Genomic DNA, 230,686 nt, shown 5'->3' on the forward strand with positions numbered 1-230,686 from the left:
GAAGAACAAACAGGCAGCAGTATTCATCTGCATTTTTGTAATTTTCCTTAAACGCCTCAACAGACTCTTCCCCAATCAGCTTCCTGTCCACGAATTCCTGCATGTAGGATGCTTTATAGCTATATCTATTGGAGAGCTCTTCCGCACCAATTAGTAAAAGTCCTAACTCTACTTCGGTATATGCCAGCACGAAAATCGGATAATCTGAAAAACCACGTTTTCTTATCTGATAAGATGCTTCTTTAAGCTGATCCGAAATTTTTACAAAATCTTCTGAAATCAACCCCATGATCTGCCTGTTAATCTCCGGAGAGTTGGCATCATCCATCATGGCATTTTCATTGCTGTTGCTAATCATTGTATGGCTGTTGGCTCCCAGCTATCGGCTGTCGGCCACTTGATTTAAATCTTAATTAATACTTTATGTACTATTTTGGTATTCCCTAAACTGAAAGCTGATTACCGACGGCCGATAGCCCTCGTCACATTCTCGCTGCCAGCAGTAACGTCAGATCTTTATACCTCATATTAAAACTGCGGGCAATATGAGAATTGGTCAGCGTCCCCTTGTGACAATAGACTCCCTTCATAAACCAGCGATTGGCGTAAATCATTTCTTCTATACCACCGATAGTCCCGGTTTGTAACAAAAAAGGAAGAAATACATTACTCAGTGCTGTGCTTGCTGTGTGTGCAACACGTGAAGGAATATTGGGCACACAATAGTGTATAACGTCATTATACTTGAATATAGGATTTTTATGTGTCGTCATTTTAGAGGTCTCAAATGACCCTCCCTGATCAATACTTACATCAATAACTACCGATCCCGGCTTCATCTGATCTATCATTTCCTTTGTAACTACCAATGGACTTACTCCATTTTCAGCACGCATGGTTCCTATCACCACATCTGCCCGACTGATGGCCTCGCCCAGTGTATCTGAATCAATGATGGATGTATACAGGTTCTGTCCAATAGCATATTTCAACCTTTGCAACCGGTAAATATGCTTGTCAAAAACTTTGACATCAGCCCCCATACTGATAGCGGCACGTGTTGCATATTCCGAAACTGTTCCTGCTCCAAGAATCACTATCTTGGTAGGGGGCACTCCTGTAATGCCTCCCAGAATAATGCCCCGCCCACCGTTCGGTGTAGACAAATACTCTGCAGCAATAAGCAGAACGGTACTACCTGCTATTTCCCCCATTGCTCTGATAATAGGCTTTCCTCCCACTTTATCCTCAATCAGTTCATAGCCAATTCCGGTGATCTTAGCCTGATTCAGTTTTTCAAAATAACCTTTTTCGAGTGCCGGCAAATTAAGCACTGAGATCAGTGTGGTTCCTGGTTTAATATATCCGAATTCAGCGTCTACCAAAGGCTCAACTTTCAGGATCAGGTTGGCTTTATATACTTCCTCCGGACTGGTTACAATTCTTGCTCCTGCTTCGCTATATTCATGGTCTGATAAATTTGCGCCTATTCCCGCATCCCTCTCAACCCAAACCTCATGGCCATTGCGTACCAGAATACTAACAGCATCAGGTGTAAGCGCGATACGATTTTCCTGTAGAGAAACTTCTTTCGGCAACCCGATCAACAATGAATTCTGATCTTTCCGAACAGCTAGTAGTGACTCCTGAGGATAAAGCTCTGTTTGTTTTGCGAGCTCTTTAAATCCGGGTATCTGGGGTTGCGCCATTTGTTATCTTGCTATACAGTAGTTTTTGTTGTGTTTCTTATTGAGAGCTGGTCAGTGCTTTCCGATCTCAGTTACCGTAAGTACCCTTTCTCCCTCTTCTTCCACGATCAGATTGAGCAGCATGTACCTCTCCGGCCATAAAGATGTGATCTGAGATGGCCACTCTACAAAACAAAATGATCCGGAATCGAAATATTCTTCCAATCCGATATCCCATGCTTCAGATTCGTCTTTAATCCGATAAAAGTCAAAATGATAAACAATATTTTTCTGCTCTCCTATGTATTCATTCACAAGCGAAAATGTAGGACTATGAACAGAGGATACAATACCAAGTTGATGACAAAGGGCCCGAATCAGGGTGGTTTTACCAGCACCCATTTGACCCTCAAAAAGCCACACGGGCACTTCTCTGCCCCAATCAAGTATCTTTTGAGACACTTTCTCCAAATCTTCAAGCTCTTTGAAACGAATGACGTTAGTTATTCCACTCATGGCACAAAAATACCACTTTTTACCATCTGAATGTCCATATCCTCAATAACCCGTCTTCATTTTAATTTTTAGGTGGAGCATAAACCGTCCATCTCTTTCTTATTTGCTGACCAGGATCCCTGACTAACCTTTTAATATTTTTCGCCTTTTGAGAAGTTTTTACGGATGATTTTGTTACTCCTGCTTGTCAAAAAACATCATGGTGAACACAGTCGGCTCTATTGAATCAATTAAAAACCATCCTACATCCTATGATCCCAAACTTTGGCAAGTATCTTTGAATTTCTCTTCAACCCTCAAATTGAAAATGTTGTTTTAAACCAAATGGAGCAAGCAATACGGCATAGCCTATTGCCAGTTTTCAAAGCGTTCGAGAAAGACAAGTTTCATTTCTCTATTCTCAAAAGACAAACTAAAACGGGTAAGATTTAAAAAATTCGTCATTTAAAATATAACAAACGTTGGTATCATGCTATCCAAATCCATTTCAAGGCGAAACTTCCTCATGAATACGGTCGCTGCAGGCAGTCTCCTTCCATTTGTACCTTTGAATGCCGTGAGCAAAGGGACGTCGACGGATATGAAATTCCCAAAAATCCACATATTTTCTAAACATCTTCAGTTCCTGAATTATCAGGATATGTCAGAGGTAGCCAGAGAATTGGGATTTGATGGTATAGATCTTACCATCCGTCCGAAGGGCCATGTATTACCTGAGCGCGTTGAAAATGATCTGCCGCTTGCTGTGGAAGCTATGAAAAAAGTGGGTATACAGCCCTCTCTTTTTTGTACTGCCGTGGAAGACGCCACTAACTCAACAGATAAAAAATTACTGGAAACGGCTGCCAAACAAGGATTTAAATATTACCGCATGAACTGGTACCGGTACACGGACCAAAAATCAATTCCGTCAGCACTGAACGAATATACCCAAAAAGTGGCCGGACTAAGTCAGTTGAATAAGCAGCTTGGTATCACAGGTTGTTATCAAAATCATGCTGGAAGAATGGTAGGTGCTTCTCTTTTTGAAGTGTGGCAGATACTGCAGAAAGCGGATCCAAAATTCATGGGTACACAGTACGATATCCGCCACGCGACGGTTGAAGGTGGCCTTTCATGGCAAACCGGATTAAATCTGATTCAGCCACATATCAAAACACTGGTACTTAAAGACACCACGTGGGAGAACAAAAATGGAAAAGTGACGATTCATAATGTTCCACTCGGACAAGGAATGGTGGACTTCAACACGTATTTTAAATTCATAAAACAAAACAATATTGACGTACCGGTTTGCCTTCACCTGGAATATCCTCTGGGTGGAGCCGATCAAGGTGCCGAGAAAATTACGGTAGATAAAAAAGTAGTTTTTGACGCCATGAAACGAGACCTGGCCAAAGCAAAGGAACTCTGGGAAATGGCTTAACTTGTCGTTGTATTAACAAACAATCTAAAAGCAGATCTTATATTTCTAATCATCATTTCATATTATGTCATCAAAAGTTCTTAATGTAGGTTTGATAGGATTCGGACTTTCGGGAAGATACTTCCACTCCCCATTTTTGAGTACAAATCCTAACTTCAAACTCAAAACAGTTGTAGAGCGTAGTAAAAACGAAGCACAGGAATTCGACCCTGAAATAGAAAATGCGCGCTCAACAGATGAATTACTCAGCGATCCGTCTATCGATCTTGCTTTTATCTGTACCCCAAACGAAACCCATTTCGCATATGCAATGGACGCGCTGGAAAACGGCAAACATGTGGTGATAGAAAAACCATTTTCTGCGACCGCGGAAGAAGCCCAACAACTTGTAGCTCTGGCAAAAGAAAAAGGTTTGATCCTTACAGCTTACCAGAATCGCAGATGGGATTCTGACTTCCTGACCATCAAAAAAATCATCGAAGAAGGAAAAATCGGAGATGTGGTAGAATATGAATGCCGCTATGATCGCTTCCGTCCCGTGGTACCAACTGAATCATGGAAAGAAAAGGCTGTACCAGTCGGAGGAAATCTTTATAACCTGGGACCTCACTTGCTCGACCAGGCGCTGGTGCTGTTTGGTGAACCTCAAACAGTTACTGCCGACATTAGATCTGTACGTCCGGGAAGTGAAATTGATGACTATTTCGATATACGCTTGGGATATGACGATAAGCTGGTAATCGTGAAATCCAGTCTGATGGTATATGAAAATTTCAGTCGTTACAACCTTCATGGCACCAAAGGTTCATTTATTAAAGGCGGACTCGATCCACAGGAAGAAACGCTTCGCCAGAATGTGCTCCCAACGGAACAGCCGTGGGGACATGAACCTGAGAATCGTTGGGGAAAATTATACAGCGATGACTTCACTGGTATTGTAGAAAGCGAAGCAGGAGATTATGCACCCTTTTACCAGAATGTATACGATGCTATCGTGAACGGAGCAGAATTGGCAGTGAAGCCGGAAGAAATACTCAGAACCTGCAGGGTTATTGACCTTGCCTTTGAAAGTAGCAGCAAGAAGGCGGTTATGACCTATTAATTCAGGTTAAATGCAACCGGTAACGGCAGGCTTTGGAAACTATTTCCTTGCCTGCCGTTTTTTCGTATATAGTTTCCCGTCATGAGTATAAACGTTTACGCAATCTATATAACATTTCCCATTTGAGGCTAAAATAGTACCTGCTATCTCATATTAATTAAATCCTATATACGTAAATTTACAGCCCAAATCTGACATGAGTGATCCATTCAGAATTGAATCATCCGTAATAACGAGTAAACGAGTCCGGAGCCTCTAACTCCACAAATAACTATACTTCATCATCAATATGAAAATCAAAGCATTAGTGCTGGGCAGCCTCATGGTTTTTCAGTCCGTAGATAGTATATCCCAGATTATCAGCACCAATCTCACACATCATAACAAAGGCAAATTATTTGTTTCATGGGGCTGGAACCGGGGCACCTACACCAAATCAAACATTCACTTTAAGGGGGACGAATACGACTTCAAACTAAAAAGTTTGGTAGCCAAAGATCGCCAGTCTCCCTTTACTGCTGCGTATTTCAATCCTATGAAAATAACAATTCCGCAGTACAACTTTAGAATTGGATATTTCTTCAATCCTAAGTATAGCATCTCGTTTGGTTTTGATCACATGAAGTATGTAATGCAGCAGAATCAGATTGTGAAAATAAGCGGAAAAATAGCCCCCGGTACAAACGCAAATCACGAAGGTGTCTATGACAATAATGACATAGCACTCACAGAAGATTTTCTTCAGTTTGAACATACCGACGGCTTGAATTATCTCAACATTGAACTGAGAAGAATGGATAATTTGCTGGATCAAAAAGTTTTGAAGGTTAAAAATATCGACGTCAATTTCATTGAGGGAGTCGGAGCTGGCGTCATGTTTCCGAAATCAAATGTTCAGTTGATGAACTACGAGCGAAACGATCAATGGCATATTGCAGGCTATGGTGTGAACCTCGTTGCCGGATTAAATGTGACGTTCTTCAAACATTTCTTTATTCAGGGAGAAGTGAAAGGTGGTTACATTAACATGCCGGACATTCTGACAACTAACTTTAGAGGCGACCGCGCTTCACAGCATTTCTTTTTCGCTCAGGCCAATGCCAATATGGGCTTAAGCTTTAAATTCTGAAAGTTACCTACTCAACAGGGTGCCACAGTATGAGCCTGTTGCCCCTGTGTTATCTCATGATGTAAGCACACTCCTACAAAAAGGAGTTTCCGCAACATCCCGAAGTGTTGGAAACATTCGTATTCAATAAGATGAGTTGATCGTGATTTATCAATCTCAGTAGTATAACAATTCCATTCACTTGTCTGACGTGCTACAAAAGAAAAACGGGTAAGAAAGTTGATGAACTTTCTTACCCGTTTCCTGTAATGTACCTGACAGAGGTAGTTTAGCAAACAGTTGTTATTTAACTACCGCAGTTACCAGACGTTTCGTTTCAGTAGCGATCGAGAATGGCTTTGCAGTAATGTCTCCACCGTTATTTACTACAAAGCTGTAGTTTCCGTCAAGAAGATTTGAAAGGTCGAAAATCTTAGTATACTTTTCAGACTGAGGAATAGCTGAGCTATATACTACAGATCCGTCACCATCCTTAATTACTACAGATGATCTTTCTTTTACGTTGTCAAGTGTCAGTTTGAATTTCAGATCACTTGAAGAAACCAACTCGATAGCAGCTGCATTGTTAGCTACTTTATCACCAGCTACTGAAAGATTTGCAGCAGATACTCCCACCAAAACTGCAACAGATAAAATTAATTTTTTCATAATATTTCTAATTTTTTAAAGTCGTTTTTTTTACTAAACCAAATTGTACTTTTCAGATAATCTAAAACTGCACTTAAAGTTTATTTTCGCATCAGGAGCATTTTCTATTATTCCCGTTTTGATGATTCAAAGGTACGCCTAAACCTTTATAAATGTCAATAGCAGGCAGTTAGTTTATAAAAAGTTCTTTTTCCAGTTATCTATAAATATTAGAATAGTTATACGTTTGAAGTAAAAGTGCAATAATAAGTGTGAAATTTATCAGTGGAGCTACAAATCTAAAATAATCAAACTGTTGTACTTTTCAAATAAATATCATCATTCACCTGAAACCGTTGGTAAAAGTCCCTAAAACACGGAAAAGTAACAGTAACCTAAAATGATAGATTATATTAAAAAGAGAACATTCCATCAATAATATAGAGTCTTAATTCACTGATAACTAATCCATTTCTATTCATGCATCCTATTGGAAAGTCAATGAATATGGTAAAGTTAAGTTTCAAATTCTTGAACTAAACATAGAAAAATACAAATCAAATGCACTTTATGCCTATTTCTTATTTTTGTCTAAAAAAAGATTTCGCGTAGGCGTGTAGACCTCAAATTGAGAATAGATCAAAATCGAGTATAAAAGAGATAAAATAGGTAAAGTATTAATTTACTTATTGATCTATTTCAAGAAATTTTAATACTTTTGATAAATTAATGATTTACCCTTGGATACAATTTCTACCTCTAACAACGACAAGCTCCTTTGGCAGGCTTTCAGGCTTGGCGACGAAGTTGCATTCACTTCATTATATCAAAGGCACGTTCGGGTTTTGTACTCCTACGGAAAAAAACTGCTCTGCGAAGACGATGCAGTTGAAGATATCATTCAGGATCTTTTTATTGATCTTTGGCAAAATCGCGAGAGATTATCCGAAATTGACTCTCCAAGATTCTATTTGTTCCGTGCACTCCGCAGGCGCATTTACAAATCACGGCCAGCAAGCCAGTATACAGCGCATAATTGGGAGACCATGCCCGATGATTTACTTCCGGTTACACTTCCGGAAGAATTCTATATCATGGAAGCAGAGGATTCCAATAAGCAAAAGCAAAATCTCGCACACTGGCTTAAAGCTTTACCTTTACGCCAGTATGAAGTGCTGATGCTTCGTTATTATGAAGATTTCAGCTATCAGGAAATCGCTGAAATTTTATCAATTCATGAACAATCGGTCAGGAATCTTATACAGCGGGCTGTTCTCAAACTGCGCCAGCTTTCTCTGCACTATACTCTTCTCGTTTTCTTTGTAAATTTTTTTCTGTAAAAGTGAGTTAAACCTGGCACAATCCTCCTCTTACCTATGAGACGTGTCTAAATTAAACACGAAATTGTACCATGAGTCCGTACACAGACTTTGAACTGGAAGATTTTCTGGAAGACAGCTACTTCAAAGAGTGGGTGCATAATCCGTCGCAATCGTCATGCCAGTTTTGGAACAACTTTCTTCTCTGTAATCCGGATAAAGCTGAGATTATTTCTGCTGCCAAAGGAATCCTGTTTGCCATTTCAGCAGAGGTTGGTGATGACTTCCCCCATCACGATCAGGTAGCTGTAATGTGGAAAAAAATCAATTATGGTATATCTGCCCAACCCAAAAATCAAAGGGCGCTTTGGATGCGGCTATCGGGAGTTGCTGCGAGTCTATTGATCATTATACTAGCATCTGGCTGGTTTATACGTCCCGAACAGGCAAAACAGTCATTCACTTACACTACCCAAGTTTCCGACTCTCATAATAAACTGATAGAAAGAAAAAACCTGACAGCTAAGCCTATTATCATTGAACTACCCGACCATAGCAAGATCACTCTGGAACCCGCCAGCTCAATTAGCTATCCCCGCAATTTCAATGAAAAAGAGACCAGAGAAGTTTACCTTCTGGGAAAAGCCTTTTTTGATATTAAACGTAACCCTGAGCGGCCTTTCTTCGTATACGCTAACGAGCTGGTTACCAAAGTACTGGGAACAAGCTTTACGATCAGGGCATTTGAGGATGATCAGCAAGTGGAAGTTGTAGTGAAGACAGGAAGAGTGTCTGTTTTCACACGTAACAGTGATACTGACATGAACGCGCCACAAAATGAAACCATACTTACCCCCAATCACCGTGTGCTTTATTCCAGAAAAGAAGAAAGTATAAAAAAGTATTTAGTCGATGCACCTGAGGTTATTGTTTGTGCCGCGGTGACACCAGCCATTTCTGATTTTGAAGATGCTCCTGTCACTGACATTTTGAAGAACATTGAACAGTCTTATGGAATCGCAATTGAATACGATGAGCAACTGTTGAAGAATTGCCTGCTTACCGCGTCATTCTCGCAAGAATCACTATATGATAAGGTAGAGTTGATCTGCAAGGGAATTGAAGCGGAATTTGCTATTATAAACGCACAAATTGTGATTACGAGCAGAGGATGCCAATAACATTAAAACAAACCTAACCAATCCGTTCACTTTAAACTCCAACACCGTGAATTCCTAATCATCCGTAAAAAAGGCCAGCGATGTTTGCACCATCACCAGCCTTCTCATTTCTCCTCATTCTTTATTAAGTACACCCGCTTGCAACGGGTGGAGGAATCGTTTTGTCCCATTTTTTCCATGTTTAACAAAACTTCGTAAAGTTATGCAAAAAACTTATCCTAACTATCCTCTCTGGCACACCATTATGAGATTTAGTTGTACACAGCTCATTATTGCGGCATTACTATCCAGCTTTGCATCTGCGAAAATCAGTGAAGCTCAGGAAGTACTCAACAGCCGCGTTACCCTGAATATGCAAAATCAGGATGTTCGCAAAGTTCTGACCAGTATAGAATCACAGGTTAATGTGAAATTTCTATACAGTTCAAACCTAGTAAAATCTGAAAGAAAAGTCAGTGTAAATATCCGCCAGGAGCAACTTGGCGCGGCACTGAAGACTATCTTGCGTCCCCTCAATCTGGGTTTTGAAGTTTCGGGGAAGCAAATTATTCTTAAACGTATACAGCCACAGACAGGTAATCTCACTCCTACCATTTACAGGGAAAACAATACACTCGACCGCAGTATAACCGGGGTAGTAAGCGATAATAACGGGGCGGGTTTACCAGGCGTATCTGTTGTGGTTAAAAACACACAACGCGGAACCAACACAGATGCTGACGGTAACTACAAAATTGAAGTACCGGACGGGAATACTACGCTGACATTCAGCTTTGTCGGTTTTTTGCCAAAGGACGTAGAAATCTCCGGCAGCCAGACTTCCGCTAACGTAGTACTTTCACAAGATGAAAAGCAATTGAGCGAAGTGATCGTTGTAGGGTATGGTACAGCCAGAAAAAAAGACCTGACAGGTTCCGTGTCCGTAGTAAAAGTAAGCGAACTGACTGAACAACCTAACTCTAACCTGACTAACCAGCTGCAAGGAAGAGCTTCCGGTGTTACAGTATTGAGCTCTGGCCAGCCTGGAACAGCTCCTCAGGTACGTATCCGCGGTATCAACTCTTTCGGAAATAATGCTCCGCTTTATGTAGTGGATGGTGTACCTACTCAGGACATCAACAACCTTAACCCAAATGATGTTGCTACTATGCAGGTTTTGAAAGATGCAGGATCAGCTTCTATTTACGGTTCACGTGCATCCAACGGGGTTGTTATTATTACTACCAAGCGCGGTTCAGGGAAAGTAAAGATCAGCTACGATACTTATTTTGGTACGCAAACCACACCTAGAGGAAATGTGTATGACATTCTTTCTCCGCAAGGAATGGCCGATCTGAAATTTATGGCGCTACGCAATTCAGGTACTACTGCCATTGACGATCCTCAGTATGGAAAAGGACCAAATGCTGTATTGCCCGACTATATCGTTCCAACAGGTGCCAAAGAATCTGACATTGATTTTTCTAAGTACTATGTAAACCCGAATTACACCGAAAAATCGGATATGGATTCGTTTTACAGGATTGTAAAAGCCAACAAGCAGGGAACTGACTGGTTTCACGAAGTATTCAAAAATGCACCACTTCAAAGCCATAATTTGACTGTGAGCGGTGGCGGGCCTCAAGGCAATTATCTGTTTTCTTTCAACCATTTTAACCAGAAAGGAAACCTTATGAATACCTATTTGAAACGCTATACGATACGTGCCAATACCCAATATAATATCGGTAAGCATTTCCGTATTGGCGAAAATATCGCTTTATCACTTGTAGATAATCCAAGAACTGGTATTCTGGAAGAAGGAGGTGGTATTGGTATGGCTTTCAGGATGCAGCCTATTATTCCTGTTTATGACGTACAGGGCAACTTTGCAGGTTCATTTGGTAGCGGTCTTGGCAATGCCAAAAATCCTGTTGCGATTCGTGACAGAGCAAGAAATAACAAAGGTCTTGGCAATGCACTTATCGGAAACATGTTTGCCGAATTCGATTTCTTGAAAGACTTTACCGTAAGATCTACTTTTGGTGGAACGATGTACTCTTCTACTTCCAACACCTTTGGTTATCCTGAATGGGAGAATGCTGAAAACACCACTACCAACTCCTACACAGAACTTTGGCAAAATGGATATAACTGGACATGGACCAATACACTTACTTATGAACACAATTTCAACGAGCTGCATAATGTGAAAGTGCTTTTGGGTACAGAAGCATACAACTCAATGGGGCGCGAAGTGGGTGGAACTACCCAGGGATATTTCTCTTTTGACCCTAATTTCACAAACTTATCTACAGGTTCAGGAACACCAACCAACAGAAGTGCAAGATGGGAAGAATCTCTTTTCTCTTACATTGGCCGTATTGATTATAGCTTCAAAGATCGCTACTTGTTGAGCGGAACGGTTCGTCGTGACGGTTCGTCCAAATTCTTGACTCAATATGCAGTATTCCCCGCAGTAAGTGCAGGATGGCGTGTAACGCAGGAAGATTTCATGAAAGGACTAACCTGGCTTACAGAATTAAAAGTACGCGGAGGTTATGGCGTCATGGGAAATCAGTTCAACATTGCCACTGCCAACGCGTTTACAACCTATGGCCAGGACAGAAGTCACTCTTTTTATGACATAAGAGGTACAGGAAACAGTACAGTGCTAGGTTTCCAGAGAACGCGGGTAGGAAATCCGAATGCAAGATGGGAACGTAACATCAACTCTAACATTGGTATTGATGCGCAGTTATTTGGCGGTGCTATTGACCTGACTGTAGATTACTACCAGAAAAACATAGAAGATCTTTTATTCTCTCCTGAACTTGCCGGAACTGTGGGCCAAGGGACTGCACCTGCTGTAAACATTGGTAAAATGAAAAACAAAGGGATAGATCTTTCTGTTTACGCTGAAAAGAATGTTACAAAAGACCTTAAACTGAATGCTACAGCTACTTTAACAACTTACAACAACAAAATTGTTAAGATCACTGATGGCGTAACCTACTTCGATCAGGAAGGACGTCGGTTCAATGGTAGCACAATCGTAAGAAATGCGGTGGGGCATTCTATTGGTCAGTTCTACGGCTACCAGATCAGTGGTTTCTGGAATTCGCAAGCTGAGATTGACCAAGCTAACGAACAGGCAAGAACAAGAACAGAAAATAATGCAGCTGTTTATCAGAATGAAGTTAAAGTGGGACGTTTCCGCTATGCTGATACCAATGGCGATGGTATGATTACTGCTGACGACCGCGTGTTCCTGGGTAATCCAAGTCCGAAATTTAGCTACGGCCTGAACATTGGAGCAACTTATAAAAGCTTTGATTTTGGTATTTTCTTCTACGGCGTACAAGGAAACGACATCTGGAATAACTTGAAATGGTGGCATGACTTCTACACCAACTTCCAGGGGGCGAAAAGCAACACCGCTTTGTATGATTCATGGACTCCTGAAAATCATAACGCAACTGCTCCTATCCAGGAAAACACAGGTTCATTCAGTACAACCAACGTTCCTAACTCTTACTACGTAGAAAAAGGTTCTTACCTGAGAGCAAAAAATGCGCAAATCGGATATACACTTCCTCAAAGCGTGTTGAGTAAAATCAAAATTGACAAAGCAAGAATTTATGTTCAAACAGCCAACCTGTTTACCATCACCAAGTATTCTGGCCCGGATCCTGAGATCGGTCAAAGCCAGGTTGAAGGTTCTACAGCATTTGGTTTGGATGAAGGTGTTTACCCAAATACTCGTCAATTCCTGATTGGTTTAAATCTGACATTCTAGTTCACTGTATTATAAAACAGAAATGAAGATGAAAAAAATTAGCTTTTCAAAAATAGCACTCATCGTTGCATTCGGTATCGCATCCTATTCATGTAACGACGATTTCCTGACAAAACCGGCGTTGGGTTCACTAAGTGATGCACAACTTAGTACAAAAGCAGGTGTACAAAATCTATTGATCGGCGCATACGCTGCGCTTGATGGAAATGGTGTAGGTGCAGCCAGCGCATGGGATGCTGCTGCAGACAACTGGATATATGGAAGTATAGCTGGTGGCGATGCGAAAAAAGGTAGTGACGGTGCTGATCAGCCAGGGATCAACTCGATCATGATCTACAGCGCCGGACCAAGTAATGGTTTCTTCAACAGTAAATGGAGAGCGGTTTATGAGGGTATCAACCGCGCCAACACTGTTCTGAAATTTATCCCACTGGTAACATCGAACATTACAGATGCAGAAAAGAAAAACTACACTGCTGAAGCAAGGTTTCTGAGAGGACATTACTATTCGGAACTGAAAAAGATGTTCAACAAAGTACCTTGGGTAGACGAAACAACTGTAGACCCAGCTGCTGTAACTAATGATGCCGATATCTGGGGTAACATTGAGGCCGACTTCCAGTTTGCTATGGACAACCTTCCTGCCACACAATCGGAAGTAGGACGTGCCAACAAATGGGCTGCAGCTGCATATCTGGCAAAAACGTATTTGTATCAAAAGAAATACGCTCCTGCAAAAGGGATTTTCGACCAGGTGATCGCACAGGGTGTAACAAGCAGCGGAACAAAGTACGGCCTCATGCCTAAGTACCAGGACAACTTCGATGCTGCCAAGAAGAATCTGGAAGAGTCGGTTTTCGCTGTTCAAATGGCTGCCAACGATGGAACCAATACCATTGACAATGCCAATACGGGTGGTATGCTGAATTTCCCATACAACTCTCCATTCCGTTGCTGTGGGTTTTACCAGCCAAGCCTTGATCTTGCGAATTCTTTCAAGACAGATGCAAGCGGCTTGCCATTGGTAGATACCTATAATGCAACTACTTTGAAAAATGATATGGGGATAAAATCAGAGGTTGCATTCACAAACGACGCTACTGTAGCTTTGGATCCTCGTATAGACTGGACTGTAGGACGCCGTGGTATTCCTTTCTTAGACTGGGGCAACCATCCGGGCCAAGCATGGATTCGTGACCAAACCTATGCAGGTCCATATTCACCAAAGAAAAACATGTACTGGCAGGCTACTCAGGATAAATATTCTGATCAGCATTCATGGGCTCCGGGAACTGCCATTAATGTGCAGATTATCCGTTTTGCAGATGTATTATTGATGGCGGCAGAAGCTGAGGCTCAACTTGGAAATCTCGATAAGGCACAGGAATACGTAAACCGAGTACGCGCCCGTGCAGCTAAGCCTGAAAGTATGGTTTATACCTATGCGGATAATACAAAGCCTCTGGGAGGCTTCACTAAGACTCCGGCAGCCAACTACAAAATAGCGGTTTATCCTGCAGGTGCGTTTACAGCAAAAGGCAAAGATGGCGTATTAAAAGCCATTTACTTTGAAAGAAAGCTTGAACTTGCCATGGAAGGACACCGCTTTTTCGACTTGTCACGCTGGGGGATAGCTGACCAGGCTTTAAACGCTTATATCGCGTTCGAAAGTAAAATTACACCGGATGTGAGTGGTGGTAAGTTTATCAAAGGTGTAAATGAATACTTTCCTATTCCACAACGCCAGATTGACCTCAGCACAAAAAATGGAGTATCCACTTTAAAACAAAATCCAGGTTACCAATAACTTCGAAGATCATACAAAAAGAGGCAGCATTCAAACTGCCTCTTTTTGTATATTTAGCTTTTCCAATTCCTTATTCATGCTCGTTTTGGCCAGAGTTTTATTAGTTCTCCTTTGTGTTACTTTCTGTTTAAGCTGTAAGAAAAGTCGGGATGACGAAAAAGAAGTTGCCGGCAAGCAGCTGTCAGACAAATATTGCAGCTCCTGCCACTTACCCGTGTCACCTAAAATGCTGGAAAAAGAGAGCTGGAAAAAACGGGTTTTACCTGCTATGGCGAAGCAATTAGGACTGGAAGTATTCCAGAACAGCGGTTATTATCAAAATCCGCAATCTGCGATTTCTATTGAAGACTGGAACAGCATTTTAGCCTATTACGATTCATTGGCGCCGATTCAGCTTAGTCCTGCCAAAGTATCGGTAGCACTTATAGAAGATGTGTCAATATTTGAATTACAAAAACCCACAACTGCCTCTTCCATTGCTACCACCACATTGGCTGTAATAAATCAATACACGGGCAACATTTTCACCAGCGATTCAGAAACGGGCAAACTATATCAATGGGATAAAAATCTCAATCTCACACGTTCGTCCCAGCTTCCATCACCAGCTGTTCACATTGAGTTTAGTCCCGATAAACAGGCACTCATTACTGCTATCGGAGAAATGAAAGCCATGGACATTGCCTCCGGAGCTGTCCTACTGGCAAAGAACGACATACATAGCGCAACGCCTGTAGCCACCAATCTGATCAGGCCTATACATACGATCTCGGCAGATTTCAATAAGGACGGACTTACAGATTATGTTACATCCAGTTTCGGGCATAACAAAGGCGGACTTTATCTGACCAGACAAAAAAATAATAACCAGTTCGAAACTATTCCAATTCGTGAGGTAGCAGGTGCCACACAAAGTATAGCTGTAGATTTCAATAACGACGGCTGGACAGACATTGTGACTTTATTTGCTCATGGAGATGAAGGCATCTGGCTTTTTCTGAATGATAAAAAAGGCAAGTTTATGACTAAAAACTTACTGCGTTTTCCTCCTGTTTACGGATCAAGCAGCTTTCAACTTACTGATATCAATAAGGACGGCAAGCTTGACATTATCTACACTTCGGGTGATAATAGCGATTATTCAAGAATATTGAAGCCTTACCATGGTTTGTATATTTTCACTAATGAAGGGGAACTGAATTTCAGGCAAAGGTATTTTTACCCCATAAATGGTGCCACAAGGGTGGTAGCTTCGGATTTTGATCTGGATGGAGATATAGACTTACTATCCATCGCATTTTTTGCCGACCTAAAAAACAACCCTCAGGAAGGAGTCGTGTATTTTGAGAACCAGAATCCGGCAGATCGAAACAATTACAACTTTATGCCTCATGCCATTCCTGTCAATAGAGAAGGACGGTGGATTACAATGGATGTGAAAGATGCGGACGGAGATGGGGATCCGGATGTGGTATTAGGAAACTATTCCAAAGGCTTTCTGAATGAGAGAAATTTCACCCCTGACTGGAATAGCAATACACCATTTGTACTTCTGCGAAATAAAACCAGATAAGGACATCACTCTTTCCGTTTCCAGTCGGCCGGCAGCAGTGATGAAAAACGATCCTTACCCAGGTCACCAGCTATTTCTATTCCCATTGGCATAACTACCCAGCCTTGCGGCGTGATCACAGCGTAGCCGCTTGGTAAGGATATCTGCGTAAATGGATGAGGCATATCCGCGTAGGGAGATCTTTCCCGCTTCTTCATATAAAAAATTTCCAGTGCGGTACCGGAAACCAACAGCCGTTCTGTTTCCAACTCTCCCGGACGGATCAAACGCATACCACGAATCGCTTCAATACGATTGTGTAGGTGATTGGATAACAGATTCTGTCCATTCACTGATCTTACGGTATTGAAAATCCGGAGTGAGTCAGGTATTACCTGATACACCTTAAACCCTTCTTCTATCAGACTATCCGAAACCATGCTTGCCAGTAAATGCTTCATAGACCCGGTATATGCAGTTTCCTGATTAGCCCGCCACCGCTTTTTTTCCGCTTCGTCCTTAGGTTTCAATAATTCAAAGCGGGTACTTCCACCATAATACACCTTCCCCTGATAAAAATCAAAGTCATCCAGATCCTGAATAATCCTGTAGCCGAGTGCGTTGTTTTCGATAATAACTGGTTTGGTACTTTGAGCACTTAAATGCCCGTTATCCTCATCGAAGATCCTGATCACCTCAGGATTTACAATCCGGCAGTATTTGGCAAACGAATTGGTACCCAGTAATTCTCTGGTAACAATCTTCAGATTTCTTTCACGTCTTTTATTTTTCTTTGCATACACAGTCACGCCCTGCAACTCCATCCCCTCTTTCATTTTAAACATCACCTTCTTGTTGCCCGGCTGTTCGAACCTTAAGGTTTGCCGAAGCGTTTCGTATCCCAAAAAAGATACGCCTAATTCGAGATTACCAATCGGTAAATTCTGCAATCTATAGTTTCCATCACCATCGGCATTAGCCCCTATTGTGGAATTATTAATAAATACGTTTGCAAAAGGAAGAGGCTTGCCAGTTTTCTCATCTGTTACAGTGCCTGTGAGCGTTACGGTATTGGTTTGACCAAAACAAATGCTCACAGAGATATAAAAAAAAATAGCAATGACGGTAGTCTGCCAAAATAGCTTCATATATTCTGTCATTGTTGGATTACTCAGCTAACATGAAATACAAATATACATGCATCTATAATAATCTCTCTTCGGCTCGCATCGAGATTACATCTATTGTATAAAAACGGGGTGGCATCAAAAGATACCACCCCGTTGAAGACTTATTATGAATTTATTTCAATCCCAGTTCTTCACCGATTGCCTTTACCTTCTCTTTCAGATCAGCATACACTTGGTCAAAATCTTCATTTTTTTCCAAAGCAGCTGTTACCCCGATATAGAATTTAATCTTTGGCTCAGTTCCGGATGGACGACAAGTGAACTTGGTGCCATCTTCTGTAAAGAACTGCAATACATTCGAAGGCTCAATTCCCATCTCTCCTGACGGAATAGAAACTGTAGCATTTGTATTAAAGTCTGTACTGGTCAAAGCTTTATAATCGTCCATTCTAACAACAGGTGAGCCTGCAATCGTTTTAGGAGGGTTAGCTCTGAAATCAGCCATCATTTGCTGAATTTCATCTGCACCAGCTTTGCCTTTTTTGGTAAGAGAAATCAGTCCTTCGTAATAGAATCCGAACTGCTTGTAGATTTCCATCAGCATATCGAACAGGCTCAATCCTTTATCTTTTGCGTAAGCGGTAAGCTCAGCAACCATGGCACAAGAAGCGATTGCATCCTTATCACGCACAGCATCACCGATCAGGTAACCATAACTTTCTTCTCCACCGCCGATAAATTGTTCAATACCTTCCTTCTCGCGGATCACCTGCGCGATGTATTTGAAACCTGTGAGTGTATTATAGCAGTTTACACCATACGCTTCCGCCATCTTGTCAATCAGGTCAGTGGTTACGATGGTCTTGCATACAAACTGCGTCCCTGTCAGTTTACCCGCATCTTTCCATGCATTCAGAAGATAGTAGATCAATACGCTGGCTGTCTGGTTGCCATTCAGTAATTGAATTTCACCATGGTGATTTTTTACTGCCACCCCTACTCTGTCTGCATCAGGATCAGTACCCATCACAAGATCCGCGTCAATTTCCTTTGCTTTTTCGACAGCTTTGGACATGGCCTCTGTTTCTTCCGGGTTAGGGTAAACCACAGTCGGGAATTGTCCGTTACCATTTGGTTCTGCCTGTTCCTCTATCACAGTCACGGCCTCAAAACCCATCTTCGCAAGTAATGATGGCACCAATGTTACACCTGTTCCGTGCAATGGCGTATATACAATTTTGAGATCCTTCTGGCGTGCAATTGCATCCTTGGAGATTGAAAGTGACAAGATATGATTCAGGTATTTCTCGTCTATATCCGCGCCTATTTTAGTAATCCTTGCCGGATTACCGTCAAATTTTACATCATCGATAGACTGGATTGCATTCACTTCCTCGATAATGTTGGCATCATGCGGTGCAACCACCTGAGAACCATCGTCCCAGTATGCTTTGTAACCGTTATATTCTTTCGGATTGTGAGATGCTGTTACGACAACGCCACTCTTACATCCCAGTTCACGAATAGCGAAAGAGAGTTCCGGCGTGGGACGTAGCGCTTCAAAAAGGTAAACGTCAATTCCATTAGCTGAAAATATATCTGCGATAATTTTGGCAAATTCATCTGACTTGATGCGGCTGTCATAAGCCACAGCTACACTTTTTTCTCCGGTAGGAAATGCCTTATTAATGTAATTAGCCAATCCCTGCGTTGCAGTTCCAACGGTATAACGGTTCATTCTGTTTGAACCAATTCCTATTAATCCTCTTAATCCCCCAGTTCCGAATTCGAGATCTTTATAGAAAGCATCTGTTAGTTCGGTATCATTTGCCTGGTCAATCAGTTGCTGAATTGCCTGTTTGGTGTCGATATCATAATCGCCGGTAAGCCAGCTATTGACTTTGGCCATTACACCCGGTTCCAGTTTTGCGGTCATAATTAATTTTAGTAGAAAGATTTAAGGTAATTTATTAAAGTGGAGATAACTTTTAGTCTGCTATTAATGAACAGACTAACGATACCCGGATTTATGTTGAGTAAATTAATATTAGCTAAAATGCTTACTTGCTCTGATCCAATTCTACGCTCACCAACTCTTTGACAGTTTCTTTGGAGGTCTTGTGAATCAATTCCGAAATCAGACCTGTCCAACCGGTTTGATGGCTCGCACCACAGCCACGGCCATCATCTCCATGGAAATATTCATAAAACAGAATGTGTTCATTAAAATTAGGATCCTCCTGAAGCTTTTTGTCGGTTCCATATACAGCTCGTTTTCCATCTTCATCCTTTCTGAAAATATTGATAAGACGATTTGCGATACCTACGGCAGCGTCTTTAATCGTGACAAGATTTCCAGAACCCGTTGGGTACTCTACCATAAAATCTTCGCCATAGTAAGCATGAAATTTCATGAGAGAGTCAAAAATCAGATAGTTTAGCGGGAACCATATAGGTCCTCTCCAGTTAGAATTACCTCCCATGATATCTGTCAGTGCTTCACCAGGTGTATAATCTACCTGCAAAACCTCGCCGTTGATATAAAATTTATAAGGGTTCTCTTCGTGGTATTTCGACAACGCCCGAACTCCATAGTCAGACAAAAACTCATTTTCATCCAGCATACGCTTCATGATCATTTTCATCCGGTGACCACGTAGGATCGACAATAGCCGGTTTTCACCCTTACCAGATTCAAACCAACGTGATATCAGTCGGGCAAGATCGGGTCTGTTTGCCAAAACCCATTCTACACGACGTTTGAAAACCGGCATTTTATCCAGATTCTGAGGATCGAGAATTTCAACAGCGAATAGCGGTATTAACCCTACAATCGAACGTACTTTTAATAAAATGCTTTGTCCGTTAGGAATATGAATTACATCGTAATAGAACTGATCCTCTTCATCCCAAAGACTGATCGACGAATTTTTTCCACCGATAGACTCCATCGCACCCGCAATATGCAGGAAGTGCTCAAAGAACTTTGAAGCCATATCCTGATACACCGGATGCGCCAATGATATCTCCACTGAGATTCGAAGCATATTAAGTGTATACATAGCCATCCAGCCAGTCGCATCTGCCTGCTGCAGCTTACCACCAAACGGCATTGGAGTCGATCGGTCAAATACACCGATATTATCCAGACCGAGAAATCCGCCACTGAAAATATTATTCCCGGTATCGTCCTTTTGGTTAACCCACCAGGTAAAGTTCAGGAGAAGCTTATGAAAGATTTTTTCAAGGAATTCAATATCACCTACACCATTATTCTGCTCACGGTCAATCTCATATACTTTCCAGGTGGCCCATCCGTGAACAGGCGGGTTCACATCAGAAAAATTCCATTCGTAAGCAGGAATCTGACCATTTGGATGCATGTAATATTCACGGAGCAGTATTTCCAGCTGCCGTTTGGCAAAATCTGCATCCACGCGCGCCAGTGGAACACAGTGAAATGCTAAGTCCCACGCTGCAAACCACGGATATTCCCATTTATCGGGCATTGAAATAATATTAGCTGCATACAAATGCTTCCATCCTGAATTTCGACCCCACTTTCGTCCCTGATTAGGGCCAGGCTGGGCAGGATCACCTTTCAGCCATTCATAAACATTATAATAGTAAAACTGCTTGCTCCATAGCATACCAGCATAGGACTGTCTCTGAATTGATTTCAGTTCAGGATCGGTAACATCCTTGTGCAGATCATCATAAAATTCGTCTGTTTCTCTGATACGTTTTACGATCAGATCTTCAAATCCACCAAATGGCTCAGAAATCGTATGATTTACAAAACGCATGCGGAAGGTAGTACTTTCGCCAGCTTTAATCGTTCTGGTAAAGCGAGCCGAAGCTTTTGTACCAATACTGTTCGGATTAACTGTATTGGTTTTACCTCCGCTTATAATATAGTCGTTGATTCCATCTTTCGGGTAAGCAGTCGTATTGGCTGTATTATATAGCTTTCTGAAATTGGTTTCATTTTCACAAAACAGCAATTCGTCAGCTCCATCCAGATACAAGTTGTACTTACCATGTTTACGGTGCGTCACTTCTATAAGTCTGTGTGATATGCCATTCATCATGGGTTTATAATTGAAAGCCTCATATCCCCACGACCAGGTATTTCTGAACATGATGGTCGGCAGGACGGTAATAGGTGCGTCCTTGGGGCCTCTGTTGAAAACCGTTACCTTCATCAATATATCTTCTTCATCAGCTTTGGCATGCTCAATGAAAATATCAAAGTACTCATTGTTGTCAAAGATGCCGGTATCCATGATCTCATACTCCGGATCTTCTTTGCCTCTTCTGCCATTTTCCTGACGCAGGTTATCATAAGGAAAAGCCTGCTGAGGATATTTGTAAAGCATTTTTGTATAGGAATGCGTAGGTGAACTATCAAGATAATAGTACATTTCCTTCACATCCTCGCCGTGATTTGACTCCCGGTTGGTAAGACCAAATATTCTTTCCTTTATCAGTTTATCCTGATGGTTCCAAAATGCAAATGACAAACAGATATGCTGCTTGTTGTCTGAGAATCCACCAATACCGTCCTCACCCCAGCGATATGCTTTTGAATAGGCCATTTCGTGGGTAATGTAATTCCATGCATCGCCATTACCGCTATAATCTTCCCTCACGGTTCCCCACTGACGTTCTGATAAATAGGGCCCCCACTTCTTCCATCCCCTATTTTCCTTCTGAAGGCTTAATCTTACTTTTTCAGCGCCTAGTGCCATTAATATAGTCTATTTTCTTAATGAATCAATTCTCTGTAAACAAGCACAATATATAGAGATCAATGGTAAAATAGCCATTAGTCTTTATATTAAATTATGGGTTGCGCAACTAGTAACCGCCTGAGCAAGCCCTCTTCACTGCCATTAATATCAGATTTTATTCCAATCTGATATATCGCTAAAATTAGCTATATCAACTGAAACCTGAATAGAATAATCTACATCTCCGGCATAAAATGCGGTCGTTTCCGCTGCTTTCACAGAAGTTTCCACCAGTAACGGATGCCTCTCCGTGGACAACAAGGCGAGCACATCTCCGATATATTCTTTGAACATAAAAGGATTTGATAACCTGTAATATTTACCGTCAGAACCATGCAAAACGGGCACAGCTTTGTATTCACCTCCCGCATTGATCTGCCCGTACATCTGCCTTGCTGCAACATACTGCTCGTCAGATTCGCTGAATAAGATTCCTTTCACAGGTTTCGTTTTTATCGTTTCTTCCTGAATCCTCTTATCCAGGGAATTAAGAAGTTCGCGCAGCTGCCACGTATTTTTACCGGTTCTGATTCTTTCCCGTATTGACTGACGGATGAAATAGGTCAGAGCCTGAGTCACATTCAGTCCGATTTCCGCCATTTGTTTAAAAATGAAGGAAGTCGGCGACATACCTGGAATCGTATTAGGATCGTGTAATAAAATAGTGCCATCGGGGGTAAGGAATCCATCAATACGTACACAGACATTGATGCCCAATTGCTCAAAAACCTGAGCTATAACATGCTGTATCTCCTGATTTTTTTCAAGTGAAGTATCTACCGGAATTCTTTTACGGCTTGCTCCGGCTTTGTATTTCGCATTAAAATCGAAAACATCCACCATCTTGATAACTTCACTCGGAGGCAAAGCAAGTGACTTTCCATCCGCAGACTGGATGCATCCGCATGAAAACTCCTGCCCCTCTATATACTCTTCAATTAATACCTGATCTTCGGCATTAGAGCTGCTGATGAAAAGTGAATCCGCTTGTTGGCTAAAGTGGGCGTCGACTAACTCAATCAATTGCAGGGGTTGATAAATAGTTTTCCCACCCGATACAACCGGGAAACCAATTCCTTCGTCGAGATTTGCCATTTTTTGAGCCCATACTCGTTTTGCCTCCATATTCAGCGATTGCCAAAACGAAGCCTGGATTTCTAACTGGAAAAAACACTGATTGACAGCCGCGACAAATTCTTCGACGGCGTCCTGTTTGACAATAGCTACTCCGATTGAAGAGCCCTGATGCGGCGCTTTGATCACCAATGGAAGTCCAAGGTGTTTTTTCAAAACCTGAAACAAAAGACTATATTCATGGGGAACCCACTGGCTGAAACGCAACGTCCAGCTTTTCTTTTGTTGCCCATTTACAAGAGCAATCATTTCGTTCTGAAGGATTTTATCGATTCCTACGGCTGAACCCATCATACCGGGGCCACTGTAAGGTATATGATACCATTCAAGCAAACCTTGTATGGCTCCGTCTTCACAGCCGGGACCATGCATAGCTAAAAATGCAAAATCGAAATGATCTTTGAATTGGGCTGGTGTTATTTCTACTCCAACCGTAGTTGGTACAGGCTCTTTCGCAAGTTCCGGGTAGGAGTCTATATAGGTTTTGAAGCCATCTGTTTGCAGATCAGGAGCAGGATAAAAATCGCGGATCTGGCTGGAATACATAAAATTATGCTCCAGCTTGATAAAGCGACCAAAGCTGTCTACAAAAACGGGAATAGGTTGAAAGAGAGATTTATCCAGATATTCGAAGGCGGTTTTACCACCGGCGAAAGAAATCTCCCTTTCACGGGACGGGCCTCCGAAAAACACTCCTATGCGCATAAAGTTATCCTGATTGTTTCATTCAAATAGTTGCCGCAATATAAGGCAGTATTTCAGATGAATCAATTCCGGAAGACCCGCGCACAGGAATTATTTCCTAAGTCCACACCTGATTTCAGAAATCAGGCAAGCGAAGCTACATTTGACGCTACGACTCTGTTGACGTTAGGAACCGCTTTTCTGATCGACTCTTCAAGGCCTGCCTTGAAAGTCATCGCACTCATAGGACAGCTTTGACATGACCCCTGAAGTTCCAATACGACATTCATGTCATCTGTCAATTCCACCAACTTAACGTCTCCGCCATCGGCATGCAGATAAGGGCGTACCGACTCGAGCGCCTGCTCTATAAGTTCTATTGTTTTTTCTTTTGAATCCATTATAAAAAAGTCTATTCGCTAATATCCAAAAACTTATTACTAAAGTCAAAAACTGACATCAAATGCCGGAAGAATGTAATGCTGATTTCAACATGATCATCGGTTTTTCTGCTTTTGACACTTAAACCTGTATTTCCACAGGCCTCGTTTTTTCTTTGGAAGCATTTCTGATTGCGACTTGCTGAGCCAAGGCTTCAGCCGCACTTCTGAAAGCTTCATTTACGATTTCATTGTTGTTCATAATAGCTGGCCTGCCTTCATCACCAGCCTCTCTGATACTTTGGACCAAAGGTATCTGACCCAATAGAGGAACATCAAATTTGTCCGCAAGCAATTGTCCGCCACCTTTTCCAAAAATAGGGTATTTATGATCAGGTAATTCTTCCGGCGTAAACCATGCCATATTCTCTATGACACCCAATATCGGCACATTGATCTGCGGCTGACGGAACATAGACAATCCTTTTGTTGCATCTGCCAGCGCTACCTTTTGTGGTGTAGTGACAATTACCGCACCGGTCACCGGCACAGTCTGCACCAGCGTAAGATGTATATCACTTGTTCCGGGAGGAAGGTCAATCAAAAGGTAATCCAGTTCACCCCAATCTGTATCACCAAAAAACTGTTTTAAAGCCTGACTGGCCATAGGACCGCGCCATACCACTGCACTATCGGCAGGTGTTAAAAATCCGATTGAGATAAGTTTAATTCCATATTGACGTATCGGATTGATATAATTTTTGCCATTTTTGGGTGTAATGGTCGGCTGCATATCTTCCGCACCAAACATTAAGGGCATAGATGGACCTGAAATATCAGCATCAATAATTCCCACACGTGCCCCGGAACGATGTAACGCCATAGCTAAGTTGGCTGTCACAGTGGATTTACCTACACCACCTTTTCCGGATGAAACTGCAATCACATTTTTCACACCCGGAATCATCGGCCCTGCATCCCGTGTAGATGTCACATTAGCCGTCAGATTAACCTGTACCTCTACATCCGGACTCAGATGTTCATGAATCGCATCTACACAACTTCTTCTGATCAATTCCTTTAAAGGACAGGCAGGCGTCGTAAGAACTACTGTGAATTTCACCTGGTTTACTCCCACTTCAATATCACGAATCATTCCAAGTGTCACCAGATCTTTTTTCAGATCCGGCTCTTCTACAGTACTTAATGCCTGTAAAACCTTTTCCTTATTAATTGTAAACTCTCCCATTATACTGATTGAGGATTCTCCATATTGATGTTGAAATCCCGGTATTGTTAAATTTTATTTCGCCAATTTTTATTTGTATCTCAATATGATGCAACACTAATATACCCTAATGAGTTTAATAATTTCCGGGAAATTCTCTAATTCTTCTCTCTGTTTCCGCCAACTCAGCCGAAACGTTAGCTACCGGTGATAACCGAACAAGACGGGCCTGTAGATTCTGAAGCATTTTATATTGGCTTTCCGTATGGCCATAAAGTGGCCGGTGTTGTATTAACTGCCTGATACTCTCCCACTCTTTCATAAAATCAGTCAGGGAAGGATCAATGAAAGCGTCTGCAAAAGTACGAAAGATATACTCCTCCGCCATACTGCTGGGATGAATTAGATCCTGCTCATAGAAACGATAATCCCGCAGTTCATCCACCATGATTTCGTAAGACGGAAAATAGTCCACATGAGGGAAACGCTCCGAAAGTCGGTGACATAGTAAACGCAACGTAGCCTTGCTTACCTGATTTAATGGTAAAGTATCCTTTGTGTGCCGAACCGGACTGACGGTAAGTACTATCCGAAGGTTGCGTCGGAAAGACCTTAGTTTCATTATCAGCTGTTCAATAGGAATGTTAATCTGATCGGGGTGTAACAGTTCCTTCACAAAGCGATCTGCGGGCACCTTATGGCAATTACCGATCAGTGTGTTTGCTGTCCTGTGCCTGTAAGCATAGGCCGTCCCGAATGTGATAACCAGCACATCAGCTGTACTGAGAAAAGATTTTACCTCAGAAAGCGTGTTTTCTAATTTCTGTTCAAGTTGCACCTTGTCAGGAGCCCACAGTGATGAATGAAAATCGTGGTGAAACCATATCTTGTCTGCATTTTCTGTATACAGTGCGGGAGACGGAGCCCTGTTACTCAAAGCGCTGTCCAGCAGTTTACAGATAGTCAGCGGGTTAAATACGGTTCCAAAGGGATTGTTAAGCACCGGAAATTTATAGCTCGCCAATTGCTGACCCATTACCTCTGCAAAACAAGAGCCTATTGTTATTATTTTGGATTGATGATTTATTTTCCAGTCAGAAGCAGGAACTGCCACCTGTGTATTCAATTTAAAAGGCTTCATGCGTTAATAATGGAATAGAATACAAAATTAGCAGGAAATGCCGAGGTATTGCTACAAATAGGTCCGGTTTGCTTATTTGTAATTAAAGAGGCAGTTTTGATAGTTTTATTTTATTGAGTAGTACTTGAATTTGCAAACGACAACTTTGCGAAATCCTGAATTTATTGAAATACAATAGTCTGATCCATCATGATCCTTACAAATCCTATAAAAAGTCTGCTATCTGTCTTGTTTTCCATGTTCATATTGAAAGGTCATGCCCAGTTGGTGATACCCAAAAATACGGTCCCCAATAAATATGAATTCAGTAAAATCCCTGTATGGAACGATGAATTCGATTACACCGGGAAGCCCGATTCTACAAAGTGGAGTTATGATTTGGGAGATCATGGCTGGGGAAATCACGAGTTGCAAAATTACACCAACCGTTTAGAAAACGCCCGCGTAGAAGATGGCAGGCTCATTATTGAGGCCAAAAAAGAATCATCAGGAAAGTTGAGTTACAGCTCAGCACGGCTCGTTTCAAAAGGTAAAGGAGATTTCCTTTATGGGAAATTCGAAATTAAAGCCAAACTACCTGCCGGCACTGGCACCTGGCCTGCTATATGGATGCTTCCAAGCAGCTCTTTCTATGAAAATAACGGGTGGCCCGACAATGGTGAGATTGATTTAATGGAGCATGTAGGATTTGATCCGAACAGAATTCACGGGAACATTCATACCAAAGCATTTAACCATAGTATCAAGACAAATAAGGGCGGAAAAATCATGACCACAGGTGCTTCCTCGGGCTACCATGTATATGGCTGCCAATGGACACCCGAAGAAATTACGATCTCCATTGACGGTGTGCAGTATTTCAAATTCAGAAAAAACATCAATTACGGCTGGGAAGAATGGCCTTTTGATAAGCCATTTCATCTTTTATTGAACATCGCCGTTGGTGGCGACTGGGGAGGCCAGAAAGGCGTGGATGACAGCATTTTCCCTCAAAAGCTGGAGATCGATTATGTACGCGTTTACCCGCTCCTCGAAAAAAAGTAGCTTTGAAATCCCAGACAAGGGAAGTAACTTGCGCTATGGATCATTTCGTTGTTTCGGCCAGAAAGTATCGCCCGGTCACCTTTGACTCGGTTGTTGGCCAGTCACACATTACGACTACACTTAAAAATGCTATACGTACCAATCACCTGGCGCAGGCTTTTCTGTTTTGCGGTCCGAGGGGAGTTGGAAAAACTACGTGTGCACGTATTCTGGCCAAAACGATCAATTGTCAGAATTTAAGTGAAGAAGTTGAAGCTTGTGGTCAATGTGAATCCTGTGTCAGTTTTCAGAATAATGCATCATTCAATGTCCATGAACTGGATGCTGCATCTAACAACTCGGTGGAAGACATACGAAATCTGATCGATCAGGTACGCTATCCACCTCAGACCGGGAAGTATAAAATCTACATCATCGATGAGGTTCACATGCTTTCTCAGGCCGCATTTAATGCTTTCCTGAAAACACTGGAAGAACCACCAAGCTATGCCATTTTTATTCTGGCAACTACCGAAAAGCATAAGATCTTGCCAACGATATTATCCCGTTGTCAGATCTTCGATTTCAATAGAATTCAGCCAAAGGACATCGCCTATCATCTTGCTGATATAGCAAGCAAGGAAGGGATCCGGACCGACCAGGAAGCACTTGAACTAATCGGACAAAAAGCCGATGGCGGACTTCGCGATGCGCTTTCTATGTTTGACCTGAATGTGACCTTTTCAACAGATAACCACCTGACTTATGCGGCGGTGCTGGAGAACTTGCACATCTTGGATTACGACTATTATTTCAAAATCACCGATGCGCTCACTTCCGGCAGTGTCGCAAGATCGCTGGTACTTTTTGATGAAATTCTCAGAAAGGGTTTTGACGGTCATTTGTTTGTAGTAGGTATGCTGGAACATTTCAGAAACCTCCTTGTATGCAAGGACCCTGCTACTGTTACACTTTTACAGGTCTCAGAAGCGGCAGAGAGAAAGTATTTGGAACAAGCTGTTTCTGCAGATATGAGCTTCCTTTTATCAGCGCTTAGTGTGGCGAGTCAGTGTGATATCAATTATAAATCGGCGAAAAATCAGAGGCTGCATGTAGAGCTCTGCCTGATGAAACTAGCCCATCTGACACACGTTCTGCAACTTAATTCTCTGACAGCCGTTGATGAAACGGCAAAAAAAAAAGTTGAGCCAGAATCATCTCAACCAGTAAGTCATGTACAAAATGCGACTACACACGAACGGGTCGTACCAATAACACCGCCTCAATCAGGTGCAGTAACTGCTATGCCTGCTACACGCCCATCCAAGTTAAAGAGTACAACCCAACTTACACCTTCGATACCCGCTGCTGTAAACATCCCCGAGCAGAAGAGTAATGCACAAGCCGATACTTCTGGCACGATCAATTCTGCGGGCAGAACAGAAGAGCTTTCTTTCGAGACATTGCAAAGTGCCTGGTATGAGTTTGCTGAAAAAAGAAGGCAGTCGAAGAATTCGACTACAGAGGAAATTGCACTCAGGAAAGAATTTCGCTTGAACGGCCATACAATAGAAGTGATCCTGGATAATGATCATCAGCTGGAAGCCATTCAAAATATGCGGTACGACTTTCTTGGATTTCTGAAGAGTCGCTTCAACGAACCAAAACTGGATATTAATCCACGTGTTGCCCCCCAGGAAGTAACCAAATTACCCTATACACCTGCAGAAAAATTCAGCTTTCTGGCAGAAAAGAATCCCCACTTACTGGAATTGAGACAAGCGTTAGGACTGGATGTGGATTTCTAAGACTGTAGAGATTTGAAATGCAAATACCCAAAGGATGCGCAAAGGTTCTACTGAGGATTAAGCACAGTTACTGTCAGGCTGAGCCTGTCGAAGCCCTCGCAAGAGTCATAAAATGCCTGTGCAAATCGAGCACCTGCGGAATCAGTGCAGTCTTTCCGTCATTCTGTATAGTAAAGTCTGCAATACCAGCACGTGTTTCATCAGAAACCTGTCTGGCTATAATCGCTCTGATTTCACTTTCGCTCCTTTTATCACGTTGTAAAATTCTTTGAATCCTTATTGCTTCGGGGGCCTGAATTACGACCACGTAATCGAGTGTATTGCCATCTTGTGCCGCCTTCATAATTGCAGCTTCTTTAATGACATACGGCTCGTTTGATTTCCCAGCTAACCATTTAGCAGTATCCTGGTAAACAACAGGATGAATAATTGCATTCAGCTCTTTGAGTAACAGCTCATTATTAAAAACCAGTGATGCCACATAGGGCCGATTGTATTGCTCATGTACATCGTATGCTTTTTCGCCAAGTAGCGCGATCACGCTCTTTTTGATTTCCGGATGATGATTGGTGAGCCATTTCGCTCTTGTATCCGCGTCATATATAGCTATACCCAAACATGCAAATACCTTACAAACGATACTTTTCCCTGACCCGATTCCTCCGGTTATTCCAATCTGCAAAGGTAAATGCTGATTCTCAGACATATACTGTAGTCAGTCTATGGGATTATTGGCTGATTCAGAAATTGGGCTACTTCAAAACTTATATAAACCGACCTATGGCTCACTTCCACCAATGGAGATACTGGTAAAGGTATAGGCAGACTTTCATCGAAATGGCTCTGAATTTTAGGAACCGGAATACTGATTCTGATTGTGTCAGGATAAGTTCTGATCAACGAGACAGGACCATCTACAGAAATGAGTGAAGGAGACACATTGATGATGCTGGAAATGGCATAACCTTCAGGAATATCAATTGCCGCACTGTCTACTCGTATTGGAATAATCCGCCTGATCTTGCGTTCAAAACTAAGCTCGAAAGTATCGGAAACAACATAATTTACGTGCAAATCAGGAAACAATTCTGTGATTTGATCCGTAAGTGCCGTTGAATTGATATAGCTTGATAAATTCGGATTATTCACCTTATAGACCACCGGCGATGCGTTAAAATTGAGCCAGGATTTCCTCAGTAAATTCCATCCGTTACCAGAGACATTAACGGATACACGCTTTGGTAGTGGCTCCAACGGCACATACGCTGAGTTGTCGTACTCAACAGATAGAGGATAACTAAGCTTGATAGAATAGTTATCCTTGTTCAGTACATTCATGAGCCAAAAAAATGTGGCTGCCAGTACACACACAATGAAGGTCTGTATCTTATTCTTTCCTGAAGGAACCTCACTCACAGCAAATCACCTTTTAGTTTAATTATTGAAAAGCAAGATGCGGAATTGTTTTTCAACAAACAACTATCACTTCTGCGTCTTCCTACTCAGCTATTGTGCGGGAAATGGCTGATTTTTCTACTGTCAGCTTTACACCTTTATCCAATTCGAGTACCACAATTGTTTCATCAACTGTAAATACTTTTGCATGTATCCCTCCAATAGTAACGACAGAATCGCCTTTTTTCAGATTTCCCAATAATGCTTTTTGTTCTTTGGCTTTCTTTTGTTGCGGACGGATCATGAAGAAATAAAACACCCCAATGATACCTACCCACATGACAACCTGATAGATCATGGCCTGATCGCCGCCTGCAGCAGCCTGTGCTAAAAGAGATAATTTCATTATTAAAGAAATCGAATTTAAATAATTAATTGATTATTAAGCCGCCTATTCAGTAGCTGTTTTGGGTAACGCTTTCACAATACCTCTCAATCTCAGCTCTGTATATGCGGGTTCCGTGTTAGCATACACCGTAATAGTTTTCACCTGCGGTCCTACTTTATTTCTGCTATCAAAACGCACTTTCACATTGGAAGTAGCGCCTGATTTAATTGGTTCTTTTGGCCACTCAGGTGTTGTACATCCACACGAAGAAGTAATATTACTCAGTATGAGCGGATACGCTCCATCGTTCCGAAAGTTAAAAGTATGTTCTACTACCTCACCTTCCTGAATCGTACCAAAATCAAATGAGGAACTGTCTATAAGCGCCAAAACAGGCAGTTTAGAGTCTGCCTGTTTAGAATCTTTGTTTTTCTCATTTCCTGAGCAATTTACCATTGCCAGTGCGAACATCAAAAGAAATGCATAAGTGCATATTTTCTTCATAGTGATCAGCTTGTCTGCCCTTTGATCTGTGCCATTAACCGATCCACGTCTTCTAGTAGTTTCTCCGCCTTTTCACGTGCATCGTTCACCACCTTTTCTCCCTCAGCCCGGGCAAAGCTATCTGGTTGGTCTTTCTTATCAACCAGATCTTCAATTACATCCTGAAGTTTCTCCCGGTATTTTGATAAGCGATATGTTAACTGTGTACGTAATACCTCTCCTTTATCAGGTGCATATAGTACCCCAAGTGCTGCTCCTGTCACACATCCTGTAAGGAATGCGATTAAGCCATTTGTCGTTTTGCTCATGGTTTGTTAGTTTTATTTCAAACGGCATTGCGCCGCAAGTAAGTCAATTTTGTCAAAAATTATTCCATACCCAACAAACCAACCCTCTTTTATTATTTGTTGTCGATCAATCCGCGGCCACTCTTCCGGATAACTCCTTCTTTGGCAAGCTTTACCGATAACACATCCAATACCCCGTTTATAAATTTTCCACTTTTGGGTGTACTGTACCTTTTTGCGATTTCGATGTATTCATTGATAGTTACTTTCACAGGTATACCCGGAAAATTTATCAATTCAGCCAAAGCTGTTTTCAAAATGATCATATCCACTAACGCGATCCTATCCAGTTCCCAGTTTTTCAATTGGTCGTCCAGATAATTATCATACTGATCACTTTGCTTTACAACAGTTTCATATAACTCTTCCACAAAAGAGCTATCCTCTTCCCAATCTTTTGTAAATGGAGCAAGTTGCATGGTTTCACTGCTATCGGCCGTTTTCAGCGTTTTGATCGCGAGGCTACGGATGAGTTCGCTATGGTCTGTCCAATACAGATCACGCTGTTCAAGATAACCCAATGGAATTTCATGTTTCAGGATAACCTGGCGAAGAATGTGTTGAACAATAAGCTGATCCTCTTCGGGCGTATGCTCAACCTGGCTGCAATATTTGGTATACTCTTCATCTTTGCGAAGTGCCTCACGGTAAATTTTGCGGATCAGGTTCATTTCGTTGGACCAATTGATTCCGCTTCGAATAATCTCCTCGGCAAGCGCTTTGTCTGTTTCCAGAACCTGAATCACCCGGTTCGAATTCAATCCCCCGTCCTTTGGGAAAGGGGCTTCGGGATCATCGTACTTTCTTTCTCTGTCGATCCTTGCCTGATGCGATAATTCGATAAAAATTGAAAGTACTCTTATAAAATCATCGTAAATAGTTTCTGTCTCATTCAGCACGCGACGAACCATTTTCTGCCCGTCATTGCTGGTTTGTCGCTGATAGGCAAGGAATGCACTTTTAGCAACAACACTCACCTTTGCAGGGACATCTTCTCCTTCTTTCGCATCTCCGGTATTGATGAGCTCATCCAGAATTACACCAGCCTGCTTTTTCATAGCAGTCAGCTTCGCACGATCCTGGAACTCCATGGAGTTGAGATCTGGTGCAAAAGCCTCTTCAATTTGATCCAATGCAATCAGCCTGTTGGCATCAGCAGTTAATTTACGCGCGTAGAGCGCCTGAACAGCTTTTGTTCTTAATAATCTTCTATTCAGCATATGCCGGAATACTAATGGATAAAAAGGTACAGTAAACCAAAGAACGTGTCTGCATTTTAATGCAAGGTTAGTAGTTACAATACCCCCGCGTTTCTTTATTTAAATAGAGTGCAAAATTAGACTTTTTTGTTAAGAATAGAAAAAAAAATGACGGCAAGCATTCTGTCTAATTTACACTCTTACTTCTATACTGAAAAGAGCCAATCCTGTTCTTAGACAAATTGATATTTGGCTTCATCAGCATCAATCTTTATAAAATATGGACAAGCACATTTTTAGTATTGGTAAAATTGGTGTTCACCTATTTTGACAAAACACACAATCTGCAACATTTCTGTATTGTGCATAAGCCATCCTCTGTAACTTTGTTAAAAATTAAAGGCCGAAAGAGTAAAAGTGAACATTTTCATACACTTTTGGCTTATTAAATCACCTGCCGCTGTGGGAATCGTTTTTTAATTCTATATCTTTTGAAAGCTTTACAGTACCTCAACCAGTACCTTCTCAAGTACAAATGGTACCTGATTCTGGGAATCATTTTCACGATTGTATCCAACCTTTTCGGAATCATTCCGGCTCAGCTGGTTAGGTATGCGCTGGATCTTGTGATTGACACATTGGATATTTACTACCTGTTTTCAGGCTCGGTGCTTCAAAGTAAGATGTATGACATCTTTGCATTCAGCATTTTGCTATATGGCTTGCTGATTCTGGCCATGGCTTTACTGAAAGGTATTTTCTTGTTTTTGGTACGGCAAACCATCATCGTGATGTCACGACATATTGAGTTTGAACTCAAGAATGATGTATACGAACACTACCAAACCCTTCCCACAAGTTTTTTCAGGCAACATAGTACCGGGGACCTGATGGCCAGAATTTCTGAAGACGTCAGCAATGTCCGCATCTATGTTGGTCCGGCACTGATGTACGGGATCAACCTGATAGTGCTTTTCATTCTGGTGATTTCCTACATGCTGACGGTCAATGTGAAGCTTACATTCTACGTATTACTTCCTCTGCCCCTGCTATCTGTCAGCGTCTATATTGTCAATAGTATGATTATGAAGCGTTCGCAGGAAATTCAAAAACAACTTTCGGGACTGTCTACATATGTACAGGAAGCTTTTTCAGGGATACGGGTGATTAAATCTTTTGTGCAGGAAAAACACTCATTTACCAACTTCAAAAGCGAAGCGGAGGATTTTAAAAATAAGTCTCTGAAACTTACGAAAGTGGATTCGTTCTTCTTTCCAATTATTCTTTTACTGATCGGATTCAGCAACATTCTGATCATTTATGTAGGTGGAAAGGAAATTATCAATGGAAACCTTACTCCAGGTAATATCACAGAGTTCATTTTGTATGTCAACATGCTGACATGGCCCGTGATGGCACTGGGATGGACCACCAGCCAGATTCAACGTGCGGCTTCTTCCCAACAACGGATCAATGAATTTTTGGATGTAAAAACCACATTGGTTTCCGAAAAGAATATCAAGCAGCCACTTCATGGTGCTATTACTTTCAACAACATCAACTTTGTCTATCCGGACTCGGGAATACAGGCACTTGAAAATTTCGATCTTACTGTAAAGCAAGGTGAAACTGTGGCCATACTAGGAACAACAGGATCAGGAAAAAGCACATTGGCTCATCTGATATGCCGGCTTTACGACCCTTCAGAAGGGGAGATTCTGATTGACAATATTCCTTTAAAAGATTACAACATACAATTTTACCGTCGGCAGATAGGATACGTTCCTCAGGATGTATTCCTGTTCTCTGACTCAATTGAAAACAATGTCCGCTTCGGTACTACCGACATGCCATTCGAACGCATTGAACAGGCAGTAAAGGACGCCGATCTTTACAACAACGTTAAAAACTTTCCGCTCGGATATGGCACAATGCTGGGTGAACGCGGCATCACTTTATCGGGTGGACAAAAACAAAGACTTTCAATAGCCAGAGCCATTGCCCGCGATCCTAAAATCCTTATTCTGGACGATTGCCTTTCTGCGGTAGATACCAATACAGAAAACATCATTCTGAATAATCTTAAAAGAATTATGGATCAGCGTACATCCATTATTATATCGCACCGTGTTTCATCAGCTAAGCTGGCCGACCGTATTGTAGTACTGGATGAAGGTAGAATTATTGAGCAGGGGACACATCAGGAACTGATCAATAAGAACGGATCATATAAGGAATTGTATGATAAGCAGTTAATGGCTGAGGAGGTTTAAAGAATATCTTTACTCAATAATTTCCGATTACATAAATACTGCAAAAGCCTTTCTCCGATTATCCTTTGATTTAGTGAACTTTATATGGGATATTTGTGTACCAATATTGTACACAACGATTGAAGTTATGTTAGTAATCAGCTCCAGAGAATTCAGAGATAACCAAAAAAAATACATGGATTTGGTTGACAAAAATGAACATGTCATTATCCAGAGAGGTAATGAAAAAGCGTACGTGCTGACACCTGTTGGGCCCAATGATAAATATTTCATGGATCCAAAGACATTAGCGGACATTCAGGAAGGTATCAGCCAGTATCATGAAGGAAAAACAGTAAAAGTAGACAAAGCCAATTTTGATGAGTTGTTGGGCTTATGAGCTATACCATTGAATTTACTCTGAAAGCGCTTGAAGGAATTGAAGAACTCAAAAAATCCGGAAATAAGCCCTTACTTAAAAAGTTACGAAAATTGCTGGATGAACTAACAGAACACCCCTTTTCCGGTACTGGCCAACCAGAACAACTTAGGCACAATCTTGTTGGTTTTTGGTCAAGAAGGCTCAACAGGGAACATAGGATAGTTTATACCGTTGATCAGCAAAAAATAGTTGTTACAATAATATCTATAAAAGGACATTATACGTAATCCTCATCCAAATACGTACTAAAAAAACCTCACTTCGCCATCTTCCTTACTTCCTCCTTCAACTCCTTCATCTCCTGATGTAAACTTTGCAGGCTGACATTTTGAAAATCGGCTTCCAGATCAAAACTGAGTTTACTATTCACCTGCCACATTTCGCGTATTTCACTCCTGTCGACGCGTATGGGAGCATAATCGGGATTGAGTGATATCAGGTTGACAAATGTAGTAGCAGCATCTTTTTGTATTTTCTTTACCAGAATACTGTCGGCTGTTACAACCACATACATCTTATTCCGGCCCAGATTATCCCAATCGTCCAATGCCCGGCCAAGTATCCATTCCCCTGATTGCAAGACCGGTTTCATGCTATCACCATCCACCTGAAAACCCCGAAAAGTTGCATTGCGATACTCAGGAAGCGGAATACCAAAAGCTGGTAAACTCTCGAACCACTGTGCATCGCCGATATTGAGAGGATAACCTGCTGCTGCTTTGGCATTTACAAGAACTATATTTTCTTTTCCTGAACCATCCACAGTAATGACCTTAGGTCCTGCAGAAACTTCAGCTCTCAAGTATTTTTGCCCGCTTTCTCCAAACAGCCAAAGCGGATTAATATGATACTTCTTAAATAGTTCCTTTACAGCATGCCCTGGAATCCTCGTTCTGCCACGTTCAATATCTGCTGTGGTAGATCCGATGCCAAGCTCTTCGGCAAAGACAGCCTGGGTTAACTTCAACTCCTCTCTTATCTGCTTGAAACGCCTGAATTCTTCTTCAACTGACATAAGACCGATTTAAAGATTAACTGATTGACAATCTCAAAGATAATATTTTTTGGAATATTTCCTTGACAATATCCGGATCATTTCCATAAATTTGGATATATTCCATAAATTTGTAAAAATTCCAAAATCATGGATCGCACGATATTACATATGGATCTTGATACATTTTTTGTATCCGTCGAAAGAAAAATAGACGCTCGTTTAAACAACAAACCTGTACTGGTAGGTGGTATCGGCGATCGCGGGGTTGTGGCTGCATGCAGCTACGAGACCCGGCCTTATGGTATACATTCCGGCATGCCTATGAAGATGGCTCGCCAACTTTGCCCGGAAGCTACTGTAATCAGAGGGGATGGCGGCACCTACTCCAAACATTCGAAAGTTGTAACAGAAATCATCAGGGAAGCAGTACCGATTTTTGAGAAAGCCAGTATCGATGAATTTTATGCTGACCTCTCAGGTCTCGATAAATTTTACAGTTGCCACAAGATGGCATCAGAACTACGGCAGAAGATTAAACGCGAGAGTGGTCTGCCGATTTCCTTTGGCCTCTCAGCCAACAAGCTGGTTTCCAAAGTGGCCACAGGCGTTGCAAAGCCTGATAATGAAAAAAGAATTGAGCGCGGAGACGAAAAGACTTTCCTCGCTCCTATGCCGATACAGAAAATACCAATGGTCGGAGAAAAAACGACACAACTGCTGCAAAACCTCGGAATACGCTATGTAAAAACAATACAGGAAATGCCCATGGAAATGATGGGTAAAGTGCTTGGGAAAAATGGAATAGCATTGTGGAACCGTGCCCACGGACGCGACGACTCTCCCATTATTCCCTTTCATGAACGAAAATCGATTTCCAATGAACGCACATTCGGCAAGGATACCGGAGATGTAAAACTCATGCGGGAAATGGTGAGAGCCATGGCAGAAAATCTGGCATATCAGCTTCGGAATGGCAATAAACTTACCTCCTGTGTTTCAGTGAAGATCCGTTATTCTGACTTTAACACCTTTTCGAAACAATTGAAAATACCTTATACCTCTGCGGATCACATACTTATACCACACGTTGAACGCCTCTTTGACCAGCTTTATAACCGGCGTATGATGGTCAGACTGGTGGGTGTGCATTGCAGCGACCTTGTTACCGGAAACTACCAGATTGACCTTTTTGATGACTCTGAAGAAAAACTGAACCTATACATGGCGATGGATTATATCCGCAACCGATATGGAACAGACGAGCGTGGAAACTCTATTTTGAGCTGGGGAAGTACACTTGGAATACCCAATATCGCGAGCATGGGAAATCCGTTTAACGGCGAACCACCTATTATTCCTGCCCATCGGAATGCATAAAGGTTAATTATATATTACAAAAGACCTGTACCAATTTTGATTTAAAATGCTACTCAACTGCCACTCTTTCTTCAGCCTCCGCTACGGTTTAATTCCCGAAGAAGAACTGCTCAAACTGAGCAGAGAAAATGGCTATGGATGCATTGCACTTACCGACATCAATAATACTTCGGGCTGCCTGAATTTTATCAGAATGGCTCCGAAATATGACATCAAACCTATTGTAGGTATCGATTTCAGAAACGGCAACGTGCAACAATACGTAGGATTGGCCAAAAACAATGCCGGTTTCCAGGAGTTAAATGCATTTTTGTCTCAACACTTGTTTTCGGGAGAGCCGTTTCCTGATCAGGCTCCATGCTCAGAAAATATAGTATTTATTTATCCTTATGAGCAACTGCTTCGAACAGGAAAAACAGTTTTTACTGAAGATGAATACATAGGTGTCGCTCACACAGACCCTATAAAAATTCAGTTTTCGCTATTACGTCACTCCGGCAAGAAAATGGTGATTTTGCAATCGCTGACTTTCCGTACAAAAAAAGATTTTAATGCCCACAGACTGCTCAGAGCAATAGACGGAAATACAATTCTCAGTAAATTATCTCCATTAGAAACCGCGAACGAAAACGAACAAATACTCCCCTGCCATATTCTACGCTATCACTTCAAAGAGTTTGGTACAATCCTGACAAACACCGAAAAGCTGATGCAATCCTGTCATATTTCCTTTCAATTCGGAGATAATAAAGAACATCAAAATCTCCGCATTTTCACCAGGAGTGCAGCTGAGGATTATCAATTGATCAGAAAACTAACCTACGACGGAATCGGCCATCGGTATGGTGACAGCGTCAATGATTTGGTTTTCGACAGAATCGCCTCAGAACTCGATCTGATACAGAAGCAGAACTTTATCCCTTTTTTTCTGGTCAATCATGATATCCTGCGTTACGCCAGGCACAAGGGATATTACTATGTAGGCCGTGGAAGCGGCGCCAATAGCATTGTTGCCTATCTGCTCAATATTACTAATGTTGACCCCATTGAGCTGGATTTATACTTTGAGCGGTTTATGAACATTCACCGCAAAAATGCTCCTGATTTTGACATAGACTTTTCCTGGCGTGATCGGGAAGATGTAACGCGCTACATTTTTGATACTTATGGAAAGAACGGACAGGCATCCTTACTGGCAACGTACAGTACTTTCCAGCACAGTGCTGCAGTTCGCGAACTGGGAAAAGTATTCGGATTGCCTGCTTATGAAATAGATGCACTCAGTGACGGCAAGTATGACCCTGCCAAACTGGATCAGCTATCAGGCCTTGTTATTAATTATGCCAAATATCTTAAGGAGAATAATCAACCCAATCACCTGAGCATTCACGCAGGAGGCATTATTATTTCTGAAAAGCCAATTCATTATTTCACGGCTACCGATGTTCCGCCCAAAGGATTTCCTACCACACAGTTTGACATGGTCATTGCGGAGGATGTAGGCTTGAATAAATATGATATACTCGGACAAAGGGGGCTTGCCAAAATCAAAGAAACACTGGAAGTGATCCGTTATAACCGACCTGAATCACCGGAGATTGATATCGATGACGTCAAAAAATTCAAGACAGATCCTAAAATCAAGAACCTGATTAAAGAGGCCAGGTGCATCGGTTGTTTTTATGTAGAGTCACCGGCTATGCGCATGTTGCTCAAAAAACTGGAAGTAGAAACTTATCTCGGACTTGTGGCGGCCAGTTCTATTATCAGGCCGGGTGTTGCAAAAAGTGGTATGATGCGCGAATACATCCTGCGCCATCAGAAGCCGGAACGCATGAAAGATTCTCACCCGATTCTGCTGGATCTGATGAAAGATACTTATGGTATTATGGTATATCAGGAAGATGTGATCAAAGTCGCCCATTATTTTGCCGGACTCACATTGGGAGAAGCGGATGTAATCAGACGTGGAATGAGCGGGAAATTTCGCGGAAGAGATGAATTTGAACGCGTAAAACGTAAATATTTTATCAATTGCAAAGCGCGAGGTTATGAAGAAAAAGTGATGAATGATATCTGGAATCAGATTGCCAGCTTTGCAGGATATGCCTTTGCCAAAGGACATTCTGCTTCCTATGCTGTAGAAAGCTACCAGACACTTTTCCTTAAAGCTTATTATCCGCTGGAATATATGGTGGCAGTACTCAACAATGGCGGCGGATTTTATTCTCCTGAGCTGTATGTACACGAAGCCAGAATGCTCGGAGCCAACATGATGGCACCGTGTGTTAATCACAGTCGTAGTGAAACGATTATCAATGGCAAAGATATTTACCTCGGTTTTTCATTGTTAAAGGATATCGAAGAGAAAACGATTGAAAAAATTGTCCGTGCCAGAGAGGAAGACGGCCAGTTTTTATCTCTGAACGATTTTCTTGATCGGGTAGCTATATCCATCGAACAAATCACGATCCTGATACGTATTGATGCGTTTCGATTTACGGGCCAGGATAAAAAAACATTATTATGGAAAGCACATTTCCGCATCAACAAAACGCAGGAAACACCTCAGAAAAAGTTATTTCAAACTGAAACCAGGGATTTCGCGCTACCGTCATTCGAGTCATCCCCGATCGACGATGCTTACGATCAGATTGAACTGATCGGATTTCCACTTTGCAGCCCTTTCGAAATGGTCAAATATGGTATTCCACAAAGCATTATGTCAAACGATCTCCATCTTTATATCAATGAGGACGTTGTGCAATATGGCTACCTTGTTGCTACCAAGAATACAAGAACGGCAAATGGTGAAACGATGTATTTTGGTACTTTTCTGGATCAGGAAGGTCAATTTATCGACACAGTACACTTCCCACCCGTTGCGGCACGATACAGGTTTTCCGGAAGAGGTATATACAAAATCTCAGGTAAAGTCACAGAGGAGTTTGGCTTCCTGACTATTGAAGTTGCTGAAATGATACGTATGGATTCTGCTGAACGATTTTAGGAATGATATGTATATAAGCATATTACAACCAGACTCTTTTTGATACACCCATTGCATACGCCTCGCCAAAGTTATAGTTCCAACATGACCGGGCGCTTTGGGAATGATAAGCATTACCTATATATTTCGTTTCTAAAGTGTTTTATCAATTCAAACTAAAAATAATGAAAAAACTATTGTTCCTGTGCTGTATTTTCGGAGCAGCATCTGGTCTGGCTCCCTCTCTGTCTGCTCAGGATTTATCAAAAAAAGTACCGTTGGATCCGAATGTCCGGATTGGGAAACTTAAAAATGGTCTTACTTATTACATCCGAAAAAACGAAGAACCTAAAAATCGGGCGGAGCTGAGACTTGCCATTAAGGCGGGATCTATTCTCGAAACAGACGACCAACAGGGATTGGCGCATTTCATGGAACACATGAATTTTAATGGGACGACAAATTTCCCTAAAAACGAACTTGTCAATTTCCTGCAAAAAACGGGAGTTCGTTTTGGTGCCGATCTGAACGCATATACCAGTTTTGATGAAACTATTTACGAGCTACCTATTCCAACAGACTCAGCAGGTTTGTTGGATAAAGGTCTTCTTGTTCTCGAAGATTGGGCGCATGGCGCCTTGCTCGATCCGGCTGAAATAGAAAAAGAACGTGGGGTCGTACTGGAAGAATCCCGTATGGGAAGAGGTGCTCAGCAACGCATGCGTGATCAGTTTTTAAAACAGATCCTCAACAATTCCCGCTACGCAGAACGACTGCCTATAGGCAAAGACAGCATTCTTAAGGTATTTAAACCTGCTACAATCAAAGCCTTTTATAAAGACTGGTACAGACCGGATCTGATGGCTGTAATCGCAGTAGGAGACTTTGATCCGAATGTCGTAGAAGCGGCCATTAAGCAAAAGTTTGGCTCTATACCTGCGTCCATAAAGCCTAAAAAAAGACCGGAGTATCGAATTCCGCTTGATGGTTCAACAAATGTTGCCATTGTAACTGATCCCGAATACCCGCAAAATCTCATTCAGGTCATTTATAAACAACCGGAACAGAAAGAGAAAACACTAAAGGATGTTCGTGATAACATCATCATTGGCTTATACAATTCCATGATGGGTCAGCGGATGCAGGAACTTACACAAAAGGCCAATCCTCCGTTTTTATTCGGAATGAGTCAGTATGGAAGTTTTATGGGTGATCTGGATGCCTACACATCTGTTGCACTTGCTAAAGATGCGGGTTCTATGGAAGTTGCTTTAAAGGCTGTTTTAGAAGAAAATGCCCGTGTTCAGAAGTTCGGATTTACAGAAGCTGAACTGGATCGTTCAAAGAAAGATATGCTGAATTCTCTTGAAAGAGCTTTTAAAGAAAAAGACAAGACCAAATCTGTCAATTACACCCGTGAGTACATAGGACATTTCCTGAACGATAAACCATTTATGGGTATCGAAGCCTATTTTGACCTGGTTAAAAACAATATAGATGGTATCAAAGTAAACGAAATAAACAGCATCGCCAGTAAATACATCACCGACAAAAACCGTTCTGTGGTCCTGATGGGCCCTGAGAAAAGCAAGTCTGACATGCTTACCGAAGTTCAAATACGCAAGTTATTGGCGGAGAGTGGCATGGACGTTACGGCTTATGTCGATGACGTGCTTGACTCCCCTCTTCTTAAAACAGAACCTGAAGCAGGAAAAATCGTTTTCGAAAAATCATTTCCGAAACTGGGTATGACAGAACTTACACTATCAAACGGTGTGAAAGTGATGTTAAAACCAACCAATTTCAAAAATGACCAAATACTTCTGAAAGCAACTGCAAAGGGAGGCTATTCTTTGTTTCCCGGCGAACGCCCTACGGGTATGTTTAGCAGCTATATGATAGAATCTGGCGGTGTAGGACCCTATAATCAAACACAACTACAGAAATTTCTGGCAGGCAGAACTGTTAATGCGGGTCCCTATATCAGTGAGCTAACCGAAGGAGTTGAAGGGAGTACAAATCCAAAAGATTTGGAAACGACGTTACAACTTGTATATGCCTATTTTACAGAACCCAGAAAAGATGCAGAAGTGGTAAGTGGATTACTTTCTAACCAAAGATCCTATCTGGAAAATTTGCAGAAAACAGTTACTCCTGACAAGGTTTTTTCCGACTCACTAAATGCAATCCTGACCAATTATCATCCGGATCGCCGTCCGCTTACACCGGAAACAATCGACAAAGTGAACTTGGACAGCGCGCTTAATATGTACAAAGACAGGTTTGCGGATGCATCTGACTTTATTTTCACGTTTGTAGGTGCTTTTAAGATTGATGAGATTAAACCTTTGCTCGAAAAATATATAGGGGGACTCCCTTCTACCGATCGTGACGATACTTATAAACACCCGAACATATTTCCTCCAAAAGGAAGGATCGAAAAAAAGGTATACAAGGGCCTTGAAGCAAAAAGTAAGGTATCATTGATTTTAAGCGGAGAATACGACTATAACCTTGAGAACAACATTCAAATCGAGGCATTACAGGAAGTATTGCAAATTAAACTTATCGAAGCATTACGCGAGGAAGAGAGTGGCGTTTATGGTGTAGGCGTATCCCAAAGCACAGAAAAAATTCCATCCGGACACTACCGATTTAGTATTGGTTTTGGTTGTGCTCCTGAGAACGTTGATAAACTGGTAAAACGAACCATTGAAGAAATTGGTAAGATCAAAGCCACAGGTGCTGACAAAAAGGATATCGAAAAATTTGTAGCTGAAAGCAACCGTGAAATGGAAACTGCTCTCAAAACAAACAGCTTCTGGCTCGACTACCTCGACGACAACGTTTTTCTGGGAGATGATCTGGAAGAGGTATTTCAGAGAGAGAGCTTATTGAAATCGATCACTGTCGATAGCACCAAGGCTGCAGCTAACAAGTATTTTAATGAAGAAAATTTCATAAAAGTGGTGCTGATGCCCGAGAAAAAATAACTTAAAAATTCATTTCCGGCAGTCCTGCTAAACCAAGGCTGCCGGAAATCATTATTTCATTCTAGCCTTCAATCCGTCGATCAGAAACATCAGGTCGTTTAACCGGATTTCATACATCGTGTCAAGCATCACGCCTAATTTTCCTTTTGGCAGACCTTCCCTTTCAAACCATTCAAGATATGAGACAGGCAGATCGATAATCAGCTGCCCTTTATGTTTCCCAAAAGGCATTCGGTATGTGATAAGTTCTTTTAATATTTCGGAATTAACCGGTGGTATGTCTTTCACTGTATTTTTGATTAAACAATACTTTATATATGGCGCAGTCAGCAGTTAACCTACTGTTCTCAGTTTTAGAATAAGATCCGTTTTCAGATCAAAAAGCTTTTTCTCTAAACCCACCGGATAAGTATGAGGGTTTACAAACCGCTTGATACCTTTATGAAAATTCGCCAACTGCTCTTTAACCCGTTCCCGCGTTTCATGAATAGATGGCAGTGTGTATATCAGATGCCCGTCTGCAAAAATAGAAACAAGTAAGTCTTCATAAGTTGCGGTTTCCGAAAACGATCGGATTCGGGTGAAGTCGTATGGATCTACCATAATGGATTTGCCAACCAGAGGTGTTTCTGTATTAAAAATCATATCAGACAAAAAACCCTTCTGATCTCTGTAACGACGTACTTGCTGGATTCCTGGTGTCGAAACTTTGATGGCTTGTTCAGAAAGTTTTAGCTTATAATCCCACTCTCCTTCTTCATTTCTTATTGCTGCCAATTTAAAAACGCCACCGAGTGCAGGTTGATCATAAGCAGTAACCAGTTTAGTACCAATTCCCCAGATTGAAATCCTGGCCCCCTGTATTTTCAGACTATCCATAATGTATTCGTCCAGATCGTTGCTGGCAACAATACCTGTCTTTTCAAAACCAGCCTCATCCAATAATCGTCGTGCTTCGATACTCAGATACGCCAAGTCACCAGAATCAAGGCGGATAGCTCCTAAATCATAACCTCGTTCCCGCAACTGATTGCCCACGGTAATAGCATGTTTTACACCCTGCAAAGAATCGTAAGTATCGACCAGCAGCGTGACATTGTTGGGCATGTACTTGGCATAGTTTTCAAATGCTTCCAGCTCACTATCAAAAGACATGACCCAGCTATGTGCATGCGTTCCTTTCACAGGAATACCGTATAGCTTGCCTGCAAGTACATTCGAGGTTGCATCAAACCCTCCGATATAGGCGGCCCGACTGGCCGTCATGCCTCCATCAGGTCCCTGAGCCCTCCGCAAACCGAACTCAAGCAGGATATCACTACCTGCCACCAAACGCATCCGCGCTGCTTTGGTAGCTACTAACGATTGAAAATTGATCAGATTCAACAATGGTGTTTCTAACAGTTGGCACTGCAATATCGGCCCCTGAATTCTGAGCAAAGGCTCATTAGGAAATACAACTGTACCTTCCGGAACAGCATCTACACTGCATTTGAGCTCCATTTGCTCCAGGTAATCCAGAAAACCATCTTCGAAAAGTTTATTTCCATCATTACCTATTAACGATCCTATATATGCCAGATCCGCCTGATCAAAACGATATTCATTTAAATAATCAATAACACTGCTCAATCCGCAAGCAATGGTAAACCCTCCTTGGAAAGCATGTTTCCGGAAGTATAAGTTAAAAACAGCTTCCTGTTCCGCTTTTCCGGATTTCCAGTAGCCGTAAGCCATTGTGAGCTGATACAAGTCGGTGAGCAATCCAAGTGAAGTGTCGTAAAGTCGGTTAATCATTTGTCGCCTTAGTTTGAATAAAAAGCTATTTAAAGCTATTTACTAAAAAAATTCCGGCTATTCATAACAGTGAAGAATCAGATTTGCTTCAAATCCATATAAGAATTAACCAGCTTGTAAAACTGATTTATAACCCTGGTACAATTGGATCTGCATTTACAAATACCTCCTACCCCAATTCCATTACAAATAGGAACAAAAAAATGCCCCGATTATAAATCGGAGCGAAGAATTAATTCACATTTTCCAGAGAAGGAAACTGCTGCTTCCACATATCATAATACTTCCCTTTTTTAGTCAACAGCTTTTTATGACTACCCTCTTCGATCAACTTACCTTGTTCCAGTACCACTATTTTATCAGCATTCATCACCGTACTCAGCCTGTGTGCTATGATGATGATCGTTTTGTCTCTCTTTCTCATCGACTGCACTGCCAGCTGTATGTGTTGCTCCGATTTTGAGTCAAGCGAAGACGTTGCCTCGTCCAGAATCAGAATTTCAGGATCTCTGTATAACGCCCTGGCAATCGCGAGCCGCTGCCGCTGCCCACCAGACAAACTCGTACCATTTTCTCCGATATACGTATTAAAGCCATTAGGCAGGTTCTCAATAAATCTCATGATATCCAGCTCCTGACAAATAGAAACTACTTTTTTCATATCCGGCTCAAATTCACCTACTGCGATATTATTGATCACATTACCTGCAAACAGATGCACATCCTGTGGCACTGCACTTACCATTTGACGCAAACTGTCGTTCGTCAGATATTTGATATCGAATCCGCCGATCTGGATATTACCAGATTCTACGGTATAAATATTCTGAAGAAGTGAAAGCAGGGTTGTTTTCCCTGAACCACTCTCCCCGACAACAGCCGTGATTTTACCTTTTGGTATTACCAAATTAAGATCTTCAAAAACCGTCACACGAGTGCCGTAACGAAAATGCACATTCCTAAAATGAATATCCCCAATCATATCACTCGTCATGACCGCTTTATTTTCCATGGATTCCCGTTCTATATCCATGATCTCAAAGAGCCTGTCAGCTGCAATGGAGGCATCCTGAATGGTCTTATTCATACCGATCAAACTGGCTACCGGACCGGTGAAATAACCAATAATAGCATAAAATGACAGCAATTCACCTGGTGTAATGATATTGTTTAACACAAAGAGCGATCCGGCCCATAACAGAATAATGGTGAATGCACTGGAAACAAATCCACTAAAATCGCCAATCCACAGTGCATTGGTATTGGATTCATATACCGATTTCAACATTCCTACAAACCGGGTTTCAGTACGCATATTGGTAAAATCTTCCAGGCCGAAACGTTTGATCGTGCTTACAGAATTGATAGACTCAACCAACTGCGCCTCCAGTTCAGCAGAGCTCTCCATCAGTTTCCGTTGCGTTGATTTATTCACTCTGTTTGAAAAGTAGTAAATCAAGGCATACAGTGGCACCACGCCCATCATAATCATGGCAAGCTTCCAGTAATACGTAAACATCAGCACAAATGAAAATACGAGTATGAACATATTAACTGCAAAGCCAATCAATACGTCGTTGATAAAAACCCGTATTTTCACAGCATCATTGATACGTGAGATAATTTCCCCAACACGCATGTTGTCAAAAAACTGCTGAGGTAAGCGAAGTAAATGTTTATAATAACCCAGAATCAGACGCGCATCAATCTGCTGACCTGTTTTTATGGTTAGCAAAGTTTTGGCATGATTGATTACTACTCTGAAAAACAGAATACCAATCATGACCACTCCCATAAGATTAAGTAAATTACGGTTTCCTTCCGGCAGCACATTATCCACGATTTTTTGAAGGAAGATGGAAGTGGAAAGTCCCAGTAAAGTGTAAATGACCGCTCCAAGTAAAACTTGTAGCAAAATTGATTTATGTGGCTTCAATAAGTACCAGAAGCGCTTATTTACCGAAACAGTTTCGTTCCCAGCAACGAAAGAGTCTCCGGGCTGCACCAGAATCAACACGCCTGTCCATATACTTTTGAATTGCTCATATGTAAGCGTCAGCATTTCACCGCGCGCGGGATCCATTACATCAACATCCTTATCACCGACCCGATAAACTACCACGTAATGGTGCAACACCTGATTGATAATCACATGGGCAATCACAGGTGAGGGTACATGCGGCAATTGCTCGAAATCGGCCTTGACACCTTTGGCATTAAACCCAAGTTTGTTGGCCGCTTCCAGCAGTCCAAGTACATTCGTTCCTTTTTTATCTGTGGATGCATACTGCCTGATTCTTGCTACCGGAATCGTCAGTTCGTAATAAGCCGATATAGACGCCAGACAAGTCGCACCGCAATCCGTCAGATCATGTTGTTTAATGATGACATGTTTTAAACGGGTTCTGGTGTCGAGAAACGGTACATATTTAATGATTCGCTGATAGGCAGATTTCAGACGTGCAAAGAGTGATAAGTTAGATTTGTTCTGGTTCATCGTGTGGTCAGTTCAGAGGAGGAGTATCGTTTGTAGCAATCAGGTTAGGATTCAGCCAGTCGTCTGCTTTATCATACAATAATTGAAAAAGCGTACGCTCCGTCACCAGAAAACGCGCCTGTAAGGTCATTCCCTTTTTCAGTTTTCCTTCATATCCGCTCGGTAGCACCAATGAGTTTTTATCCAGTTTACAGCGCACCTTAAAAAATGGAGGCTCTTTCCCGTTGGTATAGACATCGTTAGATATGGATACCACTTTGCCCGTTACCAACCCCCATTGATTGTAATTGTAGGCATCCACCTGGAGACGGGTTAAAGTACCTGGCTGGATTAACCCGATATCTTTTGGCATGACATACATTTCTGCGATCATCGACTCGTCCGGAGAAATCTCGGCCAGAAACTCATTGGCTGAAACGATGCTTCCCGGCTGCAAACCTTTGAGCTGCTGAACAGTTCCACTTATGGGTGCCTTAACAACATAAAAATCTTTTTCTCTGAGATACTGCTGATCTTGAGAATTCAACTCACGCGTCTTCATCTGCAATTGTGTAAGTGCAGCCTCCCAACGAGCTTCTTCCTCTTCCATAATGGTTTTTATCCTATTCGTAGCCGTACTGTGCAGCAATACTGCCCTGTCGTATTCCGCTTCTGATATTGCCTTGACGTTATATAGGGTTTTGTTTCGCGCAAAATCCTTTTCTACTGTCAGAAGTGTAGTTTTCGCATCGGTAATTTTCTGCCAGAAAAGTGCGAAATCCTGTTTGTAGAGCCCGCTCGAAAGGCCTGGTTTTTTACTCCAGTTGTTTGTTCTGCTCAGGTGCAAAAGTTTATTTAAATCCTTTATCTGATTTTCATAATCTCCCTTCTGGGCTTTTACAAGCTGATTTTGCTCTTTTAAAATATCCGCCTCAATTTTTAACAACACTTGTCCCTTTTTCACCCGCTGATTCTCAGAAACAAAAACTGAATCCAACCTTCCGCTCACAAGTGCTTTAATTTCGTTGCGATCATCCTGTGACCTGATTATACCCGTACTTCTTACACTCACATCAACTGCAATGACAAACAGTGATATGAATGCCACAATTACTAAAAACATCAGAAGTTGGTAGATCAGTTGTGATCTTGTGTGATGTTGATGAAAGTGATAATCCGAAGTGAATTCAAGAATTTCAGGGGGAAAGATCTTACCGGACGTATCTTTTGTTTCCATAAGTTAGAAGAGTATACCTGTGATATCTATACGTAACAATAAATTACCATACCAACGTATAGCCATTTTCAATACCAAATCACACCTTTTGTGAATATCCCAAAACAATAAGGAGTAGAACTTATTTTTAATTAAAAAGCGGGAATGACGCAAGCCACTCCCGCTTTTATATGTCTTAAAATTAATTCGAGATTGAGTTAAAGACGCCACCCAGATCCAGGTTCAAGCCAAAGCTTGATTTATCCCATGACCCATCCGCATCCTTGGATTCATTGCTAAAGTTAATTCCTAGTCCGCCGAATAAGCCACCAGATGACTTAGAATCGTTATTTCCGAACAGACCTAAAAGACCACCATTGATCTCTTTCATTTCAGTGTGATTTAATTCCTGAAGTTTCATAACACAAATGGTTTTGTTAACAATTGCTTACTCTTTCACAGGTTTTCAGCTAGCCCTGTATATGAAATGCCGAAGCGTGAATAAACTTTGAAGTGAAATCAAATGTCTGTGACTTTAGCGAAGTGAATATTTCGAGACCCCGCTAAAACCTGGCTGGACCATTCACTAGTTCGTTACAGAGTTGAAAATCCCTCCCAAATCGAGATTCAAACCAAAGCTTGATTTATCCCACGATCCGTCACTGTCTTTGGATTCATTACTGAAATGAATGCCTAGTCCTCCTACTAATCCACCGGAAGATTGTGAATCATTGTTTCCGAATAGTCCTAACAGACCACCATTAATCTCTCTTGCTTCTTCGTGATTTAATTCCTGAAGTTTCATAATTGACAAATAGTTTAATTAGACATAGCCTACTCTTTTGCAGGTTTTCAGCTCACCCTGTGTTCATGAAGCATGTACTTCTGATGACGTTGATATAAAATCAGAACGCTTTGGACTTCAGCTTCCGGCATTTGTCGGATCACTTGAAATCAAATTCATTTTTTACTAGCTATTCAAAGAATTGAAAATTCCGCCCAAATCGAGGTTCGTTCCAAAACTTGTAGAGTCGGATGATCCATCTCTATCTACTGAATGATTACTGAAATTGATTCCCAGTTTACCAATCAGGCTACCAGATGATTGCGAATCGTTGTTTCCAAACAATCCTAAAAGGCCACCATTGATTTCTTTTGCTTCTTCGTGATTTAATTCCTGAAGTTTCATAATTGACAAATAGTTGGTTAAAAATCACTTACTCTTTTGCAGGTTTTCAGCTACCCCTGTGTTCATGAAGCAGGTGCTTCTGATGACGTTGATGTAAAATCTAATGCTTCAGATTTCAGCTTACGACATATGCCGGGTCACTCGAAATCAAATTCATTTTTCATTAGCTATTCAAAGAATTGAAGATTCCGCCCAAGTCCAGGTTAGTTCCAAAACTTGTAGAATCTGATGAACCATCCCTATCTACTGAGTGATTACTGAAATTGATTCCCAAGTTACCAATCAGACTTCCTGATGATTGTGAATCGTTGTTTCCAAACAGGCCTAAAAGACCACCGTTGATTTCTTTTGCTTCTTCGTGATTTAATTCCTGAAGTTTCATAATTGACAAATAGTTAGTTAAAAATTACTTACTCTTTTGCAGGTTTTCAGCTACCCCTGCTGAACGTCGTGTTCGAAAGTATCTTTTAAACATCTATGCCAAAAACCACCTAACCATTTGATTTACAAACAACTAAAAAGAATTAAATACAACTAAAAAGAATAATATGAATGATCTGATACCAGCTCGCTGTCGTATCTCGTGCGCGATTTCCTGTATAATCACCTGATTTTTAAAGCGAAAAAGTAAGGCAGCAAAACTGCAATTGTCACCAATTTTATACTCCTACAACCTTAGTGTTTTACAGATGAAATCACCTATGTCCTATTTTTCTACAATTGGAGAAAACTGTTCATCATTATAACATTTTCAATAACATATAGCTTCAATTCAGATTGGACTGGCGTATATAGAATATAACTAAACGTATATTCCATCCCCTATTCAGATGATTATGGATCGACCATTTGTCTGATATCATTTATCAAAAAAATATTCATACTTGTTGTAATCTCACTGATCTCAAGAACTAACATGACCGTATATAACAACATTAATGACTCTGTCAAAACAATGTGTGTTATGAACCAAACGATAGAAGAGAGAATCAAATCTGTAGCTGCAAACATCAGAAAGATAAGAGAATACAGAGACTACACACAGGAGTACCTGGCGATGAAACTTGGTATATCCCAAAATGCTTACAGTAAAATAGAGCTGGCTTATACGCGTATTACGGTAGAGCGTCTTATACAGATAGCTCACATTCTTGAGGTAGATTCAGTAGATCTGCTTCAGAGTACAAGTGATGAGTTAATTCGACTTCATGCCGGGCATTCTAAGAGTTACTGATATTTCGTTAACCTCCCCTTGTCGGTTGATGGATCGGCCAGAAGCCCATCCACCCTCCTCTACCCAGTATTATCTCATATTATTACCTATATATCGATAGCGGAAACCAGACCAACTGATTTCCGCTATTTTTCAATAATTTACTTTCTTCCCTATCGCTTGTCCCACCACACTTTGGAAACGTAGGTATCACCTTTCGACAATCTGGAAACCGCTTGATTGTAATTGTCCTCGTTGAGTAAAGCCTCTCTGGAAGAATAAATAGTGCGTCGCGGGATAGTTCCGTTCGTCGACCCGGCAAATGGACCAGCCTTCAAGTTAGGATATCCCATTCTGCGCCATTCAGTATAGGCTTCATAGGAGCGTCCGAAAAGCTGTATCCATTTCTGTGTACCAATTTTCTCAAGTTTTTGCTCTTTCGTAAGACCTGTAAAGGAAAGCTGTGACGCAAAGTTAGTTGGCACAGAGGTTACGTTGTAAGGTTCCTGCGCCAAAGCAGCCATCACACCTTCCTGATAGAATTTTTCAGCCTGCTCTGCTGTTGCCCCCCAGCCTTCCAGAGCTGCTTCTGCTTTGTAAAATGATACGTCTGAAAATGACATCACTATACATGGTATGGCGGGACTATAGGCCCTATTAAAAAACGTTGTGGTTGAAGCTGTGGAATAATCATCCTTAATAATCGTTTTCAAGATTTCGTCTGTCAGCGCCACGCCAATTCCCTTATATGCAGGAGCACCAGCCTTCACAGAATTTACGCTTGGCTGGGCTATACGTAGCAACCTTGGATCATTTGTAGTGACAAGTTGATTAACAAAAGCATCTGCCAGGTACTTAAGATCCGGACTTCCTGCCAGAAAATGATTCAAGATCGGATGAACATTGGCATTCGTAGCGTTATTGAATGTCGGAACGGCAGCATTGTCGGCATTGCTTTCCAAAAGAGGCTGCGCCATTGCTTCACGCACCGTTTTTTGTGCTAAAGCCGGGTCAGCATACCGGATTCGCATACCCAACCGAAGCTTTAGCGAATTTGCATATTTTTTCCACTTGGCTACATCTCCCTTGTAGTAGAAATCGGCTGCTCCATAACTTGCATCGCCGGCAGTAAGATTGGACATGGCCGTATTGATATCTGCAATGAGCGATTTGTAGACAAATTCCTGTGTATCGAAGGCCGGTTTATTATTGACCTCTGTAACACCCAAGGCTGTTTGCGAATAGGGAATATCACCAAAGAGATCCGTCAGTCGCTGCCAAACAGCAATTTCAACAACCCGCGCTATAGCCAGTTTCGTCCTTCCTGCAGGGTCATTTTCCTGCCCTTTCAATATTTCATTCCGGATCTGGCTAATATTTCTGATCAACGTATAATGCGAGTCCCACGTATTATTGTCTGGTTGCTCTATATAACGTGAACTCGAGATCAATACGCCTCCTCCCCACTGTTGTATCCATGAGCCGTACTGATTGTTTGGATATTCAACCCCCTCCATGAACGCACCATCTCTTTGCACTCTTGAAAGCTGCAGGCCAGGATCAATGGTAGTTACAGAATTTGGTGGCGTATTCAATTTCTCGAAATCTCCTGTGCAACCCTGTAAAATGCTGACAGCACCTGCCAGCACTATTAATTTGAATATATGTTTCATTTCTAAAAAGGTCATACTATGATAAAATTATAACTCGACATTCAGGCTTGCACCGAAATACCTCAACAATGGTAAAGCAGTCGATTCCAGTCCAAGCGACGAATTACTTACATTAAACGAAGACGCTTCAGGTGCAAACCCTTCGGTTTTACGTTGTAGGTAAAAGAGATTCCTTCCATAAATCCCGGCGCGTATACCTTTAAAAGGAGTCCGGCTTACAATTTTGGACGGCAGAGAATAGTTCAATGTAAGTTCACGAAACATCACGTAACTCGCATCGTTCAACATTTCTTCAGGAATTACGTTGTCCTTGTCTGGTGCTACCACATTCCAGTAGTCCTGTGCGCGCACCTGTTTACTATTGGCTACGCCTGTCCCTGTCCAGGATCCATCGGCCGATTTAGAAGCTACCACACCCTCTGCCACATATGTTCCGTCTCGGCCGGGAAGTGTTTTCTTAATTGTTCCATACACCAGCTCTTCACGCATACTTTGAGAATAAATTTTCCCTCCCTGACTAACATCGATCAATCCGGAAAGTGCAACTCCACGGTAACGAAAACTATTATTGAATCCACCTATCCATTTTGGTAATGCATTACCCAGTTCATACAGCACTTTTCCATTTGATTTCAGCGGAAGACCTGTCGAGGGATCAATCAGGCGGTTCCCATCACTATCGCGCAGCCATTGAAATCCGTTTCCGATAATGGTTCCGAAAGGTTTTCCCGGCGAAGCGATTACATTCACGCCTCTGTCGGTTCCCAGTGTATACAAATCTACGCCTTCGGCCAGAGCAATTACTTCATTTCTGTTTCTTGAAAAATTGACCGTCGATTCCCATGTGAGTCCCCCGTCAGTTTTCACAGGTGTAGCATTCAGGGTCAGCTCTATACCATGGTTCCGAATTTCACCCGCGTTGATACGGCGCGAAGCAAAATTGCTGGATGGGGGCAGGGGAACGTCTAGAATCTGATTTTTGGTAGAAGCATTGTAATAGGTAAATGCAAAACCTGCCCGATTCTTGAAAAACCGTGCTTCAATTCCGAATTCAGATGAAGTTGTCAATTCATTTTTCAGATTGGGATCCGGAATAGTGGATGTATAGCTTGATAAAGGAATACCGCCATGTGACACGGCATCAATAGAATAATTCCCTGTTAACTGATACGGCGAACCAGAGCTACCGGCCTGTGCAACGGAAGCCCTGAACTTCAGGAAGCTCAGCGCATCACTCTGAATGTTGAAAGCGTCGGTCAGCACGAAGCTGGCACTCACCGCAGGATAAAAGAATGAATTATTGGCCGGAGATAAGGTTGAAGACCAATCGTTACGTGCTGAAAAATCTAAAAACAACCACTCCTTAAATCCAACCTGGCCGGACATATATACGGAATTAATAGACGACTCTGTCAGACTGAAAACCGAAGTTTGAGTAAGTGTATTGGTGATGGTATAGAGATTTGGCGCTATAAATTCAGTTCCGGCATTACCAGTGGTGCGGGAGAAAAACTTTTGATGATTCGCTCCAAAATTCAATCCCAAAGATATGTCCTTGGTAAGTTGAGGTGTTAGCGAAAGCAAAACATCACTATTATCTTCACGTACACGTGTTACCTGTTCTGCCAAATCACCATTTCTGTTGGCACTTTGATAGGTCCCCTTTTCGCGGGAGCGGAATCGCTGATCTGTATAGAAATCGGTACCTGTTTTAGCGGTAAGGCGGATCCATTCGTTAAACTGATAACTCAATTTGATAAGTCCTATCAACCTCTGGCGGTCATCGGAATTAACAGTATGGTCGCGCGTCCAGTATGGATTTGCGGTAGAAGAATTGGTTGCATATGTTTTTTCCATACCTACAAACGGCACGGTTCCATAGCCAAGTTGCCTGCTTACATCCTCTGAAGTCCATGCAGAATTTGCCAGTATACTCATAGGAATGCTCCTTGGCTGACTAATAAAAATATAAGCCGGATTATCACTTGCATCGGAAACAGTCGGCCTGTTTTTACCTGCCTGGCCTATGTAATTGGCTTTGACGTCCAGCTCAAGCTTATCTGTAAGCTTGGCTATCGTTCGCAAATTCACATTATTACGTTTCAGCGTATTACCGGGTGTATATCCGTTGATATTCGTGTTCCCATACGACAAGCGATAATTAATATTGTCGTTTCCACCTTCAAGACTAAGATTGTTTACAACCTGTGTTTCCGTATTAAAAAACTCCTGAAAAGTATTAGGCTGCGGCGTAAAATTGAGCAGATTACCCCATTGGTCTTCATACTGCTGACCTTCCATTCTTGCTCCCCAACTTGCCCGTGTGAAACGGTCCCGACCACCACTCACTTTCGGAATGCCCTGTACATTACCCGCCTGAGCCGCTGCCCAAGTGTAGAACTTCCCATCGTTTCCCCGGAAATGCGTAAACGTACCATCCAACCCCTGGCCATATTCGTCCTGAAAATCGGGTAGTACCACTGCGTTTCCGCGGGAATAGTCAATACCATATTTAATGCCAATTCCCTTCCGTGATTTACCCGATTTGGTAGTTATCAAAATGACACCATTGCTCCCTCTCTGCCCGTATAACGCCGCCGCGTTCGGACCTTTCAAAACAGACATTGACTCTACATCTTCCGGATTGATATTGGAAATACCATCACCGTAATCAATACCTCCACTGCTGCCGGGAGAGTTGGGATTGCTGTTATCCATCGGTATTCCGTCAATTACATACAGTGGCTGACTATTGCCAACCAAAGAATTAGAACCTCTGATTACAACGCGCGAAGACCCACCGGCACCATTGGCTGATCGTGTGACCTGTACGCCCGCCATTTTTCCGGCAAGCGTAGTAGCAAGATTTGCTTCTTTGGCTGTAGAAATTGCTTCGCCACCTATTTCCTGTACGGAATATCCCAGTGCACGTTTATCACGCTTAATACCTAAAGCAGTTACTACAACCTCAGTAAGATTTTGCGTATCCTCTGCCAGGGTAATGTTCACTTCTGACTGATTTGCCACTGGCACTTCTTTTCGTACATACCCCACAAATGAAAAAACCAGAGTAACTCCGGCTCCTTCTGCATCAATCTCATACTTCCCTGCAATATCAGTTGCAGTTCCCCGGGTGGTTCCTTTAACCAGTACACTGACGCCAATAAGCGCTTCGCCCTTGGTGTCTATAACCGTTCCGCGCACCATCTTCTGGGCGTAGGCAGGTCCGGCAACACAACACAGCATTATCAAAAATGCTATTTGCCGATCAATAACATAAAAGTAACTTTTTCTCATAAATGGTGATTTTGATAAACGATTGGTAATTGATAATGCCTGAAGTGCGGGATAGGACAAAGCTTGTCATCACCCAATGAAATATAAACAGCTTTATTTATACAGCCGTCAAATCCGATAAAAAAACTTGATCAGCAGATGTCTGCAAATGTGTTTTCTGACTACAACTCCAGAAAACCACTCGTTTCAGCATACACAAACAACTGTATAACAGAGATATATCTAAAACATAATGATAAAACTAATCTTCATAGCTATATACATGTCATCAGTAATATTTTGCCGTTCAAACTTTTTTTCTGGTTTCATGCAACTTTCCTGTTTCAATTTGTATCTATGATTCGGTGCTGCAAAGAAGGCCTCTCCGCTTAACACAGAAAAAAAACCATTCATAATATTAATGGTTCTATGTTATACCAAGTACTTATCTTTGCATTGTACTGAAAGTTAAAGAGAATCCTTTACTCTCAGGCAGCCAAACATCTATTAGCCATGAAATTCTTTACAAACCTGACAGCGGCATTCGTGCTCAGCGTAAGCTGTGCCTTTGCTCAAACATCAACCGCTCCAACGGGAAAAGTAGCCGGAGCAATACTGGACGAAAAATCCACGGCCTTCCCGTTTGTAAACGTGCTGCTTCTTCACGCCAAAGATTCAACGCTTGCCAAAGGATTTGCTTCCGATGAAAACGGCAAATTCCTGTTTGAACAGGTTGCCGAAGGACAATACCTTACGCTGATCTCTATGGTAGGGTATCAGAAAGAATACAGTCATGTTTTCAAAGTAGGCACTACACTGGTAACACTTCCTGCTTCAACACTCAAACCGGATACCAAGTCTTTGGACGAAGTAACTGTTGTAGCAAAGAAGCCGTTTATTGAACAGCAAATTGACCGTACAGTCCTCAATGTAGAAAACAGTATTGTTTCTGCCGGCTCCACAGCACTGGAAGTACTGGAGAGAGCACCGGGTGTAACGGTAGATCAGCAAAATGACCAGCTCAAACTAAGAGGTAAAGAAGGGGTAATTGTACAGATCGACGGCAAACAGACCTTTCTTTCGCAGCAGGAGCTTATGAATTTGCTTCGGAATACGCCCAGTGACAACATCGAAAAGATTGAGCTGATTACGAATCCATCTTCCAAATATGATGCTGCGGGGAATTCCGGAATCATCAATATTAAGATGAAACGAAACAAAAATTATGGTACAAATGGCAATATTAATCTGGGTGCCGCCTATGCGCGACACGGTCGTGCCAATGCTACCGGAACAATTAATCACCGTGCAGGCAAACTCAGCTCTTTCGTAAGTGCAGGTACTTTTTTCAATAAAGGATTCAATGATAATCAAATATACCGCTCCATTCCCTTCGAAGATAAAGTGACCATTTTTGATCAGAAGACCGAGCGTATTAATAAATCACAATATCATAACGTACGAGCAGGAATAGACTTTTTTGCCACCAGTAAATCGACGTTTGGCATTTTGCTATCCGGTTTCAGAAATGAATTCAGTAATCCATTTGGTCAGACAAACACCCGCATTCTAAACGAAGATCTGAGTTTACAGCGAACTTTCCGTACCGACGTTTATAATGGATCGAAAATAAACAATTACAGTGCGAATCTGAACTTCAAGCACCAGTTTGATGATAAAGGAAAGGAACTTACATTTGACGCCGACTATGTGACGTATAGAGGAGTAAACCGGAGTGAACTGGATACACGTTATAGCAAACCGAACGGAGAAGCAGATGGCGCACCAGAAATTGTACGGAATAGGATGCCTTCCGAGATTAATATTGGTGTTGCAAAACTGGACTACACACAACCGCTTTGGAAAGGAAAATTTGAAACCGGATTGAAATCCAGCTACGTAGCATCGGACAACAATATGGTGTTTGAAACAAAAGCCGATGACTGGATATTGGATCCATCGCGCTCGAACCAGTTCAAATACACTGAAAATGTGAACGCAGCGTATATCAACTATAGTGGTAAGATTTCGAAAAAGCTTACCTATCAACTTGGTTTCCGCGGCGAGCATACACATTCCATAGGAAACTCAGTTACATTGAATCAAAAGCGGGATCGTAATTATGTTAATCTGTTCCCCAGTATGTTTTTGTCGCAGCAGCTGGATACGAACAATATACTGAACTTGTCCTACAGCCGCAGAATTGATCGTCCTAATTACCAGTCATTGAATCCATTTGAGTTTTATCTGGATCCCTATACATTCCAAAAAGGGAACCCGAATCTCAAGCCACAGTATACCAATTCATTTCAACTGGTACATGTATACAAGAATTTCCTGAATACCACACTTGCATACAGCAGGATCAAGGATATGATTGCCGATGAATTGCCTCAGCAGATTGCTTCTGAAAACAAAACATTTGTTACGTCCGATAACCTTGACAACCAGGATAATATCAGCCTGACGGTTTCAGCCCCCATTCCGGTCAGAAAATGGTGGACCTTGCAAACAAATTTCACCGGGGTTTACAATCATTATAATTCCTTCTATCTGGAAGAAACACTGGAAATCAAGCAGGTATCCTGGAACATGTACGCCAACAATCAGTTCACGATGAAAAAAGGCTGGTCAGCAGAATTGTCAGGATGGTATAATAGCCGCGCATTCTATGGATTATACGCTGCTAAACCTATGGGAATGGTAAATATAGGGTTACAAAAAAGTATCTGGAATAAGAAAGCAACCATCAGACTAAACGTCAATGACTTGTTCTGGACGAATCGGTTCCGTGGAAGGGCAATGTACAAAGACATTGATTTCCAGGTGAGATCACAGTGGCCCAGCAGACAGGCAAGAATCACATTCACTTACAACTTCGGTAATCAGAATGTGAAAGGCGCACGCCAGCGCAATACCGGCTCAGATGATCTGCAAAGAAGAGCGGGAGGCGGTAATTAATCAGTAAGGAATATCAGTCTGAAAAGGCTTTATTCATAAATTAGTTAGGTTTGTTATGCAGAAAATCCATCACGTCTTTCGTGATGGATTTCTTATTTTGTAGGCGCTCACAAAAAACAAAACCCCGGCATATACCGGGGTTCTTTCAGGATTATATTTTACATCTACAGGAAAATACTATCCTTGATCCGATGCCAGCTTTGCTTCGTCGTCTGCTATTTTCTTCTTTAGAGATTCAATATTTTTATTCAGCTTATCCATATCTTCCGAAGCTTTCCTTGCTCTTTTGGCATCTTTACGTGCTTTGCTTGCGGCTTTGCTTGCCCTGCGAGAGAGTCCTTTGTCTTGCGCATTACTTGCTAATTTTTCAGCAGCCCGGCCGTTTTCATCCGCTGATTTCTGTGCCCGCTCTGCAGTTTTGGCAACATCAGAAGTTTTGGAGGCCACCTCATTTTCCAGCTTGGCTAGTTCAAGCCTGTTATCATTTAGCTTTTTGCTGATTTCGAGTGTGTTTTTCTGGCTTTTTAATGTGTTGATAGAATCCTTCGATACGACTTGCGCTGAGACAGACAGCGAAAATAGCATCATTGTCAGAGTACTTATGATCCAATACTTTTTCATGAGTTTGTTTACTTAGTGATTTAATTAAATGAATATACGCAAAAACCATGCCTTATCAAAACAGGTCTAATTCTGCCATATATGGATATCAACCAGGTCTGACAATGTAACAAATTTATCAAAATTGATGTGTTTGATTCAAAATCGCTACCGGGAAATGACATATTCATTAAACACCTCTCCATACTGAACTTTTATGTCGAAAATACTTGTCAATGGAATTTCTCTGATGATGGAAAGTATCTGCCGAATCGCACCAGCATGGGTAACTACAGCGACTTTGTCATAAGGTTGCCCCAGCAATTCATTCCAAAATTCCTCAACCCGGGCAAACATTTGATTCATGCTTTCCCCCCCAGGAACCGCTACGTGTATATAGTCATCCATCCACAATTGTAATTGGACCTGATTTACAGTATCCCAGGTTTTCCCCTCCCACTCACCAAAATTAAATTCCTGTAACCTATGGTCTGTGATATAATCATCCGAGATTCGCTCGGCTAAAGCAATACACCTTGTAGCCGGACTAGAATAGACAGCATTAAAATCAGACGGCAAACGGGCTATGACTGTTGTACATTCATCCCTAAAAGTGTCAGCAAGCGGGACATCCATCCGACCATAAATAAGTCCGGGAGATAAAAGAGGAGTGGTATGCCGTATCAGATAAACTTCCATAATACAGCAACAAAAAGATAAAAACTCACTTCACAAACCTGCTGCACTGCACCGAGGCAATCGCCTGTATATCCTCCGATCCATTTACGGAAATAGCGGCTCATCAAAAGCGTAATGCTACCAAGGACAAATAAGGAGAATAATAATAAAGGCTGCTTCATTATAAAAACAAGCATAATAAGCGGTATAGCAGCAAGTAGTCCGGCAATGAGTATGGTAGATTTTCGGGTTGCAATCGCGACTGGTTTTGCTTTACTGTCGTTCGTATCCCTTGCATAAGGCTGGGTAAAAATAACAGCTACAGCTAAAAATCTGCTTAGGGCATGACCTGCAATTAGGACAACTGTAATTACATAAAAATCTAAACTGACCAGTAATGCCAGACGTTGTAAGATCAGATACTTTAAAGCCAATATCAACGTCAGTCCGACTGCACCGTAGGTGCCGACCCGACTATCCTTCATAATTTCAAGTATCTTTTCCTTCGTCCAGCCTCCCCCAAAACCGTCGCACGCATCAGCAAACCCATCCTCATGAAAAGCACCTGTAATCATCACAGACACAATCATAGAAAACAGCAGACCTATTTCCGTATCAAGCAGATAATATCCAATAACCCAGGCCAACCCACTGATCAAACCGACGATCCAGCCGATCATCGGAAGAAAACGGGTTGCTAAACTCAGACTATCAGAAGAATAACTTACCCAGGCAGGTATGGGAAAACGGGTGTAGAATTGCAAGGCAATAAAAAAGAGGGAGAGTTGCTTTTTCATCAGGGTGTTTTTTTGCTCACGCCTGCATCATCAAAACTGGCCATTTCATTCAAAAAGGCTACTGCGCTTTGCAACAATGGATATGCCAATGCACAGCCTGTACCCTCTCCGAGTCGCAGATCCAATTTAAGAACAGGTTCAGCACGTAGCTTTTGCATCAAAAGCGCATGTCCTTTTTCGTCAGATTGATGACAGAATATGGCATATTCATTCACAGCATTGTTCATTTGAAGTGCGCACAAATAGGCCACGGTTGCAATAAAGCCGTCTACGAGAACAATCATTTTCCTGTCTGCAGCTGCCAGCATTGCACCGCACATCATGGCTATTTCATAGCCACCAAATACAGTAAGTATCTCTAAAACATTATTGTCAACAACGATATGTTTAGCCAGAACCTGTTTTAAAATATCCTTTTTCAAAATTAGTTGCTGGTCATCCAGTCCCGTCCCACGCCCTACACAATCTTCAATAGGAATATCGAGCAATTTGCTCATGATCAATGCTGCTGATGACGTATTGCCAATACCCATTTCTCCGAAACCAACTACATTACATCCGGTTGATTTCATATCTGTTATTACCGAAGCGCCTCTTTCCAGACATAGCTCACATTCCTTTCTCGTCATGGCGGGCTCATCGAGCATATTTCTGGTTCCTTTGTTTACTTTCAGATCCAGCAGTTGTTCGTTGGGCTCGAAATCGTAATCAACACCGGCATCTGCAAGTAAAAGTCTGATTCCATGTTGCCTGGTAAAAACATTGATAGCGGCACCACCAGCTATAAAATTAAGCACCATTTGCGGTGTCACTTCCGACGGATAGGCACTTACCCCACTTGCTGCTATGCCATGACTCGCCGCAAAAACTACAATGTGCGGTTTCACCAGTTCAGGAGTTAATGTTTGTTGGATATTGGCTATCCGAAAAGCAATTTCTTCCAGCATTCCCAAAGCGCCCAAAGGTTTGGTTTTATGATCAATTTTGTGCTGTAATTGTTCCTGAAAGTTGCTGCTCATTTCTGAAAGTTATAATCTGAATACTTATTTCAATTTCAACGGAATACCTGAAACCATCAGCGTAGCCTGGCTGGCGATCGAAGCTACATATTGGTTGGCCCACCCTTGTAAATCAGTAAATTTCCTTCCCAGCTCAGTTTCTCCGTGCAGTCCCATCCCTATTTCATTTGAGACAATGATGAATACGCCTTCCAAAGCAGCCAAACCATCCATTTCATTTTTAAAAGCAGCGAGTGAATCATCTATATTTTCATGCTGCATAAAAATATTAGTCAACCATAGTGTAACGCAATCAACTACCACTATCCGGCCTTCAATAGGCAACAAATGAATATGCATCTCGCTTTCAATGGATGTCCATTCAGGCCCACGTTCCTGCTTGTGCTTTGCCACTCTGTGCGCAAAGTCTTCGTCCCAAATCTTAGCAGTGGCTACATACACAGGCTTATCCGTCAGTTGCAAAGCTTTCTCCTGAGCAAAACGACTTTTCCCACTTCTGGCTCCGCCTGTCACGTAAATGATCATTTCTCCTCAGATGCTTTGAAACGTTTGTATAAAAACAGCTGCCACTTTTCTTCCGCAACCCCTGCCTTATCCATTTCTGCTCTGGCAAGTGTAAAAAACAAATCAGATAAACGATTGATGTAAGCGGGAATCACTTCGTGAACTTCATCGGTTTTGATCAAAGAAACTAATCTACGTTCCCCCCTGCGCATCTGTGTACGCGCAACGTGACACAGCGCAGAAACTTCGTTGCCTCCGGGTAGGAGAAAATAATCGGATGGAGACGTCATTGCAGCCTCCAACGCATCAATCCATTCTTCACAAAACTGTGCTCCGTCTACCGGCATCGGATTCTTATTCTCCTTTTTGGCGTCAGAAGGCCGGGCGAGATGCGACATCATATCCATCAAATCCTTTTGAATTTTATGCAGATTGGACTGCCATGAATGCTCACTCCCTAGTTTTACTCGTAGCAATCCAATCGTAGAATTGGCCTCATCCAAGGTTCCGATGCATTCTATACGAACATCATCTTTATCAACCCTGCTTCCACCAAATAAACCTGTAGTTCCTTTGTCTCCTTTTTTTGTATATATTTTCATCTTTTTAAGCTTATGCTTGTCAATAATTAGCTATTAACCGGAATTGAAATATTATTTCTTATTTGAGCTGCTTGTAATAAAAAAGTTCATGTTTTGGAAGCACCTCGGGATGGATGATGCTGATCAGATCGGCCAATACCAGATGCGGATTTACAGCACCGGATTCCCAGTAATCATTGGCTCCCTGGGAATTGAACCGTTTGTTATAATTGAAAATCCTACCCGTTTTAAAAGCCTGAAAATCTCCGTAACGAGCATCTTTCGCCAACATATCGGCCTTCGAATCAATATTGGTAATACTCACATTCAACCAGAAATCAGCCTTAAGCGCTACAGGGTATACAGCTTCAAAGGCAAGAGGTAAACTTCCTGTCGCACTTGTTTTTACCCAATGATAATTGGCACCGGCATCTTCAAGAAAGCGGGCCACATAGCTGTTCCCGTTTGGGACAAACCAGGCGTCACGGGAATGCATACCTGTGATGATACCCGGCCTGTTCTTCACTTTTCGGGTCAATGCAGCCAGTCTAGAATACTCTTTCTCTACATTGGAAAACTTCTTATTCACGTCCGCTTCCCTGTTCATTAATGCAGCCAGCAATTTCACCCATTCCGCCCTGGCAAGCGGTGTTGTTTCCACCCATTCGGAGTTGATCAAAACAGGTATTCCAGCCTGCCGTAATGACTGATAACGGTTTATTTTTGATACAGGACTTCCCACAGCCATGATCAGATCCGGACGCATACTAATCAGTAACTCTTCATTCAATCCCTGATCTTTACCCACTTCAGCTACCTTACCAGCCTTTATACGGTCCATCACTTTAATATTGGAAACGTATTTCACATTACCCATTCCTGTCAATACCGATTCAGCATTGAGAAAACCCAAAAGTCCTATATGTAGTGAAGACATAGCAACCAGACTCCGAACAGGGATTTCTATCACCTGACTTTCAGCAAAACCTTTGGGATGCGGTGTGCCACGCTGTACCAGTACGTAAGAAATTGTATCCGTTCTGTTTTCGAACGGACTCATGATCTTTACAATCTTATAGTGATTTCGGTAAGTAACCGTAAATCCCCTGGCGTGCTTAATTTTTAGTTTCTCAGGAAAGAGATCCCTGGAAAACGCTTCTTCCGTTTTATCATAAAGCGAAGAAGAGGAACTGCAAGCAGCAAAAAGCCAGATAAAAGAAATAAACTGACAGAACGTAACAATCTGTCTGCCAGCGGCAAAATAAGATTTGAGCATATTTGTCTCGGGCTTTTCTTCCGAAAGCCATAGGATTATGTTTTAAGGCAGGTCTTCTGACTTGTTCAGATTGCGGCGCCTTCCCGGAAGGTAATGAGGAGTTATGAATGATGAGTTAAAAATTTAACTACCGAAACTCATTCTTAATTCTTCACTCTTAATTTTCTTCCAGTGGCTTCTATTACCACAATCTCTTTTTCGAACTTACAGCAGCGGAGACTGTTCCGGACTTGCACCGGGATTCCCTTTTCATTACACCGAAGTGTAAACCTCTTGAAAACAAAATTACTAAGAATTAGGCAGGGATTTCAGGTACGACAGAATAAAATCGCAACGTGAAGAGACACTTGTCTTTGGAAGTGCTATCGTATTATATCCAAGTTTCTGATATATCGAAACTATTGCATTGTGCAGGATTGTTGATTCTTCGAAAGTCTGCCAGCGCTCCTCATCATTGACATATATTTCCTTCCACGGAGGGCCAACAAATACAATATCGTGGTAGCGATAATTTTCAGATGCCTGATAGAAGTTCTTACCCACAGGAATACCTCCCACCTCCAGATACGCGATAATATCAGGAATGCCACGGTCAAAAAATGAAGCAGCACCAACTTGCAAATTGCAATTGTAATCAAAAACCATTCTTTTCAAAACCAGATCCGCAAAACACTTCAGGTTAATCCAGGGCAGACAAGATCCACCATTTGCCACTTGTTCCTGAATAAGAACCCGTGAAACCTCGGGTACGCAGAGATGTCCTGTTAAAGAAAGTTGATCAATCAATGTGGATTTACCAGATCCCGGGCCACCGGTGATAATAATACTGTTCATTACATTTTACGATTCCTCACGTCCAAGCTGCAAACCTAATTCTAAACCGGCTCAAAATGAAACGGGATGACAATTTATGGAAAGCGATTCTGGAAGACGTATTTGATGACTTTCTGACATTTTTCTACCCGGATTCAGGTCAACTATTTGATCTTGACAAAGGATTTGAATACCTCGACAAAGAGCTGGAGCAGCTTTTCCCACCGGAGGAAGATATTTATGCACTGCGTTTTGAAGATAAATTAGTGAAGGTTTACACCCGAGAAGGAACTGAACAATGGATTCTGGTTCACGTAGAAGTCCAAGGCTATGCGGACGAGTATTTTGCAGAAAGGATGTTCACATACTACTACCGTATTTTGGATAAGTATCAAAAGCCAATCACTGCTTTTGCAATATTGACGGATGCGAACAAAAAGTACCATCCTGACCGTTATGAAAGCTCGTTTCTAGGGACAAAAGTGCTGTACGAGTTCAATTCATATAAGGTTCTGAATCAGAATCCGGAAGAATTGATGGCCAGCAATAATCCTTTTGCCATAGTGATTCTGGTGGTTCATACCGCTATTCATGCTAAAAAACTAAATGATAACCAGATCTTCCCGCTAAAAATCGAACTCACCAAAAGACTGTTAGCCAAAGAGATAAGTAAAACCAAAATCAGACAATTACTAAACTTTCTCAAATACTACATTCGTTTTGAAAACAAGGAAACGGAAGTTAAATTTGAAGAAGAATTAGATTTCATCACTGAAAAAAGAAAGACCATGGGAATTGAAGAATTTTTGCTGGACAGGGCTAAGAAAGAGGGTGAGCAGGAAAGCGCTATCAAATTTATCAAGACCTTACTCAACGAAACAAATTTCACGATTGAGAAAATAGCGAGTCTTGTAGGGAAATCTGTAGACTTCGTCAATAAGATAAAGTCGGAAACGAATAATTAGAAAGCAGGAAAAGTGCGATGATCAACAGGACGGTTAATAAGCAAACCTTATGATTAATGCCAGCCACTCTACCTATTTCACCTGACTGTATCTCTCTGTCCGTCTCTCCTATAAAAGGCTTTTCAACAAACTTTCCGTGATAAACATTCGGACCACCAAAGCGACAATTTAGTATTCCTGCCAATGTTGCTTCAGGATAACCTGAGTTCGGACTCTTGTGATTACTTCCATATTTCAACATAAATCGCAGTCCTCGTTTACTCTGGGTTACAGCAATCATGAGAATTGCAGTAAGTCGTGCCGGAATAAAATTAGCAACATCGTCAAGTCTGGCTGCAAACTTCCCGAATTGCTCATATCTCTCGCTACGGTATCCGATCATGGAATCCAGTGTATTAATCATCTTGTAAGCCATCATACCCGGAACCCCTCCTATCGCATAAAAAAATAAGGGAGCCACCACTCCATCACTGAGATTTTCGGACATCGTTTCCAATACTGCGATCCGAACTTGCTGAGCAGATAATTGTGAGGTGTCTCTCCCAACAATCCGAGATAACTGAGTTCTCCCGGCTTCTATTCCCTCTTCATTCAATACTTGAAAAACAGCTCTCCCTTCACTGATCAGGTTGTGATTAGCTAATCCGTACCAGACAAAGATGCTGTTTATAAGAATGAACAGCCAGTCAGAAATCTGTAGAAGGAGGTAATTCAATATTAGAAAAAACAGAAAAGTACCAGCGACCAATGAGATTGACAGCATGACACCTTTCGCAAAACGTGCACTACTTTTATTGAGCAGACGTTCCCCGAAGGCTATCAAATTTCCGAAAACCCGGATCGGATGCGGCCAATCCTGAGGATCTCCCACAACGAGATCCAGAACATAGCCAATGATGAGGGGCAGGATTAATAGTAGAGATTCTTCCATTCTAAAAGTGCGTTAACCAACAAAGAATTTTTCTCCGCACTGAGTGTAGCTACACGAAAATGCTGTCGGGATAAACCTCTGAAATTTCCCGCATCACGAATTAATATGCCATGTTTCTCTATCAAAAATGTTTTGAGGTGCGCAGCATTTCTGACATTTGTTTTACCCAGAAAAAAATGCGTTGATGTATCCAGCAAAGCACAGGAATCATTCATTTTCAACTGGGATAAAAATATATCTCTATCATTTAGCAACTGAAAAACAGGCGGTTGAACGGATGTATAATTCTCAAAAATGAACTTCCCAGCTGCCAGAGCCAACGAATTGACGGTCCACGGCTGCTTAATCCGTAACAGTTGTTCGATATTGTAAGGCTGAGAAACGATATATCCCAGTCTCAATCCCGGAATCGCATAAGCCTTGGTGAGACTACGCAGAATCACCAGATTATCATACCTTTCGATCTGATCAATTAGCGATACCGCATATGGTGCAAAATCGATAAAAGCCTCGTCGACAATAAAAAGGCAAGCCGGATTTTTCCGCACCCACTGTTCCAGATCAGGAAAATGTTGGCCTGTCGGATTGTTAGGATTACAGATAAAAACTACTTCCGAGCGCAGTCTGGGTAAACGTAAACTATCTTCCCAGCTCAGGAATTCGAGCTGATGATCAAATATGCTGCAAGCATCTTCATATTCAGAAAATGCAGGAATGACGATCGTTGTCCGCTTGGTAGCAAATAATTGAGCGAGCTGGTAAATACTTTCGGTAGTGCCACTGCTGATTTGAATATATGAATCAGGAAGTTGATGATGCGTCGCGATCAGATGCTGTAAACTTTCCGAAACCACTTCAGGATAACGGTTTACTCCCTCCCACGAATTGATCACATACTCCTTCAAACCCGCAGGTTCACCACCATACCAGACGTTCGTACTGAAGTCTGCAACGATATTTTGCCCATACCTGTAACCATCATCCCCGTGTCCTAAAAGCATTCTTCTCTTGTTATCACTTTAAACTGTTGTAAATTTTGTCCATATCAACATGCTTTCGAATTACATCCGCCAGCCGGTTGTATTGATCGTTCTTGAAATCCTGAAAGCTGTAGTCATCTTTCGCAACTTCATTAGTATATGGAGCTAATAACCGTTCCAAAACCACCTGGTTATCCAAAATACCATGCAGATAAGATCCCCAGGTTTTACTATTCAGCAAATAGCCATCGTTACTTCCATCACTTAAAACCGCAACCGGTTGCTCCTGACCTTGCACGCTGGTTTCGCCCATGTGGATTTCATAGCCTTCACAAATATCACTATTGCCTAAAAATGAAAACTGACACTGTACCGTTTTTTTATCAGCACGCAGAATGGTTTTAACCGGCAATATACCCAGTCCCGGAATCTGTTCAATAGCACCTTCCACATGCTCAGGGTCTTCAATCATTTCACCCATCATCTGAAATCCGCCGCATATGCCGATGACTGTTTTTCCCGCTTTATGTGCATCCACGATTGCTTTTGCCAAGCCATTGTTCTTGATCGCCAACATATCTCCTATCGTATTTTTGCTTCCGGGAATGATGACAATATCGGCTTTTGCGACCTCAATAGCATCGGCAGTGTAATATAGATTTACCCTCGAATCTCGTTCCAGACGATCAAAATCTGTAAAATTGGATAGTCGTTTCAGTAAGACTACAGCCACATTTACCTTGCCTTCTACCGAAGACTTATACTTGGATTCCAGCGACACCGAATCTTCCTCTTCAATATGAATTTCTCTGAAATAGGGCAACACGCCAACTACCGGCAAGTCCGTCAGCTTTTCCAGAAGTAGTCTTCCTTCTTCAAAAAGCCTGCTATCTCCTCTGAACTTATTGATAATAATTCCTTTCATACACGCCCTTTCTTCAGGCGTAAGCAAGGCGATTGTTCCATACACACTACCAAAAACACCACCTTTATCAATATCCGCAACCAAATAAGTGGCAGCACTGGCATGAGCAGCCATGCGCATATTGGTAATATCACGGTGTTTTAAATTCAGTTCCGAAATGCTGCCCGCACCTTCCATCACAATTGGAGAATATGAACTGGAGAGCCGGTCAAACGCATCCTTTACAGCCGTAAACAGTTCACGCCGGTCATTCTCCATAAAATAAGCATAAGCCGACTGATTACCGACAGGTTTGCCGTTCAATACAACCTGTGAAGATTTGTCATTGGTCGGCTTCAGTAACACAGGATTCATATCAGTACTACAGGAAATGCCGGCAGCCTCAGCCTGTACCGCCTGTGCACGTCCGATCTCCAGTCCCTCCGGTGTAACGTAACTGTTCAGAGACATATTCTGCGCTTTGAAAGGAGCAGGTGTATATCCATCCTGCAGGAAAATCCGGCAAAATCCTGCCGCAATTACACTTTTGCCAACGTCCGAGCCCGTACCTACAAACATGATCGGCTTTAGTGATTTTTCAATCATATATCAATTGGCTTATTGGTCATCAATAATAATTTCAGGAGTCTTGTACTTCCATGCGATCTAACACGGTGCTTGTCAATACCTCAGCTGACAAACTATCCAGTGCCATACATTCTCCACCCAGCGCAGCCGCAAGTTCTGCAGCACGACCAAACTTCAGATAACCCTGTTCGGTATCCAGTACCAGAGAGGAGACTTCTTTTGTAAGTATTTCTCCCGAAAGCTGAATCACTTGCTTCCATGCATCGCCTCCACCCGGCAATGGTACATTCGCTTTTCCATCACTTAGTATGACCAAAAGCGGCGTGATACTATTTTTATTTTGGTTCAAAACCTGAACAGTCAACTGTAATGCATGTGCCAGTGGCGTCCTTCCTCCGGTCGGTAAACTTTCCAATGCTCTTTCAGCCAAATCAATGCTGAAGGTTGGTTCGAGAATGACCTCAGCTTCCACACCCCGGAATGCAATTACCCCTACCATGTCCCGCTTCTGATAGGCATCTTTCAGTAAAGAAAGCACACTTCCTTTTACCGCTGCCATGCGTTGTGCCGCTGCCATGGAGCCAGAAGCATCTACCACGAACAAAATCAGATTTCCCGATTTCCCATGACGCACCTTCTGATGTAGATCTTCTTTTTGTATTGATAACTGATCCGGATTTCTGACTAAAGCCTGCTTAACGGTTTGCGAGTAATCAATATTGGTCGAAGATTCTTTTCGTTCAGATCTTACCTGAAAACCTTTTGGTGTATTGATAACTTTGCTTCTCCTCCCTGAAAGTATATTGTCAGATGACATCAAACTTTTCAAATCTGGCACTTCTGTTTCCTGACCTATTGCAAATACCTGTGTAGGTGCACAACTTTCGGGCTCGCCACATTCACCACTTTCATTCGAATCCGGCTCACTTTCTGAGTTAAATAGTCTTCCACCACTGTTTTGTGGAGATTTAATGTCAGGTCCATTATTTTCCGAATCGTTACCTGAGTTTGGTTTTTGAGTTTGGCCAGCAGGTTTTTTACCTCGTCTATGTAATAAAACCAACTCCGCAGCTTCCTTCACATCTTCAGCCATTACTGTTTTTCGACCAGCCATGGCAGCAAGCGTAACTGAAGTTTTATACAATACAATGTCAGCGCGCAGGCTAAAAACAGACCATTCTATACAAAGCTGACTGATCAGATTCAGCAGTCCGTCTGGCATTTCTACATCCGGTAGCAGCTTTTGTGCACGACCAATTTGCTTTTGCTGATTCTGCTGAACGACCTCCCATTTTTCACAAAAGGCATCAGGATTATTTTCAAATGCTATCCTTCTCCGTACTACCTCCGTTCTCTCACTCACTTCCATTTGTGCCTCCACTTCCACCATCAGTCCAAACCTGTCCAGAAACTGAGGACGCAGATTACCTTCTTCCGGATTCATGGTTCCTATCAGAATAAACTTTGAAGGATGACTAACCGACATACCTTCCCGCTGTACAGTATTTACACCCGATGCCGATACATCCAGCAATATATCCACCAGATGATCCTGCAAAAGATTGACTTCGTCGATATACAAAATCCCTTTGTGCGCCGCTGCAAGCAAACCCGGTAAGAACTTCTTTTTCTTCTCAGCTACAATCGCCTGCAAATCAAGACTTCCCAACACCCGATCCTCGGAAGCGCCTAACGGCAGATCCACAAAGGGTACAGTTTGAAATTGGTCATCAGTGTACTGGTCGCTATCAAAAAGGGAATTGCTTTCCCTCACTATCAAAGGCATCACCTCCGATAATCCACGTACAGCAGTACTCTTCGCCGTCCCCTTTTCTCCTTTGATCAATACCCCGCCTATAGCAGGATTAACCGCACAGAGCAAGAGAGCCTTTTTCAATTTTTCCTGCCCCACAATCGCAGTGAAGGGATATTGGTTTGTCATATTCATTCAAATCTATTCGCTTCTTACTTCAAGCAAAGCTTCACTTTTCAAATACAAGTCTTTTAATTTTTCCAACACTTCCGGTGAAGGTTCCTCCCATAAACCTCTTTGCACGGCTTCCAGCAATCTTTCGCTGATCGCATTGAGCGCCCATGGATTACTTTCCTCAAAAAACTGCTGCATGTTGGGATCCAACGCGTAAGTCTCGGCAACTTTCTCATACATCCAGTCGTCCACCACATGTGCAGTCGCATCGTAGCCAAAGATATAATCAACCGTGGCCGTCAATTCCAATCCACCTTTGTAACCATGTTTTTTAATACTCTCAATCCATTTAGGGTTCACTACCCGAGATCTGAAAACACGCAAGGTTTCTTCTTTCAAATCTCTCACAACGGGCCGCGCGGGATCCTGAGAATCACCAAAATAATGTTTCGGTTGCTGGCCGGTGAGGCTTCTTATCGTAGCGATCATTCCGCCATGGAATTGCAGATAATCATCACTATCGAATAGGTCGTGCTCCCTGTTATCCTGATTGTGCAATGCGATTTCCACACCAGAAAGCCGTTGCTGAAACTCCGTTCTGGCATCCGCTCCCTGCACACTTCTGGTATAGGCATAACCGCCCCAGTTTACATATGCCTGTGCAAAATCCGTGTCATCCTGCCAGTTTTGTGCATCAATCAGAGGCAAAATTCCGGCTCCATAAGTGCCCGGTGCAGCACCAAAAATACGGTACCCAGCCCTTTCTTCTGCTTCTTCTACCGATAATTCCGTATCCTTTTGCAGCTCTGCGAGATCTTTCAGAAAATGTTTTTTTACAAAATTCTCTTCCAAAGGTTCGTCCTGCGCAATCACCATTTGTACAGCTTCATCCAATAATTCAATCAAATGCGGAAATGCATCTCTAAAAAAACCGCTGATTCGGGTCGTTACATCTATTCTTGGCCGACCTAGTTCACTTAAAGGAATCACCTCCACACCTACAATGCGCCGACTTTCTGCCTGCCATACCGGCCGTACGCCGAGTAAAGCGAGCACCTCGGCTACATCGTCACCATGTGTTCGCATTGCACTGGTACCCCAAATACTGATTCCGACACTCTCCGGATATCGGCCGGTTTCCTTTTGATGTCTTTCCAAAACCTCTCTTGCCAGTTGCTGACCCACTTCCCATGCAGCCTGAGATGGCAATACGCGTGGATCGACAGCATAAAAGTTTCTTCCGGTGGGCAGAATATGCGCCATACCCCGCGTGGGTGCACCGCTTGGTCCGGCGGGAACGTATCCTCCCGATAAACCGTGAAGCAGATTCGTTATTTCTTCATCCGTCCTGACCAGATTTGGCAGTAAATCAGTACAAACGAATTCGAGAATTTTACGGATACCGCTCAATCGATCATCATCCGGGACAATATTGAATGTCTCAAAAAGAATCTGATCAACTGCCGAATGTTGAAAATCACGTGATCTGAGCAAACTGAATAAGTGGTTGGTCAGCTCACTAATCGTTTCCAATGCATCCGCTGCAGAAACAATATTTCTTCCTGCCAGTTCCCTGAATTCAACCGGGATATCACTTAACTTTTTACCTTGATCTTCCAGCAATTCACTGGCATTAAAGCCAAAAACAGCCGCCATTTCCTGCTGCATTCCTGGAATGGAGGCATTGGCGAGCCTGGTCAATGACTGCAGCATATCTACCAATGCGTCACCGGCAGGCATTTCACCTAATGTATGTAAGCCATTTCTGATCTGCGCGGCGCCCAGTTCACACAGGTAACCATCTATGTCTTCAATCAGGTGCGCCACATCTTTTCCATCCATTTCTGTCAGACTCACCGGTACACCCTCGGGTGTCATTTCATCATCCCAATCGTGTTTGTGATCGCCATGATCACGGCTCAGCATGGCAGACAAATCAGCATCCAGGTTTGTCTGCTGAATCAGCTCCCAGATCTGCCTCTGCAAAAGCGGCAGTTTCGATGGATCTATACTTTCTACCTGGTAATATTCATCTACCAACTGTGTAAGTTGCGCCAATTCACCATACGTATCTGCCGAAGTCATCGGAGGCGTCAGGTGATCAACCACCACTGCATGAGCGCGACGTTTAGCCTGCGAACCTTCTCCGGGATCATTGATGATAAAAGGATAAAAAAGCGGCATATCGCCCAGGATCGCATCAGGAAAGCAATTTTCAGACAAGCCTAAGCCTTTGCCCGGCAGCCATTCCAATGTCCCATGTTTCCCTACATGTACAATAGCATCTGCCTCCCAGCTGTCACGCAGCCAGCGATAGAGGGCGTAGTAATGATGTGTCGGAGGCAAATCCGGCTGATGATAAATCGCATCAGGATCCATACCATAGCCACGCGGCGGCTGAAGTGCCACAAATGCATTGCCAAAACTAAGTCCGGCCAATGCAATATGCCCATCATGTACATAAGTTTCTCCCGGTGCGGGGCCCCATTGTTTATTTATTTTTTCTTGCAACATCACCGGCAATTCGGAAAACCATTGCTGATACAAATGCGCAGGAACACGTCCGGCAGCATTCTGCAATTGCTCTGGTGTCAGGTAAGTTTCATCGTAGGAGCATCTGTCAATGAGTTCATGAATGAGTGCTGTACCTGTTGCCGGTAACTGATCAATTCTGTATCCCTCTGCCTGCATGGCGCGCATGATATTCATGAGCGACTCCGGTGCATCCAGTCCCACCGCATTGCCTACCTGAGATGCTTTGGTGTTAGAATTCGTAAAAATAAAAGCAATCCGTTTTTGGGAATTGGGTAAATGTTTCAATCTGGCAAATCTTATCGCCAAACCAGCTACACGTTCCACACGGTCTTCCACAGCCTGATATCCCTTCGCTTCTAAACCTTTCTCCTTAAATGAAACCGGAACGGAAATGATGCGCCCGTCAAACTCGGGAATTGCGACATTCATAGCCGTATCCAACGGATTCAATCCACGTGGCGAAGCTTCCCACGGGCCTTTTCCCATTCCACTTGTAATGGCCTGAATAATCGGGATGTCTAATCCGGTAAGTGCTTCGGAAGATTGGCTGGCTGTACCCGCAGGCTTAATATCGGTAATGGCGAAGGAAATGGTATTGATCAGCACGTCGGTTTCTACGCCTTCTGACTGCAACAACTCAAAGGCATACGGCGCTCCGGTTTCAGGATTCACAGATTTGAGTGACGAAGTAAATACAGGCAACACATTTACCTTTTTGTCCTCCAATGCCCGGATCATCGCATCTATAAAAACTGTATTTCCGCTCAGCCAATGGGCACGGTAAAACGTAATGCCGACAGTTGCCCGAGAAGAATCAGCATATTTCAACCAGTCATTCAAATCCGCGTTTTCAGGCAGATCAGGGTGATAAATTCCGTGCTCCGGTAAATTGGCTGGTGCTTCTGCACCAAAGCCGGTCATCAGAAAATGATCGGATAAATAATGTAGCAAAGCGCTGAAATTAACATGGCCACCCGCTTGTAAATAAGCCAATGTTTCATGTAAAACCGCTGGAGACACGGTGGACACTGCGGCAAATTCAGGATTCAGATCGCCTGCACCACTCACCACAATCAGATGCTGCTGACGCTGCTTCGCCTTATTGACGAGTTCTCCAAAACCAGGTATACTGCTTAGCCGGCCATGAATTCTTACCACAATGATTTTGGCTTCAGCAATTTCTCTTTCGAGTAACTGCGCCATCTGCGCTTCACTTTTGATAGCCAGCAAACTCATTCCCAGTGTCTTTGGAAACTCTTCCGGCAATATTTCCATCGCCCTGTTTAGCGTCAGCAAATCCGTATCTGCATGCGTCAGGAACACAATTCCTTCAGTGGGCATTGGAACTTCACCAGCAATGGTGGAAGTTTCTGAACCTTTCCAGGTATAGAATTGAAATACATATTCAGCCAGATCAGCCGGCGGCACCAGGTAGCGATCCGCCTTTACCATACTTTCAATATAATCGAAAATGGCGACGATCTGCCAGTCGGCATTGATGGAATGAAACCAAACCGAATGTCCGTCAAACAAAAGCGTAACTACATTCGCGAGCGTGCAAGGCCCCAGACAACCGCCTTTGGTCATATGCACCACGTTTCGCAGCTTTCGTCTCAGCCATTCATTTTTATAAAGGTCCACCGGCACAGGTGCATAGCCCCGATCTACCCTTCCGCAGCAACAAGCGTTGTAGCAATAGGACAAATGTCCGCGTCGCTGTACAAGGTTAATCGCTTTACCATCCGAACGTGTAACCCGCTGTCTTTTAATCTCTTTCATAAAGTCTCAGTTTCCGGTTTCCCAAAACACTCTTGTATCAACTCCTCAATAAATCCGGTTTGTTCGCCCCAGTATACATGCATGTAGGTGGCGAAGGTGTTATTTTTTCTGTAAAAAGGCGTGGCTACTTCTACGCCTTTTGCACTACTTACCTTTATCTCAACAGCGTTTTCATTTTGCTCTGAAAATGCTGAATAGTGAAATTCATGTCCTCTAAATTCCAAATTGTTCCAACGGGCAACACGGTATCCCAAAGTCATTTTAACTCCGGACATCGTCGTGGCTAAATTGAGCACGCCGGCCATTTTGAAAGTGTTATTTTCTTTATCTGTAAGTTCATTTCCGAGATACATCATGCCCCCACATTCAGCATAGGCAAGTCCCCCACCATCACAATAGCGCTTAATATCGCCCAGCATGGCTTGATTAGCACTTAATTTTTCCGCAAACAATTCGGGATAACCGCCGGGAAGATATAGAAAGTCGGTGTCAGGTAAAGCAGAGTCATGTATCGGGCTAAACCAGGTGATCGTTCCAAAACTGGAAAGCACTTCAATATTCTGATGATAGGTAAATGAAAATGCTTCGTCTTTTGCAATAGTTATCCTCAGTTTTTCCTGGCCAGGAATACTTGTAAATTCTCCACTTTCCGTTTGTTTTCTTTGCGTAATTTCCAGTAGTCTGTCGATATCAATCGTATCAGACACTGCAAGCGCCAAGTTTGCAATAATCGATTCATAATCCGTTTCAGAGGAAATATGTAATCCGAGATGGCGCGAGGCAATAGCTAAGTTTTCATTTTTAGGCAAATAACCCAGTGCTTCAATCCCCACATCTTCACATGCTTCCTGTAAAAACCGATAATGACTTTCGGAATTCACAAAATTAAAAATCGCGCCAACCACACGAATTCCCGGATAAAAATTTTTAAAACCATATAACAAAGGCGCAGCAGAGTAAGCCATCGATTTGGCATTGATTACCAGTATCACGGGAATATCCAGCAATCCGGCAATGGCTGCACTACTTCCTTGCATTCTGTCCGCGCCATCAAAAAGCCCCATTACACCTTCTGTCACACACACATCAGCAACTTTCCCATATTTAAAGTACAGCTCTGATACATGATCTTGCGAAGCCATAAATGTATCCAGGTTGACACTCGCATTTCCTGCTGCCTGTGTATGGTGAATCGGATCAATATAATCAGGACCACATTTGAAAGGCTGCAAGTGCATTCTCTTATTTTTCAAGGCACGAAGCAAACCCAGCGTAAGTGTGGTCTTACCTGAATTACTCGACGGCGCTGCAATCAAAAAATGCGATGATGCTTTCATATGATCAACCTTTTGAAAAACCATTTCTTTTCTGCCATTTCTTCAGCCATTTCCAGGATAACACCACGCCGGTAACACTCACCAATAATCCCCCCATCATGAAGAGAATAACAGTAACATCCCACAAAGGACGTCTATATAACAGGAAACTGAAATCAAAACTATGCAACCCATGATACAGCCAACGCTCCAACCTGCTCAAGTGCTCGTGTTTTAGCACAATCTGTCCGGTTTTAAGGTCAGCATAATACCAGGTTTCATCTGGCGTATCCAGCTTTACTCTCAAAACAGGTAGTCTTTTCTCGTTGTTTTTGGAATAATAGTAATCGTCGTACTCCGTCAGCAAAATTGTTTCAACAACCTCATTTTTCGTATTCAGATTCTTAATCCCGGCAAGTAGTAAATCCTGCTGAAAACCTGTTATTGGTTTGGCAAGTGAATCATCTGCCGCGAGTAACCTGGTGTTGAACTCATCCTGATAAGCCAGCCAATAGGGTTTACCAAAAATTTGCGTGTAGTGTAATTCTTTGATTTTTAATTCTGTGCTGAGCTTTACTGCCGCGTCGGGGATGGATCCGGTAAATAATTCAGGCTTCATGATACCGCCAGTCCACTTGTCCGATTCTTCCGGATTAAGTCTTGTGAAAGGAGCCCAATCCCAGGGCGTCATAGAAAGTAAGCCACTGAAAACCCAGGTAAAGACAAAAATTCCGAAAACGAATCCGGTGTAGTGATGCCAGCGAAACCAGCGTTTCTTATAGGGACTGAATGCTAAAGATTTGGAATCCCGTCTTTTGTAACGTACAAATCCCATCACAATTCCGGCAATACACATGATCGAACCCAGTGTGGATGTCCAGATGATGATGTCGTTCCAGAGTGGTCGGTTTCTCAATAAAATAGTCGGGTAAATCCAGTGCGGAATCGGGCCGAGCCAGGCCAGGAATCGCTGTTTGGCATTCACTCGTTGTACCACCTCACCGGTTTGGGTTGAGACATAAATGTAAGTTCCGGCAGGATCGTCCATCGTGAGGCGATACACAGGAACGCCATATCCCATCGACCGCGCAGCTGCCATCCACTGGTCAATTTCTGTCAGTTTTTCAATTTTGGAAGGTGTGCTTTTTTGTTTCTCAAATGCCGTTGCGAGCGCTATTGCCAGCGTAGAATCTGTTCCTGCAAACAGCTCTCCTGTATCAGCAAATATGGCTTTATACTCGCCCTTCGTTGTTGTGAAGCGGTAAACCGGACGATCAAGCATCATACCCAATCGGGCGATTCTGAATGTATCTGTTACGCCCGCCTGCTCCATGGCCTGTTTCAGATTGAACTTTGCGTTCTGAAACTGAGCCACAGGCAAATTCTGAAGACGCTCATTTTGCCGCATGGTCGGGTATTTGACATACATCATCGCAAACCCCGACAAAAACCAGATTACAAAAAGCAAACTCAACGCCAACCCCAGGTACCGGTGAACAAGCAGAAAAAATTTAATAAGATGTTTCATGGTATTCCCATAGGACGGGATAAAAAATAATTGGTGAGCAGATACCTCCCGCTCACCAATGCTGTGTATCTCTTATAAACTGTATCTGATACTCACCAGAAAATTCCTTGTAGGGCCAGGCGAGAACTGATTGGCAAAAATGGCATTTGCGAAATACTTCTCGTTGAATACATTATTTACGTTCAGACGCAGACCCACTTTACCAAAACGATAGCCCAGGGCCACATCCGCCAGCGTATAAGCAGGCAACACATATGTATTGGCGCTGTTGGTAAAAGTTTCGTCCATATAATTGGCTCCTGCACCGAAATTCAATCCTTTGAATGCCGAAGTCTGGAATTCGTAGTTGATCCACACATTCACAAGATTTTTAGGAGCAAAAGCAGTTTGTTTTCCTGCCACACTATTCACTTCACCGTCGGCAAATGGAAGGTATTTGGCATTGGCAAAAGTATAACCTGCTGTGATGTCCAGGCCTGCGATCGGATTGCCATGAAGTTCGGCTTCAAATCCTTTTGATTCTGCAGAACCCACGCGTTTCAAAATGCCACCTGGCAAGCTTTCAAGCTGGTTGTCCTTGCGCATGTAATAGAGAGAAAGGTTTCCCGACCATCTGTTGGATATCTCCAACCGGCTTCCGATTTCAGCTTGATAACCTGTCTCGGGATCAAAAGTTTCTCCATTAGGTGCTACTCGGCGGGAAGGCTTAAAATATGTTGAATAAGAAGCATATACAGACAAAATTTCAATCGGCTGATATACCAATCCCAGACGATACGTAAGTGCTGATTTAGAGATTGTAGATTCTGCTCCTTTTTCTGTTACATTCCTGTTTTCATCGACTTTATCCGTGTAGTATCTTCCATCAAAAATATCGTAACGCAGACCGGCCAGCGCTTTCAGTTTTTCCGAAATAGTCAGAAAATCCTGGACGTAAATACCATGGACATTTTCCATTGTAGCGCGGTAATTGGTGGTACTGTAACCTCTGAACCCCTGATTTTCTACCGGATTATTCACCGGAATGGTCACATACGATCCCGGTCCGTACACATTCGCGTTGTAGGTCTTACGATCCAGTAAACTCAGTGAATAACCAGCCAGCAGTTTGTGCTGCACGTGTCCGGTATTGAAATCGTAAGTCAGTTCAAGCTGATTTTGTAATGGCTTGGTCAGGTGATTGAAGTAATAGGGAAATGAGCGCGTAATCGAATCAAGGGTTGAATTGAAGGTCAGTTCTTCGGTAGAAAAATAGTCTATATTATCGTCATAGTAAGACAGCTGATTAGACAGCCTGAGTCTTGAATTGATCTGACGCACATACTTCAACTGGAAATCGTAACGGGTATGTTTCAGAAAATCCTGAGGATCATTGTAGCGTGTATTCACATTGAGGCCAGGCGCCAGTTTGCTCCCTGCCAGCATAGGAATACCGGTTTCGGTGTCGTAAATATCCTTGTTAGCCCCAACTGTGAGATAAAAAAGATCCTTTTCAGTGGGCGTATATTCCAGGGCCAGATAGCCATTGTTTGTATTAGATCCCGACTTACGATAGCCATCTGTATCTGACATTCCAAAATCGACGCGATAACGTAATTTATCATTGATAGCACCGCCAGCCCCTGCCCGGATCCGACGCGTATTAAAACTTCCGTAACTGGCAGAGAAATCTGCTTTCAAGCCTGCAGTAGGCCGTTTACGTACAATGTTAATGATACCACCCAATGCGGAGTGACCAAACAGCACAGAAGCTGGTCCTTTCAGTACTTCAATACTTTCTACATTGGCAAGATTGGTATTGGGTGCACTGGTGGAAATATTGTGGCGCTCATCACGCACTCCATCTACCAGAAGGACAAAGTTGGAGAAACCACGTATTGTAAAATGCTGAAATCCACCGTAGGTATTATTAGCGCGTACACCAGTAGTATTTTTCATGGCTTCGCCCAAATCATCAATACCGCGTTGTTCGATGGTTTTCACACCCACAGATGAGGTCGTAATGGGAAGGTCTCGCAATGGAACATCCATTTTATTGACAGACGAAAATGTCTGTACTCTGGCTGTACTCACCATTACTTCAGACAACTCGTTGGTCCGGCTGTTGAGCTGGTATTCCAGAATGGTTTCATTGTTGTTTCTTACCTCAATGTTCTCCTTACGGGCATCATATCCTACTCCGCTTGCCAGAAAAGTATATCGTCCGGCTGGTACATTTCTAAACTCAAAACGGCCTTTTTCATCGGTAATAGAGGCGAAGGAGGTATTTTCCAATCGTACATGAATCCCGGTCAGAGGTTCTCCGGATTCGGTTCTGACGAAGCCTGATACACTTCCTGGCTGGTCAGCAAATGCACCGGCTGTTACCAGCACAAAAAACAGAAATAACGTGAAATTCAGTAAATTTTTACCGTTTGATGTTGGGGAGATTTGTTTACCACTACCAGTTCGCGGATAGCAGCTTTCTTCGTTTTGCATACTTTTAACTTTGTTATAGATGAGTTAAAAGCTCCTTGCAGATTTTACCTGCTAACGCGAAGAATTAAAGAGAATGTGGAAGTTGCTTACAGGACATAAGCATCAACGGTACAAGGCACGTTGCCATGCAACCGGTTATTTCCATACCAGACTCAGCTTTATTTCGCGAAAGCATTGTCAACAAAAAAAGGCAGGTCTCCTGACTTGTAACATTTACATCGTACTTCCCGGGAGAGGTCAATTTTAAATGAGTGAATGATAGAATATCTTTTTCAAATAACTCTTCATTCTTAATTTTTCATTCATCATTTCCTCATGGTCCCAGTGTACATCTTCTGATGCAAACTTTGGTGTTACTTACAGTTGCGCGACAGTTCGTGATTTTCACACGATTCCCTATTAATTCACTGGATTAGTAAAACCCTTTTATGTTGGAAAAATATTGTAAAGAACTTTTCAGGCCGCAAAGGTAGGATTATAAATTGTGAAATGACTAGTTTTGTGCGTTGATTGGTTTGCACCCCTGGTGCGATTAATAGGGAATCCGGTGAAAATCCGGAGCAGTACCCGCTGCTGTAAGTTCATAAAAAGAGATCCTGGCGAATAGAGCCACTGGGAGGAATTAAGTTAAGAATGAAGAATTAAGAGTGAGTTCCAGAAGTTATACGTTTAACTCTTCATTCATCATTTATAATTCATTACCACCTCCCGGGAAGGCGCCAAGATCTGAACGAGCCAGAAGACCTGCCAGTTTACCATATTTCCGTTTTGCTTTCGGGAAGAAAAGCAAGTGGCATAAGGCTGGCATTTTTTGTCTGGTCTTCTCCTGCATTTCCCCCCGGCTTTACGGATAAACGAATCATCTTGCAAAACGCAAGTTATTTTATCCAAATCAAAAATGATTAATCTCTTACTGGTAGATTCATTACTGTTAGGCGTTCAACACTCGTTCGAACCAGACCACATGGCTGCCGTATCTGTATTGGCGACCGACGATGCCAAAAGTCCATCGCATCGCTGGAAACTCATCTGGCGCTCTTCCCATTGGGCTTTGGGACATTCTTTTACGCTGATCCTGTTTGCTATTTTAGTACTACTTCTCAAATCATCCGTATCCCTTGACATTTCGGATAAGGTCGAGACGCTTGTTGGTCCACTGATGATTTGGCTGGGTATCGTAGCGATCAGAAGAAACTTTAAAACACAAACTGTCGAGCATACCCCGCTCGCCGAAACCACCTGGAGCCGCTCATTTGTAGTGGGTATGTTTCATGGATTAGCCGGAACAGGAGGCGCCTGTGCTGTTGCACTTACACTTGCAGCCAGCGATGCGACAACTGCTGTTTGGATTATTGTTTTGCAGAGTGTGGGGATTATTGTCTCCATGTCGGTTTATGGCTATTTCTTTGCTTACTCCATTAACAAATTTGCAAAACGAAAGGAATTCTTCCTGACAGTCGTGAACTACGTTGTGGGTACATTTTCTATTATCATTGGCCTCATAACCCTCTATGAAGCCTTTCAGAGTTAAATATCAAATCTATCCTACCGTTATCACCAATTCATTTATGTATATAAAATTTTACAAATTCGCATTGATTAACGGACTTGCCAGTCTGATCGCAATACCCGCTCTTGTGAGTGCGCAACAGATCGTTCCCGACTCATCCGCAGAGAATCTCCTTAATCCCGTTGTAGTTACCGCTACCCGTTTTGAAACAAAGAAAGACAGGATTGCTCAGCAAATTACACTCATATCCAAGGAGGATATACAGATGACACCGTCTCTGGATCTGACAGATATCGTCAGAAAAACGGCGGCTGTGGATGTTATTCAATATCCCAACTTATCGTCGGGAATAGGTATCCGCGGGTTTCGACCTCAGTTTTCAGGATTGAATCAGCGTACGCTATTGCTTATTGACGGACGCCCTGCCGGAGCAACCAATTTATCACAGATCAGCCTCAACGGTATAGAAAGAATTGAAGTGCTGAAAGGCCCTGCATCTTCGCTGTACGGTTCACAAGCTATGGGCGGCGTTATCAACGTCATCACCAAACGATCAAAAGGAGCTACACAAGGCAATGCATTTCTTGAATATGGAAGTTTTGAAACGTTGCAGGCTGGTTTCAATGCTGGCGGAAATCTGACAAACAAACTGGATTATGACGCTTCCTTTTCCTATTTCGAACGAGCCAGAGATTACAGAATTGGAAAAAACAACCTCTTTAGGAACGCATTTGGATACTCCGATGCTCAAAAGAATTACACAGCACAACCCGTAGAATCCGTGGACGAGACTACAGCCGACGGACAACGCAGACCATTCACTCAGCTTCATTATTTCTCAGGATCAGCACGGCTTGGCTACCAGATTACAGATAAATGGAGAGTGGATGTAAGAGGCGAGCGATTCCAGGCGAAGGATGTGGAATCTCCTGGAGAAATATCGTCGGGCAGCACCGAAGCCAGTAAAAAAGATATGGATCGGTCAGCACTGGATGTAGCGCTGACCGGAACAATTGGCACACACAATCCATCACTTAAAGTGTTTGGTTCTGAGGAAAATACTAAAAACTTCACGCTTAACGTATCCGGCAAACCTGTCATACCATTCCGCTCCGCGCAAATGCATAATGCATGGAAAGGTATCCAGCTAAAAGACGTGTGGAAGATTGGACAGCACGCAGTCACTTTCGGATATGATTACCTGAATGCATCGACCACCAGTCGCCGATGGACGAATGATACCACAGAACGTGCGCCGACACAGCCTGCTTATGCGATTATATCCTCCGCATTCTTTGCACAGGCATTATTGAACTTCGGAAAATTGACCGTCCAGCCCGGTATCCGTTATGACAATATCACATTTGACGTAAAGGAAACAGCATTGCTTCCAACTTATCAGTCAGGTAAAAGAACAAACCCTTTCACCAGCCCAAGCTTGGGAATCACTTATGAATTGATCCCGTTTCTCAGACTGAAAGCAGCAATTGGTCGTGCCTTTGTGACAACCGATGCATATAGCGTGGCCGGATACAACGAAATCAGAGACTCAAGAGGACGTATTGCAGTAACTGCCGGAAACCCTGACCTCAAAAACGAAAGTAGCGTGAGCTGGGACTTGGGTTTAAGTCTGAACAAACCCAAATCCGGACTTTCGGCAAGTGCCACTTACTTCTCTACAAAAGTAGATAACCGGATCGCAAAGATCATTACTACCGTGAACGAACCTTTGCCAAATAAGGATGTTATCGTCTCCAGAGCCACTTTTGTAAATGCAGCTGATGCTGAGATCAGCGGTTTGGAAACGGAAATCAGCTATGATTTCGGTGTATTAAACAACTACAGATATGTGCTCAGAGCATTCTGGAACGGTACGTCTATACTGAACGCCAAAGAACTGATTGTGGGAACCGATGCATCTTCTGTTACGCGTGATATCCAGAATGTGGCCAGGAACACATTCAACTACGGTGTGGAATATGACAACATGAAATGGCTGAAAGTACGTCTTTCGGGTAGGTCTGTAGGTACGCGTACAGACATCGACTACACAGATCCGATCAATCCTGAAATCGAATATCCGGCCCATATGGTTGCAGATTTCACAGCCTTGTTCAGAATATCCGGCACCCATCAGATCGCCCTGAAAGTCAATAACCTGACGGACGAAAATTACTATGAGAAAAGAGGATACAATCTACCAGGCAGAGCAGTTTCAGTAAGGTATCATATTCAATTCTAATCAATTCACTGGATTAGCCGTGGGCGTATACCTCCGGCTGATCCAGTGCTATTACCTGCTGTTTGTAATCCGGTGGCAGCAGCGCATCCCGGAAAAACTTTTCTATACCCAACCAGCGGAGTGCCTTATAAAACCCAAGCACGGGAGTGAGGTAAGAAAATTGCTTCAAACCTAACATGGTTGAAACCTCATTGGGCGCAACCATGGCCTGCACTTCTTTCAGCATGATAAATCTCATATGTCCAAGATGTTTTCTGTACTGCTTGTACAAATCTTTCGTAAAATGGCCGCATTCCATATTTTCATGTAAATGTTCCTCACGCATTTTCTCCCACTGCTCAAAAGTTTGCGGCAAACCCGTAATGCCCATCCTATCTCCTACCCGGTAAAAAACATCGAAAACCTCAGCTTTTTCTTCTTCAGACAGTTTCCTTTCAAGCAATTCAAAAGATCTGATGGAGTAATCAATCAGCATAAATAAAACATCCCGATAAGCCCAATCCGGTATTGAGCTACCACGTGCATGTTCTACCGCCAGATGGATAGCCGCAATTTTGTCAATAGCGTGAAAGGCTGAAACTTCACTGGAAAAGACGATCTGCCGCGCATAACCGACCGTCGAAAATAACCTTCCCAGTGGATCCGCAGGGAGTTTTCCAGTATAGTAAAGCCAATCCACAGCCTTGTTAAGGGCAAATTCTGCGGATGCTCCTGCAAAAATAAAAAGCACTGTATCAGCCTTTCCCCATATCTTCCTGACCACCGAATCTTTTTCCACGAAATCCTCCATACAGAAAAACCATTTACCATTCAAAAAATAATAAAAAGAGAGTCCTAATCCTTCAAAAGATCAGATTCAACATTCAAATATAAAGTACTTTGCAAAACAAAGTTAAATTAATACTAAAAAAAATACCCATCAGCTGATTTGACTGATGGGTATTTTTGATCTTATATCACTTAATTTCAACTATAATAATCATTGTATTGGTCATGACCAGGCTTAAGTTTGTGTACCTGAAAGAAATCCATCACTGCGCCCACTACGATGAACGGAAGTGATATGATCGTAGAGATGATCATCGCCAGAAATAATATGATCGCCAGCCAGATTTTACCAATATTATATGAGATATTTGTCAGTAATTTCATAATTTCTACATTTTGTTTAATAATTTATTAAACTGTTTACATGTTCTTTTAAAAGATCATACCAAGGCTCAACAATTCGTTAAATATTTAATTTGTCATTTTTTAACCTGTTCGGGCATCTATTGACCCATGAGCCAACTTCTCGAATTTATTCTGCGAATGATTATGGCAATCATTCTTTCTATTGCAACTGTACTCACTGCACTCATCATGGGGCCATTTATCCTTGTCCGCTGGATCTCCAAACGGATTGATGAATTGTTAAAGTCCTTTCATTAAGCAATACGGGAAACAGTCTTTTCAGAGTAGTGTTTCATGCAAATCTTCTTTTGTATGATCACATCAGGTATCGATATCCATGCAAAGACGACGATTCATAACGCTTGGCGGCACTTCATTATGCGCTCTGCCCATACTATCATCCTCCGCTTTCACATTTATTAACAAAAACGACAGTAAAATGCCTCCATGGCTTGTCGAACTTGTGAAACGTAATGACGGTAGTGTAGAAAACTTACTAAAATCCCAGGTAAGTGATTCGAAAAGCCCTGATTTTGGAGGCGTTCCAGATGGGTTTGAAATACTTAATCCACACAGTACAACTTCACTGGTGCTGGTAGGTGCTAATGCTGTTTTCTCACCGGATTCTAAATTTTATCAATCTGACGCGCTTCTGGAAAAAATGAGACTTGCCGTTTTGTATCTTTTAAAAATCCAGCACAGCGATGGTACAATTGATTTGCTGAGTACCAATTTCCACTCTACGCCGGATACAGCGTTTCTGGTTAAGCGGCTAGCCATTGCTTATACATTGATTGAACGATCCGGTGCTGCAACGTCACATACAGTGTTGGATCCGCTTAAGAAGTTCCTTTTGAATGCCGGGGAAGCGCTGATTGTCGGAGGCATTCACACGCCTAATCATCGTTGGGTAGTAACTGCCGCGCTCACCAGACTTAACGGACTTTGGCCTGATACCCGCTATATAGACAGAGCTAATGAATGGCTTGCTGAACATATTGACATTGACGCAGATGGACAGTATAATGAAAAGAGTACTTTCATATATTCCTCACTTAGTGACCGGCTGCTCATTACCATAGCTGTAGGTTTAAATAAACCAGAACTGTTGGAAAGTGTACGAAAGAACCTGGATATGACCATGTACTATGTGCATCCAAATGGCGAAATCGTTACCGATGCATCGGGCAGGCAAGACAAAGCGGTTATTGGTACACTTGAAAATTACTACTATCCATACCGATACCTTGCCCTTCTGGATAAAAATGGATCTTACGCAGCCATGTGTAAGCTGATAGAGGAAACTGCCGGCGGAAAGATCGGTGGATTTCTTGATTATGTGCTGGCCGACTCAACCTTATGGGAAGCGCTACCAACTTCGAAAGCTCTGCCTGTGAGTTATGTAAAATCATTTCCCATTTCCGGCCTGGTACGTATCCGCAGAAACCGCAGAGATTCTACATTGATCGCCAACAATCCGGTTTGGTTTACATTTATGAAAGGGAACGCCGTCGTTCAAGGTGTACGTTTTGCTTCTTCATTCTTTGGCAAAGGACAGTTCCAGACAGCAGAAATTAAAGCAAACGGAGACTATTTTAATCTGAATCAAAAGCTTGAGGCACCCTATTGGCAACCGTATCCGAAAGATGCCATCGCACCAGACGGAGACTGGGAGAAAATGCCAAGGAGCAACAGACCACAGAGTGAAATACAACACCTGGAAACCAACATCCGCATTCGGGAAACAAAGGAAGGTATGGAGATCGAAGTGAGTACAACCGGTACTGAACGCGTTCCTGCTGCCCTTGAAATTATATTCAGACCGGGTGGCGAAATGAAAGGTGTCACCAAAATTGAAGGCAGCAAGGATTCCTGGCTCCTTACCGGAAATACAGGCACCTATACAATGGGGAATGACACCATTTCATTCGGACTGGGAATGGCCTTACATAAAAATACTGCATTAAGAGGTGCACTTCCACCTATGGACGCACCCACGGTTTTCCTGACTGGGTTTACGCCTTTCAAACATACAATCAGATTTAGCTAAACCGATTTTTTCCAAGGTATCCGTCATACACACGAATTGATTGGCAAGGCACTATCAAATTCGTATAAATCTGCTCGGTCAATTTTCAATAAAATCACTCATTATCAAACAAATAATCAGAATCAAATGATTAAATTTGACAAGCTTACTCCCAAATAATTCCTGTAATTTCCAAACATCCCGTTGTATGATGATCAGGTTTACGTTTCTCTTCGCACTACTGTTTTCCCAAAACATTTTTGCTAACTATATCCTGATCCCGATGGATAAGGCACAAAGCAACCATCTCAAGGCATACGGGCTGTCCTACATGTTATTAAAAGAGGAAATTGATGTAGACTGGCTGCTCAATTATCGTGGAGGAAGTTTTATGGTTCAGTATAGCAAAGCCGTTGAAAAAGAATGTAAGCTCAGAGCGATCCAATACGAGATTTTATCAGATGCAGACAATCAACGTTTGCTGAGCCAAATCCGCCGGCCGGATGTAAACATGGATGCTGTCAAGTTACATAAAGCGGCAAAAATCGCCGTCTATTCCCCTATCAAGATCAGTCCCGCTGAATTTGAAGATACAGATGCCGTTCTACTCGTGCTCAAATATGCTGAAATACCATTTGAAGTGATTTATGATGAGGAAATACTGAAAGGCGACTTGCCTAAATATGACTGGCTTCACTTACATCACGAGGATTTTACAGGCCAGTTTGGCAGAAGTTTGAGACGAACTTCTCCTGCGGATGTGAAAGCGCAAGAAGCAATTGCCGACCGTTTTGGTTATGGCAAAGTCTCTCATATGAAACTGGCAGTGGCCAAGCTCATTAAAGAATTTTGTGCAGGAGGCGGTTTTTTGTTTGCCATGTGCTCCGGAGCTGAAACTTTTGATATCGCACTTGCTGCCGAAGGAATAGATATCGTTGATAATCTGGATGGCGATGGAGTGGATCCAGATGCACAATCCAAGCTCGACTATAGCAAGACATTTGCCTTTCAACATTTCAAATTGCAGTTGGATGAGTATGACGGAATGGCCTTTTCTGATATCAATTCCTCAGCAGGACGATTTCGCGGCTATGGCGGCAACGATGCCTACTTCTCGCTTTTTGATTTTTCAGCCAAATGGGATGTAATTCCGGCGATGTTGGTACAAAACCATGAAAACCTGGTCAGGGAATTTTTCGGACAAACGACTGCTTTCTCTAAACATACCGTCAAACCAAGCGCATTGGTGATGGGAACAAGCAGTCAGTCGGAACGGTACATTTACGGCGAACTGGGCCGTGGCCAATGGACTTTTTACGGCGGCCATGATCCCGAAGGACGGGGCGGCGGCCGGCGCATGCCTACGGATCTGAATCTATATCCTAATTCTCCCGGGTACAGGCTGATATTGAATAATGTACTTTTTCCTTCTGCGAGGAAGAAGAAGAGAAAGACGTGATTGAAAAACGTGAACTCAATTACAAATCTGGACGGACTATTATTTACTTAAAACAAGGTATCAAGGAAAAGTATAGTTCTTTACCTCACCGTACACCACAGAGCCATCACTTTTGATGGCATAAGCACGATAGTAATAAAAGTATTTACCGGCAAAATCATTACCTGTATACTTGTAAGTGTTAAATCCCACGGCGAGAGGCTTATCGAATTTCATCTTGGCTCCGCGTTCAATTCTTGGAACGTAATCCCTATCAGTAGAACCTCGGGAAAAGGACAAATGCAATATTCCGTATTCTGTAACCGGCAAAGCTCCCAACTTGTCGGCCCGGACTGTAAAATTCCAACCCTCATTGTATGCAACGGCTTCTGTTTCTATTTCAAGCATTTCTATGTTCACCTCTTCCTTACCTGAGCAACTCAGTAAGAAGAAAGAGATGGTGAAGCAAAGTAGCAGGAAAGCAGATTGTATATTTTTTTTCATGGGCATTTGATAGTCATTGATAGTAACAAAACTATCAAAATAAACGACGACTTGACCGAATGTATCTGATAAGTAATAGCTTTTCTTTCCTACTAATCAGTGAGGTTTAATGTGTCATCCACCAAAGACAGTAAATCGCAAAACTCATTCGATCTAACCATCTCCTGACTTAAGAGGATCAGGTCTCCTATCTTCCGCAAACCGGGCACTGCACCTTTCTAAGTTCCAAATCCCCCATACACTACCCAATGAATATCAGATCAAGTATAAATCAATAACATGTATACTTATTACTATTAATTATTTAAATAGTACATTAATTTCATTTATTAACCCTGAATTGATTCGATTGATTGTGCCTCCAATCTCTTGGTTTCTGAGATTATCATATTGTTAAATAGTCTGTCAGAAATATTTCAAATGGAAGGATTGCCCAATTTTGTCGCTTCTAATTCAAAATTAACCTATTACCCATTCAAAAAATCTACTCTATGTATCGATGTAAAAGGAGGCTGCCCACATTTCGCGGCGCCCTGCCTAAATCGGTGGCCCGGTTGGCGTTGATCGCGATGGTCTGCAGTACAAGCTGGGCCAACACGCCCTATGAAATGGGCATCAAAGCAAATACTACGCTCCGACTCCATGCCAGAGCCGACAGACAAATTAAAGGCAAGGTAACCGACGGTGATACACCGAATGGAATTCCGGGTGTGAACGTTGTGATCAAGGGAAGTCAAGTTGGAACTGTTACCGATGCCAATGGTGACTACATGCTTGATATTCCTGATAATGGTGCTGTATTGGTGTTTTCTTATGTAGGCTATCTGAGCCAGGAAATCGAAACAGGTGCAAGAGCCACATTTGACATTGCGCTAAAGGCGGATAGCAAATCACTTAATGAGGTGGTAGTGGTAGGTTACGGTACACAGAAGAAAGTAAACCTGACGGGCGCCGTGGATCAGGTGGGTCAGGAGGTTTTGCAAAACCGTCCGATTCCTAACCTGGCACAAGGACTTGTTGGTGTCGTTCCTAACCTGAACATCCGGATGTTTGATGGCAAGCCAACACAATCGCCCTCGTTCAATGTACGTGGTACAACCTCAATTGGCCAGCAGGGAAGTGCTCTGGTTCTGATCGATGGGGTTGAAGGTGACCCGCGTATGCTGAACCCGCAGGATATAGAAAGCATATCGGTACTGAAAGATGCTGCTTCGGCATCGATTTATGGAGCACGTGCAGTATTTGGTGTGATACTTATTACCACCAAACCTGCTCCCGAAGGTAAAATGCGGGTTTCGTATACGGCCAATTATTCTATCAAAGCCCCTACCGAGATACCGGACAACATCGTGGATTCGTATCCATGGGCACAGGGGTTCAGCGATGCATGGTCACGCTGGAATGATAACGGCAGCACACCAACGGCGATAAATAAAACCATCACCTTTTCTCCAACCTATTTAGCGGAGATCAAGCGGAGATACGAGGACCCGTCACTCCCAAGAATAGAGGTGAACCCAACTACAGGTGAATACCAGTATTATTACAGCACCGACTGGTACAAGGAACTGTATAAAAAACGCCTTAGCGCGCAGGATCATGCGCTTTCTATCGCTGGCGGTACGGATAAAGCAACCTATTTACTGAGTGGCCGTTTCAATAACCAGGACGGACTGTTCCGTTATAACCCGGACAAATACAGCATGTACAACTTCCGTGGTAAAGGCGGAATACAGCTCACATCATGGTTACGTGTCGACAACAATACGGAGTTCTCCTCCATGAAATACCACCAGCCATTGAATGTGGGTGAAGGAAGCGGTATTTTCCGTAACATCGCCGATGAAGGGCACCCTTTGGCACCTTTGCATAACCCTGACGGAACGCTTTCGTTCTCTGCAGCTTATACTGTGGGTGACTATTATTTCGGACGCAATGCCATAGATCAGACGCAGCGGTTTCTGAAAAACCAGACGGCAGTGAAGGCACAGTTCTTAGAAAAGGCGTTGACAATCAGGGCTAACATGACGTTCCAGAGCACGGACAATGCTACCTCTCAAAACCGCGTTCAGGTCCCATACAGTCGCACAAAAGGTGTGATCGGCTATACTGGCACGAACACGAATGATATAGCGGAAGGAAGAAACACGATCAGCTACCTGGCCACAAACTTCTATGCAGACTATGTGAAATCGTTTAATAACGCACATAACTTCACTTTGCTGGGCGGTTTTAATTATGAGCGCTCAACTACGACTAACCTGGCTGTTCAACGTAACGGTATCGTATACAGCGACGCAGATGATATTAACCTTGCTTTGGGACAAAGCATCAATACCACCGGTGGTTACCGCAAATGGGCAATTGCAGGAGGTTTCTTTCGTATGAACTACAATTTCCGAGAGCGCTACCTGCTCGAATTAAACGGACGTTACGATGGTTCTTCGAAATTCCCAACCAGCCAGCAATGGGCATTCTTCCCTTCGGTATCTGCCGGATGGAGAATATCTGAGGAGCCATTCTGGAAGGTAAGTCCGAAAGTCATTTCGAATTTGAAGCTAAGAGCGTCTTATGGTTCGTTGGGCAATGGTAACATCTCACCATATGCCTTCAACGAAAAGTTTAATATTTCCCAACTGGGGCGTGTGATCAACGGAATCCGTCCGCCGGCCACCAGCCAGCCTGGTGTGGTACCTAATGGTCTGACCTGGGAAACTTCCACCACCGCCAACTTTGGTCTTGACTTCCACGCGCTGAATGGTAAACTTCAGTTCACAGGAGATATTTACCAGCGTAAGACGACAGACATGTTTACTGTTGGCCCAACTGTTCCGGCAGTTTACGGTACGGCAGTTCCATTTGGTAATTATGCTGACTTGAAAACGAACGGATGGGAATTTTCGATCAACTATGATAACCAGGTCAATCTGGGATCCAAACCACTTCACTTCGGTATACGTGTAACATTGGCGGACTACAAAGCAACAATCACCAAATACAATAATCCGGATAAAAACCTGACTGACTATTACGAAGGTCAGCGCGTAGGTGAAATATGGGGATACAGAGTGGCAGGCTTGTTCAGATCAGCAGACGAAATCGCTAATTCACCTTCACAGGCTAATATCCCGAATACAAATACCCGTAAAAACTACCCTGGTGATCTCAAATTCCAGAATCTGGACGGAGACAACATAATTTACCAGGGCTTGAACAGAGTGGGAAACTCGGGTGACAAAACCATTATCGGCAATTCAGAGCCCCGTTACACTTACGGCCTGAACCTTTCGGGTGACTGGAATGGCTTCTTCGTAGGTGGTTTCTTACAGGGTGTGATCAAACAAGACTGGTATCCATCGGCAGAGGCACGTTTCTGGGGACAATATAACCGTCCTTACAACGCCTATCCACGCTGGCAGCAAGACAACATGTACCGCGAAGAGCTAGGTAACTTCGATGCTTACCTGCCACGTCTTGTAGGGTATATCTCACAGGGGACAGGCCGCGCGCTGCAAGTAGCTAATGATCGCTTTATGCAAAATGTGGGCTACGTACGTTTAAGAAACCTGCAAATCGGATATACGATCCCGGAGCGCATTACTTCGAAAATTCATGCCCGCGATCTAAAAGTATATGTTTCGGGTGAAAACATCTGGACATGGTCTCCGCTTTACAAGTGGACACGCGATACGGACGTGACAAGTATTTACGGATCGGACCGCGACCTGAGCGGTGGCGGTAGTGGCGATGGATATAATTACCCGATGTTGAAGTCCGTGTCAATCGGATTATCACTCAATTTTTAATGAAATTTATGAAGACTAAAAAAATACTCAGTTATACGCTTGCTGTCATGCTGCTCGCAACGGCAAGCTCCTGCGACCTCACAGAGGTTCCGGTAGATACAGCTACTAACGAAGCTGTGTTTGGTTCCGAATCTGGTTTGGATCTCTACATGAACTCGTTTTACAATCTGCTCCCTGATCCTGATGTGGGTGTGTTCCAGATTGACGACAACTCTGACCTTGTAGCACGTAATGGTGTGGATGATTATCTGGCTGTCAATGCTTTGAGCCCCGTTACCAGCACTGGGTGGAACTGGACAGCACTGCGGAACATCAATTATTTTATTGAAAACGCAGAGAAAAGTCCGGTACCGACTAGGAACCATTATATAGGCACGGCACGCTTCTTCCGGGCTTTGTTCTATTTCGATAAAGTCAAAAGGTTTGGGGATGTACCATGGATCGATAAAACCATTGATGTAAACGATGAAGCTCAATTATATGGAACGCGCATGAACCGTTACGAAGTCATGGACAAAGTGCTCGCAGACCTGAACTTTGCAATCGACAACATTACCCTGACTTCCGATGCCTCGGTAACACGTATTACCAAAAATGTAGCCCGTGCCTATAAAACCCGTATTGCATTGTTTGAAGCTTCCTGGCGAAAATACCATACTGAAGACAGCAAGCAGTCTACGGCAAACGCATGGTATGAAGAAGTAGTAAAGGAAGCCAATGCCATTACCGGCTATACGCTGCATACGAGCACGCCGGACAGAGCCTACCGCGAATTATTCATTTCGAAAACCGCTTTTACAGACGAGTCAATTCTTTCCGTAGCCCTGAGTGCAAACCTACAGGTGTATAGTTCTGCCAACCGCCGTTTCATCAGCCCTACTTACGGTAACCGTCCCAGTCTGACGCGCCGTTTCGTAAATACCTATCTGAACCTGGACGGAACGCCGTTCACGAGCAAGGCTGGTTACGAGACCACACCGTTTGTAGAAGAAGTAAAAAACCGCGATCTGCGATTGAAACAAACCATTCGCACAGGCGACTACACGCGTACAGAAAATGGCACACCCGTTATCGCACCCCCAAACTTTAGCCAAACCTTCACAGGATACCAGCCGATCAAATGGTGTTATGACGAACGTTTCCCTTTTGATGACGAAAGCCGTAACGACAACGCACACATTGTGATGCGCTGGGCGGAAGTGTTGCTAAACAAAGCAGAAGCACTGGCAGAATTAGACAAAATGACTGCTGCTGAATGGAGCAATACGATCGGAGCACTCCGAAAAAGAGCTGGTATCACCGGTACCACGCTGACAACGCTGCCTACCATTGCGGATCCATACATGATATCGTTTTTCACCAACAAATTCAGCAACCCTGTATTGCTGGAAGTCCTGCGTGAAAGAGGAACCGAACTGATTTTTGAAGGCCTTCGTCCAGATGATCTGAGAAGATGGAAGCTGGGTACGTTGTTCCAGACTGCAACGCTCAACGGCATGTATGTCCCTGCACTGGGCGAATATGACCTGAATGGTGATGGCAAGAAAGATGTGTACTTCTATCAGGGAACAAAGCCGACTTCGTCAACGGCAGGTATTGCTTTTGTGGATGTTTCACCTTCTGCAGCTGTGGGACGTATTCAATTATCGAAAGGTACCTCCGGCGAAGTGATGTGGAACCCCGGTGCACGTGAATGGGCAGACAAGAAATACCTCTATCCTATCCCGGAAAACGATCGCAATCGCAACCCGGCGTTGGGCCAGAACCCAGGTTGGTAATCAGTTTTTTGAATGACTTTTAAGCGAGGTTGCCAAAGGGTAGCCTCGCCTTTTTGTTTGGAGTCTGCAGGTCCGGGCTATATTATTATACTTAAACTCTGACGAAAAACCGATTTAGGTGGCAAGCTGATACCAATCCTGTACATAGAAGCTTTTTAACATTTTTTAAGACAATACAAATCAATCAGTTGCGTTGGACTTTCAGTTTTCCACTCTTTAATCCAACAAAGCAAAATGAAAACATTTCCTTCCATTCTCACAATTGTTATTGTATGTCTTTTTGCAAATACCAGCCATGCGCAAGACATGAAAATCGGCCATGTGGACCAGCAGTTTATTCTCTCAACACTTCCCGAATTTAAAAAACTCAATGAAGAAATCACCGAAAAAAGTGTGCAATATGATAAAATTCTGAAAAGTAAATTCGACGACTTTGAAAACAAAAGAGCAGCTTTCGAAAAATTGGCTTCTGCACAAACAAGCGAAGCGATTTTAAAAGATAAGGCTACTGAGCTCGAAAACCTGAAAGCGTCGTACGAAGAATTTCAGGCTAATTCCATGAATGAACTCCGCAATTACTTCACCAAAAAGTTTACACCTATTAAGCAAAAAGTGAATGACGCAATCGTTTTCGCAGGAAGAAAAAATGGCTACGCTTTTGTGCTTCGTATGGATCTTAATCCTGATGGCGGCGACCTTTGGCCGGTTGTGTTGTATGCAAGGGATACCACTTCCACACTCACTGCAGATATATTGAAAAACCTGGGCGTCGACAGTACAGCAGCGTCCAACAGAAAAGTAGGCATTCCGCAGATGTTGAATAAGCGGTAAGACAGATACTTTCTTAGTAAGATTCAGAAAGAGCCAGGAGATTTTAACCTCCTGGCTCTTTTTCATAGTTTCGGTTTTCTGCTGATATAACCGCCACTCCGACACATTGCACATGTCACCGCAAAGCGCTTAATTGCAACAAATTTCAGTTTTGATATCTTATTTCAAGAATCAGCTGTTTTCAAAAAATCCTCTACAGCATGTTGCATAAATTTTTACGACTTCTATTTTTCTCATTCTTTTCTTTCACAGCTCTTGCTCAAAGTCCCAGCCTTCGTATCATTAGAGTCAACGCAGAAAACTATTGCCTTGGTAATGAGCTCAGTATTGATATAGATGTAACAGGAACATTTCCTGCTGACAACAAATTTACTGTTGTTGCTTATCGTAATTGGAATGATCCAAAAGCACGCTGGGAATACCCTGCCGAGCTAAGGGGAGATAGACTCATTACGGTACTCAAAGAACCGTCTCTGGCAAATGCTTCTACATTTGCCATTCGGATTCTTACCTCCAATCCTCAGCAAGAAATTGATGCAGGATATTCTCAAAGAGTATTTACCAAATCATCTGTTCATCTGACCTCCCGATGGGGTTTTACAGCTGATACGATTAATTCCACTGAGAAAATCGCACTAACATTACTTACGAATCCGCCAACGACGGGAACTGCCGTACTGAGTTCCGGGGATACCCTGAAATTCTGGTATGCAGCTGGAAATTTCACGTTACCTAAAACCAGGGAGGGAACGTATCATATCAAAGAAGCCAGTAATGTATGTGGTCCAATGAGCACCAGCGGACAGGTAAATATAAAAGTCAATGCGGTTGATTTTATGCCTACCGCATTCAGTCCCAAGACGCCCTGTGAAGGAGGAGAAATTAAGGTACTTTTTAATACGGATGGTAGCGAATTCAATAAAAATACAAAATTCAAAATCAGGTTTGCGTATGACAATGTCGGTTGGGATTCCTACAGGTACATCGATGCACCAGCCGTGTTAACAGGACATAATGAATTAACAACCAGAGTTCCGGAAAATCTAATTCAGTCAACCAGTTCACAGGATATTTATCTGGGTATTGTGGCGGAGAATCCTACGGCTATCTCCATCAACAAGTCTTTAAAAATGTATCCATATCCAAAACCTTCGTTTTCGTTGACTGCCGATAAATACAGCATAAACATAGGCGAGAAAACTTATATTTCAGCAAATCCAAAAGGGATGCCTCCATTTAACATAACATTGACCAATGGAGATATACTACAATACGGTAAAGAATACACGCTACAAAAAATGACGCAGTTTCAGGTTAAAACATTTGAATCCGGATGTGGTATCATTAAAGATCCTCCTAACAATCCGGTTACAGTTCAGCTAAGGCCAAGCCTGGCATTCAATTTCCCTTCCAACAGCAACGACCGGGCGATATACTGCGTAGGCCAAACTGCCCGGATACCTTTTCTTGCCAGTGGTGTGAACAGCCAGACGTCTTTTACTCTGGAAGTTTTCACACAGTCATCAAAAAAAATCTACATCCCGGCCCGGCTCAATGGCGATTACATCGAATTTGTGGTTCCCAGAAGCTCAGGCGACACCGATGACCTGGATTATAATCAGGGAGTTTCTCTACGTGCGATATCAAGTAACCCATCAATTACCTCACTTATTCAGAATGTAAAATTCCAGGGTCCCCCCAGAATGATCAGGGATCCGAATTCGGTGAATAGCGTTGCCACTCCCTCACTTATTCAGGTAAACTATCAATTTCTTGGAGGAGGTCCATTCGAATTGGAAATGAAAGATGGCAGTAAATTGACTCAGGATTTCAGCAATTACTCTAAAAAGCAATTTTTAAGAAAAGACACAACATTTCAGCTTTCCCGTATTTCCAACGCTTGTTTTACAAATGATAATCCACCTGTTTTCTCGCTATTGGTTTCCGACCCCAACAGTTCTAAGCCCAGTTTATTTGTAAACGTAAGCAATACCAATCTTTGTGCAATTGATAGTGTAGAAGTGGAGGTTTTTGTGCATGGCAAATTTGAAGCAGGAAATGAGTTCACGTTAACCAATACAGGCTATCAAAGAGTAACACTAAATCTGGATCCGGATTTCAGCAAATCGAAAATATTTAAATTCAAATATCCTCTTGAATACAATGATCAGAGTGTCCAGCTGACCTCTACACTACCTCGCCTTGTATCCGAAACACCCAGGATTACGTTTACCTCTCCTCCTCAGGCACCGGCTATTTCTGAAATAGGCAAAAAAGAAAATCCAATTGCTATGTACCTGGGTAACTATCCATTTGCTTTTATATCTGCCAGCAAGTATAGCGATATCGTCTATACAATGAATGGAGTGGAAGCCAAAGCCACATCTAATCATAACGGCGGTCTGGGAGTTCCTCTCCTATTGGAAAATGGCGAGATCACAGAGTTTAAACTAAAATCTGTGGAAAACAGCTGCGGAAAATGGAGTGGCGACATGGTATCTTATTATTATGGTGTAGGTTATAAACTCATTTTGAACAGAGACATATATCCCATTTGGAATTGCGTTGGCAGCGATGCTGAGGTTCGTTTTTCCTTTGAAAACGGCCAGCCTGAACCAGGAACGAAATTTACGCTTCAAATTTCTGCAACCGGATCTGCGGATTCTTACTCTGACATCACCAGTGTTACCGACGGTTCTTTTATCCGATTTACAACGCCAGACTTAAAAGAAGGAAGTTATTACCTGAGACTTCGCTCCTCGGACAATATATATTCTGAAACTTCCAGCATACGAATCGGCCAGACTCCAACTGCAAAAATTGTTACCGGATATCCGGGCGATAGCACTGCCACTATCAATTACGGAACGCAAGTTTCACTCAGAACAATTCTGACTGGTAATGAGCCTTTCGGAATTGTGTACAGTGACGGGCACGTCCAAAGCACGAATAGTAACCAAGACTCCTATTATCCTATCGTTACCGATCCTCAAACATTTACGATTTCAAAAGTCTGGAATTCTTGTGGTTATGGAACCACAAGCGGACATGTGCGGGTTATCACCAAGCCAATTCTGGAACTCAGTAAGTTCCCCGCAAACTCGGATCCGACATTTTGCCCGGGCCAAAAAGTAGAGTTAAATTATGAAGTCAAAGGAGCCACTCTTTCTTCAAAAGAATACGTTTCGTTTTACCTACGAAACAGTGCTTGGGATATCATCAAGCTTGACTCAGTCAGCCGTAACATCGGGAAAATTCAATTAACTATTCCCGCAAACCTGCCAGGTGAATATTTCACTATTATTGCAAAAGTGACGGCATTTAAGATTGAAAAAGCAGTGGGATATCAGCTGTATGCAACACCGGATATGACCTTGGCTGGGGACAATACCATTACGGCCGGAGAAACATCTACATTGCTTGTACGAGCTAATTCAAATTTTGCCATCAATTCCATTTTCGAGCTCTTTGATGGTACAAGTTTTAAAGTTACCGCGCCCTTTCCGGGAGGAATTACCGAGGTTAAAGTTACACCTGCATCGAATACTACCTATACCCTAAAGACAGCTGAGACTGTGTGTGGGGTAAGCAAAGTGTCAGGCTCAGCAACGTTAACTGTCCTTCCTAAGCTGGCGCAATGGCTTTCTTTTGAACGTATTGAGGGATTAAGGAGACCTAGTATTTGCAATTCAGATACGGTCAATATAAGATTCTATCATTTTGGAAGTTCAGGTGGAGAACAGTTATATGAAGTGCAGCTTTCAGATAGTACGGGAAACAACTTCACATCTATTCCAACTTTTTCCAATCAATATTCCTATCTGAACGCAGTGATTCCGGCAGGTATTAGAGGTTCTGAGTTTTATAGAATCCGCATCACTTCAAAAGATCCCAAAGTGAGTGGCAGTACGTACGCGAATAGATTAAAAATAAGTGAACCAGCAAGTGCGACAGTGGTTACCCCTTCTGTTTATTACCAGCCGGGTCAGCCGGTAGAAGCGGTGATTAAGTTTGAAGGAAGCAGTCCTTTTTCCTACAATTTTGGAGATAACAATTTCTCACAAAACCGCTATACAAGACAGTTCTCAGACACTATCAGGCTCACACCAATTAGCCCTATGGCTGTATACAAAATCCTGCAATTGTCCAATGAATGCGGGGTTGGCAAGATAAACGATCCGTCTTCATTCACAGTTGAGCTCATTACGGGTATCGAAGCATTGACAGAACGTATTAAGTTTGGACCGAACCCAACCCGGAACACCTTGCTGGTGCAATTTGACAATAACGAAATACGAGATATCGAAATATTTGATCTGGCCGGAAGGAAAATATTTACAAAAAAATATACTAACAAGGAGGCTCAAATTAATTTAATAGCATATCCGACAGGTGTTTACATGCTCAAAATAAGAAAGAAACAAGCCGAAGTTACGTATCGTATTGCTAAATACTGATCAGCAAAATTATAACTCCTCTAATGAAAATAAATAATGTTCTTCTATCATTTCTATTTGTAGCTGTTTGCAACATAGTAGCTCATGCGCAAACGCCCCTGATAACGGCTAACAGTAATTACAGGGACCGGATTTGTACTTATACCTCCAATAAGATACCCGTACAAATAACCGGCACATTCAATGCAGACAACCGGTTTAAGATTACGCTCTTGTCTTATTTTAACAGAGCAGTTGTGGCAACGTACGACGCAATTTTAGAGGATGATAATCTGGTTTTTACTATTGACAATGACCTTCCATACAGTTTGCCAGATATCTATTTTCAGATTATTACCACTAGTCCTGCTACTAGCTCTCTTCATTATCAAAGACTTTGGAATACACGTGGCGATCTGTCCATATCGCTACCGTCAGGCCAGTCAGATACTGTGAATGCCGGTCGGCATTTTACAATCAACACCATTGCGACCGCCAACAATCAAATAAAGTTTACACTTAGCGATAGTTCAAAACATTTGTCCTCAGCTCACTCCTACCAGGAAACCCTGAGTTTTATCGCGACCAAACCGCAGGATATCTTTGTAGTAAGTGCACAAAACAGTTGTGGTATTGCAGTTCCATTTTCCGGAAAAATACCTTTAAAAATCAACCCGGTTTCGATTATTCCCGGAAAAATAAATAATCAAACTGCACTTTGTGAAGGAAGCGATATTGAACTGAGCTATTTCGTAACGGGTGGCAACATTCCGGAATCAGCCACATTTAAGCTACGCTTTTTTCGGCAGGGCTATTCCGACCCGAGCGAAAAACGGACGTTCGAAATACCTGCACAACGAAAATCTGATGGATTATTACTGGCCCGTATTCCAGAAGAAATAGTACAACATTCCAATAGTTTCCAGATTGCTATTCTCACTGACACACCTGGGCTGGTTAGCCCATATTCTGATTGGTACACGATCCACGCAAAACCGGTTGCCCGATTCAGTAGCCAGAGCCAGACGATTCTCCCGGGACAAGCCTATCAAATGACCATGAATATTGAAGGCCCCGGTCCGTTTACCGTTGAACTAAGTAACGGCAAATCATATGCTCTGCCTATGTACAGTAGTAATTATATAAATCTTTATTCCAAGAAAACAGAAACTTTTTCGATCCGGTCTTTGAAGACAGCTTGTGGAGTAACTACCGATCTCCCCAAAGAAAATATCGTTTTGACGGTCAAACCGTCTATTGCCATAGACATGACGGATGGACAGAGGTTTGAAATATGCGAAAACCAACAGGTTCGCCTTCCTTTTGTCAGCAGTGCTACGCTTAATGCCAACACGAAATTTACTGTGGAAGGCATTACAGATAAAAACACATCCTATCTCTTCGATGCAAAACTAGTAGATGACTCTCTCGAATTTTTTATTCCCCATTCTCCCTCCGAATGGGTAGAGGAAGGCTACTTTAGTATCAACCGTTTCAGAATAATGACCACAAATCCATCATTTACTTCGGAATATAGATATGGTTTTACTATACGTGGAATTCCAAGGATAAAATACGAAACTATCCCAAACCAACCTTTGCCACGACCGCGTTATATTGAATTTGGCTTACCCGTATCGGGTGGTGTACCACTGATGATAGAAGACGATAAAGGATTTAAAACTCTCTCTGAATACCAACCCATTCGCCAGGTACTATTTGTAGCGGAAACAGGAAATTATGGTTTGAAATCAATCAGGAATGTTTGCTATTCCAGCGAGCAGCTTCCAAAGTTGAGCGTTACGGTAAACCCAACTCCCGATCAGACACCGTCCATCGTCGTGCATCCACCCGCGCAAAGATATCTTTGTAATCCTGACAGTTTTGAAGTTAGTTTTGAAAGTTTCGGACAGTTTGCAAGCGATAATGAATTCAAAATTTTCTTATCAGGACATGAGCATAATGTGCTCCTTACTGTTAAAAAGCCCGGTCGGTATAAGATTCCGGTATCCCGATTCGGAATCCCTTCACATAATTTCATTGCAGTGAAGGCTACTAAACCTGAAATCACGGCCAGTGCCAATATACCCTTTATCATAGATCAGAAACCGGAATTGAAAAATCCGGAAGATTTGAGCAGATATACAATGCAGCAACCCAGATTAATTAATCTGACTGAAACGCCAAACATCCTTTTAAGCCTAAGTGGTTATACTCCTTACTCTGTAATATATACCGACGGCGTCAGGGATTATACATTTGAACAATTTTCTCAATATCAACAACTTAGACCTACACTTCCAAAATCCCAGGTAACTCCATTTACCATCAAATCGATCAGCAATGCCTGTGGCACAACGGATGTAAATGTAACTACCCACTTGCTTTGGATTGGATACCATGTACGCCTGAAATATTTGCCTGAGACAAAAAACTATTGTACCGATGAGGAAATGGTTGTTTCTTATGATGTAGAACAAGGGATCGCACCCCCTGGAACAATCTTCTCCCTTCAGATCAGAAAAGGAAATGTTGTCAAAACGGTGGCAACCAACACTACTGGTAGTGACTTCAGGTATATGATCCCTGATACAATGAGCGGACTATATAGTGTTAGTGTCGCTGTAAACAATGGATTAGGTTCAGGAGGAGTTGAGTTTAGAGTAAATAAAAAACCAACTGCTACCGTAGCGTTGAGATCTCCGGAAATGGCAGAGATAGAGTATGGTCAATCTACCACAATAACTTATGCAGTTACCGGTGGAAGCCCTTGGGAATTAATACTGAAAGATCTCGGCAATATAACCGGAACTGAAGCGATACATCATAGAAATTACATGCTGGAAAAAGGTTCAGATTTTGTCTTGAATTCAGTCAGTAACCAGTGCGGATATGGCACAGTATCCGGCAACGTGCCAGTAAGAGTGAAGCCGAAAATTCTGGAATTCAAGCCAGGTAAGGCTAACATATGTAAAGGTGAAACTTTACAGGTCAGCTACCAGGTCGGGGGAGATATTCCCGACGGAGAGAAGATTGGTTTTTACCTTACCAATACTAACGGCACACGTTTCGACCTGCATTCGACACCTGTACAAAAGGGTACTGCTACTCTGACAATACCTTCAGGAATCGGCATAGGAGGAATTAATCTGACCTGTTACGTTTCAGGAACAGAACTTAAAGCAACGGAGTATATTACCATCATGCAATCAGCAGATCTGGAACTTACCGGTAATACTACTGTTAATACGGGTCATTCGGCATGGATAACCCTACGAACTACAAGTCCCGGAAATACACCAGTTGACATTACACTTTCTGATGGTATGAAAACCACCTTCAACGGATGGTATACACGTTATTCGATTAACGTTGCCCCCAAGGTGACTACCACTTATTCTATAATTTCTGCCAAAGGCAGCTGTGGTAATCCCAAAACTACCGGAAGCGTGATCGTTACGGTTAATCCCCCGTCAGATAGAACCGTTGAAATTGACGGACTGAATAAATGGAATCCGTTATGTGAAAATGATACGATCCTTATATCCTATTCACAAACCGGCACATTCTCATCATCCAATCAGTTTACGGCACAATTCTTCGACAGTAAAGGGAAACTGGTAAAGTCTGTCCCCACTTCGATCGTAAAATCTTCACTACAGGCCACTTTACCTGCGGGTTTCTCTACTACGGAGTTGTATCGTATACGCTTGCAGGCAAGCGATCCAAATACTGCCTCTGCCGACTACTCCAACATACTGTGGTTCAGCGACAAATCCAGTGCTTCATTTGGAAGTACTGAGGCCTATCCGGATCAAAATGGTACAGCCAAAGTAGCTGTGCACTTAACAGGTACCGGGCCATGGACCTATCGCTATGGCAACGAATTGGGCTCACTTTCTAAAAGTGCCAGTATCTCTCCCGATACGTTGTCAATTACCAGCAAAGAGCATACCGCTTATTTCAAATTACTGTCAGTGCAAAACGGCTGTGGCATTGGCACTATTCTGGAACCAACCATTGTGAGAGTTTCGGTTATTTTAGGAAATAATGAGCCTGTTCAATCAGCCCCTGTTACATTCGGCCCTAATCCAACCAATGGTGAAGTCATGCTTCAATTTAGCAGCCATACAAAAAGACGATTCTTGTTATTTGATTCAAAGGGAGCTATAATCTGGCAAAAAGACAGTTTTGAAAATCAAGAAAAAATTGATTTCCAAAATCACCCTTCCGGGATTTATTTATTAAAAATACAGCACTCAAAAGGGGAGCAGACTCTAAAAATTGTAAAGCAATAGATTATAATCAGCCGATAATTCAGAGCAATAACCGTTGTGCGTAGTTTTCAAAACTGCGCACTTCCAATACATTACCGCCTGCGATGGTAAAGGCAGTAATACAAAGCCTTGTCACTACCGTCACAGAAGGCAGATTATTAGTATTTGTAGTTTGAAACTACGAATAACGTTCCGACCATTCCTGACCAAAGTCATCTCCTCAAACTACATACGTCATCTTCTTACCCGGCCTATTCTACCAATTTTGAATCACAGTTTCGCATACGTGTCAAACTGCATTTCATCATCATCGGAAACCATCAGGTGATACATAAACAGTAGAAGAGGCCATGAGTGCGAACCCACTTAACGTAGAAAACGAGATTCATATCAAACCTACCTGCTACCACTGCGGTGAGGCATGTAAAGATGAAGTCATCTATCAGGATGAACATGAATTCTGCTGCGACGGATGCGCCGTGGTGTACGACCTTCTTAAGGAAAATGATCTCTGTCGCTACTATGCCATCGACGGCGCACAGGGTGTATCACCTGATAAAAATTATTTCCAGGGCAAATACGATTATCTGGATCTGCCCGAAATTTCAACCAAACTGTTGGAATTCACTGACGGTCGTTTGTCACGCATCAATTGGCTGATTCCCAAAATGCACTGCAGCTCTTGTATCTGGCTGCTAGAACAGCTCTACAGGATCAATCCTGCAATACGCAGTTCCGTTGTCAATTTTCCGGAGAAGAAGGTACGTATTACCTATGACTCCGATCAGATTAAACTGAGTGAAATAGCATCACTGATTACAAAATTGGGCTATGAACCGTATATCAGTCTGAACGATGTAGAGGGAAAGCAGATCAGAAAATGGAACAGAACCCGGCTTTACAAGATCGGTATAGCCGGCTTTGCATTCGGCAATATCATGATGCTGAGCTTTCCTGAGTATTTCGACCTTGGTCAATCCACTTCTGACCAGAGCCTGCGGTTTATGTTCAGTATGCTCAATCTGGCACTGAGTTTGCCGGTGTTTTTCTATTGTGCTGAGGACTTTTTCAAATCAGCATGGGGGGCATTGAAAGGGAAGTATCTGAATATTGACGCACCGATCGCATTAGCACTTGCCTGCATTTTCCTGATCAGTCTGTATCAGATTTTTACAAATACCGGTCCCGGTTATCTGGATTCACTCGCCGGTGCTGTATTTTTTATGCTGATAGGTCGGTATTTCCAGGATAAAACATATGCGGGAATATCTTTTGACCGTGATTATAAATCTTATTTTCCCGTTGCCGTATCGGTTATCAACAACAATGCGGACATCCGCACACCGATCACTGATCTCAACACCGGCGACCAGATCATTGTCAGAAATGAAGAACTCATTCCGGCCGACTCCGTATTAATGAGTCCGCGAGCCATGATCGATTATAGTTTCGTCTCCGGTGAATCTGAACCATTGGAGCGTAAAAAAGGCGACACCATTTATGCGGGTGGCAAGCAAACAGGTCCGGCTATAGAACTTGAAGTGCTCAGAAAGGTATCGCAAAGTTACCTGACCCAACTCTGGAATCATGATACATTTTCCAAAGAAAAGGAAGATCAGAACCAGACGCTTGCAGCCAGGATTAATAAATACTTTTCAGTTATCGTACTGATCATCGCTACCGTTACATTTCTTGTTTGGATACTTTATCTGAATAGTCCTGCGACTGCTTTCCGCGCTTTCACAACGAGCCTGCTGGTGGCCTGCCCGTGTGCGCTGCTGCTTTCGTCCACTTTCACAAACGGAAACATGCTTGCCCTTTTTGGCAAGAACAAGTTCTATCCCAAAAATGCGCACACCATAGAAAGGCTTTCTCATATAGACACCGTCGTTTTCGATAAAACCGGAACCATCACACAGGCTAACGATGCAGAGGTGGACTTCGTAGGCAAAGATTTAAACGAAGAAGAGCTCATCATTGTAAAGTCTGTAGCATCACAATCTTCTCATCCGCTGAGCCGGATGATTGTAAAAAAACTGGCTGACACTACCGCCAGCAAAAGGAGTCTGGGTGAATACGTGGAAACTGGCGGAGCTGGGATAGAAGCATGGTGGGGCAAAAAGCAAATCAGATTAGGTTCTGCGCTGTGGGTCGGAGCTGAGAAACCGAACCAAACCAGCCATAATGCATCTCATGTATATTTTTCTGTCGATAACGAGGTGATTGGCTTTTTCACGATCAAAAGTAAATACCGCGCCGAACTTCCTGAAACCATCGCTGCTTTACAACGTGAAGGTTACAAAACCTACCTGCTTTCAGGCGATAAACCTACAGACAAAGCACTGTTAACACCCATTTTCGGCGAAAGTGCCAGCTTACTGTTTGAACAAAAACCCGAAGAAAAATTACGCTTTATTGAAAACCTGCAGACAGCAGAAGGCAGAAATGTACTGATGGTGGGTGATGGACTGAATGATGCCGGCGCGCTTCGACAGAGTAACGTGGGACTCGCTGTGTCCGACGATATCAACAACTTTTCTCCATCCTGCGATGCCATTGTGGAAGGAAATGAACTGACGAAACTACCTGCTTATATGCAACTGGCAAGGTCAGGACAGAAGATCATCAAATGGAGTTTCGGAATTTCCCTGTTCTATAACATCACGGGGCTGGCCTTTGCTATTACCGGAAATTTATCACCTGTGATCGCTGCAATCCTGATGCCGGTCAGTTCTATTACAATTGTTGCATTTACGACGGTTGCCAGTAATATGGCTGCAAAAAAATGGATCAGAAAGTGAGCAATGTCATGTTTCTGACAAGCGCAATATCATCGTTCCCGCATGATGAACCCGGTAGTTTTGACCCATCAATATAACCTGATTCAATACAACCATGAGCGCTCTCTATATCCTGATCATTGCCAGTCTTTTCATTGCAATTGGCTTTTTGAGTGCTTTTATCTGGTCTGTCAGAAAGGGCCATTTTGATGACGACTATACACCTTCCGTTCGTATCCTGTTGGACGACACCACCAATGAATCAACTCACAAGTAATTCTTTTCATGCGCAAATAACCTCAACCTTCCATATATAATCCTGCGGCACCTACAATAGGTGCCGCAGCAATCAGCAAAAACTCTATTCACCAAATTCTATTTAATATTATGTCAAACCTTCCACATCCGGGTATTGCATCTGTCGAGCTGGACGAGTTTAAATACGACAACCGTATTGTACGGAATTTCGCAATCGCGACAATTTTGTTCGGACTCATAGGGATGCTTGTTGGACTGCTGGCAGCACTTCAGCTTGTATTTCCAGATCTGAATATGGACATCCAATATCTTACTTTTGGCCGTATCAGACCGCTCCATACCAATGCTGTCATCTTTGCTTTTGTAGGTAATGGTTTCTTCACAGGTATGTATTATTCTGCACCACGTGTATTGCGTACACCGATGTGGAGCCCTGTACTAAGCCGTTTTCACTTCTGGGCCTGGCAGTTTATCATTCTGGCAGCAGCCATCACACTTCCGATGGGACTCACTACTTCCAAAGAATATGCAGAACTGGAATGGCCGTTGGACATTGCTATCGCGGTGGTATGGGTGTCTGCCCTTATCAACCTGATCATGACGACCATCAACCGACGCACGGAACACATCTACGCGGCCATTTGGTTTTACCTTGCTTCTTTCATTACTGTAGCGATGCTGCACGTTGTAAATAGTATTGCTTTACCCATCTCTTTATTTAAAAGTTATTCGGTGTATGCCGGAGTCCAGGATGCGCTTGTACAGTGGTGGTACGGACACAATGCCGTAGCCTTTTTTCTTACTACTCCTTACCTGGGTTTGATGTATTACTTCCTGCCCAAAGCAGCCAACCGTCCGATTTATTCCTACAGACTTTCCATCGTCCACTTCTGGGCACTCATATTCCTGTACATCTGGGCAGGCCCTCACCATTTGTTGTATACTGCTTTACCCGAATGGGCTCAGACTTTGGGAACTGTATTCTCTGTGATGCTGATCGCGCCCTCATGGGGTGGGATGATCAACGGTCTGATGACATTGCGTGGGGCATGGGATCGCGTTCGTGAGGATATCGTATTGAAATTCTTCGTAGTGGCTATCACCGCTTACGGTATGGCCACGTTTGAAGGACCCATGCTTTCATTCAAAAATGTGAACGCGGTCGCTCACTATACAGACTGGATCGTAGCTCACGTACACGTAGGAGCGTTAGGCTGGAATGGGTTCCTTACATTTGGTTTACTATACTGGTTGTTCCCTCGTTTGTATAACCGACCGCTGTATTCTCAAAAAGCGGCAAGCTTCCACTTCTGGATCGGTACATTGGGTATCATATTCTATACTGTTCCTATGTATTGGGCAGGATGGGTGCAAAGTTCCATGTGGCAGGAATTCACGAAAGAAGGGCTTTTGAAATATCCTAACTTCCTTGAAACCGTTACCCAACTTGCGCCGCTTTACTTCCTGAGAAGTGTGGGTGGAACACTGTACATCATCGGATTTGTAGTGATGATCTATAACCTCTGGATGACTGCCGCCAAAGGCAAACTTGTTCCTGACGAAACCGCCAAAGCAATGCCTTTGAGCGCGATCTGGCACGCCAGCAAGAACGAATACTGGCACCGCAGATGGTTTGAACGCAAGCCACTCGCTCTGACCATATTTGCGCTGATCGCCGTAGCCATTGGCGGCATGATTGAGATGATCCCGACGTTCATGATCGACTCAAACGTTCCAACCATCGCTGCAGTGAAGCCCTATACACCACTGGAGTTGCAGGGACGCGACATTTATGTACGTGAGGGTTGTTATGTATGCCACACGCAAATGATACGTCCGTTCCGTGCAGAGATTGAACGTTATGGAGAGTACTCCAAATCAGGTGAATTTGTATACGATTTCCCGCACCAGTGGGGATCAAAACGTACCGGTCCGGATCTGCACCGCGTGGGTGGCAAATACCCAGATTCCTGGCATTACAATCACATGGAAGACCCGACCAGTATGTCGCCAGGTTCTATCATGCCGCGTTATGAATGGTTACTGGAGGATGACCTGGATACAAGTACAACAGCATCAAAAATCAGAGCGATGCAAACGCTGGGAGTTCCTTATGAAAAAGATTACGATAAAGTAGCCAATTCGGAACTGACAAAACAGTCCAGGGAAATTCAGGAGCGACTCAAACAGAGTGGTATCAAAGCGGATGAGAAAAAAGAAATCATTGCCCTCATTGCTTACCTGCAACGATTGGGAACAGATATCAAGACCGAGAAGTAGTTGATCTGTCCGTGTATTCCATCATTATCATTTATCATCATGAAATTTCGAACATATCTTGAAAACATTGTGGGGATTGAAGTCTTCCCTCTGATTTCGCTGGTCATATTCTTCCTGTTCTTTGCCTCTCTGATCATATTTGTACTGCGCATTGACAAGAAATCGCTGGGCAAAATGAGCAATCTGCCCTTAAACGACGGGGTGGTGAAAAAATCCGTTATGTCACTGCTGCTGATTGTATTCACGTCGTTGTCTGCATTTGCCCAGAATGAAGAGCCAATCAGAGCTGTGACCGGTACAGATCTGATACTCTACGTCATATTAGGAGTTTTATTCTTTGTAACGGTTCTGGTTGCAATCGTGCTTGCAAATGCACTAAGTCTGCTAAGTCAGTTATCTACTAAAAAAGGTCCCGAAGGAGAATCGACTGCTGTATTCAGCGAGCATTGGTGGAAAAAATTTGCAGGAGCAGGAGTTTCTCTGAAAGATGAGAAACATATCCTGATCGACGGACACGATTACGACGGGATCCAGGAACTCGACAACCGTATGCCGCCATGGTTACAATCACTTTTCGTAGCTACTATTCTTATTGCTATCGGCTATTCTGCCTACTATTTTAGCGGAATGGGTGATATGCAGCTTGCCGAACTGGATAAGGAAATTGCTCAGGCCGAAATTGAAAAGAAAGCCTATATGGAGAAGGTGGGCGCCAGCATGGATGAGAATTCAGTAACTGCATTAACAGACGCTGCTATACTTGCGGAAGGTCAGGCGCTGTTTCAGGAAAAATGTACGGCTTGCCATGGCCCTGACGGTGGAGGTTCTGTAGGACCAAACCTCACAGATGCCTATTGGCTTCATGGCGGCAGTATCCGTGATATATTTAAAGTTGTCAAATATGGTGTTCCTGAAAAAGGGATGATTTCATGGGAAAAGCAACTATCCCCCACTGATATTCAAAAAGTATCAAGCTATGTATTGTCTTTAAAAGGCACTAAACCAGCTACACCAAAAGAGCCTCAGGGCGAACTTTTTGAAGGAGATCAATTGAGTGCCAAATAAAAAACCGGTGATGTCAAGGATAAATTTGGGCCTTGACATCACCACAAATATCAAATACAATGAAAACCTTTGATATTCCCGAGCAGGACGAGTACTTCCGCGATCATTTCAACGCGGTAACGGAGGATGGGAAGAGAAACTGGTTTTATCCTCAAAAACCAAAAGGTAACTGGCACAACCGCCGTGTCTGGTTTACTGTAGTGTTACTTGGCTTACTATTTGCGGCACCCTTCATCAAATTAAACGGACAGCCACTTCTGCTGCTCAATGTTCTCGAACGCAAGTTTATCATTTTCGGAATTTTTATAGGTCCGCAGGATTACTGGCTATTCGGTCTCACCATGCTTTCTTTCATGGTATTTATCGTTCTGTTCACTACAGTTTTCGGCAGATTATGGTGTGGTTGGGCTTGCCCGCAAACCGTTTTCATGGAAATGGTTTTTCGTAAGATTGAATATGCGATTGAGGGCGATGCAGGTAAACAAAAACTCCTCAACAAAGCACCCTGGAATACAGATAAAATCATCAAAAAAGGATCCAAGTATTTTCTCTTTCTGGCTGTATCTTTTCTGATTGCCAACTTGTTGCTTGCCTATGTTATTGGTGTGGACGAATTGAGTAAAATCATTAGTGAACCCATTGGAGAACATATTCCTCTTTTCTCCGGTATTGTAGCATTTACGGCTATCTTTTATTTCAATTTTGCATGGCTGCGCGACCAGGCTTGTACAGTGGTTTGCCCTTACGGTCGTTTGCAAGGCGTTCTCATGGATCGCAATTCTATTGTGGTGGCCTATGACTACAAACGCGGCGAAACCAGAGGGAAATTACACAAAGGCAAAGAACGTACTGAAGGTGATTGTATAAGTTGTAACCAATGTGTGGCAGTTTGCCCGACAGGGATCGACATCCGTAACGGTATGCAGATGGAATGTGTAAACTGCACTGCTTGTATTGATGCCTGTGATTCGATCATGGACAGAGTCGGTTTTGACCGTGGACTCATCCGCTATACCTCAGAAAATGCCATTGTCAATAAAACCAGTAAACTGATTACACCGAGAGTTATCGGCTATGTAGTAGTACTGATCTTACTGTGGTCGGGGCTGGGTTTCATGCTCGCTTCGCGCACAGATACACAAACTACGATGTTCCGCGCTCCTGGTAGTCAGTATGTAGAGAATAAAGATGGCTCCATCAGCAATCTGTATACATTCAAGATTTTCAATAAAACCAATCATGTAGTGCGTCCGAAATTGGTATTGGAGAATTCACAAGGCAAACTGATTTTTGCCGGAACACCGGATCTCACGCTGGATGGAGCAGGAATGGCGCAGGGGACCGTGTTCATTGTTATTCCAAAATCAGAATTGACCAGCAGAAAAACCAAACTGAAATTATCGGTTTATCAGAACAATGAAAAACTGGAGACTTTCGAAACAACCTTCATGGCTCCGCAAAACTGATTAAACCACATCACACCAGGTTATTCAACTTAAAGGCTTAAAGCCATCACTATCATGAAATTCAATTGGGGTACCGGAATTGCCGTTTTGTATCTGGGTTTTGTAGCCATGATACTTGTACTTGTGAGCATGAGTACAAATCAGAAGATTGACCTTGTTACCAGCCAGTACTACGAAGAAGAAACCAAATTTCAGGAAAAGATCAATAAGACAAATCGCGCCAACGCGCTTGAAAAACCATTGGTTTGGGAATTGAAAGAGGAAGGACTCAGCATCACTTATCCTGACAATACCATAGACCAGCAGTTATCAGGAACGATCAAACTGTACTGTCCGGCTAATGAAAAAAACGACCGCAGTTTCGATGTTATCGCCAGTGGTCATCAACAGCTTATACCTGCCTCTAAAATCCCTGTTGGGCGTTACCGTCTTCAGATTGACTGGAAGAATGGTACCGAAACCTACTGGAATGAGGATGTTATTGTCATGAATCCATAGTTAACAAATCAGGATTTACACAATTCCCATGATCACTTTTCTTCCATATCTGGCATTTTCAATGGGACTGATGAGCAGTTTTCATTGCATTGGTATGTGCGGGCCCATTGCACTCGCACTACCCGTTCAGAAAGGAAACCGCTTACAACAATTCGCAGCACTTATTGTTTACAATTCAGGACGGGCAATCACTTATTCCCTACTCGGACTGCTGATAGGATCAGTAGGTGCTTCGCTCGCGTGGATCGGCTATTTACGTTACTTATCTGTACTGGCAGGTTTTGCAATGCTGATCTATGTATTCTGGCCTGCCACGTTAGATAAGTATTTCCACCCACCATTGTTCTGGCAAAAAGCAGTCGGGTTTGTAAAAAAGAAAATGGGCGACATGCTCCGCAGCCGAAAAATGTACAGCTGGCTTTTATTGGGAAGTTTCAACGGACTCCTCCCCTGCGGCATGGTATATCTTGCTTTAATCAGTTCCGTGGCGACCGGAAGTATGGCGGGTGGCGGGCTTTACATGCTACTATTCGGATTGGGAACCATGCCTATGATGATGGCGGTGGGGTTCTTCAAGCAATGGTTTACACCCGCGCTTCGTACCCGCATCAGAAAACTGACTCCTATTATGCTTGCTGTGGCCGGCGTGTGGCTGGTAGTTCGTGGTGTAATGATTCAATATCCTTCTTCCTCAACCCCTGCATCATCGCAGATTACGATTTGCCATGGCAAATAAAATTCACTCATCTGACTCTCTATAAATCAGTTTCTTACCTCCATGATCAGTCCCATCTCCGGAATTATGGAGGTAGAGCTTCTTGCCTATTGCAACCAGCTTAACACTGATTACAATACCCACAACAGTAAGTTTTTCAGATGACGAGCATCATGTTTTCCGGTTCGGCACATCGCTAGTTTTGATCTTTATAAACATACATCAAAACAACTTTTCTTATGGATAAGGATTTGCTGTTCAAATACAACACGCCGGGTCCACGCTATACCAGCTATCCCACGGTTCCTTACTGGCAAAAAACACCACCTACCCAGGCAAGCTGGCAAAGTCTGGTAAAAAATGCCTTTTCGATTTCCAATCAAAAAGAAGGGATCAGCCTGTATGTTCATTTACCCTTCTGCGAAAGTCTGTGTACTTATTGCGGATGCAATACGCGTATCACGATCAACCATGCGGTTGAAACCAAATATATCAATGCCGTTCTGAAAGAATGGAGCCTCTACTTTTCCATTTTGGGGAATGAAAAACCTGTAATAAGAGAAATCCACCTGGGTGGGGGCACTCCTACTTTCTTCAGTCCGGAAAACTTGCAGCGGTTGATTAAAGGACTGACTGAAAATGCATTGATTCATCCTAAAGCACAATTTGGATTTGAGGCACATCCCGGTAACACTACCGACGAGCATCTTCTGGCACTCTATGAAGTAGGTTTCCGCAGAATCAGTATTGGTGTACAGGACTTCAACCCGATTGTACTTGCGATTATCAATCGTCATCAGACTTATGATCAGGTAGCTCATCTGACACGTAAGGCCCGTGAGATAGGTTATACCTCTGTCAATTATGACATTGTATACGGTCTTCCTCAGCAAAAGACATGTTACATGATGGAAACCATGATGAAGGTGATCAAACTAAAACCGGATCGTATCGCATTTTACAGTTACGCGCATGTACCTTGGATTAAACCCGGTCAGAGAAGTTACACTGAATTGGATTTGCCGGATGCGGATAAAAAAATGGCAATTTATGAAACCGGAAGAAATGCGCTGGAACTGGCAGGCTATAAGGATATAGGCATGGATCACTTTGCGCTTGAAACCGACGAACTGTATATCGCTCAAACCGAAAAGCGCCTTCACCGGAATTTCATGGGCTATACCGACACCCGCACGCGACTGCTGATAGGACTGGGAGCCTCTTCCATCAGCGACACCTGGGATGGCTATATTCAGAATGAGAAACGGGTAGAGGATTATTACAAAAGAATTGCGACCGGTGAGCTTCCCATTGCAAAAGGACATGAACTCACCAGAGATGACCAGGTGCTTCGTCGTCATATTCTGAATCTGATGACCAAATTTGAAACTTCATGGCGCAATCCGGAGGAAGTTTGCGACGAGGTATACAAAGCGATAGAACGACTTGCCGAAATGGAAATGGACGAACTCATTAGCATAGAACCGTATCACTTACGTATTACTGAAACCGGTAAGGCTTTTGTAAGAAACGTATGCATGGCATTTGACGCCCGTTTGTGGGAGAATGTACCTCAATCGGCATTATTCAGTCAAACCGTATGATCAGTTAAGTCCCGGATTTGCTTCTGAATCCCGGGATTTTATCCTAATAAATTCTGACACTTTTTAACCTTTAAGCACCAATTAGTTACCATGGGTGTCGGTTTTCAAAACGTACGTAAACCTTGTTACCTTCAACTATCTCCTGTACCTTGTATGTTCGATCATGATATATTAATTCATACAAAGGTGATGACACGCCATATAGAGATGCTTGACGCCCTGTTTAAACATGCGACTGAAGGAATTGTTGTAGTCAATAAATCGGGCGAAATAGTGATGCTCAATCCAAAGGCAAGGGATCTGTTTGGATATAGCGACATGGATTTAGTTGGAAAAAAAATAGAGACACTGATCCCTAACCGATTTGCCCGCAACCATGTCAATTACAGAGATGAATACCTGGAAGCTCCCAAAGCCAGAGGGATGGGTCACTCCATGGATCTGTATGCAAGAAGGCACGATGGTTCAGAGTTCCCGGTAGAGGTGAGTTTAAGTCCTTTCAAGACAAGTGACGGTGAATTTGTAGTCAGTTTTGTCATTGACATTACGGAGAGAAAGAAACAGGAGAATCGTATTATTGAGGCAAATCTTGAAATTCAAAAACTGAATGCTGAGTTGGAAGAGCGTGTAAATCAGCGTACAAAAGAACTGGCCACGGCTGTACGTAAAGTGGAGGAATCGCAGGATGAGGTAATACGTGCTTTGAAAAAGGAACGCGAGCTGAACAATATGAAAAGCCAGTTCGTAACCATTGCGTCTCACGAGTTCAGGACACCTTTGGCTACCATATTGTCGTCGGCGTCACTGATAGGCCGCTATGCAAAAACGGAAGATGAAGAAAAAAGGCAGAAACATGTGTTGCGTATCAAATCCGCGGTAACCAACCTCACGGAAATTCTCAATGATTTTCTGTCCATCGGAAAACTGGAAGAAGGACGGGTGCAGAGCATTCCGGTATCCATGAAACTGGAGGAGTTCAGTATTGGTTTGATTGAAGAAATCAAAGGTCTTTGCAAAGAAGGCCAGCAGATTCAATTCACCTATGAAGGCATTCTGGAAGTATGGCTCGACAAGCAGCTTTTGCGCAACGTGCTTTTCAATCTGATCTCTAATGCCATCAAATACTCCGACGCAGGCAAGTGTATACATTTTCAGATCAAAGCCGGTGAAAGTTTGGTCTCCATTGTCATCCGCGATGAAGGAATTGGTATACCCCTGGCTGACCAGGCTCATATATTCGAGCGCTTTTTCAGAGCGCATAATGCAGGAAATGCACAGGGCACCGGACTAGGGCTCAATATCGTTCAGAATTATATTGATCTGATGGGCGGACTGGTGTCGTTCGAAAGTGAGGTGGGAGTAGGAAGCACATTCCATATTAAATTGCCCAATCACCACCCGGAACATAATAAAACGATTCATTTTTCTCTTTGAGAATTAACAATATTAAAGAAGCATAACAACATCACCTTGGAAACCAGGAAAATACTATTGATCGAAGATAATCCGGAAATGCGTGAAAACACGGCAGAGATTCTGGAGCTGGCCAACTATGAAGTAGTAACAGCACAAAATGGGAAGGAAGGTGTTGCCATGGCAAATCAGACAAACCCTGATCTGATCATTTGCGACATCATGATGCCCGAACTCGACGGATACGGCGTACTGCATTTACTGGGAAAAGACGAAAAAACGTCGAATATTCCATTTGTATTCCTGACTGCCAAAGCTGAAAAGGATGATTACCGTAAAGGCATGACGATGGGGGCCGACGATTACCTGACCAAACCCTACGATGATGTTGAGCTTCTGAATGCTGTTGAAATCCGCTTAAAGAAAAGTGAACGGCTGAAACGTCATTTCGACAGATCCGCGGAAGGCTTGGATCAGTTTATATTGGAGGCAAAATCTTTCGACCTGATTGCCAAACTGGCTGAGGATAAAAAAATTAAAGGTCTGCGGAAGAAAGAGACGGTTTATACCGAAGGCAGTTACCCATCTAATGTTTTCTTTCTTCAGAAGGGAAAAATAAAAGCATACAAGGCCAATGATAATGGCAAGGAATACATCACTGATCTTTATAAAGAAGGAGATTTTTTCGGTTATCTTGATTTACTGCAGGGCGAGCCGTATCAGGAAACGGCCATTGCACTGGAAAAATCAGAAGTAGCTATGATACCGAAAGATGATTTTTTCAATCTGCTCCAGGGCAATAGAGAAGTGGCATCCAAGTTTATTAAAATGCTGTCTAATGAAATCAAAGACAGGGAGGAACGATTACTTCAGCTAGCTTACAACTCTGTTCGCAAGCGGGTAGCGCAGGCACTGGTTATGCTGGTACAACGATACCAGGAAGATCGCACCAAACCTTTTTCGATGTCCATCACCAGAGAAGATATCGCTTCCATGGTGGGCACTGCTACAGAAACTGTAATTAGGACTTTATCTGATTTTAAGGACGAAAAGCTGGTAGATATGAAAGGTAGCCTGATAACCGTACTGGAATACGAAAAACTGGTACGTATGCGTAATTAAAAACAGTAATACTAGATTTTACTTTGACGTGGATTGATTTAAAAACCGGGATGAACTTTTTCCGGTTTTTATTTTGTCAGACAGGAAACCATTAATCGCCCCGCACGTTCCGAAGCGCCCTCCTTACCTACCCTGTCTTGTAGCTCGGCATAATCTCTCAATTGCTGATCTCTTTTGACTCCGCCTGGCAAAATGGCTTTTAGCTCTTCACGTATAAAGTTCTCATTGAGCTCATCCTGAATTAATTCCCGCACAACTTCTTTATCCATAATCAGATTCACCAGCGATATAAACCGCACCCGGATCAGTCTTTTGGCAATGGCGTAAGATAAAGAACTGGTTTTGTAGCAAACTACCTCAGGCACGTTCAGTAGCGCCGTCTCCAACGTTGCTGTTCCGGAAGTAACCAGCGCTGCGTCTGCTGTGTTTAGAAGATCGTAAGTGGATTCGTAAACAATCTGAGCCTTTCCTGCGGCCAGATATTGCTCATACAATGTGGATGGCAAATTTTTCACACCCGCTATGACAAATTGGTAATCCGGAAAATGAGGTTGTACAGCAAGCATGACATTCAACATACCAATAATTTCCTGCTTGCGGCTTCCGGGCAACAACGCAATGATGGGTTTGTCAGTAGCCAGGTTATTTTTTATTCTGAAGTCGACATCCGGTTTGAAAGCTGCAATCGCATCCATCAGCGGGTTCCCCACATAATCTACTTCATAATCATATTGACGGTAGAAGTCTATTTCAAAAGGAAATATGACAAACATACGATCTACATTCTGCTTGATTTTCAGTGCTCTTTTCTGGTTCCAGGCCCAAACCTTTGGCGAAATATAATAGAACACTTTCAACCCTTTTGTTTTGGCAAAAGAGGCAATACGCAGATTAAATCCGGGGTAATCAATCAGAATAATCACATCCGGCCGGTAGGCAGTAATATCTTTTTTGCACTGTTTCAAAAAGCCGGAAATCTTATGCAGGTTCTTAGCCACTTCTAAAAACCCCATGAATGCAGTGTCCTTGTAGTGCGTTACGAGATCCATACCTTCTGTCCGCATAAGGTCACCACCCCAACCGCGAAAAACCGCTTCCGGATCATTTTCCTTAATTCCTTTGAGCAGGTTTGCTCCGTGCAAATCCCCGGAACGTTCTCCGGCAATAAGGTAGTATTTCATGTATTAGCTGTTTGCAGTAAGCTCCTAGCTTTGTGCTACGCTTGAATTTTTATGAGCTGTCAGCCTTTTCTGACGTTTTCGTTGCACTATCTAAAATTCCTTGAGGATATTACCGGCTATCTCTAAAAGCCTGCATTATTCTCCGTAGTACTCCACAAAGTTCTTAGGAGTTTCAATCAGTTTGATATAGTGTAACTTTGCAAGTGGAGCTGCTTCAGCAATTGCAGGAGCCAGGATCTTCCAGATCTCCATGACAAATATTTCACACGAAGCCATTTTTCCTGCCATAAAATCCACATCCATATTCAGGTTTTTATGATCCACCTTATCTACGACTTTTTGCTTGATAATATCACCCAGTACTTTCAGGTCGATTACGAAACCTGTATCTGCATCAGGCGTTCCCTTTACTGTAACAATCAACTCAAAATTATGTCCATGCCAGTTGTTGTTAGCACATGGCCCAAAAACTTCCTGGTTTTTTTCCTCAGACCACGCAGGATTAAAAAGCCTGTGGGCAGCATTGAAATGCTCTTTTCTTGTTACGTAAATCATAAAACTTTCTTCTCTCTTAATAATAGGCTACAAAATTACAGCTTGTATCCGTAGTTTTGCAGATAAACAGTCGGATAACTAAAAAAAATCCTATTTACGCCAGAAACTTAGAGTAGATGCATAAAAATCAGTACTCTTATCTGGCATTCTTTTACCGATTCTAACAACAAATTGACTATGATAATCGTAACAGGTGCAGCCGGATTCATTGGCAGCGGATTGATCAGCCAACTGAATACGGAAGGCTTTAAAAACATTATTGCCGTCGACGACTTCTCGAAAATCGAAAAAGCCGCAAATCTGGAAGGAAAGACAATAAAAGAAAAAGTGGAGCGTGCCGAACTCTTCTCCTGGATTGACAAAAACTACCGCGACGTAGAATTCATTTTCCACATCGGAGCAAGAACAGACACAACAGAATTTGACAAACAGATTTTCGACGAACTGAATGTCAACTATTCAAAAGAAATATGGAACAGATGTGTAGAATACCAGATTCCGCTTGTTTATGCATCTTCTGCCGCTACTTATGGATTGGGTGAACTCGGTTATGACGACAATGAAGCAACCATTTCGCAGCTAAAACCACTGAATCCTTACGGCGACTCAAAGAACGAATTTGATATATGGGCATTGGCTCAGGAAAAGAAACCTTTGTTCTGGGCGGGTCTGAAATTTTTCAACGTATACGGACCTAATGAATACCATAAAGCCCGTATGGCTTCTGTAATCATGCATGCCTATAACCAGATCAAGGCGACAGATAAAATGAAACTTTTCAGATCGCACAATCCTGACTACCGCGACGGAGAACAGATGCGTGATTTTATTTATGTGAAAGATCTGATTGATGTATGTATTTTCCTGATGCACCACAGAAAGAATTCGGGAATTTATAATCTGGGTAGCGGGCAAGCACGCACATTCAAAGATCTGGTAGAAAATACTTTTAAAGCCATGGACAAGACTCCGGATATCTCATTTATCGATACGCCTATCGATATTCGTGATAAGTATCAGTATTTTACAGAAGCTAATATGAGCAAACTTCGTTCGATCGGTTATGACAAACCTTTTCACACTCTGGAAGAAGGTGTTGCAGATTATGTAAAAAATTATCTTTCGTCAGGATCTTATTTATAACCGTCCTAAGATACAGTATGCCTGCAAACTTATGATTTACGTCATAAATTTGTGGGCTTTTTTATGTATTTTTGGCCCTCTCAATAAACTCAATCCCGATTCTTTGTGTTACATCAATCGAGGATATAGCGCGATAATAATACTACTATGAGCAAAGAAGATGAATTGTTGGAAGAAATCACCAGTTCAGAATACAAATATGGCTTTGTAACTGACATTGAGGCTGATGAGGCCCCTCCGGGGCTGGATGAAGACATTGTTCGGTTTATATCTGCCAAAAAGAATGAGCCTGAGTGGATGTTGGAGTGGCGTTTGAAAGCTTTCCGTATGTGGGAAAATATGACAGAGCCTAAATGGCCTAATGTCACGTATCCTAAAATCGATTTTCGGGCCATTAAGTACTATTCAGCTCCTAAAAAGAAAAAGCAGGTGGATAGTTTGGACGATATCGATCCCGAACTTCGTGATACTTTTGAAAGATTAGGTATTTCTCTGAATGAGCAAAAAAGATTATCAGGAGTGCCTGTTGCGGTAGATGCTGTGATGGACTCTGAATCTGTATTTACTACATTTAAAGAAACACTGAGAGAGAAAGGGATTATTTTCTGCTCAATCAGTGAAGCCATCAGAGAGCATCCGGATCTGGTAAAAAAATACCTTGGATCAGTGGTTCCACCTAAGGATAATTTTTATGCAGCATTGAACTCTGCAGTATTCTCTGACGGATCATTTGTTTACATTCCAAAAGGTGTTCGTTGCCCCATGGAGCTTTCTACCTACTTCCGTATTAATGCGGCAGGTACAGGACAGTTTGAGCGTACGCTGATCATTGGCGATGCTGACAGCCATGTGAGTTATTTGGAGGGATGTACTGCGCCGATGCGTGATGAAAATCAACTTCATGCTGCCGTGGTTGAAATATTTGCGCATGAAAATGCAAACATCAAGTATTCAACTGTACAGAACTGGTATCCTGGCGACAAAGACGGTAAAGGAGGTATTTATAACTTTGTAACCAAAAGAGGTATTTGTGACGGAGCTGGTTCCAAAATTTCCTGGACTCAGGTAGAAACAGGTTCGGCGGTAACGTGGAAGTACCCCTCTGTCATATTGAAAGGTGATAATTCTATCGGAGAGTTCTATTCGGTAGCCGTGACCAACAATATGCAGCAAGCCGATACTGGTACCAAAATGATCCATATTGGTAAAAATACCAAAAGCCGTATCGTATCGAAAGGTATATCTGCAGGGAAAAGCCATAACTCCTACCGGGGATTGGTTCAGGTTTTCAAAAGAGCTGAGAAAGCAAGGAACTTTTCGCAATGCGACTCCCTGCTTTTGGGTGACAGATGCGGTGCGCATACATTCCCGTATATTGAAGTGAATAACCCTTCGGCTATGGTCGAACATGAAGCTACTACTTCAAAAATCGGGGAAGATATACTTTTCTATTGCAACCAACGCGGTATTCCTACCGAGCAAGCAGTAGCATTGATCGTAAATGGTTATGCCAAAGAAGTACTTAACCAACTTCCGATGGAATTTGCGGTAGAAGCTCAAAAACTGCTGGAAATCAGTCTTGAAGGTAGCGTTGGCTAACTTTAAAATTGTAATTTTTTTAAGTTATTAATACAAAAAACCTTTGAATTTTCAAAGGTTTTTTGTATTTTTTTTATATCCATATTTAACAAAAGCACTACTTGTTTCTGTAGAAATTTCGTCTATTTTTTGTATTTTTGGTCACATACGATTTAGTAATGCCACCAATCAGAGGATACAGCTTTGCACTTTACAAGCAGTACCCTGTGGCAATCATTTACCTGAGTTAAAAATAAATGGGCCATCTACCTAAACTGATAGAAGATTTAGCACTGATACTGATTGTAGCAGCCATAACCACTTTGCTTTTCAGAAGAATAAAGCAACCGCTGGTATTGGGATATATTATTGCGGGGTTACTGGTAGGGCCTCACCTTTCTTTAACACCTACTGTTGTTGATACAACCAACGTAAAAATTCTGGCAGACATAGGTGTAATCTTTCTCCTATTTAGCCTGGGTCTGGAATTCAGTTTCAAAAAGCTGATGCGCGTGGGAGGCGCCGCTTCTGTCACCGCATTTGTAGAAATTCTCTTTATAACCATTACCGGTTATTTTCTGGGGAAACTCATGGGCTGGTCTACCATGGACAGCATGTTCCTGGGTGGTATGCTGGCTAGCTCTTCTACCACTATTATCATCAAAGCCTTCGATGAGCTCGGTGTTAAAACCAAATTGTTTGCCAGGATCGTTTTCGGCGTGCTCGTTGTAGAAGATATTGTGGTAATCCTATTGATGGTTTTGCTTTCTACAGTAGCTATCACGCAGCAATTTGAGGGCAGTGAGATGTTGTTCACCGTTGCCAAACTCTTGTTCTTCCTTGTATTATGGTTTATTGCCGGTATATTTCTGCTTCCTTCTTTATTAAGATTGGTGAAACCATTACTGGACGAAGAGACACTGCTTGTTCTCTCAATCGGGCTTTGCCTTGGAATGGTTGTATTGGCAACACAAGTAGGGTTTTCGGCAGAACTTGGTGCTTTCATTATGGGTTCCATTCTGGCTGAAACTACAACTGCAGAAAAGGTGGAACATCTCCTTACACCTGTCAAAAACCTTTTCGGTGCTATTTTCTTTGTCTCAGTGGGGATGTTGATAGACCCAGAAATGATCATCGAATACCGCTGGCCGGTTATTCTGGTAACGTCCTGGACACTGATCGGGAAATTGGGCAGTACCACAATCGGGGCACTCATATCAGGACAACCTCTCAAACAGGCCGTTCAGGTCGGGATGAGTATGGCACAAATCGGCGAATTTGCTTTCATTGTGGCAGCATTAGGTCTATCACTGGGCGTGACCAGCGATTTTATATTCCCGGTTGCAGTGGGTGCTTCTGCCATTACTACATTTACAACGCCCTACCTGATCAAGTTTTCTGAGCCTTTTTACAACTTCATTTCCCGGAAACTTCCTCCGAGATGGATCCGAGCGTTGAATAATTACTCTTCAAGTACACAAAACATTCAGGCTGAGGGTGACTGGCAGAAGGTATTTAAAGCGTATTTAAATATCGCCATTACAAATGGAATCGTGCTTTTGGCATTTATCCTGCTTTCTCTGAAATTCCTGTTGCCCTTTCTGGATGAGAATATCGAGAATGATACTACAAGGAGCATCATTGCACTTGTTATTTCTTTTGGAGTTTCAGCGCCTTTCTTGCTGGCTTTGATGACAAAGCGTCCCAACAATATGGGCTATAAAGAATTGTGGCTGGATAAAAAATACAGTCGTGGCCCCTTATTGGTACTAGAAATCATCAGGAACGTAATAGGATTACTCATTATAGGCTTCTGGATAGACCGACTTTTCTCTACCAAGATTGCCATTCTGATGGCTGTTCCCGCTACTTTGTTTGTATTATTTATGTTCTCCCAACGTATTCAAAGATTTTATCAGCGTATTGAAGGCAGATTCCTTAGTAATCTCAATGCGCGGGAGCTCGAAGCTGAACAAGAGAATGCATCATCAGAAAATTTATTGAGAAGGCACTTCAGTCCACAATCCGATTTATCTCCATGGGATGCTCACATGATTGACCTGGAGATCAATCCGTTGGCCAAATATGTAGGAAAAACCCTGGAAGAGCTTGGATGGCGCGAAACATTCGGAGTGAACATTGCTTATATCAAGCGTGGAGATAAGTTGATTTACGCTCCGGGCCGGGATAACAGATTGCTGCCTTTTGACAATATCGGTATCATTGCCACCGACGAACAGATGCAGGCTTTTAAGCCGGTTTTCGATACGAGTGAGGAAGGTAACATCAAAGAGCAGGACGTTGAAGACATTATTGTTCAAAAGTTCGTGGTAGACGAGCATAACAAACTAAAAGGCCTGACTATTCGTGATTCGGGTATACGTGAAAAAACCAACGGACTCATTATAGGTATACAAAGAAATAAAAGCAGAATACTGAATCCAAACTCCAACACCACTTTCGAATGGGGTGACATTGTATGGATTGTTGGTGAAAGAAAGAAAATTCAAAAGCTCAACGAAGCATAAACGTCTATAGCTTATAACTGGCGGAGCTCAGGTAACAGTCCCTGAAGCCCGCCGGTATGTACAGCAACTACAATCTGCCCCGACGTGAAGAAACCCTTCTCCATCAAATCGTACAAACCAAACATCATTTTCGCGGTATAAACCTGCTCCAGTTGTATTGCATGACGATTATGAAAGTCCGTTATAAAAGTGAGTAACTCAGGTTTCCATTTACCGTATCCCCCGAAATGGTAATCAGTTTGCAAATACAATTTGCCCTTGTTGTCCTGGTTTTTCAAAAGTGCATGTATATCATTCTCGAGAAAATCACCTCCTTTGAGTGCAGAAAATGCCAGTACATGATTGCCTGTCCCTAAAATTCCCGCTGCTGTACCTCCTGTTCCTACCGCTGTGGCATAATAATCCGCTTTGATACCAGCCACTTCTACCTCTCCTACCATCTCCCGGAGTCCCTGTAGTGCCAGAGAACTACTTCCCCCTTCCGGAATGAAATAAGGATGATCAAACCGTTCAAGCAATTCCTGTACGTACATCGGATCGTGTCGTTTCCGATACTCTTCCCGGGAAACAAACACAAGTCTCATATTTTCTGCTTCACAGAATAATAAGGTAGGACTTAATCTTTGACCTATTTCTTCTCCCCTTACAATTCCTATGGTCTCCATACCCAATGCTTTTCCCGCTGCAGCAGTTGCATAGAGATGATTGGAATAAGCGCCTCCAAAAGTCAATAAAGCCTGCTTTCCCTGTGCCAAAGCGTCTTTCAAATTGTATTTCAGTTTCCGCCATTTATTACCTGAAACCTGGGGATGAATCAGATCATCTCTTTTTATATATAGCTTGATGCCGGCGTCTCTAATGACGTCATCTGAAAGTAACTGTAAAGGTGTTGGCAGAGAAGGAACGAGTTTATCCACTTAATTTGATAATTTTGTCATTTGAATGTTGTAATAAGCCATTTGCAAAACCAGCATTCTATTTAGTCAATTTGCCTCTTACTTTTAGCATGTCAGAAAACGACCTCGAAATATCTTCTGAAGAAGACGATCTGTTTGAACACTACCGAATAGTCGCCGACAAAGGGCAAAGTCCCATGAGACTGGACAAATACCTCAGCCTACATGTTGCCAATGCGTCGCGCACAAAAATACAAAATGGAATTGACGCAGAAGCGGTAAAAGTAAATGGTCAGGTAACGAAGGCAAGCTATAAAGTAAAGCCCATGGACGTTGTCACGCTTTCCTTACCCGAGCCTCCAAGAGATACAGAGATCATTCCCGAAAATATTCCTTTGGATATTATTTACGAAGATGATGTGTTGCTGATCGTCAATAAGCCTACCGGAATGGTGGTACACCCTGCCTTCGGGAACTGGACAGGCACGCTTATCAATGCCCTTGTTTATCACTTCCAAAATCTGCCAACGGGTCGTAACGGAGAAGGCCGTCCTGGCTTGGTGCACCGCATTGACAAAGATACATCGGGGCTGCTTGTGATTGCCAAAACGGAGTTTGCCATGACCTTCATTGCCAAGCAGTTTTCGGATCATACTATTGAACGTACATATAATGCTCTGATCTGGGGAGAACCCAAAGAAACGAAAGGAACGATAATAGGACATATAGGCAGGAGTGCAAAAGATCGCAGAGTGATGGACATTTACGAAGATGGCTCCCAGGGAAAACATGCAGTAACGCATTATGAAACTATCAAACCCATGCGCTATGTGTCATTAATCAAATGCAATCTGGAAACCGGACGAACGCATCAGATCCGGGCGCACATGCAGCATATAGGACACCCTATTTTTAACGATACTGTATATGGTGGTCAGAAAATCCTGAGAGGTGGTACTACGGGTAGTTACAAAGCTATGGTTGAAAATTGTTTCAGCTTCCTACCTGGCCAGGCACTTCACGCCAAATCATTAGGCTTTGTACATCCAAAGACAAAAGAGTGGATGCAATTCGATACGGAGCTTCCTGAAAACTTCCAGGCTCTCATGGAAAAATGGGATAAATATGTTCAGAATCAATAGCTAAAATTGTATCTTGTAACCTTTCCTCATCCAAGTATATAGCGTATGAATGTGACCACCCGTCAAGGAACTGCAGAAGATATCCCAGCCATTTTTGATCTGATTAAAGAGCTTGCCATTTACGAAAGAGCGCTGGATCAGGTATCTAATAATGTAGACAAACTGACCCGAGATTACAACGAAAAATTGTTTGATTTTTTCGTAGCAGAGTCTGACTCTAAAATTATTGGCCTGTCGTTATACTATTTCAGATACTCAACCTGGAAGGGTAAACGGTTATACATGGAAGATATCATCGTTACAGAAGATATGCGTGGTAATGGAATAGGTAAAATACTTTTTGATGCTACCGTGGCTTCAGCAAAGGCAACGGGATGTACAGGCATGATGTGGCAGGTACTGGACTGGAATACTTCAGCAGTTGGTTTTTACCGTAAATACGGCACGAACTTCGATAACGAATGGATTAACTGTAATCTCGATTTTTAAATCAAAATCCCGTCAGTACCAAGAACTTCTTTTGTATTGACGGGATATATTTTTCTCAGTCCAGCAAATCGGGACGTCTTTCTCTTGTTCTTTGAACAGCTTGTCTGTATCTCCACTCCTCAATCTTAGCCTCGTGCCCCGACATTAAGATGTCCGGCACAACATGCCCTTCAAAATCTGCCGGGCGCGAATATACAGGGGGAGCCAGAAGGTTATCCTGAAAAGAATCTGTTAAGGCTGAAGTTTCATCATTCAGAACTCCCGGCAATAGCCTGATGATAGCATCGGAAAGCACAGCGGCAGCCAGTTCTCCGCCTGAGAGCACATAGTCCCCAATACTTATTTCCTTTGTAATGAATATATCCCGCACACGCTGGTCCACACCCTTATAATGTCCGCAGAGCATGATCAGATTTCCTTTCAAAGAAAGCGAATTGACCATTTTCTGATGCATTTGCTCGCCATCCGGAGTCAGATAAATGATCTCATCATAAGTTCTTTCTGCCTGTAGCGCGCGTATACATCGTGCGATCGGCTCAATTTGCAACACCATACCTGCCCCACCACCAAATGCATAATCATCAATAGTCCGATGCTTATTGACAGAATAATCCCGTATATCGTGCAAAACAACCTCCACGTAACCACCCTGCTGAGCACGTTTCAGGATTGAATGTGCAAAAAAACTTTCAAGCAGCCCGGGTACACAGCTAATGATATCAATCCGCATCGTCCGGAGTATTTGTACCATCCGCATCCAGATATACATCCAGTAATCCTTCGGGCAAGTTTACAATCAATTTATTGTTTTCTTTATCAGCTCTCAGCACTATATCCTCAGCAGTAGGAATCAATACTTCCACACCCTTATATTCCATGGCGATCAGGTCCTGGCCATTTAGAGAGTAAACCTCTCTGATAGTCCCTAATTCTCCCAATTGTTCATCAATGACGGTGTAACCCTTAATCTCATGATAGTAGAAATTCTCATTATCCAGCTCTTCAAGCTCATCCAGAGACAAGAACAGTGAACTCCCTACCAACGCCTGCGCTTTTTCAATCGTATCTATGTCTTCAAAAGTAACAATAGCGTTACCTTGCTTCTGAAGATTAAAGTTGGCGATAAAATAAGGTACCAACTCCCCACGCTGTTCCACATATACGGAATCAAGTTCGTCGTAATCTTCCGGATAATCCACGTCCAGGAAAATAACCACATTGCCACTTGTGCCATGTGTCCTGACGATGTAACCCAGTAAAAAACAGTTATCCTGTGTCACTCTGATTTTATTTAAAAGTTGAAACTCTATAAATGAGTATGAGTCTGCGCGGTAAACCGACAGACTCATACTCATTAGAAAAAAGCTTAATTATTCCGCTGTTTCTGCTTCGTCAGCAGGTGCAGCAGCTTCGTCAGTAACTTCTTCAGTTACCTCTTCTGAAACTTCTTCTTCTACAACTACAGGTGCATTTTTCTTAGCAATAGCTTCTGCACGATTCTGATTTACTTTACGTTCAGCTTCAAGCTTCGTATTTTTATCAGATTCTTTTTGCTTAGAAAGCGTATCAGCAGCAGTTGCTTTACGTCCTGTTTTCGACTCTTTCCACTCTTCAAAGCGAGCATCAGCCACTTCCTGAGTGATAGCACCTTTGATAACGCCTACCTGAAGGTGTTTTTTCAACATCACTCCTTCGTGTTGCATGATCGAACGAGCTGTGTCTGTTGGCTGAGCACCTTTAAGCAACCAGTCAACTGCTTTACCTGTTTCCAAAACGATTGAAGCAGGATTTGTTCCCGGGTTGTAACTTCCCAGTTTCTCGATGAAGCGACCATCACGTGGTGCTCTGGCATCTGCGACTACGATATCATAAATCGCTTTCTTTTTGCGTCCACGACGCGCTAATCTAATTTTTACTGCCATTATTGAATTTGTTTTGCGGGAACTCGTCCCTTAATTAGGCTGCAAAGGTATGAATAATTGTCAATGATTAACGCGTACTAATCAATGAATTTCATAAAAAAAGGGAAATCAGTTACCTGACTTCCCTTTCATTTATCTTAAATCCAATTCTTATTTTCTAAAACCAGCAGGGTAAGAAGAACGAATTGTGTTTTGTGGAAGAATTTTGATCTCAACACGACGGTTGGACTGCAAACCTTCTACAGTTGTATTTTCTGCTACCGGGCGGTACTCACCATAGTACTCTACAAGAATACGGCTTGGCTCTGCAATACCTGCACGGATAAGGAACCTCTTAGCTGCGTCAACACGACGACGAGAAAGTGCAACGTTATAGCTATCAGAAGCGCGGGCATCTGTATGACCTACCAATACAATGCGGCAATTTGTACGCATGTTCAACAGTTCAACTACTTTGCTCAAAGTCTCTTTCGAAGCATTACGGATAATTGCTTTGTCAGTATCAAATTCGATATTACTAAACAGCGCTTCGCACTCATCTTTCGGCAAGTTATTTTTGATTGCATCACGGATGATTTTGTCAAGATCCATTGCAACACCCCCTCCGGAAACAACACTTCCCAGTGGAGTATTTGGTTCTTTGTCAAACAAATCAGCTACACCATCACCATCTGTATCAGTATACAAACGTGGGTCAACAGGTTTTGGCATATTGGCTTTTGCAATTGAATCCGCATCCTCCATTGTAGGATTGTAAGGAACAGGGATCAATGATTGTGGATTTGTCCAACGTAGGTGATAACGACCACTTGATGCATCATACTTACCATCTTTGGCTCTTACAGCATTTTTTCCAAGTTTGTAAGTAAGAGCTACCGAAGCAATTCCCCATCCATCCTTTTTCGAATCGCCTTTCTGGAACGTCCAGATTCCCTGTTGTGTACGATAGTCACTCAGGTCACCTACTGTTGCATCCAGTTTTTCAGTATTTACAAAGTTGTATGTAAGATCAAATCCAAGGTCGAAACGTGAGCTCAATTCGTAGTGAACTGCAAGACCTGTGGGGAATACCCATTCACGTGTGTAAGTTGAACCGTTACGATCCCATGTGCCGGCAGTTTTTGAACTACCATCTGTGTTAGTAGATACTTTCCATTCAGTTCCGAAAAATTCGCTATCAGGATTGGTATTAACTGCGGTCAGGTCTGTGTGGTAATACATAATACCTGCTCCCAGATGCGCATCCACTTTCCATCTTCTCATTTTTTTGTATCCAAGTAAGAGACGGTTTAAATTAACCGTTCCATCAATCGTGGCTTGAACAAATGAAGGGCTGTTGAAGTAAACACTGTAAGTATCTCCCGTCAAACGGCTGTAATGTCTTGGCTTAGATCCTTGCAACTGTCCGTTATAACCAGTCAACTGGATACCGAAGATCGGAGATAACTGTTTGTTGATGGATAACCCCCAGCCACCAGTTAGCTTTTCATTCTCGCCAAGTCGGAAGTCATATGTCTTGATATCACCAAAAAACTTAGTAATACCACCATAACCCGTAATTGACCAGGTATTCATTTTGTTTGGTCCATCGTAGGTACGGTTTTGAGCGGACGTGTCGAAACTCGAAAGGAATAAACTAACTAAAGCAACGTAAAGATTCTTTTTCTTCATGGGAAACACCAGTTATGTGATTCAAATATTCACTTAATTTTTGTTATACAAACGATAAGAATAAGCCTGTAAGCCGGGTTCTGTTCTCCAATAACTTTCGTTAACAGGAGCTTCTACCATTTATCCAGGATTCCGGTCACCCGAAACCTCTAACGATCTACCCGTGCTGATGCTTTCCGAAAAAAGCGGAGACGAGTCGCCTCGCATATCAACACCTATTTGATCTTTCAGCCCGTAAGGTTTACCCTGCCCTGCCGGTCACCCGTCAGGCGGTGGTCTCTTACTCCACCTTTTCACCCTTACCCGTCACATAAAAAACATGCCAGGCGGTTTAAGTTTCTGTGGCACTTGCTGTCAACCGGTCATTTCTGGCCTGCTGCCTTCCCGTTAGGAAGTACGGCACTCTATGCTGCCCGGACTTTCCTCCCCGATACAAGACCGTGGCGGTAGAACAGCTTACTCCTTCGCTTGACCACAAAGCTAAGAAATACTTTCCTTACCGTGGCACCTAATGAAGCAGAAAACACAAAAAAATATGACAAGAAGCTGACTTTTACCAAAAAGTGTAACCTAAAAGCTCCTTAGTCCATCTACCCTTAAATTAATCTTTCCCTGCGCAAAAACAACTGAATAAATATGCTTGGGTGTAAGATAAACTTTATCGGGAACAATATCGGTAAGTGTCCCTTTAATCAAGACCCCGTCGACCACTTTATAATTAGCTAAGGCAGCCTGTATGGTCTTTTTGGCATCTCCGATCTGTTCCCCTACCGGAAAAACCATTTTTTTCTCCATCATTCTGGCGAACTGGCCCTGTAGAAGCCAATTGGCCGTTTTCAATATACTGTTGCGTGTATCAAGATCGTAGTCAAGTCCCTTCAATGACAACTGCTGCGTGGCAGGATCATAATATGGAACTCCTTTCAGGTAAATATACCCATTCATACTGCCAGACAAGCCGGCTTTTATAACCAGCTTTTCATTCTGGCCATACATTTCAACGGAGGTAACCTGAACACTATACTTTCCACCTAAAAACGAGAACTTTTCTCCTTTGAAACGATTAGTAGCCTGTCTTCCGGCCTCCTCATAGGAAACCAGGCTGATCAGACTAACTCTAAAACTCTCTGGTACCTGGCTGACTATTTTTAAATCGGGAAGTTTCGGAGAAGAAGGAACAGATGGCTTCACTGCAGAAGTAATCGTCTGAGTATAACCATTGATGCCTATCACAGATTTTAATATGCCATTCTTAGCAAGCAGTGGAGTCATCACCACTCCGGTTGGTTTAATTACCAGCCAGGTATCAAATTCTTTGGCAAGCAGTACCGGCTCATGTGCCAGATTCCAGGCAACTTCTACATTACTCTTGAGTTCAATATTTTCGGCCACCTGTTGATCAATCGCTTCCGTAATTTTCTCAAAATTTTTGTTCAGCATACGGCTGACCATACTTTTGATCGGAATATTAATACCGGCAACCTTCACACTTGGCTCTGATATCCAATCATAGCTATCTACATAGGTCTCCGACTTCAATTTCCAGTCAGGTGTGAGAGCAATTTGGGAGATCAGTCGTATTTTGATTGAAAACTCTGTATCCTTATAACCGGACATGGTCATTCCAAGGGGACTTATTTTGTAACCTGCACTTACCCAAATCTTCAATGGAACTTCAAAAAGAAAAGATGATTCCAGTGCAACCATTTTGATCGGGTTGATCTTCCATACCTTGGCCTTGAGGTTATCATTTCCATCATCCTCATAACTATTATCTTCATAAATCAGACCCTTTAATTGCTGATTCAGCTGATTTTCTATTTCAGTAACCGGAATTTCTACCGGCACATTAAGCACCGATAAATGCTTTTCGTTCTGTAATTCCTTATCTGAATATTGGTACTCTTCCATAGGCGCCCTGGGGGTGTTTTTAGTTGTTGTTTTACATTGCCATTGTGTTAACACAACGACAGTCAACACCATCACCTTTAAAGGTTTGCTGATGAATCTACTTAATTTTGACCAGGGTTGCACCGTATCCAAATTTTTCCTTTTGAGCATCTTTATAAAACTGAACATGTTGGTTCTTGCTCAGTCTGCGGTGCAGTTCCGTTCGCAAAACGCCATTACCCGCTCCGTGAATAAAAGTAATATCATCCATTCCATTGGCAATGGCACGTTCCAGGCAGCTTTCGAACGTCTCCAGCTGAACTTTTAGTATATTGTCTTTCCCCAGCTTACCAAAATCCTGCCTCAGCTTTTCGATGTGTAAATCAATTACATTTTCTGGTTTTGGCAACTCAGGTTTTTCCAAATCAGCTCCACCCATCATGCTGTTTTTCAAGGTTTCCGACAAATTGATATCCGTAGAAATCTCTTCTTTTTTCAGATTCTCCTCATCAAGCTGATACACAAATGCTTCACGTTCCAATACCGGCGCTTTACCTTTGCTTTTATAAAATGACTGAGCGCGACACTTCAACTTTTTGTGTAAAGGAAGCGGTAATGTGTGCTTCCCATCACGGAAGTACAAAAGTCTGAATTCAAAAGTTGGCCACGCTTCAAAATCTTTCATCAGTAATTCCGAAAGTTTCTGTGCTGTTCTGGGCTGAAGCGTACCAGCATTGAGATTTGTATATACCTGTTGATCAAGAGATGTAGCAGTAAAAGGTATAATCCAGTCCGTATTATTGATCAGATGAACTGTTACCGACCTGTCATTAACAGCAGCAAATGCAAGGTAAATTCCTTTTTCGGCGAAAGGTAAATTACGCGGGATGATCTTATCACTTTGTTTCTGTATAGGTTGCTCATCTTGTGGTTTCACAAGCCTCTGAGCCTCCACGGGCGATATAGTGACGATTTCATTCCTCAATACCGGAATACGAAAACCATCTTCAATTTCAACCTCTACAACATTGTTTGGCAAAAAAGCATATATAATCCCCTCTTCCTTACCATGCACCAACCTTACCTTATCTCCGATATTCATAATGATTTTGCTTTAGCCTCTTAATTTTAAATACAATTTACTCCTCTCAATTCTAAAAATAGAAAGGCTTAAAATTCACTCCTTTTTTGCTGAATTGTAACGCTGGCGCCGGAATTTTTATAGAATTGGCCATAAAGCCAATTGTTCTCAGCAATTTACTTTTCGTCTTGATTTTTGTAAGATCAATATCTATTGACAGATAGTATTCACGGTAGGGTATATATCCCATCTCAACACTCTTGTAGCGCTCTGCTGACACCATATTATTGATCCCGTAACCTACTGAGAAACAAAGCCAGGCGGGCCACCCGCTGTCTTTGAAAAAACTACGCGGACTGCCTGATAACCAATAGGTCTGTCCGTTGTAATCCTTGAGCCAGCGTTCTGTACTTTTAGAGCCCAATAGCTCTGGTCTGACAGCGGCCAGATGTGTAAAGTGAAATGAAAATTTAGGTTGTATTCTTATTTCGTCCCAAATGGCTACCTGTCCCAGGAAGAGCGCTGAGCCCAGAATATTCGCCGCCATATCACCCGGTGAAAATCCATAGTCAGGAGAAAACCCATCCAGAATTTCTATAGGTGTTTGAAAAATAATCCCTGATACAGCCCCGTAAATCAGCATCTGTTTTTTTGAAATCCCGGTCTGCTTATATAGTGCTGCAGTGTGGCGCGCGATCTGATAGGATGTGTAAACGTGCCCCATTTTGTCCATTTGAAGCCAGTCATGGGAATCATCCTGGATTGTAAACTTAGTAAGCGGATTCTTATACCAGGATCGGGAAAGCCCATAAATACTACCCAGATAAATCACAGATTGGCCTGCAAAAATTCCACGTAACATGGTATAGTTAGGCCGGTTCGTGTCTGTAGAGTCTACATAAAGACTGTCTGTCTGCGCTTTTGTAGGTGGTGTCAAAGATATTACCAAAAGCAGAAGATAAAGCATGTAGCTTATTTTCCGGTAATGTCTGTTTCTAGCTGGTCTTTTGTAATTTCCAATAATACATTCTTCACTTTTAATATCCACCATGATACTTTCGTAATCCCCACTCAATTCCCAATAAAATAATCAAAAAGAAGAACAGCCATTTTAAGTGAATTAATTCCACCATCTCTTCAGTACTGTCAAGCCTGTCGGCCGGTTTTTCTTTTTTAAGTCGCTCCATAAAAGAAGTAAGATTTGCAGGAGCCACAAATTCCCCGCCACTATTGGCAGCTACTTCTCTCAGCAAACCAAAGTCTGCTGTTGTATTATTCATTTCCATATCTACATTCCTTACCACAAACTGACCGGTCACCTTTTCCTGCACTCCTTTCAATGTTGTAGTCGCCTGATATCTGAACACGCCTTCACCTAATCCTCCGATGCTGAATCTCGGATTGTCAGCAGTATGCACATAGCTGTAATCTCTTGTAACACCTCTTTCATTCGTCAGTGCCAATTTAACTTCCTGACCAAAGATCTGCTCATAAATATCGTTGTATACTTCTGTTTGAAATACAACACTCTCTCCTGCTTCAAATTCCTGCCGAACCGGATAAACCCTTAATTTCCGCTTATCCTCGCGTACCGAAAGAATCTGTATCAGCTTTTGGAATAGATTATCGACCACATCCTGTTTACCTGTCAACGCATATTCTTCCTGTCTCCACTGCCATATTCCTTCTCCTGCGAGAACCGCCGTTTTCTGCTCACCAGCCGTATTCAATACCAGCAAAGGTTTATTGGTACTCAAGCTTCCCACCTTTTGGAAAAGAATAGATTCGGTACCGGAAGAGATATTGTACTCTCCAAAAGGAACAGACAATGGCGGCAACCTTTCCAGTAATTTCAAACTCTCTGCATCCAGATTCAGCATTTGAAAAGAAGGATTAAATCTGGCTGTTACTTTGTCAGCCTGTCTGTTTGCAGCATTAATATTCAGTGAACGAGTGGCCGTATTAAGCAGAGGAACAGCCGACTGATTACCTAAGATATACCAGACGGGCGTTTTTGCATCGATGTATTTCCTTACCTGTGCATTACCCAAACCCAGTACATTAGGAATCTGATGCAGAATGACAAGATCGTAGGGTTTGGCTGTTGCCGGCATATTAGGATTGATTGTCAGAATCTGAACATCCAGCTCATAATTGTCATTGGCAGTAATCAGGCTTCGTAATGCTTTGATATCCGGATGCGGGGTCAGCGCTAATAGCAATATATTCTGCCGTCCGTCAATGATATCAATGTAAATATCCCTTTTATTATTACGCGTACTTGTTTCACCCGCTATATTTCCCAGTTCGATAGTATAATGCTGAACACCCTTTTGTGACGAGCTTGTTTTGAAATCGTAAGCTCTGTAAAACGATTCCCGATCGATCGTAACACGCTGGGTTTCGATCACCTTTCCATTGTGTTTGAGCGAAATGGTTGTCGTCTTCCCAGCCAGTCCGTTGGCGATAACCTCCGCGCGGATCGGGAAATCATTTCCAAGATATGCAATCCTGTTGGCAATCACATCTTTGACCCGCACATCAAGATCGGGAACTGTATCCCCTACCGCCAGCGTATTCACCCGGAACGGATACTGACCAAATGCAGGAGACATCCCTTGATTAGTAATGCCATCCGACAGCAGAATTATATCCGTCAGATTCCTACCTTCGAAGTTAGTTTTAACAGTTTGAAGCAGTCCGGCAAGGTCTGTTTTATTCTTATCAAACCGAATAGAGTCGGCATTGGGGGACGATGCATCAAAAGTCTGAAAACTGACCTCAAACCCGGATTTCGCCAATTCTGCAGATGCTGTGCGAATGGGTGCAAGAAGCGAATCGCCATAACCTTTCACAGATTCTGAATTGTCAATTGCAAAGACAACTTTAGCCTTGTCTACCGTATTTTCTGTCTTTCGCACCAGCGGACTCAGCAATAAAAAACAAATACAGCTTACCACTATACCACGTAAAGCTGCAAGTCCACAATTCAGATACCGCCCCCAGGAAGCTAACGGCTGATAGAGCAACCAGGCATAAGCAATGCCTGCCATCAGACAAAATACGAGAAACCAGTAAGGAGTTTGAAAAAGGAGTTCAGAACGCATATTGGGAACGGACGTTGTGCCAGATGGTGATGGTCGGCAATAGCAAGATACAGTAAAAAGGTTTACTTTTTACTGATCTATGCACATTGATTACCGCTTTGTATCCTAAATATACTAGGTGAGCATACCGCCATCCACCTGAATCACCTGACCTGTGATGTATCGCGAAAGATCTGAAGCAAGGAAAACGCAGGCATCTGCCACTTCTTCAGGCTGCCCTCCACGTTTCATAGGAATCGACTGTTTCCAATCTTCTGTTGCTTTTCCGTCAATCGCGTCGGTCATTTCCGTTTCAATGAATCCCGGAGCTACTGCATTTGAACGTATATTACGTGAACCCAACTCCAAAGCAACCGATTTGGTAAAACCAATGATACCGGCTTTTGAAGCAGCATAATTAGCCTGTCCCGCATTTCCTCTGATACCTACTACCGATGTGATATTGATGATGGAACCACTTTTGGCGCGCATCATACTTTTGGTAGCAGCCTTTGTAAGGTTAAATACAGATTTGAGATTGATGTTGATCACTGTATCCCAATTCTCCTCGCTCATACGCATCAGCAGACCATCGCGCGTAACCCCTGCATTATTGATGAGAATATCAAGTTTGCCAAAGTCAGCAATAACATCGGTCACCAGCTGATCGGCCGCCTGAAAATCAGATGCATCAGAACGATAGCCCTTGGCTTTGATACCAAACTGCTCCAATTCACTGGCAAGCGCCTCTCCTTTTTCTACACTCGACAAGTATGTAAAAGCTACATTTGCGCCTTCCTGAGCCAATCGTAATGCTATAGCACGTCCAATACCGCGTGATGCTCCCGTAACCAGGGCGACTTTATTTTCTACTAATTTCATTAGGTGGATTTTGTAATATTTAATTTCAGCTAACCATAAATATACCCATTCTATTTGTGAGGGTCTTTACAATCCGCAAAAATAGGTTATTGAAAACAGACAGGCAAAAAAAGCAGTAAAGGTTTCATCTTTATCAAATTTACTTGGGTTGCCCAAACCATCCCGGCAAGGTTATTGTTGCTTCCTCATCATTCAACAAAAACCCGGCAGGGCTGAAAATAATATATAATGGCAGAATCAATCAAAACAGCCCTTATCACAGGTGGCTCAAAAGGAATAGGATACGGCGTTGCAGCTGCATTGATCCAGGATGGAATTAAAGTTGCAGTGACTAGCCGATCACAAAAAAGCGCTGATGAAGCAGCCGCATCACTTAACAAGATCAAAGAAGGATACGCAATCGGCATAGAATCCGATGTACGCAATCTTGAATCTCAGGAAGCGGCAGTTGCGACGGTAATCGAAAAATGGGGACAACTCAACTACGTGATCGCGAATGCCGGAATTGGACATTTTGCCCCGATAGATGAACTCACTACAGAACAATGGAACGAAACCATTGACATTAATCTCAATGGTGTCTTCTTCTCAGCAAAAGCGTCGCTGAAAGCTTTAAAGTCGACAGAGGGCTATTTTATTAACATTGCCAGCCTTGCAGGAACTAACTTTTTCGCTGGTGGTACGGCTTACAACGCAAGTAAGTTCGGATTAGTAGGCTTTTCACAAGCGATGATGATGGACGTAAGGAATCATGGTATCAAGGTAACCACCATTATGCCAGGATCGGTAGCAACTGAATTCAGTAATCACCAGCCATCCGAAAAAGATGCATGGAAAATACAGCCTGAGGATATCGGACAGATTGTTTCTGATCTAATCAAAATGCCGGCACGTACACTTCCAAGTAAGATTGAAGTACGTCCGACGACTCCTGCAAAATAGCGAAGGTTAAGAATTCCTGATGGCTTTCTGACCCGCATAAGATCTGAAAAATTTATATCCTGAATACAATATTGCTACGATTGCGATCATTAACACAGGAATTTTATAAAGAATAAGCAGTGTCAGCACTATAAAACCAGCAAGAACGGGCTGCATGGCATCTTCCAGCAGTCCGTTTTTTTTATACAATCTGGTATGAAAAAGCAGTAATATTGAAAGTCCCAATGCATAAAGCTGAAAAGTCTCCTCAAGCGTTATGACCTCGTAACGAAAACAGATCAATGTTTCGGGTAAAATTATAAATGCATGCACAGCAACGATTCTCAAAAAACGCTTGGATATACTGAGAGGAAATGAACGCCCCCACATCCAGATCACATTATCCCATTGAAAGAGCTCATAAGATAATCCGATGTTCAACAAATAACCTAGTGATAAACCAATCGCAGGAAGCCGAAGGTCGTAATCGTCCGTTCCGTAATAGAGCAAAGTGCACACAAATACAACCGATGCGCCAGCTTTACATAACAAAACAGTTACACCTCTTTCTCTGAAAAGCCATTCCACGGACCACCAAAGCCAATTGGCTGGTCGTGGAAAGTTTACAAATTTTGTGTTGCGTTTATTATCCACTATCAGATCAGGATGATGTACACGCCATGAGGCCATACACGAAAGCCCCAGGCAAAGCACCGTGAAATACACGGGCACCGGCCAATAGTTACCCAACATGCCATCCTGATAACCGATGCAAAAGATATAAATTCCATAAAATAGTAAGGGCTGCAAGAAGCCCGCCGCTATCCAGCAGAACCTGACCAAACGCTTACCTTTACTCCATAGGCGTGTCTGATATATAAAATGGTATTCAGGTTGTCGCCATAGATTCATTAAAAAATGACCACAAAACAAGGTGTAAGCCAGCCAGACCATCAGGAGATATAACATCCCAAATCGGTCTGTCAGAAAGAAAGCCGCAAATGCGTAATGCTCACGCCCGCTCAGAAAGCCAAACAGCACAGCGATAAACACGAAAAACATTCCTGAACGTTGCCGAAAAAATTCAGATACGGTACTTTTCAGCAGCGTTTTCATACAATGGGAATGGTATTGAGTGTTTTATTTTTCAGGGCATACGCACCTGATACAGACAATCCTTCTTGCTCAAAAGCTTGGTGGGACGACAACAGAAAAGTAACACCCTTGGTATAATACATTTTTACTACTTCAAACAACGCTGCTCTTGCTTCTTTGTCGATCGTAATCAATGGTTCGTCCAAAATGATCACCGATGGATTTCCTAAAAACGCCAGTGCCAGAGAAACCTTTTTAACCATCCCGCTAGAGCAGCTCCCGAAAGGTTGTTTGAGATAGTTGATTCCCAATGCCTCAGTTAGCATAGCGACTTGTCCGGGAGGACTTTTTTTCGCCTCGGCAATAAAAGAAAGTAAATCATGGGGCGTAAGAAAGGACGGATATACAGGTTCTGCTTCTCCAAGATTCAATCGTAAAAGGTAATCAACCGACTGCTTTTTCAGATCATAATTTTCGTTTAATACGATTTGTCCGGAATAGGGCAACATACCGGAAAGTGTTCGAAACAAAGTTGATTTCCCGGCACCGTTTTCTCCCTGAATCCAGTAAATACCATATTCAATCGCCCATGAGGGAATATCCAGCACTTGGTGCGAACCGTAATATTGACTTAACTGATTTATTTCAAGTACCATAAGATTCGCTTTCTGTAGCCCTGATTGATGCGTTCTGTATCAATCAGGGTGCGGTTATTCCAAATTCGTCTTTTAATACTTTTCGTGCTACCGACTCCTCATATTGATAAAGATCCTGGTTAAACATCGCATCATGACCAGCATTTTTCAGGCTGATCCAGCTATGAATTGCAAAAGGATCGTAATTGAAATTTGCAAATGTATGTCCCGCATTGTTGAGCTCAGAAAACCATTCAACGCCTATATCAAGTTTGTTCAATGTTCCAAACGGTGCTGCTTTTCCGACGGGGACTGTTGCAGGCCTGGCCTTGGCAATATTGATCATTGCTACGTATTCGTTCACTCTGCATTCCGGCAGCGGCCATGGCTTGTCTTTTTCCAGTACTGCTTCATAAAGATGACTTCTCGAACCGGGAAAATCAGCAGAAAGCCTCATCAGCTCCTCATAATCCGGTTTGTATTTTGTGTAAGTGTCTCCATCACATAGTTTCGCAGTGTGGGCCGGGCAATTCCAGCATTGTCCTATTTTCCCGATCGCGGTATGCCCATTGATCTGATCCAGATACTGACCTACCAGATCGCCGGTAAAATAAACATCATTGTGAAGTACAAGAAGATAATCTTTATCAGTTTTCTCCCACGCATACTGATAACGTACCGAATACCGATACTGTCTGAAATATTGGAAAAAACCATAAACCTTGTTAACCCAAAACCAAAAATTAGGCTTGTAATAAACTACCTTATCACCCAATTCATCCAAAATAAACTGATACTTCGGCGGCTCCGGTTGCTTTTTCTCTTCGATAAAATAAATCTTGTCAATCCATTCTCCTGAATGCTTCAATAGTGTGAAAAGCGTGATCGCCGTCTGATAGGGTTTCCCGTATGCATTGATTGCAACGTCTACGCTCGCTTTTTTCTTTGTCATATAATACAATTACGGTATACACCGGAGGAGCTTTTCCACTCTCCCGGTAAATATTCATGGTGATCTGCGCCAAAAATATAGAATTTACTTGTACACTTTGCACCGGACGCGGTGATTAAGTCTTTTCACATATATGTTTCATCCATACTCCACGTCTTTATCTGGAAACAAAGCAACCTACTTAACATCTCCACCTGAGCTTTGAACTCGAAGGAGCATGCTCGTTTTCTGCTTCGCCTGCAGCAACGGGAGGCGTTCAGGCTTAAATATTTTTCATGTCCGCAATTATTTTCGTAAATGTTCCTCTGGCATTTCTATGGGTATGCTGTTGCTATATATTCAGACAAACCGATTTGAAATTCTGTGATGGCTCACGACTTACTATACATACTGTTGGCTTGTTATTCATATCCAGGTGCATTGCCCGCGAATCGGACACAGTGTGAACCAAATAGCTCTGATGATTTTAATTTTCAAAAATGAAAACACACATACTTTTTAAATATTTTTAATAAATTGGCTTTCTATTTCTAATCCACCAGTTATTACACCCTTTTGCAAGCTTACTAAACATCAATTATAATGTCTGACAAGTCAACCGGCCGCCGTTCGTTCCTGCGATTTTCTGCTCTTGCACTGCCATTTTTACAAGCTGGCAAACTGATAGGAAAGCCAGTTCCTAAAAAACCAATTATCGTTTCAACATGGGATAGCGGACAGATCGCCAATGGAGCTGCATGGCCCGTGTTGGAAAAAGGCGGACGAGCGCTTGATGCTGTCGAACAGGCAGCCATTGCCATCGAAAACGATATTAACTGCTGTGTGGGGCTGGGTGGAAATCCTGATCGTGATGGCTTTGTAACACTCGATGCCTGCATCATGGATGATAAATTCAATTGCGGATCCGTGGCATTTCTAGAAAAAATTAAACATCCCGTTTCTGTAGCCCGCAAACTGATGGAAACTACGCCGCACGTTTTTATGGCCGGTGCCGGTGCGCAGCAATTTGCACTGGCTAACGGTTTCCCGCTGGAATCGGGCGAACTTTCTCCCGATGCAGCAAAAGCCTACAAGGAGTGGCTGATCAAAGCAGAATACAAACCCGTCATCAATATTGAGCATCAACAATCGCATCCAAAGGAAAAAGGAAACGGGCCGTTTGCACCTAACCGTTTCGATGACGGATCGTTTAATCACGATACGATGGGGACTATCGCGCTGGATGCGAGCGGCAATTTATCAGGCATGTGCACCACGAGCGGTATGGGCTTCAAACTGCGCGGACGCGTGGGAGATTCCCCTATCATCGGCTCAGGATTGTATGTCGATAACGAAGTAGGCGCTGCTACTTCATCCGGACAGGGAGAAGAAGTGATTCGTGTTTGCGGAACACACCTGGTCGTAGAGTTTATGCGCTCCGGACTGACACCTGAACAAGCTTGTAAAAAAGCGGTAGAGCGTATCGTGAAGCGTGATCCTGAACGTGCCAAAACGTTCCAGGTAGGCTTTATTGCTATCAATAAGCAAGGGGAAGTGGGCGCCTACTGCATACAAAAAGGGTTCAATTACACAGTGACTGAGAAAGGTGGAAAGGGGAAAGTGTATAATGCAAAGAGTTACTTTGCCTAAGGCGAAGAAAGTTTCAACAAGCTCAATGTGACATTCTGCATCTGTCATGCCGGGTAAAGCAATTCAATCTTACAAAGAAATAAAATATGAAATTTAATACGTTTCTACTTTCATTCCTATCCGTTTTCACTACCCTCACAGCTACTGCTCAGCAGCATGCCGAGCAGGATCATTCCAAATACGTCATTCCCAGCGACCCGCTTGTACAGCAGAAACTGGACAAATGGCAGGATGTAAAATTCGGACTGATGATGCATTGGGGAACATATAGCCAGTGGGGTATTGTAGAATCCTGGTCGCTGTGCCCTGAAGACGAAGGCTGGTGTGAGCGCAAAGGTCCTCATTCGCACAACTGGTATGAATACAAAAAAGCCTATGAAGGTATCGCCAAAGAATTTAATCCGGTGAAATTTAATCCTGAAAAATGGGCAACTGCAGCCAAAAATGCCGGAATGAAATACCTTGTATTTACCACCAAACACCACGATGGCTTCGCGATGTTTGACTCCAAACATACCGATTATAAAATTACCAATACGCCTTTCGGATCGAACCCGAAGAGTAATATAACCAAAGAGATCCTTTCTGCATTTCGCAAGGAAGGATTTATGACGGGCACCTACTTCTCCAAACCCGACTGGAATGTAGACTCCTACTGGTGGCCGTATTTCCCCCCGAAGGACCGCAACTCGACCTACGATCCAGCGAAAAAACCGGAAATATGGGAGAAATTTAAAACCTTTACCTACAACCAGATCGAAGACCTCATGACCGGTTACGGTTCTGTAGATATACTCTGGCTGGATGGCGGCTGGGTTCGCCCGTTCAATACCATCGATCCGAAGATCAGCTGGCAGAAATCCATTCCCTATGAGCAGAATATCGACATGGCCAAAATTGCAAAAATGGCGCGATCGCATCAGCCGGGCTTATTGGTGGTAGACCGCACCGTGACGGGAGAATTTGAAAACTATGTAACGCCAGAGCAGCAGATCCCGGATCATTACATGTCTATCCCCTGGGAATCGTGCATCACCATGGGAGATTCCTGGTCGTATATTCCGAAAGAGAATTTCAAATCGACAGAAAAGCTAATTCATACATTGGTGGATATCGTAGCCAAAGGAGGAAACCTGTTATTGAATGTAGCACCTGGGCCCGATGGGGAATGGCATCAGGAAGCATACACACGTTTGGAGGAAATCGGTAAATGGATGAAAACAAACAGTGTGGGTATCTATGAAACAAAACCCCTGGCTCCGTATCGCCAAGGGAAATGGGCTTACACAAAGAAAGGAAATACTACCTATGCCTTTTACCTGGCCGAAACCGGAGAAAAACTTCCCACCAGCCTGAAACCGGAAGGACTAACCATCCCTAAAACTGCCAAAATTACTTTGGCTGGCAGTAAAAAGGCTTTAAAACAGAAAGATGGAAGCATATTGATTCCTGCGAAAACCGGTGGAGAAGCGGGGATACAGGCTGCTTATTTACTGGTGATTGAGTAGGTAAAAAAATCCGCTGTATAAATTTCTCCGATTCGTTGAATGAGTATAGTCCGGGAATGGTAACTTTTGTGTACCATTTCCGGACTTTTTTGTATCAGTCAAGCAAATAAAAACCGTGGTCTGTGTCTCCACAGACCTAGCCTACCAACATAAAGTCCTGTAAGGACACAGGCCCGGGAAGCGGTAACCTCAACCGTGGTCTGCGTGTCCCCACAGATCTAGCCTATCAGCATAAAGTCCTGTGAAGACACAGGCCACGGAAGCGAATACCATAGCTGATTATGAACTAGATTAAATCACCTTTAGTCTCCCTCCCAAGTGAACTGTATGCCTATAAAACACCTTACCTAGGCAACGTCCTGTGAAGACACAGGACAAAGAAAATAACATAAATCCGCTACAAAAGACGGTGAACCACTCCTTCCTTTTTCCACCACTTCTCTAGCTTCCCGGTCAGTTCCTCTACCCGTATAGGTTTGGCGATGTAATCGTCCATGCCTGCCTCGAGACATTCCTGTTCGGTTCCGTCCATAGCGTTAGCGGTCAGAGCGATAATAACGGGTTGTTTTCCTGTTTTCTTGCGGATGACGGTTGTCGCTTCAAGCCCATCCATCACTGGCATCTGCATATCCATCAGGATCAGGTCGTATTCTCTTTCGTTTACAGCCTCCACTGCCTGCTCCCCGTCGTCCGCCAGATCCGGCTGGTACCCCAATTTGACAAGCATGCTTTTCACAACCAGTTGATTGATAGGATTATCTTCCGCCACCAACAATACAAAAGGATAGTTTTCCCCAAATTTGGATGTTAATTTATTTGGAACAACCTGTTTGATCACCGTGGCCGCATGCGTCTGCAAAGCATTTAATATATGTTTACTGAGCTCATGCTGACGCGTGGGCTTTGTCAATGCAGAAACAAACAGCTTCCGGTTTTCTTCTCTCAGCTCCTGACCGATCGAACTAAGCAAAATGACAGGCAAATGGGGATATCGCGTATGTACTTCTTCTGCCAGCATCACACCATCCATTTCCGGCATTTGCATGTCCGTAATGATTAGATCGATATCGGTATTTGCCGTAAGGATTTCAAGCGCTTGTTTTCCAGTCCTGGCCAGGATCGGCTTCAACTTCCAAATTTCAAACTGCCTTTTCAAAATCGTGAGGTTGGTCGCGTTGTCATCTACCACCAGAATTTGCTTTCCCTCCTGGCCTTCCATGCTATAATGTATATAAGGTGCCAGAATTTTATAGCCCTTCCGTGTTTTCACGCTAAATGAGAATGTTGAGCCTTCGCCTGGTTCGCTGACCACTGAAATATCTCCCCCCATCAGCCCTACCAGCCGGGTAGAAATAGCCAGACCTAAACCTGTTCCTCCATATTTTCTAGTCGTTGTAGAGTCTACCTGAGAAAAAGCTTTGAAAAGTCTATCTAATTTACTGTTCGGGATACCGATGCCCGTGTCGCGAACAGCAAAGTGAAGTTTCATATCATCTGCACTTCCTGTTTCCTCTTTCGTTACAAAAAGACATACTTCTCCTATTTCGGTAAACTTCATTGCATTACCTACCAGATTGATCAGAACTTGTCTGAGCCGGAGTGAATCTCCGACAATCTGAAGTGGTACATTTTCTTCAATATGATATATCAGATCCAGTCCTGCGGCTGTTGCCTTGGGACCGAAAATATCCAGAATATCCTCAATGCATTGTCTCAGATTAAAATCTTCATTTTCAAGCTCGATACTACCGGATTCAATCTTGGAGAAGTCCAGGATATCATTGATCACATTGATCAGCGTATCGCCACAGTTTACAATTGTTTCGGTAAATACACGCTGTTCATCAGACAACTCCGTTTCCTGTAAAAGTGCTGCCATACCAATTACTCCATTCATCGGCGTACGAATTTCATGACTCATTGTCGCCAGGAAAACACTCTTTGCCTGGTTGGCTTTTTCCGCTTCATTACGTGCTTTTTCAAGTTCAGCATTGGCTGCTTTAAGTCGGATATTGGCTTGCTTCTGAGTCATTTCGTTTTGCTCACGCTCTTGTGAGAGTGCCGCTTCTTTTTCCAGTTCAGCCATTTTTGTATTTTGTGCAAGCTGAAATTCCGTGGTTTTTTTCATCGTATAAGACCAGAGTCCGCAAATGAAAAATATCACTGCTGCCAGCAGTATGTGAATAACAAACGTCATCAGGTCAAAATATTCGAGTCGTGTAAAGTAGACTTCGGCATAACCTGAGTTTTGTAAATAACCAAAAACCGCATGGTGTACCAGCACTACAAGCATCATCGGAATCTGTAACTGCCACTTACGGTAAGTGATCAGTAAGGCACTGCCGATAAAAGCAAAGAAGTGCATCTCAAACAATCCGTGCATCTGGTAGATAAACTGTGCCATAAATATACCCAGCACAGCACTCAGTACATATTGATAGAGATCAGACGACGGCAGCATCCATTTTGTTGAATAGTAGGCTGTCATCGAGATACCTCCTACTCCCAAAGCGATCAGCCACGTATCATAAAAAGTAGCAAACAGCAAGCCGAGCAAGAAGTATCCAATCAGGAAATAATTCATAGATCGGTCAGAGCTTTCCTTAACCATATAAAAGGGTACCTGGTTTTTCTGGATAAATAAGTTTCTTTCAGTTGTGATCATCAGTGAAGGGTTGTTATTTCTTGCAATAAGGAAGACTGCATCCATAGGATCTCAGTGCTGCATCATCAAAAGCCATATCCGGTGAATTCCCGAGGAGGCCAACAAGTGCAATTTTGGCATAATTAGTGCTCTCGTCTGTGCAATAGCGGCTTTTATTATAGTTACCTCTATAAAAAAGTTTATCCTTAGAACTGATCAGCACTGCCTGTGGCGTCGAATAAACCCCACACGTATTGGCAATGTCCGTATCAAATAATACAGGCAAATCCAGACCCAGCCGGTCCCTGATCTGTTGCGCTGTGAATTTCTTCTCGCTCATCACCACCACCGCAAAATCTACCTGACTACCATATGCACGTACAAGTGACTGAAAATGTTTGATATTGAATCGGGAACAAGGGCATTCTGGATTAAAAAAATGTAGGAATCTTGGTTTCTTATCAACACTTTCCGGAAGCCCGTCCATCCGAAGTTCCCTTCCTACGGCAACAGGCATATAGTTTTCAGGGACGGGAGTGGGCAACAGATAGACCCAGGAGTTATACCAGAAGAGGGCTACTACTGCTGAAGCCAAAAGAAGCAGCCATAATAGCGTCAGTTTTTTTTTCACTATACTTTTTATGATATGGGGGTATACATTTCGTCATTGTCGGTACGAAAACAGGATATTTCAATCTTAAAAGGACAAAGCCTTTAAAACTGACAGAAAACAGACAAAATCCCGGATTGTAACTATAGTGGTGGAAGGTGACACATATATCACCGTATTAATCATTCTACGTTTTAATCACTTCTTTAGATCAAAGTTGTTCAATTTTTTTCTAATCGATAAAAAAAATCTATGCATGTAGAAAAATGAACCCGACATTTTCTTCATCGGATATTATAAAAAGCTTACTACGATATGCTTAAGTACCTGATTTTTAATACTCCTGCAATGAAGCGACCTTATCAATTTCGAAGGAATTGTAAAAGACGATCTATAGATATTCTTATGTTTACCAGGATAAGATAACACCGGGACACGGATAGTAATCATCGTTGATCATGTAGCTGGCTATGTAGCTAGATTTGGATATAGGATGGTGTGTATCTAAAGGGTATCAGATCAGACGATCAAACTTTTCCTTTTTCAAATTTTCAAGAATCTCTCTGGTCGATTCAAAGCTGGTATGCTGAAAAGCCCTTATCCCTATTTTTTTGGCCGTATTGGTAAACATAATCCGGTCATCGAAATACACACATTGACTTGGCGTTGCTTGTGCGATGCCCATGGCAAGGTGAAAAATCTGAGGATCCGGCTTACGCAGTTTCACTTCACAAGATGAAATAAATGCATCAAAACAATTGTGAAGTTTAAACTTTTGAACACGGTAGTCGTTGAGCTCTTTTCCTTCATTATTGATAGAAATAATACGAAAACCGCAGTCTCTTTTCCAATCCTTCAGCCAGGAGAGCATATCAGGTAACTCCACCGACTGAGCATACATGAACTCCTTAAAGTCTTCACGGACAAAGTCACGGGGATGATTGAATATGACGGTATCAAGGTATTGATCAAGCGTGATGCTTCCGATTTCGTACACGTTGAAGATGAAGTTATGAAGCTGATCCATTTCTTTATAATCAAGTCCAAATTTTTCAGCTGCCTGCAATCTGGATTCATGTCCCCAGCCATTGCTCAACAGTACTCCCCCAATATCAAAAAACAGTATTTTGAGATCGCTTATTTGCATAATCCAACGTTTTGATTATTCTTACTTCAATATAGATTTTTTATTTAAAAAGAGCAATTCACTCCCACCCCAAGATGGATATTCAAAGACCCGGGAATAGTTTATTTCGGTGTGCTGCGCTTTATTTTGCTTGCGCCATGCGGTTTTCAAAACGCTCCGGTCACAGAACATCACGAACAGCTTTTCATAAACTTGTGTAAATTTACTGCGAAACCATCTTCCAAAATTTAAGCAAACCGAACTTGACAAAATCTCTAGACAGAATTCAGAATTTACTACCACTTGGTTATTTGTATCTGATCATACTCGGAATCATCAAGGAAAGCCTTCATTACTATCAGCTGGATATAAATATCCTGAAATATTCATCCCTTATGGATGTGCTGATCAGTCCTATCGCCGATCTGACCTCAAGGCCTGTTATTTTATTTGCCGTACTTATTCTTGTATCACTCTCTCTGCTTCTTCAATTTTTGCTAAGCAGGAACAGTCATCGCAACTGGGTTCAGAAACTCGTTGGCCAGAAACCATCCGGTAAAATTTTAACAAAAGAAGAAATCAAAGACCTGATCTCACAAACGTTTTTCGGCTTTTTTATCGCCGGGCTTTCCTCATTCTTTTTCAGCCAGGGATTAAGCGATGGTATGGATCTGATTAAGAAGATAAACAATAATGAGCTGACTTATGATCACAAAATAAGTTTTGATTCAGACAAATCAGAAGAAGTTCATTTGTTCGACAATAACAGTTCTTACTATTTTTATCTGTCAAAAGGAAGTAAAAACATAAAGATCGCGCCGGTAGGCAGCATCAAAAGCGTTGAATTGCTTCACAACAAGAAGTTGCAGTAGTTATGCAGAAGGGATATTTTAACACTACTGCGATCCATCTGCCATATAATGCTACCTTGAAATTGATCCTTTCCCCTGCTTCTAGCTAACAACAAAAATTTCTTTCAACATACGTTTTATTTCCATTTGAATTAATGTAGTAACATCCTCCTCTGGGTCCGGTATAAACCGGCTTGCCATTGTACATCCCACAGCTTGGATGAGATGGTGTCCGAAAGTAATTGGTAAACAGAAAGAAACAACTTCCCCGAGACTGACAGAACACTCCTACTTAGGGTACTCATCTGTTCATCTTTTCTATCCCGAACGGCAGAACGTTCTTAAATTTGTCCGATATTTACCTGCTGATAAAATATTCCCAAAACAAGCCGATCTGAACCCCGACTTATATGATTAAACCGATAGCTTCTCTGCTTCTTCTGACTGCATTAAATGCGTTTGCTCAACAACCTCCCAAGCCCTATGGAGCAGTTCCGGCACCCCGCCAGATTGCCTGGCATGAAACTGAGGTATATGGCATCATGCACTTTACACCCACTACATTCGAAAATAAAGAATGGGGTTTTGGAGATGCGGACCCAAAGCTTTTCAACCCGACCCATTTTAATGCAGAACAAATTATACTGGCTGCCAAAGCAGGCGGACTGAAAGGAATCGTTTTTGTGGCCAAGCACCACGATGGCTTTGCTCTCTGGCCAACTAAAACCACTGAATATAACATTTCAAAAAGCCCTTTCCGTGATGGAAAAGGTGATATGGTAAAGGAAGTGGCAGATGCTGCACGCAAGCACGGACTCAAATTCGGAGTGTATTGCTCACCCTGGGACAGAAATAATGCCAAATACGGCACACCTGAATACCTTCAGATCTACCGCGATCAGCTCAAAGAATTATATACCAATTATGGTGATTTGTTCATGTCATGGCATGATGGCGCCAATGGCGGAGACGGCTATTACGGCGGTGCAAGGGAGAAGCGTTCGATCGACAATACGACTTATTATCAGTGGAATTCGACCTGGACAAATTTGACGCGTAAGCTACAACCGGGAGCAAATATTTTCAGTGATATAGGCTGGGATGTACGCTGGGCGGGGAATGAGGATGGCTCGGTAAACGAAACTTCCTGGGCAACGCTTACGCCTGTTCCATCAAAAGGACAAAACGTGGCAGTGCCCGGACAGGCTAATGCAGACGAGAATCCGGGAGGAACACGTAACGGAAAAGCCTGGATTCCTGCAGAATGCGATGTCCCGCTGCGTAAAGGCTGGTTTTATCATCCGAACGAAAAGCCCAAAACACCTGAAAAACTATTCGATCTTTACCTGAAGAGTGTAGGCCGCGGCGCAGCGTTGGATCTGGGGCTCGCGCCGGATACCAGAGGACAGCTTCATGAAGACGATGTGGCAGCATTGAAATCTTTCGGAGACCATGTCAGTAAAACTTTTGCAGTGAATCTGCTGGCAAAGGCAAGTTCCAAAGCTGTGAATGTAAGAGGTTACAATAGTATTTACAGCGCTAAAAATATACTGGACGGCAAACCGGAATCTTACTGGGCAACAGATGATGATTTCAAAACGCCGGAAGTAGTAATGGAACTACCTCAGGCAATCACTTTCGATGTGATAAGCCTGCAGGAATTCATCAAACTGGGTCAAAGAATTGAGGAATTTGCCGTGGACGTATGGGAAGGAAGCGACTGGAAGGAAGTACATCGCGGTACCAGTGTAGGCGCAAAACGACTCGTTAAATTGGATATCCCGGTCACTGCCAAGAAGTTTCGGTTACGTATCACAAAATCACCGGTGAGTGTGGCGATCAGTGAATTTGGCTTGTATAAGGATTCGGAATAATATGTGATAGTGCTTGCCACGGATTACACCGATGGGCACTGATGAATACTTAATCAATTTTCTTCTGATACAATAAGAGCGAAAGGCTTCCCATATCGGAAAGCCTTTCGCTTTTTAGTTAACCCTCTAATCTACAAACTTCACTCTCCCCTTACCTGCTTTCTCAGCCAGATCTTTCAGATCATAATATTTTAAAACACCGTATAGCACATTGGAATACACATCTCTTTGTAAAGGATTACTGACGATGTCATCAAATGATTTTATTGATCTGGAAATCTCAATGGAATTAATATCCGGATTCAAATAAGCTGCATGTACCGCGGCCGGTCCATATACACCGTTCGCCCGGAGCACTATGTCTCTCCCTTTTAAACGTTGCTCACTTTTAATGAAAGTAGTAATAGACTGTATGTCGGTAACACGCTGACCCATGACTGGTTTTCCGATATGCATGCTGATCATGGCATTTCGGTATTCCTTATTCCAGTATTTGGTATCATTCAGCTCAGCAGGATCTGTCGTTTCGCCCTGCCCTCTCAGATCTGCCAGTATAAGAATATCTCCCCGGTTTACCATTGCTTCAAGTGACTTTTCATCTTTCAGCATATCTGACTTCCCATCTTCATTCAGCCATATCACTACGTTCCCATTTTTAGAAATATTTTCAGGATAAATAACGATTATGGGCACCGGCATTTCCCCTTTTCTGATGAGCTGATACTTATTCACAGTATAATTTCTGGCCACCGCAGATCCGGTAGGTTCAGCTGAAACAGGATGCTTATTCTCACTGAGTCCAAGCAATTCCTCTACCTTTCCACGGATCGCCTTAGTATCCTGTTTGAGAAATTGACTCCGTTCTTCAGCGAGTAATTTACTCTCTGCTACATGCGCTGCCGGAATAGATACAGTCTGCGGAAAATCTTTGAGCAACTGCCCCTGCGCCCCTGCCCAAAGTTCCTTTTCTACGACCTGATTTGCAGCCAATTCCTGTACCGGTTTTTTATCCTGAAAAAACCACTGACGGAACCAGGAAGCAGCCGCCTCACGCTTTGGCTTAGGCATGCCATGACCTGTCTCAGCCGTAAAAAACTTCACTTTTTCTTTTTGCCCTAAAACCGAATAGACCTGGTCCAACTCACCATATGTTTGTTGCGCTCCCCAGTAATCGACAAAATCATAAAGTCCTGACATAATTAGCAATGGCTTAGGTGCGAACATCAGCAGAAAATCTCCGATCTCAAGTCCGGCTTTTCCTTCATATGGAATATGCTGACAGCCATCCGACGGCCCATTCAGTTCCAGTACACGTTCCCGTTTCGAAACATAACTGCACACGACCGCAACCTTAATACGATCATCCAACCCTAGCATATAGGTAGTTTGCGTACCTCCTCCCGAACTACCAACACACCCCAGTCTGGATATATCTACCTCTTTTCTGGTCTCCAGGTAGTCGAGTGCACGGTGATTGTCCCAATATTCTATAGCAGCTACACTTGTTCCTGTAAGGTTGGCACCGGCATTCAGTAAAGTATGTTCAGTAGTTGATCCTCTGGTAACAGGCTTCCCTGCCTCGTTCAGCAGCTGCACCCTTTCACCCTGCCCTACCGGATCAACAGCCAGCACTGCCATCCCATTTTGCACAAGCGTTATGGCCGCCCGTTGTTCGGAAGCTTTCCCTGCCATCCCGTGTCCGGCCAGCAATAACACAGCAGGAGAAGGACCATTGCCTGCAGGTAAATACAGGTTTGCAGCTACAAGCCGTCCAGGTTTACTTTCAAAAACAATATTTTCTACTGAATAGCCCTCAAATTGCTTTCTGGAAATCACCTGCGGTTTCAATGCTGATTTCACAGGAAAACTTCCCACAATATTCTTATATCCGGACCGTGCTCTTTCACGGTAAACATCCATCGTTTGAGCAGATGAAATCGCCTTCCGGAATTGCTCATTCCGCCTGGCATACTGCGCATGGACATCACGCATCAGATAAGCATTATAGGCCAGATTATTCTTCCACGCCAGCGCATTGTCCTGTGCCTGAACCAAAGCTGCACCAAAAAGAAAAACCGGAATGCATACCGCAGTCCGGATTAATCCGGCAGACATCAGCCTGCCGGACTTGTTGATAAATTCAAAAATCATCCTAGTTGTATCCCGGGTTTTGTTTGAATTCATCCTTATTGCTCACAGCATCCAGCTGAACCTGTGGAATCGGACGTATCATATGATGTTCCTTGATATTTCCTTTCGCATCGTTATTGTATTTCTGCACGTAGCTCACCAGCTTTTTGGTACGTTTCAGATCATACCATCTGAAAAGCTCTCCTGCCAGTTCGCGCGCACGTTCCTCAAGAATAAAATCGATGGTAAGATCTTTTGCAGCCACCTCCATATCTGCTTCCTTGCCCACCACAGCACGTTTCTTGCGCAGATCGTTCATGTACTTCAAAGCTTCTGTTGGATTGGTCGTCATCAGTGCCTCAGCGGCAATCAGATACATTTCAGCGATACGGATCACAAAACCATCTCTTGAACTCCACTCCTGGTTAGCCGTCAAACGGGTAGGATCCATGAATTTGCTTAATTGGATAAACTGAGATCTTGTCTGCAGCGTACCATCTTCCTTATACATGGTAGTACGATCATATATTTTGTATCTGTCTTTGGCGTTCGCAACCTGAGCTGGTGTAGCAACCGTTTTCAGAAATACCATGGACGTATCGCCCAAGGCCATTTTTGGATAACCGTTGACAGTGCCTGCCTTCAGGTTTGCCATGTTCGCTTTCCATACGGTCTGGAATGTACCGTGGTAGCGCTGATCAACATTTTCGTTAAACAAATCCAGCAAATGTAATGTCGGAACGTAACGCTGGTAAGGGCGACCATATGCTACTGAACGTTCCATACCAGGTTGCTTGTCGTACACCATGATGTAGTGCAGGTGACTGTTATTACCTTTCCCCGCTGCGGGATCGAAATCACCATTCATGGTATCATCGTTGGTGTAATTCACATAATAAATCACTTCCGAATTACTTCCCCCCTCTGAGTTGCTCATAGCCCATAAGGACTTAAAATCACTGAAAAGTGTATATCGACCCGAGGCAATCACTTCCTTGGCAAGCTTGGCAGCCTCAGCATACAGCGCAGCATCATTGGTAAAGCTGGCGCGGGTGAGACACATACGGGCTTTGAACGCCTTTGCAACATCCTGTGTAATGCGACCTGTCGTCGATTTCTGAGCAGCCAGGTTGGTAATGGCAATATTCAGATCATCAAAAATCACTTTGTAGAAGTCGGCTACGCTCGAACGTTTCGCTGTTGTAACCACACCAATTGTGGGTTCTGTTAACAGCACCACATCACCCCAGGTTTCAGTGATCAGCCACAGATAATGTGCACGGAGGAAGCGTACCTCACCTTCATACTGTTTGTTGAGCGCGGCGCTCAAAACAGGTGACGGAAGCAATTTCAGCGTGGTATTGCAGGTATTGAGCGCCTTGTATAAATTTGCCCAGTAATCTTTCAGGTTGGTTTGCGCACCGTTCAAATCGACTGTATAGTCGGATATTTGGTTCGCTTTATTATCACCACCTCTCAGGAAAAGGTCTGTTCCGGTTTCCGCAAAAGCAGAAGGAAATTCCTTACCATACCACAATCTCGTTCCTGAGTAACTTGCGTTTACAGAAGCTGTGATACCCAGTTCAGTTTGAAAGAACGGATCCTCGGTAAGACCACTTTTATTGGTTTCTGACAGATAATCTTCGCAAGAGCTTAAGCCCACGAGTGATACTGCCATGCAAAGAGCTATTATTTTGGTTTTCATCGGAATGTCTTTTAAAAAATTCTAAACTTCTTTTCAGTCGCAGTCGGCTTAAAAATCGATGTTCACACCGAAGATCATCTGCTTCACAAGCGGGAAGCTCAAATTACCCCCACGTTCCGGATCGTAATCCTTGATCTTGCTGAAAGTGAAGTAGTTTTGAAATGTGCTGTATACTCTTAATCTTCCTGCACCTACTTTTTTTACCAAAGCAGATGGAACATTATAACCCAAAGATATATCGCGGATTTTCAGGAACGAGCCATCCACATAACCCAGGGTAGACTGGTACAGATAGTTTGTTGTTGAGTATGAGCTGTTTGGTCTTGGGAAAGCATTGGTAGGATTCTCAGGAGTCCAGTAATCTACATTCGAAGAATTTTCCAGCGCACTTGGTTTGTAAGAACCTGCATTGTATTCATAGTTGATAAACTGACCTACACGAGCAAATACAAACACACTTACATCGAAGTTTCTGTATTCGAAATGGTTATTAACTCCTATTGAGAACTTTGGCACCTGTGAGAAAGTAGTACGATCGCCTGGATCTACTACCCCGTTGCCGTTGGTATCTGCCACTTTTACATCACCAGGTTTGTTGTTACCAAAGTTTTTCGCCGCTTCTTCTTCACCCAACTGCCAGATGCCTATTTTCTTGTAGTCGTAGAATACCTTGGTAGGTTCGCCTACAAACCAGCTATTGGCTTCATTTCTTGTTACACCATTGTTCAAGGCTACAATTTTCTCACGGTTCAGCGTGAAGGTATAGTCCGTTGACCAATTGAAAGATTTGGCATTGATATTCTGTGTATTTAAAGAAATCTCTATACCCCGGTTCTGCACCTGACCGATGTTTTCCAGTATCTCATTATATCCTGTACTTGTAGGCAATAAACTTGGCAATAAAAGATCTTTTGTATTCGACTGATAAAGTTCGATGTTACCCGCAATGCGGTTACGCAGCAGACCGAAGTCCAAACCTATGTTCCAGGTTCCTGTAGTTTCCCATGTAAGATTAGGGTTTCTTATCACCTTTGGAGAGTATCCAAATGCTGCAGCCGTGCCAAATGCATAAGAAGTGAGGCCCAGCCCTCCCATGGTTATGTACGGATCAATAGTGGCATTACCAGACCTTCCCCAGCTTACACGAAGCTTAAGATCATTCACCACATTGCTGTTTTGCAGGAACGACTCTTCAATGATTCTCCATGCACCGGACACGGACGGAAAATATCCCCACTTGTTACTCGGCGCAAATACCGACGATCCATCCGCACGAAGAGATGCCTGGAATATATATTTATTGTTCAGCTTGTAATTCACACGACCAAAGAACGAGGCGATCCGGGTTTCACGAAGACGACTTCCAATCACTTTAGATATAGTATTTGAATTCAGATCATAGAAAGAAGTAAGTGGAGAAGCCTGATTATCACCAGAAGCAGTATATTCCTCCAATGATGTCCCCAATGAACTTGTTCCTAATAAGCCCTGGATCTGATGTATGCCTACTGTTTTGTTATAGTTCAGCGTATTTTCCCAGGTGTAGTTGAACACATTGTTAATCTCGACTCCCGATGTAGACTTGCGTCCTGCATTCGCTACTGTATTGTACCCTTTGTAAAACCCTCTTCGGAAATCACTTATATCCAGACCGATCGTGGACTTTGCAAACAGGTCTTCGGTTAACTTAACATCTATATACGCAGAAGTAAAAAGGCGCTTGTCCCGGATATTATTCACAAATACACCCGGCTGCTCATCAGCCAACGGCGTAAACTGAGCGCTGTATCCCGGAGCCGGATTCAAAATCAACGAACCATCATCGTTAAATGCTTTCGCTATAGGCAGAATCTTATTCGCCATGTTCAGCGGGTTGTCTCTCTTATCCTGGTTTTTGAAAGAATAAATAGCACTTACGCCTACACGTATCCTCTTGTTGAACTTATGGTCAACACTTAACTTGCCATTCAATCTGCTGAATACATCATCTTTCAGTAACCCTTTGTCTTTTTGGAACCCGAAAGAAGTAGCAAAAGTGGTTTTTTCACTTCCGCCTGTAAGGTTCACTTCGTAATTCTGCATTAGTCCGGTATGAAAGATATAGCTCTGCCAGTCTTCAAACTGGCCTGATCTCAGGTACTCCAGCTCAGTAACCTGAAAAATATCTTCATCTCTTCTGTACACATCACCGTTGGTCGTTCTGTATGCTTCGCGCTTCTGCTGTGCATATTCCTCGCCATTCATCATGCGCGGATACAATGCCTTGGTATTTACAGAAACAAAAGAGTTAACCGACAAACTGGATTTACCCGAAGCACCTCTTTTGGTTGTAATGATGATCACACCGTTGGCACCACGCGTACCATAAATCGCAGTAGAAGCGACGTCTTTCAGTACCTCAACCGAGGCAATATCCGTAGGGTTAATATCAACGAAAGATCCATAAGGAATACCATCAACCAGTACCAAAGGTGCGTTATCTGCTTTCAATGAGCGGTTACCACGCAATACGATATTGATACTGGCTCCCGGTTGTCCGCTGGACTGGGTAATATCCATCCCGGAAACTTTTCCCTGTAATGAACGCAATGCATTGGTGGTCGGGATAGCCGTAATGTCTTTCGCCTTCACCGATGTGATCGCTCCTGTTACATCACTTTTCTTCATTGTACCATAACCCACTACCACAATTTCTTCCAGTGCCTTGGTATCTGGCAATAGCTGTACATCTACAACAGATCGGTTATTCACCTGTATTTCCTGCGAAAGATAGCCTACATAAGAAAATACCAGTGTTTCATTGCCCGACGGAACTGTCAGTTTGAAGACCCCGTTCACATCCGACGTTGCTCCGGTTGTAGTTCCTTTCAACAACACACTCACACCGGGCAGCTCCTCTCCATTGTCCCCGGTTACCTTTCCACTCACTTCTAAAGCAACGCGGTTCTTTTCAATGATGTGCCGGGTTACTTTCAGTTCGACGCCCGCATACACCTGTGGGCTGCTAAGCGGTAAAACCCCGCTCAGAATCAACAAACCCAGAGCTGAAGCACTTTGTAGTTTTCTTAACATACAATATTACAGTTTAATTTATTCTAGTTAATAATGCTTAATTCATATTGAAAATAACCCGCTTATCAGATAGTCCATAACTTCATGACAGAAACGGATCCAATATTAACAGGCGATTTAAATGATGAACTTTGGGCGAATGAAATGTAATCAAATCAAGAAAATGGGTATCACATACCGCTTGCAGTATTTGATTACATGATGAAAGATGACATGACGCTGGGAATAAGTCAAAAAAATATCAATATTTTTTTATGCAATCGTTATCGGGAACGTTGCCAAAATAGACCGGAAGTAATTTTTTATTGTATTTTTTGTGAGAAATGCGGTTTTTAATATTAGACTACACTTTTAGCCCGGTACCTAGAAATTGTACTTAAACAATATTAATATTGAATCATCAGTTCCGGACAGAATGATTTAGAGGCTGATTATTAGCTATCTGATGTTGATTACATAGCACATATACCTGTGACATAGCAACTTACTATATGCATTTTGAGTTAGGCTAATTAGTAGTTGTGATGGGATGAAAAAATGGTATATATGTAATGATTTAATCCAGCTGTGACAATCTTTCCAGCCGGGCATACATTTCCATCATCGCGGCCTGGTCGATTAAACCTTTGTCTTTTTTTATGCCGATCAGGTTTTTATCATCCCGTTCATCTTTCCAGATACGTTCAGAATCCTCAATAAAAAAGCGGAATTTAGACTTATCTCTATCCACCCTGTAAAGTGCTTCATAACCTCTGAGCAATACAACATTGAACCAGTAGTGATCGGGCAGTTTTCCATTGTTATAAAAACGTTGTTTCGCCGCTTTAGCGATCGACTGCGCTTCCATAAGATACTTCTTATCATTCGTTATCTCATACAACAGCACATTGGATTCCAGCAGGGTTCCTGTATTGTACGTGTATTGTGCAGAGTCGATCTTCATCGAAGGAATCTTGATAGCATCCCAATAAATACCGTTTGGCGCGCGAAGATGTTTGTTTGTCCATTTGTAGAGGCCTAGCGCAGTGTTCAGATAGTCCTTCTTTTTTGTAATCTTATACAGTTGCGCTGCAATAAGAATACCGGGGCCGTTGGAACAGGTATTTTTTGTGTTCTTTTCATCTTCTTTCCAATAAAGCCCACCACCAGCCAAATCGTCGTAGCCCGTCATCATGAAAGTGTAGATATCTTCAGCCATTTCTAGATACGACTTATCGTTTGTCCGGTTATAAGCATCAATACATGCAATAGCGATCCATTGATTGTCGTCATAAAAACGCGAATCTTTACCGGCACTGCTCAGGTATGCCTGATAGCCGGGTGCAGGCGGTTCGGTGTTGTGATATTTAGCAATAGTCTTTAGCACCGGCTTTATTAATGCCTTATCAGGATATAAGGATTCCACCTCATTAGCAGCCTGTATTAAAGCACATAACGGCCAGAGAAATGAAAAAGGCTTTTCATTTTTACCATTGGTTTCCGTATACAATCCTGCTTCCGCATTGTAAAAGACTGAATTGATATTTGTATTGATTAATGCAATCCGCTGTTTGTAGTCCGGCTTTGAGGATTGTGCGTATGAAGCACCTATACTGACCGCGAAAAAGCAAGTAATAATGAAGGCAAGTGGTTTCATTCTGAATCATTAAATAAAGTAATAAAGCAAAAGCTACAAGCTGAATTACTCATACACCTGAGTACGTACCACCAGATCCTTATTTTAGAAAACCATACAAATCGACCTGTATATTTGTAAAATATTTTAATAAAATTTTGTTATTTCAACAATATACAAAATGTCGTTTTAAAAGAATGACACATTACCTACATTTGGTTAAAGAGCTTAAACTGTACAGAAATGTGCTGCCCCGCTCGCAAAAAATTCCTAACGTAATTCGTACTATTTGCATAAAAACCAAAAAAGGTGAATGATGCGTCAACATCATCCACCTCAATGAAAATCCCCTACTCTATGCTGGCGCTAAGAAAATCCCTCAAAAGGGATAAGGGAATTATTTTGCCAATTTTTTCTAAACCAACAAAACAAACAAAAGTATGAAAAAAACTTTTTACAGGGGAGATAAGCTTCTCAGAACGATGAGGATCAGCGCAGTGCAGGCACTCATTGTCTCGGGAATTTCGGCCCAGAGTTTTGCTACGGGAAAAATACCGATGCCGAATACGGGCACATCACCAACTTTCAGTAAGGAAGTTTCTGCTGCCAAAACTAGTACAGATTATCAGTTGAAAGGTAAGGTAATAGATGCAACAGGATCCACCGTACCCGGAGCGACTGTCGTGTTAAAAGGGAGCAGTTCGGTAGGTACCACCACAGACGCTGATGGGCTCTTTACCCTTTCCCTACCCGAAGGAAGTAGTGTACTTGTCGTTTCTTCCATAGGCTTTCTGACGCAGGAAGTGAGTATCGCAAACAAGACGCAGATTGATATCACGTTGCAATCCGACGTAAAAGCACTCACAGAGGTGGTAGTTACGGGCTACTCCTCTCAGTCTAAGCGTGATATTACAGGTTCGGTATCAACTGTAGATGCCGTTGAACTTACAAAAGTTAATGCCCCTAACGTGGCCCAGCAGCTGCAAGGACGTGTAGCTGGCGTAACGGTAACATCCAACGGTTCTCCGGGAGGAGAAGCGACTGTGCGTGTCCGCGGCTTCGGAACCATCAACAATAATGATCCGTTATATGTGATTGACGGTGTTCCTACAAAGGGCGGACTAAATAGTATCAATCCCAATAATATTGAGTCCATGCAGGTGTTGAAAGACGCCTCCTCTGCTTCGATATATGGTTCCAGGGCTGCCAACGGTGTCATCATTATCACTACAAAAAAAGGAAAAGCAGGAGCTCCTCAGTTCACTTTCAATAGTCGGTTTGGTGTACAGACAGGCAAGGTTGATCTGGGACTTATCAAAGATCCGCAACAGTTTGGCGACCTGCTATGGACACAACGCACAAATGCCGGCGTGCTCACCAACGGAAATCCTTCACATCAGCAGTATGGAAACGGTCCCAGCGCAGTAGTTCCTGACTATATTCTGGCAGGCTCCAGCTACGGACTTTCGGAAGGCGCTCCTCAGACCGATCCGTCGTTGTATAACTACAACCGAACAGGCTTTTATCAGATCGTACGGGCAAATAAAGAGGGCACAGACTGGCATCAGGAAATTCTCCGTCCGGCTGCCATTCAGGAGTATAACATTGGCGCATCAGGCGGAACGGAAACCGGCAGATATGCACTTTCTCTGAATTACTACAAACAGGATGGCGTTTTGATACATACATCCTTCAACAGATACTCACTCCGCTCGAACACCGAATTTACTTTTAAGAAAAGAATCCGTTTCGGGGAGAACCTGGAAGTGAGTTATACCGAAAACAAAGGGTACTACAACAACAATGGTACCGCTAGTTTATCGAATAATCAAGACGGAAACCCTATTGGTAATGGCTACCGCATTCCATCGATCATCCCTGTTTACGATATCATGGGTAATTTCGCGGCTACACGTGCGGCGGGGCTAGGACCAGCTACCAATCCGGTTGCGCAATTATACCGGACAAGAAACAACCAGACCAACAATTTCCGGGCTTTTGGTAACGCTTATGCTGAAGTGGATATTTTCAAAGACCTTGTAGCAAAAACAAGCATCGGTATCGATTTCACCAATGCCAACAGAGTGGGTTACACACTGATGGATCTGGAAGAAGCGGAAATTGAAGCGAACAACGCTATGACAAATGCCTATGCTTACGATGTAAACTGGACATGGTCAAATACATTAAACTACAGTAAAACCTTCGCAGGTATTCATAAACTGAACGTGTTGGCCGGAACAGAAGCCATCAAAGGAACAGGGCGTGATTTCTCCGCAACCCGGACTACCTTCTTCTCCGAAGATCCGCTTTACATGTATTTGAACTCAGGAACGGCCGGTATTGCCAACACGGGTGCAGGTTATGAATGGGCGCTTTTCTCTATTTTCGGTAAGCTCAATTATGCTTTAAAGGATCGCTATCTATTGGAAGCAACAGTCCGCCGCGACGGATCCTCACGATTCGGGGCCAATAACCGTTACGGTACGTTCCCGGCATTCAGCGCAGGATGGAGAGTATCCGAAGAAGGATTTATGAAAGGATTAACCTGGCTCACCGACCTCAAATTAAGAGCAGGATGGGGACAAACCGGAAATCAGGAAATCGGAAACTACAATGGTTTCAGTACCTACCGGTCAAGTTTGAGCCTTTCTTCCTATGCAATCGACGGCTCCAATAATTCTGTTACGCCGGGTTTTGATACCGAAGCATTCGGAAATCAGAATGCAAAATGGGAAACCACTACGCAGACCAATATTGGACTGGATGCTACGCTGTTTAAAGGCATGATCGGCTTTAACATTGACCTCTATAACCGTACGACATCAGATATGCTCTATCAGGTGGCGCTACCTGCAACACAGGGTGTGGCAACGATTCCGTTTGTCAATGTTGGAGAAATGAACAACAAAGGAATTGATCTTGCGCTCGACTTCAACAATACGGCTCTGAACGGAGACCTCACTTATTCAGTGGGTGTGAATTTTTCTAAATACAAAAATGAAGTAAAGAAACTCAACAGCAGTTCATCTGCGGTTCTTCTGGGTCCCACCATTCGTGCCTACACCTGGACCCGCTCTGTAGTAGGCATGCCACTTTATTCATTTTATGGTTTGAAGATTGATGGCATTTACCAGAATCAGGAGGAAGTAAACAACGGACCTCTGTATCCGGGCTATGCGGCAGTTGGGAAATACAAGTATCAGGATACAGACCAGAATGGCACTATCACGGACGCTGATCGTGTTTTTATCGGCAATCCTCACCCGGATTTCACCTACGGAGTTAACCTCAATCTTGGCTACAAAGGATTTGACCTCTCTGCCTTTTTCCAAGGTGTGCAAGGAAACCAGATCATTAACATGGTGAAGCGCTGGGTTGATTTTAACAACCAGGCAGGTAACAGAAGTCTTCGGATGCTGAACGATTCCTGGACACCAGAAAACCCTGATGCCGTGCTCCCTATTCTGGATGCAAATGACAGCAGAAGTCAGCAGCCATCCAGTTATTTCATTGAGGACGGATCCTATTTCAGAATGAAAAACCTGACTTTGGGTTACACCCTTCCGGCACCGATGGTATCCAAAATCGGCTTATCCAATGTCCGTATCTATCTGCAGGCACAAAACCTGTTCACGATCACAAAGTACAGTGGCATTGACCCTGAAGTTACCTCCGTGGGATCTGCTCCGGGCAGCACCGTTCTGGGTGTAGATCAGGGAAATTATCCAATGTCAAAAATGTATCAGGTAGGACTGAACTTCGGATTTTAATATACCAAATGATCAACATGGATTTTAAAAATCAGCAATATATGAAAAGCAAAGTCTTGGTAATTACGGCTCTGGCTTGCCTGGGAATGATGACTTCCTGCGGGGAAAAGTTTCTCTCCACCACACCGCTCGGCGTGGCAAATGAAGAAATGCTTTCTAATAAGACCGGTGTGAATGCAGTATTGATCGGAGCTTATAGTTTACTGGACGGCGTGGGCTCTGGACCTGTCAATACGTCTGCAGTAAGCAACTGGATATACGGATCCATATCATCGGATGATGCTTACAAGGGCAGCGATGTGGGTGATCAGGCGCAGATCACTACCATTGAACGCTACATAGGACAGGCAGATATAGGCGCGTACAACGATAAATGGATAGCTGTTTACGATGGCGTTTCCCGCTCCAACGATGTACTTCGGCTTATCACCAAAGCCACCGATATGACGGAGGCGGAAAGAGCACAGGCCACTGCGGAAGCACGTTTCCTGAGAGGCTGGTACCATTTTGAGGCAAAAAAACTCTGGAATATGGTGCCCTATGTGAATGAAAACGTTACCGATTATACCAACCTGCCCAACGACAAAGATATTTGGCCTGATATCGAAGCTGACTTCCAGTTTGCTATTGATAATCTTTCCGTGACAAAGGCTCAGGTGGGGCGTGCCAGCAAATGGACGGCAAAGGCGCTGTTGGCAAAAGTCCATATGTACCAAAGGGATTACACTGCAGCAAAACCTCTTCTTGTGGATATTACTACGAATGGTCCATTCTCGCTGGTTAATAGCTTCCACGATAATTTCAGGATCACGACTGAGAATAACAGTGAATCGGTCTTCGAAGTACAGATGTCTGTAGGCGATGGCGGAAATGGCCAGAACGGAAGCTGGGGGGATAATTACAACTTCCCCTACGGTTCTGCTCCTGGCGGTTGCTGCGGATTCTATCAGCCATCACAAAATCTCGTCAACGCCTTTAAAACGGATGCAAATGGTTTGCCACTTCTGGACACTTTCAATACCACGGATGTAAAGAATGACGAAGGGCTGGCCTCCACTGACGCTTTCACGCCATATGACGGCACACTTGACCCAAGGCTTGACTGGACGGTCGGCAGGCGCGGTATACCCTTTCTGAACTGGGGTGTACATCCTGGTAAGAACTGGATTCGTGATCAGAGCTTTGGCGGACCTTATACTTTCAAAAAATTTTTCGCATACAGCGGTGAAAACGCAGGTGCGGAATCTCCCCGCGCCAATGCCAATAATTACCGGGCGTTGCGCTATGCGGATGTGTTGCTGATGAGGGCGGAAGTTGCCGTTGAAGAAAATGACCTGCCGACAGCATTGACCATCGTAAACCAGATTCGTACCCGGGCCGGGAACGTAGTGGTGATGGATGCAAGTGGTAAACCAGCAGCCAATTACCTTGTGAAACCTTATGCCTCATTTGCCAATCAGGAGTATGCACGTAAAGCAGTGCGGTTTGAGCGCAGAGTAGAACTGGCTATGGAAGGTCACCGTTTCTTCGACCTGGTTCGCTGGGATGTTGCTGCAGAAACTTTGAATGCATATCTGACCAAGGAGAGCAAATTACGAACCTATTACAGCGGGGCAACTTTCACAAAGGGGAAAAACGAATATTTCCCGATTCCTCAGGCTCAGATTGATATTATGGGCGCTAATATTTTGAAACAAAATCAGTAATTTATTCTAAGAAAAGCCATAAATTTCTACGGATCATTTCAAAACAGATCGTTACTGATAACTTAAACCCAACCTGATATGATGTCTGTGAATGAAGATAGTTCTTCCAGAAGAAACTGGATCAAGAATAGTGCACTTGCTGCAGCAGCTACGTTGACATTGCCTCAGCTACATGCAAAAGAAGCTGCGATTGTTAAAGCTCCGGCCCGAAGAATTCCGATCGCTGTTTCTACCTACTCCTACTGGCATTTTCAGGAACAGAAATATCCTGTTGAAAAGGTAATTGAAGATGCAGCAAAATTAGGATTCGACGGTGTAGAGATACTGCACCGGCAAATGGACAACGAGAATGTCCCCTATCTGAACAAGTTGAAACGTCAGGCTTTTGACGCCGGTTTGTCGTTACCCATGCTTTCTATACACCAGAGCTTCGTACAGCCAAAAGCGGAAGACCGCAAGAAAGATGTGGAGCATACAATACGCTGCATTAACCTGGCAACGCAGCTGGGAATTCCGTGTATACGTATGAATACGGGTAGCTGGCGTACAAAAAAGCGCGATGCTGCTTACTATAAAGATGGACAGGAGCCACCGATTGAAGGGTTTACAGATAAGGATGCGATTAAATGGTGCATTGATTCGTACGGAGAATGCTTAGTGGAAGCTGAAAAAGCAGGTGTTATTCTGGCCATCGAAAACCATTGGGGGCTTTCTTCCAATATCGATTACTTGCTGGAAATATATAAACCACTGGCCTCTTCACCTGCTATGGGGATGAATGTGGATACGGGAAACTTTGTTGGAGACCCTTACCCTCAGTTTGAGCGGCTGGCTCCTTACGCCACTATTGTTCAGGCCAAAACCTATTATGGCGGAGGACATTACTATGATCTCAATCTGGATTACAAAAGGATTGCTGCGATCCTAAGGAAGGCCGACTTTAATGGATATGTTTCTCTGGAAATGGAAGGTAAGGAGGACCCGGCGAGTGCGGTTCCCAAAAGCTTAAAATTGCTGAGGGAAGTATTAAGTTAAGCATTTACAATCATTTCAACCAGGAAGAGCGTACAGAAAACATTCTATTCTGTGCGCTCTCGATGTATACAGGCCTACCCTTTACGTTTTGATGAGCCACGGACAATTAGTTCGGTTTTCAAAATCCGCTCTTGCGGCATACTTAAGTCTTCATCCGATTCAACCATCTGTAATATCCACCGGGCCGTGGTCTTCCCGATTTCAATAGTTGGTTGCCGCACGGTGGTGAGACCGGGACCGATATATTCGGACTCAGGATTGTCGCTAAAACCGACTACACCCAGCTCATCCGGTATACTGATTCCCATTTCTTTGGCCATACGCATGATCTCGATCGCCGCCGAATCATTCACAGCAAAAATGGCATCAGGCCTGTTGTCCAGTTCCAGGAGGTACTTACCATATATCCTCGCCTTCTGTTGTGATAACATGCCCTGAATGATCATATCCTCCTCAATACTTTTACCATATTTTTCCAGTGCCGCCCTGTATCCCCGCATTCGTTCACGGCTCACAAGCAAATTCAGCGGCCCCCCCAAATGCGCTATTCGCTCATAACCGTTCAAGATTAAATGCTCCACCGCCATAAAGGCTGCGTCGAAATCATTGACAACAACTTTTGGCGCTCGTACATCATCACAAACCCGGTTGAATAAAATCAGAGGAATTCCTCTTTTTTCAAACACCTGTAAGTGTTCAAAGCTGTTTGTTTCCTGGGTAAGTGAAATCAGCAACCCGTCTATCCGGTTTGCAAGCATCGCCTTGGTATTGGCAACTTCTACTGCATAGGATTCATTGGACTGCATGATGGTGAGGTTGTAGCCCTCGGCAGTAAGCACGTCATGGGCGCCTATAATCACATTGGGGAAAAACGGATTATGAAATTCAGGCACAATCATACCAATCGTATTTGTTTTGCTCTTGACGAGATTGTAAGCAAGCTGATTAGGCTGGTAGTCCAGTTGAGCAGCCATGTCCAACACAGCCTGCCGCGTTTCGGGACTGATGTCAGCATGTCCATGTAAAGCTCGCGATACAGTAGAATTGGAAACACCTGTGGAGCGTGCAATATCAATAATGGTGGTCTGATGCCGCCGGCTCTTTTGACGGCTGGGAAGCTGCTCAGGCGAAGCAATCGTAAAGAAGTAATTACACGACTTACATACATAACGCTGTTTGTTCCTCACATAACCAGCTTTCATGATGGCACCGACCTGCGAACATTTTGGGCATCCTATCATTGTATTATTTTAATATAATCTGATTAGATAGACACTTGGTAACATCAAAGATAAAAATTTATGCAAATATAAAAATATCATATTAAAAATAATCATAACCATATATCGGTAACGTATCCGCAAACGTAACCGATATTAATTGTACTTGTCAGAGATCCAATTGTGCTAAATTAGACTTGACAAACGTACCTTCTACATGTATCTTCCAACAGGAATTCAAAGCAAACGCGTATAGCAACCTTGTTTAAACCTCCAGGTATTTCAAAGCAGTCATTCAACATTTCTATTTTTTAGTACTATTCCAACAAATACCCTATTAATCATTAAATCGTATGCTGAAAACAATACTCAGTTCATGTTTGCTGGTAACACTGAATGTGCTGACCGCAAACAACATCTACGCCCAAAACATGTCCGTTTCAGGAAAGGTTACGGACGACAGTGGCGAAGGGATACCCGGTGCAAGTGTTACTGTTAAAGGAACTCAGACTGGTACATTGACTTCGATCGACGGTACATATTACATTGATGCAGCAGCCAACGCAACGCTTGTCTTTTCATTTGTAGGTTATCTTAAAGAAGAAGTAGCAGTTGGAAATCAGTCCAAAGTAGACGCGACCTTAAAAACCGATACAAAGGCGCTCGAAGAGGTAGTGGTGGTAGGTTATGGAACGCAAAGAAAAGTGGAAACTACCGGATCAATTGCTTCGGTAAAAGCAGAAGAACTTACTCAATTACCCATTACGAATATAGCTCAGGGTTTGCAGGCAAGGGTTTCCGGTGTGCAGATCAGCCAAAACACAGGTGCTCCGGGTGGCAACATCAGTGTACGTATACGTGGTACAAATTCGATCAACGGCAATTCTGAGCCTTTATATGTAATTGATGGAATTCAGATTTCCAATAGTGGAGGCATCAACGATGTGAGTCCACTCTCAACAATCAATCCCAATGATATTGAATCAGTTGAAGTACTGAAAGATGCATCTGCATCAGCTATCTATGGTGCGCGTGCTGCAAATGGTGTGGTTTTGATCTCAACAAAAAGAGGTAAATCGGGCCGTACCAATGTTTCAATAGAGAGTTATTATGGCGTTCAGCAGGTAACAAAAACGCTGGATGTATTGAATGCAGCAGAATTTGCTCAGCTTGAAAATGAAACCTTTAAAGACAATTACTACACTGATCCGGCAAGCCTGGGTGAAGGAGTAAACTGGCAAAATGAAATTTTCAGAAAAGCCCCAATTCACAATCATCAGCTTACTATCAGTGGTGGAAATGAGAAAACGCAACTGTCTTTATCCGCTAACTATTTTGGCCAGCAGGGCGTCATTATCAACTCCGATTTTAACCGGTTTACTTACAGGATCAATGTAGATCACCACGTCAGCAAAAAAATCCGTGTTGGAACCAGTGTAATGGGAAGCCTTTCCAATAACAGCGGAATAGATGCCGGCACGACTTCTGTGGGCGACGCGGGTGTGGTGACCGGAACTGTAATTGGTGCAGCCATAGGTGCTCCACCAACTTTGCAGGCGTACAAACCTGATGGTAGTATTTTTCCTTTCGCAGAACAAGGCAATGGCCGTTATCGTGAGGTTGTGAACCCGCTCAACTTCACTTCGATCATGCGTAAGCGAAATATAAAACGCTCACTGATCAACTTGTACGGTGAATATACCATCCTACCAGGCCTCACCTACCGCGCATCTTTCAACTCGGATATGGATTTGCGGCTGATCGACAATTACTCTCCTATTTCTATTATCGCCACCAAGGATAGAAACGAGAACTCCGGAAGTGCTTACAAAGGCAATTCTAATTTTATGGGTCTGTTGCATGAGAGTGTATTAGCTTACAGTACAAAAATTGGCGCAAATCATAGCCTTAAATTCACCGGATTATTTGCCACACAAACCGATAACTACAACCAAAACAATATCTCGGTAACAGGTTTGCCAAACGATGCAACGCAAAACGAAGCAGTACAACTGGCTTTAAACCGTACCGTTTACAGTGATCGTAACAAACAACGCCTCGACTCGTATATGGGAAGGGTTAACTACGGTTTCAAAGACAGATATTTCCTTGACCTTACGGCCAGAGTTGACGGTTCCAGCAAATTCGGAGCCAATCACAAATACGGATTTTTCCCCGCGGCATCGGCAGGATGGAGAATTATCGAGGAAGATTTCATGAAAAGCGTAAGTTGGCTTTCCGATCTTAAACTCCGTGGAAGTTATGGTATTACAGGTAATGCAGGAGGTATTGCTCCATACCAGTCACTGGCAACGGTGGAAGCTGGAGGAGGTTATAATTTAAACCACCTCTACCTGACGGCCATTCGTCCGTCTGGGATTGCCAACCCGGATCTAAGATGGGAAAAGTCGGCACAGACCAACATCGGTATTGACATAAGCATTCTCAACAACCGTTTCTCATTTATCATTGATGCTTATCATAAGAAAACGGATGACCTGCTGTATATCAAAGCATTGCCATTATCCTCGGGTTATGGCAGCATCACCGGAAACTACGGATCTCTGGAAAATAAAGGATTGGAATTTGCGGCCAACGCAACTATTCTGGATGGGCCGTTCAAATGGAACATGAATGGAAACATCACTTTCAACAGAAATAAAATTCTGGATCTGGATGGTGGAACGACCACTGAAAGATTTGTTACTAACTTCACTGTTCTTCAGGTAGGACAACCTCTCGGCGTATTCAAAACGTATGTTTTTGACGGGATTAACCAGACAGGCGAGGCCATCATTCCTGGATACGACGGGCGTGTAGGTGGCCATAAAGTGAAAGATCTGAACAACGATGGCGCCATCGATGCCAGGGATCAGGTCATTACCGGTAATCCAAACCCAAAATTCATCTACGGGATCTCTACCAATTTTGCTTACAAAGGTTTCGATCTGGCTGCATTCTTTTCAGGAGCACAGGGTGTTGATATATATAACGTAAGCCGTTTGTCATTCGAAAATCCACTCGGACAAAGAAACCTTTTTCAAGGTGTCGAAAACCGGTGGACGCCTGCCAACCCAAGTGATCAATATGTGAGTCCGGCAGTGGCGGGCCGTTTGCCCATTTCCAGTTACGCAGTTGAAGACGGGTCTTATTTCCGCTGCAAAAACCTGATGCTGGGTTATACTCTTCCTACCATCAAAGGAATCAGCAGGTTAAGAATTTACGTGAGCGCCAACAATTTATTTACGATTACCAAATACTCAGGGTTTGATCCGGAGGTAAATACCTATGCAAATTCAAACACAACCATTGGTATTGATAACCTGGTGTACCCTCAGTCCAAATCATTTCTTGGTGGCGTTCAGCTGACATTCTAAAACATTCATCTTTATGATATCTCTCAAAAAATCCATATCAAAAGTAATTCCCCTGGTAGCGCTTGCAATGGGCATGGGGTCTTGCCAGCTCGAAGAAGAAGTGTTCTCTTCGATATTTATTGAATCGTTCTACAAAACAGCGTCCGACGCAGAAAAAGGTTTGATCTCCGTTTACGACGCACTCGGCGGAATGTATGGCGGTCCGGCTGCAACCATGGTGCCCGATTACAGCGCCGACCAGGTGTATCCGCGTGGTGTTGTAGGCCGCAACTCGTTGACTTTGTTCACGTCTGAGCCTACCTACACGGTGCAAAAAAGTGCAGGCCGCACCAACGAATCGCCATTACAACTTTGGAGCTCGCCATACAGCGGCATCGAAAAAGCCAACTGGATCATTGCAAAAGTGCCGGATGCAACGATGGACGAAACGCGCAAAAAACAAATCATTGGTGAAGCACATTTCCTGCGGGCATTTTACTTCTGGACACTCAGTAAAAACTTTGGTGATGTAGTAATTAAAACTGAGCCAAGCACTTCCGAAGAAAAGGCATACTTTGGTGTAAGTTCAAAAGCTGATGTTTACAAGCAAATCTATGCTGATCTGGACAAAGCTGCACAAGCCGGATTGGTGTCTTATCCGTCAAACGAAAAAGGTCGTCCTTCCAAAGAAGCTGTTTCAGCACTTTATGCCAAAGCAGCGCTCTACAATGAAGATTATGCAAAAGCACTCGAAAAAGCCAACGAAGTAATTGCTTCCGGCAAGTATGCATTAATGCCCAATGTGTTAGATGTGTTCAGTTATCTAAAGGAAGATGAAGCTAGACGGGAAAACATCTGGGCATTTGAAGCAGATCCGATCAGCCCCGGTACAGGTCATCAGCTCGTCGGACTGACCGGCCCCACTGGTAGCAATGGCCCGGAATACGCCCGAACTTCTTACGGTTCGATGTTCGCATATATGGCATTCTTCAATTCGTTTGATCCAAAAGACAAAAGAAGGCAATTGCTTGACACCACATATATTGACAAAACTGGAAAAATAGTGCCGCAAAGAAGCATCACGCCAATTACTACGGATGCAGTTTTGATCAAAAAATACCAGGATCCCATTTCAAGCACAGGGCTAATCCCCAACATTCCGATCCTGCGTATGGCAGATGTATACCTGATTGCTGCCGAGGCAGAAGCAAGACTGAACGGACCAACTGCAAAAGCATATGAGTTCATTAATATAGTGAGAAAAAGAGCTGGGTTGGCTGACCTGACAGCAGGACTCGGAAAAGATGCATTTATTGACGCCGTAATTCAGGAACGTTCTTTCGAATTCTTCGCGGAAGGTGATCGCTGGTACGATTTAACCCGGACCAATAAATTCCTGACCGTTATTCCGAAGGCTGTAAACAGTGTATATCCAAACCGCCCGGTTCAGGCTAAACATAAATACTTCCCGATTCCACAGGATGAGATCAATGCAAATCCAAAGCTGGAACAAAATCCTGACTGGCGATAAATAAATGCGGTGTTTTAAAATTTGAGTTTATGTTGAAATCAATCATCTTTTTGCTACTGTCTAACTTTCCTCTGCTTTCATTGGCTGAGGGTAAAGTGGCTGATATTAGCGTAAAGAATGAGAATCAGAATAACCTGAAAATCGCAACTATCCGCGAGTTCACAATCACTGAAAACGATACTAATTCCTATACCCTGAAACTGGCGTTGGATGATTCCGGAAGGCCGCAATACTTCTTCCGGAACATCTTTACGCCGGTATGTTACACCAACGAATGCAAACCGGTTCACATTGATTTTTACTGGGACCTGCTCGGCAACTACGTACGCTACGAAATGCCGAAAGGTAAAATCCTGACCAAGGTAGATCACGATGAGTTTGAGGAAAAAGACTACCAGAAACTCGCAGACATTTTATCCCGTTCCAATTCGATTTTCGCTGATCTTAAAATGGAAGATTTGCTTACATCCGGAACCGACAGCCTGACAGATGACGTGGATGCGAAAACGGGTGCTACTCTCAAAACCATTAAGAACGATGTGATTGACGGAGCCGTTTACACTTGTTTCACTTTATGGCATATTGCCTATGGCAAACAGGTGGTAGGTGAAATGAAGCGAATTACTGAAAATTACCGCAACGACGAAATGCTTCATAATTTCCTTTCCAGCACCAATTATCACTATCGGTATTGGGCAATGGAAAAGGTAATTGACCGAAGCGGCTCGGTCAAAAAAGCTTTTGAAAATGATATAGAAGAAGTCATTTCGGGTAAAAATCTATTTACGGCACGTACGGCATTACAAAAGGCAGGAGACCAATTCTTCGCCAATGCTACCAGACAAAAATGGCTTTGGGATACCTACAACGCAACCTCATACCCGATGCAGGTCGCGATTCTGAAACGGCTGGAAGATATCTCCATCAATGACGATCTGGAACAAAAACTAGCTGCAAGTATAGCCGGATCCAATCAGGAGCAGTTCAAATTGAAATTGGGAATTTTGGCAAAACAGAAACAATTATCTGAACCAGTTATGCTCATTCTTGCAAAGAATCTTGAAATGGATAATGAAGGTTTTACCTCACAGATTTATCAGGTATTGGAACAGTTTCCACCAAAAAATAAAGAGGTACAGGATAATATGAAACGTTATAAAAGCCGGTGATGATGTGGGAAAACGGTCAACAGAAATGGGGTTCAACCCTTTCAGGGTTGCCATTTACCCGGTGTTCATTATTCCCCGGGTTTCACCCGGAGCTATTCGAATTTAAGCCCTTCGGATTTTTTCGCGGTAACCGTCGAAGACACATTGCAAAATCTCAGAAGAATTAAGAATAACAACCGTACAATCAAAAGCCTAGAATACAACAACAATTAATGACGATCCAGGATCCCGAAAGGGATCATACATGAATAGCCATGAGTAAAACCCGGGTACAGAATAGAACCCGAATACAACAACACAACCCGGAAAGGGCTTAACATCAATTTTAGTAGCTAACTAAACCTAATACCCCTATGAAAATCAACATAATATTACTCCTAATATTCCTTCCCCTGCAACTTTCCGCCCAGAACCACGTACTTGTGGAAACGGAGTCGTTCGAAGACAAAGGAGGATGGGTAATTGACCAGCAATCATTTGTAGTCATGAACTCATCGTACATCATGGCGCACGGTATGGGCCGGCCTGTGAAAGACGCCTCTACAACCGTCAAATTTCCAAAAATCGGAAAATACCGCATGTGGGTTCGCACGAAAGACTGGGCTCCTTATCCAAAAGGTCCTGGTAAATTCCAGGTTTCCGTTGATGGTAACACGATCCAACAAATTTTCGGAGAAAGCGGATCGGATGATTGGAAATGGTACGATGGCGGCGAGGTGGACATTAAGAACGTACAGACAAAACTTTCCCTGAAAGATCTTACCGGATTTAACGGACGTTGCGATGCAATCCTTTTTACCGATGCTCCAAAGTTTACTCCCCCAAACAAACTGGACGAACTCACTACCTTTCGCAGAAAACAACTAAATCTAACAGAAACAGCTACTTCTGCAGGTCGGTTTGATATGGTGGTTGTAGGAGGTGGCATCGCCGGAACCTGCGCCGCCATTTCCGCAGCACGAATGGGTATGAAGGTGGCCTTAATTCAGGACCGACCTGTTTTGGGTGGGAATAACAGTTCCGAAATACGTGTGCATTTGATGGGCGATGTGGACAAAAACCATTATCCAAAACTGGGCCGTATTGTACGCGAAATGGACAATGGCGATCCTGGAAACGGGAATCCAGACGCAAAAGAATATGGTGACAAACGCAAGATTGATATCATCAAAGCAGAACCGAATATCTCTCTGTTTCTGAACACATTCGTTTTTAAAGCCGAAAAACAAAATGATATTATTACCGCTGTGGTTGGCAGAAACATTGCTACCAATCAGGAAACAAGGTTTGAAGGTTCATTCTTTTCTGACTGCACGGGAGACGGAACACTAGGATTTCTGGCGGGTGCTGATTTCCGAATGGGTCGTGAAAGCAAAAGCGAAACGGGTGAATCATTAGCTGCTGAAAAATCTGATGATTTTACTTTAGGCACTTCTAATTTGTGGGCTTCGTTGCCGGTAGATTCAGTGACCACTTTTCCAGAAACACCCTGGGCTTTGCAGTTCTCAGATGAATACCACATTGACCAAACAAAATCGGATTGGGAATGGGAAACCGGTTTCGGGAACTTCAATACCATCACGCAGGCTGAACAAATCCGTGACCATAACCTTCGTGCCATTTTTGGAAACTGGTCTTATCTAAAGAACAGCAAAAAGGAAAAGTTCGGAAAACAAGAACTTGCATGGGTGGCATATATTGGTGGAAAAAGGGAATCGCGCCGACTGATCGGCGATCATATCCTGAACCAGATGGACATTCAGGAAGGCAAGTTTTATCCGGATGGCTCAGTTACAGCCACATGGACAATTGATTTGCATTTCCCCAACGAAAAAAACAGTAAGTATTTCGAAGGTCAGGAGTTTTTTGCGAGCACCAAACACATTAAAGTAGCGCCGTATACGATTCCTTACCGCTGCCTGTATTCCAAAAACATCCAGAATTTATTTATGGCAGGAAGGAATATAAGCACCACGCATGTCGCTTTTGGAAGTACCCGTGTGATGCGTACCTGTGGCATGATGGGCGAAGTAGTAGGATTTGCGGCCGCATTGGCAACCAAATACAAAACCACACCAAGAGGGATTTACGAGCACCATTTGCCTGAACTTGTTGGTATTTTGAAAGGCGAAACCCTGGCTCCGCAGCCGTAGAATTTACTGCCACAGATGCACGGATCTTGCACGAATGTAGGTGTAATTATTTTTTTTATTCGTGAATATTCGTGCATCCGTGGCAAACGAAAAAACAATTAACAGTTTGTCAATGAATTTATCCGGATTGATATCGGCGATATTTCCCCTCCTGTTTTTATTACAAAACAGGATAGCCGCTCAACATCACATTCCGATGACTTCTATAAGTGGCAAAGCTCAGGGTACGACTTACAGCATCAAATATTTTGATACAGAAAAACGGAATTTTAAAATACAAATTGATTCAATTTTAACTGATTTTGACAAGAGTTTATCGCTCTACCGGGACGATTCGGAGCTGTCGCTTTTCAACCGTTCGCATGCCATCAGATTCTCCACACCTTATTTTTACCCGGTGCTGGTGAAATCCAAAGAGGTATATGACGCAACAAACGGAATATTTGATCCAACGATTTTGCCACTTGCCGAAGCTTATGGTTTTGGAGCAAAAAGAGAAAGTCAAAATGTGGATGTAGACGTAGATTCTGTACTAAAACTAATCGGATTTAATCAGATTGAATTTGATTCCATATCGGCTCAGAAAGCAAAAGAAGATATTCGGCTCGACTTTAACGGCATTGCCCAGGGATATTCGGTGGATGTGATCAGCCGGTTTTTGGAACAAAAAAATATTAAACAATACATGGTTGAAATTGGCGGGGAGATTGTTTGCAAGGGCGTAAAAAATGACAACCAACCCTGGATTACGGGTATAGACAACCCCTTAGAACCAGGTTCGCTTTACGCTACTGTCACGCTTACCGACCGTGCCATGACAACCGCAGGAAACTATCGGAATCATTTCGAGAAAAACGGACAGGTTTTTAACCATCTTATTAATCCAAAAACGGGCTCTATGGAGCAAACATCTTTGCTGAGTATTACTGTTTTTGCCAAAGATGGGATCACTGCAGACGCTTACGACACCGCCTTTTTCGTAATGGGACTTGAAGAGACAAAAAACTTTTTGAAAAATCACAAGGAGCTGGATGTATATATGATTTACAACGATGAACAGGGACGATTAAAATCCTATGCATCGGAAGGAATCAGGAATTTTATTAAAAACGAAATCAACTAAACATGAGACTTTTTCTTTCATTTTTTTTACTGATTGCCTTACTGAAACCGGTTTTTGCTCAAAAGAAAAACCATTCCAGTTTGACAAACGACCATCTTCATATTTCCTGGCAAAATGAAAAAAATGGCTGGCGTATTGCGGAAGCAAAAGTAAAAAAAGATGGAAAGTGGATAGAAGCTGTGGTTCCATCGGGCGAATACACATTGCTTTATTCCGAAACCAAACCTTCTGACGAACCAAAGGAAACATTTGAAAAAATAACAGGTGGTAAGTTTCCGGAAGAGGCGTATCATTATCAGGCACTGCAATGGAAGGAAAGCACGACGGAAGTCTCTCTGAATACGGCGGGCACAGTATATCACTTTTTAGCTTCCGTTTTAGAGGGCAAAAAAGATGAGCTCGAATTCAGAAAAGAAACTGAGGTAGCAACGGTTATTTCCAGTTGGAAACTTGATCCGAAGTCGCCGAACGATATTCTGGTTACGATGAAGCTGGTTGCCAAAAGGAAAGGCTTTTTCTCCCTTGCTACACCTACGCTGGCCTCTTTGCCTGCCCAAAACATGTCATGGGTTTCTGTGCCGGGTTATTTTCAGGGAAATTTTATGCAGGAAAACTTTGCACTTGCATACGCCTATGGGCATGGAATTCCCTCCCGTCCGGTCGTATATCGTGAGCGTTCCGCTACAACATTAAGCCCGCTTGTCAGTACCAAAACAGGCATCACATTGTCTGTTATTCCGGAACCAGGCCTTGCCCGCGATCCCTGGGCAAAGGATAAGTATACACAGACGGACTGGCACTTGGGACTTTCGCACATGAACAGAAAAGGGCAGCTCTCTCCTACCTTGTATTACCCGGTTTTGGGTGAAGAAAAATCCGGGCTGAACGCTGGCGAAGAAATCAGTTATTCGTTCCGGTACAGCCTCATCGCCGGTGACTGGTTTCAGGCGGTGAACCATGCGGCTTATGATATTTACAAGTTCAAAGAAACGCTAGCGCTACGCCAAAGCACGCAATCCCTTACGAGCAGGATCGAAAACATGCATCACTACCTTACTGATCCAAAAACTTCACTTTGGAATATTGAGGAATACAAAGGCAAACAAATTGGCGCGCAATCCTATTTGGGCGGGGTGGTCGGCTCCAATAGAGATGCTATGAAAAATGCAGATTATGGCGCCATGTGGATGCTGGCCAATGCGACAAGCGATCCGGAATTGAAAGAAAAAGTGTTACCACCAGCTCTGAACTTTAAGTTGGTTCAACAGGATACGGAAGATGGCTTTTTCAAGGGGGCGATTGAGGGACAATATTATCTTGCCAAAAAGAAAAAATTTGTGGAAGAATGGGGCGAGGTGGTTGAGCCTATTGCGCTCACCTATTACGTGATGTTGGACATTGGCAACATGCTTTTGTTTGAACCCAACAATAATGAGTTAAAAGAAAGGCTAAAATACGGCGCTGAGAAATTGCTTTCCTGGCAAAAAACAGACGGCAGTTTTGCGGTTGCTTACGACCGAAACACAAAAGAAGAACTCTTCAGGGATATTAAAGATGTAAGGCCATCCTTTTACGGACTGATTGTCGCCTACCGTATTTTAAAAGATGAAAAATACCTGAAAGCTGCACAAAAGGGGGCAGACTGGCTGATCAAAAATTCAGTAGAAACGGGTTCTTTCCTCGGTGTTTGCGGGGACGCACGTTACGCACCGGATTTTGCAACCGGACAATCGGCTCAGGCATTTCTGGATCTGTATGATTTGACCAAAAACAAAAAATACCGAGATGCGGCTGTAACCTGCGCCAAAATTTACATGACATCCATCTATACACACCCTATTGCCAGTCGGGAAATTAAAACGGTGAATGGCACAAAAAGACAGGATTGGGAAATTAGTCAGACGGGGTTGAGTTTTGAGCACGGAGGAATTTTTGGTTCTGCTACACGCCACGGTCCTATTCAGCTGGCAAGCCATGCCGGTATGTTCATTCGCATGTACCAGCTTACCGGCGATCAGATTTTTGCTGATATGGCGCGTTCGTCTGCCATTGGCCGCGACGCTTTTGTCGATAGCAAAACAAGCGTAGCCTCCTACTACTGGCAGGCAATGAACAAGGGCGCTGGCCCATATCCGCATCATGCCTGGTGGCAGGTGGGCTGGATCACCGATTACCTGTTGTCGGAAGTTGCACTGCGTTCGGAGGGAAAAGTTTCATTCCCAAGAGGTTTTGTCACACCGAAAGTTGGCCCTCACCAGACCTACGGTTTCGAAGCCGGAAGCATTTATGGCAACAGAGCAAATTTGGTGATAAGAGAAGGTTTCGTAACCGGACAGCTCCCGGTTGTAGATGCCGTTCTTGCAGAGAATACAGAAAACAAAGAAGCTTATATCATTTTGCTCAATAACCGGGCACAGCCGAGTGAAGGAAAAATTTCTCTCAATGCTGAAAAATGGGCGGCGGGTAAAAAGATAAGAGGTATTACTAAAACCACATCAAAACAACCCGTGACCAACCAATCTGTTGACTATCAGATACCCGGATTTGGGATTGAGGTTTACACTGTCACATTTCAATAGTCAACAGTACAAAGAACGGACCAAGGAAGTGAGTCCGATTGATTCTTATGCATAAAGTAAAAAAGATACGCTACCTGAGTTTAATTCTGTTCTGCATTGCACAGATTTCGTTTGCTAAAAGCGGGATTAAACTCCCTTATTTCTTTGGCGACAATATGGTTTTGCAACGCGAAAAACCGATTCAGTTTTGGGGTACCGGCAATCCCAATACCACTTTTACCGTAGAATTTTCCAACGAGAAAAAGAAAGTTAAAACCGATGCAAACGGTAATTGGAAAATTAGCTTTCCTGCGAAAGATGCTGGTGGAACATATGAATTAAAAATAATTTCGGACAGCTCATTTTCATTTAAAAATATTCTGATCGGCGATGTCTGGCTATGCTCCGGACAATCCAACATGGAGTGGCCGGTTTACAAAGCTTTCAACGCACCTTTCGAACTTAGGGAAGCCAACAACAATGAGATAAGATCTTTCACCGTGCCCAAGGAATTAAGCTCGGTTCCACGTAACAATACATCTGAGGCATTGTGGCAGATCTCAACTCCGGAAAATACCGCTTCTTTTTCAGCTGTTGCTTATTTTTTTACAAGAGAGATTCACAAATCCCTGCACATCCCCATTGGTATCATTCACACTTCCTGGGGAGGAACATTCATAGAGCCGTGGATCGGATTGAAAAGTATAGAACAGCATCCTGATTTTTCAGAAATGGCTGAAAAATTTCATAGAGAAATACAGGAAAAGTCAATTGAGATCAGGCGGACTGAACATGCGGTAGCTACACGAACTTGGATGGATGGCATTGAAAAAGCAGATGCCGGTTTTGCGGAAAATTGGTATTCTCCTGCCTATAAACCCGAAAACTGGAAAACGCTGGTAGCGCCGGGATACTGGGAAGAACAGGGATTGCCGGATTTTGACGGAATTGTGTGGCTTCGTAAGGAAGTAATTGTACCCGCTTCCATGAAGGGAAAATCGCTGATGATTAATCTGGAAACGCTGCAAGATCTGGACATGACCTATTTCAACGGAACCGAAGTAGGAAGAACTACCTGGCAGCCAGGCCGCAGGATTTATGTTATTCCGGGCGAATTGGTAAAAGAGGGCAAAAATCTGATTGCCATCCGAATTGAAAATTTATCCGGTTTTGGTGGTTTCACAAGCAAAAATGCCACTGACCTGAGATTGCAGGAGTTGATAGAATCGGAGCAGCCACTGATCATTCCGTTGTCAGGAAACTGGCTTTTTAAAAGTACATTGAAAAAAGGAACATATCCCGATAAACCAACCGAACCAGCTGACCGAAAGAAACCGTCCGCAATTTACAATGCGATGATCGCCCCGTTTGCAGATCTGGGATTAAAAGGTTTTTTGTGGTATCAGGGAGAAGCCAATGCCTCCGAAGCAGCTAAGTACCAAAAACTTCTAGCACTTTTAATTAACGGCTGGCGCAAACAGTTTAACCAAGGCGACCTTCCCTTTATTATCTCTCAGCTTTCAGGCATGGGCGCTCTTAACCCAAATCCGGAAGAATCGCACTGGGCTGAAATGAGAGAAGCACAGCAGTCAGCTTTGGTAATTCCTCAAACCGGAATAGCCGTAACGATGGATGTAGGAAATCCGTACGACGTTCACCCGGTTTACAAACTGCAAGTTGGTGAACGTATGGCAGCCGAAGCAAAAAGGCTTTGTTATGGAGAACATAACCTGCAAACCTCTCCATTGTATCAGTCTATGCAGATTGAAGGACAGAACATCCGGATCAAATTCAAATACGCCACCAGCGGATTAGCTGCACGAAACGGAGCTCTCAAAGGATTCTCCATTGCAGGATCAGATGGAAAATTTGTGTGGGCCAATGCCAGGATCGAAGGTAATGAAGTAGTTGTCTGGAAAGATCAGATTTCAGAGCCAAAGTCGGTACGGTACGCATGGGCGTGGAGCCCGGTGGAAAGCAACGGCGCCAACCTTTACAACAAAGAGGGCTTTCCGGCAGCACCATTCCGAACTGACAGCCCATTGACAAAATTAAGTTCAAAATAACATCACAAATGTGAGCCGACAGCCTATTTATGAATACAACCATTGATACCATCGTAATTGCCGTTTTCTCTGCCTTTGTACTGGCAATAGGTTTGCTTTTTGCAAGAACGGGCAGAAATCTAAAATCCTTTTTTGCGGGAGGAGAAGCCGTTCCCTGGTTCATCGGCGGGCTTTCACTCTTTATGAGCTTCTTTTCGGCAGGGACTTTTGTTGCCTGGGGCTCCATTGCCTACAAACACGGCTGGGTGGCCATCACCATTCAGTGGACGATGTGTATTGGAGCGCTCGTGACCGGGCTTTTTCTGGCACCTTACTGGAAAAGAACCGGTGCACTTACAGCGGCAGAGTTCATCCGTGAACGTCTCGGGCTGCCAGTTCAGAAAACCTATATTTTCATATTCACACTTGTATCCGTTTTCATCAAAGGTTCGGTTTTGTATCCCGTGGCACGCCTGGTGAGCTCTTCTCTGGATTTGCCGCTCATGCCGTGCACCATAGCACTCGGATTATTTATGATCGCTTATACCGCAGTTGGTGGACTTTGGGCCGTAATGGTGACTGACATTCTCCAATTTGTGGTTTTGTGTGCAGCCGTTTTTATTCTACTGCCTTTGTCGTTTGATAAAGTAGGCGGCTGGGAAGGTTTTACCAGCAAAGTGCCAGACGACTTTTTCAACCTGCTCAACGGAGAATATACCATCGGCTTCGTGCTCGCTTTCGTCATCTATCACATTTGTTACATTGGTGGAAACTGGACTATGGTGCAGCGTTACACGAGTGTAGATAGTGAAAAATCTGCCCGAAAAGTGGCATTTCTTTTTGCCGGTTTGTATCTGATCAGCCCGGTGATCTGGATGTTTCCTCCGATGATTTACAAAGCAATTAATCCGTCTCTTACAGGTCTGGATACAGAAAATGCTTACCTGATGATATGTAAACTCGTATTGCCTCCGGGCTTACTCGGGCTGATGCTGACGGGCATGTACTTCTCCACTTCTGCCAGTGCAAACACGGCGCTCAATGTGGTCTCCGCAGTATTTACCAACGACATTTACAAAGGGATGGTTAACCCACTTGCTTCTGATAAGCAACTGATACGTGTAGCAAGAGCTTCATCCTGGTTTTTTGGCTTAGGCATGATCGGTATTGCCCTACTTGTTCCGTTAGCGGGTGGAATTGTGGAAGTCGTCCTCAGTATTTCCGCCATATCCGGCGGACCATTGCTTGCTCCTCCCCTCTGGGCTTTGTTTTCAAAACGACTTACTAGTAAAGTCACTCTTTGGGTAACTGGTATTGGACTTTCGGTTAACCTTTTCTTTAAAGTACTCGCTCCTTTATTGCTCGATTTCAAGCTTTCCCGTGCAATGGAAAACATTGTTGGCGTTGGTTTACCCCTACTATTACTTCTGGCTTATGAACTTTGGGCAAGATCGAAGGATAAAACCGCACAGGAATTCCTGACCTATCAGGTTTCAAGAGAACAGAAAAGAGTTGACAATCTGATCGAAGCGACACCGGAAGAGGCATTGGAAATAAAACGCCAAAACAAATTTGGATTGCAGGTTATTGCAGGAGCACTGCTTTTCACATCTGTTATACTATTTGTACTGAGCACATTCACAACCTCGGGAGCGGGGATTACAGCCATCATTGCCGGAGTGATTCTGGTAGCAACGTTGATTCCTTATAGTGCTTCGAAGAAGATAAAAATGCAAAGTCAACCCATTGAATTTCCAAACCCTGTTAATTGACGACATCTCACATGAAACGATTCAAATTTCAGCATTTCTTCCTTTTAATATTATGTGTTGCGCAAAGTTCTTTTGCACAATACTCCATCCGGCGCCCGGATGCAATTCCGCTTCATGGCGAGTGGTTGTTTGCTCTTGACCCTGCCAATATGGGGATTCCCGGAAAATGGTACATGCAGAACGTTCCTCAGGGCGGCAGGTTCGATAAAGTGACGGTACCGCATTCTTTTTCAGTGGATAAAAGGTATGAATTTTACACAGGTACGGTTTGGTATAGAAAGCCATTTACGTGGAAACCGGCTGCCAACATGAGAGTAATCCTGCATTTCGATGCGGCTTATTACAAGACCGATGTTTGGCTCAATGAACAAAAAGTAGGTTCACATGAAGGAGGTTATACGCCTTTCAGCTTCGACGTCACTGACTTTCTAAAAGAAGGCAACAACATTCTTGCCGTTTCGGTAAATAATAACACCTGGCAACCCGGTAGCATTCCGGGCGCAAAAGACGACAACGCAGTCAATGATCCATTCGTAGGCTGGATGAATTATGGCGGTTTGATTCGTCCGGTTTATTTCACGATAGAATCAGAAGTTTACTCTGAAAACATTAAGATTGATGCACTTCCTGATCTTGAAAAAGGTACAGCCACGATCAAAACACAACTTCGGATCCGCAATGCGTCTGCGAAATCCATTTCTCCAAAAACAGGAATTTCAGTCAGTTTTGATCAGAAAGAAATTCTTTTAAAATGGAAGACAAAACCGGTTACAATTCAGCCCGGTCAGACAGGAATTGTTGAGTCGGAAACAGCGCTGACATCGGCACAGGTTAAATTATGGAATCTGGATGATCCGAATCTTTATCAATTGAAGGCATTCGTGGGCTTAGATACCCTGTTAAGTAATTTTGGAATACGTAAGGTTGAGATCAAAAATGTACAGCTTTTATTAAACGGAAAGCCACTAAAACTGGGTGGCGGAAACCGGGTTGTGGACTACCCCAAACTTGGGTCTTTGGAACCTGACTGGCTGATAGAAAAGGATTTCAGACTGATGAAAGAGGCCGGAATGGAGTTTCACCGACTTACACACTACACGCCTTCAGAACACTTTTACGACCTGGCGGACAAATACGGTATGCTCATTATCACCGAAGCCGGAAACTGGCAACTCACGCCAAGGCTGATGAACAATGATACAATCAGAAAAAATTTCCGTCAGCAATTTAAAGAAATGGCTGAACGCGACTGGAATCACCCGAGTGTTATTGCATACAGCGTCGGTAATGAATATGGTTCTTTGGGTGCTGCAGGACAACGGTGGACAAAAGATATGATCGACTATGCCCGTGAATTGGATCCAACCCGGCTTTACACTTTTGCCACGATGCTCTTAAACACACTTCCGAAAAAACCGGAAGACGAAGCAAGTCAATATGTCGATTTTGTTAGCACCAATACGTACGGGAATCATGCAAAAGCACTGGATCACATTCATGCGCTGTATCCGGAAAAGCCAATACTGATTTCTGAGTGGGGGTTACGTGCGGACAGCAAGGAAGAAATGACCCAAGGATTACTAAAATCTTCGGAACACGATTTCGGATCGAGTGAAGTTGTTCAGGCAAAACATGTTTCAGAAGTTGTTGCCGAAATACGTAAGAGACCATATGTAATAGGTGCATCCTGGTGGACTTACAATGACTATCTAAGTCGATTCCATGGAACCAATCCCAATGGATACCGTCCCTGGGGAATTGTCCGTTCCGACAGAAGTTTGCGGCCTGCCTATTATGTATATCAAAAAGAAATGTCACCTGTGACAGTCGAAAAAACCGGTTTTAAAATTGGCGATCAGGGAGAACACATTTTGACTTTGAAAGTAACGGCTCGTAATGATTTCCCGGCCTATGCTATTCAGGGATACTACATTCAGACTTCCGGAAAATCTATCAACATCCCCAACCTTAATCCAGGCGAAAGCAAGGAGGTGCAGATTCCTGTGAAAGGATTTGACAAGAACATCAATATAAACATTTTCAAACCAACAGGATTCAAAGTTCTGGACGAAACAATTGATTTAAAATAAACCTGACAAAATCCATTAACTGCCACTGAGACATAGATTTTACATCTTAGGGTTAAAAACGAATGGCGAAAAAATCTTTGCGCCCTTTGCTTTTGGCTTCTCTACTCTGCGCGGCGGGCGTTCCCGTGATACCCTTAAGTCGGATCTCTTAGTGGCAAAAACATTCAACAAAATGCTTAAAGAAGAATACACATACAAAAGAACTCCTAAGTTAATTTCGATTTCATCGGATCTGGTCATTGTTGGAGGCGGATTAACCGGAACGTGCGCTGCAATTACAGCTGCAAGAGCGGGGATAAAAGTAATATTGGTTCAGGACAGACCCGTTTTAGGTGGAAACTGTTCGAGTGAGGTCCGCCTCTGGATCCTGGGCGCTACTTCACATATGGGCAACAACAACCGCTGGGCGCGGGAAAGCGGTGTGATCGATGAGATCATGCTGGAAAACATCTACCGCAATCCGGATGGAAATCCATTGATCTTTGACACTGTATTACTTGAAAAAATCGTAGAGGAGAAAAATATTACGCTGCTTCTGAACACAGCCGTTTGCGATCTGGATAAGAATCCTCCGGGGAGTCAGGACGAAGATAAAATTACTGCAGTACACGCATTTTGCAGTCAGAACAGTACGCAATATACTTTAAGCGCTCCTTTGTTCTGTGATGCTTCCGGAGATGGAATTGTAGGTTTTCTGGCCGGTGCTGCTTTCAGGATGGGTGCCGAATCGGCAGAGGAGTTTGGTGAAAAGTTTGCTCCGGATAAAGCTTACGGTGAACTGCTGGGGCATTCCATGTATTTTTATTCTAAAGATGCAGGTCGGCCTGTAAAATTCGTTCCGCCTTCCTTTGCTTTACAGGATATTAAGGACATTCCCCGTTATAAAACATTTAATCCGAAAGATTTCGGCTGCCGGCTATGGTGGCTCGAATACGGCGGTCGCCTTGACACCGTTCATGATACCGAAAAAATCAAATGGGAATTGTGGAAAGTCGTTTACGGAGCCTGGAACTACATTAAAAATTCCGGCGAATTTCCCGAAGCAGAAAACATGACGTTGGAATGGGTTGGGACCATTCCGGGTAAGCGGGAAAGCCGTCGCTTTGAAGGTGATTACATGCTGAACCAACAGGATGTAGTGGAGCAAAAAATATTTGACGACACTGTTGCTTTCGGCGGATGGAGCCTCGATCTGCATCCCGCAGATGGGATTTACAGTGATCAGTCAGGGTGTAACCAATGGCACAGCAAAGGTGTTTATTCCATTCCATATCGTTGTTATTACAGCAAAAACATCAGCAATCTGTTTATTGCCGGTAGGATCATCAGTGCTACCCACGTCGCTTTTGCGTCAACCCGTGTGATGGCAACGAGTGCTGTCGGTGGGCAAGCTGTGGCTGTTGCGGCAGCTCTTTGTAAAAAGTATAATTGTACGCCAAGAGAATTGGGAACCAAGTATATCAAAGAGTTACAACTGGCCTTATGGCGTTCGGGACAATATCTTCCTCAAACGGATATTAATGATACCGAGAATCTGGTACGCAAAGCAGTTGAAATCAAGGCCTCCTCAACTTTAAAGTTGACTGAACTTCCTGGCTCTGATTTTTGGGCTATCATCAAAGATTCAGTTGCGCAAATGCTTCCACTGTCGAATGGAAATGTGCCGTCAATAACTATTCAGGTAGAAGCAGAAGCGGATACGACATTGGCTATTGAACTGCGAAAAAGCAGTAAACATTTTAATCACACACCTGACGTCACCCTTGATGTTCAAACTTTTAAACTAAAGAAAGGGAAACAGGAGATCACTGCCGAATGGTCAGTAAATTTTGATGAGGCATGTTATGCATTTATCTGTTTCATGAAAAATGAGAAAGTAAAAATCCGGTATAGCGAAACGAGGATTACGGGATTAGTTTCTGTTTTCAACGCTACCAACCCAGCCGTTTCCAATTATGGCAAACAGGAACCTGGAGAAGATATTGGTGTGGATACATTTGAATTCTGGTGCCCTCAGCGCCGTCCGGAAGGGAGAAATATTGCGATGAAATTCAGCCAGCCTATTTCGGTTTTTGGAACAGATAATTTGAAAAATGGTTTTCATCGACCTGTTTCCCAGCCAAATGCCTGGGTTGCGGACCTGAACGATAAAAATCCATTGCTGACTGTCAGCTGGAGTGAAACCACAACCATTTCAAAAGTGGATTTTGTATTTGATACCGATTATGATCACCCGATGGAAAACGTAATTTATGTTCATCCTGAAACGGTAATGCCATTTTGCGTCAGCGACATCACAATAACCAATTGTAATGATGAAGTGATCGGGACAATTTCCGGTAACCACCTGAGTAAACGGACTGCTATTTTTGAAAAACCCGTTACAACACAGCATTTGAAAATCCGACTTTCAGGCTCTGGCATCGATATCCCCGTAGCGCTAATGGAGATAAGGTGTTATGAATAAAAGTAAACGGGATCGCCCACATCTGATGAGGCGATCCCGTTTTACTAATTTTTAGCTCCGATTGAGTATTTTCCCAAGGTTAGTTACAATCACACTTACATCCCTTGTATTACCTCTGAAAATAAGATCAGTAGAGAAGCAAATCTCACTACTTTTCAGATTATTTACCGGACAGGCCAGTATTAAAAAGCTATCTTCAAAATCCAGGGATTATATCGTGAAAATTTCATTGAAAGTAATTGGGCTCTTTTTAACTGTTAGTTTAGCACATTCGCTCAGAACGAAAAAAAAATCCGGATAGGTCCACATTTAGGTTTGAGTATGGCTCAAATCTCTCAATTAGAATCTGGTGAAAAAGCTATTTTCAGACCTACCTTCGGAATTGCCCTGGATGTAAAGACAGGTCCTCACGTTACTTTCAGCACAGGTCTGACTCATATGACTCTTGGAGAATCTCAAGTTCTGAACTCCTATCCATCAGAAAGTAAGTACGTAGATGTGTATCAAACATTAATGGTCCCTCTCACCTTTAAAATTCATCCTCAAAGCAACAAGTTTTTTGGAATGATTGGAGTCCAGCCGGGCTTTATCTATAAGAATGATTTTAAAAGCGACAACGTCGCAAACTATCAATCCTCCTACAAAGGATTTGATTTTGGCGCAACTGCCGGAATGGGCTATAATTTGGGTAAAAATATTTGCCTGGACCTCCGCTACTATCTCGGAATAACAAACATTCATCAATCCGGTTCTTTAAATCTTCCAGGGTATGGCCGGATAGATATCGAAAAAGAAACCAATCGGGGAATCACACTTGCGGCCTATTGCTATTTCTGACTATCCATCTTCCGCATTTTACAGCCTCAATCTTCTGCTTCCCTACTCTTTGAAAATTCATAAATTGATTCTACTTTTGTAGCCTGAATAGCAAACAGTTGTTTGCATTTTTGGTGTAAAATTACTCTACCATAATAGTATACTACATAGACTTTGAAGGAAGCGGCGGATTCTATACCCTCATCAGAAATCAGCAAACCAGCTGACTGGCAATCTATAGACGTGGCGTACATTGCTAGCGGCGATCCGGAAGAAGACCGGCGTTTAGCAGTATTGGCAAGAGAAAAAGGTCAAAAAGTTTTTTTAAGAGATCTTCCGGGCGAGTCCGACGATCTGTTCAGGAAGTCCGCGGAAAACACGTCAGCTCAGGTACAAGCTCCGAAGGCGCCGCTTAACTGGGAAACAGTCCAGAAGAAAATATGGGCAGCCACCCTGCGCAAGCGTACCAGAACAGAAATATTCGTTAACATTTTTTCAGCCATCGCGCTGATGATAATCGGACATTTGCTCTTTACTTACCTTACATATGATCGCCTGTCCGTATTATGGGATGAGTTGGAACTCAACGAAGAATTCTTTTATTATGTGCTCGGCGGTTTTGTAGCGCAAATGATAGATGGAGCGTTGGGAATGGCTTATGGCGTAACTGCTGCTACGTTTTTGCTCACATTAGGTGTTCCGCCCTCAGCAGTGAGCGCCAGTGTTCACACTTCTGAAATTTTCACAAGTGGCGTTTCAGGCTACATGCACCTGAAATTCGGAAATGTAAACAGCAAATTGTTTAAGAAAATCCTGTTTCCAGGTGTTTTGGGAGCCATTGCAGGCGCATATCTATTGTCATCATTCGAAAAATACATTTACATTGTCAAACCTTTGGTGGCAGTGTATACACTGATACTGGGAATTCTTATTGTCCAAAAAGCGTTGAAAAAGCGTATTGAGAAACGTCCGATAAAAAAGATCGGATGGCTGGCAATGGCGGGAGGTACGTTGGATTCGATTGGCGGCGGTGGCTGGGGACCTATTGTAACATCAACGCTGATTGCAAGAGGCCGTCATCCAAGATATACCATTGGTTCAGTGAACCTTGCAGAGTTTTTTGTATCACTTGCAAGTTCTGTTACCTTCATCACCATTATCGGATTTTCGCACTGGAAAGTGGTTTTAGGGCTAATTCTGGGAGGAATGGTTGCCGCCCCAATTGCAGCAACACTTGCACGACGATTACCTATCAAAACAATGATGATCATGGTAGGAACAATTGTGATTATCGTTAGTCTGAGAATCATCTATATGGTTCTTTTTAGTTGATATCTTTCACAGCGATCGGCTGTAATGCCGGTACTGTTGAAAACTAGCATAAGAAGTATTCATTTCTAAGCGCATGGCTAATAGTCAGTGGCTTACAGCTAATAAACATGAAAAAGCAAACCAAGGCAGTACGTACGCAAACCAAAAAGACACATTACCGGGAGCACTCCACTCCTCTTTTCCTCACAAGCAGTTTCACTTTTGAAAGTGCAGAGCAGGGAAAAGCTATTTTTGATGAAACAGAACAAGGCAATTTGTACAGCCGCTTCTCCAACCCAACTGTACAGGAATTTGTTGATAAAGTATGTCTTCTTGAAGATTGCGAAGAAGGTATTGCAACAGCCACAGGAATGGCTGCGGTATTTGCCAGTATGGCTGCCTTGCTAAAAACAGGTGATCACATCCTTGCCTGCCGTGCTTTGTTTGGCTCAGCTCATCAGATCATTACGCAAATCATCAGTAAATGGGGTATTACTTATACTTACCTTGATCATGATGCTACCGAGGCAGAATGGGATGCTGCTGTGCAACCTAATACCAGAATGATTTATCTCGAAACTCCTTCCAACCCGGGTCTAGATCTGGTTGACCTGGAAATGATCGGAAGGGTTTCTAAAAAACATAACCTTATTTTCAACGTCGATAACTGTTTCGCATCACCTGCACTACAAAATCCGGCGGAATATGGTGCAGATCTTGTGGTTCATTCAGCTACCAAGTATATGGATGGACAGGGTCGTGTACTGGGAGGTGTAGTTGTTGGTAAAAAAGAATATATCAAAGATATACGCTTCTTCTGCCGTCAGACAGGGCCATCTATGTCTCCGTTCAATGCATGGGTACTGACCAAAAGCCTGGAAACACTGAATCTGAGAATGGAAAAGCATGCTGCAAATGCATTAGAACTGGCGAAGGCGTTGGATAAACATCCGGATGTAAAAATGGTTAAATATCCGTTTTTACCTTCTCACCCTCAGCACGAATTAGCAAAAAAGCAAATGAGTGCCGGCGGAGCCATCGTAACTATTGATCTGGAAGGAGGTTTCAAGCGTGTGTCTGCATTTATGGCTGCGTTAGAAATTGCTTCTTTATCCTCCAATTTAGGCGATACGCGTACCATTGTAACGAATCCTTATACAACAACACACGCTAAACTAAAGCCGGAAGAGAAAATTGCTCTGGGTATTACAGAAGGTTTGATCCGTATTTCTGTTGGTTTAGAAGACGTTGAAGACCTTATCGAAGATTTTACCAACGCCGTGGAGGTCTCGGTCAAAAGTGCTATATTGGAGTAAATTGTAAATACTAAGGGACACAGAGTAAAGCAGAGAAAAATAGAGATATACAGAGTCAATAAAATAAAAATGTCTCTGTGTTCCTCCCCTAAACGCTTTGTCTCTCTGTGTAATATAATTGAAAGATAATCACCATGAACACAAACATATCCTCACTACACGCTGCCCTTGAAGGCAAGAGTGAAACAGAATCATTAGCCATTTTGGCTGATCTTTTTCCTGGCGAAGTAGTATTTTCCACCAGTCTGGGTTACGAGGACCAGGTCATTACGGATTTCATTTTAAAGAACAATCTGAACATTTCCATTTTCACATTGGATACCGGAAGAATGTTCAATGAAACGTACATGACGCTTCAAAAGACCAACAACCGGTATGATACAAAAATCAAGGTATTTTATCCGCAAACAGCAGCTGCTGAAACGCTGGTAAGCACAAAAGGACCATTAAGTTTTTACGATTCGGTTGAAAACAGAAAAGAATGCTGCTTCATCCGCAAAGTTGAGCCATTGAACCGGGCGTTGAAAGGAGCCAAAATATGGGTGACGGGTATCAGGGCGGAACAATCCGGAAACCGTCAGTCTATGAGTAAGCTGGAAATTGATGAGGCCCACGATCTGATCAAATTCCACCCGATACTGGACTGGTCCTTTGAAGAAGTGAAAGATTATGTAAAGTCGAATGGCATCCCTTATAACCCTCTGCATGACAAGGGATTTGTAAGCATAGGATGTGCACCATGTACACGCGCTATTCAGGAAGGCGAAGATTTCCGCGCAGGCCGTTGGTGGTGGGAAGATGAGTCGAAGAAAGAGTGTGGTTTGCACGCGAAATAGCTATCGGCTATCGGCTATCGGCTATCGGCTATCGGCTATCGGCTATCGGCTATCGGCTATCGGAAAGTTGTTTAGAGTATTATAAAGTTCAGAAGTTCAAGTATAAAGTTATTATTAAAGCCATAAGCTCACTGCGGTTAACCGTGCGGCTCGTAGCTAAAAGCTAAAAAATTATGTCAATTTCAGTTAAAGACGTGTCGGATATCAGCGATCAGGAAGCGGACGAAAGACGCAAATCTCCTGATTATCTGGATCAGTTAGAGGCGGAAGCGATTTATATTATGCGCGAAGTAGCCGGTCAGTTTGAACGCCCTGCTTTATTGTTTTCAGGTGGAAAAGATTCCATCACGCTGGTTCGGTTAGCACAGAAAGCTTTTGCTCCTGGTAAAATCCCGTTTCCTCTTGTGCACGTCGATACAGGACACAATTTTATTGAAGCCATTGAATACCGGGATCAGTTAGCAGAGCAAATCGGTGCCAAACTGGTTGTGCGTTATGTTGAAGACACTATCAAGGCAAAAGGTCTGAAAGAACAAACCGGTAAAAATGCAAGCCGTAACTGGCTTCAAACTTTTACTTTGCTTGATACCATAGAAGAATTTGAATTTGATGCCTGCATAGGCGGTGCGCGTCGTGACGAAGAAAAAGCACGTGCGAAAGAACGTATTTTCTCTTTCAGAGATGAATTCGGCCAATGGGATCCGAAACGTCAGCGCCCTGAGCTTTGGAACCTGTTCAACGGCCGTATCAGTAAAGGTGAGAACGTTCGTGTTTTCCCTATATCAAACTGGACTGAACTTGATGTTTGGGCCTATCTTAAAAGAGAGAAAATCGCGCTTCCTTCGATCTATTTCGCCCACGAGCGCTCCCTGATTTTAAGAGACGGGAAGTTGCTTAACAACACACCTGTAATCGAAAAAGACGAAAATGACCAGATAGTAACACGTCAGGTTCGTTTCCGTACCGTTGGTGACATGACCTGTACAGCTGCTGTTGAATCAAGCGCTTCAACACTGGACGAAGTAATTGCTGAAATCTCCATTTCAAGAATCAGCGAACGCGGTGAAACCCGCATCGACGATCAGCAAACAGAAGCAGCAATGGAAGATAGGAAGAAGGGTGGATATTTTTGATTTAATGATGAATGAAGAGTTAACGACCGAGATCATCATTAATCACTAAGTATAGATTTTAAATAAGTTTAGGAATGAATTCAAGAGCCATAGTCAAAAGCGTCTGAATATTCTTAATTCATAATTCTTAATTCTCAAAGTGGATTTACTAAGATTTATAACAGCAGGTTCCGTCGACGATGGCAAAAGTACATTGATCGGAAGACTGCTTTACGATACCAAAAATATATTGGCTGACCAGATGGAAGCCATTGAACGTGCGAGTAAAAGCCGTAATGTAGGTGAAATTGACCTGGCCTTATTGACTGACGGCTTGCGTTCGGAACGTGAGCAAGGCATCACCATTGATGTAGCTTACAAATACTTCCAGACTCCCAACCGCAAGTTCATCAGTATCGATGCACCTGGTCACATTCAGTATACCCGTAATATGGTAACCGGTGCTTCCAATGCTGATCTGGCCATTATTTTGGTAGATGCGCGTCATGGAGTTGTTGAACAAACCCGCCGCCATTCACTGATCGCTTCCATGTTGGGAATTCCTCATGTTATCGTGGCCATTAACAAAATGGACTTGATCGGAAATTCAGAAGAAGGCTTTCTTGCTATTGCGCAAGATTACAAACATCTGGCGGAAAAACTTAATATTAAGCATCTGACACTTATTCCTGTAAGCGCATTGAACGGCGACAATATTGTTGACCGCTCAGAGAACATGCCATGGTATACAGGCGAAACTTTGCTTTCGGTTCTTGAAACTGTAAATGTTTTAAAAGATCAGAATCAGGAAGATGCCCGGTTTGCTGTTCAGTACGTGATCCGCCCTCAGACTGAAGAGTTACATGACTACCGTGGTTATGCGGGCCGTATCCAAAGCGGAACCTTCAAAAAGGGTGATGCTGTTAAAATTCTTCCTTCTGAAAAGGAGTCAAAAATTGCCAAAATTGAGTTCGGAGGAAACGAAATTGAAAGCGCATCTGTTTTGGAGTCAGTAACTATACTACTGGAAGATGATATAGACATCAGTCGTGGCGACTCAATTGTATCTTTAACCAACTCACCGGTAGTTAGTCAGGATATCGAAGCAATAGTTTGCTGGATGGATGATAAAAAATCTTTGAAACCAGGAAACAAATATGTGCTTCAGCATGGAACGTCACGATCCAGATGTTCGGTAAGAGATATAGAATACCAGATCGACATCAATTCATACGAAAAGCTTGAAGATGTTGAAAGTTTAAAATTAAATGATGTGGCAAGAATTGTCATCCGCACTGCTCAGCCGGTCGCTTTTGATCCTTACCAAAAGAATAGAGCTAATGGAGCTGCCATATTGATAGACGAAACATCCAATGTAACAGTGGGTGCTTGTATGATCGAATAAGATCAGTTATTATTGAAAATAAATAAAGATCAGGTACATGAACAAATTCCTTCATGTACCTGACTTTCAAAGTTATATTATTCCAAAATTCTTGTAGAATGAAGCACGAGCCTGTTACTCCAGCAACAGACACAAGATTTTTTTATTTAATATTATACTAATCCGATAGGATAAAGATTTAAATCACCATGAGTAATTTAATCATTTCAGAGAAGGTATCAAATGCTGCAAAGCGTGATATCATCGATTTAGATGCCAAAATCAACGCGTTTAACAGCGGCGAAACGCCGGAAGAATCGTTCCGTAAGTTTCGTCTGACACGCGGTGTATATGGTCAGCGCCAGCCTGGCGTTCAGATGATTCGTATCAAACTTCCTTACGGTCGCATCACAGCGGATCAGCTTGTACGCATAGCAGATACTTCCGATAAATTTGCAACCGGCAATCTGCACGCCACAACACGGCAGGATATTCAGCTGCACTTTGTGAAACTTTCCGATTCTCCTCAACTTTGGGCAGATCTGGAAGATGCCGGAATTACACTTAAAGAAGCTTGTGGTAACACGATCAGAAATGTTACTGCTTCCTCTGTGGCAGGTATTGATCCCGATGAACCATTCGATGTAACACCACTTACTCATTCCATTTTTACTTATTTTCTTCGTAATCCAATCAATCAGGATATGGGAAGAAAGTTCAAAATAGCGGTTTCTTCTTCCGAAAAAGATTCTGCTTTGGCATTCATTCACGACGTGGGGCTCATCGCCAAGCTCGGAACAAATGCTAGTGGAGAAACTGTCAAAGGATTTAAAGTATTGATTGGAGGCGGCTTGGGCGCTCAGCCATTTTCTGCACAAACAGCATTTGAATTCCTGGAAGAGCAAGATGTCATTCCGTTTATTGAGGCATTGCTTCGCGTATTCGACCGTCACGGAGAACGTACACGTCGCCACAAAGCCAGAATGAAATTCCTTCTGAATGACATGGGTTTGGAAGGTATGATGGAAAAAGTCGCTGCAGAACGTACTGCAGTAAAAAATAAAATTTTTGCTATACCCGAAGATCTGTTCGGAAACAATGAGGCGGAATCAATCAACCATGCACCACGTCAGGCAATAAGCGAAGAGGAAATTCTGAAAACCGCTTCTGAAAGCGGTATTGAGGATATTGAAACCTTCACAAAATGGCTTCAAACCAACACCTTCGAACAAAAGCAAAAAGGCTGGTATGCAGTTCAGCTTCGTGTTTTACTAGGTGACATGAGTTCTGATACAGCTCGTAGTCTTGCTGATATCGTGCGTCAATATGCCGCTGACGATATTCGTGTGACTGTAAATCAGGGATATATCTTACGTTTTGTAAAGGGTGAAGATCTGGTTGCTATCTATCAGGAACTGGACAAGCTCGGCCTTGCAAAGCCAGGTTTTGACAGCACCGTGGATATTACGACTTGTCCCGGAACAGACACGTGTAACCTGGCTATATCAAGCAGCTACGGAATAACCCGTGTACTGGAAGACGTCATGAAGGATGAATTCCCTGAAATGCTATACAATCAGGATATAAAAATAAAGATCAGTGGCTGTATGAATGGATGCGGTCAGCACAATGCATCCAATATCGGATTTCATGGCAGTTCAATCAAAAACGGCAAACTGGTTCTTCCTGCCTTACAAGTATTATTAGGTGGTGGCTTTACCGGTGACGGGATCGGATTGATCGGCGATAAGGTGATCAAAGTTCCTACCAAACGGGGACCAGAAGCACTCCGTATCCTTTTCAATGACTACGAAGCAAACGCTTTCGATGGTGAGTATTTCAATCAATACTATCAGCGCCAGACTAAAAATTATTTCTTCCAGCTATTAAAGCCGCTTGCGGATCTTACTTCCTTACAGGATGATGATTACCGTGATTGGGATCATGACGAACTTTTCAAAACTGAAATTGGTGTTGGAGAATGTGCCAGCGTAATGGTGGATCTTGTAGCCACAACAATTACGGAAGGCCAGGAAAAATTGAATCTTGCAAAAGAGAATTATGAGTTGGGTATATGGGCTGATGCCATTTACCATGCATACAACGTATTGATTACAGGAGCAAAAGGTTTGTTGATGACCAAAGACGTGAATACAAATACCCAATACGGTATCATCAATGACTTTGAAGCGAACTTTGGACAGGAATTTCAATATGAAACTCCTGCGCAGTTTCAGCTTGCTGATAAAGCCGAAACACCATTCCGCTCCCTGGCTTTCAGTATTAATAAATTCGAACCTACCGAAGAGTTTGCCACATACTTTCTGGAAAAAGCAGATCAGTTCCTGAATTTTGTACGTGATACGAGGGGAGCTCAGCTAATGGACAACAGCGAGCTGGTATTGCAGGAACTTTCATTCGGAAAAGACAGCTAATTAGTCGGCTATCAGCTATCGGCTGTCGGCTATCAAACCTGATCGGGTTGCAAAAAGCTGATGGCCGACGGCTGAGAGCCGATAGCCATATTATGAAACTTACACTTATTGGTGCAGGTCCGGGTGATCCTGACCTGATCACGCTGAAGGCTGTCAAAGCCTTGCAAAAAGCAAAAGTCGTACTTTACGATTCGCTTGCACATCCATCTCTTCTCGACTATTGCCACGACGACTGTGTAAAAATACTTGTTGGTAAACGCTATGGTAAAACCAGTTGCGGCCAGGATGATATTAATCAACTGATTGTTGAATACGCAAAACGGTACGGAAGTGTGATTCGTCTTAAAGGCGGCGACTCCTTCATCTTTGGACGTGGTTATGAAGAGATCGTCTATGCGCAACAACATGGTATCAGTTACGAAGTCATTCCGGGCATATCAAGCAGCTATGCAGCACCGGCATTAGCTGGCATACCGCTGACATCAAGAGGGCTGAGTGAAAGTTTCTGGGTTATCACCGGAACTACCAAAGACCATGCACTTTCCAGAGACATCGCCGTAGCAGCTCAGTCTACAGCAACAGTCGTTATTCTGATGGGTATGCACAAACTAAACGAGATCGTTAACATTTATGCCAGTGCGGGTAAAGTGGATGAACCAATTGCTATTGTTCAGAACGGATCTCTGGAACTTCAGAAGGTAGTAACAGGTAAAATCAGCAATATTGAGCCTTTAGTCAAAATCAGCGAAATATCTTCACCAGCAGTTATTGTGATAGGTAAAGTAGCAGCCTTGCACGATTTGAGTTTCGAGGAAATTCAGAAGATTATTAAAAAAGCTGAACCTTCGAATGATTGATTTCAGAGCATACGAAGTATCCAGTTGAAATTTAAAAAATCCTGTTTTCCGTCAAACACGAAGAAGTATATAATCCCGGCAAGAATAATATAGCTGATAAAAAGCCATTTTTTCTTTTGCTCATAAGCTTCTTTGTTATGGAAATAATCGTAAACCATAGAAGCAGAAAAACCTGTAATCATAAGTATAAAGCAAAATATACCGCAATCTAAACGGTATTGTGCATACGCACCCATGGCAGGAGCTCCAAGTACAAGGTACATCAGCCACATACCAAATCCCATACGGTACAGGTACATACTCAGGCGTCTGTCATTCTTGATATCAAATAATCCTTCTAACACAGCGTTATACGATCTTGTTGAATAGGTGAAACTACTAAAAATAGAAATTAAAAGCCAGCATTTTTATAACATGACAGTTATAAGTATTATTGCAAAATAATAGATTTATGACCCGCATCAGTTCCCGACTTTTTCTCACCTTGCTAAATCTTCTTTCCGGCCTGTCCTGGAAAAATGCATTCCGACTTTCAAATTGCTTAAAATGGATTTTGTTTGATGTGGCCGGCTACAGAAAAAAAGTAATCTGGGCTAACCTGAAAAACAGCTTTCCTGAAAAGACCGATGCCGAAATTCAATGTATTGTAAAAGACTTCCAGCTTCATTTCACCGATCTGATCGTTGAAACCATCAAGTTTCGTACAGCTTGTCCTAACACGATTCGTGAGCGTCTGCAGGGGGATATCAGTATCATGGATGACTTCTACGCTTCAAATACAAATATTATCTATCTCATGGGCCATCGGGGCAACTGGGAATTGGCTAACCTATTTTCTTCTCTCTGCTTTACACACGAGTGTATTGTTGTATATCGGCCACTCCAAAATAAAGAATCAGATCAGTGGTTTTTAGATTTAAGGACAAGATTCGGAGCCAAGCTTGTGCCAATGAATATGATTTTTAAAGAGCTGCAACAACCACGGGAAAAACCCTATGTAGTTGTGCTGGCCAACGATCAGTCGCCCGTTCCCGAAACTGCTTTTTGGACTACCTTTCTGAATCAGGATACCGGCATATTCCGTGGAGTGGAAACGATAGCTCGTCGCTATGATCTCACTGTTTTATACGCCGATTTTAGTAAAGTAAAAGGGAAAAGAGGTTATTACCATGTAGATATTACCACGATTACCGATGAGCCTAAAAAAATGGCTACCAATGCGATTTTAAAACGGCAAATAAATATTTTAGAACAAAACATTTGCACTCAACCCCACAACTGGCTTTGGAGCCACCGTCGCTGGAAACACAAGCGTCCTGAAAATCTGAAAGCAGAGCAGCTGGTTGTGTGAAATATTGCTAAATGTTAATAATCTCGCATTGCGAAAGAGTGGTTATCTGAAGGAACTTATTTTTCTGAGCAATTGCTATTCATGTGTCAATGCCCGATTTCATGAACACATTTTTAACCAAAATATTACTCTGCATACTGACCGCTATATCACGGTTATCCTGGAAGAGCATCTACAAACTTTCAGATTTTTTCCGCTTCCTTATTTTTGACATCATCGGTTACCGAAAAAAAGTCGTAATCAATAATCTTTCCGCCAGCTTTCCATCTTACGACACCGCATATATAAGGCAGATCGCCCGTAAATTCTATAGCAATTTCACTGATATTGTTTTTGAAACCATCAAATTAAGATCAATTACAAAAAGTGATCTGCTAAGCCGGGTTGATTTTGATCCGGAACTACTGGATCATTATTATGCAGAGCGGAAAAGCCTGGTGGTAGTAGCAGGACATCTGGGTAACTGGGAAATGCTCAACCTTTTTGCGTCAGCCCGACTGTCTTATCAGATCGTAGTCGTGTATCACGAACTGGCAAACAGCACATTTGAAGCATGGTTTAAAAAAGTAAGAACACAGTTCGGAACAGAAATGGTGTCGATGAAAGATGCGTTCAGTCGTGCTATCACCTCCAGAGAAAAACCATTTATTTTTATTCTGATCAATGACCAGTCACCTCTTCCCGAAAAGGCTTACTGGACTACTTTCCTGAATCAGATGACGGGTATTTACCGGGGTGTGGAACTTATTGCAAGGCGAGTCAATTTACCCGTACTTTACATGGGCGTCCGAAGAGATGAAACGCGTCGTGGATTCTATCGCTTTTATTTTGAAAAAATCACTGAATCGCCCAGAAATGAACCTAACAACTACATTCTACATACACAGACCAGACTGTTAGAACAGGATATTACAGCGCAACCAGACAACTGGCTCTGGACTCACAAAAGATGGAAGCACAGCAGACCGGAAATATTACAACCTTTCCAATTATTGGAAGAAACAGAAAAGAGTGACCAAACCAGTTAAATTCCTTATTCTACGATTTTCATCCATAGGTGATATCGTTCTCACTACGCCCGTGGTAAGGTGCCTTAAAAAGCAATACCCCCACGCGGAAGTTCATTATTTCACAAAAGACAAATTTGGTTTTATACTCCGGGATAATCCTTTTGTAGATAAACTGTGGCTATTGGATAAGGCTGAAGGAGATATACTTACAAACCTCAAAAAGGAGAATTTCGATTTTGTAATCGACCTGCATAACAATTTGAGGACTATGAAAATTAAGTTTATGCTTGGGAAGCCTTCATTCAGCTTCGACAAGCTAAATATTCAGAAGTTCCTGCTGACCAGTTTCAAAATAAATCGGTTACCCAATGTTCATATCGTAGATCGATATCTGGACACACTCAAAACGTTTAACATCACCAACGATCAAAAAGGGCTTGACTATTTCCTACCGGAAAAAGATCAGATCGAACTGAATACCCTTCCGATCACTCATCAGTCGGGATTCATAGCTTACGCGATCGGAGGACAACATTTTACAAAGAAATTACCTGTTAACAGGATGATTGAATTGTGTGCAAAAATAAATCGACCCCTTATTTTACTTGGTGGAAAGGAAGACTTTGATAACGGAAAAGAAGTAAAGGATGCCCTCACCGAAATACCGATTTATAACGCATGTGGGATCTACAACTTTAACCAATCCGCTTCTGTCATTCAAAAAGCAGATGTGGTATTTTCGCACGATACCGGTTTGATGCATGTTGCCTCGGCTTTTCGCAAAAAAATCTATTCGATCTGGGGCAACACCGTCCCTGAGTTTGGTATGTATCCGTATCAAACCTCTTTCGAAGTGCTCGAAAACAAAGAGCTCCATTGCCGCCCGTGTTCTAAAATTGGCCACAAACAATGTCCGAAGAAACATTTCAAATGTATGAACGAACTCCCCTTCTCTTTTGAAGTGGATCAACTATTGGAATAACGAATCGGTTGGCACCACTTTGCTTAACACCTATTCATTACACAAAAAAGAATATGAAAAAAAACGTAAATATCGGAATAGTACAGATGAGCTGTTCCGGAGATGTAGAAGACAACTTTCAAAAAGCCATTTCAGGCATCCGTGATGCTGCCGCCAAAGGAGCACAAATTGTTTGTCTTCAAGAACTTTTCAAATCGCTTTATTTTTGTGACATTGAAGATCATAAAAACTTTGAGCTGGCTGAGCCTATTCCTGGTCCATCTACAGAATCGCTAAGTTCACTGGCAAAGGAATTAGGAGTGGTTATTATTGCCTCTCTGTTTGAAAAACGTGCTCATGGATTGTACCATAATACAACTGCAGTTTTGGATGCAGACGGTACCTACCTCGGTAAATATCGGAAAATGCATATCCCGGATGATCCGGGGTATTATGAAAAATTCTATTTCACTCCCGGAGATGCTGCTACGGTAGCAGAAGAAGAATCTTCTGACCAGGTAGGTTACAGGATATTCCATACCAAATTTGCTAAAATCGGTGTGCTTATCTGCTGGGACCAGTGGTATCCGGAAGCTTCCAGGATAACAAGTTTGATGGGCGCGGAAATCCTATTTTATCCAACTGCAATAGGCTGGGATACGAATGAAACAGATGCTGTTACCAATGAAGAGCAATATGGTGCATGGCAAACCATCCAGCGCAGTCATGCTGTGGCAAATGGCGTATATGTAGTTTCAGTAAACAGAGTGGGACGTGAAGCTGATCAGCAGTTCTGGGGAGGGTCATTCATTGCAAATCCGCAGGGGCGATTGCTATACCTTGCTCCACATGATCAGGAAGTTACACATGTGGAAGAATTGGATTTACAAAAGTTGGATCATTATCGTACCACATGGCCATTTCTCCGCGACCGGAGAGTGGACTCCTACAAGCCAATACTCAAACGCTTTATAGATTGAGTTGCTAAAAAAGTAACTTACGTTTTAGAAGGAATCTCTGATAAGGTTCCTTCTTTTATTTTCTTCCCATATACCGCATACACGCACTTTTTTTATTCTACGAAGTAGATGGATTTGCTCTAAGACGGATTAATAAAAATAAATAACGGATTATTACAATAATATTTTCCCGCTCTAATTAATTACCAATTTTTATTGCAAAAAATAGATGATAAACAGTTATTCATCTTGCATTATTGTAAGTTCTCAGTATATTTGAGAGGTCGTTAAACGAATGACATCTTCTTAATGAACGGATTTGTTTCAGCCGCACAAGAGCTTATCCGCGTATAAAGAGGGACCTGCAATACAGCCGACAGCAATGGACGTCTGTAATGGTTCAACTTAAAGAATTAAATATTAACATATAGTTACATCCTTTCCCGTAAGGACAGTCTTTCGTCTGGTACGAGTCTGAACTCGTTTCGTTCTGAGCTGCTGTCCTCGATTGAAGAGGGTATTGCTTTCCGGAAAAGCTGTTTTGCAAGCTTATGGCTGTGTTGCATGTCCACGCGAAAATGTGTGCGGCGCATGGAAACGTGGACACCACACAGCCATAACTTTTCTCTCCCGAATATCGCTTTTTAAGTCGCTACTTTTTGCCTTTCATACCATAGTTTAATCTAACCACTTAAACACTAGGACCTCCTATGCGCAAATTTTTACCGTTACTATTATTGGCCTGTTGTTTCTGTACGCTTGCCAGCGCTCAAACAAGAAACATTTCGGGGAAGGTAGAGGCTTCAGACGACGGGCTTGGATTGGCCGGCGCTTCCATTATCTTCAAAGGCACCAACGTCGGAACGAATGCCGACGCCGACGGAAAATTCAGCTTCACAATTCCAGGAGAAGGGATTCTGGTTGTTTCTTATGTAGGCTTTCTCATTCAGGAAATTCCGGTAGGCAATAAAACGCAATTCGATATCAAACTTGAAGCAGATACCCGACAACTGGCCGAGGTAGTTGTAACCGCTTTCGGTATTGAAAGAGAGAAAAAAGCATTGGGCTATACAGTCCAGGAAGTCAAAGGAAGTGCACTCACCGAATCCCGTTCAACCAACGTTGCCAACGCCTTATCCGGCAAGATTGCCGGTGTGAGAGTCCAGTCTAATGGTGGCCCTGGTAGCGGATCAACCATACAGATCAGAGGTGCTTCGTCGGTTTCCGGGAATAACCAGCCTCTCATTGTTATAGATGGGGTTCCAATGGACCAAACTGCCAGCAAAGCCTGGGGAGGAGGAATTTCCGAAGTGAACCCGGACAATATCAAAGAAATGTCAGTTCTCAAAGGACCTAATGCAGCGGCTCTATACGGATCACGTGCAGCAAACGGTGTAATATTGATCACCACCAAAAACGGACAAGGCACAAAAGGATTGGGAGTTGAAGTAAACTCCAACATTACATTCGAGCGCCCGTGGATCAAGCCAAATTTTCAGAATACCTATGGCGGCGGTAACGGATACCGCACATGGTACAACAATGGCTGGAGCGGGTCAATCACTGATCCTGCCGAAATTGCTCAGTATCGCTCAGTATATGATTCAAAATATCCTTTGGCTGGTTCCGAAGGGACAGACGAAAGTTGGGGAGCTCCAATGGATGGTCGCCTTGTGAGACAGTGGTGGACGGGTGACGAGGTTGCACCACTGACTCCTCAACCCAATAACTGGGAAGAATACTGGCAAACAGGCCGTACCATCACAAATAGCGTTGCGCTTTCGGGGGGAAACGACAAAGGATTTTTCCGATTAGGTTTGAGCCGTGTCGATCAAAAAGGAATTATGTATTATAATGATTTCCACAGAAATAACTTTCGTATCAACTCTGGTTACAATCTTACCAAAAACCTGAGTATTACACTTTCAGGTGAATATATCAAATCCGGTTCTAACCATAAGGGATACAGTTCAGGTCAGGAATTCATTTGGTCTCACCGCCATGTTTCATGGGAACAATTGCGTAATTATGAAGACTATACGGCGGTTCACAACCAGCCTGCCACCGATACAGATCCACCAAACTGGCAACATACTTTCTTTCTCAACCCTTACTTCTCTCAGCGCAATCTGACCAACGGAAATGAAAAAGACAGGTTGCTGGGTAACATCGCATTGAATTATAAAATCCTTCCATCACTATCGCTGATGGTCAGGAGTGGAACAGATTACTGGTCAGATACAAGAATCAACGTTTCCAGCTTCAACCGCATCCGGAATGGTGTTCGTACACCTGGCCGCTTTTCAGAAGAAGTATTGCGAAGCCAGGAAACAAACTCAGATTTTATTCTGACATATACCAAAGAAGTTGCGAAAGACTTCGGAATGAACATTCAATTCGGAGGAATCAAACGCACCAATTATTCCAAAAGAAATTACTTTTATGTGGGCGAAATGGTGGTAGATGGCTTATACAATGCCGGCAATTCGGTTCCTAGCCAGAATACCATTGAAAGTAATATTACCAAATCAGAGACTCAGAGTTTATTCGGAACAGCTAACTTTTCCTGGAGAAATTCTGTATTTCTTGACCTGACGGCACGTAACGACTGGTCGAGCACTTTACCTAGCAATGCAAGATCTTATTTCTACCCGTCTGCTTCACTGAGTGCGGTTGTAACAGAATTGATCAATGTAAAAAGCGACATCCTGACATTTGGGAAGGTTCGTGCGAGTTACGCACAGGTGGGCAATGATGCTACACCTTATCAATTGGCTCAATCGTTCAGTACCAGCGGTTCATGGAATGGTTCAGTTGCTAAATTTGCCGAGAGTATACAGATCGCAAATTCTAATCTGAAACCGGAAATTACTACAGGCCTCGAACTTGGAGCTGACATCCGCCTGTTCCGTGGCAAAGTGGGTCTGGATTTCACCTACTACGATCAGACCACACGTGATCAGATTTTAGGAGTGGAAATTTCCAAAGCAAGTGGCTACAATACACGTATATTAAATGCAGGAAAAATTACCAACAAAGGTATTGAGGTTTCTATTACCGGAACGCCTGTTAAACTTCCGAACGGATTTAGCTGGGATGTTTCTCTGAACTACTCCCGAAACCGCAATAAGGTAATAGAGCTGGCAGAAGGGCTCACTACTTATACGCTTGCTACACAAAGAGGTATGTCATCAGAAGCACGTGTAGGACAAGCTTATGGAACCTTCTACGGAGTTGGTTTCAAAAAATCTCCGGACGGACAAATTATCTATGATGCAAATGGGCTTCCTGTAACAGTAGCAAATCAAACGCTTGGTAACATTCAACCTGACTGGATCGGCGGTATTTCCAACTCTTTGAACTACAAAGGAATTACATTGAGCTTCCTGATTGACGCCCGCATCGGTGGTGACATCTACGATGAAGGAACAGGTACTGCCCGTTGGACAGGTCAATATGCTGAAACTGCGCTTGGCCGCGAAGAGGGTGTTATTGGAAAAGGTGTACGTGAAATTACAAATCCTGACAAAAGCATCTCCTACATTCCAAACGACATCATTGTAACTGCCAATCAACTTTACGGATACAGCAATCCCCGAAACTACCATGAGTCAGCAATTTTTGATGCCAGTTATGTAAAACTACGCGAAGTTTCTCTTGGATATTCATTTAGCCACACGCTGCTGAAAAGAGTGAAAATCCAGTCAGCAAAACTTTCACTTGTTGGACGTAACGTTTGGATGATTTTCAAAAACACTCCCCATATCGATCCTGAAATCGATTCCAAAGGAGGCAATGCACAAGGTTTCGGTTACGGTGAACTTCCAAGTTCACGCAGCGTCGGGATGAACCTATCATTATCCTTCTAAGGCAGATATACCGTATTCAAGGACATAAAAGCACTTTCTGATGAAAAACATATTTAATCATAAAGCTATCTGGGCTACAGCGCTCGCAGGAATTCTCAGTGCCACAAGCTGTACCAAAGATTTTGACGAAATGAATGTGAACCCGAACGCTCCGACAGCGATAGGCCCGCAATATCTTCTTCCAACCGGTCTGGAAACCGCCATAGACCGCTATTGGGGACACCGCGATCGGTTTGAGAGGATTAACATAGATGCAGCAGAACTTTACGTACAGCACCTTACCCGAAACATTTATAGTAACGAAGGTGACGATTATACAGTGTCGCCGGCTCTAATCTCAAATAACTGGAAAGGCTTTTACAATGATTCCCAACTGAATTTCCAACGAATCATTATTCAGACAGGAGAAGGATCTGCTAATCCAAATGCCAATTATGAAGGCGTGGCATTGGTGATGCGCACCTGGGTATTTTCTCTGTTGACGGACATGTATGGGGCAATTCCCTATTCCGATGCAATTAAAGGAACCGCATCGGATGCCATTTATACGCCTAAGTATGATTCGATGGAAGAAATATACGCAGGCATGTTAAATGATCTGAAAACCGCAAATGCAAAGTTAACAGTGGGAGGTCCTGCGATAGCGGGTGATATTCTTTACTCAGGCAATATTCTCAGATGGAAGAAATTTGCAAACTCACTCCGTTTGCGTTTGGCCAATCGTCAGGCTGCTAAAAAGCCATCAGAATCACGTGCGATTATGGCTGAGATATTGGGTGATCCTGTTACCTACCCTATTTTTACCAGCAATGCTGACAATGCATCACTAAAATGCACCTCGGTTCTGCCAAGCAACAACGAATGGAACCAGGTGATGATTCAGGGTGGCAGAACGGACTGGAATATCAGTAAAACGCTTGCTGATAAGATGAATGCATTGGGCGATACACGAATCACTGTTTATGCAAATCCAAACAAGGAAGGTGTTTATCAGGGCCATCCGAATGGCTTGCCGGATGCAATCGCCACTTCCTACCTGGCGACCAGCTCCACCATCGGCAGCGCATTCACCAAAGCGGATGCTCCCGAAGTAATTATGACTTTCTCTGAACTGAACTTTATTCTTTCCGAGGCTGCCTTAGACGGAGACATTACAGGAAATGCAAAAACTTACTTTGACACAGCCATCAAAGCTTCTTTTGAACAATATGGTCTCACAGTACCGGATGCATTTACCAGTGCTCTGGGAACGGTCACACGTGAAAAAGTACTGGAGCAAAAATGGGTTTCCCTGTTTGCACAAGGCATTGAGGCATGGGCAGAATGGCGTCGTACAGGATTCCCTGTTTTCCCGGCACCCGACACACGTGCAGTGTTGAAAAATGATGGGGTTCTTCCAACACGATTCAATTATCCTGCTTCAGAATTCTCATTGAATGATAAGGCGGTGAAAGCAGGTGTAGCACTAAACGGCGGACCTGACGATATGAGAACAAAGCTGTGGTGGGCAGAAAAGTAATAGCCGGTACTTTACAAATTGACTTTAACAGCTAATAAATGACTTATGAAAAATATAAAAAAACTGGTACTTGGAATGATAGCTACAATAGCTATAGTGTCTTGCAAGGTTGAAGATCCACTTTTAGATAACAATGTCACCCCTGTTTTAGTAGATATCGTAGGGGCAGCATTCGGAGCGCCATTTTCCGCAAAACCATCTGTCTCTTATCCCTTGAACAGCCAAACCCTTACGCTTTCTGCTCGCTTGCTGGAACTGGATAAAACCCATATCCTGGACCATACAAAAGGAATTGATTCGATTCCTGTGTCAGGCGTAAAAATCACACTGACTTACAGAACGCAGGTGCGACCGTCTGTTTATGAGACCGGCACTATTGGTGAGTTTACCTCTGATGCGAATGGATTGGTGACTGTACCTACTTCATGGGAGAAATTCCTGATCACCAAAGGTACTGCCACTACTCCGGCTGCTCTGATCTCTGATCTTTCATGGACGGGAACTCATAAAGGAATCGCATTTACCAGGCTGTCTCAAATTCAGGCTAAATAAAGCAAGGTTCAAAATGCATTCACTGATATCCATATCGAACAAACATATTTAATAAAACAACAATCGTCACCTATTACTAAACATGAAGGCAATGAATCAAATGATCGACCGTCGTAATTTGTTAAAATCCGGCTTAATGGCAATCGGAGGATTGACTTTGGCTCCACATCTTAGCATGGGCGCTTTTTCTGGTGCACCACTTTCTCTTGATCCTGAGAACCGCATTTTCAGAAGTCCGATGGTGCGGGAGCATTATTTACCTGCTGATTTCAAAGTGCCAAAAGTTACTACCCGTCTCAGTTCCAACGAAAATCCTTATGGGCCACCGGCATCCGCCCAAAAAGCTGTTATTGATTCCATTAAAACCGGAAACCGTTACGCCGGGAAAGATATGCAGGATCTCATTGCGAAAGTTGCTAAAAAAGAAGGTGTCACAACTGATTACCTTATGGTAGCGCCGGGGTCTTCGGATCTTCTTGAAAAAGTAGCAATCGTCCTTTTTATGAATGGCGGAAATATTGTTTCAGCTGACCCCTGTTACATGTCAATGATCAGGGTAGCCGAGTCAGTAGGTGCAACATGGAAACCAATTCCTTGTACTACCGATTGGTCACATGATCTCAAAGCGATGGAAGCAGCAATCGACAAAGACACCAAACTGGTTTATGTCTGCAACCCAAACAATCCAACCGGCGCTATTACCAAAGGTCAGGATCTGCTTGACTTCTGTTCACGTGTTTCTGAAAAAGTACCTGTTTTCGTTGATGAAGCTTATATCGAGCTTGCAGTTGGTGCGGATACGCAGAGCATGGTTTCACTCCTATCTCAAAACAAAAACGTGATCGTAGCCCGTACTTTCTCCAAAATAATGGGAATGGCAGGTTTGCGTTTCGGCTATATGGTTGCACAGCCATCATTCCTGAAAGAAATCAATAAAATCACACGTGGTGGATTCAGTATTTGCAGCACAACTGTAGCCGCATCATCTGCGAGCATGGACGACAACGAATTTCAGGACATGACCCGCAAACTGAATCATGAGGCTAAAAAATACCTGTATACCAACCTGGATAAAATGGGATACAAATACATTCCTTCCTACACCAATTTTGTCCTTTTCCCAATAACAATATCAGGGAAGGAACTTCTGACAAAAATGTCTGCTCAGGGAATATCGATACGTGCTTTTGAAATATTGGACAAGCCATGGTGCCGTGTGAGTATTGGAACTATGGATGAAATGAAAACATTCGTAAGCGCCCTTGGTCAATTGAGTTAAACAGCTCAGGAAGTCGGGACTGCATCCTGACTTCCTTGCTCCATCTTTTGCCCTCCTGATATTCCCAAAATTCACCTATCGCCTTCGCGCTTGTTAACCTCATTCAAAAAATCGACAATCCAAAAGTTCTTTACTTATGAGTGATGCACTGCAAAAAACCATAACACTCCTTTTACTGATTGCTCTGGGCCTCTTTCTGAAAGGGAAATTCAAAAACAAAGAGCAGACCAATGGTATAAAGGAAATCATATTATCCGTCGCACTGCCGTCAACTATTTTCATTTCTCTGATGAAAATAGAAATGGATTCGTCCATGATTATTATCCCATTGGTAACCCTGGTTTTTAACTTCCTCATGTTCTTTTCTGCACCACTGGCCTTTACGCTATTTGGTATCGAAAAAAACAGTCCGACAGGAAGAACACTCATGATGCTGATTCCATCGCTTGCGCCGGGTTTGTCCTGCTTTCCTTTTATTGCCGAATTTTTGGGAGAAAAGAGTCTTGCGATTGCCGCCCTTGCTGATGTCGGCAACAAGTTCTTTGTTCTGATTTCGCTATATATCCTTGCCATGAATATGTTCCTGAAAAACAGCAACGAGGAAAAGAAAGAGACAAAGATGGCGGACAAGCTGAAAAGCCTGTTTTTAAGCATGTTTCAGGAACCGATCAACGCGCTTATTTTACTGGCAATCATATTACTAAGCTTTGGTATCAATTACAATACATTACCGTATGTGGTCACTGATGTATTTGACAAAACGAGTGCTATGATGACGCCACTCGTACTGTTATTCATTGGCCTTGCTGTGCAGCTTAAAGAAGGTAAGAAGCGCATTGTTGCAAGTATATTATTCTTCAGGGCAGGCATTACAATGCTCATCAGCGCCGGGATGATTTACATCCTTAACATCAGCGATCTCTCCATGGTCCTGCTCGCCATTGTGATTCCGTTAAGTGCTGCAAGTTTCTGGCCTCTTGCGCATATATCTGCATTTAACCTCAGGGAAGATGCCAAATATATACCGAAGGAAAAAAGGACATTCGATCTTGAATTGGCAGTACTTCTGCTGGCTTTCTCATTGCCTTTCTCGACTATCCTTATCCTTGCCATACTATCGTCCGGAACATTCTTCGCTCACATGTCTACACTGATTACTTCGGGATTAATCCTGATTTGCATGGGTGCGCTGCCTAATGCTCTGGGGAGGGTATTTGTAAAAGTTTCAAAAGCTTAATTTGAAGTATGACTAGGATGTTTATCAAAATGAGTATTGCCATGTACATGTTGGCATTTGTTTCAGGGCCTGTTACCGCGCAAACCGGTGCCGTGGAAGTGACGATTTGCGATACCAGACTGAAAGCCAAAAAGAATAAACATGATGAATATTTCTCTGATAAGGCATCGGTGATGATGGCAGATGGTAGCTCCAAAGCCATTTCCAAAGTCAGGGTTGGTGAAAATGTAACAACCTGCAGGAACGGAAAAATGATCACCACACAGGTAAAACAGGTAGCAGTTTTCGAAAAACCTTCTTCTTTACTTACGGCTATATACCTTCGTCCTGCAAATGGTATGCACCATGGAAATGAGCCTTTGGTGCCGGCGCTGTTGATAGAAGCAACACCTCATCACAGGGTACAAACCAGCAATGGCAAGAAGAAAATGAAACAACTCTGCAAAAACGATATTCTTTATCATTATGAACCTGAAACCGGAATCGTATCGAGTTGGAAAGTTGGCTTGATACAAACCAAAGCACGGAGGGTTAACAAGGCCTACAATCTGGAAACAGAAGAAGGCACTTATCTGGTAGCTAATATGGTGATGGCACAATAGATTTTTACTCAACGTAATCTTTAACTGGCTCAGAAGTTTTCATTTCTTCACGGAGCTGCTTCGTAGTTTTTCTGGATCCATCATGGCTCCAGCCCGGAGGACCAAAAATATATCCAAAGCCCGCCTTCAGGTCAGGTGCTTTGGATATATCATTTACAATCGATCTCCACTCATGAAATGCGATTGAGAAAATGTTATAGGTGTTCAAATTTTGTGTCAACCCATATTGAGGTCTCTCCTCCTCGGCCTGAAACGTCCCGAACATCCGATCCCAGATAATGAGAATACCTGCATGGTTTTTATCCAGATACTTAATGTCCGAACCGTGGTGAACCCTGTGATGAGAAGGTGTATTGAATATCAGCTCAAAAAATCGGGGCATCTTATCAATTGCCTCAGTATGAATCCAGAACTGATACAATAAACTTACTGCCTGCATAAAAACAATATCAACTGGATGGAACCCTACAAAAGGCATCCATAGATAAAAGAGGAATGATCCTGTGATGTTTCCGGTCCAGGTCTGGCGCAAGGCAGTACCCAGATTATAGAATTCCGAAGAATGGTGAACCACATGTGATGCCCAGAAATAGCGAATCTGATGACTCATTCGGTGAAACCAGTAGTAGCTGAAATCATCCGCAAAAAAGATCAGTATCCAATACCACCATACGTTTCTGGCCGGCTCGAAAATGCGATATTGATACACGAGTACCAATGCACCAAATACAACCACTTTGGAAGCAAAACCGGTCACTACATTTCCTATCCCCATCGATAGACTGCTGGTGGTGTCCTTCACCTGATAGTGATTGTTGTGCTTTTGCTGTTGGCGGAAATATAATATCTCCGCTATCAGAGAAAATACAAACACCGGAATAGCGTACAGAATTATATCTTTCATCACTAAACAATCTAAGAACAGAACAAATTAGCGATTTTAAGTAACTATTCATATACACTTAATTACGTTTAAGATATTAAATTGAGCGAACGGTTTTTATTCAATCACGGTTTACGAACTTTGCATAGTAATAATCAATCATTCGCAAGCCTTTACATCGTGTCAGAAAGCAACTTTTTCACCACACCCAAAGATTCAGGATTTATTTTTCCGGCAGAATGGCATCCACACAGAGCCACCTGGTTGACGTTTCCTCATAACGACGCTTCCTGGCAGGGAGACAAGCTCGCGAAGATGCGTCCTCAGTATCTGAACTTTATCAAAGCGATCAGTGAAGGAGAAAATGTAGGGATTATTGCAAACGATGAGCAATTAAAAAGCTTCATCACTACCGAACTAGAAAAGATCAATGTCGATCTGAACAAAATAGAATTTATTGTAAAGCCAACGAACGATGCCTGGTGTCGCGACCATGGCCCGGCTTTCCTGATTAATCCGGAAACGAAGGAAAAAATGATCGTAGACTGGGGACACAATGCATGGGGAGGCAAATATCCTCCGTACGACGATGACAACAGAACACCACGTGCCGTAGCTCAGTATCTCGGTTTGCCAGTGGTAAGTCCGGGTATTATCATGGAAGGCGGCGCTGTTGACTTCAATGGTGCCGGTACGCTGCTTACCAGCAAATCCTGCCTCTTAAATAAAAATCGTAATCCACATTTAAGCCAGACTGTCATTGAAGAATTCCTTTATAGCTTCTATGGTGTGGAACAGGTTCTATGGGTTGAAGATGGTATTGTAGGCGATGACACAGATGGACATATTGACGATACCACGCGATTTGTAAATGAAGATACAATCGTTGCCTGCGTAGAAAGTGATAGAAATGACGAAAACTATCAGGTATTGAACACCAATCTGAATATGTTGAAAGAAATGCGCCTGCTAAATGGGAAGCAACTGAACATCATTGAGCTACCCATGCCCAAAGCTGTGGTGATTGATGGTTTCAGGACACCAGGTTCTTATGCTAACTTTTTGATATGTAATGCCGGCGTAATTGTACCGGTTTTCAACAATCCGAATGATACCATCGCCATTGATTTACTAGGGCAAGCCTTTCCCGGAAGAAAAATCATCCCACTTGAAGCCACAGAGATTATCTGGGGACAGGGAAGTTTTCACTGTCTGAGCCAGCAGGAACCGCTGGCTTGAGTGATGAAATAAAGAAGAGCAGAATCATGTGATTCTGCTCTTTCCTGAATATAAAAACTCTTTTTTATTCCGAAAGCCTCTCCCAGTCTTCCGGCTCGTGCAAAAACACATTGTAATCAACAAATCCTTTGATTCCATCAGCCCAACCTTTTTCACTATGTTGCCAGAAAAGTACCTGAGCGTCCGTAGCTAAATCATTCACATCGGTTCGTGAATATCCTGCCAGCCATAATGGATAATCATCAAAATTTCCGGCAATGTATTTGTTATAAAAATACTCGTTGACGTAAATGATTGGCCTGACCCCGTAGTGCTTTTCAATCAAAACAAGCCAATTCCGGACGCCTTTCACAATAATCTCATTGGGTTTCTTTGCATCTACCTCCAGATCCAGAACCGGTGGCAAATCGCCTGGTTCCAGCCGTACCTGCCCTATAAAATTGGCTACTTGGCGATCTGACATAACCCTTGGATTATAGAAATGATAGGCACCCCGCCTCATCCCTACTCGTTTTGCCTCCCTCCAGTTACGTTGAAACTGCCTGTCGAGATGCGTTGCGCCTTCGGTGGCTTTGATATACACGAAATCTATACCTACCTGTTCCGTTCTGGCATTTTTAAGTTTATCCCAGTTAATTTTCGCATTATGATGCGAAACATCAATTCCATGAACAGGATATCGCAAAGGTAATTTGATACCAAACTTACTGATGAACTCCCACTGGTTCTCATCTGTGGTATCTTTCCACCAAAAAAGTGCTCCAATAAGAATAATAATACCAGCAATAATTGCCCAACCTTTGGCAGGCAATGGTTTTAAATAGGTAGATTCAGAAGTTTTTGAAGCCTGCTTTTTACTTTTTGCCATACGAGCACAAAAATACTAAAAGATGATTCTTCCTATCTATTTAGTTGCATGAACAACGTATTGTTTTATACTTTGCATAAAAATCAAACTATGGAACCTGCATTATTGAACGAAGTACCCTCATTAGACTTGCTGGACTTCACTTCCGGAAATACGGAACAAAAAGAAAAGTTTGTAGCAGATCTTGGCGCAGCATTTACAAATATCGGTTTTGTTGCTATCAAAAATCACGGACTTAGTGATGACCTTCGCCTGAACTTATACGATACCGTTCAGAAGTTTTTCTCCCTTCCGGATGAGCAAAAAAAACAATATGAACATCCCGAATTATTTGGTCAGAGAGGTTACATTGCCAAAGGAAAAGAAACCGCCAAAGGATTTAAGGTTGCCGACCTGAAAGAATTTTATCACATAGGTCAGCCGGATCCGATAGGTGATATGCCAGGAAACGTTTTCCCTGAGGAACTACCTGAATTTAAAGAATACACGCTTCAGGTTTATCAAACCTTCGAAAATGCCGGCAAAACATTACTAAAAGCCATTGCCATTTACCTGGATCTACCTGAAACTTACTTCGAAGAGAAGGTAAAGAATGGGGACAGTATTCTGCGTGCACTTCACTATTTCCCAATTCCAAATCCTGAACTTGTACCGGAGGGCGCTGTACGCGCAGCAGCACATGGGGATATTAATCTGATTACATTGCTTATGGGAGCAAGTGCAGAAGGACTGGAAGTGTTACGGAGAGACGGACAGTGGATTGCAATCACAGCGTTACCAGATCAGATTGTGGTGAATGTTGGTGATATGCTTGACCGCCTCACCAACCACAAACTAAAATCTACCATTCATCGGGTAGTAAATCCTCCGCGGGAGAAAATGGGGACTTCAAGGTATTCGATTCCCTTCTTTATGCACCCGCGTGCTGATATGGATCTTACATCATTGGAAAGCTGCATTTCTTCAGAAAACCCAAAGCTATATGTTGATATGACCTCCGGTGAATTCCTGGATGAAAGACTCCGTGAACTTGGATTAAAAAAATAAAGTCATGATGCAGACCTCGTATGGCTTTGGCTTCGTGTTGAATTTCACATTGATATTTTGACAAGGTGACGCATCCCATCCGGCGTTTTCGCTATATCATCTACCTGCTGGACGTTCTGCTGCTGTCCTGTACAGCATTCGGAGGTCCGCAGGTACATTTGATGATGATGATCGAGCGGCTGGTTAGAAAAAGAGGGTATATTACGGAAGAAGAATTACTCGAGCTACAGGCACTTTGCCAGGTACTTCCGGGCCCCAGCTCTACGCAGACTGTTACTGCCATCAGTCTTAAAATCGGCGGGCAACCTCTTGCCTACCTTACACTTCTGGTTTGGTCGTTACCGGCAATGATCCTCATGACGCTGGCAGCAATCGGTATACACTATCTTGAAAAAAACCAGATATCACTCTCATTTACCCGGTTCGTCGGACCAATGGCAGTTGCGTTTCTGATGTATGGGGCCTACTCAATTGCCAGAAAAGTGATCCATGACGTTCAATCCTGGACTTTGCTTTTGGTTTCTATCATTCTTGCTTACCTCTATCCTTCACCCTACACAACGCCTATACTCATAGTAAGTGGTGGGATTGCGGCATCGCTTAATTTCAAGAAACATGAAAAAATGGAAAGAGCACCGATCAGAATTACCTGGCGTCCGCTCATTTTCTGGATATCAGTGCTTATTGTAGCCGCTCTGGTAGGAAAAATTACCCAATCCCTCCCTGTCAGATTATTCGAAAACTTCTACCGGAACGGAAGTCTGGTTTTTGGTGGAGGACAGGTATTGATCCCGATTTTATATAACGAATTTGTAAGTTTCAAAAGCTATCTGACTGAACAGGAATTTTTGTCCGGAATGGCACTTACGCAGGTCGTACCCGGACCCGTATTTTCCATAGCCACTTATGTGGGAAGTATGTCCATGCAACCGGAAGGCATTACGGGCCAGATCATCGGAGGCTTTGTTGCTACTGCCGGAATATTCCTGCCTGGTACATTTTTCATTTTTTTTGCCTATCCTTTTTGGGATCAACTGAAAAGATACCGGGGAATAAGGGCTTCTCTTCAGGGAATTCATGCTGCCAGCTGCGGTCTTACCATTGCAGCGGCTATGTCTATGTTCGGTCCCATGGCAGAAAATACGCAGCCTGTCCTTACGGTTATCGCTACATTATTGATCATGGCATTTACAAAAACACCATCCTGGCTCATCATCATCGCTGGCTTAGCACTGGGAGTTTTTCTACCTTAGTTTCAGATGCAATAACTTTAATCGTTAGGTAGGATTAATGCCGCGGTTTTCCAACCTTTGAAAAATGATTTGTTTTTATTCTTTCCCATGAGAAAAAATCTTCTATTCCTTTTTTTGTGTACACTTCTGACAGTTCAACAGCTAAAAGCTCAGATCAATACCCCACCCATATTACTGAATGAACAAAAGCGCTGGGTGGATTCCGTTTTCGCTAGTTTAACACCGGATGAAAGGATTGCACAGCTCATTATGGTAGCCGCTGTTTCAGATGTTAAAAGGGCTGTTATAGATCCTAAGACAAGCAACCCTGCTTATGTGGAAAAACTGATCCGTAAGAATAAAGTTGGTGGGGTCGTTTTTTTCCAGGGAGGTCCTGTACCACAGGCTCGTCTCACCAACCAATTCCAGTCCGTTTCAAAGGTTCCTTTGCTCATAGCCATGGATGCTGAATTCGGACTTGCTATGAGAATTGACAGTACCGTCAGGTATCCCTACCAAATGACCCTGGGCGCTATACAAGGTCACAATGAACTCATCTATGAAATGGGAGCTCAGCTTGCAAGACAGGCAAGGCGCCTGGGGGTGCATATCAATTTTGCGCCGGTTGCGGATGTCAACAATAATCCGAACAATCCTGTAATCAGCTTCCGTTCATTTGGAGAAAATAAATACAAAGTAGCCGACAAAGCCATTGCGTACATGCGTGGCATGCAGGAAAACGGATTGCTAACCAGCGCAAAACATTTTCCGGGTCATGGCGACACCGGTACTGATTCTCATTTTGATCTTCCACTGATTGCACATGACGTCAATAGACTTGATTCTTTAGAATTGTACCCTTTCCGCGCCTTGATCAGCAACGGACTTAGCGGCATGATGATAGCGCATTTAAGCATCCCGGCACTTGACAAAACACCAAATCTACCTTCTACGCTTTCTAAACCAATTGTAACAGAGCTACTTCAGGGAAAACTGGGCTTCAATGGACTGATTTATTCCGATGCTATGAATATGAAAGGCGTAACCAAGCACTTCCCGAATGGAAAAGCAGATGCGATGGGCCTGGAAGCTGGTATGGATGTCCTGGAATTCACAGAGGATATATCCAAAACCATGGCAGAAATCAAAAAAAGCATTGCCGAAGGACGTATTTCACAATCAGAAATTGACAGCCGCTGCCGCAAGGTGCTTGAAGCCAAAGCATGGGTTGGACTTAATCACTACCAACCAGTCAAGCTGGAAAACCTCTATGAAGATCTCAACCCCAAAGCAGCTGAACTGACTAACCGTTTGCTCACGGAGAAAGCACTGACTGTACTAAAAAATGAGCATGATCTGCTTCCGCTCAGGAATTTAGACACATTGAAAATCGCTTCGGTATCTATTGGAGCTGACACCATTACTACTTTCCAGCAAACGCTATCGCTTTACTCGGCTATGGATCATTTCACAATTCCATCAAAGCCAACCGAAAGTCAGTTAACCGCTTTAAAAAATAAACTGGACGCATACAATTTACTGCTGATTGGTGTACATCTGGGAAGTATCTCTCCAAAGAGTAGCTATGGACTGACGGAGCCTATGAACAATCTGCTTTATGACCTGATGAAGATGAAGCGGTCAGTGGTTTCTGTTTTTGGAAATCCTTATGCGTTGAACAAAATTAAAAGTCCGGACTTAGCCAGCTCATTGGTAATGGGTTACCAGCTCACCCCATTCACACAGGATCTGACCGCACAATTGATATTTGGAGCAATACCCGCAGAAGGGAAACTGCCTGTAGCAGTAAACAGCACTTTCGCATATAACTCAGGTATTGCTATATCTTCCATCGGCCGGTTAAAATATACAATTCCTGAAGAGGTTGGACTTGACTCGCGACGTATCACCTCGCGAATTGATTCTATTGCAAATCTGGCTATTGATCAAAAAGCAACGCCAGGCTGCGTTGTACAACTGGCAAAAGACGGAAAAGTATTTTTCAGAAAAGCATATGGCAAGCATACTTATGAAGGACTACAACCTGTCAGACTAACTGACGTCTACGACCTGGCATCCGTTACCAAAATCACCGCTTCGACATTAGCATTGATGAGTTTGTGGGATCAGAAAAAATTTAATCTTGATGCAACGATGAAAGATTATCTTCCGGATTTCAAAAAGTCAAACAAAGCAGATTTACCATGGCGTAAAGTGTTGACCCATAGTGCCGGGCTGAAAGCGTTTATCGTATTATGGAAAGAGGCACAGAATGAAGACGGTTCATGGAAGAAAAAAACTTTCAGTACCACACGTTCAGATAAGTATCCGACATCTGTAGTGGGCGACAGTTTGTTCATTCATAAGGATTACGACAAGATCATCTTTAAATCCATTCGTGACTCTCCCTTGAATGCCAAAGAGGGATATGTGTATAGTGATCTGTCATTCATTCTGTATCCTCAAATCGTAAAAAGCCTATCCGGTGAAGGATTTGAGGAATATTTAAAAAATCACTATTATAACAAACTCGGGGCAAATACACTGACATTTAATCCAAAACGTTTTTTTAAACCAGATGAAATTGTTGAAACAGAACGTGATACATTTTTCAGAATGACACAACTGCACGGCCAGGTACACGATGAGGCTGCCGCCATGCTCGGAGGATTGAGTGGTCATGCCGGGCTGTTCGGAAATGCGAATGACGTGATGAAGGTTTGGCAAATGTACCTGCAACGCGGTTATTACGGAGGAGAACAGCTTTTAAGTAAAGATGCTCTTATTGAATTTACACGTTACCAGTATCCTGAGATAGATAATCGGCGTGGAATTGGCTTCGACAAACCTTCATTCAGGTATACCGGCAATGCCCCACGCTATGCAAGTCCTTCGAGCTTCGGACATACAGGCTACACCGGCATCATGACCTGGGCCGATCCTGCCTGGAACCTGAACTATGTATTTCTGTCCAACAGAGTTTATCCGACACGCATGAATAATAAAATTTCGGAACTCAATATCAGAACGGCCATTATGGATGTTGTGTACGAAGCACTGCTGAAAAAATAGAGGCTTTAACGACCTGAACCAATCTAAATAATTTCGAGCCTGAATTCGAACTGTCAACTATTATATTACTTACCAGTTACTTTGATGAAGTTTTTTTTCGTAGCGTTACTACTTATTATTCCTTTTGCAGGAATAGCACAATCTGTACAGCCCTCCCCTGACAATATCACCAAACACATTACCTACCTTGCTTCCGACAAAATGAAAGGGCGTGGCACAGGTAGTAAAGAAAATGAAAAGGCTGCCAAATATGTAGCAAAGCAATTCAAAAAGTGTGCGTTGCAACCCAAAGGAACTGAAGGATACTATCAACCATTCACCGCAAAGGTACGCCGTGTCGTAGTTCCGGATAGTTTGAGAGAAACTAAAAATGTAATCGGTTTTCTGGACAATGGAGCTCCCTATACCGTTGTTATAGGTGCTCACTTTGATCATCTGGGAATGGGTAAACAAGGAAGCTCAAAAGCTGAAAATCCGGAAGGACAAATTCACAACGGAGCCGATGATAATGCATCAGGTGTAGCAGGCCTCTTGGAATTGGCTCGCTATTTTTCCAAAAATGATGTAAAAGAATCCTGTAACTTTTTGTTTATCGCATTCGGAGCAGAGGAACTTGGACTCCTTGGCTCAAAGCATTTTGTTAATAATCCGACAATACCACTTAATACCGTTAACTTCATGACCAATATGGACATGATCGGCAGATATGACGCAGGTCGAGGTGTAGGCATTGGTGGTTACGGAACTGCATCTGAATGGCCTGAGGTTTTTAAAGACGTAAAAAGTGGGACAAAATTTTTTACGGATAACGCCGGTAGCGGTGGCTCTGACCATGGCTCTTTCTATGCTAAACAAATTCCGGTATTATTTTTTCATACCGGCGGACACGACGATTACCATAAGCCTACTGATGACACGGAAAAGATTGATGCAACTTCTGAGGCCGGTATATTAGGAATTGAAATTCAAATTATTGAGCAGGCGTTACGACTTCCGAAACTCACTTTCCAAGAGGTAAAATAGCGCTTTTGGCATGAAATTATAAGTATAGGATCCAGTTGTAGTAATTGCTACTGACAGGCAACAATGTCGAGATACACTGCGTTATTGACATTTAAATTTATCGTAAGAACCCTTTAAAACAAGAATAGTGTACGGATTTATCGCACCGGCCTTTACTTATGGTCAATCTTACATTTCACCGGAAGACTTATACGGAAATCTTTTCCGGGACGTCCAAAATGCTCATATATTTTCAGACTCAAAAACTTTCGCCGATTGTATACCACTGGAGGATCCAGTATGGATCATAGAACAGTATTATCAGCAAAAAAGTGATCCTGACTTCGATCTTAAAGAGTTTGTACTTTCACATTTCCGACCTGCAGCTGAAATTAAATCAGATTTCATTCCGGAAGCCAGTGACAGTGCAGAAGCCCATATCAATAGCCTCTGGAACGTACTCACCCGCCAGCCTGAAAGCCAGGAACGGGGCGGTTCTCTGATCCCGCTACCCTATGCATACGTTGTTCCCGGAGGACGATTCCGGGAGATATACTATTGGGACAGCTATTTCACAATGCTTGGCCTGAAAGAGGCCAAACGTGGTGACCTGATAGAGGGTATGATTAATAACTTTTCTTATCTGATTGATACCTTAGGATATGTACCCACAGCCAACAGAACCTACTATCTGAGCAGATCACAACCTCCGTTTTTTTCTTTGATGGTGAATCTGTACAGTGAGATGGAAGGTAAAAAAGTACTCAAAAAGTACCTGGGCCAGCTGCAGAAAGAGTATAATTACTGGATGGATGGCAGCGATAACCTCACGGAACCGTTCACTGCCTATCGCCGTGTAGTAAATCTTCCTTCTGGAGTGAAGCTAAACAGGTATTGGGACGATAAAGCAACTCCCAGGCCGGAATCTTATGGTGAAGATGTAGAGCTGGCAGAAGAAGCAGAAGAGAAGTACAGAACATCGAAGGAAGAACTCTACAGACATGTAAGAGCTGCTGCTGAATCGGGATGGGATTTCAGTAGCAGATGGTTTAAAGATGAAAGCGATTTTTCATCCATTCATACCACCGATATTCTACCGATAGATCTGAATTGCCTGATGCATAATCTGGAAAAGACGCTGGCTGAAGCCTACTTTCTGAATGATCAGTTTGACCTTCATTATAAATATGTGCAGCTTGCAAAAGAACGTTGTGAAGCTATTCAGACCTATTTTTGGGATGGACTCCGCAACTATTATATGGATTACGATTTTAAGAAAAAGAAATTTACAAGTGCTATAACATTAGCAGGCACGTTCCCTCTATTCTTCAAATTGGCAAATAAATCACAATCTCATTATATAAGGGCCTACATCAGACTGAATTTCCTGAAATCAGGAGGCTTACTTACCACACTTGTCAGATCAGGTCAGCAATGGGACGCCCCTAATGGCTGGGCTCCTTTACAGTGGATTACTTATCGTGGTCTTCGCAATTACAACTTTCATAAAACAGCAAATGAACTCAGCGCCGAATGGCTGACGTTAATAGAGAAGGAATTCAAAAGTTCCGGAAAACTGCTCGAAAAATACAATGTATCAGACACCAATCTGGTTGCAAGCGGTGGAGAATATGAGATTCAGGAAGGATTTGGCTGGACGAATGGTGTTTATCTCAGAATGAAGAACAGAAAACGATAGGATGCCTGTTTTTTATCTCTTTCTAATAAGAATCTTAAAATTTCCAATGTGCGACTTCGTTGAATAGAAAATATTTTTAATACCTTGGTACAAACGTACCACCATTTGTGACTACCTATGAAATTACCGATCTATCACGTCGACGCTTTTACAGATAAACTTTTTTGCGGAAACCCGGCTGCAGTTGTGCCTTTGAACGAATGGCTTTCTGACGAAACCATGCTTCATATAGCAGCTGAAAATAATCTGGCAGAAACAGCATTTTATGTGAAAAATGACGCAGGATTTGATTTGCGTTGGTTCACTCCGACTGTAGAAGTTGAACTTTGTGGTCATGCTACACTTGCTGCGGCTTATGTGATTTTTAATATACAGCATGAAGAGAAAGAGCAAATCAGCTTCTTTACCCGAAGCGGAGAACTAACGGTAACAAGAGTAGATGGCTGGCTTACACTGAACTTCCCGATCGACCAGTATCAGATTGCTGTTCCGCCGCCTGCATTAGTAGAAAGTATTACTAACAATCTGGCGGAAGTGTACAAAGGCAAGACTGATTATCTGGTCCTTCTTGACTCCGAAGAAGACGTTAAGAATCTGGACTTTGATATCATCATCCTTTCAACTATTCCCGCAAGAGGTATCATAGTGACAGCTGCCGGGAGTGATGTAGATTTTGTTTCGCGATTTTTTGCGCCGCAGTCCGGAATTGATGAAGATCCCGTCACCGGCTCAGCTCACACAACACTCATTCCCTATTGGGCAGAAAAACTTTCCAAAAATGTATTGACTGCCAAACAATTATCAAAACGCGGAGGATATCTCAAATGTGAGCTTGCAGGCGACCGTGTGAATATCACAGGTCAGGCGCGACTCTATTTACAAGGTGAAATTGAAATTGACTAATATACAACAGGAGCAATGAATACCTTTATCCGTTGCTCCTGTTCAGTTTCTTGCGCTGGCCTGTATATAGTCCACCTACCACCAACAATGTTCCGGCTATGGTATAAATCGTAATCGGTTCATCCATGAGCCACCAGGCAAATATAAATCCGAATAAGGGGCATAGGAAAAGCCACAGTGAAGCCTTCACAGTATCAATTCGTAAAAGGTGAAACCAGCAAATCAATCCTAGTACGGATACAGCCAGACTCAGCCACATTACTGATGCCCAAAACTGCATGTCCAGCTGTGTTACAGAAAAGTCAGCTAGAAACAGGGTTGCGGGAAGAAGAAAAATACCTCCCAGGAATACCTGCCACCCATTGATTAATAAATTAGGTAATTCCCATTTGATACTGGCATAGTATACGCTTGCTGCTGAAACCGCAACCATGCTTATTAATAGCAAAATAATTCCTAAAGGAGTCGTATGACTGTCTTCCAGCAATGGATACGTAGCAATACCAATCCCTATCATTCCGAGCGCAATGCCTAGCCATTCCTCCCATCCGGGAACGCGTTTAATCCACCAGGCCGATAACAATACGATAATAAGCGGATTGGTTGATACTGCCAAACTACCTATTCCGGCAGCAGTATATTTCATCGCATACACGTAGAGCCCCAGGTATAACGTTGTATTGAGAAAACCAAACAAAGCAAGCTGCAGAAACTCACGCCTGGTAGGTATACGATATCCCGGGCCTTTGCTAAAAGCATAGGAGAAGCTCAGCAGCAGTATTCCAGCTATAAAAAAACGTACATTAGCCAAAATTAGCGGTGTTGCAGACTGAACACCAAACTTGGTTGCAACAGAAGCCGAAGCCCACAGAATGGAAAACAAAAGACCTACACCGATATTTCTCACGAGTAAAAAAGATTTGGTCACAAAAATAAACGATGCTTCTCGGCTTGCGCGAACAGTTTTTATATTTTTGAAAATGAATTTCAAAATAAATGCAGCAGGATTGTGTTTCCTGCTTTTACTATTTTCAGGAAGATCAGCTGTATCACAGAGTCAATGGACTTATGACTTCAATAACGGACTGACACCAATCGAAAGTGGTGGTATTAAATTAAAAGTACTCGGACAGCCCGGCCAGTATGTCAAAGAACCCATTCCGGGATCAGAAGGCCTGTTTCGCACAACATATAAATTTGAAACAAATAGCGGTCTGCAGTTTGACAATAACGAAGCAAAAGGATTTCTGAATAAATCCTTTACCGTTGAACTTTATTTCAAAATGGATACGCTTGGAAGCTGGAAACGTGTGCTGGATTTCAAAAACAGAAAAAGCGATTACGGCTGCTATATCTATGATGGAAAGCTCAACTTTTACGACTTTGCAATCAGCGAAAAGGCCCCTGTCCGCCGAAATCAATATCTACACTATGTATATTCAAGAGACTTTGAAACCAAGACCATCAAGATGTATATCAATGGTTTGGAAAAGCTGGAATTCAAAGATCCTGGCACAGAAGGTATGCTAGATCAGGATCAGCTTCTGAATCTTTTCCAGGACGATCTGGTAGCGAACCACGAAGCAAGCTCAGGTTCTGTTGCACTAATCCGGATTTATGACCGTGTAATGACTCCTGTATTTATAAGACGAAGCTACCAGTCGATTAATAAAACAAAACCTCCGGTTGAGAAGGTTGCGGAAAAAGAACCCGAGCCGGTAAAGGAAGCGGTAAAAGAAGAAGCAAAAGCCAATTCCAATTTGGTTACAGTTACTGGTAAGGTTTATAATGGCAAGACATTAAAGCCTGTCAATGACGCGAGTGTTTCAGTCTGGAAGGCAAAAGATGAATCATTGGTAGCCAACACACAAACTATTGATGGCACTTATCAGGTAGAGCTTCCACCTTACGAAACCTATCGCATTTCTGTTGAAGCAATAGGGTTTGATAGTAAAAGTATGTCTGTAAAAACATCCGGAAAATCTCAGGAGGTAAAATCACTGTTTAACCTCTCAGCAGAATCATATGAGCAACCGGTTGTTACTATGTTTTTCGGGCAAAGTAGTGAAGTACTTCCAGACGATGCAAAAACAAAACTTGATGCAATGGTCGATTATTTCAATAAACGTAAGGATCTGAAGATTGTCTTGAAAGGGCACACCGACAACATGGGTAACTTCGACAAAAATGTTGATTTATCGCGTCAACGTGTCGAATCTGTGAAGGCTTATCTGATAGGAAAAGGAATTCCATCAGATCGTATCGATGGCGCCGGCTATGGTTCAGCACAACCAAGCTATATGAATAAGTCGGAGACACAAAAGCAATTAAACCGCAGGGTAGAAGTTTGGGCTGAGCCTGTAAAAAGATAAAGCCATCTCAAACGAGATGGCTTTATACTGACTATTCCTAAACCCTTAACCTTTTCTTTTCTTTACTATCTTAGAACAAACTCCTTTCTGCAGGTAGCCTGTATATATATCTGTTTTAGTCCGATTGAATTCAATATAGAAGTTACCTGTCTGAAATATCACCTATTAAGTAACCTCGTGTTCCTAACTACTTTCTTTCTGTAAAATAATTTAAACCAATTCGTAAAAAATTATTCCAGATTCGACTCACAAACTTAACTTTTGACTGAGGGTGACTTACAACGTCACATCAAAGTTAGGTTTATTCTCATAAGGAGTAGCATTTGGAACTATATACGCATCACCTTCATTTTCAGATCAAGTCCATGCACAAAACACATTCAAACTTCAGCAATTGTAACCGGATGTTGTCTTATTTAAATAAGCATGTCATGGTTTAATTCAATTCCCTGCTCACTTCATAACAATACAAATATCATTATTAATTTTATAATTACAAATACCTAATATAATTAAAAACAGAACAATATTTGGAACATTTTCCTTAATCGGGCCATTATTTACCAATTAAATCCAGTAAAAATCATTTTAAGTAAAATAATATTTTACAATAAATACATTTTACAAAATTTATAAATATCTTGAAATAATTATAAATTCATCGAATAATACAATCATTGATTATAATTATTCATTGTCGCCTGTACCCCCAAAGTACAATAAGATATAACCATTTCTCCAGCCCTGTCTAAAATTAAAGGTAATTCAGACACTTCTTCTTTGGAAAAGGGTTTCAGGACATAATCTACCTGTCTTCCCCGGGGAAAATTATTCCCTATTCCAAATCGCAGGCGTGCGTAATTTGAATGACCTAAAACTTCTTCAATATTACGTAAGCCATTCTGGCCACCGTGACTTCCTTTTGGTTTCATCCGGAGTGTTCCGAATTCCAGCTGAAGCTCATCAACCACCACCAGCAGATTTTCCGGCGCTATTTTGTAGTGATCCATATAGTATCGGATCGCCTTGCCACTGAGATTCATAAAAGTGGTGGGCTTAATAAAATAGAACTGGCGTCCTTTATATTTCCAGTCGGCCACGAAAGCCAGTTTTTCAAATGAGAAAGTAAATCCATGATTGGCTGCCAGTCTGTCGAGTACCATAAAACCGGCATTATGACGTGTAAAAGCGTATTCAGGACCAATATTTCCAAGACCTGCAATAAGATATTTCATTTAATATAAGCTGTTTCGTCGTAGTTTAACACACAAAATAAGCCAATTGATAAGCGCATTCCGAAATAAATTAACAAATCTAATCCACAGAAAAGTTTTTGGTTTCATAAATGTGACGTTAATTTAGGCTCAAATTCAGGCAAATTGTATGATGCCCCAAAAACGACTAATACTCAGCAGTCCCCTGCTCGAAATTATGATAAGCCGGCTTTGCCAGCAACTTATTGAAAACCATCAGGATTTCTCAAACACGGTTGTGATGGGATTGCAACCGCGCGGAATCCATTTCGCAGAGCGCGTTGTAGCTGAACTCAGAAAAGTTACTGGTAGCGACATTGAGATTGGACACCTGGATGCTACTTTTTATCGCGATGACTTTCGCCGTCGTGATACTCCACTCCTTCCCAATAAAACCAATGTTCCTTTCATCATTGAAGGCAAACGTGTGATATTGATTGATGACGTGCTGGCCAGTGGAAGAATGGTTCGTGCTGCGCTTGACGCAATGACGGCATTTGGAAGACCTAAAACAGTAGAACTTCTTGTCCTGATCGATCGTGGCTACAACCGTGAATTGCCGATCGAACCAGACTATGTAGGTATGAAGGTAAGTACACTTGAAAGTCAGCGAGTGCAAGTCGAGTGGAAAGAACAAGGATTTGCAGCGGATCATATCTGGATGGTAGATTAATATCTCCATCCGGTGTTCAGCCTATCCGAAACTTTATTTAGGACGATCGTCTTCGCCTGGATTAACGTTTTTGCCTATGTCATCGGTTTTGTAGTTCAATTTATTCACATAAAAAACTTCCTTGCCTAATGCGGCCGGAGATCCTCCGAGACGTTGCATACCGTAAGCAATAAAATACTGGCCGTACCAGGGAAGCAGATAACTATCGTCGTCGTTAAGGACCTTCACTCCCTCTCTCTTTGTGTCAATTTTGAACTTCTCATTTTCAACAACTACTTCGCTACGGTTAATCACTTCCGTATGTATTTCTCCTTCCTGCGGGTATGCGAGAACAAAATAGTCATCTACCTTTGTAACCTGCACCATTTCCTGCAGATCAAAACTTGTAAGATCTTTGATAGGAATACAATTATCCCATTTAAACTTCCCATTTCTATCAAACGCGCAAACAATAGCGTGCGTATAACGATACCCTTCTATAGATCTTGCCGCATAAGGTCGACTCAGACCACTGGACACAATCGGACTATATGTTGATTTTTGGTTGGGGTAGTAGACTTCTGCCACAAGCACGATCTCGTCTTCACTTTGTATCAACTGATGAACCAGTAACCGATACCGGAAACGATTCTCCTTCCCCATACTTTTTCTCTTGCCTATACGCTCTTTCATCTTTTCACGACGCTTCGGCTTCATGTAGTTGAAAAAATTTTGCAATTCGGAGAATTCAATAAACTGAGGCTTCTCCGGTTCATTGTGACTTACATGCGTTACATACAGGCCTTGAGAATAGGGGGTACACCCTACTGAATAATTCCCGATCAGATAACTATCATCCGCACTTAGAGGTACGATCTGACCGGAAATGAAACTATACTTTTCATCACTGAGCGATGTTTTCTTAAGTAGCTTACCTTCGTAATTGTATGTTTTGATCTCAAAAACACAATTTTTTTTGCGGTAGGCATAAGTGATTACATTGATATACCCGTCCTGCTCATTGATATCGACATTGTTGAGTTCGGTATTTTTTTCATATAGTCCGGGTAAGACCCGTGTTGTATGATCAAAAAA

At 42.8% G+C, this 230,686-nt stretch carries 165 protein-coding genes, 1 other RNA gene, 1 pseudogene and 3 riboswitches (2 of these 170 cut by a window edge); of the genes and pseudogenes, 89 read left to right on the forward strand and 78 right to left on the reverse strand.

Annotation, left to right across the window (positions count from 1 at the left end; genetic code table 11):
* The 3 genes from AC1XUE_RS16305 to tsaE form a co-directional block, all read right to left on the reverse strand.
* Window positions 1-358, reverse strand: partial view of a hypothetical protein gene (locus AC1XUE_RS16305; RefSeq protein WP_483357050.1) — the 5' portion only. Its footprint begins 47 nt before the window's first position; only the first 358 of its 405 coding nucleotides appear in the window; the start codon lies at window positions 356-358; its stop codon lies beyond the left edge, outside the window.
* A 124-nt stretch (window positions 359-482) separates the two neighbouring features.
* Entirely contained in the window at window positions 483-1,709 is a 1,227-nt protein-coding gene (locus tag AC1XUE_RS16310; protein WP_483357051.1) for an alanine dehydrogenase, read from the reverse strand.
* A 51-nt stretch (window positions 1,710-1,760) separates the two neighbouring features.
* Entirely contained in the window at window positions 1,761-2,204 is a 444-nt protein-coding gene (tsaE, locus tag AC1XUE_RS16315) for a tRNA (adenosine(37)-N6)-threonylcarbamoyltransferase complex ATPase subunit type 1 TsaE (protein WP_483357052.1), read from the reverse strand.
* Window positions 2,205-2,673: 469 nt separating this feature from the next.
* On the opposite strand from tsaE, the gene AC1XUE_RS16320 reads away from it, so the two are divergent.
* The 3 genes from AC1XUE_RS16320 to AC1XUE_RS16330 all read left to right on the forward strand — a co-directional run bounded on the left by AC1XUE_RS16320 (window position 2,674) and on the right by AC1XUE_RS16330 (window position 5,861).
* The gene (locus AC1XUE_RS16320) at window positions 2,674-3,630 is read left to right on the forward strand and encodes a sugar phosphate isomerase/epimerase family protein (RefSeq protein WP_483357053.1); all 957 of its coding nucleotides are present in this window, start codon (window positions 2,674-2,676) and stop codon (window positions 3,628-3,630) included.
* A 64-nt stretch (window positions 3,631-3,694) separates the two neighbouring features.
* On the forward strand, window positions 3,695-4,732 hold the full coding sequence (locus AC1XUE_RS16325) for a Gfo/Idh/MocA family oxidoreductase (RefSeq protein WP_483357054.1): 1,038 nt from the start codon (window positions 3,695-3,697) through the stop codon (window positions 4,730-4,732).
* A 289-nt stretch (window positions 4,733-5,021) separates the two neighbouring features.
* Window positions 5,022-5,861 carry a hypothetical protein gene (locus AC1XUE_RS16330; protein ID WP_483357055.1) on the forward strand — a complete coding sequence of 280 codons (840 nt, stop codon included), beginning with the start codon at window positions 5,022-5,024 and terminating at the stop codon, window positions 5,859-5,861.
* A 282-nt stretch (window positions 5,862-6,143) separates the two neighbouring features.
* On the opposite strand, the gene AC1XUE_RS16335 is transcribed toward AC1XUE_RS16330, so the two are convergent.
* Window positions 6,144-6,509, reverse strand: a complete 366-nt coding sequence (locus AC1XUE_RS16335; protein WP_483357056.1) for a hypothetical protein — start codon at window positions 6,507-6,509, stop codon at window positions 6,144-6,146.
* Between the two features lie 719 nt (window positions 6,510-7,228).
* On the opposite strand from AC1XUE_RS16335, the gene AC1XUE_RS16340 reads away from it, so the two are divergent.
* From AC1XUE_RS16340 to AC1XUE_RS16360, 5 genes are all read left to right on the forward strand, one after another.
* Complete coding sequence (locus tag AC1XUE_RS16340; RefSeq protein WP_483357057.1) at window positions 7,229-7,828, forward strand: RNA polymerase sigma factor; 600 nt, start codon at window positions 7,229-7,231, stop codon at window positions 7,826-7,828.
* A 71-nt stretch (window positions 7,829-7,899) separates the two neighbouring features.
* Entirely contained in the window at window positions 7,900-8,988 is a 1,089-nt protein-coding gene (locus tag AC1XUE_RS16345) for a FecR family protein (protein WP_483357058.1), read from the forward strand.
* Window positions 8,989-9,190: 202 nt separating this feature from the next.
* Complete coding sequence (locus AC1XUE_RS16350; RefSeq protein ID WP_483357059.1) at window positions 9,191-12,766, forward strand: TonB-dependent receptor; 3,576 nt, start codon at window positions 9,191-9,193, stop codon at window positions 12,764-12,766.
* A 28-nt stretch (window positions 12,767-12,794) separates the two neighbouring features.
* Window positions 12,795-14,573 (forward strand): RagB/SusD family nutrient uptake outer membrane protein, encoded by a 1,779-nt coding sequence (locus tag AC1XUE_RS16355; RefSeq protein ID WP_483357060.1) that lies wholly within the window; start codon window positions 12,795-12,797, stop codon window positions 14,571-14,573.
* Window positions 14,574-14,799: 226 nt separating this feature from the next.
* Complete coding sequence (locus tag AC1XUE_RS16360) at window positions 14,800-16,146, forward strand: FG-GAP repeat domain-containing protein (RefSeq protein WP_483357061.1); 1,347 nt, start codon at window positions 14,800-14,802, stop codon at window positions 16,144-16,146.
* 5 nt (window positions 16,147-16,151) lie between these two features.
* Here AC1XUE_RS16360 and AC1XUE_RS16365 read toward each other — a convergent pair whose 3' ends face one another.
* The 7 genes from AC1XUE_RS16365 to AC1XUE_RS16395 form a co-directional block, all read right to left on the reverse strand.
* The gene (locus tag AC1XUE_RS16365; protein WP_483357062.1) at window positions 16,152-17,273 is read right to left on the reverse strand and encodes a carboxypeptidase-like regulatory domain-containing protein; all 1,122 of its coding nucleotides are present in this window, start codon (window positions 17,271-17,273) and stop codon (window positions 16,152-16,154) included.
* A 154-nt stretch (window positions 17,274-17,427) separates the two neighbouring features.
* Entirely contained in the window at window positions 17,428-19,191 is a 1,764-nt protein-coding gene (locus AC1XUE_RS16370; RefSeq protein ID WP_483357063.1) for a phospho-sugar mutase, read from the reverse strand.
* Between the two features lie 124 nt (window positions 19,192-19,315).
* On the reverse strand, window positions 19,316-22,006 hold the full coding sequence (locus AC1XUE_RS16375) for an MGH1-like glycoside hydrolase domain-containing protein (protein WP_483357064.1): 2,691 nt from the start codon (window positions 22,004-22,006) through the stop codon (window positions 19,316-19,318).
* 150 nt (window positions 22,007-22,156) lie between these two features.
* Complete coding sequence (locus tag AC1XUE_RS16380; protein ID WP_483357065.1) at window positions 22,157-23,887, reverse strand: D-alanine--D-alanine ligase family protein; 1,731 nt, start codon at window positions 23,885-23,887, stop codon at window positions 22,157-22,159.
* A gap of 122 nt (window positions 23,888-24,009) precedes the next feature.
* The gene (locus tag AC1XUE_RS16385; protein ID WP_483357066.1) at window positions 24,010-24,267 is read right to left on the reverse strand and encodes a NifU family protein; all 258 of its coding nucleotides are present in this window, start codon (window positions 24,265-24,267) and stop codon (window positions 24,010-24,012) included.
* A gap of 121 nt (window positions 24,268-24,388) precedes the next feature.
* On the reverse strand, window positions 24,389-25,495 hold the full coding sequence (locus tag AC1XUE_RS16390; RefSeq protein ID WP_483357067.1) for an Mrp/NBP35 family ATP-binding protein: 1,107 nt from the start codon (window positions 25,493-25,495) through the stop codon (window positions 24,389-24,391).
* A 115-nt stretch (window positions 25,496-25,610) separates the two neighbouring features.
* Window positions 25,611-26,615, reverse strand: a complete 1,005-nt coding sequence (locus tag AC1XUE_RS16395; RefSeq protein ID WP_483357068.1) for a GSCFA domain-containing protein — start codon at window positions 26,613-26,615, stop codon at window positions 25,611-25,613.
* A gap of 189 nt (window positions 26,616-26,804) precedes the next feature.
* Here AC1XUE_RS16395 and AC1XUE_RS16400 point away from each other — a divergent pair, with 189 nt between their 5' ends.
* Window positions 26,805-27,659, forward strand: a complete 855-nt coding sequence (locus AC1XUE_RS16400) for a glycoside hydrolase family 16 protein (RefSeq protein WP_483357069.1) — start codon at window positions 26,805-26,807, stop codon at window positions 27,657-27,659.
* A gap of 35 nt (window positions 27,660-27,694) precedes the next feature.
* The gene (locus AC1XUE_RS16405; RefSeq protein WP_483357070.1) at window positions 27,695-29,446 is read left to right on the forward strand and encodes a DNA polymerase III subunit gamma/tau; all 1,752 of its coding nucleotides are present in this window, start codon (window positions 27,695-27,697) and stop codon (window positions 29,444-29,446) included.
* Window positions 29,447-29,519: 73 nt separating this feature from the next.
* Here the strand turns inward: AC1XUE_RS16405 and coaE are convergent, their stop codons facing one another.
* The 6 genes from coaE to nusB all read right to left on the reverse strand — a co-directional run bounded on the left by coaE (window position 29,520) and on the right by nusB (window position 33,300).
* On the reverse strand, window positions 29,520-30,152 hold the full coding sequence (coaE, locus tag AC1XUE_RS16410; protein WP_483357071.1) for a dephospho-CoA kinase: 633 nt from the start codon (window positions 30,150-30,152) through the stop codon (window positions 29,520-29,522).
* Between the two features lie 14 nt (window positions 30,153-30,166).
* Entirely contained in the window at window positions 30,167-30,862 is a 696-nt protein-coding gene (locus tag AC1XUE_RS16415; RefSeq protein ID WP_483357072.1) for a YbbR-like domain-containing protein, read from the reverse strand.
* 82 nt (window positions 30,863-30,944) lie between these two features.
* Window positions 30,945-31,247, reverse strand: a complete 303-nt coding sequence (gene yajC, locus AC1XUE_RS16420; protein ID WP_483357073.1) for a preprotein translocase subunit YajC — start codon at window positions 31,245-31,247, stop codon at window positions 30,945-30,947.
* A gap of 45 nt (window positions 31,248-31,292) precedes the next feature.
* Window positions 31,293-31,733 carry a DUF1573 domain-containing protein gene (locus AC1XUE_RS16425; RefSeq protein WP_483357074.1) on the reverse strand — a complete coding sequence of 147 codons (441 nt, stop codon included), beginning with the start codon at window positions 31,731-31,733 and terminating at the stop codon, window positions 31,293-31,295.
* Between the two features lie 5 nt (window positions 31,734-31,738).
* Entirely contained in the window at window positions 31,739-32,041 is a 303-nt protein-coding gene (locus AC1XUE_RS16430) for a YtxH domain-containing protein (protein WP_483357075.1), read from the reverse strand.
* A 92-nt stretch (window positions 32,042-32,133) separates the two neighbouring features.
* Window positions 32,134-33,300, reverse strand: coding sequence for a transcription antitermination factor NusB (gene nusB, locus AC1XUE_RS16435; RefSeq protein ID WP_483357076.1), 1,167 nt, complete (start codon window positions 33,298-33,300; stop codon window positions 32,134-32,136).
* A 470-nt stretch (window positions 33,301-33,770) separates the two neighbouring features.
* On the opposite strand from nusB, the gene AC1XUE_RS16440 reads away from it, so the two are divergent.
* The 3 genes from AC1XUE_RS16440 to AC1XUE_RS16450 all read left to right on the forward strand — a co-directional run bounded on the left by AC1XUE_RS16440 (window position 33,771) and on the right by AC1XUE_RS16450 (window position 36,200).
* On the forward strand, window positions 33,771-35,552 hold the full coding sequence (locus AC1XUE_RS16440) for an ABC transporter ATP-binding protein (protein ID WP_483357077.1): 1,782 nt from the start codon (window positions 33,771-33,773) through the stop codon (window positions 35,550-35,552).
* Window positions 35,553-35,679: 127 nt separating this feature from the next.
* Window positions 35,680-35,931: a type II toxin-antitoxin system Phd/YefM family antitoxin gene (locus tag AC1XUE_RS16445; protein WP_483357078.1), complete on the forward strand. Its 252-nt coding sequence runs from the start codon at window positions 35,680-35,682 to the stop codon at window positions 35,929-35,931.
* Complete coding sequence (locus tag AC1XUE_RS16450; protein ID WP_483357079.1) at window positions 35,928-36,200, forward strand: Txe/YoeB family addiction module toxin; 273 nt, start codon at window positions 35,928-35,930, stop codon at window positions 36,198-36,200. The genes AC1XUE_RS16445 and AC1XUE_RS16450 overlap by 4 nt, the downstream gene beginning before the upstream one ends.
* Before the next feature lie 29 nt (window positions 36,201-36,229).
* Here AC1XUE_RS16450 and AC1XUE_RS16455 read toward each other — a convergent pair whose 3' ends face one another.
* On the reverse strand, window positions 36,230-36,988 hold the full coding sequence (locus tag AC1XUE_RS16455; RefSeq protein WP_483357080.1) for a S24 family peptidase: 759 nt from the start codon (window positions 36,986-36,988) through the stop codon (window positions 36,230-36,232).
* A 129-nt stretch (window positions 36,989-37,117) separates the two neighbouring features.
* On the opposite strand from AC1XUE_RS16455, the gene dinB reads away from it, so the two are divergent.
* The 3 genes from dinB to AC1XUE_RS16470 all read left to right on the forward strand — a co-directional run bounded on the left by dinB (window position 37,118) and on the right by AC1XUE_RS16470 (window position 44,329).
* Window positions 37,118-38,347 (forward strand): DNA polymerase IV, encoded by a 1,230-nt coding sequence (gene dinB / locus AC1XUE_RS16460; RefSeq protein ID WP_483357081.1) that lies wholly within the window; start codon window positions 37,118-37,120, stop codon window positions 38,345-38,347.
* A gap of 46 nt (window positions 38,348-38,393) precedes the next feature.
* Window positions 38,394-41,357, forward strand: coding sequence for a DNA polymerase III subunit alpha (locus tag AC1XUE_RS16465; protein ID WP_483357082.1), 2,964 nt, complete (start codon window positions 38,394-38,396; stop codon window positions 41,355-41,357).
* A 164-nt stretch (window positions 41,358-41,521) separates the two neighbouring features.
* Window positions 41,522-44,329: a M16 family metallopeptidase gene (locus tag AC1XUE_RS16470; RefSeq protein WP_483357083.1), complete on the forward strand. Its 2,808-nt coding sequence runs from the start codon at window positions 41,522-41,524 to the stop codon at window positions 44,327-44,329.
* Between the two features lie 51 nt (window positions 44,330-44,380).
* Here the strand turns inward: AC1XUE_RS16470 and AC1XUE_RS16475 are convergent, their stop codons facing one another.
* The 8 genes from AC1XUE_RS16475 to AC1XUE_RS16510 form a co-directional block, all read right to left on the reverse strand.
* The gene (locus tag AC1XUE_RS16475; RefSeq protein WP_483357084.1) at window positions 44,381-44,617 is read right to left on the reverse strand and encodes a DUF3820 family protein; all 237 of its coding nucleotides are present in this window, start codon (window positions 44,615-44,617) and stop codon (window positions 44,381-44,383) included.
* Window positions 44,618-44,662: 45 nt separating this feature from the next.
* Window positions 44,663-46,126, reverse strand: coding sequence for a nicotinate phosphoribosyltransferase (locus AC1XUE_RS16480; protein WP_483357085.1), 1,464 nt, complete (start codon window positions 46,124-46,126; stop codon window positions 44,663-44,665).
* 232 nt (window positions 46,127-46,358) lie between these two features.
* A complete protein-coding gene (locus AC1XUE_RS16485; protein WP_483357086.1) occupies window positions 46,359-48,623 on the reverse strand; it encodes a peptidase domain-containing ABC transporter in 2,265 nt (754 codons plus the stop codon).
* Window positions 48,624-48,630: 7 nt separating this feature from the next.
* A complete protein-coding gene (locus AC1XUE_RS16490; RefSeq protein ID WP_483357087.1) occupies window positions 48,631-49,839 on the reverse strand; it encodes an HlyD family secretion protein in 1,209 nt (402 codons plus the stop codon).
* Window positions 49,840-50,020: 181 nt separating this feature from the next.
* Window positions 50,021-50,239: a hypothetical protein gene (locus AC1XUE_RS16495; RefSeq protein ID WP_483357088.1), complete on the reverse strand. Its 219-nt coding sequence runs from the start codon at window positions 50,237-50,239 to the stop codon at window positions 50,021-50,023.
* A gap of 165 nt (window positions 50,240-50,404) precedes the next feature.
* Complete coding sequence (locus tag AC1XUE_RS16500) at window positions 50,405-50,623, reverse strand: hypothetical protein (RefSeq protein ID WP_483357089.1); 219 nt, start codon at window positions 50,621-50,623, stop codon at window positions 50,405-50,407.
* 165 nt (window positions 50,624-50,788) lie between these two features.
* A complete protein-coding gene (locus AC1XUE_RS16505; RefSeq protein WP_483357090.1) occupies window positions 50,789-51,007 on the reverse strand; it encodes a hypothetical protein in 219 nt (72 codons plus the stop codon).
* 163 nt (window positions 51,008-51,170) lie between these two features.
* Window positions 51,171-51,389: a hypothetical protein gene (locus AC1XUE_RS16510; protein ID WP_483357091.1), complete on the reverse strand. Its 219-nt coding sequence runs from the start codon at window positions 51,387-51,389 to the stop codon at window positions 51,171-51,173.
* A 582-nt stretch (window positions 51,390-51,971) separates the two neighbouring features.
* Here AC1XUE_RS16510 and AC1XUE_RS16515 point away from each other — a divergent pair.
* Window positions 51,972-52,241: a helix-turn-helix domain-containing protein gene (locus tag AC1XUE_RS16515; RefSeq protein ID WP_483357092.1), complete on the forward strand. Its 270-nt coding sequence runs from the start codon at window positions 51,972-51,974 to the stop codon at window positions 52,239-52,241.
* Between the two features lie 152 nt (window positions 52,242-52,393).
* Here AC1XUE_RS16515 and AC1XUE_RS16520 read toward each other — a convergent pair whose 3' ends face one another.
* Together AC1XUE_RS16520 and AC1XUE_RS16525 are read right to left on the reverse strand one after the other, a co-directional pair.
* The gene (locus AC1XUE_RS16520) at window positions 52,394-53,893 is read right to left on the reverse strand and encodes a SusD/RagB family nutrient-binding outer membrane lipoprotein (RefSeq protein ID WP_483357093.1); all 1,500 of its coding nucleotides are present in this window, start codon (window positions 53,891-53,893) and stop codon (window positions 52,394-52,396) included.
* A gap of 27 nt (window positions 53,894-53,920) precedes the next feature.
* Entirely contained in the window at window positions 53,921-57,190 is a 3,270-nt protein-coding gene (locus AC1XUE_RS16525; RefSeq protein ID WP_483357094.1) for a SusC/RagA family TonB-linked outer membrane protein, read from the reverse strand.
* A 492-nt stretch (window positions 57,191-57,682) separates the two neighbouring features.
* Here AC1XUE_RS16525 and AC1XUE_RS16530 point away from each other — a divergent pair, with 492 nt between their 5' ends.
* On the forward strand, window positions 57,683-60,130 hold the full coding sequence (locus tag AC1XUE_RS16530) for a TonB-dependent receptor (RefSeq protein ID WP_483357095.1): 2,448 nt from the start codon (window positions 57,683-57,685) through the stop codon (window positions 60,128-60,130).
* A gap of 177 nt (window positions 60,131-60,307) precedes the next feature.
* On the opposite strand, the gene AC1XUE_RS16535 is transcribed toward AC1XUE_RS16530, so the two are convergent.
* The 8 genes from AC1XUE_RS16535 to AC1XUE_RS16570 form a co-directional block, all read right to left on the reverse strand.
* Window positions 60,308-60,751, reverse strand: coding sequence for a hypothetical protein (locus tag AC1XUE_RS16535; RefSeq protein ID WP_483357096.1), 444 nt, complete (start codon window positions 60,749-60,751; stop codon window positions 60,308-60,310).
* Between the two features lie 147 nt (window positions 60,752-60,898).
* Window positions 60,899-61,429: an alpha-ribazole phosphatase gene (gene cobC, locus AC1XUE_RS16540; protein WP_483357097.1), complete on the reverse strand. Its 531-nt coding sequence runs from the start codon at window positions 61,427-61,429 to the stop codon at window positions 60,899-60,901.
* Entirely contained in the window at window positions 61,414-62,205 is a 792-nt protein-coding gene (locus AC1XUE_RS16545; RefSeq protein ID WP_483357098.1) for an adenosylcobinamide-GDP ribazoletransferase, read from the reverse strand. The genes cobC and AC1XUE_RS16545 overlap by 16 nt, the downstream gene beginning before the upstream one ends.
* Window positions 62,205-63,224, reverse strand: coding sequence for a nicotinate-nucleotide--dimethylbenzimidazole phosphoribosyltransferase (gene cobT, locus AC1XUE_RS16550; RefSeq protein ID WP_483357099.1), 1,020 nt, complete (start codon window positions 63,222-63,224; stop codon window positions 62,205-62,207). The genes AC1XUE_RS16545 and cobT overlap by 1 nt, the downstream gene beginning before the upstream one ends.
* Window positions 63,225-63,248: 24 nt before the next feature.
* Window positions 63,249-63,749: a bifunctional adenosylcobinamide kinase/adenosylcobinamide-phosphate guanylyltransferase gene (locus AC1XUE_RS16555; protein ID WP_483357100.1), complete on the reverse strand. Its 501-nt coding sequence runs from the start codon at window positions 63,747-63,749 to the stop codon at window positions 63,249-63,251.
* Window positions 63,746-64,330, reverse strand: a complete 585-nt coding sequence (locus AC1XUE_RS16560) for a cob(I)yrinic acid a,c-diamide adenosyltransferase (protein WP_483357101.1) — start codon at window positions 64,328-64,330, stop codon at window positions 63,746-63,748. Before AC1XUE_RS16560 ends, AC1XUE_RS16555 begins: the two co-directional genes overlap by 4 nt.
* A gap of 58 nt (window positions 64,331-64,388) precedes the next feature.
* Window positions 64,389-65,585, reverse strand: coding sequence for an ABC transporter substrate-binding protein (locus AC1XUE_RS16565; RefSeq protein WP_483357102.1), 1,197 nt, complete (start codon window positions 65,583-65,585; stop codon window positions 64,389-64,391).
* Between the two features lie 29 nt (window positions 65,586-65,614).
* Window positions 65,615-65,875: riboswitch (cobalamin riboswitch) on the reverse strand.
* Window positions 65,874-66,419, reverse strand: a complete 546-nt coding sequence (locus AC1XUE_RS16570; RefSeq protein WP_483357103.1) for an AAA family ATPase — start codon at window positions 66,417-66,419, stop codon at window positions 65,874-65,876. Its footprint overlaps the riboswitch before it by 2 nt.
* Before the next feature lie 56 nt (window positions 66,420-66,475).
* Between AC1XUE_RS16570 and AC1XUE_RS16575 the strand changes: the two genes are divergently transcribed.
* Complete coding sequence (locus AC1XUE_RS16575) at window positions 66,476-67,363, forward strand: Rpn family recombination-promoting nuclease/putative transposase (RefSeq protein WP_483357104.1); 888 nt, start codon at window positions 66,476-66,478, stop codon at window positions 67,361-67,363.
* Here the strand turns inward: AC1XUE_RS16575 and cbiB are convergent.
* From cbiB to AC1XUE_RS16615, 8 genes are all read right to left on the reverse strand, one after another.
* Window positions 67,332-68,294: an adenosylcobinamide-phosphate synthase CbiB gene (cbiB, locus tag AC1XUE_RS16580; RefSeq protein WP_483357105.1), complete on the reverse strand. Its 963-nt coding sequence runs from the start codon at window positions 68,292-68,294 to the stop codon at window positions 67,332-67,334. The two genes, AC1XUE_RS16575 and cbiB, sit on opposite strands and share 32 nt — an antisense overlap.
* Window positions 68,273-69,295: a pyridoxal phosphate-dependent aminotransferase gene (locus AC1XUE_RS16585; protein WP_115831510.1), complete on the reverse strand. Its 1,023-nt coding sequence runs from the start codon at window positions 69,293-69,295 to the stop codon at window positions 68,273-68,275. Before AC1XUE_RS16585 ends, cbiB begins: the two co-directional genes overlap by 22 nt.
* A 13-nt stretch (window positions 69,296-69,308) precedes the next feature.
* Complete coding sequence (locus AC1XUE_RS16590; RefSeq protein WP_483357106.1) at window positions 69,309-70,784, reverse strand: cobyric acid synthase; 1,476 nt, start codon at window positions 70,782-70,784, stop codon at window positions 69,309-69,311.
* Between the two features lie 34 nt (window positions 70,785-70,818).
* Window positions 70,819-72,708, reverse strand: a complete 1,890-nt coding sequence (locus AC1XUE_RS16595; protein WP_483357107.1) for a magnesium chelatase subunit D family protein — start codon at window positions 72,706-72,708, stop codon at window positions 70,819-70,821.
* Between the two features lie 12 nt (window positions 72,709-72,720).
* Window positions 72,721-77,007 (reverse strand): cobaltochelatase subunit CobN, encoded by a 4,287-nt coding sequence (cobN, locus tag AC1XUE_RS16600; protein WP_483357108.1) that lies wholly within the window; start codon window positions 77,005-77,007, stop codon window positions 72,721-72,723.
* Window positions 77,004-78,344, reverse strand: a complete 1,341-nt coding sequence (locus AC1XUE_RS16605) for a cobyrinic acid a,c-diamide synthase CobB (RefSeq protein ID WP_483357109.1) — start codon at window positions 78,342-78,344, stop codon at window positions 77,004-77,006. Before AC1XUE_RS16605 ends, cobN begins: the two co-directional genes overlap by 4 nt.
* A 4-nt stretch (window positions 78,345-78,348) precedes the next feature.
* A complete protein-coding gene (locus AC1XUE_RS16610; protein ID WP_483357110.1) occupies window positions 78,349-79,851 on the reverse strand; it encodes a PepSY domain-containing protein in 1,503 nt (500 codons plus the stop codon).
* 72 nt (window positions 79,852-79,923) lie between these two features.
* Window positions 79,924-82,329 (reverse strand): TonB-dependent siderophore receptor, encoded by a 2,406-nt coding sequence (locus AC1XUE_RS16615; protein WP_483357111.1) that lies wholly within the window; start codon window positions 82,327-82,329, stop codon window positions 79,924-79,926.
* Between the two features lie 172 nt (window positions 82,330-82,501).
* Window positions 82,502-82,770: riboswitch (cobalamin riboswitch) on the reverse strand.
* Between the two features lie 53 nt (window positions 82,771-82,823).
* Window positions 82,824-83,095: riboswitch (cobalamin riboswitch) on the forward strand.
* A gap of 132 nt (window positions 83,096-83,227) precedes the next feature.
* Here AC1XUE_RS16615 and AC1XUE_RS16620 point away from each other — a divergent pair.
* The gene (locus AC1XUE_RS16620) at window positions 83,228-83,860 is read left to right on the forward strand and encodes a hypothetical protein (protein ID WP_483357112.1); all 633 of its coding nucleotides are present in this window, start codon (window positions 83,228-83,230) and stop codon (window positions 83,858-83,860) included.
* A gap of 37 nt (window positions 83,861-83,897) precedes the next feature.
* Window positions 83,898-86,081 carry a TonB-dependent receptor plug domain-containing protein gene (locus AC1XUE_RS16625; RefSeq protein ID WP_483357113.1) on the forward strand — a complete coding sequence of 728 codons (2,184 nt, stop codon included), beginning with the start codon at window positions 83,898-83,900 and terminating at the stop codon, window positions 86,079-86,081.
* A gap of 13 nt (window positions 86,082-86,094) precedes the next feature.
* Here AC1XUE_RS16625 and AC1XUE_RS16630 read toward each other — a convergent pair whose 3' ends face one another.
* Complete coding sequence (locus tag AC1XUE_RS16630; protein WP_483357114.1) at window positions 86,095-86,871, reverse strand: oxygenase MpaB family protein; 777 nt, start codon at window positions 86,869-86,871, stop codon at window positions 86,095-86,097.
* Between the two features lie 176 nt (window positions 86,872-87,047).
* Window positions 87,048-87,233 carry a hypothetical protein gene (locus AC1XUE_RS16635; RefSeq protein WP_483357115.1) on the reverse strand — a complete coding sequence of 62 codons (186 nt, stop codon included), beginning with the start codon at window positions 87,231-87,233 and terminating at the stop codon, window positions 87,048-87,050.
* 129 nt (window positions 87,234-87,362) lie between these two features.
* On the opposite strand from AC1XUE_RS16635, the gene AC1XUE_RS16640 reads away from it, so the two are divergent.
* The 3 genes from AC1XUE_RS16640 (at window position 87,363) to AC1XUE_RS16650 (ending at window position 90,742) form a co-directional block, all read left to right on the forward strand.
* Entirely contained in the window at window positions 87,363-87,512 is a 150-nt protein-coding gene (locus AC1XUE_RS16640; protein ID WP_483357116.1) for a hypothetical protein, read from the forward strand.
* A gap of 79 nt (window positions 87,513-87,591) precedes the next feature.
* Window positions 87,592-89,304: a hypothetical protein gene (locus tag AC1XUE_RS16645; protein WP_483357117.1), complete on the forward strand. Its 1,713-nt coding sequence runs from the start codon at window positions 87,592-87,594 to the stop codon at window positions 89,302-89,304.
* A 187-nt stretch (window positions 89,305-89,491) separates the two neighbouring features.
* Window positions 89,492-90,742, forward strand: a complete 1,251-nt coding sequence (locus AC1XUE_RS16650; RefSeq protein ID WP_483357118.1) for an asparagine synthetase B — start codon at window positions 89,492-89,494, stop codon at window positions 90,740-90,742.
* A 60-nt stretch (window positions 90,743-90,802) separates the two neighbouring features.
* Here the strand turns inward: AC1XUE_RS16650 and AC1XUE_RS16655 are convergent, their stop codons facing one another.
* Window positions 90,803-91,225, reverse strand: a complete 423-nt coding sequence (locus tag AC1XUE_RS16655) for a hypothetical protein (RefSeq protein WP_483357119.1) — start codon at window positions 91,223-91,225, stop codon at window positions 90,803-90,805.
* Window positions 91,226-91,716: 491 nt separating this feature from the next.
* On the opposite strand from AC1XUE_RS16655, the gene AC1XUE_RS16660 reads away from it, so the two are divergent.
* The 15 genes from AC1XUE_RS16660 to AC1XUE_RS16730 all read left to right on the forward strand — a co-directional run bounded on the left by AC1XUE_RS16660 (window position 91,717) and on the right by AC1XUE_RS16730 (window position 119,554).
* Window positions 91,717-95,031: a SusC/RagA family TonB-linked outer membrane protein gene (locus tag AC1XUE_RS16660; RefSeq protein WP_483357120.1), complete on the forward strand. Its 3,315-nt coding sequence runs from the start codon at window positions 91,717-91,719 to the stop codon at window positions 95,029-95,031.
* A gap of 8 nt (window positions 95,032-95,039) precedes the next feature.
* On the forward strand, window positions 95,040-96,809 hold the full coding sequence (locus tag AC1XUE_RS16665) for a RagB/SusD family nutrient uptake outer membrane protein (protein WP_483357121.1): 1,770 nt from the start codon (window positions 95,040-95,042) through the stop codon (window positions 96,807-96,809).
* Window positions 96,810-97,043: 234 nt separating this feature from the next.
* Window positions 97,044-97,640 (forward strand): OmpH/Skp family outer membrane protein, encoded by a 597-nt coding sequence (locus AC1XUE_RS16670; RefSeq protein WP_483357122.1) that lies wholly within the window; start codon window positions 97,044-97,046, stop codon window positions 97,638-97,640.
* Window positions 97,641-97,840: 200 nt separating this feature from the next.
* Window positions 97,841-102,097 carry a T9SS type A sorting domain-containing protein gene (locus AC1XUE_RS16675; RefSeq protein ID WP_483357123.1) on the forward strand — a complete coding sequence of 1,419 codons (4,257 nt, stop codon included), beginning with the start codon at window positions 97,841-97,843 and terminating at the stop codon, window positions 102,095-102,097.
* Window positions 102,098-102,120: 23 nt separating this feature from the next.
* Window positions 102,121-106,374 (forward strand): T9SS type A sorting domain-containing protein, encoded by a 4,254-nt coding sequence (locus tag AC1XUE_RS16680; RefSeq protein WP_483357124.1) that lies wholly within the window; start codon window positions 102,121-102,123, stop codon window positions 106,372-106,374.
* A gap of 329 nt (window positions 106,375-106,703) precedes the next feature.
* Window positions 106,704-109,154, forward strand: a complete 2,451-nt coding sequence (locus tag AC1XUE_RS16685; protein WP_483357125.1) for a heavy metal translocating P-type ATPase — start codon at window positions 106,704-106,706, stop codon at window positions 109,152-109,154.
* Window positions 109,155-109,248: 94 nt separating this feature from the next.
* Entirely contained in the window at window positions 109,249-109,410 is a 162-nt protein-coding gene (gene ccoS / locus AC1XUE_RS16690; protein WP_483357126.1) for a cbb3-type cytochrome oxidase assembly protein CcoS, read from the forward strand.
* A gap of 110 nt (window positions 109,411-109,520) precedes the next feature.
* Window positions 109,521-111,671 carry a cytochrome-c oxidase, cbb3-type subunit I gene (gene ccoN / locus AC1XUE_RS16695; RefSeq protein ID WP_483357127.1) on the forward strand — a complete coding sequence of 717 codons (2,151 nt, stop codon included), beginning with the start codon at window positions 109,521-109,523 and terminating at the stop codon, window positions 111,669-111,671.
* Between the two features lie 39 nt (window positions 111,672-111,710).
* Window positions 111,711-112,736: a cbb3-type cytochrome c oxidase N-terminal domain-containing protein gene (locus AC1XUE_RS16700; protein ID WP_483357128.1), complete on the forward strand. Its 1,026-nt coding sequence runs from the start codon at window positions 111,711-111,713 to the stop codon at window positions 112,734-112,736.
* 59 nt (window positions 112,737-112,795) lie between these two features.
* Window positions 112,796-114,202 carry a cytochrome c oxidase accessory protein CcoG gene (gene ccoG / locus AC1XUE_RS16705; RefSeq protein ID WP_483357129.1) on the forward strand — a complete coding sequence of 469 codons (1,407 nt, stop codon included), beginning with the start codon at window positions 112,796-112,798 and terminating at the stop codon, window positions 114,200-114,202.
* Window positions 114,203-114,256: 54 nt separating this feature from the next.
* Window positions 114,257-114,700, forward strand: coding sequence for a FixH family protein (locus tag AC1XUE_RS16710; protein ID WP_115831530.1), 444 nt, complete (start codon window positions 114,257-114,259; stop codon window positions 114,698-114,700).
* A gap of 28 nt (window positions 114,701-114,728) precedes the next feature.
* Window positions 114,729-115,436, forward strand: coding sequence for a sulfite exporter TauE/SafE family protein (locus tag AC1XUE_RS16715; RefSeq protein ID WP_483357130.1), 708 nt, complete (start codon window positions 114,729-114,731; stop codon window positions 115,434-115,436).
* A 218-nt stretch (window positions 115,437-115,654) separates the two neighbouring features.
* Window positions 115,655-117,019, forward strand: coding sequence for an oxygen-independent coproporphyrinogen III oxidase (hemN, locus tag AC1XUE_RS16720; RefSeq protein WP_483357131.1), 1,365 nt, complete (start codon window positions 115,655-115,657; stop codon window positions 117,017-117,019).
* A gap of 189 nt (window positions 117,020-117,208) precedes the next feature.
* Complete coding sequence (locus AC1XUE_RS16725) at window positions 117,209-118,453, forward strand: PAS domain-containing sensor histidine kinase (protein ID WP_483357132.1); 1,245 nt, start codon at window positions 117,209-117,211, stop codon at window positions 118,451-118,453.
* A gap of 36 nt (window positions 118,454-118,489) precedes the next feature.
* Window positions 118,490-119,554, forward strand: coding sequence for a response regulator (locus AC1XUE_RS16730; protein ID WP_483357133.1), 1,065 nt, complete (start codon window positions 118,490-118,492; stop codon window positions 119,552-119,554).
* Window positions 119,555-119,622: 68 nt separating this feature from the next.
* Here AC1XUE_RS16730 and lpxB read toward each other — a convergent pair whose 3' ends face one another.
* Together lpxB and AC1XUE_RS16740 are read right to left on the reverse strand one after the other, a co-directional pair.
* A complete protein-coding gene (lpxB, locus tag AC1XUE_RS16735; RefSeq protein ID WP_483357134.1) occupies window positions 119,623-120,735 on the reverse strand; it encodes a lipid-A-disaccharide synthase in 1,113 nt (370 codons plus the stop codon).
* A 135-nt stretch (window positions 120,736-120,870) separates the two neighbouring features.
* Entirely contained in the window at window positions 120,871-121,290 is a 420-nt protein-coding gene (locus tag AC1XUE_RS16740) for a 6-pyruvoyl trahydropterin synthase family protein (protein WP_115831534.1), read from the reverse strand.
* 177 nt (window positions 121,291-121,467) lie between these two features.
* Between AC1XUE_RS16740 and rfaD the strand changes: the two genes are divergently transcribed.
* The 3 genes from rfaD (at window position 121,468) to AC1XUE_RS16755 (ending at window position 126,539) form a co-directional block, all read left to right on the forward strand.
* A complete protein-coding gene (gene rfaD, locus AC1XUE_RS16745) occupies window positions 121,468-122,433 on the forward strand; it encodes an ADP-glyceromanno-heptose 6-epimerase (protein WP_483357135.1) in 966 nt (321 codons plus the stop codon).
* A 147-nt stretch (window positions 122,434-122,580) separates the two neighbouring features.
* On the forward strand, window positions 122,581-124,032 hold the full coding sequence (gene sufB, locus AC1XUE_RS16750; RefSeq protein ID WP_483357136.1) for a Fe-S cluster assembly protein SufB: 1,452 nt from the start codon (window positions 122,581-122,583) through the stop codon (window positions 124,030-124,032).
* A gap of 236 nt (window positions 124,033-124,268) precedes the next feature.
* The gene (locus AC1XUE_RS16755; RefSeq protein ID WP_483357137.1) at window positions 124,269-126,539 is read left to right on the forward strand and encodes a monovalent cation:proton antiporter family protein; all 2,271 of its coding nucleotides are present in this window, start codon (window positions 124,269-124,271) and stop codon (window positions 126,537-126,539) included.
* Between the two features lie 11 nt (window positions 126,540-126,550).
* On the opposite strand, the gene AC1XUE_RS16760 is transcribed toward AC1XUE_RS16755, so the two are convergent.
* On the reverse strand, window positions 126,551-127,456 hold the full coding sequence (locus AC1XUE_RS16760) for a 1-aminocyclopropane-1-carboxylate deaminase/D-cysteine desulfhydrase (protein WP_483357138.1): 906 nt from the start codon (window positions 127,454-127,456) through the stop codon (window positions 126,551-126,553).
* Between the two features lie 89 nt (window positions 127,457-127,545).
* On the opposite strand from AC1XUE_RS16760, the gene AC1XUE_RS16765 reads away from it, so the two are divergent.
* Both AC1XUE_RS16765 and AC1XUE_RS16770 read left to right on the forward strand, forming a co-directional pair.
* Window positions 127,546-128,577, forward strand: coding sequence for an RluA family pseudouridine synthase (locus AC1XUE_RS16765; protein ID WP_483357139.1), 1,032 nt, complete (start codon window positions 127,546-127,548; stop codon window positions 128,575-128,577).
* Window positions 128,578-128,622: 45 nt separating this feature from the next.
* Window positions 128,623-129,066 carry a GNAT family N-acetyltransferase gene (locus AC1XUE_RS16770; RefSeq protein ID WP_483357140.1) on the forward strand — a complete coding sequence of 148 codons (444 nt, stop codon included), beginning with the start codon at window positions 128,623-128,625 and terminating at the stop codon, window positions 129,064-129,066.
* A 55-nt stretch (window positions 129,067-129,121) separates the two neighbouring features.
* Here AC1XUE_RS16770 and trmD read toward each other — a convergent pair whose 3' ends face one another.
* The 10 genes from trmD to fabG all read right to left on the reverse strand — a co-directional run bounded on the left by trmD (window position 129,122) and on the right by fabG (window position 139,598).
* Window positions 129,122-129,796: a tRNA (guanosine(37)-N1)-methyltransferase TrmD gene (trmD, locus tag AC1XUE_RS16775; protein WP_483358003.1), complete on the reverse strand. Its 675-nt coding sequence runs from the start codon at window positions 129,794-129,796 to the stop codon at window positions 129,122-129,124.
* Entirely contained in the window at window positions 129,786-130,346 is a 561-nt protein-coding gene (gene rimM, locus AC1XUE_RS16780) for a ribosome maturation factor RimM (RefSeq protein ID WP_483357141.1), read from the reverse strand. The genes trmD and rimM overlap by 11 nt, the downstream gene beginning before the upstream one ends.
* A 90-nt stretch (window positions 130,347-130,436) precedes the next feature.
* Window positions 130,437-130,988 (reverse strand): 30S ribosomal protein S16, encoded by a 552-nt coding sequence (locus AC1XUE_RS16785; protein WP_483357142.1) that lies wholly within the window; start codon window positions 130,986-130,988, stop codon window positions 130,437-130,439.
* Between the two features lie 150 nt (window positions 130,989-131,138).
* Entirely contained in the window at window positions 131,139-132,659 is a 1,521-nt protein-coding gene (locus AC1XUE_RS16790) for an OmpA family protein (RefSeq protein ID WP_483357143.1), read from the reverse strand.
* A gap of 53 nt (window positions 132,660-132,712) precedes the next feature.
* Window positions 132,713-133,122: RNase P RNA component class A (gene rnpB, locus AC1XUE_RS16795), an RNA gene on the reverse strand.
* A 107-nt stretch (window positions 133,123-133,229) separates the two neighbouring features.
* A complete protein-coding gene (locus AC1XUE_RS16800; RefSeq protein ID WP_483357144.1) occupies window positions 133,230-134,570 on the reverse strand; it encodes a DUF4403 family protein in 1,341 nt (446 codons plus the stop codon).
* Window positions 134,571-134,667: 97 nt separating this feature from the next.
* Entirely contained in the window at window positions 134,668-135,651 is a 984-nt protein-coding gene (locus tag AC1XUE_RS16805) for a Smr/MutS family protein (protein WP_483357145.1), read from the reverse strand.
* Between the two features lie 52 nt (window positions 135,652-135,703).
* Window positions 135,704-136,597, reverse strand: a complete 894-nt coding sequence (locus AC1XUE_RS16810; protein ID WP_483357146.1) for a DUF2279 domain-containing protein — start codon at window positions 136,595-136,597, stop codon at window positions 135,704-135,706.
* Window positions 136,598-136,667: 70 nt separating this feature from the next.
* Window positions 136,668-138,737 (reverse strand): VWA domain-containing protein, encoded by a 2,070-nt coding sequence (locus AC1XUE_RS16815; RefSeq protein WP_483357147.1) that lies wholly within the window; start codon window positions 138,735-138,737, stop codon window positions 136,668-136,670.
* A gap of 114 nt (window positions 138,738-138,851) precedes the next feature.
* A complete protein-coding gene (gene fabG / locus AC1XUE_RS16820) occupies window positions 138,852-139,598 on the reverse strand; it encodes a 3-oxoacyl-[acyl-carrier-protein] reductase (protein WP_483357148.1) in 747 nt (248 codons plus the stop codon).
* A gap of 228 nt (window positions 139,599-139,826) precedes the next feature.
* Between fabG and AC1XUE_RS16825 the strand changes: the two genes are divergently transcribed.
* Window positions 139,827-140,540: an SDR family oxidoreductase gene (locus tag AC1XUE_RS16825; protein ID WP_483357149.1), complete on the forward strand. Its 714-nt coding sequence runs from the start codon at window positions 139,827-139,829 to the stop codon at window positions 140,538-140,540.
* A 6-nt stretch (window positions 140,541-140,546) separates the two neighbouring features.
* Here the strand turns inward: AC1XUE_RS16825 and AC1XUE_RS16830 are convergent, their stop codons facing one another.
* From AC1XUE_RS16830 to AC1XUE_RS16840, 3 genes are read right to left on the reverse strand one after another with little or no spacing between them, the layout of a single operon-like run.
* Window positions 140,547-141,635 (reverse strand): hypothetical protein, encoded by a 1,089-nt coding sequence (locus tag AC1XUE_RS16830; RefSeq protein WP_483357150.1) that lies wholly within the window; start codon window positions 141,633-141,635, stop codon window positions 140,547-140,549.
* The gene (locus AC1XUE_RS16835) at window positions 141,632-142,270 is read right to left on the reverse strand and encodes an ABC transporter ATP-binding protein (RefSeq protein ID WP_483357151.1); all 639 of its coding nucleotides are present in this window, start codon (window positions 142,268-142,270) and stop codon (window positions 141,632-141,634) included. Before AC1XUE_RS16835 ends, AC1XUE_RS16830 begins: the two co-directional genes overlap by 4 nt.
* Before the next feature lie 43 nt (window positions 142,271-142,313).
* Window positions 142,314-143,201 carry a hypothetical protein gene (locus AC1XUE_RS16840; protein ID WP_483357152.1) on the reverse strand — a complete coding sequence of 296 codons (888 nt, stop codon included), beginning with the start codon at window positions 143,199-143,201 and terminating at the stop codon, window positions 142,314-142,316.
* 582 nt (window positions 143,202-143,783) lie between these two features.
* Here AC1XUE_RS16840 and AC1XUE_RS16845 point away from each other — a divergent pair.
* Both AC1XUE_RS16845 and AC1XUE_RS16850 read left to right on the forward strand, forming a co-directional pair.
* Window positions 143,784-144,830, forward strand: a complete 1,047-nt coding sequence (locus tag AC1XUE_RS16845) for a glycosylasparaginase (protein ID WP_483357153.1) — start codon at window positions 143,784-143,786, stop codon at window positions 144,828-144,830.
* A gap of 86 nt (window positions 144,831-144,916) precedes the next feature.
* The gene (locus AC1XUE_RS16850) at window positions 144,917-146,338 is read left to right on the forward strand and encodes an alpha-L-fucosidase (RefSeq protein ID WP_483357154.1); all 1,422 of its coding nucleotides are present in this window, start codon (window positions 144,917-144,919) and stop codon (window positions 146,336-146,338) included.
* A 397-nt stretch (window positions 146,339-146,735) separates the two neighbouring features.
* On the opposite strand, the gene AC1XUE_RS16855 is transcribed toward AC1XUE_RS16850, so the two are convergent.
* The 3 genes from AC1XUE_RS16855 to AC1XUE_RS16865 all read right to left on the reverse strand — a co-directional run bounded on the left by AC1XUE_RS16855 (window position 146,736) and on the right by AC1XUE_RS16865 (window position 150,739).
* Window positions 146,736-149,048 (reverse strand): response regulator, encoded by a 2,313-nt coding sequence (locus tag AC1XUE_RS16855; RefSeq protein ID WP_483357155.1) that lies wholly within the window; start codon window positions 149,046-149,048, stop codon window positions 146,736-146,738.
* Window positions 149,017-149,613: a TlpA family protein disulfide reductase gene (locus AC1XUE_RS16860; RefSeq protein ID WP_483357156.1), complete on the reverse strand. Its 597-nt coding sequence runs from the start codon at window positions 149,611-149,613 to the stop codon at window positions 149,017-149,019. Before AC1XUE_RS16860 ends, AC1XUE_RS16855 begins: the two co-directional genes overlap by 32 nt.
* A gap of 493 nt (window positions 149,614-150,106) precedes the next feature.
* Complete coding sequence (locus AC1XUE_RS16865) at window positions 150,107-150,739, reverse strand: HAD family hydrolase (RefSeq protein WP_483357157.1); 633 nt, start codon at window positions 150,737-150,739, stop codon at window positions 150,107-150,109.
* Between the two features lie 242 nt (window positions 150,740-150,981).
* Here AC1XUE_RS16865 and AC1XUE_RS16870 point away from each other — a divergent pair, with 242 nt between their 5' ends.
* Window positions 150,982-151,590 (forward strand): hypothetical protein, encoded by a 609-nt coding sequence (locus AC1XUE_RS16870; protein WP_483357158.1) that lies wholly within the window; start codon window positions 150,982-150,984, stop codon window positions 151,588-151,590.
* Window positions 151,591-151,675: 85 nt separating this feature from the next.
* Here AC1XUE_RS16870 and AC1XUE_RS16875 read toward each other — a convergent pair whose 3' ends face one another.
* Window positions 151,676-151,777 carry a hypothetical protein gene (locus tag AC1XUE_RS16875; protein WP_483357159.1) on the reverse strand — a complete coding sequence of 34 codons (102 nt, stop codon included), beginning with the start codon at window positions 151,775-151,777 and terminating at the stop codon, window positions 151,676-151,678.
* A gap of 202 nt (window positions 151,778-151,979) precedes the next feature.
* On the opposite strand from AC1XUE_RS16875, the gene AC1XUE_RS16880 reads away from it, so the two are divergent.
* Window positions 151,980-153,443, forward strand: a complete 1,464-nt coding sequence (locus tag AC1XUE_RS16880) for an alpha-L-fucosidase (RefSeq protein ID WP_483357160.1) — start codon at window positions 151,980-151,982, stop codon at window positions 153,441-153,443.
* A 126-nt stretch (window positions 153,444-153,569) separates the two neighbouring features.
* Here AC1XUE_RS16880 and AC1XUE_RS16885 read toward each other — a convergent pair whose 3' ends face one another.
* From AC1XUE_RS16885 to AC1XUE_RS16900, 4 genes are all read right to left on the reverse strand, one after another.
* Window positions 153,570-155,594 (reverse strand): alpha/beta hydrolase family protein, encoded by a 2,025-nt coding sequence (locus AC1XUE_RS16885; protein ID WP_483357161.1) that lies wholly within the window; start codon window positions 155,592-155,594, stop codon window positions 153,570-153,572.
* 1 nt (window position 155,595) lies between these two features.
* Entirely contained in the window at window positions 155,596-157,278 is a 1,683-nt protein-coding gene (locus tag AC1XUE_RS16890; protein WP_483357162.1) for a RagB/SusD family nutrient uptake outer membrane protein, read from the reverse strand.
* A gap of 48 nt (window positions 157,279-157,326) precedes the next feature.
* Window positions 157,327-160,350: a SusC/RagA family TonB-linked outer membrane protein gene (locus tag AC1XUE_RS16895; RefSeq protein WP_483357163.1), complete on the reverse strand. Its 3,024-nt coding sequence runs from the start codon at window positions 160,348-160,350 to the stop codon at window positions 157,327-157,329.
* Window positions 160,351-160,906: 556 nt separating this feature from the next.
* Window positions 160,907-161,986, reverse strand: a complete 1,080-nt coding sequence (locus AC1XUE_RS16900) for a glycoside hydrolase family 76 protein (RefSeq protein ID WP_483357164.1) — start codon at window positions 161,984-161,986, stop codon at window positions 160,907-160,909.
* 419 nt (window positions 161,987-162,405) lie between these two features.
* Between AC1XUE_RS16900 and AC1XUE_RS16905 the strand changes: the two genes are divergently transcribed.
* The 3 genes from AC1XUE_RS16905 to AC1XUE_RS16915 all read left to right on the forward strand — a co-directional run bounded on the left by AC1XUE_RS16905 (window position 162,406) and on the right by AC1XUE_RS16915 (window position 168,479).
* On the forward strand, window positions 162,406-165,738 hold the full coding sequence (locus AC1XUE_RS16905; RefSeq protein ID WP_483357165.1) for a SusC/RagA family TonB-linked outer membrane protein: 3,333 nt from the start codon (window positions 162,406-162,408) through the stop codon (window positions 165,736-165,738).
* A 41-nt stretch (window positions 165,739-165,779) separates the two neighbouring features.
* Window positions 165,780-167,444 carry a RagB/SusD family nutrient uptake outer membrane protein gene (locus tag AC1XUE_RS16910; protein ID WP_483357166.1) on the forward strand — a complete coding sequence of 555 codons (1,665 nt, stop codon included), beginning with the start codon at window positions 165,780-165,782 and terminating at the stop codon, window positions 167,442-167,444.
* 78 nt (window positions 167,445-167,522) lie between these two features.
* Complete coding sequence (locus AC1XUE_RS16915; RefSeq protein WP_483357167.1) at window positions 167,523-168,479, forward strand: sugar phosphate isomerase/epimerase family protein; 957 nt, start codon at window positions 167,523-167,525, stop codon at window positions 168,477-168,479.
* 74 nt (window positions 168,480-168,553) lie between these two features.
* On the opposite strand, the gene AC1XUE_RS16920 is transcribed toward AC1XUE_RS16915, so the two are convergent.
* Window positions 168,554-169,720 carry a LacI family DNA-binding transcriptional regulator gene (locus tag AC1XUE_RS16920; protein WP_483357168.1) on the reverse strand — a complete coding sequence of 389 codons (1,167 nt, stop codon included), beginning with the start codon at window positions 169,718-169,720 and terminating at the stop codon, window positions 168,554-168,556.
* A gap of 332 nt (window positions 169,721-170,052) precedes the next feature.
* Between AC1XUE_RS16920 and AC1XUE_RS16925 the strand changes: the two genes are divergently transcribed.
* From AC1XUE_RS16925 to cobA, 18 genes and pseudogenes are all read left to right on the forward strand, one after another.
* The gene (locus AC1XUE_RS16925) at window positions 170,053-173,076 is read left to right on the forward strand and encodes a SusC/RagA family TonB-linked outer membrane protein (RefSeq protein WP_483357169.1); all 3,024 of its coding nucleotides are present in this window, start codon (window positions 170,053-170,055) and stop codon (window positions 173,074-173,076) included.
* Between the two features lie 13 nt (window positions 173,077-173,089).
* On the forward strand, window positions 173,090-174,586 hold the full coding sequence (locus AC1XUE_RS16930) for a RagB/SusD family nutrient uptake outer membrane protein (protein ID WP_483357170.1): 1,497 nt from the start codon (window positions 173,090-173,092) through the stop codon (window positions 174,584-174,586).
* Between the two features lie 29 nt (window positions 174,587-174,615).
* A complete protein-coding gene (locus tag AC1XUE_RS16935) occupies window positions 174,616-175,755 on the forward strand; it encodes a hypothetical protein (RefSeq protein ID WP_483357171.1) in 1,140 nt (379 codons plus the stop codon).
* Window positions 175,756-176,108: 353 nt separating this feature from the next.
* Entirely contained in the window at window positions 176,109-177,908 is a 1,800-nt protein-coding gene (locus tag AC1XUE_RS16940) for an FAD-dependent oxidoreductase (protein ID WP_483357172.1), read from the forward strand.
* Between the two features lie 196 nt (window positions 177,909-178,104).
* Window positions 178,105-179,031, forward strand: coding sequence for an FAD:protein FMN transferase (locus tag AC1XUE_RS16945; protein WP_483357173.1), 927 nt, complete (start codon window positions 178,105-178,107; stop codon window positions 179,029-179,031).
* 2 nt (window positions 179,032-179,033) lie between these two features.
* The gene (locus AC1XUE_RS16950) at window positions 179,034-181,610 is read left to right on the forward strand and encodes a beta-L-arabinofuranosidase domain-containing protein (RefSeq protein ID WP_483357174.1); all 2,577 of its coding nucleotides are present in this window, start codon (window positions 179,034-179,036) and stop codon (window positions 181,608-181,610) included.
* Between the two features lie 47 nt (window positions 181,611-181,657).
* Window positions 181,658-183,655 carry a sialate O-acetylesterase gene (locus AC1XUE_RS16955; protein WP_483357175.1) on the forward strand — a complete coding sequence of 666 codons (1,998 nt, stop codon included), beginning with the start codon at window positions 181,658-181,660 and terminating at the stop codon, window positions 183,653-183,655.
* A 29-nt stretch (window positions 183,656-183,684) separates the two neighbouring features.
* The gene (locus AC1XUE_RS16960) at window positions 183,685-185,406 is read left to right on the forward strand and encodes a sodium:solute symporter family protein (RefSeq protein WP_483357176.1); all 1,722 of its coding nucleotides are present in this window, start codon (window positions 183,685-183,687) and stop codon (window positions 185,404-185,406) included.
* An 11-nt stretch (window positions 185,407-185,417) separates the two neighbouring features.
* On the forward strand, window positions 185,418-187,496 hold the full coding sequence (locus AC1XUE_RS16965; RefSeq protein WP_483357177.1) for a glycoside hydrolase family 2 protein: 2,079 nt from the start codon (window positions 185,418-185,420) through the stop codon (window positions 187,494-187,496).
* Between the two features lie 172 nt (window positions 187,497-187,668).
* Complete coding sequence (locus AC1XUE_RS16970) at window positions 187,669-189,963, forward strand: FAD-dependent oxidoreductase (protein ID WP_483357178.1); 2,295 nt, start codon at window positions 187,669-187,671, stop codon at window positions 189,961-189,963.
* 282 nt (window positions 189,964-190,245) lie between these two features.
* Window positions 190,246-190,800 (forward strand): annotated as a pseudogene (locus tag AC1XUE_RS16975) (porin family protein); the annotation flags it as partial.
* Window positions 190,801-190,953: 153 nt separating this feature from the next.
* Window positions 190,954-192,111, forward strand: a complete 1,158-nt coding sequence (locus AC1XUE_RS16980) for a sulfite exporter TauE/SafE family protein (protein ID WP_483357179.1) — start codon at window positions 190,954-190,956, stop codon at window positions 192,109-192,111.
* A 107-nt stretch (window positions 192,112-192,218) separates the two neighbouring features.
* Window positions 192,219-193,406 (forward strand): trans-sulfuration enzyme family protein, encoded by a 1,188-nt coding sequence (locus tag AC1XUE_RS16985; protein ID WP_483357180.1) that lies wholly within the window; start codon window positions 192,219-192,221, stop codon window positions 193,404-193,406.
* 134 nt (window positions 193,407-193,540) lie between these two features.
* Window positions 193,541-194,242 (forward strand): phosphoadenylyl-sulfate reductase, encoded by a 702-nt coding sequence (locus tag AC1XUE_RS16990; protein WP_483357181.1) that lies wholly within the window; start codon window positions 193,541-193,543, stop codon window positions 194,240-194,242.
* 173 nt (window positions 194,243-194,415) lie between these two features.
* Window positions 194,416-195,375 (forward strand): sulfate adenylyltransferase subunit CysD, encoded by a 960-nt coding sequence (cysD, locus tag AC1XUE_RS16995; RefSeq protein WP_483357182.1) that lies wholly within the window; start codon window positions 194,416-194,418, stop codon window positions 195,373-195,375.
* 139 nt (window positions 195,376-195,514) lie between these two features.
* Window positions 195,515-196,759 carry a sulfate adenylyltransferase subunit 1 gene (locus tag AC1XUE_RS17000; protein WP_483357183.1) on the forward strand — a complete coding sequence of 415 codons (1,245 nt, stop codon included), beginning with the start codon at window positions 195,515-195,517 and terminating at the stop codon, window positions 196,757-196,759.
* A 188-nt stretch (window positions 196,760-196,947) separates the two neighbouring features.
* Complete coding sequence (locus AC1XUE_RS17005) at window positions 196,948-199,173, forward strand: HEPN domain-containing protein (protein ID WP_483357184.1); 2,226 nt, start codon at window positions 196,948-196,950, stop codon at window positions 199,171-199,173.
* A 92-nt stretch (window positions 199,174-199,265) separates the two neighbouring features.
* Window positions 199,266-200,030, forward strand: a complete 765-nt coding sequence (gene cobA / locus AC1XUE_RS17010; protein ID WP_483357185.1) for a uroporphyrinogen-III C-methyltransferase — start codon at window positions 199,266-199,268, stop codon at window positions 200,028-200,030.
* 2 nt (window positions 200,031-200,032) lie between these two features.
* On the opposite strand, the gene AC1XUE_RS17015 is transcribed toward cobA, so the two are convergent.
* A complete protein-coding gene (locus AC1XUE_RS17015) occupies window positions 200,033-200,374 on the reverse strand; it encodes a hypothetical protein (RefSeq protein WP_483357186.1) in 342 nt (113 codons plus the stop codon).
* A 107-nt stretch (window positions 200,375-200,481) separates the two neighbouring features.
* On the opposite strand from AC1XUE_RS17015, the gene AC1XUE_RS17020 reads away from it, so the two are divergent.
* The 10 genes from AC1XUE_RS17020 to AC1XUE_RS17065 all read left to right on the forward strand — a co-directional run bounded on the left by AC1XUE_RS17020 (window position 200,482) and on the right by AC1XUE_RS17065 (window position 213,369).
* The gene (locus AC1XUE_RS17020) at window positions 200,482-201,381 is read left to right on the forward strand and encodes a lysophospholipid acyltransferase family protein (RefSeq protein WP_483357187.1); all 900 of its coding nucleotides are present in this window, start codon (window positions 200,482-200,484) and stop codon (window positions 201,379-201,381) included.
* A 101-nt stretch (window positions 201,382-201,482) separates the two neighbouring features.
* On the forward strand, window positions 201,483-202,409 hold the full coding sequence (locus AC1XUE_RS17025; protein ID WP_483357188.1) for a lysophospholipid acyltransferase family protein: 927 nt from the start codon (window positions 201,483-201,485) through the stop codon (window positions 202,407-202,409).
* Entirely contained in the window at window positions 202,393-203,373 is a 981-nt protein-coding gene (locus tag AC1XUE_RS17030; protein ID WP_483357189.1) for a glycosyltransferase family 9 protein, read from the forward strand. Before AC1XUE_RS17025 ends, AC1XUE_RS17030 begins: the two co-directional genes overlap by 17 nt.
* A 53-nt stretch (window positions 203,374-203,426) precedes the next feature.
* Window positions 203,427-204,332: a carbon-nitrogen hydrolase gene (locus tag AC1XUE_RS17035; protein WP_483357190.1), complete on the forward strand. Its 906-nt coding sequence runs from the start codon at window positions 203,427-203,429 to the stop codon at window positions 204,330-204,332.
* A 689-nt stretch (window positions 204,333-205,021) separates the two neighbouring features.
* Window positions 205,022-208,180, forward strand: coding sequence for a SusC/RagA family TonB-linked outer membrane protein (locus AC1XUE_RS17040; protein ID WP_483357191.1), 3,159 nt, complete (start codon window positions 205,022-205,024; stop codon window positions 208,178-208,180).
* Between the two features lie 40 nt (window positions 208,181-208,220).
* Window positions 208,221-209,699: a SusD/RagB family nutrient-binding outer membrane lipoprotein gene (locus tag AC1XUE_RS17045; protein WP_483357192.1), complete on the forward strand. Its 1,479-nt coding sequence runs from the start codon at window positions 208,221-208,223 to the stop codon at window positions 209,697-209,699.
* Between the two features lie 45 nt (window positions 209,700-209,744).
* Window positions 209,745-210,251, forward strand: coding sequence for a hypothetical protein (locus AC1XUE_RS17050; RefSeq protein ID WP_483357193.1), 507 nt, complete (start codon window positions 209,745-209,747; stop codon window positions 210,249-210,251).
* A 91-nt stretch (window positions 210,252-210,342) separates the two neighbouring features.
* Window positions 210,343-211,530, forward strand: a complete 1,188-nt coding sequence (locus AC1XUE_RS17055; RefSeq protein WP_483357194.1) for a pyridoxal phosphate-dependent aminotransferase — start codon at window positions 210,343-210,345, stop codon at window positions 211,528-211,530.
* Window positions 211,531-211,666: 136 nt separating this feature from the next.
* Window positions 211,667-212,767, forward strand: a complete 1,101-nt coding sequence (locus tag AC1XUE_RS17060; protein WP_483357195.1) for an AEC family transporter — start codon at window positions 211,667-211,669, stop codon at window positions 212,765-212,767.
* 8 nt (window positions 212,768-212,775) lie between these two features.
* Window positions 212,776-213,369: a hypothetical protein gene (locus AC1XUE_RS17065; RefSeq protein WP_483357196.1), complete on the forward strand. Its 594-nt coding sequence runs from the start codon at window positions 212,776-212,778 to the stop codon at window positions 213,367-213,369.
* A 4-nt stretch (window positions 213,370-213,373) separates the two neighbouring features.
* Here AC1XUE_RS17065 and AC1XUE_RS17070 read toward each other — a convergent pair whose 3' ends face one another.
* Window positions 213,374-214,273: a sterol desaturase family protein gene (locus AC1XUE_RS17070; protein WP_483357197.1), complete on the reverse strand. Its 900-nt coding sequence runs from the start codon at window positions 214,271-214,273 to the stop codon at window positions 213,374-213,376.
* A 159-nt stretch (window positions 214,274-214,432) separates the two neighbouring features.
* Between AC1XUE_RS17070 and AC1XUE_RS17075 the strand changes: the two genes are divergently transcribed.
* Entirely contained in the window at window positions 214,433-215,491 is a 1,059-nt protein-coding gene (locus AC1XUE_RS17075) for an agmatine deiminase family protein (RefSeq protein ID WP_483358004.1), read from the forward strand.
* A 64-nt stretch (window positions 215,492-215,555) separates the two neighbouring features.
* Here the strand turns inward: AC1XUE_RS17075 and AC1XUE_RS17080 are convergent, their stop codons facing one another.
* Window positions 215,556-216,359, reverse strand: a complete 804-nt coding sequence (locus AC1XUE_RS17080) for a glycoside hydrolase family 25 protein (RefSeq protein WP_483357198.1) — start codon at window positions 216,357-216,359, stop codon at window positions 215,556-215,558.
* Between the two features lie 90 nt (window positions 216,360-216,449).
* Here AC1XUE_RS17080 and AC1XUE_RS17085 point away from each other — a divergent pair, with 90 nt between their 5' ends.
* The 6 genes from AC1XUE_RS17085 (at window position 216,450) to AC1XUE_RS17110 (ending at window position 225,314) form a co-directional block, all read left to right on the forward strand.
* Window positions 216,450-217,406: an isopenicillin N synthase family dioxygenase gene (locus AC1XUE_RS17085; RefSeq protein WP_483357199.1), complete on the forward strand. Its 957-nt coding sequence runs from the start codon at window positions 216,450-216,452 to the stop codon at window positions 217,404-217,406.
* A gap of 65 nt (window positions 217,407-217,471) precedes the next feature.
* Complete coding sequence (gene chrA / locus AC1XUE_RS17090; RefSeq protein WP_483357200.1) at window positions 217,472-218,659, forward strand: chromate efflux transporter; 1,188 nt, start codon at window positions 217,472-217,474, stop codon at window positions 218,657-218,659.
* A gap of 87 nt (window positions 218,660-218,746) precedes the next feature.
* Window positions 218,747-221,710, forward strand: a complete 2,964-nt coding sequence (locus tag AC1XUE_RS17095) for a serine hydrolase domain-containing protein (RefSeq protein WP_483357201.1) — start codon at window positions 218,747-218,749, stop codon at window positions 221,708-221,710.
* A gap of 84 nt (window positions 221,711-221,794) precedes the next feature.
* Complete coding sequence (locus AC1XUE_RS17100; protein ID WP_483357202.1) at window positions 221,795-222,733, forward strand: M20/M25/M40 family metallo-hydrolase; 939 nt, start codon at window positions 221,795-221,797, stop codon at window positions 222,731-222,733.
* Between the two features lie 127 nt (window positions 222,734-222,860).
* Window positions 222,861-224,411: an alpha,alpha-trehalase TreA gene (treA, locus tag AC1XUE_RS17105; protein WP_483357203.1), complete on the forward strand. Its 1,551-nt coding sequence runs from the start codon at window positions 222,861-222,863 to the stop codon at window positions 224,409-224,411.
* 117 nt (window positions 224,412-224,528) lie between these two features.
* Window positions 224,529-225,314 (forward strand): PhzF family phenazine biosynthesis protein, encoded by a 786-nt coding sequence (locus AC1XUE_RS17110; RefSeq protein WP_483357204.1) that lies wholly within the window; start codon window positions 224,529-224,531, stop codon window positions 225,312-225,314.
* 25 nt (window positions 225,315-225,339) lie between these two features.
* On the opposite strand, the gene AC1XUE_RS17115 is transcribed toward AC1XUE_RS17110, so the two are convergent.
* On the reverse strand, window positions 225,340-226,221 hold the full coding sequence (locus AC1XUE_RS17115) for a DMT family transporter (protein WP_483357205.1): 882 nt from the start codon (window positions 226,219-226,221) through the stop codon (window positions 225,340-225,342).
* 73 nt (window positions 226,222-226,294) lie between these two features.
* Between AC1XUE_RS17115 and AC1XUE_RS17120 the strand changes: the two genes are divergently transcribed.
* On the forward strand, window positions 226,295-227,686 hold the full coding sequence (locus tag AC1XUE_RS17120) for an OmpA family protein (RefSeq protein WP_483357206.1): 1,392 nt from the start codon (window positions 226,295-226,297) through the stop codon (window positions 227,684-227,686).
* A 674-nt stretch (window positions 227,687-228,360) separates the two neighbouring features.
* On the opposite strand, the gene pth is transcribed toward AC1XUE_RS17120, so the two are convergent.
* Window positions 228,361-228,921, reverse strand: coding sequence for an aminoacyl-tRNA hydrolase (gene pth, locus AC1XUE_RS17125; RefSeq protein WP_483357207.1), 561 nt, complete (start codon window positions 228,919-228,921; stop codon window positions 228,361-228,363).
* A gap of 151 nt (window positions 228,922-229,072) precedes the next feature.
* On the opposite strand from pth, the gene pyrR reads away from it, so the two are divergent.
* On the forward strand, window positions 229,073-229,612 hold the full coding sequence (gene pyrR / locus AC1XUE_RS17130) for a bifunctional pyr operon transcriptional regulator/uracil phosphoribosyltransferase PyrR (RefSeq protein WP_483358005.1): 540 nt from the start codon (window positions 229,073-229,075) through the stop codon (window positions 229,610-229,612).
* Window positions 229,613-229,645: 33 nt separating this feature from the next.
* On the opposite strand, the gene AC1XUE_RS17135 is transcribed toward pyrR, so the two are convergent.
* Window positions 229,646-230,686, reverse strand: the 3' portion of a protein-coding gene (locus tag AC1XUE_RS17135) for a hypothetical protein (protein ID WP_483357208.1). 513 nt of this gene lie beyond the right edge of the window; the window shows 1,041 of its 1,554 coding nt (coding positions 514-1,554); its start codon lies beyond the right edge, outside the window — the gene reads right to left on this strand; it ends in the stop codon at window positions 229,646-229,648.

The sequence above is a fragment of the Dyadobacter sp. HNCC25DJ187 genome (assembly GCF_056895255.1).

What these genes read in the sequence shown, in the direction of transcription:
- AC1XUE_RS16310 (WP_483357051.1), bottom strand. Translation starts at nt 1,709, where the DNA reads ATGGCGCAACCCCAGATACCCGGATTTAAAGAGCTCGCAAAACAAACA.
- tsaE (WP_483357052.1), bottom strand. Translation starts at nt 2,204, where the DNA reads ATGAGTGGAATAACTAACGTCATTCGTTTCAAAGAGCTTGAAGATTTG.
- AC1XUE_RS16320 (WP_483357053.1), top strand. Translation starts at nt 2,674, where the DNA reads ATGCTATCCAAATCCATTTCAAGGCGAAACTTCCTCATGAATACGGTC.
- AC1XUE_RS16325 (WP_483357054.1), top strand. Translation starts at nt 3,695, where the DNA reads ATGTCATCAAAAGTTCTTAATGTAGGTTTGATAGGATTCGGACTTTCG.
- AC1XUE_RS16330 (WP_483357055.1), top strand. Translation starts at nt 5,022, where the DNA reads ATGAAAATCAAAGCATTAGTGCTGGGCAGCCTCATGGTTTTTCAGTCC.
- AC1XUE_RS16335 (WP_483357056.1), bottom strand. Translation starts at nt 6,509, where the DNA reads ATGAAAAAATTAATTTTATCTGTTGCAGTTTTGGTGGGAGTATCTGCT.
- AC1XUE_RS16345 (WP_483357058.1), top strand. Translation starts at nt 7,900, where the DNA reads ATGAGTCCGTACACAGACTTTGAACTGGAAGATTTTCTGGAAGACAGC.
- AC1XUE_RS16350 (WP_483357059.1), top strand. Translation starts at nt 9,191, where the DNA reads ATGCAAAAAACTTATCCTAACTATCCTCTCTGGCACACCATTATGAGA.
- AC1XUE_RS16355 (WP_483357060.1), top strand. Translation starts at nt 12,795, where the DNA reads ATGAAAAAAATTAGCTTTTCAAAAATAGCACTCATCGTTGCATTCGGT.
- AC1XUE_RS16360 (WP_483357061.1), top strand. Translation starts at nt 14,800, where the DNA reads ATGCTGGAAAAAGAGAGCTGGAAAAAACGGGTTTTACCTGCTATGGCG.
- AC1XUE_RS16365 (WP_483357062.1), bottom strand. Translation starts at nt 17,273, where the DNA reads ATGAAGCTATTTTGGCAGACTACCGTCATTGCTATTTTTTTTTATATC.
- AC1XUE_RS16370 (WP_483357063.1), bottom strand. Translation starts at nt 19,191, where the DNA reads ATGACCGCAAAACTGGAACCGGGTGTAATGGCCAAAGTCAATAGCTGG.
- AC1XUE_RS16375 (WP_483357064.1), bottom strand. Translation starts at nt 22,006, where the DNA reads ATGGCACTAGGCGCTGAAAAAGTAAGATTAAGCCTTCAGAAGGAAAAT.
- AC1XUE_RS16380 (WP_483357065.1), bottom strand. Translation starts at nt 23,887, where the DNA reads ATGCGCATAGGAGTGTTTTTCGGAGGCCCGTCCCGTGAAAGGGAGATT.
- AC1XUE_RS16385 (WP_483357066.1), bottom strand. Translation starts at nt 24,267, where the DNA reads ATGGATTCAAAAGAAAAAACAATAGAACTTATAGAGCAGGCGCTCGAG.
- AC1XUE_RS16390 (WP_483357067.1), bottom strand. Translation starts at nt 25,495, where the DNA reads ATGGGAGAGTTTACAATTAATAAGGAAAAGGTTTTACAGGCATTAAGT.
- AC1XUE_RS16395 (WP_483357068.1), bottom strand. Translation starts at nt 26,615, where the DNA reads ATGAAGCCTTTTAAATTGAATACACAGGTGGCAGTTCCTGCTTCTGAC.
- AC1XUE_RS16400 (WP_483357069.1), top strand. Translation starts at nt 26,805, where the DNA reads ATGATCCTTACAAATCCTATAAAAAGTCTGCTATCTGTCTTGTTTTCC.
- AC1XUE_RS16405 (WP_483357070.1), top strand. Translation starts at nt 27,695, where the DNA reads ATGGATCATTTCGTTGTTTCGGCCAGAAAGTATCGCCCGGTCACCTTT.
- coaE (WP_483357071.1), bottom strand. Translation starts at nt 30,152, where the DNA reads ATGTCTGAGAATCAGCATTTACCTTTGCAGATTGGAATAACCGGAGGA.
- yajC (WP_483357073.1), bottom strand. Translation starts at nt 31,247, where the DNA reads ATGAAATTATCTCTTTTAGCACAGGCTGCTGCAGGCGGCGATCAGGCC.
- AC1XUE_RS16425 (WP_483357074.1), bottom strand. Translation starts at nt 31,733, where the DNA reads ATGAAGAAAATATGCACTTATGCATTTCTTTTGATGTTCGCACTGGCA.
- AC1XUE_RS16430 (WP_483357075.1), bottom strand. Translation starts at nt 32,041, where the DNA reads ATGAGCAAAACGACAAATGGCTTAATCGCATTCCTTACAGGATGTGTG.
- nusB (WP_483357076.1), bottom strand. Translation starts at nt 33,300, where the DNA reads ATGCTGAATAGAAGATTATTAAGAACAAAAGCTGTTCAGGCGCTCTAC.
- AC1XUE_RS16445 (WP_483357078.1), top strand. Translation starts at nt 35,680, where the DNA reads ATGTTAGTAATCAGCTCCAGAGAATTCAGAGATAACCAAAAAAAATAC.
- AC1XUE_RS16450 (WP_483357079.1), top strand. Translation starts at nt 35,928, where the DNA reads ATGAGCTATACCATTGAATTTACTCTGAAAGCGCTTGAAGGAATTGAA.
- AC1XUE_RS16455 (WP_483357080.1), bottom strand. Translation starts at nt 36,988, where the DNA reads ATGTCAGTTGAAGAAGAATTCAGGCGTTTCAAGCAGATAAGAGAGGAG.
- dinB (WP_483357081.1), top strand. Translation starts at nt 37,118, where the DNA reads ATGGATCGCACGATATTACATATGGATCTTGATACATTTTTTGTATCC.
- AC1XUE_RS16465 (WP_483357082.1), top strand. Translation starts at nt 38,394, where the DNA reads ATGCTACTCAACTGCCACTCTTTCTTCAGCCTCCGCTACGGTTTAATT.
- AC1XUE_RS16470 (WP_483357083.1), top strand. Translation starts at nt 41,522, where the DNA reads ATGAAAAAACTATTGTTCCTGTGCTGTATTTTCGGAGCAGCATCTGGT.
- AC1XUE_RS16480 (WP_483357085.1), bottom strand. Translation starts at nt 46,126, where the DNA reads ATGATTAACCGACTTTACGACACTTCACTTGGATTGCTCACCGACTTG.
- AC1XUE_RS16485 (WP_483357086.1), bottom strand. Translation starts at nt 48,623, where the DNA reads ATGAACCAGAACAAATCTAACTTATCACTCTTTGCACGTCTGAAATCT.
- AC1XUE_RS16490 (WP_483357087.1), bottom strand. Translation starts at nt 49,839, where the DNA reads ATGGAAACAAAAGATACGTCCGGTAAGATCTTTCCCCCTGAAATTCTT.
- AC1XUE_RS16495 (WP_483357088.1), bottom strand. Translation starts at nt 50,239, where the DNA reads ATGAAACTTCAGGAATTAAATCACACTGAAATGAAAGAGATCAATGGT.
- AC1XUE_RS16500 (WP_483357089.1), bottom strand. Translation starts at nt 50,623, where the DNA reads ATGAAACTTCAGGAATTAAATCACGAAGAAGCAAGAGAGATTAATGGT.
- AC1XUE_RS16505 (WP_483357090.1), bottom strand. Translation starts at nt 51,007, where the DNA reads ATGAAACTTCAGGAATTAAATCACGAAGAAGCAAAAGAAATCAATGGT.
- AC1XUE_RS16510 (WP_483357091.1), bottom strand. Translation starts at nt 51,389, where the DNA reads ATGAAACTTCAGGAATTAAATCACGAAGAAGCAAAAGAAATCAACGGT.
- AC1XUE_RS16515 (WP_483357092.1), top strand. Translation starts at nt 51,972, where the DNA reads ATGAACCAAACGATAGAAGAGAGAATCAAATCTGTAGCTGCAAACATC.
- AC1XUE_RS16520 (WP_483357093.1), bottom strand. Translation starts at nt 53,893, where the DNA reads ATGAAACATATATTCAAATTAATAGTGCTGGCAGGTGCTGTCAGCATT.
- AC1XUE_RS16525 (WP_483357094.1), bottom strand. Translation starts at nt 57,190, where the DNA reads ATGAGAAAAAGTTACTTTTATGTTATTGATCGGCAAATAGCATTTTTG.
- AC1XUE_RS16530 (WP_483357095.1), top strand. Translation starts at nt 57,683, where the DNA reads ATGAAATTCTTTACAAACCTGACAGCGGCATTCGTGCTCAGCGTAAGC.
- AC1XUE_RS16535 (WP_483357096.1), bottom strand. Translation starts at nt 60,751, where the DNA reads ATGAAAAAGTATTGGATCATAAGTACTCTGACAATGATGCTATTTTCG.
- cobC (WP_483357097.1), bottom strand. Translation starts at nt 61,429, where the DNA reads ATGGAAGTTTATCTGATACGGCATACCACTCCTCTTTTATCTCCCGGA.
- AC1XUE_RS16545 (WP_483357098.1), bottom strand. Translation starts at nt 62,205, where the DNA reads ATGAAAAAGCAACTCTCCCTCTTTTTTATTGCCTTGCAATTCTACACC.
- cobT (WP_483357099.1), bottom strand. Translation starts at nt 63,224, where the DNA reads ATGAGCAGCAACTTTCAGGAACAATTACAGCACAAAATTGATCATAAA.
- AC1XUE_RS16555 (WP_483357100.1), bottom strand. Translation starts at nt 63,749, where the DNA reads ATGATCATTTACGTGACAGGCGGAGCCAGAAGTGGGAAAAGTCGTTTT.
- AC1XUE_RS16560 (WP_483357101.1), bottom strand. Translation starts at nt 64,330, where the DNA reads ATGAAAATATATACAAAAAAAGGAGACAAAGGAACTACAGGTTTATTT.
- AC1XUE_RS16565 (WP_483357102.1), bottom strand. Translation starts at nt 65,585, where the DNA reads ATGCTCAAATCTTATTTTGCCGCTGGCAGACAGATTGTTACGTTCTGT.
- AC1XUE_RS16570 (WP_483357103.1), bottom strand. Translation starts at nt 66,419, where the DNA reads ATGAACAGTATTATTATCACCGGTGGCCCGGGATCTGGTAAATCCACA.
- AC1XUE_RS16575 (WP_483357104.1), top strand. Translation starts at nt 66,476, where the DNA reads ATGAAACGGGATGACAATTTATGGAAAGCGATTCTGGAAGACGTATTT.
- cbiB (WP_483357105.1), bottom strand. Translation starts at nt 68,294, where the DNA reads ATGGAAGAATCTCTACTATTAATCCTGCCCCTCATCATTGGCTATGTT.
- AC1XUE_RS16585 (WP_115831510.1), bottom strand. Translation starts at nt 69,295, where the DNA reads ATGCTTTTAGGACACGGGGATGATGGTTACAGGTATGGGCAAAATATC.
- AC1XUE_RS16590 (WP_483357106.1), bottom strand. Translation starts at nt 70,784, where the DNA reads ATGATTGAAAAATCACTAAAGCCGATCATGTTTGTAGGTACGGGCTCG.
- AC1XUE_RS16595 (WP_483357107.1), bottom strand. Translation starts at nt 72,708, where the DNA reads ATGACAAACCAATATCCCTTCACTGCGATTGTGGGGCAGGAAAAATTG.
- cobN (WP_483357108.1), bottom strand. Translation starts at nt 77,007, where the DNA reads ATGAAAGAGATTAAAAGACAGCGGGTTACACGTTCGGATGGTAAAGCG.
- AC1XUE_RS16605 (WP_483357109.1), bottom strand. Translation starts at nt 78,344, where the DNA reads ATGAAAGCATCATCGCATTTTTTGATTGCAGCGCCGTCGAGTAATTCA.
- AC1XUE_RS16610 (WP_483357110.1), bottom strand. Translation starts at nt 79,851, where the DNA reads ATGAAACATCTTATTAAATTTTTTCTGCTTGTTCACCGGTACCTGGGG.
- AC1XUE_RS16615 (WP_483357111.1), bottom strand. Translation starts at nt 82,329, where the DNA reads ATGCAAAACGAAGAAAGCTGCTATCCGCGAACTGGTAGTGGTAAACAA.
- AC1XUE_RS16620 (WP_483357112.1), top strand. Translation starts at nt 83,228, where the DNA reads ATGATTAATCTCTTACTGGTAGATTCATTACTGTTAGGCGTTCAACAC.
- AC1XUE_RS16625 (WP_483357113.1), top strand. Translation starts at nt 83,898, where the DNA reads ATGTATATAAAATTTTACAAATTCGCATTGATTAACGGACTTGCCAGT.
- AC1XUE_RS16630 (WP_483357114.1), bottom strand. Translation starts at nt 86,871, where the DNA reads ATGGAGGATTTCGTGGAAAAAGATTCGGTGGTCAGGAAGATATGGGGA.
- AC1XUE_RS16635 (WP_483357115.1), bottom strand. Translation starts at nt 87,233, where the DNA reads ATGAAATTACTGACAAATATCTCATATAATATTGGTAAAATCTGGCTG.
- AC1XUE_RS16640 (WP_483357116.1), top strand. Translation starts at nt 87,363, where the DNA reads ATGAGCCAACTTCTCGAATTTATTCTGCGAATGATTATGGCAATCATT.
- AC1XUE_RS16645 (WP_483357117.1), top strand. Translation starts at nt 87,592, where the DNA reads ATGCAAAGACGACGATTCATAACGCTTGGCGGCACTTCATTATGCGCT.
- AC1XUE_RS16650 (WP_483357118.1), top strand. Translation starts at nt 89,492, where the DNA reads ATGATGATCAGGTTTACGTTTCTCTTCGCACTACTGTTTTCCCAAAAC.
- AC1XUE_RS16655 (WP_483357119.1), bottom strand. Translation starts at nt 91,225, where the DNA reads ATGAAAAAAAATATACAATCTGCTTTCCTGCTACTTTGCTTCACCATC.
- AC1XUE_RS16660 (WP_483357120.1), top strand. Translation starts at nt 91,717, where the DNA reads ATGTATCGATGTAAAAGGAGGCTGCCCACATTTCGCGGCGCCCTGCCT.
- AC1XUE_RS16665 (WP_483357121.1), top strand. Translation starts at nt 95,040, where the DNA reads ATGAAGACTAAAAAAATACTCAGTTATACGCTTGCTGTCATGCTGCTC.
- AC1XUE_RS16670 (WP_483357122.1), top strand. Translation starts at nt 97,044, where the DNA reads ATGAAAACATTTCCTTCCATTCTCACAATTGTTATTGTATGTCTTTTT.
- AC1XUE_RS16675 (WP_483357123.1), top strand. Translation starts at nt 97,841, where the DNA reads ATGTTGCATAAATTTTTACGACTTCTATTTTTCTCATTCTTTTCTTTC.
- AC1XUE_RS16680 (WP_483357124.1), top strand. Translation starts at nt 102,121, where the DNA reads ATGAAAATAAATAATGTTCTTCTATCATTTCTATTTGTAGCTGTTTGC.
- AC1XUE_RS16685 (WP_483357125.1), top strand. Translation starts at nt 106,704, where the DNA reads ATGAGTGCGAACCCACTTAACGTAGAAAACGAGATTCATATCAAACCT.
- ccoS (WP_483357126.1), top strand. Translation starts at nt 109,249, where the DNA reads ATGAGCGCTCTCTATATCCTGATCATTGCCAGTCTTTTCATTGCAATT.
- ccoN (WP_483357127.1), top strand. Translation starts at nt 109,521, where the DNA reads ATGTCAAACCTTCCACATCCGGGTATTGCATCTGTCGAGCTGGACGAG.
- AC1XUE_RS16700 (WP_483357128.1), top strand. Translation starts at nt 111,711, where the DNA reads ATGAAATTTCGAACATATCTTGAAAACATTGTGGGGATTGAAGTCTTC.
- ccoG (WP_483357129.1), top strand. Translation starts at nt 112,796, where the DNA reads ATGAAAACCTTTGATATTCCCGAGCAGGACGAGTACTTCCGCGATCAT.
- AC1XUE_RS16710 (WP_115831530.1), top strand. Translation starts at nt 114,257, where the DNA reads ATGAAATTCAATTGGGGTACCGGAATTGCCGTTTTGTATCTGGGTTTT.
- AC1XUE_RS16715 (WP_483357130.1), top strand. Translation starts at nt 114,729, where the DNA reads ATGATCACTTTTCTTCCATATCTGGCATTTTCAATGGGACTGATGAGC.
- hemN (WP_483357131.1), top strand. Translation starts at nt 115,655, where the DNA reads ATGGATAAGGATTTGCTGTTCAAATACAACACGCCGGGTCCACGCTAT.
- AC1XUE_RS16725 (WP_483357132.1), top strand. Translation starts at nt 117,209, where the DNA reads ATGACACGCCATATAGAGATGCTTGACGCCCTGTTTAAACATGCGACT.
- lpxB (WP_483357134.1), bottom strand. Translation starts at nt 120,735, where the DNA reads ATGAAATACTACCTTATTGCCGGAGAACGTTCCGGGGATTTGCACGGA.
- AC1XUE_RS16740 (WP_115831534.1), bottom strand. Translation starts at nt 121,290, where the DNA reads ATGATTTACGTAACAAGAAAAGAGCATTTCAATGCTGCCCACAGGCTT.
- rfaD (WP_483357135.1), top strand. Translation starts at nt 121,468, where the DNA reads ATGATAATCGTAACAGGTGCAGCCGGATTCATTGGCAGCGGATTGATC.
- sufB (WP_483357136.1), top strand. Translation starts at nt 122,581, where the DNA reads ATGAGCAAAGAAGATGAATTGTTGGAAGAAATCACCAGTTCAGAATAC.
- AC1XUE_RS16755 (WP_483357137.1), top strand. Translation starts at nt 124,269, where the DNA reads ATGGGCCATCTACCTAAACTGATAGAAGATTTAGCACTGATACTGATT.
- AC1XUE_RS16765 (WP_483357139.1), top strand. Translation starts at nt 127,546, where the DNA reads ATGTCAGAAAACGACCTCGAAATATCTTCTGAAGAAGACGATCTGTTT.
- AC1XUE_RS16770 (WP_483357140.1), top strand. Translation starts at nt 128,623, where the DNA reads ATGAATGTGACCACCCGTCAAGGAACTGCAGAAGATATCCCAGCCATT.
- trmD (WP_483358003.1), bottom strand. Translation starts at nt 129,796, where the DNA reads ATGCGGATTGATATCATTAGCTGTGTACCCGGGCTGCTTGAAAGTTTT.
- AC1XUE_RS16785 (WP_483357142.1), bottom strand. Translation starts at nt 130,988, where the DNA reads ATGGCAGTAAAAATTAGATTAGCGCGTCGTGGACGCAAAAAGAAAGCG.
- AC1XUE_RS16790 (WP_483357143.1), bottom strand. Translation starts at nt 132,659, where the DNA reads ATGAAGAAAAAGAATCTTTACGTTGCTTTAGTTAGTTTATTCCTTTCG.
- AC1XUE_RS16800 (WP_483357144.1), bottom strand. Translation starts at nt 134,570, where the DNA reads ATGGAAGAGTACCAATATTCAGATAAGGAATTACAGAACGAAAAGCAT.
- AC1XUE_RS16805 (WP_483357145.1), bottom strand. Translation starts at nt 135,651, where the DNA reads ATGAATATCGGAGATAAGGTAAGGTTGGTGCATGGTAAGGAAGAGGGG.
- AC1XUE_RS16810 (WP_483357146.1), bottom strand. Translation starts at nt 136,597, where the DNA reads ATGCTTTATCTTCTGCTTTTGGTAATATCTTTGACACCACCTACAAAA.
- AC1XUE_RS16815 (WP_483357147.1), bottom strand. Translation starts at nt 138,737, where the DNA reads ATGCGTTCTGAACTCCTTTTTCAAACTCCTTACTGGTTTCTCGTATTT.
- fabG (WP_483357148.1), bottom strand. Translation starts at nt 139,598, where the DNA reads ATGAAATTAGTAGAAAATAAAGTCGCCCTGGTTACGGGAGCATCACGC.
- AC1XUE_RS16825 (WP_483357149.1), top strand. Translation starts at nt 139,827, where the DNA reads ATGGCAGAATCAATCAAAACAGCCCTTATCACAGGTGGCTCAAAAGGA.
- AC1XUE_RS16830 (WP_483357150.1), bottom strand. Translation starts at nt 141,635, where the DNA reads ATGAAAACGCTGCTGAAAAGTACCGTATCTGAATTTTTTCGGCAACGT.
- AC1XUE_RS16835 (WP_483357151.1), bottom strand. Translation starts at nt 142,270, where the DNA reads ATGGTACTTGAAATAAATCAGTTAAGTCAATATTACGGTTCGCACCAA.
- AC1XUE_RS16840 (WP_483357152.1), bottom strand. Translation starts at nt 143,201, where the DNA reads ATGACAAAGAAAAAAGCGAGCGTAGACGTTGCAATCAATGCATACGGG.
- AC1XUE_RS16845 (WP_483357153.1), top strand. Translation starts at nt 143,784, where the DNA reads ATGTCTGACAAGTCAACCGGCCGCCGTTCGTTCCTGCGATTTTCTGCT.
- AC1XUE_RS16850 (WP_483357154.1), top strand. Translation starts at nt 144,917, where the DNA reads ATGAAATTTAATACGTTTCTACTTTCATTCCTATCCGTTTTCACTACC.
- AC1XUE_RS16855 (WP_483357155.1), bottom strand. Translation starts at nt 149,048, where the DNA reads ATGGATGCAGTCTTCCTTATTGCAAGAAATAACAACCCTTCACTGATG.
- AC1XUE_RS16865 (WP_483357157.1), bottom strand. Translation starts at nt 150,739, where the DNA reads ATGCAAATAAGCGATCTCAAAATACTGTTTTTTGATATTGGGGGAGTA.
- AC1XUE_RS16875 (WP_483357159.1), bottom strand. Translation starts at nt 151,777, where the DNA reads ATGTACAATGGCAAGCCGGTTTATACCGGACCCAGAGGAGGATGTTAC.
- AC1XUE_RS16880 (WP_483357160.1), top strand. Translation starts at nt 151,980, where the DNA reads ATGATTAAACCGATAGCTTCTCTGCTTCTTCTGACTGCATTAAATGCG.
- AC1XUE_RS16885 (WP_483357161.1), bottom strand. Translation starts at nt 155,594, where the DNA reads ATGATTTTTGAATTTATCAACAAGTCCGGCAGGCTGATGTCTGCCGGA.
- AC1XUE_RS16890 (WP_483357162.1), bottom strand. Translation starts at nt 157,278, where the DNA reads ATGAAAACCAAAATAATAGCTCTTTGCATGGCAGTATCACTCGTGGGC.
- AC1XUE_RS16895 (WP_483357163.1), bottom strand. Translation starts at nt 160,350, where the DNA reads ATGTTAAGAAAACTACAAAGTGCTTCAGCTCTGGGTTTGTTGATTCTG.
- AC1XUE_RS16900 (WP_483357164.1), bottom strand. Translation starts at nt 161,986, where the DNA reads ATGAAACCACTTGCCTTCATTATTACTTGCTTTTTCGCGGTCAGTATA.
- AC1XUE_RS16905 (WP_483357165.1), top strand. Translation starts at nt 162,406, where the DNA reads ATGAAAAAAACTTTTTACAGGGGAGATAAGCTTCTCAGAACGATGAGG.
- AC1XUE_RS16910 (WP_483357166.1), top strand. Translation starts at nt 165,780, where the DNA reads ATGAAAAGCAAAGTCTTGGTAATTACGGCTCTGGCTTGCCTGGGAATG.
- AC1XUE_RS16915 (WP_483357167.1), top strand. Translation starts at nt 167,523, where the DNA reads ATGATGTCTGTGAATGAAGATAGTTCTTCCAGAAGAAACTGGATCAAG.
- AC1XUE_RS16920 (WP_483357168.1), bottom strand. Translation starts at nt 169,720, where the DNA reads ATGATAGGATGCCCAAAATGTTCGCAGGTCGGTGCCATCATGAAAGCT.
- AC1XUE_RS16925 (WP_483357169.1), top strand. Translation starts at nt 170,053, where the DNA reads ATGCTGAAAACAATACTCAGTTCATGTTTGCTGGTAACACTGAATGTG.
- AC1XUE_RS16930 (WP_483357170.1), top strand. Translation starts at nt 173,090, where the DNA reads ATGATATCTCTCAAAAAATCCATATCAAAAGTAATTCCCCTGGTAGCG.
- AC1XUE_RS16935 (WP_483357171.1), top strand. Translation starts at nt 174,616, where the DNA reads ATGTTGAAATCAATCATCTTTTTGCTACTGTCTAACTTTCCTCTGCTT.
- AC1XUE_RS16940 (WP_483357172.1), top strand. Translation starts at nt 176,109, where the DNA reads ATGAAAATCAACATAATATTACTCCTAATATTCCTTCCCCTGCAACTT.
- AC1XUE_RS16945 (WP_483357173.1), top strand. Translation starts at nt 178,105, where the DNA reads ATGACTTCTATAAGTGGCAAAGCTCAGGGTACGACTTACAGCATCAAA.
- AC1XUE_RS16950 (WP_483357174.1), top strand. Translation starts at nt 179,034, where the DNA reads ATGAGACTTTTTCTTTCATTTTTTTTACTGATTGCCTTACTGAAACCG.
- AC1XUE_RS16955 (WP_483357175.1), top strand. Translation starts at nt 181,658, where the DNA reads ATGCATAAAGTAAAAAAGATACGCTACCTGAGTTTAATTCTGTTCTGC.
- AC1XUE_RS16960 (WP_483357176.1), top strand. Translation starts at nt 183,685, where the DNA reads ATGAATACAACCATTGATACCATCGTAATTGCCGTTTTCTCTGCCTTT.
- AC1XUE_RS16965 (WP_483357177.1), top strand. Translation starts at nt 185,418, where the DNA reads ATGAAACGATTCAAATTTCAGCATTTCTTCCTTTTAATATTATGTGTT.
- AC1XUE_RS16970 (WP_483357178.1), top strand. Translation starts at nt 187,669, where the DNA reads ATGCTTAAAGAAGAATACACATACAAAAGAACTCCTAAGTTAATTTCG.
- AC1XUE_RS16985 (WP_483357180.1), top strand. Translation starts at nt 192,219, where the DNA reads ATGAAAAAGCAAACCAAGGCAGTACGTACGCAAACCAAAAAGACACAT.
- AC1XUE_RS16990 (WP_483357181.1), top strand. Translation starts at nt 193,541, where the DNA reads ATGAACACAAACATATCCTCACTACACGCTGCCCTTGAAGGCAAGAGT.
- cysD (WP_483357182.1), top strand. Translation starts at nt 194,416, where the DNA reads ATGTCAATTTCAGTTAAAGACGTGTCGGATATCAGCGATCAGGAAGCG.
- AC1XUE_RS17005 (WP_483357184.1), top strand. Translation starts at nt 196,948, where the DNA reads ATGAGTAATTTAATCATTTCAGAGAAGGTATCAAATGCTGCAAAGCGT.
- cobA (WP_483357185.1), top strand. Translation starts at nt 199,266, where the DNA reads ATGAAACTTACACTTATTGGTGCAGGTCCGGGTGATCCTGACCTGATC.
- AC1XUE_RS17020 (WP_483357187.1), top strand. Translation starts at nt 200,482, where the DNA reads ATGACCCGCATCAGTTCCCGACTTTTTCTCACCTTGCTAAATCTTCTT.
- AC1XUE_RS17025 (WP_483357188.1), top strand. Translation starts at nt 201,483, where the DNA reads ATGAACACATTTTTAACCAAAATATTACTCTGCATACTGACCGCTATA.
- AC1XUE_RS17035 (WP_483357190.1), top strand. Translation starts at nt 203,427, where the DNA reads ATGAAAAAAAACGTAAATATCGGAATAGTACAGATGAGCTGTTCCGGA.
- AC1XUE_RS17040 (WP_483357191.1), top strand. Translation starts at nt 205,022, where the DNA reads ATGCGCAAATTTTTACCGTTACTATTATTGGCCTGTTGTTTCTGTACG.
- AC1XUE_RS17045 (WP_483357192.1), top strand. Translation starts at nt 208,221, where the DNA reads ATGAAAAACATATTTAATCATAAAGCTATCTGGGCTACAGCGCTCGCA.
- AC1XUE_RS17050 (WP_483357193.1), top strand. Translation starts at nt 209,745, where the DNA reads ATGAAAAATATAAAAAAACTGGTACTTGGAATGATAGCTACAATAGCT.
- AC1XUE_RS17055 (WP_483357194.1), top strand. Translation starts at nt 210,343, where the DNA reads ATGAATCAAATGATCGACCGTCGTAATTTGTTAAAATCCGGCTTAATG.
- AC1XUE_RS17060 (WP_483357195.1), top strand. Translation starts at nt 211,667, where the DNA reads ATGAGTGATGCACTGCAAAAAACCATAACACTCCTTTTACTGATTGCT.
- AC1XUE_RS17065 (WP_483357196.1), top strand. Translation starts at nt 212,776, where the DNA reads ATGACTAGGATGTTTATCAAAATGAGTATTGCCATGTACATGTTGGCA.
- AC1XUE_RS17070 (WP_483357197.1), bottom strand. Translation starts at nt 214,273, where the DNA reads ATGAAAGATATAATTCTGTACGCTATTCCGGTGTTTGTATTTTCTCTG.
- AC1XUE_RS17080 (WP_483357198.1), bottom strand. Translation starts at nt 216,359, where the DNA reads ATGGCAAAAAGTAAAAAGCAGGCTTCAAAAACTTCTGAATCTACCTAT.
- AC1XUE_RS17085 (WP_483357199.1), top strand. Translation starts at nt 216,450, where the DNA reads ATGGAACCTGCATTATTGAACGAAGTACCCTCATTAGACTTGCTGGAC.
- AC1XUE_RS17095 (WP_483357201.1), top strand. Translation starts at nt 218,747, where the DNA reads ATGAGAAAAAATCTTCTATTCCTTTTTTTGTGTACACTTCTGACAGTT.
- AC1XUE_RS17100 (WP_483357202.1), top strand. Translation starts at nt 221,795, where the DNA reads ATGAAGTTTTTTTTCGTAGCGTTACTACTTATTATTCCTTTTGCAGGA.
- AC1XUE_RS17110 (WP_483357204.1), top strand. Translation starts at nt 224,529, where the DNA reads ATGAAATTACCGATCTATCACGTCGACGCTTTTACAGATAAACTTTTT.
- AC1XUE_RS17120 (WP_483357206.1), top strand. Translation starts at nt 226,295, where the DNA reads ATGAATTTCAAAATAAATGCAGCAGGATTGTGTTTCCTGCTTTTACTA.
- pth (WP_483357207.1), bottom strand. Translation starts at nt 228,921, where the DNA reads ATGAAATATCTTATTGCAGGTCTTGGAAATATTGGTCCTGAATACGCT.
- pyrR (WP_483358005.1), top strand. Translation starts at nt 229,073, where the DNA reads ATGCCCCAAAAACGACTAATACTCAGCAGTCCCCTGCTCGAAATTATG.